The following is a 230686-nucleotide window of genomic DNA, read 5'->3' on the forward strand; positions in this document are numbered from 1 at the left end:
GAACCGCTGTGCCGTGATGGGGGTGGTCAACGTCACGCCGGACTCCTTCTCCGACGGCGGCAAGTGGTTCGACAGCGAAGCGGCGATCAAACGGGGTCTCGATCTGGTCGCCGAGGGCGCCGATCTGGTCGACGTCGGTGGCGAGTCGACGCGTCCGGGCGCGCCCCGTGTCGACGAGGCGGAGGAGCTGCGGCGGGTGCTCCCCGTCGTCCGTGGTCTGAGCTCGGAGAACGTGCTGGTCAGCGTCGACACGATGCGGGCCTCGGTCGCGGAACGCGCCATGGAGGCGGGCGCGGTGCTCGTCAACGACGTCAGCGGCGGCCTCGCCGACCCGGGGATGCTTCCCGCCGTGGCCGCGGCTCAGGTCCCCTTCGTCGTCATGCACTGGCGCGGCCAGTCAATCGACATGAACAACCGCGCGGTCTACGGCGACGTCACCGCGGAGGTCATCGCCGAGCTGCGCGCGAGCCTCGACCGGGCGGTGGACGCCGGTGTCGCGCCGGACCGCATCGTGGCCGACCCCGGCCTGGGCTTCGCCAAGCAGGCCCCGCACGATCTGCGCCTGGTGGCGGAACTCGGCCGTCTGCGCGAGGAGTTGGGCAGGCCGCTGCTGGTGGCCGCCTCACGCAAGCGGTTCCTCGGCCGTGTGCTCGCCGGCGCCGACGGCGCCCCGGTGCCGCCCGCTCGCGAACGTGACGCCGCCACGGCCGCCGTGTCGGCCCTGGCCTCCCGGGAGGGAGCGTGGGCGGTGCGCGTGCACGAGGTACGGGCGAGCGCCGACGCGGTCCGCGTAGTACAAGCCGTGGAGAGCGCCGGGCCCGACGCCGTCACCGGCCCGCCGCCTGACCCCGCGGCCGCGGGTGCCGCGGGCACTTCGGCCACCGACCAGGTGGGGCGGCAGGTGTGAGCCGGGGCGCCCGCACGGACATCGAAGCGGTCGAGGCCGCGAACACCGCCCTGTACGACGCGGTGGAGCACTCCGATCTCGACGCGCTGCAGAACCTGTGGATGGATGACGGGATCAGCGTCGTGCACCCGGGCTGGCCCGTGCTGACGGGCCGTGAGGAGGTGCTTCGCTCCTACGCCCTGATCATGGCGAACACCGACTACGTGCAGTTCTTCCTGACGGACGTCGAGGTTGCCGTCCACGGTGACACCGCCCTGGTGAACTGCACCGAGAACATCCTCAGCGGCGGCCCCGCCGAGGAGGACGGCTCCGCGGGTCCTCTCGTGGGCGGACTGGTCGTCGCCACGAACGTCTTCCGGCGGGCCGAGGACGGCCACTGGAAGGTCTGGTCGCACCACGGTTCGCCCGTCCTCGTCGAACGCGAGGACGATGACGACGACGAGGGCGGCATCGACGACGGCGACGTCCAGCTCTGACAGCGGTGTCCGTGGTGGCGGTCCGCTGAGCCACGACCGCCCCGGCCCGCCCGCCCCATACGCCGCCGCGCGCGCGACCCGGCGCACCCCGGCCGCGTCGGCGCCCGCCTCGGGCGCCCCGGAAGGCACGCATTCGCGCCACTCCGCGTGTGGCCCATAACACTCCTTCGCAGCAGCTCACCCGGAATGCGAGCGTGGAGAGCGGCGCTGTCGGGTAGGCACCCGCCCCGGGCAGGTACCGGTACCGCCCGCGGGTACATTCGGTGCGGCAATGCCCGCGACAGCCGACGGCAGTTGACGACACGCGCCGCACCGCTGTGACCAGGACCGAGGACAGGAGTGATACGCGTGGACCACCTCGCACTGCGGGGCCTGCGTGCCCGCGGGCATCACGGAGTCCTCGAGCGGGAACGGGAGGAGGGTCAGACCTTCGTCGTGGACGTGGAGCTGGGACTGGACACCCGTCCCGCCGCGGGAGGCGACGACCTCGCCAAGACCGTTCACTATGGCGTTCTCGCCGAGGAGATCGTGAGGATCGTCGAGGGGGAGCCCGTCGATCTGATCGAGACCCTCGCCCAGCGGATCGCCGATGCCTGCCTCGCCCATACGCGGGTGCAGGTGGCCGAGGTGATCGTGCACAAGCCGGACGCTCCGATCACCGTCCCCTTCGACGACGTGACCATCACAATCAAGCGGAGTCGCGCATGACGCCGAACAGTGACCCGACCGTACAGCCGGTGCCCGCCTCCGTCGTGCACCAGGTGGACGCGGCAGACACCACGCTTCACAACCCGCAGCGGGCGGTGATCGCTCTCGGCAGCAATGTGGGGAACCGCCTGGAGCGGCTACAGAGCGCCGTCGACGCGCTCGCCGACACCCCGGGCCTGAAGGTCGTGGCCGTCTCACCCGTCTACGAGACGGAGCCGTGGGGCGTGGATCCGGCCAGTCAGCCCTCGTACTTCAACGCCGTCGTGCTCGTACGGACGACGCTGCCGCCCAGCTCCCTGCTGGAGCGGGGACACGCGATCGAGGAAGCCCTCGAACGGGTGCGGGACGAGCACTGGGGGCCGCGCACCATCGACGTCGACATCGTCGCCTACCAGGACGTCGTCTCGGACGACCCGCTCCTGACGCTCCCCCACCCGCGTGTCCACGAACGGGCCTTCGTGCTCGCACCGTGGCACGACGTGGACCCGAGCGCGGTCGTGCCGGGCCGCGGCGAGGTGACGGAGCTCCTGGCGACACTGGGGCGCGAAGGCGTCGCAGCCCGCACGGATCTGGAACTCAGCCTGCCCGAGTAGTCGTTGGGAACCCCGTGAAGGAACTGCGTATCCCCGTTCTGGCGGGTCTCTTCGTCGTGGCCGGAGTACTGGCCTGGGCAGTGGCGCGGCTGTGGAACTCGCTCGACACCCTGCCCGCCGTACCGGTCGCCGCCCCTGTCGTACTCGCGATCATCGCGACGGTGCTGCTCGCCACCGCCCTCTCGCTGCGCGCCCGGCTCAAGGCGCAGCGCGAGCGTGAACCGGGGGCCAAGGGCGTGGACCCGATGATGGCGGCGCGCGCCGTTCTCTTCGGGCACGCCAGCGCCCTGGTGGCGTCGCTGGTCGCCGGGATCTACGGAGGCGTCGGGGTCTTCCTGCTGATGGACCCGTCGGAGGCGCCCGCCCGCAACGACCAGACGATCTACGCCGGGCTGTCCGTCCTGGCGGGGATCGCAGTGGTGGCGACGGCGATCTTCCTGGAGCGCGTCTGCCGTCTCCCCGATGACGACGACAACGACGGCCCGTCGGCCGCTTCGGCGGCCTGAACGCGTTCTCAGCGCAGAATCAGGCTCATCGCCTCGGAACGGGTCGCTGCGTCCCGCAGCTGACCGCGCACCGCCGAGGTGACGGTCTTCGCGCCCGGCTTGCGTATGCCGCGCATCGACATGCACATGTGCTCGCACTCCAGGACCACGATCACTCCGCGCGGGTCCAGTATCCGCATCAGGGACTCGGCGATCTGCGTCGTCAGCCGCTCCTGGACCTGGGGCCTGCGAGCGTAGACGTCGACGAGCCGTGCCAGCTTCGAAAGGCCCGTGATCTTGCCGTCCGCGGAGGGGATGTAGCCGACGTGGGCGACGCCGTGGAACGGCACGAGATGGTGCTCACACGTGCTGAACACCTCGATGTCCTTCACCAGGACCATCTCGTCGTGTCCGAGGTCGAAGGTGGTCGTCAACACGTCCTCGGGACGCTGGTGCAGGCCGGCGAACAACTCCTTGTACGCCCGCGTCACACGGGCGGGAGTCTCCAGCAGTCCCTCGCGGTCCGGGTCCTCGCCGACGGCGATCAGCAGCTCGCGTACGGCGTTCTCCGCGCGCTTCTCGTCGAATTCGGCTGTCGTGAATCCGCTCTCTTCGAGCGTCACCGGATCGGTCATCTGTCGCCTCGTTCCTGGTACCTGCGCATGCAGTCAGCCGCGCCCCTTCAGGTCTCACAACCCGATGGGACGCGGCTGGAATTCCACGGCCCGCTGTGGGCCGCTGCACAGGGACCCCTTCTAGCTCTCCGTCGGATCGGCCGGTTCGATGACGGCTTCCGCCTCGTGCGGGCCGATCTCCTTGCCGCCGCTCTTCTCGAGGCTGGGAACGGAGCCGTTCCCATTGCTCAGAGCGGGCGACGAGACCGGGGGACGCGTGGAAGGCGTGCGCCGCGAGGAGCCGGTCCATGCCGGGCGGCTCGGACGCTTGACGATCGGGGCGAAGATCTCGGCGATCTCCTCCTTGCCGAGCGTCTCCTTCTCCAGCAGCGCGAGAACCAGGTTGTCGAGGACGTCGCGGTTCTCCACCAGGATCTCCCAGGCTTCGTTGTGCGCCGTCTCGATCAGGCTCTTGACCTCTTCGTCCACCAGGCCCGCGACCTCCTCGGAGTAGTCGCGCTGGTGGCCCATCTCCTTGCCCAGGAAGGGCTCGGACTGGTCGGAGCCGAACTTGATCGCGCCCAGCCGCTCGGTCATGCCGTACTGCGTGACCATGGCGCGGGCCGTCGCCGTCGCCTTCTCGATGTCGTTGGCCGCACCCGTGGTCGGGTCGTGGAAGACCAGTTCCTCGGCTGCGCGCCCGCCCAGCATGTACGCGAGCTGGTCGAGCATCTCGTTGCGCGTGGTCGAGTACTTGTCCTCGTCCGGCAGGACCATCGTGTAGCCGAGGGCACGGCCTCTGGAGAGAATCGTGATCTTGTGTACGGGGTCGGAGTTCGGCGAAGCCGCCGCGACCAGGGCGTGTCCGCCCTCGTGGTACGCGGTGATCTTCTTCTCCTTGTCGCTCATGATTCTGGTCCGCTTCTGCGGACCGGCGACGACACGGTCGATCGCCTCGTCCAGATACCGGTTGTCGATCAGCTTCTTGTCGCCGCGGGCGGTCAGCAGCGCAGCCTCGTTCAGCACGTTGCTGAGGTCGGCTCCGGTGAAGCCCGGCGTACGGCGGGCCACGGCACTCAGGTCCACGTCGGGCGCCATCGGCTTGCCCTTCTGGTGAACCTTGAGGATCTCGTGCCTGCCCTGCATGTCCGGCCGGTCGACGGCGATCTGGCGGTCGAACCGGCCGGGACGCAGCAGGGCGGGGTCGAGGATGTCGGGCCGGTTCGTGGCGGCGATCAGAATGACCCCGCCCTTGACGTCGAAGCCGTCCATCTCGACCAGCAGCTGGTTCAGCGTCTGCTCGCGCTCGTCGTGACCGCCGCCCATGCCGGCGCCCCGGTGGCGGCCGACCGCGTCGATCTCGTCGACGAAGACGATCGCCGGGGCGTTCGCCTTGGCCTGTTCGAACAGGTCACGTACACGCGAGGCACCGACACCGACGAACATCTCGACGAAGTCGGAACCGGAGATCGAGTAGAAGGGCACACCGGCCTCGCCCGCGACCGCGCGCGCCAGCAGCGTCTTGCCCGTACCGGGCGGCCCGTACAGGAGCACACCCTTGGGGATCTTGGCGCCGACCGCCTGGAACTTGGCGGGCTCCTGCAGGAACTCCTTGATCTCCTGGAGCTCCTCGCACGCCTCGTCCGACCCGGCGACGTCGGCGAACGTCGTCTTCGGGGTGTCCTTGGTGATCAGCTTGGCCTTCGACTTGCCGAAGTTCATCACCCGGGAGCCGCCGCCCTGCATCTGGTTCATCAGGAACAGGAACACCACGATGATCAGCACGAACGGCAGGAACGACAGCAGCATCCCGACGAACGGGTTCTGCTGCTGCGGCGCGACCGTATAGCCCTTGGGGAGCTCGTTCTGCTCGTACTTGCTCTGCAGCTTCTTGGCGAGGTCGACTCCCTGGGAGTCGATGTAGCTCGCCTTGACCTTGTCGCTGTCCTCGACCTTGGCGCCGTCCTTGAGTTCGAGCTTCACGATCTGCTCGTCGCCTGTCGTGAGCTCGGCGGACTTCACCTTGTCCTGGTCGATCGCCCGGACAATCTGTCCCGTGTCCACCGTCTTGAAGCCGCCGGACGAGCCGACGACCTGCATCAACACGACCACGGCGAGGACGGCCAGCACGATCCACATGACCGGCCCGCGGAAGTATCGCTTCACGTCCATCCATACGGAGCGCGTGCGCCCCGTCCCTCCTGCCACAGTGAGTTGAAAAAAGGCTGACCTTCGGACGGTACCTCAGCATTGTCGCAAGGCGCCGCCGAGGACGGTCAAACAGAACCGGTCCTGCACCCTCCAACGGAGCGCGGTCCCCCATGGTTCCCGCTGGGTGCCGGGGTACTCAGCCGCCGTAGACGTGCGGAGCGAGCGTTGCGACGAACGGGAGGTTCCGGTACTTCTCCGCGTAGTCGAGCCCGTAGCCGACGACGAACTCGCTGGGGATGTCGAAGCCCGCCCACTTCACGTCGATCGCCACCTTGGCCGCGTCCGGCTTGCGCAGCAGCGTGCAGACGTTCAGCGACGCGGGTTCGCGCGAGCCCAGGTTGGAGAGCAGCCACGAAAGCGTCAGCCCCGAGTCGATGATGTCCTCGACGATCAGGACGTGCCTGCCCTTGATGTCGGTGTCGAGGTCCTTGAGGATGCGGACGACTCCGGAGGACTGGGTGCCCGCGCCGTAGGAGGAGACCGCCATCCAGTCCATGGTCACCGGCGTCGAGACGGCACGGGCCAGGTCTGCCATCACCATCACCGCGCCCTTGAGGACGCCGACGAGGAGCAGGTCCTTGCCCGCGTATTCGTCGTCGATCCTCCCGGCCAGCTCGGCCAGCTTCGCGTCGATCTCTTCCTTTGTGATGAGCACCGACTTGAGGTCGGTGCCCATGTCCTTCTCGTCCACGCGTGCCGCTCTCGGTCGAGGTCTCCGGCCCACGCTGCCGCCGGCCGGAGACCGCCCCGGGAGGACGGTCAGCCGGTCGGTGTCGGCGGGGTCTGTGAGCCATGCCGGAGGACAAGTCTGCCACCCTGCCTCGCGGCCTCGACACGGCCCGGCAGATTGATGGCGCGCTGACCTCGCCAGGCCGTGATCAGTCGGTCGACTTCTTCGAGATGGCGGGCGAAGAGCGAGCCCGCCGGGGCGCCCGCGGCGACGGCGGCACGGCGCAGCACGCGGCGGCGTACCGCCGACGGGAGTGCGTAGAGCCGGGCGGTGTCCAGCTCCACCCCGTCCCAGCCGTCGGTGCCCGGCTGGTCGGTGCGTACGGACCTCTCGGCCTGGAGGGCCCAGGAGTCGAGGGCGTCGGCGTCGTCGCGGGAGAGACGTGCGGTACGGGCGAGCGCCTCGACGACGCCCTTGCCCAATGCTTTCTCCAGCACCGGCAGGGCCTCGTGGCGGACGCGGGAGCGGGTGTAGGCGGGGTCCTCGTTGTGGGGGTCGTCCCACACGGGAAGCGACTGTGCGAGACAGGCCTTGCGGGTGGTCTGCCGGTCGATGGTCAGGAACGGGCGGCGGTAGCGGTCACCGGGCCCGGTGACTTCCGCCATGCCGGACAGAGAGCGTGTACCGGAGCCGCGGGCCAGTCCGAGGAGCACCGTCTCGGCCTGGTCGTCACGGGTGTGCCCGAGCAGCACGGCCTTGGCGCCGCAGCGCTCGGCCATGTCGTCGAGGGCTGCGTACCGCGCTGTGCGCGCGGCGGCTTCGGGGCCGGTGTTCGTGCGTCCGATGGTGATGGCGATCGATTCGACGGGATCGAGCCGGAGGGCGGTGAGCCGCCCGGCGACCTCCTGGGCGCGATCGGCCGATCCGGGCTGAAGACCGTGGTCGATCGTCACGCCTCCCGCGCGGAGGCCGAGTCGGGGGGCTTCGAAGGCGAGGGCCGAGGCGAGCGCCATGGAGTCGGCGCCGCCGGAACAGGCCACGAGAACGAGCGGCGGCTCGTCCGGGCTGCGGGTGTCGCCGGCATTCTCACTGACGACGGCTTGCGCGCTGAGGACGTCGTGAAGTGCGCGGCGAACCGCGAGACGTATTGCAGCGACCGCGGGATGGGGACCCATGTCCGATTCACTTCCTCGAAGGAGTCTTGTCACGCTGAGTGTGTTGATGGTGACAGAGATGGGAGTGTTCCCAGAGCATCGCACGCGGAACAGCCATCCTCGGTCCCTCGGACGAGTGATTACCGGGGCTTCCCGTGGTCCGCGCCCGCTCCGGAGAGTAGCCGCCGGGCCCCGGCAGACACAGAGCTCCGGCACCATCAGCACCTGCGCACACGTCTCTCCGGTCGCTGCGGCCCCGCCGGCGCGGGGCCGCAGCGGCCGGATCGCAGGCCTGTCCGGGCTCAGGAGCGCATGCGCGCGATCCAGTCGGCCGGACTGGCGATCTCCGACTTCGTGGGGAGCGTGTTGGGCGACGTCCAGACGCGGTTGAAGCCCTCCATGCCCAGCTCCTCGACGACGGCCCGTACGTACCGCTCGCCCTCTCGGTACTGGCGCAGCTTCGCGTCCAGCCCGAGCAGTTTGCGCAGTGCCTGGTCCAGCCGTCCGGCGCCCTTGGCCCGGCGCTTCTGGAACTTCTCGCGGATCTCCGAGACGCTCGGCACCACCTGCGGGCCGACGCCGTCCATCACGTAGTCGGCGTGGCCCTCCAGCAGCGACATCACAGCGGTGAGGCGGCCGAGGATCTCGCGCTGCGTGGGCGTCTGCACCAGCTCGACGAGCCCGGCCCGGCCGGTCTCCTGCTCCTCCCCCTCCGTGCCCTGCGAGCGGGTGCCGGAGAGGGACTGGGCGACCTCGCGCAGGCGCTCCAGCAGCGTGGTGGGGTCCATGTCGGTCTCGCCGAGGAAGGCCTGGATCTCGCCCTGAATGTGGTCGCGGAGCCAGGGGACCGCTGCGAACTGGGTGCGGTGCGTCTCCTCGTGCAGGCAGACCCAGAGACGGAAGTCGTGCGGGTCGACCTCGAGTTCGCGCTCGACGTGCACGATGTTCGGCGCGACGAGCAGCAGGCGGCCCCCTCCGTCGGCGCCACCGGGAAGCTCGCGGGTCACCGGGGCGAACGTCTCGTACTGGCCGAGCACCCGGGAGGCGAGGAACGACAGCAGCATGCCGACCTCGACGCCCGTCACCTTGCCGCCGACCGCGCCCAGCACGGCTCCGCCGGGGGTTCCGGCGCGGCGCTCCTGCACCTTCTCGAGCAGCGGCGAGAGCAGTTCCCGGAAACCGGCGACATTGGCGCGCACCCAGCCCGGCCGGTCGACGACGAGGACCGGGGTGTCCGTCTCCGACGGGCGGTCGGGCTGCATCCGCGTGAAGCCGCGCACATGCTCCTCGGACGCCTTCGCATGACGGCGAAGCTCCGAGACGGCCGCTCGCGCCTCCTCACGTGTCACTTCGGGGCCCGGCCGTACGAGCCGGGTCGCGGTCGCGACCGCGAGATTCCAGTCGACCATCTCCACACCACCGAGGCTCGTCATGACTTCACGGTACGTGTCAGCGCCGCCGGACGGGAGGCTGCACCGATGGCGCAGGGTGCCTGGGCAGGAGCGTTCCGTGCCTGCTGCCGAGGTCAGCCCTCCGAGGGCGAATCGCGGCAGCCGCAGTTGGCCAGCGCGGCCGCGAGGCTGTCCAGGGAGCGCTGCGCGCCCTTTCCGTCGGTGGTCCCGGACGTCATGAAGGCGAAGGCCAGCAGCCGGCCGTCGGCGTTCACGACGGTGCCGGCGAGGGTGTTCACGCCGGTGAGGGTTCCCGTCTTGGCGCGTACGAGACCTGCGCCCTGCTTGCCCTTGTCGCTGCCGTACCTGCTGCCGAGGGTGCCGGTGAAATGGGCGACCGGCATGCCCGTCAGGACGGGACGCAGTTCGGGGCGATCGGGGTCGGCGGCACGCACGAGGAGGCCGGTGAGCAGCTTGGGCGAAACCTTGTCGCGGCGGTCGAGGCCGCTGCCGTCGGCGAAGCGGGCGCCTTTCATAGAGAGTCCGAGCTTGCCGAGGCGGTGGCGTACGGCCTTGCCGGCGCCCTTGAAGCTCGCGGGCTCGCCCTCGGCGAGGGCGGTCTGGCGGGCGAGGGCCTCGGCGATGTCGTTGTCGCTGTAGGTCAGCATCCGCTCGACGAGCGCGGAGAGCGGGGCCGAGCGGTGCGTGGCCAGCTCCTTCGCCTCGCCCGGCGCCTTGCCCTCCTTGGGCTTGCCCTTGACCTCGACCCCGTGTTTCCCGAGGGCTTCGGCGAAGACCTCGGCGGCGTCCTTCGCGGGCTCGGAGGACCGCGGGGCGGGGCCGTGCGGTGGGGCGTCGCCGTCCCCGCCGTCCCCGGAGGCGCCTTCGAGACGGGCCTCGTCCGCCATGAGCGGGCTCACGGGCGCGAGGTTGTCGTTGGTGCCGATGGAGTGGCGGAGGGGCCCGCTGTAGCGCGAAGTGTCGTACCGGAGCGAGACCTTGCCGGAGCCGTGGTCGCGCAGCCGGCGGGCGGTGTCGCGCGCGAGGCCGCCGAGCGCGGTCGAGGTGAGCGTCGGATCGCCGCCGCCCTGGAGGACGACCTCGTCGGACGCCTTGCCGCGCAACGCCCGCGTGGCGATTCGGTGGTCGGCGCCGCGGGCGGAGAGCGCGGCCGTCGCGGTGGCCAGTTTGACGGTGGAGGCGGGGGTGACGGCGGTACCGGCCTTGGTGGCGTACAGCTTCCGGCCCGTGGCCGCGTCGACGACGGAGACCGCGCGGAGCTTGCCCAAGTCCCCGCCCTTCAGGAGCGGTTCGAGTGTGTCGGCAAGTGCGTCCTCGCTCGGCGGCGGCACTCCTTCCGCACCCGGGCCGTGCGACGGCTTGGCGTCGCGGCCGCCCCCCGCGGCGTCGCTGCGGGCCGCGTCCATGTCGAGTGCGGCGAGCACCTGCGGCGCTCCCGGGGAGCCGTCACCGGTGTGGTTCCCGCCACTTCGCCCTTCCCCGGCGGCTGCCCGCGTGCGCTCCGCCGTACGCTGGCCCGAGTCCCACGGTCCGCTCGTGGCCACCACCGTGACGGCGAGCACCAGTCCGAGTGCGGCAGCACCGGACGTCACTCGTACGGTCTGCCGCTGCTGCGGAGTCGCGGTCCGCCAGTGCTGCCGGATCCGCCGCCCGTGACGACGGGCACGGGCCCGGACCTTCCGGTATGCCCGGATCGCGGTGTCACGCACCTCTGAGGCGGTGTCACGCACCTCGATCAGCCCCTTTCGCGCCCATGTACGTGCGTGGGGGACACTTAATCACCAGATACATGTGCTGATCATTGAGGAGCCTTCCTTGGAGTTCGACGTCGTCATCGAGATCCCGAAGGGTTCGCGGAACAAGTACGAGGTGGACCACGTGACCGGGCGCATCCGTCTGGACCGGCACCTGTTCACCTCGACCGTGTACCCGGCCGACTACGGCTTCGTCGACCACACCCTCGGCGAGGACGGCGACCCGCTGGACGCGCTCGTGCTGCTCGACGAACCCACCTTTCCCGGTTGCATCATCAAGTCCCGCGCCATCGGCATGTTCCGCATGACGGACGAGGCCGGGGGCGACGACAAGCTGCTGTGCGTTCCCGCGTCCGATCCGCGGATGGAGCACCTGCGGGACATCCACCACGTGAGCGAGTTCGACCGCCTGGAGATCCAGCACTTCTTCGAGGTCTACAAGGACCTGGAGCCCGGCAAGTCCGTCGAGGGTGCCAACTGGGTCGGCCGTGCCGAGGCCGAGGCCGAGGTCGAAGCGTCGATCAAGCGGCTTGAGGCCCACGGCGACCACTGAAGCACCGATCCGGGCGCCCGGCGAGACGGGAGCGTACGAAAGGCGTAATCCGAAGGGTGCGTCCCCTGCCGACGGGGGCGCACCCTCGTCCGTGCGGACGCGTGCCCACCGTTGCGGGAGCTCCGTCGCCGGATGCCGGTGGCCGGGGTGGTCGACTGCCGGCTGACTGCTGCCCGCTGCCCGGGTGGCGGTTCTAGAACCCACGGGTGCGCTTGGCCGCGCGGCGGCCGGGCAGCGGCGTCTCGACTCCGGGGCTCTTGATGAACAGGCGGGCCAGCTCGCCGCCAAGATTGACCCCGATGGCGATGGCCAGCGCGAGGGCGACGGCCCTGGACATGCTCAGGATGCCCTCGTCCATGTGTCCCTGGGCGATGTTGAGCAGCCCGAAGTAGATCGCGCTACCGGGCAGGAGCGGTCCGATCGCGGCCGTGATGTACGGCAGCGACGAGGAGAACTGGTAACGGGACATCAACTGCCCGAAGAGGCCGACCAGTCCGGCCGCGGTCACCGTCGCGGGCACCGCGTCGACGTTCACCGGAGGATTCGTCAGCGCCCCGTAGACCAGCCAGGCCACACCGCCGTTGAGCGTGGCCAGGACCACGGTGTGACGTTCCTGCTGGAGCAGCACGCAGAACGCCAGGGCCAGCACCATCGCCGCGAAGAGCTGGAGCACGGGACTGACCGCGCCGTGCGTGTTCTCCGGCGTGAGTTCCGCGCCCAGCTTCGAGCCGACGTAGAGCATCACCAGCACGCCGCCGACGATGCCGACGATGAGGTAGATGACCTCCAGAAGGCGGGCCGCCGCGGTGATGTAGAAGCCGGTCAGGCCGTCGTGCACGGCCGCCACCAGTGCCCGGCCGGGGATCAGCGCGAAGAGACCACCGGTGATGACGGCCGCGGCCTTGAGCTTCGTCTCCTCCTGCGAGTCGACGAGCGCCACCGCGACGCCCATCGCCGCGGGCGGCACCGCCGCGACCGTGAACTGGTAGAACTCCGGCAGCCCGCGCCCCGCGCACAGCCAGGCCAGCCTGTCGCCGAGCATCGCGCCGATCGCCGCCAGCACGAAGACCAGCCCGTCGCCGCCGACGAGCAGGGACGCCGCGCCGGAGAGCAGACCGCTGGCGAGCGTCAGCGCGTTCTTGGAGTACGGGTGGCGGTTACGGCGTATGGCGGCCAGTCGCCGGTATGCCTCCTCCAGCGTGACGTCGCCCTTGGTGATGTCGTCGACGAGCCTGAAGACGGCTGCGAGACGCGTGTAGTCCGTGCCGCGGCGGCGTACGGTCCGGCCGACCGTGACCGGGTCGTCGACCAGCGACGGCTGGTGCGTGATCGAGATCAGCGTGAAGGTGACGGTGGGCTCGCAGCGGTCGAGCCCGAACGCGTGGGCCACCCCGAACATCGCGGCCTCGACGTCCTCGGCGCCCTCGCCGCCGGCGAGCAGAAGTTCGCCGATGCGCAGCGTGAGGTCGAGCACGCGGGGCACGGCGGGGCCCGTCTCCGTGTCCTCGGAGCGGGTGGGCCTCTCCGGCGCGGGCCGCTCCGCGAGCGGCATCCGGATCATGGTGCGCATCCGGTCCTGCCAGGGGCCGCCCGGCTTGATCAGGGAGACCTTGGGAATGCCCTCCGGCGGGGTGAAGGCGCTGCCGAAATCCTGCGGCGGCGACGACAACAGCCCCTCGGGAACGGCGAATTCCGAGCTCGGGTGCTCGTCCTCGGGTACTGGCGGCAGCGGCATGCCCAGGGGCGGTGTGAACGCGCTGCGCACCTCGTCGGCGAGTTGCTGCCGGGCCTCCTCCGAGGAGTCCCCGTTCTCCACCGTCCGGCCGTTGCGCTTCCGCTCCCCGCCCACTTTCTGCCCCCTCCCTGACTTGTCGCATCCGCGGCCTTCGCCCTCCCCCGTCCGCTCCTCCGAAGCATATGGGCGCTCCAGGACGGAAGTCCGGGCCAGGGTGCCCGTGAGGGTGCTTCCCGACACGCCCGGGACGGCGTCGGGGACGGGGCGGAAGCCCGTGTGGTGCGCCGCTGGGCCTCTTCAGCGGCCCAGCGCCCGGTAACGTCGCACGGAGAGCGTGAAGAACACCACACCGAGCACGACCGGCCAGACCACGGCAAGCAGCAGGGCGTGCTCCGTCGCCCACGAACTCCCCTCGCCCCACACAGGGTTGGCGAACAGTTCGCGAACGGCCTGTGCGGTGGCCGACATCGGGTTCCACTCGGCGACCGCGCCCATCCACCCGGGCATGGTGCCGGGCGAGGTGAACGCGTTCGAGAGGAAGGCCACGGGCCACACCGAGCCCATTAGTCAAAGTTGATGAGCTGCTCTATCCGCCGGCGAAGGGATTCCCGGTACCGGGCGGGAGCACGTCGACCTGCCGCTCGCCCTCGCCGGCCATGACGTACGCCCCGTTCTCGAGGCGCTCCACCAGGGCTCGCGCCCACTCCGCGCCGCTGTCGGCGTTGTGGACCCAGAGCTTCATGATCTCGCCGATGTGGCCCCACTCCTCGGGGGTGCTCTCGTCCGGCGCCCAGTGGCGCGTCACCTCCTGCCGCCACTCCTCCAGGGCCGCGATGCGCTTCTTGAGCAGCGATACGGCCTCGTCGCGGGGCAGGTCGACGATGAAGCCGACGCCCGAGGTGAGCACGTCCTGCTTCTCGTCGATGGAGGTGAGCGCGTGGCGCAGCAGCCTCATGAACTCGGCGTCGCCCGCCTCGGTCACCTCGTACTGCGTGCGGGGCGGGCCGCCGGCAGTGCTCGGGGCGGTCTCGTACTGGCGCAGCAGGCCCTGCTTGGCCAGTTGCTTGAGAGCGTGGTAGATCGAGCCCGGTTTGGCGTTGGACCACTCGTGGGCGCCCCAGAACTCCAGGTCGTTGCGGACCATGTAGCCGTGTGCACGCCCGTGTTGGCGCACCGCGCCCAGCACCAGCAGCCGGATCGCCGACATCGTCTCCCTCTCGCACTCCGGCGCGTCGCGCCCGCGTCGCCGCAAGCCTAGGGGGTGTCCCGGACCGGCGGTGCGCGGGCGACGACGCGGGCTGCGGGGCCGGCGGCTACGCCTGCGGTTCGCCCCCGAAGGCCGACCAGTCCGGCTCGGGCATGGCTCCGGTCTCGAAGACGAGGTCGAAGGCGCCCTTGCCGTCGATGCTCTCCCTGATCACGTCGGCGTGCCCCGCGTGCCGTGCCGTCTCCTCGATGAGGTGCAGGAGCGCCCAGCGCCATGAGCGCTTGCCGCCCTCGTCCCACGGGACCCTGGGCGCCTCGAACGTCTCGTTCAGCGAACCGAGGGCGCGGACGGCCGCGTCGGTCTCCTTTGCCACACGGTCGTAGAGGTCGAGCAGCACCTGGACGGTCTCGCCGTCGCCCGGGTGGAAGCTGTCCTCCCACTCACCGGCCGAGGCCGCGTAGTCGAACTCCTCCCCGCCGGCCTGGAGGGTGCGCAGCCAGCCGCGCTCCCCCACCGCGACGTGCTTGAGCACTCCGGCGAGCGAGAGCGCACTGGCCGAGGGGACGCTGCGGGCCTGCTCCTCGGTCAGCCCGTGCAGCGAGCGCCGGACGCCGCCGCGCTGGGCGTCGAGATAGGCCAGGAGCGCACCGCGCTCGTCACCGGGAGCCTCCGACTTCACGACTACGGGCATGGTCGTCACCTTCCGCCAGGAGCCGCCCATTCCGGCGTCTCTCGATGACGGCAACGCTAGGCGGCCTTGCGGCCAGCAACGGTCCTCAAGGGGTGGCGACGGGGCGCCGCTCTCCCTGTGGCTCAGAAGGGGAAGCCGCTGCGGTCGTGCTGGATGGAGATCCACTTGGTGGTGGTGAAGGCGTCCACCATCTGCTCGCCGTTGAGCCTGCCCAGCCCGGAGTTCTTCTCGCCGCCGAACGGGACGATCGGCTCGTCGACCACCGTGGTGTCGTTGATGTGGACCATGCCGGTCTCGATCCGGTCGGCCACGCGCAGACCACGGTCGATGTTGCCGGTGTGCACGGCGCCGCCCAGACCGTACGGGGTGTCGTTCGCGACGCGCACCGCCTCGTCCTCGCCGTCGACCGGGATGACCAGGGCCACGGGGCCGAGGATCTCCTCCCGCAGAGCGGGCGAGCCGTCGGGGAGGTCGGTGAGGATCGTCGGCGAGATGAGGTTGCCCCGCTTCGTGCCGCGTACGAGAGCGGTCGCGCCCTCCGCGATGGTGCGCTCCACGAGCGAGTGGACCTTGTCCGCCTGGACGGGGTTGATGAGCGGCCCGATCTGGGTGTCGGGATCGCGCGGGTCGCCCACCTTCAAGGTCTTCACCTTGGCGGTGAACTTCTCGTTGAACGCCTTGCAGATGCTCTGGTCGACGATGATGCGGTTGGCCGACATGCACACCTGGCCCTGGTGCACGAAACGGCTGAAGACCGCGGCGTCCACCGCGTAGTCGAGGTCGGCGTCGTCCAGGACGAGGAGCGCGCTGTTGCCGCCCATCTCCAGCACCGTGCGCTTGAAGTGCGAGGCGGCGACGGTGGCGACCTGACGGCCCACCGGTTCGGAGCCCGTGAAGGAGATGACCTTCGGCACCGGGTGCGAGATGAAGGTGTCGCCGATCTCGGCGGTGTCGCTGATCACGACGTTCAGCACGCCGGGCGGAAGTCCCGCGTCCTCAAGGATCTTGGCGACCAGCGAACCGCCGCACACCGGCGAGTTCTGGTGCGGCTTGAGGACGACGGCGTTGCCGAGGGCGAGGGCCGGTGTGACCGTCTTCACCGACAGCAGCAGCGGGAAGTGGTACGGCGTGACGACGCCCACGACCCCCACGGGGACGCGGTGCACACGGTTTTCCTTGCCGTCGATCGGGGACGGCATGATCCGGCCCTCGGCGCGCAGCGCCAAGTGGACGGCCTCACGCAGGAATTCCTTGGTCTGGTGGAGCTCTATGTTCGCTTTCAGCCGCGTACCGCCGACCTCGGCGATGAGCGCCTCGCTGATCTCCTGCTCGTTGTCCTCGATGATGCGGATCGCGCGCTCGAAGACCTGCCGCCGCGTGTACGGGTTCGTCTTCGCCCAGTCGCGCTGGTGCCGTTCGGCCGCACGGTAGGCGTGGTCGACCTCTTCGGACGTCGCGACCGTGATGGAGGCGAGCTTGTCGTCGTTGAACGGGTCGAAGTCGATGACGTCCCAGGAGCCGCTTCCTTCGCACCACTGGCCGTCTATGTACTGAAGCGCCAGGTCCGTGAAGTAGGACATGTCATTCCTTCGTGGGGCAGGAACAAGTTGCGCAACGCCGCCTGGGGTTGGCGGACCTGGCACAACTCCCGTACTGGTAGCTGGTCATCGTACTTGCAATTCAGCCGAGCCGGCGTATTGCCTGAAGATGATCGCGCGTGCGCACGGGGGACAGACTGTCCTTCACCAATCGGCTCAACACCTGGTCATAGTGAGCGACTTCATCTTTCTTGTCCAGGTAAAGAGCACTGGTCAGCTGCTCGAGATACACCACGTCGTTCAAGTCGGACTCGGGGAAGCGCAGGAGCGTGAAGGCACCGCTCTCGGCCGGGTGACCGCCCAGCTCGAACGGCACGATCTGCACGATGATGTTGGGGGACTCCGAGACCTCGGCGAGATGGCGCAGCTGGGCGTCCATGATCTCGTGCGAGCCGAACGGGCGGCGCAACGCGGCCTCGTCGAGGATGCACAGCAGCTTCGGGGCGTTCCCGCCGATCAGCAGCTTCTGCCTCTCGACACGGAGGGCGACGCGGCGCTCGACCTCCTCGTACGGGATGTGGCTCTGGTGGCCGGCGGTGACGACGGCGCGCGCGTAGTCCTCCGTCTGCAACAGGCCGTGCACGAACTGCACTTCATAGGTGTTGATGTGGGAGGCGGACCCCTCCAGACCGACATACGTCTGGAACCAGCCGGGCAGCACGTCGCTGTAGCTGTGCCACCACCCGGCTATGCTCGACTCCCTCGCGAGCCCGAGCAGCGGCTCGCGTTCGGATTCGTCGACCACTCCGTAGAGCGTCAGCAGGTCGGCCACGTCACGGGCCTTGAAGCTCACGCGGCCCAACTCCATCCTGCTGATCTTGGATTCGGACGCGCGGATCGAATAACCGGCCGCTTCACGGGTGACGCCGCAGGCCTCTCGGAGGCGGCGGAGCTGAGAGCCGAGCAGGATGCGTCGCACCATCGACCCGCTTGAGCCACTCGCCCCGATTGCGCCGCCGCTCACACCCATTGCCGGTTGTGTCTCCATTTTCGAGGAACCCTTCACCCTGCTCTGAAGGAAGTGTGCCATCAATGCGCTTCGTTGCGTGCCCGGGTGATTACACACGATCGAAAGTCTCGCATGCACGTGCATCTGCCCTTGCATCTGCCGTGGGCATTGGGAACCATAGGCATCGGACAAGTGCACTGCATGTCAGGGCAGTTGCGGAAGACGGGGTACGGGGACCGAGGAACAGCGAGACCAATCGGGACAGCAAATCGACCGGATCCACACAGGATCATCACTGCCGCGAACGCCAGGAGTGGCTCGTCATGGGGACCGAAGGATCGACTGTGCTGGAGCCCTTGTGGCGCGGCCTCCCGCACCTCGACCACTCGACCGTCTCCGGGTCCGCCACCTGTGCACTGCCGGCTCGCTTCGATGCGGTCAAGAGTGCACGGGACTTCACCCGTGAGACGCTGCAACGCTGGCGGCTGGAGGGTGAGTTCGACACCGTCGCCCTCGTCGTCTCGGAACTGGTGACCAACGCACTGCGTCACGGACTGACGGCACCGCTGACTCCGGCGCCGGACCCGGCCTCCCCGGTGAGACTCGACCTGATGCGCTGGGCGTCACGGCTGGTGTGCGCCGTGCGCGACCCGAGCGGCGCACCGCCGGAGACCACCAACAACTGCACCGAGTACGCGGACTTCACCGCCGAGTCGGGCCGGGGTCTGTGCCTTGTGGAGTCCTTCAGTGACGGCTGGGGCTGGCATCCGATGACGGGCATGATGCGCGGCAAGGTCGTCTGGGCGCTCTTCCGCCTCACGTCCGTGCGGCCCGTGTAGGCCGCACCCCGCGGCAGGGGTCGCGGCTCCGGGGCGTGAGGGCGCCGGAAAGTCAGGCAGCCGGAACGGTGGCCGGGGCCCCGGCCACCGTGCTCCGTGAATTCGCCGGCGGGCGGCTCAACCTCCGCCCGGGGGAAAGGCGTCTTCACTGACGGCCCTGCTGCCGAAGCGGGGTCAGTCCTGCACGAGGTGGTCGAACTCGCCGTCCTTGACGCCGAGAAGCATCGCTTCGATTTCCGCGGGTGTGTAGAGCAGCGCCGGGCCGTCCGGGAAGCGTGAGTTCCGTACGGCGATGTCACCGCCGGGGAGTTTCGCGAACTCTACGCAGGTGCCCTGCGAGTTGCTGTGCCGGCTCTTCTGCCACTCGACCCCGTGCAGGTCCCTGGCGGCCATGCCGTTGTACGGGTGAGGCACTTGGATCTCCCGGGCTGGTGCGGTGGGGGGTGTCGCACAGTGCGCGGTGGGGACACCGTTGTCCTTCAACTGCCCCGGATCATAGCCCCGTTCATGTGCTTATGCATGTGCCGATGCACGTGCACGACACCCTGTCGCTGTGCCATCACAGCCGGTCAAAGCCCCTCGCGGAGGGCTGATCACCCATCACCCGGAGTCCGCGGGTTCCGCTTCTCGCCGCCTCCGGAGCGGCACGGGAGCACGCATACCGCGGTCCCCCGGGTGACGTCCGCCGACGCACGGAGTACCCGCACACGGAACCATTGACTTCAAGGTAACTTCAACTTCTACGGTCGTCCCGTACCGCCTTACCCGTCGCCCGCCCCGCAGGAGAGACCATGAGTATGGAGACGACCGCGTGGCACGCGCTCTACTCCACCCGCTTCGCACAACAGGACAAGCGCCCCTTCTCACGGGCCACGCTCGTCCGCATCCTCCGCTTCGCCCGCGGCCACCGCCGGTCGCTCCTGGCCTTCCTGGGCTTCAGCAGCGCGCTGGCCCTGCTCACCGTGGCCACTCCCCTCCTCGCGGGCAGGGTCGTCAACGCGATCACGGGCGGCGCCGCTGTCCATACCGTCGTGGTGCTCTCGTCCGTGATCGCGCTCATCGCCGTCGCGGAGGCTGCGACCGGTCTCCTCACGCGGTGGCTGTCCGCCCGTATCGGCGAGGGCCTCATCCTCGATCTGCGCACAGCGGTCTACGACCATGTGCAGCGACTGCCGGTCGCCTTCTTCACACGCACACGTACGGGCGCGCTCGTCAGCCGGCTCAACAACGACGTGATCGGGGCGCAGCGCGCGTTCAGCAACACCCTTTCCCAGGTGGTCAGCAACCTCGTCACGCTGCTGGCGACCCTCGTGGTGATGCTCCAACTGTCCTGGCAGATCACGCTGCTGACGCTCGCACTGCTCCCGCTCTTCGTGCTGCCCGCGAGACGGATGGGCGCGCGGTTCGCCCGCCTTGAACGTGAACGCGCCGATCACAACGCCGCGATGGGCAACCAGATGACGGAGCGCTTCTCGGCGCCGGGCGCCACTCTCGTGAAGCTCTTCGGCCGGCCGGAGGAGGAGTCCGCGGAGTTCGCACGGAGGGCCGGCCGCGTGCGGGACATCGGCATCCGTACGGCGATGGTCCAGCACCTGTTCATCAGTTCACTCACTCTCGTCTCCGCCCTCGCGCTCGCCCTCGTCTACGGGCTGGGCGGCTACTACGCCCTGCGCGGCACTCTCGACCCGGGCACCGTGGTCTCCCTCGCGCTGCTGCTCACCAGGCTGTACGCGCCGTTGACCTCGCTCGCCGGTGCGCGGGTGGAGGTGATGAGCGCGCTGGTCAGCTTCCAGCGGGTCTTCGAAGTGCTCGACCTGAAGCCGCTGATCGAAGAGAAGCCGGACGCCGTCCCCGTTCCCGAGGGGCCCGTCTCCGTCGAGTTCGACGACGTGCACTTCGCCTATCCGTCGGCGGAGAAGGTCTCACTCGCCTCCCTCGAGGACGTCGCCGCGCTCGACGCCCGCGGCGGGGAGGAGATCCTGCACGGCGTGTCCTTCCGCGCCGAGCCCGGAGCAATGGTGGCGCTGGTCGGCTCCTCGGGCGCGGGCAAGTCGACCATCGCCTCACTGGCTCCGCGGCTCTACGACGCGGACAGCGGCACCGTGCGCATCGGCGGCACGGACGTGCGTGACGTGACCGCGGCCTCGCTGCGCCGCACCCTCGGCATGGTCACCCAGGACGGGCACCTCTTCCACGAGACCATTCGCGCCAACCTGCTGCTGCCACGCCCCGGGGCCACCGAAGACGAACTGTGGGACGCGCTGCGGCGCGCACGCCTCGACGGGCTGATCGCCGCGCTGCCGGAGGGGCTCGACACCGTCGTCGGCGAACGCGGCTACCGGCTCTCGGGCGGGGAACGCCAGCGGCTGACCATCGCACGGCTGCTGTTGGCGCAACCCCGCGTGGTGATCCTGGACGAGGCGACGGCCCACCTCGACTCGACCTCCGAGGCCGCCGTCCAGGAGGCGCTCGCCGAGGCGCTCGCCGGACGCACGTCCGTGGTGATCGCGCACCGCCTGTCGACCGTACGGGCCGCGGATCTCATCCTCGTCCTGGAGAGCGGACGCATCGTCGAACGCGGCACGCATGAGGAGTTGCTCGCTCTCGGCGGACGCTACGAGCAGCTGTACCGGACGCAGTTCAGCGAGCGGCCTCCGCTGCCGTCAGCGGAGGAAGCGGCTGCGCCCGGCCTGCGCTGAGTCCCCGGCGGGCGGCCCGGCGCAGCCCCCGGCGAATCACCCGGCCGGTCCAGCCCAGCGGGCGGCACCACGAGGCGGTGTGCACGCTGAGGTCAGGGTCCCCACGCGCGAGCGGACCCCTCCAACGCACCGGCAAGGATGGGGAACACCGTGAGCAAGCCTCTTGACCAGCTTCGCCGTTGCTCCGTAGCCGTCGACGTCGGCTCCGCCCGCACACGGGTCCACATCAAGGACGCGGGGCTCGTCGTGGACGAGCCGTCCGTCGTCGCGGTCAACACCTTCTCCGGGGCGCTGATGGCCGTCGGCTCCTCCGCCGAGCGCATGGACGGACGCACACCGGGCCACATCCGCGTCGTGCGTCCCGTCACCAACGGCACCGTGGTCGACATCGAGATGGCCCAGCGGATGCTGCGGGCGCTGGTCGGCTCGTCGGTACGGCGTGCGTGGCGGCGGCGGGGCGCCATGCAGCGCGCCGCCGTCACGATTCCGCACAACGCCGATCCGCTGGCCCGCAGCGCGGCGATCGAGACCCTGACGGGGGTGGGCGCGAAGCAGGTGGAGCTGGTGGACACCCCCACTGCGGCCGGTGTCGGCTGCGGACTGCCCGTCGAGCAGCCCGAGGCGACGATGATCCTGGTCTGCGGAGCCACGACGACCCAGATCGCGGTGCTGTCGCTGGGGGCGATCGTCTCCGCGACGACGGTGCCGATGGGAGGCGACACCATTCATCACGCGGTCGTGCAGCACCTGCGCAACCACCACGAGCTGATCCTGCCGAGCCAGGCCGTCCGTCCGCTGCACCTGGCGCTCACGGGTGCCGGCGAGGGCCAGACGACCGAGGTGTGGGGCCGCGACGTGGCGACCGGCACGGCCCGCACCGTCTGCATCAACCCGGACGACGTGCGGGCGGCCATACAGGCCCCTCTGATCGGGCTCTCCGATGCGATCCGCAGCGTCCTCCACAACTGCCCGCCCGACCTGGTCGCGGACCTGGCCGACCGGGGCATGGTGCTGGCGGGCGGCAGCGCGCTGCTGCCCGGGCTCGACGAGCGTCTGCGCGCGGGCACGGGCATGCCTGTCCACATCGCGGACCAACCGTCCCTCAGCGCGGTCAAGGGCCTCGCGGCCATGGTGGAAGGGCGGGTCATGCCACTGAACGTCGATGTCCACTGATCAAGGCCCCGCCGGACCGTCCCGGTCCTCAGCTGCCCTCCCTTCCCCCTCGGGCTCCGCCCGGGGAGGCCCCGAATCCGTCTGCCGGCCGTCCCGGACGGTTACCGGGCGGGCCGGGCGGACGTAGCGTCGAGGTATGTGCAGAAACATCAAGACACTCCGACCGCCCTATGCCGAGGCCGTCACCGAGGACGACGTACGGGCCGCCGCCCTTCAGTACGTACGCAAGGTGTCAGGCTTCCGGCAGCCCGCGGCACACAACGCCGAAGCCTTCGAGAAGGCCGTCGAACGAGTAGCAGCGGCGACCGGGGACCTGCTCGGGTCACTGGTCGTGCGTGGCTGAAGAAACAGATACACGGACGGCATGCTGATCAGGAAGTCGGGTAGCTGCTCCCCGATCTGATCCAGAACTGAAAGGTCCAAGCGTGCCGGAAAAACGGGTGGAACAGAACGCAACCGGGGAGCCGCCGGGCGGCGCCTCCGCCGGTCTGCGAGCCACGCCGAAGCCACAGACCGACAAAGTGGTGTTCGGTGTCACAGCTCTGCTGACGCTGGCCTTCGTGGTCTGGGGGGCGGTCGCCACCGACTCCCTGGACAGCGCAGCGACAGCGATGCTGAACAGCACTATGCACAACGGCGGTTGGGCGTTCGTACTCGCCGCCTCCGGCTTCGTCGTCTTCTCGCTCTGGCTGGCTTTCAGCCGTTACGGGAAGATCACCCTCGGTAAGGAGGGCGAGAAGCCGGAGTTCCGGACGGTGTCATGGGTCGCGATGATGTTCAGCGCGGGCATGGGCATCGGCCTGATGTTCTACGGCGTCAACGAGCCGCTGTCGCACTTCGCCGACCCGCCCCCGGGGACGGGCGGCTCCGCGCCCGAGCGGATGCAGACCGCGATGGCGACGACTCTGTTCCACTGGACCCTGTATCCCTGGGCCATCTACGCCGTCGTCGGTCTGGCCATCGCCTACAGCTGCTTCAGGCGGGGCCGGCGGCAGACGATCAGCGCCGTCTTCACACCGCTCATCGGCGAGAAGCGCGCGAACGGCACCTTCGGCCGTGTCATCGACATCCTGGCCATCTTCGCCACCCTCTTCGGCTCCGCCGCGTCGCTGGGCCTCGGCGCCCTGCAGATCGGCAGCGGTGTGAAGGAGGTCAACTGGGCCTCGCAGGTCGGGACACCGGTCCTGGTGGTCATCATCGCGGTGCTGACCGCATGTTTCGTCGCCTCCGCGATCTCGGGTGTCGAGAAGGGCATCCAGTGGCTGTCCAACATCAACATGGTGCTGGCGGGGCTGCTGGTCCTCTTCGTCTTCGTCGTCGGTCCGACGGTGCTGATGCTGAACCTGCTGCCGACGTCGCTGGGCTCGTTCATCGGTGATCTGCCGCAGATGGCCGCGCGCACGGACGACACCGCGGGCAAGGACGTCGCGGGGTGGCTCTCCAGCTGGACCGTCTTCTACTGGGCGTGGTGGATCTCGTGGACGCCCTTCGTCGGCATGTTCATCGCGCGCATCAGCCGGGGCCGTACGATCCGGCAGTTCGTCGGCGGCGTGATCCTCGTGCCGAGCGTCGTCAGCCTGGTCTGGTTCGCGATCTTCGGTGGCACGGCCATCAGCCTGGAGCGCGGCGGTGCGAAGCTGACCGACCAGTCGACGGCGGAGGGCCAGCTGTTCGCGATGCTGCGCGAGTATCCGATCGCGAGCGTCACCAGCCTCATCGTGATGCTCCTGGTCGGCATCTTCTTCGTGTCCGGCGCCGACGCGGCGTCCATCGTGATGGGAACCCTGTCGCAGAAGGGCACCCTGGAGCCTGGCAGGAACGTCGTGATCGTCTGGGGTGTGCTGACCGGTGCCGTCGCCGCGATCATGCTGCTGATCGGCGGTGGTGGAGCATCGGCGCTGACCGGTCTGCAGAACCTGACGATTCTCGTGGCGGTGCCGTTCACGATCGTGATGGTGGGCATGTGCATAGCGCTCACGCGGGACTTGCGGCGCGACAGGCTCATCGTCGTCGGCGAACGCGGTGACGAAGCCATCGAGACCGCTGTGCTCGCCGGCCACAAGCAGTACGGCGGCGAGTACGAGATCCTCATCGGGCCGACCAACGGCACCTCCTCGGAGCCGGGCGACAGTGCCTCACCGGCCGGCGGTTCGCAGGACTCGGCCGAGGGCGACGACGGCAAGGCCGGCGCGCTACAGCCGGACTGAGCCCGCCGGGAGCCGGACCGAGCGATCCCCGAGCCGGTCCCGCCCCTCCCGTACGAACGACGGCGCCCCGCACGTGATCACGTGCGGGGCGCCGTCGTTCGTGTCACCGGGACAATCGCGGCCGGGCCTCACCCCGGGGTGGGGCGCGCCCGAGCCGGCCGGGACGGGAGATCTCTGCGCTTCCAGGCCCAGAACGCCTTCTGCCCCGACAGCGTGAGCGTGCCCGCGACCACGATGCCGCCCAGGTTCAGTGCCAGCTGCTCGGCGGAGGCCAGGGCATCGCCCAGGAGGCCGTAGCTGAGCGCCATGGCGGCGTTGGCCGCCGCCGGCACGGTCGTCACCGAGATCGCGACGCCCACCAGCGCACCGGACTTGGCGGAGGTCAGGGAGAGTATCCCGGCGACGCCCGCCAGGACGGCCACCACGAACGACATCCAGTCCGGGTTCCAGACGAAGTCGCTGACCGGGTGCGGCAGTCGGTACTTCTGCTCCGTGAACAGGCCGACGGCGTCCATCAGTTCGGTGAAGACGCCGGTCGCGGCCATCGCCACCGGGAAGCCGACCACCAGCGCCGTCAGCGGCCGCAGCGCCAGACGCGGGCTTCGGCGGACCAGCGCCGTGCAGACACCCGCGAGCGGCCCGAACTCCGGCCCCACCACCATGGCGCCGACGATGAGGATCGCGCTGTCGAGCATGACACCGCAGGCCGCCAGCATCGTCGCCACGACGAGGAACGCCAGATAGGTGAGCGAGAGCCGGGACTCCTCGTGCGTCGCGTCGGTCAGCGACTCCCACATGACGGCGTCCACACCCTCGCCGGGGGCGTCGACCTCGGCCTGGGTGCCGCGCACGGAGAGGGTGAGGTCGATGTCCTCGACGGAGATCGCCCCGTGCGCGTCGAGGCCGAGCCGGCGCAGCTCCGATATGAGCTCGTCGGCGGCCTCGCGGGCGACGTCGCACATCACCACGTCGCCCTCCGGGTCGCGGGCCGCGCCCGGCAGAACGACCAGATGGGCGGTGCCCACGGTCGAATCCAGAAGGGCTCCGACCTCACCGGTGCGCGATGACGGGACGATCAGCCGCAGATGAAGCATGCACGGAAGAGTAGACGGAGCCCCCGCGGGCTCCGCACGGACCTCCCCCTCCCCCTCTCAGCCCGCCCGGCGACCCCAACTGCCGTTCCATGGCGGCTAGTTCGCCCGCCCACGGGCTCCCTGAGCAGCCTCGTGAACACAATGACCACAACGACCATTAAGTTCTTTCGCGCACAGGGGGCGAAACCGCCGCGTACCCCGTGCAGCATGTGGGCCGTCCCGTCCCCAGCAGGACCTCACCACGAATCCACGAAAGGCGGTGCCCCGCGTGCGTCAGCGCACACTCCTGTCTCTTCTCGGGGCGACGCTGCTCGTACTGATCGGCCCCCCGCTGATCACAACGGGCAGCGGTGCCGAGACAGGGACGAACATCCCCGGGCTTCAGTTCATGGTGCCCAACACACCGGGCGGCGGCTACGACATCACCGCCCGCACCGCCGCCAAGGACGCGGAGGACGCCGGACTCAACCACAACATCGAGGTGTTCAACCTGCCCGGCGCCGGCGGCACCGTCGGCCTGACCCGGCTCGTCAACGAGCGCGGCAACGGCAAGCTCGCCATGTCGATGGGCCTCGGCGTCGTCGGCGCGGTACGCACGAACGACTCACCCTCCACGCTCGACGACGCGACACCGATCGCGCGCACGGTGGAGGAGCCGAACATCGTCGTGGTCTCGAAGAAGTCCAAGTACAAGACGTTCGAGCAACTGCTCGCCGACTGGAAGAAGAAGCCCGGCTCGCTGCCCGTCGGCGGCGGCTCCTCGGCCGGAGGCCCCGACCACCTGGCCCCGATGCTCATGGCCAGGGACGCCGGCATCGAGGCCGAGTCCGTGAACTACGTGCCCTTCGACGGCGGCGGCGAACTCCTCGCGTCCGTGCTCGGCGGCAAGGTCGCGTTCGGCATATCCGGCATCAGCGAGTACCGCGACCAGATCGAGTCCGGCGAACTGCGCCTCCTCGCCGTCACGGGAAAGAAGCGGATCGAGGGCTTCGACGCCCCGACCCTCAAGGAGGCGGGCATGGACGTCGAGTTCACCAACTGGCGCGGCATCATGGCGCCGCCGGACCTGTCGGAGAAGAAGCGCGCCAAGCTCATCACCTTCTTCGACGAACTCCACCGCAGCCCCCAGTGGCAGAAGTCCCTCAAGCGGAACGGCTGGGACGACGCGTATCTGACCGGTGAGAAATACGGGCGCTTCCTCAAGGCCCAGGACAAGCGCGTCCAGTCCGTCCTCGAGGAGGTGGGGAAGTGAGCACCGGATCCACGGAGTCCAAGGAACCCACGCGGGGCCAGGACACACCGGCAGCCGGTTCCGGAGGGGTGAACTCACCCGGTTCGGCGGGTGGTTGGCGCGAATGGCTGCGCGGCCGCTCCGAACTCGGCGTCAGTGTCCTGCTGCTGGTCGTCGGCGTGCTCGTGCTCGGCGACACGTTCACCATGGAGACCGTCGCGGGCCAGCGCGGCCCGGTCGGCCCCAGGACGGTGCCGCTCCTCGTCGGCGTCGCCCTGCTCGTGGTCGCCGTCTTCCTGGCCGTCGACGTGCTGCGCGGCGGGCGCGGAGAAGGTGTCCCGCGGGGGGAGGAGCCCGCGGGCGAGGAGCCGGCAGGCGAGCCCACCGACTGGCGCACCGTCGCGCTCCTGGCCGGGATCTTCCTCGCCGGTGCCGTCCTCATCGACCCGCTCGGCTTCCCGATCACCGGCGCACTGCTCTTCTGGGGCTCGGCGTACGCCCTGGGCAGCCGCAACCTCTCCCGCGACCCGCTGATCGCGGCCGTCCTGTCCCTGGCCACCTTCGCGGCCTTCAACACCTTGCTGGGCGTGCCACTGCCCGGCGGCCCGCTGATGGGGGTGCTCTGACCGATGGAATCTCTCTCGTCCCTGCTCGACGGCTTCGGCACGGCGCTGACGCCGCTCAACCTGCTGTGGGCAGCGGTCGGCGTGCTGCTGGGCACCGCCATCGGCGTGCTGCCCGGCATCGGTCCGGCCATGGCGGTCGCGCTGCTGCTGCCGGTGACGTACGGGCTCGACCCGGTCGGCGCGTTCATCATGTTCGCGGGCATCTACTACGGCGGGATGTTCGGCGGCTCGACCACCTCCATCCTGCTCAACACTCCCGGTGAGAGCGCCGCCGTCGTCGCGGCCATCGAGGGCAACCCGATGGCCAAGTCGGGGCGCGGCGCGCAGGCGCTCGCCGCCGCCGCCATGGGCCACTTCGCGGGCGGCCTGATCGGCACGATCCTGCTGGTGGCCCTGGCGCCGACCGTCGCCGCGCTCGCGGTGGACATCGGCGCGCCGGACTATCTCGCGATCATGGTGCTGGCGTTCATCGCCGTCACCTCGGTGCTCGGCCGATCGCGTGTGCGGGGCTTCGCGGCGCTGCTGATCGGACTGACGATCGGCCTCGTCGGACTCGACCAGATGACGGGCCAGCAGCGGCTCACCTTCGGCAGCCTCCAGCTCTCCGACGGCATCGACGTCGTCATCGTGGCCGTCGGGCTCTTCGCCATCGGCGAGGCGCTGTGGGTCGCCGGCCACGCGCGCAGGAGCGCCGGGGAGTCGATCCCGGTGGGACAGCCGTGGCTCGGCCGGTCCGACCTCCGGCGCACCTGGAAGCCGTGGCTGCGCGGGCCGGCCATCGGGTTCCCCTTCGGTGCGATCCCGGCCGGCGGCGCCGAGATCCCCACGTTCCTCTCGTACGTCACGGAGAAGCGCCTCTCCCGGCACAAGAAGGAGTTCGGCAAGGGCGCGATCGAGGGCGTCGCGGGGCCCGAGTCGGCGGCGTCGGCGTCGGCCGCGGGCACCCTGGTCTCGCTGCTGACCCTCGGTCTGCCGACGACCGCCGTGGCCGCCGTGATGCTCGCGGCGTTCCAGCAGTACGGCATCCAGCCCGGTCCTCTGCTCTTCGAGCGGGAGCCCGACCTGGTGTGGGGTCTCATCGCCTCGCTCTTCGTCGGCATGGTGCTGCTTCTGATGCTCAACCTGCCGCTGGCGCCCGTGTGGGCGAAGCTGCTGCGCATCCCGCGCCCGTACCTGTACGCCGGGATCCTCTTCTTCGCCGCCGTCGGGGCCTACGCGGTGGGCGGCGAGGCCATCGACATGGTGATCCTGCTCGTCATCGGGATCGTCGGGCTGATGATGCGGCGCTTCGGCCTTCCGGTGCTGCCCGCGATCATCGGCGTCATCCTCGGGCCCAACGCCGAGCAGCAGCTGCGCCGGGCTCTGCAGATCAGCGACGGCAGCGTGACCGGGCTGGTGAACACCCCGTTCGCCGTCACGGTCTATGCGGTGATCGTCGTGCTGCTGGCCTGGCCGTGGCTGCGGCGCCTGGCCGGCGGCGGACGCCCCGGGTGGCCCGGTGGGCGACGCGGGGGCGGGAACGGCGGCGGGAACGGCGGGGCCGACGGCGCTCCGGACGCGCACGACAGCGACGAGCGGGACGACAAGGAGGACGCCAAGGTCTGAGGCGGCACCCCGTCCCCGCCTCCTGTCCGCCGCTGGTCACAGCGCCGCGCCCCGTCCGTCCGGAGTCACCGGGCGGGCGGGGCGCCGTCGTGTGCGGGAGGCGCTGCCGGTGAGGGCGGCGCGAGGTGGGACGAGGCCGTGCGGGAGGGTGCGGTCCGGGAGCCGTGTGTGCTCGGAGTGCGGCCTCAGCGGCGGGCGTCTCCGGGTGCGGCCTCAGCGGCGGGCGTCTCCGGGTGCGGCCTCAGCGGCGAGCGTCTCCGGGCGCGGCCTCAGCGGCGAGCGTCTCCGGGCGCGGCCTCAGCGGCGAGCGTCTCCGGGCGCGGCCTCAGCGGCGAGCGTCTCCGGGCGCGGCCTCAGCGGCGAGCGTCTCGGGGCGCGGCCTCAGCGGCGAGCGTGACGGCCGCGCCGGCCGCCGTCGTCCGGCGAGTTCCCCGGGACGTCGGCGTCCGCGGCCGCATCCGGCCGCCCCGACCCGGCCGCGGGGGACGCCGAAGCCGACGGACCCGCGTCCGAGGCCCCGCGCTGCTTGTTCTTCCGTGCACGCACGAGCTCGACCACGATCGGCGTGACGGACAGCAGAACGATGCCGACCAGCATCATCTCGATGTTCTCGCGCACCCAGGCGATCTGCCCCAGCATGGCCCCGAGGAGCGTGACACCCGCGCCCCACAGCACGCCGCCGACGACGTTGAAGATCACGAAGGAGCGGTAGGGCATCCGGCTCACGCCCGCGATGATCGGCGTGAACGTCCGGACGATGGGCACGAAACGGGCCAGCACGAGCGACTTGGGGCCGTACTTCTCGAAGAACTCGTGGCCCTTCTCCACGTTCTCCTGCTTGAACAGCCGGGAGTCGGGGCGCCGGAAGATAGCGGGGCCGACCTTGCGTCCGAAGAGATAGCCCGCCTGGTCGCCGAGCACCGCGGCGATCACCACAAGCAGGCAGACCAGCCACAGCGGATAGTGCAGATACTGGTCCGTCGCGACGAGCAGACCGGCCGTGAACAGCAGCGAGTCACCCGGCAGGAAGAAGCCGATGAGCAGGCCGGACTCCGCGAAGACGATCACCAGGATGCCGACCAGGCCGAAGGTCTGGATCAGAAAGTCCGGATCGAGCCAACTCGGTCCCAGCGCGAGGGCGGTCACGTCACAGGCTCCTCATCAGTCGCACCGCAGGGGTGGCTGTCGTCGGGGGAGGTACACGCTATCAACGCTCGCGCAGGCCCGAACGTGCCGCCCGACCCGCTCCGGTCGGCGCTCTCCGCGTTGTCCCCGGCTCCGGCACCCGTTCGGGACGGGGCAACGTCACGCCTGCGGCGCGGGCAGCATCTCGTTCCAGTTCGCCCAGTACCCGCCGTATCCGTCGGGAACGAGACCGTCCGGCAGGAGCATGTCTCCCGGGGAGCTCATCTGCTGGGTGGGGATGCCCGTGTGGTGTGTCGCGGTCTCCCTGCGGTGCTTGCCGCCCTGCCGTCCGGTCTCCTCCGGCGTGACGAACAGCCGTCCCTGCGCGGAGAGATACTGCGCACGGGCGGTCAGCCTCCGCAGGTCGGTGCCGAGTTCGAGCGCGAGGATCTCCAGGTCGACACCGGACTGCCAGCCGTCGACGAGCACCGCGTCCTGAACGGGCGACCACCCCATGTGGTCCGGCAGTTGGGCGTGGTCGTAGCTCTGGAAGTGTTCCTGCGGCTGCTGGTAGTGCTCCTGGGTCTGGTAGTACGACTGCGCCGCGTGATGCTGGACCTGCTGCTGGTGCTGCGCCTGGTACTGCACGTGCGCGTGGGACGGCATCTGCTGCGCCTGCGGCGCCTGCTGCTGTTGCTGGCCGTGCGCCTGGTACTGCGGCTGCGGATGGTCGGGCGCCTGCATGTGGTCGCCGGCCTGCGCGGACGTCTGCGTGTGCGCGTGGGGGTGTGCCGCCTCGTTCGCCCGTGCGTTCTCGTCGGCGCCGGGGCCCGGGCCGGGGTGCTGATGCTGGAGCGGTGCCATCAGCAGATCGTCCGCGAGCAACCGGGCATCGTCCCTGCCCACGGTGCGGCGCGCGATGCGCACTTCACGCTCGGGAAGGCCGAGCATCTCGGCGACCGCCTTGTCGTTGCCGACCACCACTGCGAACGCCGCGAGGGAACGGGCCCGGCTCGCCTGGGCGTCGTCCAGCGTCGTCTGCGCCGAACGCACCTCCTCGTCGCTCTGGCAGAAGGCTCTCGCCAGCACCGTGTGCCGTTCCCACAGCTCCCGAGGCTCCATGCAGACCCCGTGTCCTCTCGGTCCTTATGTACTGAATTCACAGCCCAAATCATGCAATCCGTATCTTCGTAGACCTCAATCTAGTGGCGGCAACGGCGATATCCGTCGCGCCGTGGCGGGGTCCGGCGCGTTTCCCTGCGATTCCCCCGGGGTACACAAGTACGGCCCGACGGACGGCTGTCAGGCCGTCACTTCCGGGCGCCCCGCTCGTAGGCACCGCCTCGCCGGCAGCGGGCTCCCGTCCTCGCCGCGGGCGGCGCGTGCCGCCGGTACCGGACGACTGCGCTTCAACTCATCGTGTTGCCAGAGCAGTTGAGGTGCGTGGGCCTGGGCGTGCGCAGGTCCCGGAAGACAGCGGGGAGTTGAATCCGGTGCCGTGCCGGTCTCCGGCGGCCACGGCGACGGACACGCGCCGCGGCACCACCGGACCATCGGGAACGCATCCGCAGCACCGGACGCAGATGTGTTTCCGGTCCTCGTACGTATCCGCATGAATCGCCCGATGGAAGTACCTCCCGTGCACCGACGGGACTTCCACGGCACGGCGAAGACCCGGCGCACGGCAGCGTCGAGGGGGCGGCTCCCGCCAGCTCCGCGCCCGGTCTTCGCCGTCAGCCGCGCTTCACGCGTCAGCTCCCGGACGGTTCGGCCGCCTCCTTCACGATCCTGCGCACGTTCTCCAACCGGCCCGGCGCCGAGGCCAGTTGGTCGCGCCGGGCGCGGGCGAACGCCCGTCCCAGTTCGGCACGGCGCTCCGATCCGACGTTCTCGCGGGTGTCGTTGATGAGGGAACGCTCCTCCTCGTCCAGGTGGTGGTTGACCGCCTGAACCAGGGCCTCCAACTTCTCGTCCCAGTCCTCGCTGCCGGGTGCGCCGGCCTCCAGCAGCGCGAGCAACGCCTCGTTGCCCTCGGCGTGTTCCTCCACGCTGTGCTCGACGTCCTCCTCGTCCACCTTCCGGTAGCGGCGCAGCACGGGGTAGACCTCCGCCTCCTCCGCCTCGGCGTGAGCGATGAGCAGATCGGCGAGCCTGTGCAGGGCCGCTTCACGGTCGGCGTCGACGCTGCGCATCTCGCGGAACAGATCCTCCATCGTGCGGTGGTCCCTGAGGATCAGCTCCACGACGTCTTCCGCGTCTTCGTGCTTGTGCTGCTCAGCGGGTGAGTCGCCCATGGCACCTCTTCCGTTCCGTGCGGTCTGTGCGGTCTTCCGTTCTCTCAGGCCCTGTCGCTCTCTCAGGCCCTGTCGCTCTCACTCCCGGTTCCGCTCACCGCGGGTCGAGCGCTCGACTGGTTCCCCTCACCGGGCGCGGCAGTCGTACGCGAGCGGGGCTTTCCTGCCTCCTTCAGGAAGGGGCACGGAACCGGCACACCAAGTCACCGGCATTGACTCTCTGTTCCCGGCAACCGCTCCACCGGCGGCGATGCGGTCCGCGTTCGCGAGACCGGCGGACGCGCGCGACGGTGGGGAGTGTGTCCCCTCTTCCGGGGCGGCACGGGCCCGGCCCGGAAGAGCCGGAAGAACCGGCAGAGCCGGAGACGACCGGCAGAACCGGAAGACCGCAGGACGGAAGGAGTCCGGCCATGGGCACCATCACCACCTCGGACGGGACCGAAATCTTCTACAAGGACTGGGGATCGGGGCGTCCGGTCGTCTTCAGCCACGGCTGGCCGCTGACCGCGGACGTCTGGGATCCGCAGCTCTTCTTCATCGCCTCCCAGGGCTACCGCGTCATCGCGCACGACCGTCGCGGCCACGGCCGTTCCGGACAGCCGGGGAGCGGCCACGACATGGACACCTACGCCGACGACCTCTCGCAGCTGATGGACGGCCTCAACCTCAGCAACGCCACGCTCGTCGGCCACTCGACGGGCGGCGGCGAGGTGACGCGCTACCTCGGCAAGCACGGAACGGCCCGCGCCGCGCAGGCTGTGCTGCTGAGCGCCGTACCGCCGCTGATGCTGAAGACGGACGCGAATCCCGAGGGGCTGCCGATGGACGTCTTCGACGCGATACGCGAAGGCGTGCGGAAAGACCGATCGCAGTACTACCAGGACCTCACAGCGCCCTTCTACGGCGCCAACCGCGCCGGCTCGGACGTCTCCGAGGGCACGCGTGACGCGTTCTGGCTGATGGCGATGTCCGTGGCGCTCAATGCCTCGTACGACTGCGTGAAGGCCTTCTCCGAGACCGACTTCGCGGACGACCTGACCCGGATCGACGTCCCCGTCTTCATAGCCCAGGGCGACGACGACCAGATCGTCCCCATCGAGGCCGCCTCGCCGAAGACCGCCGAACTCGTCAAGGACCCGACCCTCAAGATCTACCCGGGCTGGCCCCACGGGCTGTACGGCTCCCATCACGACATGTTCAACAACGACCTGCTGTCTTTCCTCAACTCCGCCTGAGCGCCGGCCCGGGGCGGGGCGCGAAGCGGGGGCGGGGGCGTGCACGCTCCGACGGGCCGGTCTCCTCGACGTCCCGCCACCCCGGTCTCTCGGCGTCCCGCCACCGGGGCGGCCCTTGGCGGACCGGCGGAGGTGCATCGAGGCGCGGTGATCGAGGTGCGGGGACCAAGTGGCGGTGATCGAGGGGCGGTGATCGAGGGGCGGTGATCGAGGGGCGGTGATCGAGGGCGCGGGCGCCGCTGCGGGCGACTGGCGGCGAGTCGGCTCCGGTTCAGCGCCCCTCCGGCTTCGTCGACGGGCGTCCCTGCCTCCTGGCGTCGGCCCGCTCGCGCAGGCGTGCCGTCTCCTCGCGTATCTGCCCGAGCTTGCCGTACAGGGCTCCGCCCGGGCAGGAGGTCTCGTAGGCGTCGCGGTGCCCGGATATGACCTGGAAGCGGGCGCGGTCACCCTTGTCGAAGCGGCTCTCGCCGCTGGAGGAGACGAGCTGCGCCGTGCCGCGCGGGTCGATGCCGCGCCGCAGTTTCCACGCGGCGACCGCGGCGATCGAGTCGATCATCGCCGGCGGCACCTCGACGCCCTCGTCGAAGGTGCCCATCGCGGCTATGCCGAGGCTGCGGGCGTTGAAGCCTTTGGTGTGCGCCCCTTCGACGGAGCGGCCAAGGGCACCGGAGCGCCCCTCGTAGATCTTCCCGCAGCGGTCGACGACGAAGTTGTAGCCGAGATCGTCCCATCCGCGCTCGACGTGTTCCGCCTCGAGCTGCCGGAGCATGCGGGGCACCGCACGGCAGTCGTAGCCGTTGGGCTGGCTCGTGTGGTGGACGAAGACGACCTGCACGCTCTTCGTGGACGACGCCGGCTCCCGCACAAGGCTCTCGTCGGCATGCCAGGCGTTGCGCGGGACTATGCCGGGGCGGGGCGCGCCGGGCAGGGTCTGCCCCCCGGCCGGCTCGCGGTGCCGAGGGCGGTGGGCGGTGGGCGACAGGGCATCCCTCACCGGCTCCTCCCAGCTCATGGCGAACGCGAGCGGCAGGAGTGCCGCGTACACGAGCCTGCCGGGTCGCCTGCGCTTGGGCTTACGGTGCCGCATAGGACAAAAGGTGCACCGGCGTGACGCACGGGCACAGGCGACCGGTTCCGTTCGGGTGACGGGGCGCTCCGTTCCGGCCGGGCCCCGCTACCGCGGCACGGGGTCCTGGCCCGGGGGCTCCGCGGGCTCTGCGGCGCCTCCCGTCTCCGCGGCGCCTGCGCAGCGTCCGGTCTCCGCGGCGCCTCCCGTCTCCGCGGCGCCTGCGCAGCGTCCGCGCGCGATACGGCGCAGGACCCACACGGCGCCGGCGACCAGGAGCGACACCAGCGGGCCGATGAGCCACCGGGCCACGCCGTCCAGGGCGTACCGGCCGCCGAGATACCCGAGCCCGACCGTGTACGAGACGAACACGGCCTCGGCGATGACCGCACCGAGGAAGAAGCTGCGCACCGGGTAACCGACCACGCCCGCGGTCAGCCCGCCCACGCCCCGCCCGCCGGGGACGAAGCGCACCGCGATCACCGAAGGCACTCCGTACCGCTCCAGCCCGGCCGCCGTCCGCTCCAGCATCGCCCTGCGCCGGGGTCTGCGCCGCAGCCAGGTGACGACCCGTCCGCCGGCCTTCCGGCCCGCCCAGAACACGCCCAGATCACCCACGACGGTGCTGACCAGCAGCACGAGGACGAGAACGGGCAGGCTCAGCCCGCCGGTCGCGGCCATGGCACCGGCACCGGCCACCAGGGCCGAGTTCGGCACCATGGGCGGCATGGTGGCGAGCACCAGCAGGACGTAGATCCAGTGCGCACTCTCCATGTCCACCGCTCCCGGCGCCGTGGGTCATCGCCTGATTCGCAGGCTGACAGCAGCCGGGACTGTCTTCAACAGACGGAAGATGAGCCCGGGGACAACTCCGAGTTCTTCTCTGGGGGCTCGCGGCGGTCACCCTGAGACCGGCACCGCCCGCCCCCGGCCCGCTCCCAGGCCGGGCCGCGGGGCCGCCGTGGAGGTACGGGCGCCCCGGCCGCCCGCGCCCGGGGCGAGGACTCCGGGCGGTACGCCATGCCGGTGCTTCTCTCCCGGACGCCGGGCCCGGAACAGCCGGCGGACGAGCACCGTCCCGGGCGGAGCCGCACGGCGGACCAGGGACGGACAGGCGGCGCTGCCCCCGCACCTCGACATATGCGAGGAGATCTCCCGAGTCAGCCCGCATCTGCCACGTGAAATCTCCTGAGGTCTTGCAGATGCGGGAAATGGCGCTTGGCTTTCCCGGCATGCAGAGCTACACGATCGGCCAGGCGGCTCGTCTGCTCGGGGTGAGTCCCGACACGGCACGTCGCTGGGCCGACGCCGGCAGAGTCGCGACGCACCGCGACGAGGGGGGCCGCCGCCTCATCGACGGAAAGGATCTGGCCGCCTTCTCCGTCGAGGTGGGCCAGGGCGGCCTCGACGAGGACGAGGTCTCCTACACCTCGGCCCGCAACGCCTTCCCCGGCATCGTGACCGCCGTCAAGACGGGCGATGTCGCGGCACAGGTGGAGATCCAGGCCGGTCCGCACCGGCTGGTGTCCCTGTTGACGAGGGAGGCGGTCGACGAACTGGGCCTGGAGGTCGGCATGCAGGCCACGGCCAGGGTGAAGTCGACCAACGTGCACATCGACCGCACGTGAGCGGGCCGCAGCCGCAGCCCGAGTCCGTCTCGCCGGGGCACGGCCGCCCTCCGTTTCCCGCCCCTCCCCCGCGCCCCTCCCCCGCGCCCGTCCACGCTCACCGCCCTCACCGCCAAGGACCGTCGGCGGCGTCGCGCTGCTGCTGGGATTCGGGCGTCGCGGCCTCCTCGGGCCGTGGCTGGAAGGCGAGTTGGGCATCGTCCTGCCGTTCCACACCTCGGGCGCCGTGGTCGCCGCGACCTTCGTCGCCATGCCGTTCCTTGTCATCAGCCTCGAAGGCACCCTCGCGGGGCTCCGTCCGAGCTACGAGGAGACCGCCGCCTCGCTCGGGGCCTCGCCGGTGCGGGTGTTCTTCACCGTCACCCTGCCCCTCGTCGCCCCGGGGCTCGCCGCCGGAGCCGCCCTCACCTGGGCCAGGGCGCTCGGCGAGTTCGGCGCCACCATCACCTTCGCGGGGAACCTGCCCGGGACGACGCAGACGCTTCCGCTCCAGGTCTATCTCCTGTTGCAGGACCGGCCGGAGGCCGCAACGTCCGTGTCACTGCTGCTGCTCGCGGTCGCCATGGCCGTCCTCGTCGCCCTGCGCGGACGCTGGGCCGGCACCGCCGGAACCGGCACCGCACGCCGGGACGGAAAGCCACGGGAGGAGGACGAGAAGCCGGCGGAAGGCGGCGGCGGCACACCGCACGACGCCGCGCTGTCATCAACTCCGGGGCAGCAGTGGGCCCTTCGTACGGAGGTCACCGGCTTCAACGACGTCACCCTCGACGCCCCCGGTGGCACCACCATCGCCGTCGTCGGACCCAACGGGGCGGGCAAGTCGACCCTTCTGCGCGCACTCCTCGGACTCACCCCACGGGCCCACGCCCGACTGCGCCTCGGCGACACCGACGTTACGAACCTGCCGCCGCACCGCCGCGGCGTGGCCTGGGTGCCCCAGGACGGCGCTCTCTTCCCGCACCTCACCGCGATCGCCAACACCGCCTACGGACTGCGGACTCAAGGCGTGGGCCGCTCAGAGGCCCGCCGCACGGCGCAGGACTGGCTCGACCGGCTCGGCGTGGGGCACCTCGCCCGGCGCAAACCGGCCCAGCTCTCCGGCGGGCAGGCCCAACGCGTCGCGCTGGCACGGGCGTTGGCCGCCCGCCCGCGACTGCTCCTCCTCGACGAACCCCTCGCCGCCCTCGACCAGACCACGCGCGCCCGGGTGCGCCACACGCTGCGCACACATCTCGAAAGCTTCGGCGGAGTCTGCCTGCTCGTCACCCACGACCCCGTCGAAGCCATCTCCCTCGGCGACCGCGTACTCGTCCTCGACGACGGACGGACCCTTCAGTACGACACGCCCGGCGAAGTCTCGCGGCACCCGCGCTCCCCGTGGGTGGCCCGGATGCTCGGCCGCAACGCCTGGCCCTGCACGGCCAGTTCGGACGGAACGCTCACCCTCACCGGCGGAGGCACCCTCGTCGCCGCCGACCCCATGACCGAGGGCACGCACGCGCTGGCGGTCATCGCTCCCGAGGCCGTCTCCCTGCACCGCGAACGGCCCGCCGGCAGCCCCCGCAACAACTGGCCGGGAACAGTCCGGGAGATCACCGCCCTCGGGAGCCGCCTCCGTGTCGTCATCGCCTCCGACCAGGTCCCCGACCTCGTCGCCGAGATCACCCCGCAGGCGGCGACCGATCTGGGGCTCGGCGACGGCACGGCCGTGTGGGCCAGCGTCAAGGCCACCGAGGTCACCCTGGTCGCGCGGTGAGGACACGCCGGTCCGCCGGACAGTCAACAACGCTCGTGACCAATACACCTAGGGCCGCGTCAGCGCCTGCTTCGCCTGCTCGCGGTTCTTCTCGAACTCGTCCGCGTAACCCTGGGCGTCGGAACCCTCCCAGTAGGGGCCGCCGTTGTAGCGGGCGGCCAGCTCGCGGTACTGCTCCGGCGTCATCCGGTCGGCCGGTACGCCGGCGAAGGAACAGTGGGCCTTGAGGTCGGCCAGGTGCTTCGCGGAGATCAGCAGGTTCTGGGTGGGGTCCTTCAACGAGGCCGTCAGCTCGTCGCGTTGGCCCTCGGTGAGGTTCGCCGGGTCGTATCCCAGCGTCTCCGCGGCGCGGCGGACCTGCACGGCCATCGGCCCGAAGGAGGTGTTGTCGCGGTCCCCCGCGAGCGGCCCGGGCAGGTTGCCGGGAGTGACGGGGCTCCAGTCCGACTCGGCGGTGTGCCGCAAGAATTGGGTCACGTCGTCGGCCAGGTAGGGCTTGCCGCCGACCTCGACCCAGGCGATGCCCGCCAGCAGGTCCGGCGGCAGACCGTACGCCCGCGCGGCCACCTTGACGGCGGTCCTGTTGGCCTCGATCCACTCCTTCCGGCTGCCCAACGCGTCGGTCAGCCACCGGCTGCCGACGTCGGGCATGTTCTCCCGGTGGCCGCGCAGATCCTGAAGCAGCGGCGACACCCTCTCGTCGCCGAGCGCCGGCAGGCTCCCCTTCCCCGGGGCGCTGCCGGGGAGCCGCGTCAGCGAGTCGCGGGACAGTGCGTCCTCGTGCGACAGGGCCACACCTTCCGGGGGGAGCTCAACCGCCGTGTCGTCGTGGGCAGTCCGGAAGGCCGCGACCAGGGATTCGGCCCGCTGGAGTGCGGTCACGCAGTCGCGGCGCGGGCCCTGTTCGGCGCGGAGTGCCGCGCCGAAGGCCTCGCCTGCCCGCTCGTAGCAGCGATCGGCCTCGTCCGCGATCGCGTCGCGGTCCACGCCCAGTTCGGCGAACCGGTCGAGCAGGCCCTTCGAGGAGCGCAGATCCTCCCAGCGGCGCATCGGCTCGGCGTCCTGCGCGGTACGGGTGAGGGGGACGGCCCCACCCGAGATCACCTCGGAGAGCCGGTTCTGCGCGTCGCGGCCGTCCCGCAGTTTCGTCCTGGCCTCCTCGACGGCGGTGGCGTACTCCGACAGCGCCTTCCACGCCGCTTCGTAGCCGTCCCGCAGCCCCTGTACGAGGCGGGCCACATCCCCGATCAGGTCCTCGTACGAGTCGCCGGGCGCGCCGGGCGAGTCGTACGGGCCGCCCGCCCGGTCCGGTGCCTGCGCCTTCGCCTGCGCCTTCCGTACGGACGGGCCGACGGCGTCCAACAGATCGCACATGCGCCTGTACTCCGCGGCGTTGCGCCCGATGAGCCCCGGATCGCAGTTCTCCAGGAACCCGACGTCTGCGTGGTACGCAACGTCCGGCTCCCCCGCCCGCCCGCCGTACGGGGCCTCGAGGTCCCTGAGCGCCGTTGCCGTGCCGTCCTCGGCGGAGGTGGCGTCGTGCCCGGCGGACCCGGGCAGCGTGGACAGCGCGGCCAGCAGGCCCGCGAGTTTCCGGCCCCGGTCGTCGGCGACGCGGGCGAAGTCGACCACCGCCGCGGACACTTCGGCGTGCGAGCGCGGCACGCGTGCCATGGTGCCGATGTCCCCGTCGAGGCGTCCCCGCTCGAGCAGCCCGGCGACCGGCCGCAGCAACCGCGCACTGCCGTCACCCGGCTCCCGCACCGCACCGAAGCCCTCACTCATGCGCCAACTCTCCCCGGTGGCCGCGGTTCAGGACGGCCAAGCGTATGGCATGCCCTCGAACCGGCCGCTCGCGGCCGGGTGCGGCCGCGCGCTCGCAGCCGCCCGCCCCCGGCCGCCGAGTAGCAGGCAGTGAGGGGCGGATCTGAGTATCCCGACGGATGTCAGCGGCGCCGGCTCGGCGTCAGGCTGCCCGGCATGGAGTACAACCAGCCACCCGCACACTGCCCTGACTGCCGCGGACCGCTCGGGCAGGCGGCGGAGCACAGAGAGGGGGAAGGGGGCGGGCCGGCCCACTGCCCGTACTGCGCACTGCCGTTGACCGGCGAGGAGCACGGGGAAGTCCGGCGGATCGACGCGGAGCTGGCCGGTCTGGAACAGCGGCGCGCCGAACTCCACGGGCGGCGGCAGACCCTGCTGGCCGGGCTGCGGGCCTCGGCGCAGGCTGCCGCACCGAGTGGTGCCCAGGGCGCGGCGGCCCCGCGCTGGGCTCCGGGCGGTGCCTACGGGCCGCTGCCGGGGCACGGGCCCGTGCCCCGGCAGCGGCCCGCGGAGCGCGCCGAGACCTCCTCGTACACGGCTCGTAACGTCCTGCTCGTACTCGGCGGTGTGCTGCTCACCGTCGCCGCGTTCGCCTTCACCCTGCTGAACTGGGGCAGCATGGGCGTCGGCGGCCGCGCGGCGGTGCTCGGCGGGCTGACCCTCGGCACCCTCGCGGTTCCGCTCGCGCTGCTGCGCCGGAAACTGGCGGCCACCGCCGAGTCCGTCGCCGGTTTCGGGCTGGCTCTCCTGGCGCTGGACGCGTACGCATTGCACGAGGTCTGCTTTCCTCACGCGGACGGCCTCGCTTATTCCGCGACCAGCGCGGCGCTGATCGCCGCGCTGTGGGCCGGTTACGGGCTGACGCTTCCGGCACCGGGGCTGCGGCTGCCGCTGCCCTTCGCCGTCGTCGTCGCCCAACTGCCGCTGCCGCTCTGGTCGCTGGCCCTGGACGGAAGCGCGGACCGGACGGCCTACGCGCTCGCTGTGGCTCTGCTCCTCACCTTCGCGGCCGACGTCGCGCTGGCGGTGTCGCGGCAGCGGGACGGCAGTGCCCACCGGGCCACCACCCGGCCGGTACGGCTGACGGCCGCCGTGGCAGCGGTGCCGGCTGGAGCGCTCATGCTGGGCCTGGCACTGTCACAGCAGTCCGGCACCGTTGCCTCGGCGACCCGTTGGAGTGCCGTGCAGGCGGCGGCAGCGGCGGTGCTGCTGTATGCCGGGCAACGGCACCAGGCCCGCAGGCTGGCGGTGCCGCTGGGCGCGGCGGCCGGACTGATGCTGATCACGGCGCTGAAGGGCGTCGTTTGGGCCGTGGCAGGATCCGACGGCACAGCGGGCCGGGACTGGCAGGTGCTGGTCTATCTGCTGTGCGCGATGGGCCTGTTGGGCGCTGTGCTCCTCCTGCGCGGGGTGCGGGTACGGCTCGCACGGCAGTCCGCCGGACTCGTCGTGGCGGCCGTTGTGGTGCAGTGCGGGGCACTGGTGTCGACGCTGGCACCGGTGGCACAGGCGGTGTTCGGGCCGTGGCTCTTCGCGGAGCGGGCGTGGGAGGGCCCGCCGCACGGCCCGGTCCGGCAGGCCGTCGACGCTCAGCACGCATGGACCGGCTCCGCCGCCACGCTGCTCATCATCCTGCTGCTGGCGCTGTCCGTCCCGCTGCTCACCGGCAGCCTCGGCCCAACGACCGCACGGGACAATCAACAGCCCGCCGACGACGACGCGTTGAGCCGCCTGGCGGCTGCCCGGTCGTCCCTGCCCGTGCTGTCCGCCCTGCCGGTGTTGTGCGCCACGGCCGGTGCGACGGCTCCACTGGCACTCGGTCTTCCGTACGGGCCGACCGTGACCGTCGTCGCCGCGGCGGCGATCGTCCTGCTCGCCGCCGCCACCGTGGCAGACACCGCGACCGGCGTCACCGCACTGGTCTCGGGCCTCACCCTGGCCGCCACTGCGATCGGCTGGTCCCTCGCTCAACAGACCGCCACCCTCTCGGTGTTGGCCCTGCTGTGCGTGGCGTCCGCTGCGACCGCGGCCTGGTCGCCGAAGGGCGGCCCAGGCCCCCGGGCCGCGCTGGCGGCGTCGGCAGTGGAGTACGCGGCCGGGCTGGCCGGAGCGATCGCCGCGGCACAGGACCGTCCGGCGGACCAGGCGTCGTTCGCGGTGCTCGCGGTCGCGGTCGGCACACTGCCGGCGGCGGCCCGGCTCGGCGGCGGAGCGGCCGCGAAGGCGCCCGCGTCGCGGAAGGCGATGTCACTCGCCGTCGAATGCGCCGGATACGCAACGGCGTTGGCGGCTCTCGCGCTCTGCGCCCCGCACCCCGGCACGCTCTGGCTCGCCCTCGCCGTCTGCGCCGCCGGCGCCGCGGGCGTCGCCCTCCGCGCCGACCGGCGTCCGGGAGCGGGATACGCCTCAGCGGCATTGCTCGTACTCGCCACGTGGGTACGGCTGTCGGCGTCCGACATCTCCACCCCCGAGGCGTACACGCTGCCGGTCTCCGCCGCGCTGCTGCTCCTCGGGTGGCTGCGCAGGCGCCGGCCGAGCGGCAGTGCGGCGACGGAGCGGCCCCGGGTGTCATCCTGGTGGGCGTACGGCGGCGGACTCGCCTTCACCTTCGTGCCGAGCCTGGTCATGGTGTGGAGCGACCCGCACTGGCTGCGACCGCTTCTGCTGGGCGCCGGCGCGCTGGCCACCACCCTCGCGGGCGCCCGGTGGCGGACACAGGCGCCTCTGCTCCTCGGCGGTGTCACCCTCGCCTCGGTCGGCGCCCACGAACTCGCCCCGTACGTCGCCCAGGTCGCCGGGCTGCTGCCGCGCTGGCTGATACCCGCCCTCGCCGGCCTGCTGCTGGTCGCGACCGGCGCCACGTACGAGCGACGGCTGGAGGAGGCCCGGCGGCTGAAGCGCGCCTGGCTGCGGCTCGGTTGAGGGCGGTCCATGCGGCACGGACGGCGTGAGCGTGGTGAGCATGACGCCTCATCCGGACTGCGCGGCCGCTGACCGGGCCCCGAGACCCAGGGATCCGTCCGCAGGCCCGTGCCGCTGCAACGCGACCCCGGCGGGGAACCCTGCCGGGGTCGCCCGGTGACCTGCCGGGGTCGCCCGGTGACCCCGCCGGGACCGGCCAGGAACCCAGCCGCCCCGGCGACGCGGGGGTGCCTGCGGACCTGGGCGCCGGAGCCATCTGCCGCTGTGCGGCCCTGCCGGGCAGTCGGCTCACAGACTTCGGCGGCAACCAGGCGCGCGCTTGCCAGTACATACGGCCGTACGTATTATTTCTTCATGCATGTAACTCAGCGCACAGAAGAGTCCGACCCGTTCTGCCTGCAGGCCCTGGATGCGGCTGCGCTCCTTTATGACGCACCCTGGCGCAGGCTTGGCGTGATCGGCGACAGCCTCTCGGCCGGCACGGGCGACGCCAGCCCCGGATACGCCGACTCGGGCTGGCCCGACAGACTCGCCAAGATCCTGCGCCAGGTGCAGCCGGACCTGGCGTACCTGAACACGGCCGAAATCGGCGCCACCACGGAACAGACACTCAACCAGCAGGTGGACCGGATGCTCGAGTTCGGCCCGGACCTGCTGCATCTGCCGTGCGGCGCGAACGATCTTGTACGGCGACAGCCGGACTTCGCCGAGATCGAGCGGAATCTGCGCCGCCTGTACGAGCTGGCGTCCAAGACCGGAGCACAACTGACCACCTTCACCCTTGGCCGCGCCTACGTCGTACCGGCATTCCCGGACTGGACACAGCGGGTATCGACAGTCAACGACATCACCCGCGCGCTGGCCGCCGAATACCAAGCCATCGTCATCGACATGTGGGACCACCCCGTCAACGACCGGGACGACTTGCTGAGCGAGGACCGCATCCACTTCTCCACCTCCGGGCAAGCGGTCATGGCAACCGAAGTGGTCAAGGGCCTGGCGCAAAAGCTCACCCGCTGGGAAGGCGCCTGAGGTCGGGGCCCCCGCGCCGTCATCGACGAGGACCTGCCGCCCGCTCTCGCGGCAGCAGCCGGGTGACGCGTGGGTGCCTACGACAGAACGCCGCTCATGACTCGTTCACGCCGGACGACGCTCGGCGCGGGAATGAACCGGACAGCAGGGTCGGACGCGGCGCGGAGTTCGGTCCCGGGAGTCACTCCGAGTTCGCTGTGCAGCACCCGCTCGGCCTCGTTGTAGGCCTCGACGGTCTCCGCGTGCCGGCCCATACGACGGAGCGCCGTGATATGGCGTGCGCGCAGCGATTCATTCAGTGGATCCTCGGAAATGAATCTTCTTGCGTTGAGAACCACTTCTTGATTGCAGTCGAGCGCGAGCCACGCATCGATCAGCGTTTCCCGAGCAACTGAACGCCAGTGATGGAGTTCATCCGCGGTGGTGGCCACCAACGGCCCCTCGACGGCGTCCAGCAGGGCATCGCCGCGCCACAGTGACAACGCGTCCCTCAGAATCGACGCCACAACCGACGGTGAACCGGGAGCGAGCGCCAGAGCGTTCTCCACCAAGTCGACGAATCGGTGCGCGTCGACTGAATTCCGGTCGATGTTGAGCCGGTATCCGGAATTGACCGTCTCCAGCATGTCAGCACTCCCGCCATTGTGGTCCAGCCAGCGACGGAGCCTGGCCACATGCGCGTGCACCGCGTTGACCGCGTCACTCGTGGTCCGCATCAGGTCCAGCTCTTCGATCAGTTCGTCGCGGCGGACCTCGCTGTTCGCGCGGATCGCGAGAACGGCGAGAATACTGCGTAACTTCGATCCGCTTAAACCCACTTCCACGTTTTTCAGCTCTACTCGCAGGGGCCCGAGGATGCCTATGCCGGACCTGGTCACTGTGGACCTCCTATGGGTCTGAAGAATTGGGAACCGCCTGGACCTGCCAGAAGCTCAAGATTCGACCGAAAAGCTTCATCAGTGAACAAGGTTGATCCTAGCCAGTTGCAGACCATCCTCGCAGCCCGCACATTCGAGTAGGGATTCATGCAGGGTTGCGGAAAAGGTGCATACGAGGCATGGAAGCCACCGAGACGTCGCCGCCCCAGAAGTGGAATTCGCCCGCCGCCGGCGATCTTCGGGTTTTCGACGCACGGCAGCGCCCGCACACCCTCAAGCGGAATCTTTCCGTCAAGCTCGGACGTCAACGGCAGGCATGGGTACATCAACGGGCGATTGAGGTACGATCGTCCGTATGGGTAGTACCACGGAACCGACAGCCGCCCGGGCCGCCGATGACTCCGGATCGCCCATGCTTCCGCTGCCGGACAGGACGAAGCCGGGCGTCACGGACAAGCGCCTGCTGCGCGGTGCCCGCACTCGCGAAACCGTGTTGAAGCGAGCCATCGACATCGCCTCGCTGGAGGGCCTCGACAACGTCACTTTCGGTCGGCTCGCGACGGACACCGGCCTCAGCAAGGCAGGCATCCAGACGCTCTTCAAGAGCAAGGAAGCCCTCCAGCTCGCGGCCGTCGAACTGGCCCGCGAGATGTTCATCGACGCGGTGATCCGCCCCGCGGCATCCGCCCCCGAAGGCGTGGCGCGACTGCGCGCACTGCTCGACCACTGGGCGGTATACGCCACCACACCGCTGTTCACGGGCGGCTGCTTCCGGGTGGCCAACCTGGCCGACTTCGACAGCCGGACCGGCCCGGTGCGCGACGCCCTCCTCCGCGACCAGCGTGAGTGGCGCCGGACTCTTGGGGCCGAGATCCGCAACGCCGTGGCCGCGGGCGAGATCGCAGAAGTCGACGTCGATCTGACCGTCTTCCAGCTCGACGCCCTGCTGTGTGCCGCCAATATCGGTGTGCAGGCCGGGGAATCCGACGCAGTGAGCAAGGTCCGCCGCATCGTCGACGGGCTCCTCGCACCACCGCGCTGAAGTCACCCCCGTATCGCCGTCCGAGCCCAGAGCCATGGTGGCTTCCTGCCGGACGCATCCGCCGGCACGCACACGAACGCCGACGCGGCGGGCCTTTCATGGCCCGCCGCGTCGGCGCTGCGCAACTGTGTGTGGCGCCCGCGTCGGAGGACGCGTCTCCGCAGCCTCTCCGGATGCCGGTTTCGCGGCGTCAGTTGCCGGTTTTCGGCTGCTTCGGCAACAGGAAGACGACTACGGAGGCCAGGGCCGCGATCACGAACGTCGTCAGTGACGACATCGCGAAGGCGTGTCCCGCCGCCTCGACGCGCCCTCCGTCAGCCGGATCGAACGAGCTGAAGAACACCGCACCGATCACCGCGACGCCGAGCGCGCCACCGACCTGCTGTGCGGTGGACAGCGCTCCGGACGCCATGCCCACCGTGTCGGGGCGGATCCGGCCGAGCACGACGTTCAGCGACGGCGTGATGAGGAGGCCACCGCCGACGCTCTGCAGCATCAGGGTGGGGATCACCAGCAGCGGCGTCAGCCTCGGCCCGGAGAGCAGGACGATCGCAGTCGTCAGGTAGCCCAGCGCCAGCACCACGGAGCCGACTTCCAGGACGCGGCGGCCGTACTTCGGGACGAGCCGGCTCGCGATCATGCTGAAGACGAAGAAGGTCACCGCGGCAGGTGTGTACACCAGCCCCGCGCCGAGCGCCGACATGCCCAGCCCGTCCTGCATCGCGATGGACAGTGCCAGGTAGTACGACGCGAGCAGCGCGTAGAGGGCGACGACCAGCACGATGCCCAACGAGAAGGACCGCTGCGAGAACAGCGCCAGCTTCATCAGCGGGTCACCGCCGCGCCGGTCGATGCTCCGCTCGATTGCGACGAAGACGGCGAAGGCCACGGCACTGGCAGCGAAGCAGGCCCACGTCCACCATGGCCAGCCCTCCTCGCGTCCCTGGATGAGGGGGAAGGTGAGCAGCAGCAGCGCGGCACTCAAGACGAACACACCGGGGAAGTCCAGCTTGCGAGCACCCTCCGCACGCGACTCGGGCACATGCTTCAGGGCGAACAGCAGCGTGGCGACGCCGATCGGCACGTTGACCCAGAACACCGAGCGCCAGTCGCTGCCGAAGAGGTCGGCACCGATCAGCAGACCGCCGACCAACTGCCCGCTGATCGTGGCCATTCCGATCACCACGCCCAGAACGCCCATGACCCGGTGCCTGCCCTTCGCGGGGACCACCAGGGTGATGACCGCGAAGACCTGTGGCACCATCAGGGCCGCCCCGAGGCCCTGCACGATCCGGGCCACGATGAGCGTGCCGGGGTCCTGGGCCATGGCGCAGGCGAGCGACGCCAGCGTGAACAGCCCGGTTCCGAGCGTGAAGATCCGCCTGCGGCCGTACAGGTCGGCGAGCCGGCCACCAGTGATCATCAACACCGCGTAGCTCAGCTGGTAGCCCGCCAACACCCACTGCAACTGGCCGACGGAGGCCCCCAGATCGGCCTGAATCGCCGGGCCCGCCACGACCACGATGAACGAGTCGAGGATGGCCATGAACATGCCGACCATGACGATGGAAACGGGCGCCCACGGCACAGCGGAGCGGGTGGCAGGCTCCGCCGCGGCTTCGCGAAGCTCTTCTCTGGCATGCGTCACGGAAACATCCCCTCTTGTCCAAGCTCTGCACCGGACGCGCCAGCCGGGACGTCCGCAGGCGATTCCGCCCGTCTCGAGGGTCCGGACCGTTCAGAACGGACGACTCGCGCATCGCCAGAAACTATACGCACGACCGTATGTTGAGTGCAATCGCGGCCTGCTCACTGGCCGTCCGCGGGCTCCGGAACCACCTGCAGCCGGCGCCTCCCGGCGGAGCCGCTCAGCGCGAACGCGTCCGGGTCCGGACGCCGGGTGGCACGCCAGTAGGACGTCCCGGTTCCGGGCCAGGACTGCCGGTTCTTGCCCGTGTGGTCCAGGAACCAGCTGTGGCAGCCACCGGAGTTCCAGACGGATCGGCCCAACTTGGCGTGCAGCCAGTTGTTGAATCTCCGCTGGACTTCCGCACGCACCTCGAGCCTGGACGCACGCCGCGTGCGCATCATGCGCAAGCACTCGACGATGTAGTGCAGTTGTGACTCGATGACGAACAGGATGGACTGGGCGCCACCGCCCGAATTCGGGCCCATCAGCATGAACATGTTGGGGAAGCCCGCGACGGTTGTGCCGAGGTAGGCGGTCATGCCGTCGCGCCAGGCCTCCTGGATCGTGACACCGGCCCGGCCGACGATGTGCTCGGTGGCGCAGCGGTTCTCCGTGGCGAACCCGGTCGCCTGGATCACCACGTCCGCCTCGTGGCTCTCGCCGTCCGCCGTCGTCAGCCCCGACTCGGTGAACTCGGCGATGGGCGAGGTGATGAGATCGACGTCGGAGCGCTGGAGCGCCGGGTAGTAGTCGTTCGTGAGCAGGATGCGCTTGCAGCCGATCTTGTAGTCCGGCGTCAGCTTCTCCCGCAGCACGGGGTCGGCCACCTGCTTGGCGAGAGTGCGCCGGGAGGCCAGCTCGAAGACCTTGACGAACCTCGGGTGAAGGAACGCCAGCACAGGCAGCTCGTGCGTCCAGTAGGCCACAAGCCGGTAGAGCTGCTGGGTGAACGGAAGGGCCTTGAACAGCTTGCGCTCGAGGTCCTTCAGGGGCCGGTCCGCCTTGGGCAACACCCAGTGCGCATTGCGCTGGTAGACGTCGACGTGGGCGGCTGTGCCGGCGATCTCCGGTATGAACTGCACCGCACTGGCACCCGTGCCGATGACCGCGACCCGCTTGCCCCGCAGGTCCACGGAGTGGTCCCACTGCGCCGAGTGGAACATCCGCCCCTTGAACCGGTCCATGCCCGGAAGATCCGGGAAGTTGGGCTTGTGCAGCGCCCCGTGGGCCAGCACGACCACACGCGGCCGGTACTCCTGCCCCGCCCGGGTCCGCACCGTCCACCTGTCGGCGCTCTCGTCGAACTCGTATGCCGTCGCCTCGGTATTGAACCTGATGTGTGATTCGACCCCGCGGTCCTTCACAACGCGTTTGATGTAGTCGAGGATCTCGGGCTGCCCGGCGTACATCCGGCTCCAGTCACGGTTGGGCGCGAAGGAGTAGGAGTACATGACGCTCGCGACGTCGCAGGCGCAACCCGGGTAGGTGTTCTCCCGCCACGTTCCGCCCACCGAGTCGGCCTTCTCCAGGACCACGAAGTCGGAGTGCCCCTCGTCGAGCAGTTTCATCGCCATGCCGAGGCCGGCGAGCCCGGTCCCCACAATCAGCACGTCCGGCGTCTCGACTGCATCTGCTTTCGCCGGTGTGGATTCCATCGGGCGTCTCCTTACCTGCTCGGTTACGTGAGAGCGGATTGCGCAGGACACGACACGTGTCGAGGCCCTTCTCGGGCTCATCCTGCGCGGACGCCCTGAAACCGCTCTGTTCCGCAGTCCGGGTCAGTTCAGAAGCACGTCAGAACTGTTCTGTCACGATCCGGGAGCCCAGCGTCCGGGACAGGTTGTGACGGGAGATCTGATCCCCTTGAGTACTGCGCACCAGCGGAAGAAGAAACGGAACAAGACGGCACAGACACCGGAAGGAGCTGCCGAGGGCACCGAAGCCGCGGCCCGGAAGGACCGGCACAAGCACATCCTCGTCATCGGCGGGGGCATCGCCGGGCTCGCTGCCGCGATCCGGTTCCGCCGGGAGGGATGGCACGACTTCCTGGTACTGGAACGGGGCGACGACGTCGGCGGAACGTGGCGGGACAACACCTACCCCGGCGCGGCCTGCGATGTTCCGTCCCACCTCTACTCCTTCTCCTTCGCCCTGAACCCGGGCTGGAGCCGCTCGTTCTCCTCGCAGCGGGAGATCCAGGCCTATCTGACCCGGACGGCACAGCGCTACCGCGTACGGGACAAGCACGTGTTCGGGTGTGAGGTGCTCCGTGCCCGCTGGATCGAGGAGCAGGCCGTCTGGGAGGTCGAAACCTCCCGCGGCACCTTCACCTCCGACATCCTGGTCGGCGCGTTCGGCGCCCTGTGCGAGCCGTCACGACCCGCGCTGCCGGGCATCGACGATTTCGCCGGTGATCTCTTCCACTCCGCCCGGTGGGACCATACGGCCGACCTGACGGGCAAGCGGGTGGCCGTCGTGGGGACCGGAGCCTCCGCCATCCAGATCGTGCCCGCCATCGCACCGCGCGTGGCCGGGCTTCAGGTCTACCAGCGCACCGCCCCCTGGGTGATGCCGCGCCTGGACCGCCGCTACTCCACCCTCGAACGCCTCGCATGCCGGTATGTGCCGTTCTACCAGCGGCTCGTGCGCTCCGGCATCTACTGGGCGCACGAGGCCCAGGCCGTCGCGCTGGCAAAGCGGCCCGCGCTGATGAAGCCCGTGGGAGTGCTCGCGCGTGCGTGGTTGCGTCGCCAGGTGCCCGACCCGCTGCTGCGCCGGCGGCTCACCCCCGACTACGAAGTCGGATGCAAGCGGATCCTGCTCTCGAACACGTACCACCGAACCTTCCGGCAGCGCCACGTCGAACTGGTGGTCTCGGGCATATCCGAGGTCCGGGAGAAGTCGATCGTCACGGCCGACGGCGTCGAGCGCGATGTCGACGCCATCGTGATGGCCACCGGCTTCCAGGTCACCGACTCCCCGACCTACCGGCGGCTGTTCGGGAAGGACGGCCGGAGCCTGGGGGAGGTCTTCGACGAGGTGGGCCGCCAGAGCTACAAGGGCACGGCCATCGCGAACTTCCCCAACATGTTCATGCTGGTCGGACCGAACACGGGCCTGGGCCACAACTCCATGATCTTCATGATCGAGTCTCAGGTGAACTACCTGGCCGACGCGATCACGACCATGAAACGCCTGCGCCTGCGCTCGGTCGAGGTCCGAGAGCCGGCGCAGCGGAGCTTCTCCGAGGACCTCCAGCGGAAGCTGTCCCGGACGATCTGGAACATCGGGGGCTGTGCGAGCTGGTACATGGACAAGCACGGCGCCAACACCACGATCTGGCCCGGCTTCTCCTACCGGTTCCGCCAGATCACCCGGAGGTTCGACCTCGACGCCTATCACGTCTCGACCCGAGGACCGGAATGACCAGGCAATCTGAAACCAGCAGCTTCACCGGTCGCGTCGCCGTCGTCACCGGCGCGGGATCGGGCATCGGCCGGGCGCTCGCCCTGCGCCTGGCCGAGCTCGGCGCCGATCTCGCTCTCGCGGACGTGAACGTGGACGGCCTCGAAGCGACCGCCGTACGGTGCGAGGCCGCGGGGGCACGGGTGCGCGCCGACGCGCTCGACGTGACCCAGCGGGAGGCCGTACTCGGATACGCCGAGGAGGTCAGGGGCCAGTTCGGCACCGTCAACCAGCTCTACAACAACGCGGGCATCGCGCACTACGGAGAGGCTCTCCGGGAGTCCTTCAAGGACATCGAGCGCGTGCTGGACGTCAACTTCTGGGGCACGGTGAACATGACCCTGGCCTTCCTGCCCCACGTGATCGCGTCCGGGGACGGGCACATCGTCAATGTCTCCAGCCTCTTCGGGCTCGTCACCTATCCAGGGCAGAGCGCCTACAACGCCTCGAAGTTCGCGGCGCGCGGGTTCACCGAATGCCTGCGCCAGGAGATGCTGCTGGCCAAGCACCCGGTGCGCGTGACCTGTGTGCACCCCGGAGGCATCAGGACTGCCATCGCCCGCAACGGGACGGCTGCCGAAGGCCTGGACCCGGACGGTATCGCGCGGGCCTTCGACCGGCGGCTGGCGCTGCACAGCCCGGAGATGGCCGCGGCCACCATCACCGACGGCGTCCACAGGCGCCGGGCGCGCGTCCTGATCGGGGCGGAGGCCAAGGCGCTCGACCTGTTGTCCCGTGTCGCCCCCGTGGGGTCCCAGCGCGTCGGCGCCTGGATGTCCCGGCTTCTGCGGATAGCCCCACGCCCCGGGTCGGCGTCATGAGGGCCCCGATGCTTCCACTGCCGATCGCCCGGGCACTGCTTCACCCCTATTACCGGCTCACGCTCCACCACCGCATGCCGTGGCGCGCACAGCGCGCCCTGATGAACGGCGCTGCCCGGGTGCAGCCGCTGCCGTCCGGAACCACACGCACCGCGGTACGGCTGGGCGGCCGCACGGCCGAGCTCATCCGAGCCGACCGGGCGGCCGGCTCGGCACCGGCAGGGGCCGTGCTCTACCTGCACGGGGGCGGATACACGGTGGGCTCGCCCGCCACCCACCGCTCGCTGGCCGCGTGCCTCGCGCGCGAAACCGGCCGCGCGGTCTACCTGTTGGACTACCGCCTCGCCCCCGAGCATCCGCTGCCGGCGGCGCTGGAGGACACGCTCAGCGCGTACGCCGCGCTGACGTACGCCGAGGGGCACCCGGCCGCATCGATAGCCCTGGCCGGGGACTCGTCGGGCGGCGCCCTCGCGCTCGCCGCGGCGCAGCATCTGCTCGCCGGTGAACAGTCACAGCCCGCCGCCCTCGTCCTGGTGTCGCCCTGGGTGAACCCCGCCGAGGTGGCCGAACGAAGCCGCGACATGGTCGTGAACCGCCGCTGGGGGCTGGCCTGCGCCGCCGCGTACCTCGGCGACGGCGACCCCGCCGACCCCCGCTACGTACCGCACACAGGTCCACTCGCCGGCCTGCCGCCCACCTACCTGCACGCCAACACGCGTGAGCTGGTGTACGGCCAGTGCCTCGACCTGGCGGTCTCGCTGCGGCGCGCCGGCGTCCCACTGGTTTACGCGGAGAGCCGAACTCTGTGGCACGCGGCGCAGACTCAAGCGGGATTCGTACGGGAGGCGGCGGCCTCGGTGCGGGACATCGCGGACTTTCTCCGTGCCAACTGGTCAGGGACGCCGCTCCGCGCAGCGGATTCGCCACCGTCCGGAACCGCTGCGCCTTCCTGACAATTCGGCTCGCACCACTCGCAGTTCGCTCATGTCGGGAACATGCCGCCGAGTTCAGCCGGACCCGCACCCGCCTCGGTGGAGAGGCCCAGGTGCGTCGCCCACGCGGCAGCCAGTTGAGCCGCGATGCCGGACGCGGAGACGGCGCGCAGACGCCGCTGCGAAGCGGTGCTGAGTGATGCGGTGCCGGCAGGTTCGCGCTCCGCGGGTGCGGGCAGGTCCAGCCGGATTTCGCCCGTCGGTGTCCGCCGGCCGGATGCCGGAGCGTCCAGCCAACGGGGGGTCCGCGAACCGTCGACGATCTCCAGCTGGAGTCTTCCGTACAACCCCGTGGGCAGTGCGGCACCGTCCGTACTGTCCACGATCCGGGCGCCGACGGTCCTGGCCCGGCTCGGGCACCCCGGCCGGTTCCGCAACGCCCGGAACAGCCCGTCGAGTGCCTCCGGCGAGCGCAGCACACCGGCGGGCGGCGCGAGTGGGATCGAGCCGACCGCCACGGACGGATCGGCTGCGGCAACGCTCAGCAGCTCGCCGTAGTAGGAGGCGAGCAGCCGCACTTCCGTCGCGGTCGACGGTCCCTCTTCGTACCGCAGTTCGAGCCGGGCCGAGGCCAGGTCGACGGAAAGGTCCCATTCGGCCGCCGGCGGCGAGGGCGGGCGAGAACCCGCTGCCGGAGCTCCGTCGGCCGCGCGGAGGCACAGGCGCGGCACCGCGCGGGAGCCGGCGCGGGCGCACGCCGGCCGCCTGGGGCCCCCGCCGTCTGCCGCGCCGGGCACGACCGCGTGTGCGTTCGCCGGCCGAGCGGCTTCCCGTGCGACCAGCCCGGCGAAGGTCTCGCCCGCGCGGTAGTCGGTGCGCAGAACGGTCGGTCCGAACTCCTCCCGCCCGCCGCGCGGTAACTCCTCGCCCGCGTCGCGCGCGCCCCGGGCGCCACGACGCTCCTCTCGTGGGCATCCGTCGCCGGCCAGCAGCAGGCTGCCGTCGCCCCGGCCCGACCAGCGGGCCAGCAGAACCCCGGCGGCCGCGCGCAGGACGACGAACCGTGTGGTCCGGCAGCGCCGTGCCAGGTCCGCGATCCGCACCGGCACATCCGGGTCCAGCGCATGACGCACGACGCCTTGGAGGGCAGCGGGGTGATCCGGCTGCCGGGACGGGAGAGGCCGTCGGTCCGGGCGAGAGTCGGCGAGTTCCATCACGTGTGCTCCCTTCATGCGCGGCGGAACGCGCCCGCCGGGCGACCAGGCGTGAGCGGAGCCCGGGGCGCCGCTTTTCTCGCTCGGGCCGCGGCGCCACCCGGCGGACGGCGCCGCGCTTCAGGCGCCGGGGCGATCGGAGTCCCGGTGGGCGGACGAGGCGGCGGGCCCGGCCGCGTAGTAGGCGGCGACGCGGCGCGAGATGTTGTCGGCCGTGCTGCGGGCGGCGCTGCTCACAAACGGTTCCAGCGTCTTCTCCAGCGCCTTGCTCGCGATACCGGCGGGCAAATGGAATTCGACGGAGAAGGTCACCGTGCTGCGATTCTCGTCGACCGCGGCGAACTCGAAACGAGTGACCGAACGCACCCCGGAGACCGACCGGTAGACCACACGGACGTTCCGCTCCCATTCCACCGCTTTGATGGTCGACTTCAAAGTGGTGGGACCGACCTTGCTGACGGCCTCGAACACTGCTCCGAGCCCTTGATCCGGCGTTCCCACCGGCTGGTAACTCGTCATGCCGTGCCAGTAGTCGGGAACGTTGCGGTAGTCGTCGAGATAGCTGAAGGCGATGTCGACCGGAGCGTTGCAGGAAGCGACGGCACTGACTTGGGTCATCAAATGATCCGTTCTGCTCGATTCAACCGGGCGCGGAATTCCGGTCCGGCGGACGTGGAAAGCGGTTCCCCGGAGCCGCATTCGAGCGGCCGAGGCGGACTGTCGGAGCCGGTATGGCAGGGCTGCTCGCACCTGCGGCAGACATGTTGCGGAAGGGGCAGGATTCGAACCTGCGTGGGCGTAAACACCCGACCGGGTTTCCCCGGACCTCGTTGGGCCGCTTCGAGTACCCTTCCTCGATCGCGCGCTACAAAATGTTCGTCACCCGCGCGACGCTCCACAAGGAGCGTGGTGACACCCCGCCGTCGAAGGCGAAGTATTCCGGGAGAACGGCCGTCGGGCACCACTTCAACTTGTATTCCAGTTGGCTCTTGGCAGGATAGAGACGGTCGCCGTGTTCAGCGATCCACCGGACCATCCGCGTCGTGGCCCGGCTCTCGGTTGGCAGCCGGTTGCCGTCGTCGAGGCCGGTGAACGGCGTGAAGCCGAAGTGCAGCCAGGGTGCGCCCTGCTCCCGCATCCGTTCCATGGCATGAAAGTTGATCGCTTCCATCACGCCGGGAGGGCAGTCCGGAAGACGGCGACTGAGGTCGTGCAGCCACCCCGGGGACGAGCCGAAGACAGGAGCATATGAGACATAGCCGACGGCGGCTCCCTCTATCCTGCCGACGAAAAGCTTGCGCAGCGGCTGCCACTCCCCGCCGATCTCGCCGATCAGAAACGTCAGTTCCTTCGTGTGCTTTCCTTTCTGGCGAAGCCACTGCGCATCGATGTGCGCGACCTCGTCGGTCACCTTGCCGGCCTCTACTTCGGCGATCTCCAGACCGGCCCGGAGGGCGCGGGAAATCTTGTTCCGCAACCGCACGAACCGTTTTCCGCGCAAACTGAAGTCGGTGAGGCTCACGGCGTAGGACGCGCCGACCTGATTGACGGTGAGGCCCAGCTCGGCGAACAACTCGGCATCCTGGCGCTGGAGTTGTACGCCCACGACCCTGCGCCGGCTGCGATGTGCCTGCTCCAGGAACATCGACTGGAGCTTCTTTCTCTCCGAGGCACCGGTGAACGGCCCTCCGAACTGTATCCACCGCCGGCCCTGGGGCCGGTAGCACACGAATCCGTCGATTCCTGTGCTGGTGAAGTACTCGTTCCCCCGGTTGAGGGCCAGAAAGGCGCTGGGATTGTCCGCGTACGACTCGAGTGCACTGAGCTCCGAGACGTGACCTTCCGGGTGGAGCGAATCGGGCACCTGCATCGTGTGTCCCCATGTCGGCAGTTCGGAAATTCGTTGGCACGACGTTAGCGACCCCTTCTGACGTCCCGCCTACGTAACCCGGCAACGGACGTCAGAGGGATTTCAGAGCGACCGCCAATACTCCTTGACGCATCACAGACGTGGGCGGCTCACCATCACCGGGCTGTCATCGGAATCAAGATTGCGGGGACGCTGTGCCAGCCAACGCCGAAGTCCATCGAATACCCTCACTGAGCAGTTACGTACGCGGAAAGGACGTGCAGAGCGGCGACTGGGTCTACGTGCTCTCCGCGCGCGCCGTTCTGGACGATTCGTTCGCCAGCCTCAGTCTCAAACGCAAGCTGGAGTCGGGCCGGCTCTCCCCCGCCGAGGCTCCCGACGGCGTGATCGCCGGCCGCGTTGCCGTCGCGGAGAAGGAGACGGTCGAGGACTCACTCGATGCGGCGGCCGACGCGGCAGCGATCTGGCGGACCATGCCGCTCTCGACGCGCTTCGACGGCTGGATGGACTTGCTGCGGGGCGTCATCGACGAGCACCAGGACGAACTGGTCCGGCTGCTGACCCTTGAGGGCCACCCGCTGGAGCTGGCCAAGTGGGAATTGTCCGGGATGCGCGAGCTGGTGAGGAAGGAGACCACGGACTACCTGCGCGGCCAGCTGTGGCAGGAGTTCTCACTGGACGGCCGCCGCAACATCGTCCGTCGGCAGGCCGACGGCGTCGTGTGCATCACCCCGCCGGCGAACGCCCCTTTGGTCAGCGCCCTGTTGGGCACCATGTGCCTCCCCGGCGGCAACGCGGCAGTGGTCCGGGCGCCTCGTACCGCACCGTTCGGCGTCACCTACGCCCTGCGCCACCTGATCGCGCCGATCCTCGACGAACTCGGCGCCCCGCCGGGCGTGCTCAACATCGTGTGCGGCCACCCCGGCCCGATGCTGGACACCTGGATCAACAGCCCGCAGGTGGACGACATCTTGTACTTCGGGGACGTGCCCAGCGGCCTGAAGCTGGAGCGCCGCTGCGTCGAGGCGGGCAAGAAGCCGATCCTGGAGCTGGCCGGCAACGACGTCGTCATCGTCTGGAAGGACGCCGACCTCGACCGCGCGTCCGATGCCCTCACTGAGAGCTTCTACGGCTCCGGGCAGCTGTGCATGATCCCGAACCAGGTGCTCGCGCACCCCGAGATAGCCGACGACCTGATCGACCGCGTCGCCGAGAAGGCGCGGGCGCTGCGTACCGGCTACCCGGACGAGGAGGGCGTGCTGCTGTCGCCCGTGCTGCGGCACGACAAGTTCAACCAGTTCCTGGCCGACGCCGTCGAAGCCGGCGCGACGGTCGTCACCGGCGGGCACGGGGTGCTGATCGACGGCTCCCGGGACAGCTCCGGGTTCTTCCTGGAGCCCACGGTCCTGCGCGTGGACGGCCTGCACGGTGCCCGGGAGCTGGACGTCGTGAAGCACGAGACGTTCTTCCCGCTGCTGCCGGTCGTCGTCCCCGAACGGGACGACGACGACTCCCTGTTCGAGGCCTTCATCGACTTCGTCAACTCCAACATGTACGGGCTGCGCAACTCGCTGTGGGCGCAGGACGAAGAGACGATCGACCGTTTCGTCTCGGGAACCGTCAAGGGCGGGCTCCTCAAGGTGAACGACTCGCACATCGCGTTCGCCGCCCCGCTGCCCTCCCACGGCGGAACCGGCCTGACCGGCGGAGTCTTCGGCGAAGCCAACTACCCCGTGCTGCGGACCACTCATCTGCAGGGGGTCTCCATCGTCGCGAACGGTTCCTCGCGGCCCGCGCGGAAGGAAGAGAGCGATGCGCACACTCGATGAGGCACGCGCCGTCTGCGAGACCTACCTGCCCGGTCTCCTGGGCAAGCTGTCCGAAGTCCCGCTCACCGAGCTGGAGAAGCCCGGCAACAACGCTCTGGAACTGTTCCGGGCGGCGGGCGGCCCGGCGCTGGTCATCCCGAAGAGCTACTCGGGATCGGGCGCGAGCGCGCGGGAGGCGATCCAGGTCACCCGGGCCATCGGGGCCGCGGCACCGTCCCTCGCCGTGGCGTCGACGATGCACCACTTCTCCGTCGCGACCATCTTCACCCTGGCCGAGAGCCTGCAGTCCAGCGGCTTGGAGTGGGCACTTCTCGAGGGCATCGCGACCCAGAACCTGCTGGTGTCCTCGGGGTTCGCCGAGGGGAATCCCGGCCAGGGCATCCTGTCGCCCACGGTCGGGGGCGTGCGTAAGGACGGCGGCGTCGTCGTCAACGGGTCCAAGCGCCCGTGCAGCATGTCCCGCTCGATGGACCTGCTGTCGGCCAGTCTCACCGTTCCCCGCGACGGCGGTGGCACCGAGTCGTTGCTGATGCTCCTGCCGGCGGGGACTCCCGGAGTGTCCGTGCATCCGTTCTGGAACAGCAACGTGCTGGGCGGGGCCGAGAGCGACGAGGTGCGGCTGACCGACGTGTTCGTCGAGGACGCCCTGCTGGTCTCCACCGAGACCGGCGAGCAGGGCGAGCTCGACGAGTTGCAGACCGTCGGGTTCATGTGGTTCGAGATGCTGATCACCTCCTGCTATCTGGGCATGGCCAGCGCACTGGTGGAGCGGGCCTACGCGTCCAGGAAGCTCAGCCCCGTACTGGCCGCCGACCTCGGGGTGCGCATCGAGACGGCGGCGCAGCTGCTGGAGGGCATCGCCGACCGGCTCGCAGCGAGGGAAGGCGACAACACCGCTCTCACGAAGGCCATGATCGCCCGGTACGGGGCACAGGACGCGATCGTCGACGCCGCGCGGCGCGCGCTCGAGGCACTCGGCGGCATGGCGTTCATCAAGTCTCCCGACGTGGGCTACCTCGTCGCGGCCTGCCAGTGCGTCAACTTCCATCCCCCCTCCCGGTCGAGCACCAGCGCGGCACTGGCGGCGAACTTCACCGGCGACGTCTTCACATTCGAGTGAGGTCCGGCATGCAGGAAAGAGCACTGACAGAGGACGAGCGCGTCTCGCATGCCTATCGGCGGTTCATGAGCACGGGACGGGCAAGGCTCGCCGACGTACTGGGCGGGCAGATCGAGGTCGAGTCGTCCGGAGCGTGGCTGACCACCAGCCGGGGGGAGACGTACCTCAACGTCGGCGGGTACGGCGTCCTGATCATGGGTGCCCGGCATCCCGTGGTGATGCGCGAGGTGGAGCGGCAGCTCCACCTCCATCCGATCGGTACCCGGATCTTCCTCGACCCGGCGGCCGCGCGCGCGGCCGAACTCCTGATCTCGGTGGTGCCGCCCGGACTTGAACGGGTGCACTTCTCGGGGTCGGGGGCGGAGGCCGTCGAGGCCGCGATCAAGATCGCTCGGCTGAACGGCCGCCGTCACTTGGTGTCGATGACCGGCGGCTACCACGGCAAGACACTCGGCGCGCTCTCGGTGACGGCGAGGGAGACCTTCCAGGCGCCGTTCCGCCCGCTGCTGCCGGACGTCACCCACGTGCCGTTCGGCGACGTGGCCGCGCTGACCCGAACCCTGCGGCAGCATCCGGGAGAGGCGTGCGTGATCGTGGAACCGGTGCAGGGCGAGGGCGGCGTGGTGATCCCGCCGGACGGTTACCTGCGCGCGGTACGCGCGGCCTGCACGGAACACGGAGCGCTGCTCGTGGCCGACGAGGTCCAGACGGGCCTCGGCCGGCTCGGTGCCTGGTGGGGCTGCGAGGCCGAGGGCGTTCTGCCGGACATCCTGCTGTCCGGCAAAGCGCTCGGCGGCGCGCTGCTGCCGGTCGCCGCGACCATCGCGACCAGCGACGTCTTCGCGGTACTGGACCGGGACCCGGTCCTGCACACGTCGACCTTCTCGGCGGCACCGATCACCATGGCCGCCGTGCAGGGCGCGATCCTGGCCATCCAGGAGGACGACCTGGTTGCGCGGGCCGCCGCGCTCGGGGCGCGGCTCACGCCGGGGCTGGAGGGCATTCTCGCCTCGCATCTGTCGCACCACCCTCACGAGGTGCGCGGAGCCGGGCTGCTCATCGGCGTCGAGTTCGCAGACCCGGCCATGGCGGTCGACCTGTTCATGGCGCTGGTGGCCGAGGGCGTCATCGCGAATCTCTCACTCAACTCGGACCACGTCATGCGGTTGACGCCACCGGCCACGATGGCCGACTCCGAGGTGGATTTCCTTTTCGACCGGTTCGAGCGGGCGACCCGGCGGGTCGCCGAGCGGAACCCCGAGCACGAGGTGCTGGCAGATGCGTAGTCTCAAACTGAAGTTGCAGTCCTTTGCCGCCGACGCGGATTCCGCGTACGAGCGGGTCGCCAAGTTCGAGATGTACCCGGAGTTCGTGGACGAGGTCCGCTCGGTGCTCGTGCACCGGGCGGGCGAGGGCGAGCCGGTCATCAGCGAGTGGGACATCTTCTTCCGCAACGGGCCGCTGCGCTGGTCCGAGGTGGACTACTTCCAGCCTGACCGGAGGCGCATCGTCTTCGAGCAGACAAGCGGCGACTTCCACGTCTTCCGCGGGTCCTGGCAGGTCACACCCATCGAGGGCGGCTGCGAGGTGACGTTCGAGGCGACCTTCGACTTCGGGATACCGAGCCTGGCCGGCGTCCTCGAACCGATCGCCACGAAGGTCCTGAAGGAGGCGATCGCCACCATCGTCCACCGGCTCCTCGGCGAGGCGCGTGTCCTCGACGACCCGGCGACCGCGACGGCGATGACGGCCCGGCTCGGCGCTCCGAGCGCGCCGGGTGCCGCGCTGACGGCGTGACAGGGGGCGACGATGGATCATCTCAACCGTTTCGAGAGCAGAGCGACGTTCCAGCTCCTGCGGCTGGAGTACGGCGTCGCGCTGGCTGCCTGCTCCGCGCTGTTCCTCTGGAACCTCTCCGAGATCAACTGGTGGATCGCGGCGTTCCTTTTCGTCTACATCGACGTGATCGGCTACCTGCCCGGTGCGGTCGCGTTCCGCCGGGCGGGGGGCGGCCGGATCTCCAAGGCCTACTACGTGCTCTACAACACGATGCACAGCTTCGTCACGCACGCCGTCGTGCTCGGCGTCTGGGCCGCTGTCGCGGGCTTCGAGTGGGCCTTCCTCGCCGTACCGATCCATCTGTGCGGTGACCGCGCGCTGTTCGGGAACTTCCTCAAGTCCTTCCGGGTCCGGTTCGAGCCGGTGGCCGTCCCCGCGTTCGTGGAGTTCGAGGAGCGCGTCGTCGCACAGAGCACCGCCACACGTCCCATGGCCGAGCGCGTCTGAGGTGGAGAGACATGTCCGACAGCAGTGAGCGCCCGCTCATCATCGGCGCGGGCCCCGGTGGCCTCGCCGCGGCCTGGACCCTGAAGGAGGCCGGCCTCGACCCACTACTCCTCGACCGGGAGAAGATCGCCTGCTCCAGCTGGCACACGTACTACCCGTCGCTGCGCATGAACTCGTGGCGCCGGCTCAGTTCGCTGCCGGGCATGCGGCTCTCCTCCGAGTACGGCCCGTGGCCGATGCGCAACGACTTCCTCGCCTACATGAAGAAGTACATCGAGACCCTCGACCCCGACGTGCGCTTCGAGACGGAGGTGCACCGCGTGGACCGGGAGTCGGGACGCTGGGTGGTGCGCACTTCCTCCGGGGACCTGCGGGCCCGCAGCGTCGTCGTCGCCACGGGCCTGCACCGAAAGCCGTTCGTACCCGACTGGCCCGGACTCGACGGGTACACGGGCGAGTTCCTGCACGCCCGCTCCTACACGGTGCCCCAGCCGTTCGCCGGCAAGGACGTTCTGGTGGTCGGCTGCGGTCCCACGGGCATCGACATAGCGGTGGCCCTGGTGAACGCCGGGGCCTCCCGGGTGCGGATGTCGATACGCAACATGCCGGTGCTGTTCAAGCTCAGCCCCACCACCTCGCTGCTGTGCCAGGCCATCAAGCACGGGCCCCTGCCGCACTGGCTGGTCAACCGTGCGAGCCTGCTGATGCACAAGATGCAGTGGGGGGACCTGTCTTCGTACGGCCTGGCCGCACCGACCGAGGGCACCATGGCCGGCACCGCGCGCATCGGGCACTCCTACGGCGCCATCGACCGCGGTCTGATCCCCGCGGTCCGCGAGGGGACCATCGAGGTCGTCCGCGGCGTCACCGGGTTCGACGGGAAAGCCGTGCTCCTCGAAGGCGGGGACAGCATCACGCCGGAGGTCGTCATCGCCTCCACCGGCCAGCGCCCCGACATGGAGGGCCTGGTGGGACACCTGAACGTGCTGTCGCAGCCGGGCGGACGGCCGGTCGTCCACGGCGCGAAGACCGCCCCGCACGCGCCCGGCCTGTACTTCCAGGGCTACCGGCTGCCACCCGGCCAGCTGCCCGACATGGCGGTCGACGCGCGCGCCATCGCCCGCGCCATCACCGGCACGCGACGCTTTCCGCGGGCCGCTGCCGTGCGGCGCCGTCCGCTCACCGGCGCGCTGCGGAGCCGCTGATGAGCGGCTACGGAACCCCCTGGGCGAGCGGGGCCGCCCCCACTCGGCCCCGGCTGCACGACAGGCTGCGCTGCGACGTCGCCGTCGTCGGAGCCGGACTGACGGGCCTCGCGGCCGCCGTGGAACTCCTCGGGCTCGAACCGGACCTCGACATCGTCCTGGTGGAGGCCGACCACGTGGGAGCCGGCGCCAGCGGCCGGGGCACGGGACTGCTCGGACCGCGGATCGGGCCATCGTTGACGGCCACCCGCCGCCGCTACGGGGACGAGGTGGCACGGGCCTCCTACGAATGGTCGGCCACCGCGGTGCAGCACGTGCTGGAGCTGATCCGGTGTCACGGGATCTCCTGCGATCTCGTGCCCGGCACTCAGCTCGTCGTCGCCGCCGACGAGGCGGCAGCCGAGCAGCAGTGGCGCGAGGCCGAGGCCGCCCGGGTCCTCGGCCTGCCGGTGGAGTTCGTCGAGCAGGACGCGCTGCCCGGCGTCGCCGGCCGGTACCGCAGCGGACTGCGCCACGGGCCCGCGGCCACCCTCGACCCGGCGGCGCTCACCGAGGAACTGGCCCGTGTCGCGGAGCAGCGCGGATTGCGGATCTTCGAGCGCAGTGCGGTTCGCCGCCTGCGGCGGGGCCTGCTGACCACCGTCGTCACCGACGACGGCGAGGTGGCGGCCGACGACGTGGTCTTGGCGGTCAACGCGTTCGGCCCCGCGCTGCGGGCTCCGGCCGATGTGGTCGGGCTGCGCGTGCAGGCCGGAGTGACACAGAAGCTGCCGCCCGATGCCGTCGAGGCGTTGGCGGGGCTGCACACGGAACCCCTGATCGAACAGGGGGAGTTGTCGCCGTACTTCCGGCTCACCCCGGACGGGCGGGTCGTGGTCGGCGGCGGCGCGGTTCGGCGCGGCCCCTTCGGTTCCCGCGCGCCGGCGCCGGGGCGGCTCGCCACCGCCGTGCGGGCACTGTCGCCGGCCCTGGCCGAGGTGGACCTGGATTCCACCTGGGCGGGGCCGGTCGCGATGACGCGTGACGGCTTTCCCGTCCTCGGCCATCACCCGGACGAACCGCGGCTGCACATCGCCGGAGGCTGCAACGGCCACGGCCTGGCGGTCTCGGCGCTGCACGGCGCGCAGCTGGCGCGGTGGATCGTGCGCGGTGACCGGAACGACCTGCCGGCCGCGCTGCCTTGGGTGCGTCCGAAGGCGCCGTGGGTGCCGCGCGGGCGCGTGGCGGACTGGGCGCTCGACCGCTACCTGGCACATCTGACGGCAGCCGCCGAGCCGCTTGCACCGGGCGTCGGCCAGGACGGGAGGGGCATCCCCGCATGACGGACGAAGGGACCACCGTGGGCAGGAGTGGAAGGGACACCGCGAGCGCCAACGAGCGGCTGATGACATCGGCGTCGATCAGCAACGTATCGATTGCGGACGCGATGGACGGGATGCCTCCGGGCCCCTCCGAGCCCGTGCTGTGGCAGACGATCCGCTTCCGGCGCGGCCGACAGCACTATCTGCCCGAAATGCACGACCGTTACGGCGACATGGTCACCCTGCGGGTCGTACCGGGCGGGCCGTTCGTCATCCTGCGCAATCCCGAGCACATCAAGGAAGTCTTCCGGGGCGCGCCGGAGGTCTTCCACGCGGGCGAGGGGAACTCCTTGCTCGTGCCGATCGTCGGGCGGCACTCGCTGCTGACCCTCGACGCACCGGAGCACAAGCCGGCACGCAAGCGCATGATGCCGCCGTTCCATCACGAGGCGATCGCGGCGCTCGTCTCGACGATGCGGGAGATGGCCGAACAGGAAGCGCGGAGCTGGCCGTTGGGCCGGCCGGTCAGGCTTCTGGAGCGGACCTACGCGCTCACCCTGGAGATCATGATCCGGGTCGTGTTCGGCGTCGATGACACACGGCGCGCGGCAGCGCTCGGCCGGGCGCTGCGGCAGGTCTCGGACATCGGCCTGTCCGACATCCTCGTCTGGATGCGCCCGGGACTGGGCAAGGTGTGGCCCTGGCGCAACGTGGTGCGCAACCTCGAGCGCGCCGACGAGCTGCTGTACGCGGAGATCGCCCGCCGGCGACGCGACCCGGACCGGGCCCGCCGCACCGACGTGCTGTCCATGCTGCTGGCGGACCAGCCCGACGACGAGGTCGTGCGCGACGAGGTGATGACCCTGCTGGTGGCGGGGCACGAGACCACGGCGGTCGCGCTGGCCTGGCTCTTCGAGCGGCTGGTGCGCCATCCCGCGGTCATGGCACGGGTGCGCGAGAGCCTGGACGAGCCCAAGGACGCCTACCGCACAGCCGTGTTCAAGGAGGCGCTGCGCGTCCGTCCGGTGATCCACAACGTGGCGCGGCGCCTCACCGAGCCCGTCGAGTTGGGGGGCTACCGGCTCCCGGCCGGCGTGGCGGTGCTCCCGTCCGTGGGCGCCGTGCAGTCCGATCCGCTTCTGTGGGGCAGCGACGCGAAGCAGTTCCGCCCGGAGCGGTGGCTGGAGGGAACGCCACCGCAGAACGCGTGGATTCCGTTCGGCGGCGGCGCGCGCCGCTGCATCGGCGCGATGTTCGCGCAGGTGGAGGTGGAGACCGTGCTGGCCGGTGTGCTGCGCGCCGTCGAACTGGAGGCCGTGAGCGCCGCCGACGAAGGCAGCGCCATGAACCACATCACCATGATCCCCAAGCAGGGCGCCCGGGTCCGCGCCGTCCGCAGGCTCCCCGTCCAGCGCTCCTGATCCGGTACAGCCAGAAGAGGTGGAAGATGACGCGTCCTTCGACAATCACCGCGGTGGTCAATCCGGCAGCCGGGGGCGACGGGCACGCCGTGGTGGCGGCCCTGAACGCAGCCGGTGCCGCCGACGTGCACACCGTGACGACCACGGCATCCGGCGAAGCCGCCGACATCGCCTACAAGCTGGCGGCGGATGACGTCCCCCCGGATCTCGTCGTGAGCGTCGGGGGTGACGGCACGGTCCACGAGGTGGTCACCGGGCTGCACCGCGCCGCCGCCTCCGGTGCCGCGGCCGTACCGCCCCTGCTGGTCGCCCCGGGCGGCACGGGCAACTCGGTCTACCGGGGTCTGTGGAACGACGCCCCGTGGCAGAGCACGGCCGAGCGCGTGCTGCGCGGAGAGGCGTTGCCCCGCACCATCGACCTCGCCCTGATCGAGCAGAACGGCCATACCGTCGTGCTCGGCTCCGGGAGCGGCCTGTTCGCCGCGACCCTGCTGGCGGCCAGGGGCCGGCCGGAGAAGGGACGGGACCTGCTGATGGCGGCGGCGTTGGCCGCGATGGCGGAGCACGAGCCGTACCCGGGGAGAGTGACGGTCGACGGGAGGCCGCTGCACAACGGCGGCATAGTCGAGACGATCGTCGGCGGATTCCGCTTCCGCGGCGGGCTGTTGAACCTGGTGCCGGAGTCCGTTCTGGACGACGGTCTGCTGGACGTCACAGTCGTGACCTCGGACGTGGACATGGACGCGTTCGCTCAGGCTGCGGTCGCAGGCCACGTCCACGAGGTGCCCGGCATCCTCTGGGGCCGGGGCGAGCGGATCACCGTCGAGCGTGTCGACGGGGAACCGCTGCTCTTCGAGCACGACGGCGAGGTCATGCCGCGTTCCTCACCGTCCTGCGACGTCAGTGTCGTCCCTGCCGCCCTGCGGGTGCTGACCGCACCCGAGGCGGCACCGTGGTTCCGGGAGGGGACGGCCCGATGACCGGTGTCAGTGCGGCCGGACTACGCGATCCGGAGCTGAACGACGCGTCGTGCCGGACCTATTACCGCAAGCTGGCGGCGGGGGTCGCCGTACTGACGGCGTGCGGCGCCGAAGGATGGTCGGGGACGACCGTCTCCACCCTCACCAGCGTGTCCATGGAGCCGCCCATCCTGCTGTGCTGTGTCTCCCGCGGCTCGCGGACGCTCACAGCGATCCGGCACGCCGGGTGTTTCGCCGTTCACCTGCTGTCCGAAGGCCAGCGTCACCTGGCCGAGCGGTTCAGCCTGCCGCCGAGCAACGGCTCGCGCTTCGAGGACCTGGGGCACGAGGTGCGGCTGGTGCGGGGCGCGCCGGCGATCGCGGGCACCCTGGGCATCGGCTGGTGTGACGTGTCCTCCCTGGCGGAGGTCGGCGACCATACCGTCGTATACGGACAGCTGACCGCCGTGAGAACCGGCATCGGCCGTCCGCTTCTGTGGCACGAGCGCTCCTACCAGGCGTTCCGGGATCCGGCCGAAACCTTCGACAGCGCGGCACACCTCGCACCACGACTGAAAGGCGGGGGTTTTCGGCCATGGAGTCTGTGACCTCGACGGACATCAATTCTGCGGACCCGGGGACCCGAACCGGCTCCGCCGTCCAAGGCCCTCCGCACGACGCCGGAGAACCGGGACTGACCGCCCAACTCGCCGACTGGGCCCACACGGTGACCTACGGCGACATACCCGCGCCCACCCTGGCCGCGGCGCGCAGCCAGCTCATCTCCAATCTCGGGGCAGTGCGTGCCTCACTGGACCACCCCGTCGGGAGGCGCATCGTCGCGGCGTTCGGGGCCCCCGACCAGCCGGACGCCGGGCGCTCCGCGTACGTCCTGGCCGCGCTGGCCACGGCACTCGACTTCGACGAGGTGGCCTACTCGGGACACGTGTCCGCCGGCGCGGTGAACGTCGCCGTAGCCGAGGCCCGGCGCGGAGGTCTCGACGGGGCGGACCTGCTCACGACGATCGTCGTCGCCAACGAATGCGCGGCGCGGATCTCCGCCGCGACCATCCTCAGCCCGTTCTTCCGAGGCCAGACGAACACCCACTGCCACCTCGCCGGCGCCGCCGCGGCCCGTCTGCACGCCAGGGGCGCCTCCCCCGACGAGTGGACGGCGGGGCTGGGCCTGGCGCTCGGCATCCTGCCCTCGCCGCTCCACCACGCCGTCGTCACCAGCGACGTGAAGGCGCTGAGCGCCGCGGCGCCGGTGCGTCTGGCACTCGACGCGTGCGAGGCCGCCGCCCATGGCATGACCGGACCTCCGGCGATCCTGGAACACGACGAGGGGCTGCTGGCACGGCTGTCCGCGGTGCCGCTCCCGGAAGCGGTGACGAGCGGGCTGGGGCGCCGCTGGCACACCGACACCCTGACCTACAAGCGCTTCCCCGGCAGCGCGTACCTGCACGCTGCCTTCGACTGCGCCGAACGCCTGCACCGGCGCCTCGGCGTGCTCGACGCTGCGGCCGTCCGGCGCGTCGTGGTCCACGGTTCGCTGCTGACCTGGCAGATGGAACACAAGGTCAGAGCGGATCTTGCCGGGCCCGCCACCAGCGTCTCGGCGGCGACGCTGTCGGTGGGATACGGCGTGGCGACGCTGCTGTTGACCGGCAGCTTCGGGCCGGGCGACCTCACTCCGGCGGCGATCGGCGACGCGGACCGCTGGGCACTGGCCGACCGGGTGACCGTCGAGCACGACATGGATCTGTCGATACGGATGGTGCAGGCGACGTCCCCGCTGGGCGAGGCCTTGCGGCAGGCGGGCGAACGCGCGCTCGACTGGCCGGAGTTCGTGGCCTGGGGCGGTGACGAGGGACCTGCGATCCTGGCCGGTCTGGGCGAGCCCGAGGAGACGTTCGAGAACGCGTCGATGCGTATCGGTGCCCGGGTCGAGATCGAACTGGCCGACGGCGCCACGGAGTTCGAGGAGTGCGACGCCTTCGTCGGCTCGGCGGGACCCGCGACGCGTCGGAATCATCCCGCTCTCGCGGGTGCGAAGTTCCTCGCTGCCGGCGGTTCCCCGGAGGTGCTGTCCGAGCTGGAGCGCATTGACCGGCTCGACCCGGTCCGCACGGCTCGAGCGACGGGACGAGCGGTGAGCGCTGTGCTTGATCCCCCCGACTGACCACGTATTCCGTCTGCTCGTGCACGGCACAGGACAGGACAGGAGCAGCCTCAGAGTTCGGGAGACCGGTCCGCCCGGGCCAGGAGCGGTCCGAGTTTGACGCGGGTCGAGATCGACAGTTTCTGGAAGACGTTCCGGAGGTGGAAGTTCACCGTGTGCGAGGAGAGGCCGAGCTGCTTGGCGACCTGCTGATTCGTCATGCCACGGCCCACCAGCCGGGCGACCTCCCGCTCCCGGGTGCTCAAGGACGCAAGCACCCCGGGATCGGGCGACGACGGGGAGTCGTCCGCCTCCTCGTCGACCGCTGATTCGCCGGAGTCGGACGGCCGTCGCGCGGTGGGTTCCGGAAGATCGGGCAAGGGGGTCCGTAACGACGACGGAGGGGCCAGGGACGTCGGCGACAGGGCGGGAAGATAGGGAGAGGCGATGTCCGCGGCGTGGCCCCCGGTGAGGTCCATGGCCGACGAAAGGTCGTGCTTCCCGCTCTTCCACGCGGCACGAGCGCTGTCCGCCGCCATGCCCAGCAGGGCGAAGCCGCGGTTGTTCTCCGCCAGCTGCTCGATCGCCCGGAGGCAGCGCTGCGCCAGCTCGCTGTCGCCGGCGTTCCGGGCGACGGCAACCAGCCAGGCCGGCCGCGAGGGATCTTCGATGAAGCAGCCCGACCCCGAGTTGAGGAGGTGCCACTTCTCCCGCATCTGTGCGGCTGCCGCTTGCGGCCCTTCGCACGCCAGTGCCAGCGCGATCTCCACGAAGGAGGCCCGTGCGAACGAGTCGGGCAGCGCGTAGTAGCCGGTCCTGGCATGGAATGCGGACAGCAGCTCAGCCGCGCGATCGTACTCGCCTCGCCCCATCTGCGCCGTCGCCGCGACCGAGAGGGCGAGCCTGACGCCGATGGCCGACGCGGTCTCCTCGCTCACCCGCATTGCCGTCTCGGCGGACTCCATCGCTTGCTCGAACCGTCCCGCCTGCAGATGCAGCACAGAGCGCTGTGCCTCTGGCAGGGAACCGGCCACGAGGAGTCCAGTGCTCTCGATCAGCTCCTCCAGATCCCGGATGACCCGGTTCGCCTGGAGACGGACGTGGATGTCACTGAGCTTCTTCGCAAGCAGAAGATCCGAGTAGACCCGCCATATCGGGGCCACTCCGGTGGAGTTCTCCACGGCGGACCGGCCCAGCCACAGCCCTCGCATGAGCCGTCCGGAGTGCCAGTGCTCGTCCGACTCCACGCACATCGAGACCACCTTGAGGGCATCGGGGCCCTCGGGGGAATCCTCGCCCGGGTCGTTCACCCAACGCTCGGAAGGCACTTCGACCATGGACGCGACGAAAAGCCGGAACGCGATCACATCGCGGTAGGCCGACTCCGACCTGTCCAGCCCTTCCAGCGCCTCGTCGACCCGCGAGAGCGCGGCATATACGTTGCCCCGGACGAAGCAAAGCCTTGCGCCGTCGAGTGTCCGGAGAATATCCGGAGGCAGCATCGCTGAGTGATAGGAACTTATTAAGTAAAGGATGTCACTCACCGACGAGGGTGATGAGGCGTCCTGCCCCCTTTCCGCTCTCACCGTGCTCTTGCAGTTTTGTGCGCTTCCCATCTGTTCGCCCCCCGTTCAAATTGGCAAAATCGGGACGGTAAGTCGTCACGCGCCGCAAGGCACGTCTGCACCGCGAATCCGAATCGCCCTGGCGCCCACAGTGCTGAATGAGAAACGGGCCGTCGGACGCAAAGAACAACTCGGCAGCCGGCAGGTCGATGTCTCCCGCTCAGGCCTTCTCGGCCTCGCTCGAGGCCGATCGGCCCCGGCACGTCGGGAGAGTCCATGCTGCCCGCCACGGCAGGCCGGGATATTGGCGCGAAATAGCCTTACCCGGCCGCACTGTACTTACGCACGAAGCCCCCTCCTCTTCCGTCACCACCCTGGTCAGGGGCGGAAGATGCGATGTCGGACGATACGGGTGCGGAACATTCTGGTCTGATCGCTCCTCGTTGCTCACATCGCGGTCACGATCCTAATACTTCCGGGATTCGTCGGCCACTCCTATCCGCAAGTCACCCTTTCCACATCCGGAACATGGCTGATTGCTGCACGATTTGAGCTTTCGGGTTGCTCTCTGGCGGCCCGCGGGCCGCCCTGGGTGGGCATGTGGGCCGGCACTGCTGCCGCGCTGATCAGCCCGGCCGGGAGAAGCGGTGAGCGCGAGGAAGGCGACGGGGAGAGGGAAGGCGCGGCACCGACCCGGATGGGCCGGCACCCCCTAGCGACCGTCGAGTTCCCGTTTCAGGATCTTCCCGGTGGCGGTCATCGGGAGCCGGTCCCGGAACTCGACGAGGCGCGGATACTTGTATGCGGCCATGTTCCGCCTGCACCAGGTGATCAGCTCGTCCTCGGTCACCTTCGCACCGGGCTCAGGGACGACGTACGCCTTCACCTCTTCTCCGTGCCGGTCGTGCGCAACGCCGGCCACCGCGACCAGGCTGACATCGGGATGGGTCAGGAGCACTTCCTCCAACTCCCGCGGATAGACGTTGAATCCGCCGCGAATGATCAAATCCTTGATCCGGTCGACGACGTACAGATACCCGTCGGTGTCCCGCTTGCCCACGTCACCGGTGCGCAGCCAACCCTGGGCATCGATCGCCTCGGCCGTCGCCTCCGGCCGGCCCAGGTACCCCTTCATCACGTTATGGCCGCGAACGCAGATCTCACCCGGCTCCCCCGGGTCGCACTCCGTACCGTCCGGGCGGCGGACCCGCACCTCGACGCCCCACACCGGCAGACCGATCGAGCCGGGCCGACGGGGCCGGTCCAGCCGGCTGAAGGTCGCGATCGGGCTCGTCTCCGACAGGCCGTACCCCTCCAGAATCGGGACGTCGAAACGCTCCTCGAATCCGTTGCGCATCTCGGCCGGCAGGGGGGCGCCACCGCACACCGCCAGTCGCAGGGTGCGAGCGATCGCCGCCAAGTCGTACTTGTCCGCTTCCTCAAAAGTGAGGAGCGACCAGTACATCGTCGGTACCCCGGCAAAGAACGTGACGTGCTCCCGCTCAAGCGCCTCCAGAGCCGCGCCCGGCTCGAAACGCGGCAGCAGCACCATCGTCGCCCCGCTCGCGAACCCCGCGTTCAACTGCACGGTCTGACCGAAGGAGTGAAACAGCGGGAGCACCAGCAGATGGACGTCCTGCGCCTCCATCGCGAACAGCCGGGTCGCCACGAGGGCGTTCTGCACCATGTTGCTGTGGGTCAGTTCGGCGCCCTTGGGCCGGCCCGTTGTCCCACTGGTGTAGAGGACGACCGCGGTGTCGCTCTCGCCGGTGGGCACGGTCTCGAAGGCGGCCGGCAGGTCGCGGATGAACTCCGTGTAGGTGCTCGCACCGTCGAAGGGCGCGGCGGCCGCCGGATCGCTGGTGACGACCACGAAGTGCCGGCAACCGGGGACAGCGGCGAAGGCGGCATGGCCTGCCTTCGCCGTCGGCAGCTCCGCGGTGTCCTCGAAGCAGAAGTAGGCCTTCGCGGCCGAGTCCTCCAAGTGGTAAATGATCTCGCGTTCGGTGAGCAGAACGTTCAACGGGACGACGGCTGCCCCGGCCTTGAGAACCCCGAAGTAGAGGACGGGGAACAACGGATGGTTGGGGCAGCTCAGGGCGACCCGGTCACCGGGACCGATTCCGCGTGCCGCGAGTCCCGCCGCGACGAGGCGGGCGGCAGCGTCGACCTGCGCGTACGACATGCGGGTGTCGCCCAGGACCACAGCGTCCCGCTCCGGGTGTTCCCGGGCGGCCTGCTCCAGTACAACGGCCAGGTTGAGCATGGTGCTTCTCCCATCTGGGCGTCAGCCCCGCAGCGCGGAGCTGAAGAGGCCCGGCAGCGCCGACCAGCGGGGCGCCGCGGCGAATTCCGTGAGCCGGCGTCCCGTCGTGGCGCTGGTCCGGTTGGTGACGAACCACGGCGGCTTGGGGGACAGCGAGAGCTCCCCGTGCAGGAGGGAACGGGGAGCGGGCCGGAAGGGGCCGCGTACGACGGTGCGTTCCGGTTCGGGGAGGAGGAGCGCGTTGTGCACGACACCGATGCCGCTCTGCACGTCGTCCAGGGTGTGCCCAGGGAAGGCGCCCCAGGAGGCGCTCGCGGTCAGGTAACCCAGGCCTGCCCAGGCGTTCACCGCGACCGTGCCGTACCGCAGTGCGGCGATTGCGTCGTCCAGCACGGGTCGGAGGGCGCTCAGCGTGCGCGGATGCGCGATCAGGTTGGCTGCCAGCGTGCCGGCGAACCGCTCGTTGGCGGTGCCTACAGCGGCGTCAAGGAACCCCCGGCCGGTGCCCGGCAGTTCCAGGACGCCGAGTACGGGAGCGAAGTACTCGGTGCTGAGCACCGGGCCGGGGTCGCGGGCGTTGATGCCCTCGATGAGCACGCAGGCGTCGAGGTTCCGGGCCTGCGGATAGTCCTCGCGGGCCGCGCGCAGCCGCTCCTGGCTTCCCGGATAGTAGGCGGGGCGCCGGGGGGCCTTGAGCAGCGCGGCACGCAGGTGTGCAAGAAAGCGGTCCTTCTGCGGCCAGTCGGCGGCGACCACCACGACCTGCCCCGCCACGCAGTTGGATCCGGCATTGTGCAGCCGCTGGGTGGCCACGTGCTCCGCCTGGAAACGCAGATCCGCCTCCGACCAGGGGCCGGGCAGCACGATGACCGGGGAGACGCCGCCCAGTTCACTGGTGACGGGCTTGGTGATCAGCGGCGTCCCGGCCCGCTTGCGCGCCCTCCCCTCGGCGCCGCTGCCGAAGACGACCGCGTCGTGGGTCGCGGCGCTGCCGGTCATGTGCACGTGCCCCACCGAGGCATGGTGGACGAGCCGTGAGCCGACATCGGCGCCGCCGGTCAGCACGCGCACCGCCCCGACGTCCGCCAGGGGGGCCAGAACGGCGCGATAGACGTCGAGGAGTCCGTCGGTGACGGGGTTGAGCTTGAGGGCGACCACACGGTTGTGGGCGTACAGCTCGTAGAGGACGTCCAGCACCGGGATCGAGGTGATGTTCCCGGCGCCGAGTACCACGCCGATGCCCGCCGTGCGCGAGGGCTGTCGCAGAGCCAGGCCGGCCTCCTCGTGCACGGCCTCGGCGGTGACGCCCGGCCGCATCCACACATCGGCGCTGAAGCCGCTCAGCAGCAACCGGTCGTAGAGACCGTGCGGCAGGACCCGTACAGCGACCCGTCCGCCCGGCGCCTCGTTCACCGGACAGCCCCTCACCGGGCTGCGCCCCTCTTCCAGCGCGCGCACGCTCGCAGCCAGCGCGGCGGTGGCGGTCAGCACCGGGTAGGGCCCCGAAGTCCACTCCTCCCCGAGCAGCGCACTGTCGTGCGGCAGTTGCTTGTACGCCGCAGCCGCGCGCACCCAGGCCGGAGCCTGCGCGGCGGCCGCTGCGTGCACCCGTTCCAGCAGCTCCCGGCGCCTGGTCAGGTCACAGGCCGCCCAGGCCTCCTCGCCGCGGGCCAGTTCGGCGAGTGCCCGGTCGACCGGGGCCGGCTGCGGCGCGGACCGCGACGGAGCCGTCATCGCGCCCCGCCCGTGATCAGGTCAGCGGCCTTCTCGGCGGCCATGACGGTGGGCGCATTGGTGTTGCCGCGGGGGACGGTGGGAAACACCGACGCGTCGACGACCCGCAGGCCGGACACGCCCAGCACGCGCAGCTCGGGGTCGACCACGGAGCCGATGGCACATGTCGAGGTCGGGTGGAACAGCGTCATACCGGTTCTGCGTGCCCAGTCCAGCACGTCCTGGTCGGCGTCCGAACCGGGAACGTCGAAGTGTCCCGTGACCGCGTCGGCGAGCGGCGGACGCGAGACGATGTCCATGGCGGCCCGGACTCCTTCCACCAGACAGGCGCGATCTTCGGGCGTGGTCAGGTAGTTGTGCTGGATGCGGGGTGCGGCCTCGGGCCGCGGCGAGCGCAGAGTCACCTGGCCGCGACTGGTGGGCGCCAGCACGCACGGCCCCAGTGCGAACCCGTCCTCCGTGACCGGGCCGAGGCCCTCCTGATGGAAGAGGACCGGTGCCATGTGGAACTGCCCGTCCGGGGAGTCGATTTCCTCCCTGGTGCGGTAGAAGCCCCCGGCCTCGCCGACGTTGGACGTCAGCGGCCCGTACCCCTCGCTCTCCAGGAGAGCCGCGTTCTGCGGGCTCGCAGCGGTCAGCAGCGACTCCTCGTCCGTACGGAAGTTGAGCAGCGCCATGTAGTGGTCCTGGAGGCCCTGCCCCACCGGGAGGTCGGTCACGGTCTCGATGCCGAATGCGGCGAGTGCGGCTGCCGGTCCCGCACCGGAGAGCATCAGCAGTTGCGGCGTCGCGTAGGCGCCCGCGGAAAGGATCACTTCCTGCGCGGCGCGGATCACTCCCGCAGGGCCGCCCACCTCGACTCCGGTGGCCCGTCCCTGTTCGATCAGCACCCGGTGGGCCCGGTGGGAGGTGAGCACCGTGAGGTTGGGCCTGTCCAGGACCGGGTGGAGGTAGGCGGCGGCCACGCTGCATCGCATGCCGTCGCGCTGCGTCAACTGATAGTTTCCGACGCCCAGTTGAGAGGCGCCGTTGAAGTCGTCGTTGCGCTTGTGCCCCGCCCGCACGGCGGACTCGACGAAGGCGGCGGCCAGCCGATGACACGAGCGGCCGTCACTCACGCGCAGGGGTCCGCCCGCGCCGTGGTACTCGTCGGCACCGCGCTCGTTGTCCTCCGCCTTCCGGAAGTACGGCAGCACCTCCTCGTAGGACCAGCCGGTGGCCCCGCTCGCCGCCCAGCCGTCGTAGTCGGCCGGGGCTCCGCGCATGTAGATCATCGCGTTCAGGGAGCTGGAGCCGCCCAGCACCTTGCCGCGGGGCAGGTAGAGCCGACGGCCTCCGAGGCCCGGCTCCGGCTCGGTGTCGAGGTCCCAGTCGACCTCGCTCTTGAGCAACTGGCCGAAGGCGGCCGGGACATGTATCTCCCGGGCGGTGTCCGGGCCTCCCGCCTCGATCACCGCCACCCGGACGTCGGGATTCTCGGAGAGCCGTGCCGCCAGCACGCATCCTGCAGAGCCGGCGCCGACGATGACGTAGTCGTAGGTGTGCATGCGAGCTCCTTCGCTCCACTCGGTGGCGCACGGCGGGACGGGGCCACGAGGAGGACGCGTTCCCTGCGCCTCCGCCGTTCCCGGGCCCCGGCCCCCGGCCGTGCCCAGGGGCAGGGGGGCGGCCGGCTCCACCCCCGCCCCGGGGCGGCCGGCACAACGTCAGCCGGTCCAGAACCGATCAGCGCCCGAGGCCGGCACCCGGCCCCGGGTCAGTCCCTCACAGGTGCTTCGAGAACCGCTCCTTCGCGGCCGGCCGGCCCCGGACCGGGGGACGACTCCCTCTCCCTCCCCTCGTCCTGGCCGTCCTTCGCGTCCGTCTGGTCGTCCTTCTCGATCGCGCGGAAGTCGACGTACTTCAGCGTGACCAACGTCAGCAGTACGGGCAGCAGGCCGCCGATGACGAACAGCCAGGTGCTGAGACTCTGCGCTCCACCGATCCCGGCCAGTGCCATCGAGATCGGTACGAGGATGAGCGAGCCGAGCCAGTCGATGCTGATCACCCTGCCTCGTACGTTGTCGGGTACGCGGGTCTGGATGAGTGTGGACCAGTAGACGTTGCCGACGGCGGAGAAGAAACCGTAGACGAGACCGAGCAGGAGCAGGGCCCACACCCCGGGGGCGAACGCCATGCCTGCCAGGGGCAGGGCGCCGATCGTCCACGCGATCAGCATGAACAGGGGATAGCGACGGGGCAGGGGGCGGGAGGCCAGCACCAGCGAACCGATGGTCGCAGCGATCCCGAACGAGGTCAGTACGAGCCCGTAGGCGCGGGGCCCGGCGTGCATGTCGTCGTGGATGATGAAGGGCAGGAGTACTTGGCGGGGACCGGTCTGCAGCAGCAACACCAGCCCCGACCACACGATCAGGACCCACAGCCAACGCTGCGAGGCCAGATAGCCGAGGGCCTTCCGGTACGGGACGTTCTCCGCACTGTCGTTCTCGGCGGTCTGCGCGCGCAGGGGGACGACCATCCACGCGAGGACGGCCGCCAAGGCGAAGCTGGCGGCGTTCAGCACGACGACGAGGAGCGGGCTGAAGACCGCGATCAGCACCCCGCCGAGGGCGGGCCCGCCCATCCTCAGAACCAGATTGCGCAACACCGTGTCCAGGGCGTTCGCCGCGTGCAGGTCCTCCGCGGGGACGAGGTCCGGAGTCATGGCGTCCATGGCGGGCCCGGAGACGGCGGCGGAGGCGCCGAGGACGAATCCGGCGATCACGAGCTGCCACACGTGCAGCTGCCCCACCACGAACGCGGCGGCCAGCAGAGTCAGGACCGCGAAGGCGACCACGTGGGAGAAGGCCACCACGTGCTTGCGCGGATAGCGGTCCGCGAGGGCTCCTCCGACCAGGACGAACATCACGAGGCCGACGGACTCGGCACCGACCACGGCCGCCAACTCATCGGAGTTTCCCCCCAATTCGATGGTGATCCATGGAATGGCGACCAACCACACGCCGTCCCCGAACATGCTGACGAGGCCGGATAAGAACAGATTGCGGAACGGAGCGTGTCTCAGGGGCGCGAGTGACTTGAACATGGCTGGGGAGCGTGTCCTTCATACGAATCCCGGGGCCGGACCGCCTCCTTCGCGGCACGGCCCCGGACGGATAGGGGGTCAGGCAGCGACTTCGCCGGTCTTCTTCTTGCGCAGCGCGATGCGTACGTACTTGCCGTCCGCCCCCTGCACCATCATCACCGCGGGGGTGCCGTGCTGGTTCGGCATCTTCCGGAGCTGCGCCTGGTCCGCGGCCTGCTGTTCGTAGAACTCCTTCGGAGCCGGGACCACGTTGGGCTCCAACTCCGGGACGGGACGCTTCTCCTTGGGCCAGTCGATCACGTCGTTTCCCGGCCGGTATTCGGCTCCGTCAGCCGGCAGCAGCGTGCGCGGGCGATTCACGGTGTACACCTTCTCGATCCCCTCGAAGGCGTGCCCCACCCCCGGGGGGATGAGCAGGTAGCGCTGCGCGTCGGGGGTGAAGGTGTAGGACACCTCGCGGCCGAACGTCGGCGAGGAGGAACGGGTGTCGATGAAGTGGACGGTGACCTTCTGGCTGCGCGGGCCGAGGAATGTCAGCCGGTCCTCCTGGCCCAGGTGAATGCCGTAGGCGTCGTTGCTGTACCCGGTCTCACCGTGGTCGATGAAGTACAGCGGGGACCGGTCCAGCAGCGCGGAGAAACCGGACTCCGGCCCGTTGTGGACCACCGGGTGCGCGACCCATCCCAGGCCGGGGATACCGGCGACTGCTTCCCACTGCGGAGAAGCGTCCCGGTCCAGGCGCTTGCGCAACTCGATCCTGCGCAGGCTCCCGTCGGCCATCTTCACCTCACGGGTGACCGGATACTCGTGTGTGATCTTCGGGATCATGGCCCGCTGCTGCGCGGCCACGAGGTCGTACCACAGCTGGCCTGCCGGGTGCCTGTTCGGCGTGAAGAACGGCAGATCGTCGTCCTTGACGTCGAGAGGCAGGTTGATGATGTCCGCGTCCGGCTGCCACTTCAGATTCCCGTGAACCCATTCCTGCGGATCCGGCAGGAACAGTTCGTAGGTGTTGATGGTGTTGACGAACTCCAGGCCGTCGAAGGTGTGGGCCACTCCCGGAGGGATGTACAGGGCACGCTCGGACGTGGGACTCCAGGTGTGCACTTCCCGGGTTCCGGCAGTGGGGGAACCGGCACGAGTGTCGATGAAGTACCCCGTCACGGTCCCCGACGAAGGGCCCAGGAAAGTGAGCTGGTCAGCCTGTCCCAGGTGGATTCCGTAGTGCCCGTAGGAGAATCTCGTCTCCCCGTGGAAGACGATCGTGGACGGGCGCAGGTGCGGGAACGGCACGACGTAGGAGTCCTGCCCGTTGTCGATCCGCCAGTTCTCCCGCCACGTCAGGCCGTCGATCGCGAAACTCATGCCGATGTTTCCCCTTCTCACGACTGCTGCGGGTAGCTCCGTCACGGTGCGCCGGGCCGAGAGAGGGTTTTCGTGCCTGCTCAGCCCGGCGCACCTCACTGAGATCGGGTCAGCCGAGGATCTCCACGTCGTACCCGGCGGCCTCAGCCGCGGCCCTCAGCTCGTCGATGGATGTGTTCGGCAGCTCATCGAAGATCTCCGCGACCATGAACTGCTTGATGCCGGCCAGCGCGGAAGAGAGACGCTGCGCCTGGTCGGCCTCACCCTGGAACTTGGAGAAGGCGAGGTTGGTCATCAGCGACTGGAGCGCGGTGTCGCCGGAGTCGGCGGCCTCACGCAGCACCTGAAGCTTGTCGTCGGAGACACCGGTCCAGTCGGCGTCATGCTCAGCGCCCTGCGCGTACAGGCCGCTCAGCAGTTCCTTGGCCGGGGTGGTGACAGTCTGTTCCGCCATGGATTCCTCCTGTTGGTGGTGCACTGTCACGGGAGGTCGGATTGATCTTCTTCCCCCCGTTTGCCGTGCCTCCAAATCTAAGCATACGACCGACCGGAAATTATAGTTCTGGGTAGAGTGTGACCTGGGTCACGCTCTCGACAATCGACAGGTGATCCTGTAAAGGTGAGGCGGCTCCGACCGCCAACCTTCAGCCCCTGAAGGGCTGTTGAGCTGCGGCCTCGACGTATGCGGCCAATGACCGCCGATAGCGCGGCAGGTGCCGGGAGAGTGCGCCCAGCGCGACCACCGCGGCATCCCGCTCCCGACCGACATCCATGAGCGCAAGGGAGAGAAACGCTTCCACGGCGTCATCGAGACAGTCGGAGCCGTTCTCCCTTTCCGCAGCGAGCAGTTCGACGCTGGCCTCCGGATCACCGAGGGCGCGCAGAGTGCTGGCCAACTGGATGACGGCCTGGCGACGACGCTCACCCCCCAGCCCTCCCGCAAGGGCCTTCCGATAGAGCGGGACGGCGTGCTCCCCCAGGTCCGTGGCGTCGTAGGCGGAGGCCCGCTCGAAGCAGGCAGCCGGATGCTCCTCCGGGAGCTCATCGGACAATTCCTGCATCTTCGACCGGAAGTCGGCCGGCTCACACTCATCGAACCTGTCCCAAAGCGCAGCGCATCGCTGCTCCCAGTCCCCAGTGGTATTCGTGATCATTGCAGCAGTCTTGCAGAACCCGACATCCCGCCGAGCCCGATGAGCGCGGAACCGATACTCCCCGCCGGGCCGGGCCACTGCGCACTGGGACCGATCTTGATTTTCTGCCGGTGGTTGCGAACGCCCCCGGGGAAAAGGGAGATTCAGTACCCCCTCATGCCGACAGCAAAGATGCCGACAACAGCCAAGAACCGGAGGGTACTTCGAGTTGTCGGAAAGGGGACCTGCCGCAAGGGCGGCACCGGCTCGGACGGCCGGGGTGTCCGTCAACTGCGGATCATCTCGAGGTCCGACGGCGCCTCGAACCAACAGCGAAATGTGCACCCGAAACCAAAGAGGCCCCTCCCGTCGCCGGAAGGGGCCTCTGACCTGTGAGCCGCCTGGGGGAGTCGAACCCCCGACCTACGCATTACGAGGCCTGCAAGATCATGACGGGGTGTGCTGAACTCTGGGGCGGGATGTCGTTTTGGCTGGTCAGCGACGGGCGCTCTGGTGACCGGTGATCCCTGATCCAAGGTGTGCTGTCCCGTCCGCTCACGCATCGCTCACGCACCGAGCACCGCAGATCTCCTGCAAGGAGCTGCTTCGTTCCCCCTCACGAGTGATTGCCGGGCATGGAGTTTCGGTGTGAGCTGACAGCATGTATCGCTGGTCACCGCTGAACGATCGGCAACGTACGCTCCTTGGCCGCCTCGACGCGGGCGAAGAACTCGACGAACAGCCTGCAAGCCAAAGGCGTTCGGCCTACGCCTTGCGCGACAGGGGTCTCTTGGTGATCACTCGCCGACGGGGCAAGCTCCTGACCGAGGTCACCGACGCCGGGAAGTTCTACCTCCAGCACGGTCACCACCCTGACGATCCTGCGCACGCACAGGACAAACCGGCCGCCTCGACCGCCACTGCGTCCAGCACTCCGAACACCGGAAGCAGAGATACACATCCGACGGCAACGAAACGCCGACCACGGGCTGCGAAAAGCGCGCCGAAGAAGCCAACTCCGTACAGCGAGAGGCCCATCCCCCTCGCTCGACGGGCGAAGGCGATCCAGCTGGTCGAGCAACTCACCGCCAAGCGGCAGGTCACCATCTCCGCCCCGACCGAGGAAGAGATCACGGAGTGGCGACGGATCGTCGACTTCGCAAAGAGACACGGTCTCGTCCCCGAAGGCAAGCGCATCGAGAAGCAGCGCCTGTTCAACCGCACCCGTGACTTGCAGATTTCACTGCTGGACGGACCTCACCCCAACACGAACAAGCAGTCGCCGGACGAGGCCCCGGCGGTACCGGTGCCGTCTCAACTGCGCTCGCCGCATCCGGTGGTGGCCGCCCTTCGAGACGACCAGGACCGACTGGTGATGCCGGCGGCAATGCGTCGTCGCGCTCTCCTGCTCCTTCAGGGGTTGGCAGCCGAAGCCGTGCGGCGGGGCCACAGGGTGGAGGAGCACCCAGTCGCCAGCCGTCACCGAAGCCACGCGTACTCCTACAACGGCCAGCACTTCCCGTCCCGTTACTCGCGCCGGGAGGGGGAGATAAGCCTGTCCGTTGGGGACTTCACCTACACCGTCACGATCAAGCGGGAGTACCCGCAGTCCCAGGATGCCGACCGTGCGTCGAAGCTCATGATCGACCTCGGCTACGGCCGGTACGACGGACGACGCCGCCAGTGGGGCGACCGCAAGCGTTGGACGCTGGAGGACACCCTCGGCGCCGTGCTCCGGGAGATCGAGGCTCGCGCTGTAGAGGATGCCCAGCGCAATGTAGATCAGGAACGTGCGCAGGCCGAGCGCAAGGTCCGCTGGCAAGAGGCTATGGACAAGGCGAAAGAGCAAGCCGTCGAGGCGCAGTTGGCCAGCGCACTCACCGAACAAGCGAGGAAATGGCGGGAAGCAGCAGCTCTCCGTGACTACTGCGAAGCGCTGGAACAACGCCTGGCAGCGGCGGACGGAAACGAAGAGGAAGAAACTGCCTCGACCAGAGAATGGTTGACTTGGGCACACGCCTACATCCAGCGACTCGACCCACTGCAGGAGCTACCGGCCAAGCCCACCCCGCGACAGCCGAAGTCCGAGGAGCTGAAGCCATACCTGAAGGGCTGGAGCCCATACGGTCCAGAAGCCAGTAGCTCCGGTTGGGGGTCCTACTAGTGGTGTTTGTCCTCTACAGACGGTGCTGTCGGGCGGATCGGTACCGTCGCGCCGCTCAAGCAGGATGATCCGGTCGGCCAGTCTTGCTGGACTTTCCAAACCTGCGGCGACGCTCCTTTACTTGCCATCGCTGACGTCGGTGTTCGAGGAACGCCTTCCACAGCTCCAGCCGGTGGCGAGACTCCTTCGGGACCGTGAAGCGGAGGACTCCGAAGACGACGGCGACCACCAGCACCGGCACGGACCCAGGGTGGTCGGTTAGGAACTGCATGCGTCAGCCCTCCCCGTCGCACAGGTCGAGCGAGGCGGTGCCCAGCACTACCCGGTAGGCATCACCGTGGCGGATGAATTTCGCCCCTTTGACTCCGACCTCCCGGTGAGTCAGGGCCAGAGCAAGGTCGCGGGGTTCGGGATAGCCGGTCCACCGGAACACCCACGAGTCACCGGCACCCCAAAGCCGACGTACCGCGCCGTGCCGGATCACCTCCGGTTCCCTCCTGCGTTCAGTTTCGCGCCGCTCCAGGGGATCCCAGGACAAACTGGTCGCCCAGCGACCGCGCCGATCCAAGAGGTTGTAGCGGGAGACGAGGCCAGACAGCAGAGTGGTGGCGTCCACCGACATCGATGGGACCGCAGCAAGCGCGCGGCGCTCGGACGCTGTGAGGCTGTGCTCCACCGTGAGATAGGAGTGCAGTGGCACGCGGCTTCGCTTGGTACCGCGCCGGCATCCGTCCGGATCACCGGTGATCGTCAGCAGTGCGCCGGTGGGGAGGTGGCGCAAACAGAGGGAGGGCTCCCCATGGCAGATGTAGCTGACCTCGTGTCGTAGTCCAGGAACGCCACGTGAACCCTCCCCTGCAGTGTCCAGCAGCCGAGTTGCCACGTTCTCGGGGGCACGCTCCGCGACCATCACCAACTGGTCCCGGCGGGGTGACATCACCGGGTCGTACGAGGCGACAACGGCAAAGTTCCACCGCGCCGTCGGACCGGTGTACACATCGCCGTTGAAAAGCGCGAGCGCCAGCAGAGCCCGGAAGGCACGCTGGTCGTCCGAGCAATGGTCCAGGCCCAGCCCATGCGTGTCGTTACTGATCGCTGCTCGAGCTGCGGGTTCGCTCTCCCCGGTGTACTGGAAGCGGAGCGGGATCCGCTCATCGGGATCCATGGTGTGGACGGGCAGCCCGCCCAACTCGCGCGCAGCAACCAACCGTGCCTGCTGGAAGGGGATGACATCCCCGGACTCGCGCTGGATGCGGCGAGCGAGTGTGGCGATGTCCCTGTTGAGCGTCATGTCCGGCTCCCGGTGGGCACGCTTCAGTGCTCCCGCCCACTGCGCCCCAATAGGAGGAACGGCAGCTTTGGATCACGCGCGCCCGACGGCGCTTTGCGCCCTCAACCCTGGGTGGCTGCGGGAGGAACCCAGGTCCGGCGTAACGGCGAGCGTGGTCGCCTGCCCGGATTTTAGCGCCCCTTAGGGCGTAGGGACGAGTTGGAGCCGGAAGCTTCATTTGTTCCGTCACCGACAGCCCGTCGGCGCGCACTCGTGACACGATCAAGAAACTACCGCTTGCATGGTCAACTACCCACAGACTGGAGATCACCTGTGAGGTGACGCCTATCAGGCGGAGCCACGACGCCGTCGAGCGTGAGGGGCGGGTCGCACATGTGAGTGCGCCCTGCGCTGGGCAGCACTTGGGCTGTCGTCCGGGAGGGATAGGGGGTCCACGGGCGCAGGCGGTTGGCCGTCAACCGTCTCCATGCCGGGCAAAAAGCCGGGCTCTACAGCGTGAGCGTGCTTTGCATGCTCAGGGACAGGGAGGATACGTCGTCGCGAGAGTTCAGCGACGTCGATCAGCGGGGCGGCCAAAATGCGGTTGAGTAGCTCCGCCTGCTGCGGTTCCAGCGTGGTGAGCTGGCTGAGCACCGCAAGGACTTCGACGAGTTCCCGGCTCCAGTCGTGCTCCCAGCGCTCGGGGCGTTCACTGTCGAGTTCGCTGGTCACTTTGCCGGCGGTGCGGTTGCTGCGGTAGGCAAGCCAGCTATCGAGGACGTTGCGCCCGCCGGTGGTGTAGTTGCGCATGCGGGGCGTGACACCGGTAAAGATGCCCCCCTCGATTATCAGGTGTTCGTTTTCGCTGTCGTAGCGGATGGTGGAGGGGAGCGCACTCGGCTCGACTTCTCGCGCGTACTTGATCTCGGGATGTAGTCGTCGCCAGGAGTTCGATGTGCCTAGGGGGCGGCCCTCGTCGGGGTTGATGCAGCGGGCGCCGAAGGTGGAGGCCCACAAGATGTGGCGTCCCAAGCTGACGGATTCGTGCCACAGGTCGCGATCAGCAGTCAAAGGGACCCGCACACCAGGGGAGTTGAGGTCCTCGGCGTAGCGCTCTGTGAACGCGGGATGTGCTGTGATGGCGGCAATGTAGGCGAGGAGATCTGCGGGTGGGACGTCCCGGAGGCCGTAGGAGTTCGCGAGATGGTTTTGCAAGCCGGGCGTGACGTTGGGAATCCGGTCAGCATGAAGCAGAGGAAGGACGCGTCCTCCATTGCCATTGAAGTAGTGGACATCGGGGATGAGAGCCGTGAACAGCAGTGCAGGGCCAGTCCGCAAGCGTTGGGTGTGCTGCTCAGTGACGAAGATTTGATCGTCAACGGCCGCATGCCAAAGGTCGGGGCGTGCGCGGTCGATGAGGCGGCCGTCCGGTATGAGCCACTGGCGGTCTAGGGCTCGGCGGGCGATGCGCTCCGGTTGAGGACATGAGCCGTGTTCGTTCCTGATCAGGATTCGAGGGTGGGGGTGGCCCGGGATCTGGGGAGCTTCTTTGTCTAAGGCGCGGCTGTCAGTCTTCTTGAACAGCGCCTGCTTGGTGGCAGGTTCGCGTTCCTGGATGAGCCGGTCCCAGCGTCGTCGCAGGGTGGCTTTCGACGGGCTGATTACCCAGTTCCGGTTTGTTGTAATGCCGGGTTTGTACCAGGGCATGAGGTCGGTGAGTGCAGGAAAGTCATCCCAGCCGCTCTGGGAAGCGGGCGTGAACGGGGCGGCCTCCGCAGGGCGGGAGGTGTGCCAACCAGGTCCACCGATGTGCAGGTCTTGCAATTGCTGTTCCTTGTATTCGCGGGTGCCGTGGACGGCTGCGTAGTGGACCGGAGCTAGCTTGTCGCTGCGCTCGCCTTGTCGGCGGACGAAGATGGCAATGGCTAACTCTTGCTGGACCCCAGGGAAGAAACGGCTGTTGAGCGAAGCTCTCTTGGTTTCGGGGGTAAGATCGATGATCCATCCTTCGGTGCAGGTGTGCCGTAGGTAGGAGCGCATGCCCTGGAAGCCGAAACCGCGGATGAATCCGGCGGTGCTGACGAAGCAGACAATGCCGTGGCGGCGATCGTCGTGCTGGTTGAAGACTTTGTGGGTGGCCCAGCGCCAGAAATAGGTGCATAGGTTCTTCAGTTTGTTCTCGTAGACGCCTGCCGCACCGCGCAGCCGGAAGGCATCTAGGGGCGGGGAGCCGCGGCCTCGTGAGCCTTTCTCGATCCATCCGCCCTGGCCTTCTGCCTGTTCGCGGTGCGGAGGGTTGCCTATGACAACGGTGATGCGTTCGTCGCGCTGGATGGTGCTGGCCGCTTCGGCGTCATCGCGTAGGGGACCCCATAAGGCGCCGTACCGGTCGAATAGTTCGTTGCGCCGCCATGGGTCGGCGAGGGTGTCGGCCAGGTGCAGGCGCATGTCGCGCAGCCGGACGCGGGCATTGAGCTGGCGCAGCATCTGTCCGACGCGCATCTGAGCGACGGCAAAGGCTCCCATCTGTTTTTCGAACCCGATTAGTCGGCCGGCGAGTTCTTGTACGGACTCGGAACGGAAGCCTTCGTTGCCGCCCTCGGTTTGCTTGCGGGCGACGAGGTCGATGATGCCGGTGAGGAACGTGCCGGTGCCCATGGCGGGGTCGATGATGGAAACACCCGGGTCGGCGAAGCCGTCAGGGCAATCCAGCCTGGTGGCCAGCACCTCGTCGACAAGGCGGATCATCTCGGTCATCAGTGGAGCGGGGGTGTAGTAGGTGCCGGAGTCTTTGCGTAGTTCGGCGTCATACTCCTGCAGGAAGTGCTCGTAGAGATGGATGTGGAAGCCCGGCTCCCCGGCCAAGGCCTTCTTCCAGTCAATCGCGTCGATGACACGAGTCAGCATGTCGAGACTGTCGCGGAATTCTCCTTCGACCTGGTCTGTGAGGATCTGCAGGGCACGACCCATGACGGAGTGCTCTGCCCCCAGACGCCGTCCTATCTCGTGCAGGCTCATCCCGGTCAACGCACCCTCGCTGTCAGCGCTGTTGGAGCCAGCGAGTAGGAGAGCGAAGGTAACGGACTGGGCGTAGCGGTCGGCGAAGGCCGCTCGCTTGTCTCGGTCGTCCGTGGTCGGGAAAAGGTCGACCTCGAGCGTGGAAGCCAGGTCCGTGAAGGGGCGTTGGTGGCGTGGAAGGCCGTCTTCGGCGTCTAGGCGGTCGTGGACTGCGTCCCGCAGGAGAGTGCACAAGGGAGCCACCCTGGCAACCACCTCGCGCATCGAGGTCAGTGGATGCGGTTGCCAACCGAAGAATGCGTCCAGCATCGCTTCAAAGGCGGCTTCACTGGCCACTGGCACCCGCAGGCGGGAGCCGGCCGTTCGTAAATCGCCCTCGAGGTGGATCGTGTCACCGTACTGTCGGCCCGAGCGATACATGATCCAGGTTTGGCCGTTGGTGTAGATGAGGTTCGGCAGTTTCGCCATGCCCTCCCACTGGCGGCGATCGCGCTGGTTCAGGCCGCCGGGATGGATCACACTCTTGTCTGGGCTTTTCAGCTCGACGTAGCCGACGATGTTGCGGGGGAACTTCCCGATCCGTACTGCCAGGTCGGGTCGTATCCGGTGAGCGGAGATGGCTACTTCGGCATGTAAGACGGCCTGTAGCCCAAACGCTCCTGCCGCATCAGCGAGAAGGGTCTCCACCGCCCGACGGATGGCAGCCTCCTGCTGCCCGTGCTGCAACGCTTGCTTACAGGTCGCACCAAATTCACTGACGATGCGCCGGAACCTGTCCTTGCGTTGCATTCCGCCCCCAAGGGTCAACGCGCCCCGCATCCACCTAAAACCTACGGTAAGCACAACATCACACTTCGTCGAGAGGACATCACGCCTTCAGCCCGTGGGGCGGACTCTCCTTCTCGTGATGACTAGCCGGTCGCGCTCACAGATCCTGCATGGTCACTGCACTGCAGAGATGCACCTTGCAACCCGACGACCACTCGCCCCCGTTATGTTTTTCGCGGTCCTGCAATGGGGCCGCTGGCCTCCGGGCCCGGTATGACTGTTGCCCCCTGTCGAAGTCGATGACCTGGGGGGTGGTGTCACCGGGTCCGAGGGGTGCCGTCGGAGACGCTGATAAGAGGTCCGACCACCGCCCGGCCGGGCGCAATGCCCGGCCATGTGGGGGCGGCAGGTCTGCATAACGTGGATGCGCGCGTGCGGACCCAACACTGAGGCCGGCATGGCATCAACACACGTGGGGGCACGGTGACCGACATCAGCGACGTAGGCGTCTTCTTCGGCCTGGACGTCGGCAAGAGCGCACATCACGGCCACGGGCTGACCCCGGCCGGGAAGAAGGTGTTCGACAAGGCGCTGCCGAACAACGAGCCGAAACTGCGGGCCGCCTTCGACAAACTCCGCGACAAGTTCGGCACCGTCCTGGTGGTCGTGGACCAGCCCGCCTCCATCGGCGCTCTGCCCCTTGCGGTCGCCCGGGACGCCGGTTGCCAGGTCGCCTACCTGCCTGGCCTGGCGATGCGGCGGATCGCCGACTTGTATCCCGGTGAGGCCAAGACCGACGCGAAAGACGCAACGGTCATCGCGGATGCGGCCCGCACCATGCCCCACACCCTGCGCTCGCTGGAGGTGGGCGATGAGACCACGGCCGAGCTGACCGTGCTCGTCGGCTTCGACCAGGACCTGGCCGCCGAGGCCACCCGCACCTCCAACCGCATCCGAGGCCTGCTCACCCAGTTCCACCCCAGCCTGGAACGCGTCCTCGGCCCACGGCTGGACCATCAGGCCGTCAGCTGGCTCCTGGAGCGCTACGGTTCCCCGGCCGCTCTGCGCAAGGCCGGCCGCCGCCGACTGGTCGAGGTCATCCGACCCAGGGCTCCCCGCATGGCTGAACGGCTCGTCGACGACGTCTTCGCCGCCCTCGACGAACAGACCGTCATCGTTCCCGGAACCTCCACCCTGGACGTGATCGTGCCGTCCCTGGCCAAGTCCCTCGCGGCCGTCCACGAACAACGCCGAACCCTGGAAGCCCAGATCGAGACCCTGCTGGAGGCCCACCCTCTTTCCAAGGTCCTGACGTCGATGCCCGGCGTCGGCGTCAGGACCGCCGCCACTCTCCTGGTCACCATCGGCGACGGCAGCTCGTTCCCGAGCGCCGCCCACCTGGCCTCCTACGCCGGCCTGGCACCGGCGACAAGATCCTCCGGGACCTCGATCCACGGCGAACACGCCCCCAGAAGCGGAAACCGGCAGCTCAAACGCGCGATGTTCCTCTCCGCCTTCGCTGCCCTCCACGACCCCAACTCCCGTGGCTACTACGACAGATGCCGAGCCCGAGGCAAAACCCACACTCAAGCCCTCCTCCGCCTCGCCCGCCACCGCACCAGCGTCCTCTTCGCCATGCTCAGAGACGGCACCTACTACGAACCCCGCACCCCAGCCACCGCTTGACGAAAGACATAGAGGCACCCCCCAGGACGATGTCAGCCGAAGTCAGGTACCCGGGCGGTAGCACACGAGCGTCCACCGCAAGCCTCCCTGGACCAACTCCTCAACGTGATCGACAGGTTTTATAGGTTGATAAGCCTGTCATGGGGCGTTAGAGTCGTTGCAGCGGCTGAACAACTCAGTCGAACAAGTCAACAGTTGGGGGTTAGATGCTGGCAGTGGACGTGCGGCAGTCCCTGAAGGACGGCGAGACCGTCGAGGCCGGAGCATCCCGTTGGTGGAAGTTCGCGGCGGAGACTATCGAGCAGCACGGCGACTACCTGTTGGCCTTCGTTGATGGACAGGTCTGCGTGGGAGCCTTCGAGATCCTGGGTGCCGAGCCGGACGAGGAGGCCGGCGGCAAGTACGTCTTCGATCTGCGACCCGCGCCCCGTTTCCAGTGGGCGCTGGGGAAGAAGCTGCCGCTGCAGGCGGCGCGTAACCCGGTTCGTGTCTTGTCAGGGCAGGCACTGCGGGAGTTCCTCGACTCCGATCCTCGGTAAGTAAGGCTCTGGGTGCGGCCGCCGAGGCGGCCGCACCCACCTGCGTCAGCCCCTCCTGTCGGCTGACGCAGTGCGTGCCGCAACATCTGCAGGGCCGGGCATGCCGAGATCAACGACGGCGGCGGTCTAGGCGATGAGGTTGTCGCGGATGTCGAGGGGACGGGGCCGTTGGGTCGGATAGCGGACATCTGACACAGCTGTGCTCGTGGAAACAGCTGGAGCCGTAGGCGCGTCCGCAGTCACCGAGCGCCACCTGGCGAGTTCGAAGTGGCCGAGGAACTCCTCCCGCTCCTTCTTGGTGGGACCGGCCCTCCTCGCTGGGCCCCAGCTCGCGTCGGCGGGCGATGAACGCGCGGTGCCCATTGATGGCTTCCTCGGGGTAGACCGGCTGACGACCTCGTCGCCCCTCAGGGGTTGGTGCGGTGCTGACGCTCAGTTCGTCGGGTCGGTGAAGAGTGTGCTCTGGGGCCAATCCGCTTTGGGTAGACCCAGTTCCTCCAGGTAGGAGAGGCGCGAGTTTATGGCGGCTGAGAAGTGTCGCCAGTCGAGGCTGGGTACTGGCTCGGTCGGTTTGGAGTCAGAGGCTGAGGAAGTGACGTAGCAGACTGCGTCGTAGAGCTGCTCAGACATGAGCCGTTCGCAAAAGATGCCGAAGCGGTCTTGGTAAGAGGTTCCGTGCCAGATGTGGTCGACGGGCAGTGCACCCTTCGCGGTCCGGACAGGCCGACGTGAGCCTTCCTCGTCCTGCATGATGAAGAAGTAGCCGAGCCACGGCTTCTCCCCCGGGTACAGGTCGGCCAGGGCCGCTCGACGTAGATCCACGGCGCTACCGAGGGCTTCTTCGACTCGGTTGTTGTAGTTGTTGCCGAACGACGGTCCGCCGAGTGCCTTCAGCTCGAAGGCCGCTACGAGGGTGTCCTCGTATGCCACGACAACATCCCACTGCTTCTGCGGCCTGTAGTAGCCGGGCAGTTCGAGACCCTGCGGCTTGCTGATCCGGATGCTCTCGGGTGGGTAGCCGGCTTCGAGAAAGAACTTCGCCAGAAGCGTGGCGATGGGGTCGAAGTGCTTGCCGCCTCTCACGGAACCTGCCGTCCCTGCTCCGACTGCCTTCTTGATCGCAGACTGGTCGATCTGCGTCTGCTTGGCGCCCCAGTACGCTGCGACAGCTTCCTCGAAGTCTTGGCGGGTGACCGTCAAGGACCGTTCCTCCTAGTCAGGCAGCTCGGCGAGCCCGTAGACACGCAACGCAGCCTCGGTGGCGGCATTCACATCTCGCTGGTCGAAGGCTTCAGCCAAAGCCGCCCGATCGCACTCAGCGATCGCGTCCGGATCCGGCACGCGGATCTTGCGGAGGTATTGGGCCTGGAAACGAAGGGTCCCCCCACGCATCTTCACCGCGTATGCCTCCACGAACGCCTCCGCGATCTTGGACAGCAGCAGGCCCCCGAGTACGCGCATGTCCCAGACGTCCGAGACGATGTAGTACAGGTTGTGGTGAGGGTACAGCCCGCCCTCATCAAGCACCGGATGGATCGTCAGTTTCATGTCAGGCAGAAGCAGCTTCTGTCGTTGCGTCAGCCGGTGATCGACCTTGTCGATGGTCTTGTACCACCGGGCTGGTGCCTTGGCTGCGATGTATCGCTTACGCAAGGCGTCGCCGTACTGCTCGAAGTGGGAAGCCAGGCGCGGGTAGTCAGCAAGATCCACCAGCTCACCGTGTCTGGTCCAGGGGTTCATCAAGTAGGTACCGCTCCAGTGGAGGCGGCCGCTGGTGGTGTCGCGGACCATAGCCATCGGAAGAAGCCGGTCCTCCTCGGCCAGGCTTGCGTCCTTGGTGAGAAAGACCTTGTCAGCGCCTGTGGCGATGCCGATGCCCACACGAGTTCCCGTAGTCCCGTCCTCCAGCAGCCGGAATCGTTCGCCCAGCTCCTTGAGCACTGCGAGCCGGGCAGGTGACGCGGCCGGCCAAGAGTCCTCCTCCGGAAACCAGCGGGGTAGGCGCACTGCCTGGAACGACTTAGTGGTGATCGGAGTCTGTACGGCAGCTGTGCACCATTTCAGGAAGCTGCGTGCCTCGTCCTGTCCGAATGACCTGGAGGTGTCCGCAGCGACCGCGGCGCTTTGCGACTTGTTCGAGATGATCGTGATCGCTGGATAGGCAGAGACCTGATCATGGAATGCGTCCACGTCGTGCATGGCCAGGACCACGTCCATGCAGAAGTGCCGCGTCACCAACTGACGCAATCTGCGCCCGTATTGGTTGCGCATCCAGCGGTCGGCGCAGATGAAGCCCAATCGGCCCTGGGGCTTGAGGCTTCTCAGCGCCTTCTCGTAGAAGCCCACATAGATGTCTGCTCGCCCGCCCATAGTGGAGCAAGCGCTGCGGTAAGCCGCCATGCGATCGTCTGGTACGTCTTCAAGTCTGATGTACGGAGGGTTACCGACCACGAAGTCTGCAGGATGTTCCGAGTCCGCCTGAAGCAGATAGTCCCCCTGCTGAACCCACGCTGCTGCTACGTCGGCCGCGTCAAGCGAGTCCCATCCATCGGCGTGCAGGCGCTCTACCACCAGCTTCCGGCTCTGCTCAACGTGGGGAGGCAAGAGATCAAACGCTCGGACCGCGGCAACAGCATCGGTGATAGGTCGGTGGTGAGAACGACACGAGGCGCTGATCCGTGACGCAATGGCTCCGAGAAACGCGCCCTCGCCGCAGGCGGGTTCCACGATTGTCGCGAGGCACAGGTCCTTCCCGGGCGTGTAGCCGAGCAAGTCGAGCATCAACTCGACTACCCAGCGGCGGGTGAAGACCTCGCCATGCTCGACTGCCTCGGGGGGAACCTCGGGCAGCTCCTGCTGGGCCATGTCGAACAGCGGGAAATTGGACACGGCCTGACCTTACAAGCGCAGCTGGTGGCAGCCACCTGCCGCCCGACACGGACGAGTGAAGATCGACCTGGAGGCAAGTGAACTCATCAGCAAGGCCGGGACTGGCAGCAGAGTTGCCGGTTCCCGGTCTTGCTGACTGGAATCTCAGGCCACTGTGGTGGAAGCGGCCGTCGTCCACTCGATCGAGGTGCCGGTGGCCATCAGCGGTAGTGAGGGTGGTCTGTTAGCTGATGACGCGCACGATCATCGCGGTGAGTTGAGGCGCTGAAGTCTTGTGCTTACGCGCGGCCAGGCGGTCGCCGGAGCAGCGGTCGATGATGCTCGTTAGGGGCTGCCCCAAGGGCTTTTCAGGGCTTCCTCTTGGGGCTCATTAAGGGCAACTGTTCAGCCCAGCCCGTCCGACTCCGCGTTGCCGAGGTTGCTCATGAACTCCGCGACGACGCCCTGCTCACGAAGGGGGTTGGCTGGCAGCTTGACCGGTCGGCCTCGGTCCGGTGAGCGCTCGGCCAGGGAGCGCCATGCCGCCTCCCGCGCCTGGGTTAGCTGCTCCCGTACCCGGTCGACGGCCCTGAACTCTTCCTCGTACAGCAGGTGGGCCTCGTTGTCGGCAAGGAAGCTCAGCAGCGCTTCGAGAAAACCGATGCTGGTCTCGCTGAGGCCCCCGGGTTCGGCGGCGAGTTCACGCAGTTCCTCCAGGGCACACTCCACCATGTCGTCCAGCAGCGGCGTTCCCTCGGCGAACCATCCGATCGGCTCGTCAAGATACGCATACCAGTTGTTCACCTCGACCCAGCCGGCGGCCACACGCTCCGAGATCTGGCTGCTGACATGGTCGTCGACCAGGGCGCGGAACTCGTCGGAGACCTCCTGCGTGATCAGTCGGCTGCCGTCCAGCGAGTTCGCGAGCCGGAGCAGATCCTTCGTGTTCTCCGACCACCGCGGCAGTTCCAGGGCCCGTTGCGCCACGTAGTCCGCCAGTGACGAGGAGCCTATGATCTCCGCAGTGTCGAGGGTCCACTCAAGGTGGTACTCGCTGTCGTCCTCCACGGTGTCTTTTGCCCCAAGGACTGCGGAGGTCAACTCCTCCTTAAGCTGAATCAGTTGTGCGAGAATGCCGCCGCCGTCCGCCAACCGTCCGGCATCCACGAGGCGTTCGACCTGCTGCATCTCGCCGCAGGAGGCGAGCAGTGCACCCAACTGCCCCCGGCCGGCGTTGAGATGGAAGCGGATGTAGTCGGCGATCGACGGGTTATGGAAGGAGACGGCACCTTCGTCGATGACGAGCATGGTTCCGTCGAGCACCTGGAGCGCGAGACGGAAGCGGCGGCCGTCCGCCTCTCGGTCCAATTCCCGGCGATACCAGGTCCAAGTCTCCTCCAGTTCGACGAGTCCGACGGACTCGTACGTGAAGAGGATCTCCAGCAAGTGCACGGCTTCTTCCGTGAGTTCGTTCTCGACGATGCGTTCCCATATCCGCTGAGGATTGTCCAGGTTGGCGACCATGGCGGTAGCGACGTCCGGTTCGCGCTTCAGGTCGATGCGCAGAGTCTCCTCGATCAGGCGCGGGCTGAAGTTGCGGTGGCTAACCACGGGCAGCCAGACGTCGCGGGCGGCAAACTGCCTTTTCTGTCGTGGACGGAGAGCCGAGCGGTGAACGTGGTTGTAGAGGATCCGCCCGCGGGTCAGCAGATCCAGGTCGGTGAGGCGAATACCAGTGAGAGCGTCCCGCACATCGTCAGAGGCCAGCCGATCGTGCTTGCGGCCCGCCTCCTCCAGGATGTAGTGGCGGGTCGTCATGACCAAGGCCTTGTCGGGCGCGTCTCGTATCGCGCGTATCACGGACAGCAGGCGCGCGTCCTCGTTCTTGCCGAACTGGGGCAGCAGCGTGGTCTGGCCCAGGAAGTCGTCGTAGAGGAAGAGTTGGGGCACGTCGTCGCGCCAGAGTTCTGTGACCTCGTCGATGTCCTCGCTGATCTCATGCACCTCCCAGCCGTGGCCCATCCGCCAGGCGGCGAGCATGCGCGCGACCGTGGTCTTCCCGGCACCGGGGATGCCGGTCACGATGCACACGTGCTGCTCGTCGAGGAGCCGCCGGGCACGCGCGAAGCCCTCGTGCGGGACGAACGTCTGGGCCACCTTCGCCAGCTCGCGCCGCAGCCAGTCGGAGCGCAATAGCGGGCCCTTGTGTAGCAGCGCGCCAAGTGCCGCCGTACCGCTGAGCCAGAGCCGGAAGTGCCGCTCCACCAGCTGCGGTCGCTCCCGCAGGGCGGCCACGATGTCATCCACGCCGTGGATGTCCTCGGTGGACCGGATGTGCGGGGCGAAGGCAGCGCGCAGCTTTTCCTTCGCGTCGACGGTCAACTCGACCGTGGTGGCGACGACATAGCGGTCCGGGTTCAGAGCGGCGACCTTGGGGACCTCCTCGTCGGTCAGGTGGGCCAGGAGTTTCGCGCGGCCGCTGCGGTACCAATGCTTGCACTGGACAATCGTGCAAGGACCGCCCTCCGGGGCATGGCGCAGGTCGACGCCCCGGTCCCGGCCGCGCGGAAAGATCTCCAGTGGCACGCCCAGGAGCTCCGTAAACAGGTCCCGGCACACCTCCTCGAAGTCGTGGTCTGTCAGCCGCCCCAGCTCAAAGGAATCCATGCCGCCTTCGCCCGTGCACCCCGGTACCCCTCGGTCCTCCCGCGGGGCTCGATCGGACCCATTCTCCACGACGCGGCCTTAGCGTTGGCTGTTCCGCCCTTCATCGGCAGGATCCCGGAGCTGGTGACACTCACTGATCGTTTCGGAATGGGACGGGCTGGCCGGACGGCCTTCAGTCGTCGAGGAGTTTCAAACGCCTACGCCATCCGCTACGAGATACGCGCCGACCTACACCATGGACTCCTCCAACTCGCCTGCGCCATCATCTGCTTGAGGCGGCTATGGAGCGCATTCTGAAACGATCAGTAAGGGACGTGTGTGTCCTGACCTACGGCTTCTGGTCATGAGCCCAACCGCTACGGATGTATCGCTGAACGGCGGTGAACGAGACCGAGACTGAGACCAGCGGTCGTCTACGTTGCCTCTCTAGGACGGCAGAGTCGGGAGGCTGGGGTGGGCCAGTGACCGAGTCACCGCTCACTTCGTTCCATGTCCTGACCTTGCGGATGTAGCAGTTCCCGGAGTGCATCGACGTCACCCAAAACTGCGGCCACGGAATCACCATCCGTCATGGTCGGGTCAGCAACCGGCAGGAGGGTGTGATCATTCAGTGCCACAGCCAAGGCCGCGACCTTGGCATTGAGGACTGTGGAGACGCGTTCGTCGATCGTGTCCTCAGCAGTCAGGACAGTGCATGTGGGACGTGAACGTGGGGGCAAGCCAAGGCGGTGTGTCCTGTCGATCGCTTGCAGCCACGTACCCGCTGAGTAACCCCGGTCGACGTGTACCTGGTCGACTGCGGCGTGATGTAGAGAGACGCCCTCTCCGAGGGTCTGAGGCGTTGCAATGAGTGCCCAGCAGTCATCACTCCATCGAAACTGCTCCAGCTGCCGTCGGCGATCGGTTGGTGCCGCTGCATCATCGACAGGAGTTGCCCCAGTGATCACAGCTGGATTGTGCTGGTTCAGCGCTGTCGTGAGTGCAGTGATGTTGGCGACGAAGCTGGACCACACGACGGTCTTGCGGCCAAGCGCTCGATTCTCTGCGACGAGCTGGGCCGCGCGCACGATCTTGGCAGGGCGGACGTGTCTGGTGGGGTCGTCGATCAATGAGCGAAGATCGACGAACTCAGGGCGATCGAAGGGGATCGACCAGGGCCGACCAGGCCTAAATACGGCCGCGGGGTTGGTTGCGGCTGCGATCAGGTGCATCAGTGCGCGCCCTGCTTCAGCTGCGAGGTTGTCGGTGTCTCGCGCCGCGTGCGCCCATGCCGAAACTCGTGCTGTCATCGCGTCGTATAGGGCCCGATGGGGGCCATCCAGTGCAATCCGTTCGACCCGCACGTCTAGCGGCGGGAGATCCAAGTCCTCCTTGGTGGCTCGTACGTAAGCGCGCTCTCTGAGGTGAGACAGGTCGCCGTGGACGAGCCGACCCCCTTGGCCCGGCCAGACAAGGTCGAAGACGGACTCAAGATCCGAGGGCTTGTTCGGCATCGGAGTTCCGGTCAGCACCATCGTCGAGTCTGACCGATGTGAGAGTGCGGCAGCTTCAGCACCGCGTCTTGATGCTGCGCCCGCCTTCGCTCGATGAGCCTCGTCGAAGACGGTGAGGACCTTGCGGTTGCGAGCCCAGCCGGCGAGCCCTGCTCGGACGGCGGTGTCGCCCAGGCGCTCGTAATTGAGTACCACGACTGTGTCCCGACGGGCGGGACTATCTGGGCGAATGGCGACGACCGGAGCTAGGCCGTCAGCAAAGCATGCTTGGGCTTCTTCCTCCCAAGCCTCGAAGGCGGACGGTGGCGCAACTACAAGCATCGCATGTGCCGAACCACGTGAACGCAGTGCTGTGAAGACGGCGTAGGCCACTGTGGTCTTTCCGGAGCCAGGGACGGAGAAGTTTGCCCCTCCGCCCGCGAACAGCAGGCGCGCCACGGCGATCCGTTGGAATGGGCGAAGCTCTCGGACAAATCCCAGCGTGGTCAAGTCAACGTCAGCCGGCCACTCAGACTGCGCGTTGATATCAGTGACGAGCAGTCGGTCTAGCTCGGTTGAGCCTTTGGCGACGCCATCACGCAGACGTACGGCCGCGTGTGTCCACACCCAATGGATGACCGTGGCGGGGTGACGAGTTAGGAGCTTGGGCAGGACCGCCGCGCGATGTCGATGCACTGTTACCGCTGCCGGTGCAATGCCATATGCATTGGGCCGGATCAGGTTCACCATTGAGTCCCACCACTGATCCGTGACCCCGTCTGGTCGGAGAACTACCGGCCGTCCTTCAGGATTCACCTCAACCCGGCCCGGTGCGCGGCCGTCGGGGGCCGGCCGGGTCACTGCCGCACCTGCTGCTTGAGGTAGGCGACGACGCCGCGCTTGAGGAAATTGCGGAGCTTGTCCAGGGATTCGTCTGCCCCGTTCTCTACCTCCAGGTCGATCCCGACCTTGTCGATCATGAAGGGAACGCTCTCGTCCTCAGGATCGAAGTCGTCCTCGTCGACGCCTGCCAACTGAGCGTTCGCTCGGATCTGCGAGAGCACCGAGACCCTGTTGGCGAGGTCGTCGATGGCGTTGACCAGGGCGACCATCGCCTCACCCCAGTCCTTATCGTTGGACAGTCCATCGATACCTTCCGTCCCGGGACCGTCGGGTTGATTGGCTTCCTCACGTAGATCGAGTTCAAGTTGTGAGGGACTGCCGGCGTAGGGGTCAGCAGTGTCAGCCCGATCGGCTGGCTTGCCGCTGCTGTCGGGTGACTTGTACCAGCGGAGGCGCAACCACTCCTCGAGCATCTCCTCGTGGGTCTCCGGGTCTCGTGGAACGACCGGAGTCGCGATAGTGGCTGCGTCAATGATTGCTTCGAGTTGATCGATGCCTTGAGGCGAGCGGACGGCGTGGAAGCAAATAACGTCCGCCTCGACTTTGGTCACACCGCCGCGGCCGCCGCGACCGGAGATCGTCAATGAGGACGGGAGCCGGCGGGTCCGTACCTCGCCATTCTCGTCCTTGCCGAAGGCGTAGCGGTAGTTCCGCAATGCAGGATTTGCAGCATGTGCGACCAACGCCATGACAGCGAGGGCACGTTGATGCTCACCTAGCTCGCGTGGGTTGCCAGCGCTGATGGCATTCAACAGCTCCTTGCGTGCCCCATCGGCAATCCGGCTGGTGTCGAGATCGATCAACCGGGTCCAGTTACCAGTCTGCTGCCGAATATCGCGCAGTTCCGGCTTGCGGAATGAGCGGGAGATTGCCGCGGTGAACTGGCCCATCTCTCCATCGCCGTCGAGTCCGGCAACGAGTCCGGCGAGAGAGGCAGTCGTCGTGGCTGCCTGCAGTGGGGAGTTCGAAACGCGTAGCCGCTTGAGGGTCTGGCGCACTGTGGGGTATCGCCCCGGAACCGCTGGGTCGTCCACGACCGTGGAGGCCATCACCGCGACGGTTGCCACAACCCGGTTTCGATATGGGGCTTGCTGGCTATCATCTGCCCAGGGCACCTCTACGTCACCGAAGAAGATCTTGCGCTCTTCAGTGGTGATGAAGTTATGCCGCACCAGATCGTTAACGACAGTGCGTGCTTTGAACGCCTCATCGTCAGCCTTCCCCCACAGCGTCGGGTTCTGGCCTTTGACGTGGAACCGCGCCATGTCGGCGTACACCACATCGTGATCGGTGTTCTCCCGGTACGGCCGGACAGCGATGCCGATGTCCATGCGGGCCGTCATCATCCTGATGGTCGCGAGCGCCTCGGGGGACGCTCCAGCCACCCATGCTTCGACCCCAGCCCGAGTCTGAGGACTAGGCCAGACCTCGAAGGGCGCCTCCTCGAACCGGAGCGCGCTATGCGCCGCCAAGATTGAGTCGGGCGTGTGGCAGCGAACGGTGTGAGTGCCGTCTGGATTCTCCCAGTGCAGGGTGGAGAGATCGGCGCTCGTCATCATCAACTGCCCCATGAATGACTGGGCAACGGTCACCCGAGTCCAACCGTCGTCAGTCTCGACGATGTGGCCATGCTCGTCCTCCGACACGTGGAGGTCGTAGACGTAGCCGCGCAACTCCTCTCGGATGCCCTCCAACGCGAGTGAATCAGCAAATTCCTTCTCAGCAGAGGTGATATAGGCGTCTGGCTTACGGACCTCCTTTTGCGCGTCGGTGATGAGGCGGAGATGGTCGGCGGATCGGGCGTGGATCCTCAGGTTGGCGCCCACTTCATGGATGAGGGACTCTCCGTCCCGTCGCATCTTCCGCTGGGCCGACGCTGCCATCCGGGGCTGGACGGTAGCCGGGCGCACCAACGGGACGAAGACTTCCAGCTGCGCCACAGAGAACTGCCCAGCGTGGTTACGTCGCCAATTGGCGCGTCGGACTGCGCTGACGTTGTGCTTGGTGGCTGAGATCGCCTCGATCGCACGGACCACACTGGCCGGCGTTGCTGACGGATGGCATCCATGTGCCTTGCCGTACCAATCCATAACGGCTTTGCCGAGCTCGGTTGGTGGCACCCCGTCGTCCAGGTTCGGCTCGCCGATCAACGGCTCGAATTTCGGGGGGAGTATGGGGAAGACCCCGTCGACACCTACTGCGTCGGCGATCACTTCGGGGTGGTCGGGCTTCAGGAAGCGGAATGTGCCGGGCCGTGCCATATCAGTAGTTCCCTACTGACACACCCGTATCAGCGCCGGAGCGGTTGCAGCTTGGAATGCCTGGTGGGGAGACGGGTGCGTCGTCGTCACGCCGGGAGGCGCGAGGGTTGGATTGACGACGCGAACGCCGCCCCCACAGAGGCGTGCACCAGAGCTGTCCAGGCGCGTCACAGCGGGCGAGCGAGGGCAGTTGGACTTCCGGCTCGTGGAGCGACCACCCATCGGGGGTGGCTGCTTGATACAAGCTAGCGGGGACGAACGAAGTGCAGTCTAGCTTCGACAGTTTGAGTGCGATGGGAGGCAACTCCCGCTAAAATGCGGGCCTTTGATCGCTCTCTGTGCCGCTTGATGCGGAGCCACCGTGTGGATGGAGTCGACGGAGGTCGGCGGGCTGCACCAGGGATGCTCCAACTCGCCGTTCGCTCTGTAGAGATGGGCGCAGGGTGCAGTTGTCTCGGTGCCCGGTGGGACGACTGTCAGTCCCACCACTCAGACTTGGGCCGACAGAGGTTCGTGAGTTCGAGCCTGTGGCAACGCCGAGCAACGAGGATGGGTGACTTGAAGCCCGAGGTGATTCAGCAAGCCCTCAAGTACTTCTGGGCCAAGCGGGATGAGCAGAGGAAACGCCAGAAGGATGGCGGGAAGGCCGGCGGAGAGGCTCGGGGCAACGGCCACATCAAGGGCTTCGAGCACGCCGTGAGGGAGATCTTCCTCGACTGCGGCATCCCCTCGGAAGACATTCGAACAGGAAAGCCGTACCTGCCGGGGTACTACCGCGTCCGCAAGCAGTGGGATCTGGTCGTCCTCTACAAGGGAGTCCTTGTCGCCGCCCTGGAGTTCAAATCGCAGGTCGGTAGTGTGGGGAAGAACTTCAGCAACCGCTTCGAGGAAGCGCTGGGTAGTGCCACTGACCTGACGGTTGCCCAGAAGAAGAACGGCCCCTTCGGCGCCGTACCGCCATGGCTTGGCTACGTCTTCGTCCTTGAGGAGACGGAAGAAACCGAGAAGCCGAACAGGCAGTCTCACGCCCTGTTTGACACGGATCCTGCCTTCAAGGGGATGTCGTACACCCAGCGCTACCAAGAGATGATCAGCCGCTTCGTGGGCGAGAACGTCTATGACATCGGGTGGTTCATCACCACCCAGAGGGCGGAGGACGGCAGCATCACCTATAAGGAGCCTCTGCCGACGGCGACCGCGCGAGCATTGCAGGTGGCCATCGAAGGCCGAATCAAGCTGGTCAAGGCCATGCTTGGCGAGTGAGCCGTAGGCCCTTTCACCCGGAAGGCATCTGGAGGCAAGGGGCCTTCAGTTCGGCGTACTCCCGCGAGCTGTGAGGGCTTCAGCGGGGAGGGGGAGCCCGAGGTCCTTCAACGACGAAGGTCCACCTCGCTGCCACGTGCTGCCACGACCCGGTTGTTGTAGTTGTTGCTGTACGAGGGCCCGCCAAGCACCGTCTCCTCAAAGGCGACGACGGGTACGCCCTGGTGTACGAATACGAAGTCCCATTGCTTTCGCGGCCGATAAGTAACCGGGCTGCTCCAGGCCTTGGGACTTGCCGACGCGGATGCTCTCAGCGTGAAGCAGGCTGGCGAGTTGGAATCTCAGCCGTGAGCAGGAGTAGTGCTTCCCTGCTCACGGAGCGGGGCTTCTCAGGCAGCAAAGGAGGGGCCACGCACTGGTGAAGAGTCACCCCAGCCGTCAAGACCGTGGGCCGGACGCCTCCCGGACCGACCTCCGATCACCGGTCGAGCAAGTTGGTTCTCCTCGGGACAAGATGGACGGCACAGTTACTGACCGAACGTCAGGGTGGGTTGGGCGAGGATGTCTCGGCCTTGCTCGCTTTTGTAGATGAGGTCGATGCTGCCGTAGCGGGCCTGTTCGTAGTCGAAGCCGAGGTCCGCCACTGCCTTGCGGACGGCCTCTTCAGAGGGGCCTTCGATCTCGATGAAGGTGGGCAGGTCTGGCCACGTGTCGAGGTCGTAGGTGATGTCGCCGAGCTGCCATTCTTCGCGGTAGTTCTGCTGGTACCGGACTTGGCGGAGCCCGGTGGCCTTGAGGAGTTCGGCGGTCTTGTCCAGATCGTCGACCTCGATTTCGATCTCGGTGGTGCCATTGATGGTCGTGGCGTCACTGACCTGCTTGAGGGTCAGTGTGGACTTGCCACCCTCATCTCGGAGTCGGAGCCACTGCTCACCCTGGACAGCGTCGTTCTCGAAGATCAATCGCGTGAACAGAGTCCTGTCGAAGGCTTGTTGGGCGCCGAGGGCGCGGAGTTGATCGCGGACCGTGTTGGTGTCGATGTTGAGGAACTTCGCCTCGTACTCGTGCTGGGCCATGCCTGTGTGCTCCTGGTGATCGTGGTTCTAGGCGGTCAAGTTGCGGAGGTCGTCGTGGCGTACGCGGGCGACCTCGTGGCGCGCGTCGCCGGCTACGAACTCTTCCACGGGCTGGCAGAGGTCCATGCGCTGGATGCAGACGCCGACCTGGAAGGTGCCTTGAGTGTCGCGGTAGAGGCGCAGACCGTAGTAGCCCTCCTCGCAGTCAGTGCCGTTGTTAAAGCGGCAGTTGGAGCAGGTGTCCGGCAGTCTGAGGGGGCGTATGTGCTTGACGGTGAGTTTTCGGCCGTTGGGCATCCGGTAGGTCATGCGGAAGCCGGAGGTGCCGGCAATGAGGCGGACTTCCTGGAGTTCGGCGTCGAGTTGGTCCAGGAGGAGGTCGATGGCGTCCAGGGACTCATTGCCGTCCGCGAGTGAGGAGAGGATCCGGATGGCCAAGGAGGAGCCGTACTTGGCCAGAAGGCGGTGGACCCGCGGTATGTGATGGTGGTTTGGCAGCACCAGGTTGGCTCGGGCATCGATGCCGAGTTCGATGGCTTGCTGGATGGACTCGTCAAGCTGTGTGATCTTGCGTTGCGCGAGGGTCGTGGTTCGGTAGCGGGCATGCTGCACTTGCGCGAGCTCTTCCGGGGTCGTGCCGAAAACGGAGAAGTTGACGTGATCGAGGCCCGCCGCGGCGCAACCAGGGAGGGTGCGGGTGCCGTTTTCGCCGTTCGAGGTGACGCTCACGTCGTAGCCGGCAGCTTTCGCGGTGGCCACGATCTCGGGCAGGCGAGGGTGCAGCGTCGGTTCACCGCCGGTCAGGTGTACTTCCCCCAGCTCGAGAGCATCCCGGAGCCGCTCCAGGGCGGCACGGAAGGTCTCATCGGGGAAGACCGGGGCGCTGAGGAAACCTGCACCGTTGGTGGCCGCGTAGATGGAGACGCGTCCGGAGCGGCCTGCGCCGAGGAAGGCACCATTCCCTGCATCCCGGTTGTCGGTGCTGACCGGGGTGCCTTCGTTGTGGCAGAAGGTGCAGGTCATCCCACAGGAGTCGATGACCTTGACTCGGAGAGTCCGGTCCGTGATCACTCTGACCGGAACCGTGTCGTTGATGCTCTCCAAGGCGCGGTGCTGAATCACGTGAATGCCTCGTTCGGGTAGGCGGGCTGGGTGTGATGCGCGCCCTGGCACGTTCGGTCCGTGCGCTTATCAGGCGGCGATGCGAATGGGCCGCGAAAGCCGTTGAGACTGCTCGGGATGCGGCGTAGGTCACTTGTTGAGCCGGGTAAAAGCCGTACAGCGGCCGCAGCAAGAAGGGTCGGCTCCGTGGAGGCACGTTGAGCGGGCCCGATTGGCGTCGGCTCGCGCCTGGACGGACTGGCCTAGGGACTGGGGGTGGCAGCGACGGCCAGGCCAACAACGAGGCCGCACGAGGCGCTGATGCCGATGATGAAGAGGACTCCGGCGTAACGGCCGATGCGCTGCATCAAGGTCGCCCGGTCTCGGTGTCGTTCAGGCGCGGTTGCGTTCTGGCGTGTTGGCGACTCGGCTGAATGGCGGCTGGGTTCCCGTGGTGATGTCGTGTGCTGCCAGCTCACCGCTGCTCCTGGGGTGCGCGCAGGAGGCGGGCCCAAACTGTCTTGCCGAGCGGCCGGCGCCGCTCGTGTCCCATCTGTGCGGACAGGGCTGAGACGAGGTGCAGGCCGCGGCCGTGCTCGTCCTCGGCCGTGGGAAGAAGGGCCTTCGGTGTGCGGGGGCTGGCGTCGGATACCTCGATCAGGCAGGAGCGTGAGTTCGAGGTCAGGGCGACTTCGAAGAGATGCCCGGGGACATGGCCATGCTGCACGGCGTTGGTCGCCAATTCGCAGGCGACCAAGAGGATTCGGCCGGTGTCCTCCTGCGCGTACATCCAGTGATCGAGGTTCATCTCCACCTGACGCCGCACCAGAGGCACGCAGCGAGCCGTGGAGCTGAACTGCATGCGCCATGTCTCGGCGGTTCGTTGATCGGGCGTGGCCATTGCGTTCATCGCGTCCCCTCGTCGCGGGCGGCTTGGAGGGACAGCTCACCGCGAGAGGCCATCACCGGATCAGGCCATGATGGTTACCCAACGTGGGTAACATGCCTCACGGCTGACCAACCGCCAGACGCCACCGCCGACGCGGCAGGAGAGCGCACGTGTCCGGACCACAGCCACATCAGGGGCTCCCGCCGGAGCTGCTGGCAAGCCCGGAGTGGCAACGCGCGTGCCAGCAGCGCGACTTCACGCAGGTGTTTCGCCTCGTGAAGGTGAAGGCCGGCATCTACCCGTCCCGCATCGCTGTCATGTGCGGGATGACGCCCAGCCGCGTCGGGGAGATCATGGCCGGTCGGCGCGGGCTCGCCCACATCGACGTCATCGAACGAGTCGCCGACGGACTGCGCATCCCCGGAGCACTGCTCGGACTCGCCCACCGCCCCTGGGAAATCCCCTCCCCGCCAGAGAACAGGCAGCCGGCCCCCAAGCCAACGCCGCAGGAACTCCCACCAACCGACGACAACGACCCCAAGCCAGAGATCCGCAGCGACCTCGATGAATTGCTCACACTGGCGGACGGCAAGGTCACACGCTCGACGCTCCATGCCCTGCAGTCCTCGGTCGAGGACTACTGGCGCCGGGACGACGAACACGGCGGAGCCTCACTCCGGCCGGCAGTCGTGGGACACCTGCGATACGTGACCCAGCTCATGCACAGCGCAGACGGCGCCCTGCGGCACGACCTTCAGTCGCTCGCCGCAGAGTTGGCCCGTCTCGCCGGCTGGGCATGCTTCGACGCTCGCCAGTACAGCACCGCCCGCACCCACTTCACCCAAGCCTTGCGGCTCTCGCACGGTCAGAACGACCACCTGTTCATGGCTAACGTCCTGTCCTGCATGAGTCTCCAGGCGACCTACGACGGACAGGCCACCGATGCCGTAGCGCTGGCCTGCAAAGCCCAGGACTCCGCGCGCACCGCAGGAGATCAACCGCTGGTGATGTCGATGCTGCACATGCGCGAAGCCTTCGCGCACGCCACGCTGCGCGACGCACCGGCCTGTCATGAGGCCATCGACCGCTCACGAGATGCCTACGAACAGGCACGAGGACACGAGGCCGAAGCACCTGCGTGGGTCCGCTACTTCGACGAGACGAAACTCATCGTCGACACCGGCATCGCCCTCGCCAAGCTGGGTGAAGCACAACGCGCCGAACCGCTCATTGCCGAAGGCCTCCGACGCGAGACAACCGCGCAGCAACGAGGCCGTGCCTTCCACGCCTACTGGCTGGCCACAGCCCAACTCCAGCAAGGCCGACTTGACGCGGCCTGCCACAGCGCCGGCCTCGCCCTGGACTTGAACGCATCCCTCGACTCACCGCGGGTCACCAGCCACGTCCACGAGTTCCACCAGCGCCTCGCAGCACACGCACGCGCCGCCCCGGTCATCGCTTTCGAACAGCGGATGCGGGAAGTCCTCGGCTAATTGGCTGCACTGCTGGCTTCGTCGAGGAGCAGGTACAGCAGCCCCACCAGACTGCCGCTGCTGACCACTTCCCGGCGGTCGATCATGCCTCGGATCTCTGAGATCGGCACCCACTCGATCCGGTCGGACTCATTCAGCTCCGTGGGCGGCCCCGCGTACTCGGCAGCATTGGCGCGGAAGACATGGTGCTCGGAGTCGGTGATCCCGTTTGCCGGTTGAGCGTAGATCAGCGGCTTCACACCCTCCACGCGCCATCCGGTCTCCTCCTCCACTTCCCGGGCGGCGGCCTGCTCAGGAGTCTCATCGGCCTCGATCAGGCCCATTGGCAGCTCCCAGCTCCAGGTGTCCGTGATGAACCGGTGGCGCCACATCATCAGCACCCGCCTTTGCTCGTCCACCACCGCCGCGACGGCGAGATGACGCAGCTTCACGACATGGTGCTCCCACCGCCGACCGTCTGGCTGCTGAACGTCCACCAGCCAGAGGTTGACCCACGGGTTGCTGTAAATCTGGCGCTCACCATGAACCGTCCACCGCATGAGCCAACTCCCTTTCACGCCTGTGCGCTCCCAGGATGTCACTCCGACGAGAAGCCGTCTGCACCGTCCACGACTTCAAGCCGGTCCCCGCGTCCCAACTGGTCTCGATGGTGAGAAGGCCTGGCCGATTGCGCACCTCCGGTCAACGGAATCAATGAGCCTGCGGTGAGTGGCATCAGCGCCGAGCCAGTCGCCGCGGCGCCCTGAACTGCGATGCCTGACGCGGCAACCTGGTACGTGTGGCGGCGTTGACCAGCTACGCAGCCGCAGGCTGGCCCCTTGGGTGCACGACTTACTCTCACCAGCGATGTCCAACTGGGGCCGAAATCCGGCCATAGTCGATCATCGGTGTACCGACCCACGTACGGTCAGTCCCGGAACGCTTCCGATCAGCACTCGGGACGGAGAAGTACAGATGAAAGCCGCGGCACCCCGGTCGACATCGACGCTGGCGTTCAATGCGTCTACCCAAGATCAGACGGGCCCGCTGAACCAATCAGGTGCGGTGCACGAGTCCGGCCGCGCGGTTTCCCCGACACCCGACGGCCGCCCTACGCCCAAAAATTATCACCTGGTCGTCGCCGGTTTCGACGAGATCGTCGCCAACAAGTACTTGCCCTGTGTTAAGGCAGCTGTGGACGCTGGCTACGTTGATTCCTATTCAATCATTGATCTGGAATCAGAGCGATCTTCCGTCGAGGAGAGAATACGCGCGGTAGATCTGCAGCCGCGCGAGGTGGTGTACCTTCGAGATTCAGGTCGCCGAGTCCTGGCCGAACAGGATCGCCCGGAGGTGATCGGTAAGGCGATCCGCCAGCTCAGCGCAGGGGAACTTCCGACGAAAGTCTACATCGCGACAGAGGTACGAGCGCATGAGGCTTACCTACGTCATTGCGTCGACAACGGAATTGACTCTCTCGTCGAAAAGCCCGTCCTGGCACCCATGATCAATGGCAGATTTGCGCCCTCACGGATCACTGAGACCATGCAGGATCTCATTGGGCGGTCCACGCACAGCCAAGCCCAGCACTCCGTAATGACTTTGAGCAGATACCACGGTATCTACAACGAGAGAGTCATTGAGGCACTCAGGGAAAGAATGACTGAGTGGAAGGCTCCACTCACGTCCTTTCATTTGCGGGCCGCGGGCGGCGTCTGGAATCTCCAACGCGAGTATGAAGCACGCAATGATCATCCCTACAAGTACGGTTACGGGATGATGATGCACGGCGCCTACCACTACGTCGACCTCGCCGTGCAATTCCTGTCGCTCAACAAGCTCGTGTTTCCCGACCGTCAATTCAAGCTGGAGGTGAGCTCGTTCGGCACTTTTCCAGTCGATCAATATCTACGGATACCCCGACCGAGTGCAGCCGAGTTTGGAGACGATCTGCCCCGATGGACGAGTCCCACGGAGGAAGCGCACCGCTTCGGGGAGACGGACATCACTGCAACGTTCCGGCTCGTCGACCACGCATCGGGGCGCACGCTGACCGTAGGCACTCTCTCCTTCGAGCAAACCACGCCATCCATACGTGCCTGGGACGAGCTACCCAAAAATGTCTACAACAAGAACGGGCGTACTTCGAGCGTTGACCTGGAAGCACAGCTCTCGACCCTGTACTCCACCCATGTCCATTGCTACGACGTTCCCCGAGGCGATGACGCCGATAGCATCGACGCGTTCGCCCGATTGACTACCAGGGCCAATGCTTCCCTACTGCCGACCGAACAGTACACATCGGTCGAGACGTTCGATGGGCTGTTTCACAGTGAGAGCAATCGGCGCCTGATGAACAACTGGTTGAAGGGAACTGAGAGCAGGAGTTCTCTCGTCTCCCACTTGCTGCCAATGAAGGTTACCGAAGCTCTGGCTTCCTCTCTGCATACCCCTGGTCAATCAGTTGAGATCTCCGACTTCTAGGACCGTGGGATGCCGCGGTCGCATTCGAAGCCTTCCCCCGGACAGGAGCTGTCTTGATCGAGCACTCTAAGTCCTCGCTCTACTCCTTCTATACGGATGTGTTGTGTAGCGGAAAGAACACTGCAGAGAATCTACGAGCGCCCACCTGCGAGCGATTCAACAGGCTGTTGGATTCACTTCCTGTCGAGACACCCCGCACGGCGCTCGACCTCGGATATGGCGCCGGGGAATACGCACTGGCCTTAGCCAGAGCAGGGTTCATGGTGACAGCGGTGGATCAGGTATCCAGCGAACCGTTTCGTCGCCGCCTGAAGGACCACAGCGAGGTAGCGGACCGAATAGCAGTGGAAGAGTGCCTTATCGAGCAGTACCCACTCGCTGGAGACTTCGGGATTGTCGTAGCCAAGGATGTACTTCACTACCTATCGAGGCAGGACACCGAGGCCCTTCTTCTGCGCGCAGTAGCCGATTCCCGGTCTCTCAATGTGCACTACCTGGAGGTCTTCACCAGTATTTCCCGAACAGCTGCCAATGGCGACCCCATTCACATCGAGGGCGAGGCTTGCTACACGCCGGAGTCGTTCGCAGAGGCCATCCAACGGATCTATCGCGGCTGGGAAGTGTCTCTGTTCTGGAACGAACATGCCGAGCGGGACGTCCGAACGGGACGCATCTACCTCGAAGCGCTGCGCGCCACCGTTGTGGCGAAGCGGCAGAGGGCCACGGCCCACTCGGGCACCGGGGAGTGAGGCAGTGAGACCACCAGAACCTGTCGGCATCAGCTTCGTCGTTCCGTGCTACAACTCCGGCGACTATCTGTGCGAGGCAGTACAGTCGCTCGCCGCGCAGCCGCTTCAACTGCCGTTCGAGATCATGCTGGTTGACGACGGATCTGACGATGCAGCGACGCTGGAAGCAATCGCCCTCTGCGGCGAAAGGCCTGGGGTGAGTGTCATCCGGCTCGGGGAACGCAGCGGGCACCATGTGGCCAGGAACGCCGGCGTCGAAGCCGCACGCTTCGAGTACGTCATGCAGCTCGACTCCGATGACCGTCTAGCGACCGACCCATCGCTGCTCGTGGATGGCTCCTATCCCGACAGGGCTGTTCAGATCCTCAGATCGGATGCCAACACGGCCTTCGTACACACGATGTCCTGGATGTTCGGCGCCTTCGAGGGCTTCACGATCTCCTCGTACCCCTGTCGAGAAGAGTTGGTGCTGCGCAAACACCACGTTCCAACTTCCATCGTCTACCGACGAGAAGACGCCATAGACGGGGGACTGTACGACCCGATGGTTCTCAAGTGGGGTGACTGGGCGTTCGCCGTGAACCTCCTCGCAGGCCGCTTCCGGAGAGGTGCAGCGAACGCCATCGGTTGCATTGCCGGGCCGTACTACGAGTACCGCATTCACTCACGTGGGGACCGGGTCTCGGACGCGGCTGTGTCCGAGTTCGAGATGACCCGCTTGGTTGTGGAGCAGAATCTCGACTTCTTCCGGAGCCGCCTAGGCAGGGAGGACGGCGCCGAGGAGATCGCTCGTGACGTGCTGGGCCAGAAGCCGACACGGCTCCAGGACCTCATGCACATGGCCGCCTTTGACCTGCGACAGGCCCAAGCCGTGGCCCGCGAGAGGGAGTTCAACTTGTCGAGCCCGTATGAGGCGTTGGGGATCCCGTAACCAGCACCCTCGCTGCTTCGCGAGGGGCTGCATTGAACGGCTCAAACTCACGGCGCCGCATATGGTCGAAGCATAGGCAGGAGGGCTCACACCGCGGTTTGCTTGGAGCCCTCCTGCCTGCGTGCAGCCTCGACGATTACGCCTGCGCCGCCGGCAGGTTGTCCAGTTGTCCCTGGATGCGGGCGATGTCCTTCTCGGCCTGCGCCAGCCGCGTGCGGATTTTCTCGACCACGTTTTCCGGTGCCTTCGCCAAGAAAGCATCGTTGCCAAGCTTGGCCTCTGCCTGGGTCTTCTCTTTCTCTGCGGCGGCCAAGTCCTTCGTGAGGCGCTTCCGTTCGGCGGCTACATCGATCGTGCCGGAGAGGTCGAGCGCGACCTGTGCACCCTCGACCGGGAGCGAGGCGGTAGCCGTGAAGTTCTCGCCCTCCGGCTGCAGACGCAGCAGTTGGCGCATCGCTGCCTCGTGCGAGGTGAGCGGCGTGCCCTCCAGGCTCAGACGGGCCGGCACCCTCTGCCCGGGCTGCAGCCCTTGGTCGGAGCGGAAGCGGCGGACCTCGGTGACGACACGCTGGACGAGTTCGATCTCTCGCTCAGCGGCCTCATCGCGGAATCCGGAGTCGGTAGGCCAGCCTGCGATGACGAGGGATTCACCACCGGTCAGTGTCGTCCAGAGGGCTTCGGTGACGAACGGGACGATCGGGTGCAGGAGGCGCAGCAGCACGTCCAGGACCTCGCCGAGGACTCGGCCAGCCACCCTCGCCTCGTCTCCGCCCGCCAGGAACGCCGTCTTCGACAGCTCGACGTACCAGTCGAAGACCTCGTCCCATGCGAAGTGGTACAGGGCGTCGCTCAACTTCGCGAACTGATAGTCCTCGTAGTAGGCGTCGACCTGGGCGATGGTCTTGTTAAGCCGGGACAAGATCCAGCGGTCGGCCGCCGACAGTTGCTCGACGGGCGGGAGTTCGCCCTCGATGGTGGCGCCGTTCATGAGCGCGAAGCGGGTCGCGTTCCAGATCTTGTTGGCGAAGTTGCGGGAGGCCTGGACCCAGTCCTCGCCGATCGGGACGTCAGTGCCGGGGTTGGCGCCCTTGGCGAGTGTGAAGCGAACGGCGTCGGAGCCGTATTCGTTCATCCAGTCCAGGGGGTCCACGGTGTTGCCAAATGACTTCGACATCTTCTTGCCGAACTCGTCGCGGACCATGCCGTGGAAGGCGATGGTGTGGAACGGCGGTTGGCCGTCCATCGCGTACAGGCCGAACATCATCATCCGGGCGACCCAGAAGAACATCAGGTCATAGCCAGTGACCATGACGGAGTTCGGATAGAACCGCTCCAGGTCCTCTGACTGCTCCGGCCAGCCGAGGGTCGAGAAGGGCCACAGGCCGGAGGAGAACCACGTGTCGAGGACGTCGGTGTCCTGGGTCCATCCCTCGCCGCTCGGGGGCTGTTCATCGGGTCCGACGCAGACCGTTTCGCCGTTCGGGCCGTGCCAGACGGGAATCCGATGCCCCCACCACAACTGGCGTGAGATGCACCAGTCGTTGAGGTTGTCGACCCAGTCGAAGTAGCGCTGCGACATGTCGGACGGGTGGATGTCAACCCGTCCGTCGCGGACCGCGTCGCCGGCGGCGCGGGCGAGGGGTTCAACCTTGACCCACCACTGCATGGACAACCGCGGTTCAAGCGTCGTCTTGCAGCGCGAGCAGTGACCGACGGAGTGAACGTACGGACGCTTCTCGGCGACGATCCGGCTGTCCGCTCGGAGGGCGGCGACAATCGCAGATCGAGCCTCGAAACGGTCCAGCCCCTCGAAGGGGCCGTGAGCTGTGATCACGCCGTGCTCGTCCAGGACCACCACCGAGTCCAGCCCATGACGCTGCCCGATGGCGAAGTCGTTCGGGTCGTGGGCCGGCGTCACCTTGACCGCGCCCGTGCCGAACTCAGGGTCCACGTGCGCATCGGCAACGACCGGGATCGTGCGGCCGGTCAACGGCAACGTGATGCGCTTGCCGACCAGGTGCTTGTAACGCTCGTCGTCCGGGTGGACCGCGACCGCGGTGTCGCCGAGCATCGTCTCCGCACGGGTGGTCGCAACGACCACGGTCTCGTCACCGTCGCCGTACTTCAGCGAGACCAACTCGCCGTCGTCGTCCTGATAGTCCACCTCGATGTCCGAGATGGCGGTCAGGCAGCGTGGACACCAGTTGATGATGCGTTCGGCCTGGTAGATCAGGCCGTCGTCGAACATCTTCTTGAAGACTGTCTGGACGGCCCTGGAGAGCCCCTCGTCCATGGTGAAGCGGTCACGGCTCCAAGCGACGCCGGCGCCGAGCCGCCGCATCTGGCCTGCGATCTGGCCGCCGGACTCGGCCTTCCACTGCCACACGCGCTCGACGAAGGCCTCACGCCCCAAGTCGTGGCGGGACTTGCCCTCCTTGGCGAGCTCACGTTCCACGACGTTCTGCGTGGCGATGCCTGCGTGGTCCATGCCGGGCTGCCACAGCGTCTCGTACCCCTGCATCCGCTTGCGGCGGGTGAGGGCGTCGATCAGCGTGTGCTCGAAGGCATGGCCCAGGTGTAGTGAGCCGGTGACGTTCGGTGGCGGGATGACGATTGTGTACGCGGGCTTGTCGCTCTTCGCGTCGGCCTCGAAGTAACCGCGCTCTACCCAGCCCTCGTACAGGGGCCCCTCTACTTCGGCCGGCGCGTACTGAGTCGGCAGTTCAGGGGAGCTGGCGGGGCGCTGAGTCTTATCGGTCACGAGGCCATCTTAGGGCCCCGGTGCTCGTCGCTTCGCCTGGCTATTACACCGGCGGAGGCGGACGTCGTCCGACCATGAAGGTGGCCGCACGGAGGGAATTCAAGTGTGACCGAGAACTCTCCCGTGCGGCCGACTTCAAGCCTACCTCTCCCCGCACCGGACTCGCACCCTCGGCTGAAGGGGCGAGGGTTGTCGTGCACAGGTACGAGGGCGTGGGCGCTCGCCAGCTGACCGCGGGGGATGCGGTGGCCACGGCCAAGGCTTGGATGCTGACCGGGGCTACGCAGGGGCAGGAGGATCTCGCGGCGTGGACGTCATCGGGGCATGGAGTAGTCCGGCAGATGGAGAGCTCAGCCCTGCACTGGGATTCGCTGCCGGGCCGCCAAGCTGGGCCAGCGCGTTCAACGGCGGCGCTGACCGGGCGAGGGCTGAAGAGCGGCCCGTTGCGCACCCCTCGATGTGGTTGAGAGGGGATGAGGCGAGGCCGCGCCGAGGGCCGGTGCGACACGGTTCTCGTCGCTGGATGTGCCGCTCTCTGTGAGGCGATGTATGCGCCACGTCAGGACCCGTGCTGGGAAGCGTGCATCGTCAAGGACCCGTTGGCCTGCGGCTTGCCGGAGGAGCCGTGCTGGATTGTGGCCGGAGGCTTCGGCCTCGGCGAGTGCGGCGGCGAGGGCGTCGCACGCCGGGTCTGCGAGTACCTGTGCAGCCTGCTCGGGGACTGTCTGCCTGATGTGGAAGGTCAGCCGATCCATGGTGAGTTTCGACGGAGTGCGGCGGGCCAGTGCCGCAAGGGGTGCAGCCGCCGCTTCGTCGCTTGCAGCTTGGAGGTGAGTGTGGGCTTGGCGGGCTGCGGCGACTTGCTGGTCGTGTTGGCGCAGTTGATGCCAATGGATCGCGGCAGCAACGGCAAGGAGTGCGGCGTCGAGGAGCATGGCGAGTCCGGTTCCGTCACCCGTCGTGGCGGGTTCGCGGAGGATTGCTCGTATGGCGGTGCGTAGGGCGTGTGCGGAGCGCTGTTCGGCGTGGATGCGGGAGCGGGTGGCGCGTTCGAATGCGTTGGCGGCTGCGCGGAGTTGGGCCCGGAGCGGTGTAGGTGCAATGAGGGGGAAGGCGTCGAGGGCTTCTCCGAGGGCGGAGATGTGGGCTTGCGCGGTCGCGTCGTCGTCTTGGTCGAGGTGCTGAGGGATCTCTTCGGCCGCGGCAGCTGCTTCATGCCAACGATTGATGTTGTGCCGGGCCTGCTTGCTGGCGTCTGTGGTGTTGGCGAGGCGTTCGTGGATCTTGGGGAGGGAGAGGTCGGGGGCGAGTTTGGAGCCGGAGAACCAGACAGGCTCGCCGGCGGCGTTGGTATCGCCGTCGAGGGCGACCTTGTAGCCGCGGATGTCTCCGGAGGGGAAGTACTGGACCTCAATCAGGATGCCGTCGGTATCGGTGAGAAGGCCGATGAACTCCTCCGTACTGGTGGCGGCGGAGAAGGCTGTGCGGACGATGGTGCGGAGGCGTTCGCGGGCGGTGAGCTGGTGGCCGCTGCGGCGGGATTTCTCCTTCTCGGCGCGGGTGGGGCGCTTGGCGGCGGTGCGGTCGCCGCGTGCGATGCGGCGCAGGCCGTAGTCGGTTTCGACGGTGGCGAGTTCGCGGTCGGCGGTGAGGTAGTCGTTCCAGTGGCGGGCGGGGCGTAGGTCGCCTCGGACGGTGGTGGCGGCGATGTGGATGTGATCGTCTGCGTGGCGGACGGCGGCCCAGCGGCAGCCGTCGGGGTCGCCGTTGGGGGCGATGCCTGTGGCGTGGACGATGCGGCGGGCGATGGCCGCCCAGTCTTCGTCGCTGAGGATGCGGTCTTCGGGTGCGGCCCGTATTGAGCAGTGCCATACGTGCTGTTCGGGTGCGCGGTCGCCGGCCTGGTGCACGCGCAGGTTCAGGGCGTTGACGAGTTGCTTCTTGGTGGTGGTGAAGTCGTCGGTGCGGCCGGGGTCGGGGGCGAAGCCGTCCCAGGAGGCGACCAGGTGGGGGTCGGTGTGTTCGTTGGCGCGGCCGGGGCCGTAGAGGTAGCCGAGCAGTGAGGCGGTGTTCTTGCCGCGTGTGATCTTGGCGATCACGCGGCGGTCTGCCGCATCTGCGTGACGGCCCGGTGCGCGGCGTCGTCGATGCTTGTGGTCGCGGTGCCGACAGCGGTCAGGGTGTGCTCGGTCCGTTCGAGAACAGCGGTGTCCCCAGGGTGGGGATGGCCTCCGGAGTTGAGCCGTGTGGCGATCTGGTTGACGTTCCAGCCGATCCTCGCGACCTGCTTGCGCAGGGCGGCCAGTTCGTCGATGTAGTCATCCATCGCGGTGCGCTGGCCGGGCAGTGTCAGGTCGCCATCGATGTAGGCCAGGACGGCGGCGCCGACGAGGTGTGCGCCGGTGATGCCCAACGACCGGGCTTTGGCGAGGATCTTGGCTTTCTCGTCGGTGCTGTAGCGGGCGTCGACGCGCTGGGTGCGCTGTCCCTTGCCGTACGGGCGGCGGCGTGCGACGCGGTAGAGGGCCGCTTCCTCGGCGGCACGTGGCGCTGTGGCGGGGCCGGCAACGGCGGGCGGGTCGTTCTCGGGCTCCCCCTGGTGCCCGCAGGTCCCCGCCACCCCCGGGGCGGAGACCACCCCGTTGGACCGGCCCTTGGACGGTCCAACGGGATACCTTGCTGCGCTTCGGCTGGGGTGGTCGGTCATCTGCTGCTGGTCGAGGAGTGTTTCGTGGCGTGTTTCGTGCATGTCGCGGTACTCCGTGGCGTGTTGGAGGTGGCGAGAGGAGCCGGGGGTAGTTGGGTCTGCGCAAGTTGCGGACTGGTCCGGGCTGTGAGGAGCGGTCCGCTGGGGTGGTCCGGTACTCGGCCGAAGTGCCGTAGGTGCTGCGCGCGGCGGTCAGCTGGGGTTGCAGACCGTGGACCGTCCTCGGGCGTATCGGGGTTGGCCTGCGGGGAGTTCCGGTCAGTTCCCGGTCCGGGGAGGGGCACCCTCGCGGAGGGCGGTCATGACCTGGGTGAGGCGGTCTTCGCTGACGCTGTGCCCGGCGGACCGGATGGTGTCGCGGACCGTCTCGCGTGTGGGGTTTTCGTGCGCAGTGACGAGCGGCCGTGCCAGGTCGACGAGTTCGGGCAGCTCTGCGCTGGGCGGACGGCCGATGCGCCGCACACGTCGAGACGGCTCTGCACCCGCCTGCACGGAAGTCGAAGGCTGCGCTTCTTCGCTGGCCTCGGATGCCGGTCGTTGTTCACTGCGGTTGTCCAGCTCTGCTCCGGTGTCGGTTTGGCGGGCGATGAGGATGTAGAGGTGTACGGCGCCTGCGAGGGCGAGTGGGGCGAGGGCGGAGAGGAGACCGACGGTGATGTCGCCGAGGCGCAGTCCGCCTGATTCCGCGAGGTTGTTGAGGCGGATGGCGTGGAGGGCGTTGGCCCAGAGGCTGGCGGCGGTGGCGGTGCCGAAGAGCGTCCACACATACAGGCGTGCCCGGAAGGGCGCGGTGTTCAGGACGAGGAGTGCGCGGACGCCGTAGGCGATGAACCCGTCGATGACCAGCGGGAAGAGGTAGGTCAGCGGGCCGCGTATGTGGATGGCGATGGCCATCTGCTGCAGCGCGTCATACGACAGGGCGCAGGCGGCTGCACCGAGGGCGAGGATCGCGGCGCGGTCCCATCCGCTCACCCGGCGGGCAAGTGGCCTCGTGGTGGTGGGGTTGTGGGTGGGTGCGGGGGTGGTCATGCGGCGGTGTCTCCAGGGGGTGGAGGGTGTGAGCAGGCGTGGCCGGAACGCTGCGCGTGCCTGCTGCGGGGAGGGTGTTGGCGTTGCACTCGTCCCACTGGTTGCGTGGCTGGTCAGCACAGGGACGGGTGGAGGGGGTGTGACGGGTCGACTCGTTGCAGGCCCGGAACTCGTCCCGGCGGTGAGCTGGGCGGGGACGGGTGGGACCAGTCGATGCGGGTCAGCCCCCGGGAGGGGCTGGGGCCTGGGTGGGGCAGTAGCGGGCCCAGGCGTCGAGGAACTTGTTGCGGGCGAAGCCCTTGGCCTGTGCGCCGTCGGGGAAGCGGATGTTGGCCGAGGTGATGCCGTAGTCCCTCAGCAGCAGCTGCAGACCACGCGGGGTCAGCCCGCTGGTGCCGTATTCGGCCCACGGCGCTTCCCCGTCCTGTTTCAGGATCCACAACAGCCGCGTGGTGGCCAGCGCCTCTGGGTCACCGGAGGAGGCGAAGGCGGTGCGGATGTCGGCCAGGATGCGGATCTTCAGCCCGCCTTCCTCGTCCTGCCCGGCCTCGAAGGCGGACATCGCCGCGCACGCTGACCGCGCCAGGGCAGGCCAGGTCCCTCCGGCGAGGTCGGCGACCACAACCAGGGGTTCCCAGGTGTCGGCGGCGCGGTCCTCGACCGGCATTTGCGGCTCCCGCTCCACCGCCTGTTCGGCGACCTCACCGGCCCAGGCGGCGAGGCGGTCGCGCAGCAGGTGCAGGTGCGGGATGTCGCGGCGGGAGCGGAAGGTGGCGACTCTTTCGCCCGGTGCGCGGCGGCGCATCCGCACCACTACCGCCCGGTCCATGATCGTGTCGGGCAGGTCACCGATCCCCGCCAGCGCGGCCATGGCGAAGGTGGGGAAGGAGACCGGCTGGTGCTCGGGTCCGGCGATGCGCAGGGCGGGACGGTTGCGCTGGTGACCGGCATTGAGCAGTCCGCGCAGGTCCTCGTTCTTCTCCGCCATCTTCGGGCTGCCGAAGAGAGTGTCGGCCTCATCCACCAGCAGTGTCGGCGGATTCGCGGTCACCGACCGGAAGATCGCCGCTGTGCTGGCGTTGACGGTGATCACCGGCTTGTGGACGGTCTCGGTGATCACATCCAGCAGCCTGGATTTGCCGCACCGCTTGGCCGGGCCGACCACCGCCAGCCTCGGCGCATGCTGAAACACCTGCTGGAAATGCGTCGCGGCCACCCACAACGTGACCGCATGCAACGCCTCCGTGCTCGGAAGGATCACATACCGGCCCACCGCTGAGCGGAGTTCGTCCAGCAGCTCTGCGCCGGTGTCTTCACCACTGGCAGGGCAGCCCGGCGGCTCGAATTCGGCACCTGTCCCTTCCAGTTCGTGGCCACCGCCGTCGGTGTTCAGGTCTTGCGCTGCCGGGTTGCCGGCTTCGCTCGCGGACGGGCCGGTCTCCGGCTGTGGCTGCTCCCCGTCATGTGGCGGCGGGGTTGTTGTGGGGGGTGTGGCGGGTTCGGGCTGGGTCGTAGGGTTGTCCATAGGCGTTCCTCACCCGGTGGTGCGGGGCTGGCAGGCCCCGCACCACCGATTCGTCATCACACGCGATCAGTTGGGGCGTCCTTGGCCCTTGGGGTGGCAGCCCCGAGGGCCTTCCTCATGCACCGCCTCTCGGCAGGCGAGCAGCAACCTACGACCGGCCACTGGCAACAGTCCAGCGATTCTGTGTCCCTGAGACATACAGGTGGCGTGTAGCATGCCGCGCTAGACGGCCAGGCCGAGCAGGGACCGCAGGTCGGCGGTCACCACCCGATAGGCGTTGCCCAGCCGCAGAACCCGGCAGGGATAGTGGCCCCGGCGGGCGAGTTCGTAGCCCTTGCTCCGCCCCAACCCCAGAGCGCGGTTGGCTGTCTCCAGGTCAACCGTGGCAGGAAGTTCCAGCACCTCGCCCTGGCTCATCCCCCTCCGCCGGCCGGCGGGCTTCTCGGGTTCGTCGTTCATGTGCAGTACTCCCTCTCGTCGTTGCCTTCGGCGGACGCGGTGGTCGCGACCGGCTCCCGGCGGTACAACAAGGCTAGACAGAGCTACTGTGTCTTCATGACACACGACGATGAGGATGATGTTCCGGAGTGGCCGGTGCAGGTCGCCGCCACCGTGGCCGCAGCAGTACGCCGCCGACGTAAGGAGCTGGGCATGAGCGCCGAACAACTGGCCCAAGTCTGCAGCGAGATCGGCCACCCCATCCCACGCAACGTCATCGCCAACATGGAGTCCGGACGCCGCAGCACACTTCCCCTGGTCGACGTCATCGTGCTGGCCAAAGCCCTGCGCACCAGTCCGATCAGCCTCATCGTCCCGGTCGGGCACATCGACGCCTACCAGCAACTCCCCCTGCAATCAGCCAGGGACCCCTGGGATGCGCTGGCCTGGTTCACAGGCGAGGACAACAACTTCCCCTCCGACTGGAGCCTGCGCCTGCACCGCTACCACCACGCCGCTCTGACCTCCGCGGAAGAAGCCAGGGCAAGCGCCAAAGACCGGCGTCGGCAGGCCCGCACGGCGAACGACCCCGATACGCGCAGCAGCGCCCTCCGCAGCGCCGAGCACCACGAAGAGCGCCTCGCCGACGACTACACCGCGCTCCGCCGTGTTCGCGCCCAGATGCGCAGTGCGGATCTCCGTCCCCCCACCCTCCCGCCATGGTTCGCCTTCCTCGACGAACACCCCCACGGCCCCGCTCCCAACTCCCCTGAGGAGGACGACGCTTGAAAGGCTCCACCTACCGCCGCTGCTACTGCCGCGACCCCGAGACCGGCAAACCACTCGGCACGGCCTGTCCCAAACGCAGCAGCCGCAAGCACGGCACCTACTCCATCCGCCAAGAACTCCCACCCCGCCAAGACGGCACCCGCCGCTCCTTCAACCGCGCCGGCTACGACACCCTCAAGGCCGCACAAGCCGACCTCGACCACATACGCGCACTCCTCAACATCCCCGACAGCGACGACCCCGAAGGCACCGAGCTCATAAGCGAGATGCTGGAGGAGATAGCTGACTCCAAGGCCCCCCTGCCGGAGGTGGAAGAGACTCGCCGTCGGTTGGGCTCAGGTCAGGAACTGATCGGACGCCTCACCGTTGGTGAATGGCTCGATCGGTGGCTGGAATCCAAGCGCATACGCAAGTCCGGCGTCACGCGGTACGAGACCGACATCCGCGTGCACCTGAAGCCGCACCTCGGTAGTCGCCGTCTCGACAGACTGCGGGTCAGCCACCTCGCGGAGATGTTCACCTCCATCTCACAAGCCAACGCTGAGATTCTGGAACAGAACGCACAACGCCGCGCCGCCGTGGACGAGTTGGCGAAGGTCCCGTGGAAGGGCGCTCAAAACCGGGCCCGCCGCAAGGCCATGAGAGCAGCCATCGACGCCATGCCGCCCTTCCGTCGTACCACTGGAGCCGCCACCCGGCAGCGGATTCGCGGGACGCTCCGCGCAGCACTCAACGACGCGATGGCGCAGCAGATCATCACCTTCAACCCCGCCGCGCACGTCGAGATGGATCCCGTGCGCAAGCCAAAGGCCCTCGTGTGGACAGACGAGCGAGTAGCCAAGTGGGAAGCCACCGGCGAGAAGCCCTCCCCCGTCATGGTGTGGACCCCGGAACAGACGGGCGCCTTCCTCGACCATGTGGCAGATGACCGTCTCTACGCCATGTGGCACCTCATCGCCCTACGAGGGCTCCGTCGAGGCGAAGCATGCGGACAGATGTGGTCGGAGACCGACCTGGCACGTCACTCCCTGACCGTGACCGCACAACTCGTCCAGGACGGCTGGGACATCGAGGAATCCGACCCGAAGACCGACAGCGGCTTCCGTGTCGTCGCACTCGACGACGACACGATCCGCGTCCTCAAGCGGCACCGGAAGCGACAGCGAGCAGACTGCGAGGCATGGGCGTCCGGCTGGGTGGGCACAGGGCTGGTCTTCACCCAGGATGACGGCTCCTGGCTGCACCCCGGGAAGATCACAGACCGCTTCGAGCGACTCGTGGCCTCCTCCGGGCTCCCGCCTGTCCGGCTGCACGACCTGCGCCACGGCGCGGCCACACTCATGCTCGCTGCCGGAGTGGACGTCAAGATCGTCTCCGAGACCCTGGGACACAGTGACACCCGGATCACGCGCGACATCTACCAGAGCGTCTTCCCCGAGGTCGCAAAGGACGCAGCCGAAGCCGCTGCTGGCCTGGTCCCGCTCCAGCGGAAGACCAAGGCGAAGGAGGCCGAGAAGCGCCGCAAGCAGAAGGCGAAGAGGAAGGGGAAATCGCAGGACGGCAAAGCAAGATCAAAAAGAAACCACTCACGCACACCCCCTGATTGAGTCGCACTTCCGGTGGATTGATCGCCACCAGACAGGGACGCCAGATCACACGGGTTATGACCTGGACTTCAAGCGAGCCACCGGGAAAGTCAAATGCCGGAAAGACCCATTAAGGGTAGGAAAACTGACTTCCTGGACACGAGGGGAGGACTGGAACGGAATTGTCCCGACGACCCATACGGTGGCTCCAGCTTCAGTCTTCGCTGACCACATAAAGAGCGAGGTCCTTCGACAGGGCACTAGCATTTTTCACCATCGACTCCCAATGGGCGCCACGCAATGATTGGTAGGGCGGTTCCATCAACTCACGGTATTCGTCGAAGCCGGCACGTGCTTCCACGAGTCCTGTATCTATACGCTGCCGTGCCCCGTCTGCTCTAGAGGCCGGGGTACTCGTGGGCTTCATCAAGACGCGAGCACGCAGCCAGTCGTTGTTGGCAGCCGGCGTATTCGACCATTCCTCGTCGCGGATCGTCTGCCCGTCCTCGTCGAGCCGCGAGAACTGCGGTTGGGGCTGCCGTGATGCCCTGATGGTAAGCATAAGCTGCTTAATGCCCCACTCATTTGTGATCATCTTGTCGACGACGGCCGATGCGTGACCACGGTGGGCAACGGACCCTCGGTCCACCCCAAGTCCACCGAGTGCCAACAGCGGTACGACCGCCCGAGCTGCAACCTCATAGCAACGAGGACCACTTCCTCCCTCATTCAGCTCAGCGAGGGCCTCATGCTCCAACTTGTCTAGATCCGCATCATCAGGACGTGGGACGATATCCCAGTCGTGACCCACGTTCGTCCAGAGGGCGTGCACGGCCGCGTTTCGAGCACCTCTGAGAAGGTGGCTGTCCAGCCCTGAGAAGGAGCGCAGAGCCAGCTCGAAGACATAAGGTGATCGTCCCTTCGCAGAGAAGGACTTCACCCCGAGGACCTCATTGATTACCCTCCGCTCCTGCTTCTTCGGCGTGGTCATCAGCCGGATGAGCCACGCACAGCGCTCATCCCGGTGAGTGCTCAGGCCGAGACGCCGGGCCACCTCCGTCAGACCCTCACGCCCCAGGGCAAAGACCAGCTCGTCATGATTGAGTATGGCGTAATCGGCCAGGGTGTTCACTGCGCGCTCGGCCAGCAAGGTCTTCTGCGCCTCCACGGAGAACGCCTTTGGCTCGATGTTGTGCGCCCCAAGAGCCAGATTCAGTGTGCTGACGTAGCTCGATTTGCCCATGCGCTGCTGCAACGTGGCCTGCTCACCCCACCCCCAACCGACGATGAGATCCGCCTCAGCAGTGAGGGCGTTGACCTGCTGTTCGGTGAACAGCAAGTCAACGAGATGCATCTCGGCAGCCTCAGCCAGATCTCGTGTCTTCTTGGCTAGCTGACGCACGAATTTGGTGAGCCAGCGCCGCGCCGAGGTCGGCTCCATGGCGAGGATCTCGGATTCAGTCAGCTGAAGAATCCGGTGCGCCGAGGCGGTCCGCGATGTCCCATCCACCACCCCTACCGCCTGACGCGGCGTACCGTCGGTGAAACGAAATTCCACATGCCCAGCAAGCAACGGCATAAGGATCCCATTGCCTTTGATGTCTTCCACCCAGTTGTTGTGCTGGAGTACATAGGAAGCGTTACTGTCCAACGCACTCGCAACAGCTTTTCGCGAGCCCTTGTAGACAAGGCACGGGAGCTCAGGCTGGGACTCCGGGGCGGGGAGAGCAAGGTGCGCGGATTCCGCATCACCAATCTGAGGATCGGACAGGTACGTCTGGCCAACGACAAACCTGCCGTTCGTCGCATCGACCAGAAGCAACGGCATCCAAACGGTGGTGCGTAGCAAGTTCAACACCCTGTTGCCCCGCACGCGTTGCCGTCTGATCTGCGTTGCGTTGATGCTCCGCGGGTCAACGACGGCGGCCAGGAGCTCTGCCGCAGTATGCTCTGTGTGCCCTATCTCGACACTTGCAGCCTGCACCAGACGCTCGGCGGCGCTCTCAATCGATCGTCGGTCCCTGACAACAAGGTGCGCGACTCGGTCCCGCAGCACCTCCACCCGGTCCCGGTAGTCCTGCTCTGGAACGTCCCGCTCGTTTTCCAACTCACTCATCGGTGGTAATCCTCCCGCTTGACCGTGTGACAGAGGACAGGCACAGTGAAAGGGCCGGGCCCAGGAGGGCCCGGAAGTGGGGCCAGGTCATCCGCCGGACGACGGACACCTGGCCTTCGCGCTGCTCAGAGCGTGACGGCATCCTGCCTAGGACGTCCCGCTCGCGGTGCGGATCTCGGGTGCAGTTTCGGGACCATGGACCAGACCACATTGGCCGCACGTCAGGACCGTCACTTTGGTACTGGTCAGCAGCGCGGCCCAGTATTCGGGCTTGCCATCCAGCGTGGCCCCAAAGGCGCCCACCGCTATATCGGCCGCCCATAGCGCGCGCTCCACAGGGCCGGCAGCATGGCTCACCCGCAGTCCATTCGGTAGTACCCCCGACCGACGGAGCCCGGCCAGGCCAGCGATGTCAGCCTTATCCCGGATCGACCCTCTGGACTCAAAGATCGCGTCGGTGACGCCACGGTCAACCAGTGCGGGAAGCAACGTCAGCTGTGTCTTCCTCCGCGCGCGTTCCTGCTGAGCATTATCCATCCTGCACCACGTGGCGATCACGATCTCGCCTTCGACTGATGCCGTGCGCCGGGCGAGTCGGAGCCTGCGCTGCGCGGACTCGGCGTGCCAGTGCAGCTTCCCCTGTGCAGCGAGAAGTAAGGCCGCCATCTCATCCCGAGCCTTCTGCACCTTGCGGGAAGCTAGCACCACAGCCGACATCAGGTAGATCCCGGTGCCGCCTGGTCGGCAGCGCAGGGATTCGTCGCAGAACGCGCTGGGGCCCTGCTCGACGGTTCGGGCAGGCGCTGCGCTGTTCATTCTGGAGACCTCCGTATGGCACGAAGGCACTCAGCGCTCGTGCGTAAGGCAGGTCCTGTACACCCGGTCACCCCCAGGCAGCACAGCGCTGTCTGACACAAGTAGGTCGACAACACGGTGAGGCGTGGGGTGGGTTCCTGGCGGGGAGCGGAAACGCTTCCGGACGGGAACTCCATGTGCTGGAAGTCCAGGAGAGATTGATGTTTTTGTTGACAGAGACAGTAGACCCGCAAACTACTCTGATGCAAACGGAGTTTGAGCTCACCCCAGAGTGAACTCTCGCCCATCGAGGCCTTGTTCGTAGCTTTGAATTCGCCCTTGGGCGAGCGGCGCAACTCGCAGCATCGCTGGCGATCGCGGTGAAGCCCACCCCCTTAGCGGCACCCCCCACCATCCGCGTCCTAGCGCCGTGTCGCCGGCACAGACGTCGCACACGCGCCCGGCCCCCCATAGGCACTTCGCTGTACGCGCAGTACTGGCCATGGAGGAGAAGGCCGACCGGGAAAGTCCAAGGTCAGGAAGATTCAACGCGGCGCAAACGACAGGCGCCCAGGAAAGCTTCGAGGGCCCTCCGCTCACGCATCGCTCACGCACGAGCCCTGATGGAGACGCGCCCTCAACGGCTTAAGGGCCACGAGACAGAAGAAAGCCCAGGTCACTGGGTGTGTGACCTGGGCTTCAGGTGAGCCGCCTGGGGGAGTCGAACCCCCGACCTACGCATTACGAGTGCGTCGCTCTGGCCAACTGAGCTAAGGCGGCAGGTGCCCGCGCCTGTCGTTCCGGCGCAGCGCGGACAAGTCTACACAGTCTGCGGCGGTGCTCCGTACGGGGTAAACGGCCGGGCCCGCGGCCTCCGTACCGGTGCCGGGAGGGGTCCCCCGCCCGGGGAAGTCCCCGCGCCGGGACGGGTGCCCGTGCGGCGACGGAGCGCTCCGGCTTCCAGGTCTACTTACACGTCTTGTCCTCCTTCGGCGCCTCGCCCTTGAGCAGGTACCGGTCCACCGTGTCGTTGATGCACGCCCCGCCGCGCAGGTACGCGGTGTGCCCGTCGCCCTCGTACGTCAGCAGCCGGGCGGAGTCGAGCTGCCCGGCGAGGGCCTGGGCCCAGGCGTAGGGGGTGGCCGGGTCGCGGGTGGTGCCGATGACCAGGATCGGGTCGGCGCCCCTGGCGTCGATGTTGTGGGGCCGGCCGGTCGGTTTCTCGGACCAGTAGCCGCAGTTGAGGGCCGCCCACGCGAAGCCGCGGCCGAAGACGGGTGAGGTCTTCTCGAAGGAGGGCAGCGCCTTCTTCACCTCGGCCGGGGAGGAGAAGGCGGGCGGGAGGTCGAGGCAGTTCACGGCCGCGTTGGCGTACATGATGTTGCCGTAGCGGCCGTCGGGGTCGCGCTCGTAGTAATCGTCGGCGAGGGCGAGCAGGTCGGCGCCGTCGCCGTCCTCCGTCGCCGTCGTCAGGGCGGAGCGCAGCTGCGGCCAGGCGCTCTCGTCGTACATGGCGCGGATGACGCCCGTGGTGGCCAGGGACTCGGTGAGCTTGCGCTTCTCGCCGGTGGGCAGCGGCTCGGCGTCGGCCTTCTTGAAGAAGGCGCTGAGCCTGCGCCCCGCGTCCTCGGTGCTCTTCGTGCCGAGCGGGCAGTCGGACCTGCTGACGCAGTCCTTCGCGAACTCGTTGAAGGCCGTCTCGAAACCGCCCGTCTGGTCGCGGTTGAGCTTGAGCATCGTCAGGGACGGGTCCATGGCGCCGTCGAGGACGAGCCGGCCGGACCGCTGCGGGTAGAGCCCGGCGTAGTAGGCGCCCAGGTAGGTGCCGTACGAGGCACCCACGTAGTTGAGCTTCTTGTCGCCCAGCAGGGCGCGCAGCACGTCCATGTCGCGCGCGGCGTCCACGGTCGAGAGGTGGCCGAGAAGTTCGCCCGAGCGCTTCTCGCAGCCGGCGGCGAACTTCTTGTACTTGCTGATGAGTTCGGTGGTCTCCGCCTGGTCGTCAGGTGTCTGGTCGGTCTGCGTGAACTCGTCCATCTGCTTGTCGGTCAGGCACCGCACCGGTTCGCTGCGGGCGACGCCGCGCGGGTCGAGGCCGACGAGGTCGTAGCTCCGGCGCACCTGCGGCGGGTACCCGACGGCCGCCGCCTGCTGCACGTAGTCGACGGCGGAGCCGCCGGGGCCGCCCGGGTTGACGAGCAGGGAGCCGATCGGTTTTCCCTTGCCGGAGGCCTTCTTACGGGCGACCGCGAGCTCCACGTCCTCGTCGGGGTCCGGGCTCCGGTAGTCCAGCGGGGCCTTCATCTTGGCGCACTGGAAGGCGTCGTCCCCGCAGTCGCGCCAGGAGAGCTTCTGTTCGTAGTAGGGCTTCAGGTTGCCGGGCACCGCCGCGGGCAGCGGCTTGAGGGAGGGGGCGTCGGTGCGTCCGGCAGCGCGGTCGCTGCTGGCGGAGGAGGGGGCGCCCTCGGGTTCACCCGATCCGCCGGACCCGGACGAGCAGCCGGACATCGTCAGCAGTACGGAGGTCGCGAGCAGGGCGAGAGCGGTGCTGGGCAGACGCCTGGTGTGCATGGACCATCCCCTGGGTTGGGTTCGCGTCGGCCCGGTCGGCCGGCGGGCGCGGCGCGGCGCGGCGATTGAGGTGGCGATTGAGGTGGAGCGTATCCACACCGAATACCACAGACGTTCCCTCGCCAAGTGCCGCTCCTCATACGGGTGAGGGCGCAGGGCAGTCGGCCCACGGGCCGGGACCGTCGAGCCGGACGGGCCGCACGGTACGGACGCCGGAGACCGGTGCGGCCGTCAGCCCGCCCGGAGTGTCATCGCCATCGCCTCGACGGCCAGCAGGGGCGCGACGTTGCGGTCGAGCGCCTCACGGCAATCCAGTACGGCCTCGATGCGGCGCAGGGTCTGCTCGGGCCCCGACGAGGCGGCGAGCTGCTGCACCGCTTCCGCCGCCTCCTCGTTGGCGAGCGCGACGCCCGAGCCCAACTGCCGTGCCAGTACGTCCCGGTAGAAACCCGTGAGGTCGCTCAGCGCGAGGTCCAGGGAATCGCGCTGGGTGCGGGTGGCGCGCCGCTTCTGCTTGTCCTGGAGTTCCTTCATCGCCCCGGCGGTACCGCGCGGGAGGCGGCTGCCTTCGGAGGCGCCGAGCGCGGTCCGGAGTTCTTCGGTCTCCCGTTCGTCGTGTTCCTCCGCGACTTCCTTGGCGTCCTCGGCCGCGGCGTCGATCAGTTCCTGCGCCGCGCGCAGCGCGCCGCCGACGTCCGAGACCCGCTGCGGCATGGTCAGGACGGCCGCTCTGCGCCTGCGCGCACGCTCGTCGGTGGCCAGGCGCCGGGCCCGGCCGATGTGCCCCTGGGTGACGCGTGCCGCGTATGCCGCCATGTCCGGTTCGATGCCGTCGCGACGCATCAGAAGGTCCGCGACGGCGTCCACCGGCGGCGTGCGCAGCGCGAGATGGCGGCAGCGGGAGCGGATCGTGGGCAGCACGTCCTCGGTGGAGGGCGCGCAGAGCAGCCAGACCGTGCGCGGCGCGGGTTCCTCCACGGCCTTCAGGAGCACGTTGCCCGCGCCTTCGGTGAGCCGGTCGGCGTCCTCCATGACGATCACCTGCCAGCGCCCGCCGGCGGGTGACATCTGCGCCCTGCGCACCTGTTCACGGGTCTCCTTGACGCCGATCGTCAGCAGGTCCGTCCGGATCACCTCGACGTCGGCGTGTGTGCCGACCATCGCCGTGTGGCAGCCGTCGCAGAACCCGCAGCCGGGTGCGCCGCCGAGCGCGCGGTCCGGGCTGACGCACTGAAGCGCCGCGGCGAAGGCCCGCGCCGCGGTGGAGCGGCCGGAGCCGGGGGGCCCGGTGAAGAGCCAGGCGTGGGTCATGGCGGAGCCGGACAGGGCCGCCGTCCCCTTGCCCTGCGCCTCGGCGGTGACGTAGGCGTCGGCGTCCCGGGCGGCGGCGCTCAGCTGGTCCGTCACCTTCTCCTGGCCGACGACGTCGTCCCACACCGCCATCGCTGCCCGCCCCCTTCCACACCGCTCTCACGGCTCGCCGGTATCGGCTCCGTAGCGCGAGGCACGCACACGCCGCTTGCCGGGTCACGCGTCCCACGTCCGCCGACCATTGTGGGCCACGGCACCGACAGCCGGGACAGGCGCTTCGGGTTCGCACGTGCCGACGGGCCCGTCAGACCCTCGGGCGGTGCCGGCTCACTTTGCCGCTGCCCCGCCCCGCGCCCGCCCGGCGACGGCTCACTTGCCGCGGCGCCGCCTGCGGTCCGGGTCGTCCTCGTCCTCGCCCGAACCCAGCAACTCGTCCGCGAGGGACGGCACATCGTCGAGCGGTGTCTCCTCCGCCCAGTCCGGCCGGGGACGCGAGGCGCGGCCCGTCTCCGGGTCGACCTGCGGGATCTCGCGCGTACGCTCCCGCTGCTGCTCCTCCGGACGCACCCGCGGGAGCATCGCCGTCTCGTCGTCGTGCTGCGCCTGCCCCGGGCCCCCCGACTGCCGCGCCTGCGGCATGACGTGGGTGCGCTCGGACTCGGGATCGCCGTGCTCCTCGTCGGGCTGGGGCAGCGCGGCGGTGTCGCCGTCGGAGCCGTCCGGGTTCGTGCCCCGCTCCCGGTTGCGCGCCTGCTCGGCCCGCTGAAGCGCCTCTTCGGCCAGGCGCTGCTTCTCCTGGCGGCGCTCCTCGGCCTGTGCGCGCAGCCGCGCCTCCTCCTCGGCGAGACGGCGCTGACGCGCGATCTCCTCCTCGCGGGTGCGCTCCTCGGCGTCGCGGCGCTGACGCTCCTCCTCGGCGATGCGACGCGCCTCCTCGGCCCTTCGCCGGGCCTCCTCCGCGCGACGGGCCTCCGCCTGCTGCCTCTCCAGCTCCGCGGCGCGCTTCTTGCGCTCTTCCTCATCGGCACGCAGCCGGGCCATCTGCTCCTGCCGCTCGCGCTCCCGGCGCTCCTCCTCCGCCTTGCGCGCGGCTTCCTCCTCGGCCTTGCGGCGTGCCTCTTCCTCCGCGGCCCTGCGGGCGTCCTCGCGTGCCTGGATCTCGGCGTCGGAGAGCGGCAGCACTTCGTCGAGGCGGTGGCGTACGGCCGTCGTGACCGCCTCGGGCTCCTGAGCGGCGTCGACGACGAGGTAGCGGGCCGGGTCGGCGGCGGCCAGCGTCAGGAAGCCGGCACGGACCTTGTCGTGGAACTCGGCCGGCTCCGACTCCAGCCGGTCCGGCGCCTCGGTGAAGCGTTCGCGAGCGGTCTGGGGCTGGATGTCGAGAAGCACCGTCAGATGCGGCACGAGCCCGGCCGTCGCCCAGCGCGAGATGCGGGCGATCTCCGTGGGCGACAGGTCGCGGCCTGCGCCCTGGTACGCGACCGAGGAGTCGATGTAGCGGTCGGAGATGACGATGGCACCGCGTTCGAGCGCGGGACGGATGACCGTGTCGACGTGCTCGGCACGGTCTGCCGCGTACAGCAGGGCCTCAGCCCGGTGCGAGAGTCCTGCCGAGGAGACGTCGAGCAGTATCGAACGCAGCCGCTTGCCGACGGGCGTCGCCCCCGGCTCCTTGGTGACGACGACCTCGTGGCCTTTCGCCCTGATCCACTCGGCGAGCGTCTCGACCTGCGTGGTCTTCCCGGAACCGTCGCCGCCCTCCAGGGCGATGAAGAAGCCGCTGCCGGCCGGTGCCTCCTTGGGGTGGCCGCCGCCGAGGGCGTCGAGCAGGTCACGGCGCAGCGTGATGCCCTGGCGGTCGTCCGTACGTCCGAGCACGAGCGCGGCCACGGGCAGCAGCAGCGCGCCGACCAGCATGAGCGTGAAGGCCGCTCCGCCGTGGTCGAAGACGAAGTCGCCGGTGACCACGCGGTGCGGGCCGATGAACCCCGCCGCGACGGGAGCGGCCAGGGCACCGATCCCGATGGCGATGCGGACGACGGCCTGGAGATGTTCCGTCATACGGGCGCGGTGTGCGTATTCGGTCTCCTGGTCCAGCAGGACGTGCCCCGCCTGCGCGGCCACGCCCGACGACAGGCCCGCGACGGCCATCAGCACGAGGCCGGTCGTCGCGTCCGTCACCAGACCCGCGACGAGCAGCGCGAGCCCGGCGAGACCTATGGCGAGGGCCAGCAGCCGCCGGCGGGAGAGCTGGGGAAGGATGCGGGGCGCGAGGCGGATACCCGCGGCCGTGCCGCCGGCGAGCGCGAAGACCTGCAGGCCGAAGCTGATGGGGCCGCCACCGAGGTCGATGGCGTGGAGCGCGGCGAGCGACACGGCGGACGCGACGGCCCAGGCCGTGGCGGAACCCGCGAGCACGAGCAGCGGGACGGCGCCGGTGCGGCCCTTGCCGTCGCCGGGGCCCGAACCGCCGCGGGGGCGGCGCAGACCCTCGAGCGGGGAGCGGGGGCGCGGGTTCCCGCCGTCGGGGAGCTCCAGGAAGTACACGACGGAGAGAGCTGCGGCGAAGAGCCCGGCAGCGGCGTAGGAGCCGAGGGCGGCCTGGTGGGTGTGGAACCAGCCGAAGAGCGAGCTGAGCCCGTTGCTGATCAGCGTGATGACGACGAGGCCGATGGCCGCGACGGGAAGGGCCATGAAGGTGCTGCGCAGCCACAGCCTCCGCAGCGCGTCCTGCCGGTCGGGGAGCGGCCTCACGGCGGCGCCCTCGGGCGGCGGCGCGGGCAGCAGCGCAGGGGCGGCGCTGTCCTTGGCGACCGTCCAGAAGCGCTCGGCGACGCCGAGCACGAACACGGTGATCAGGACGAGCGCGAACGCCTTCCCCGGCATCCAGTCGATCCACATGGGCGCGACGATGAGCGCCAGTGCGCGCAGCGCGTCGGCGGTGAACATGGTCCAGCGCCGGTCCAGCACGCCCTTGCCGGGGGCCAGCAGCGCCGAGAGCGGCCCGAGCAGCACGGCCCCGAACAGGAGCGTGGCCAGCAGCCGGGCCCCGAAGACGGCCGTGATGACGAGGGCCAGGCCCCGGTAGCCGCCGCCGAAGACCGCCTCGGCGCCCTCTGCCCGTACTGCCGCCGCCTGCAGCGCGAGCAGCAGCAGCACCAGCAGGGCGAGCGCGTCGCCGATCCCGCTGGTGAGGTGGGCGCTCCACAGGCGCCGGAGAGGACCGAACCGCAGCAGCGCGCCCACGGCGCGCTCGCGGGACTCCGCGGCGAGTGCGTCGTCGGGGGCGCCTGGGGTGGGGGGTACGCCCATTGGCTGATCTGCTCGCGTCATGGCGGTCAGGGTATAGGGAGCCGTCGGAGCCGTGTGTCCCAGCCCGAACAAACGGGCGGGACCAGGGCCTTACCCGGCCTTACTCTCCGGGCGGGCCGGACCCGCCGGAGTCCGCGGCCCGCTTCGTGGCGGCCGTCTTCGTTGCCGTCTTCTTCGCGGTGGTCTTCTTCGCGGTGGTCTTCTTCGCGGTGGTCTTCTTCGCCGCGGTCTTCTTCGCGGTCGTCCTGGCGGAGGTGCTCTTGGCCGTCGTCGTCTTCTCCGCGGACTTCTTGGCCGTGGCCTTCTTCTTCGTCGCCTTCTTCGCGGCCTTCTTCGCGGGGCCCTTCGCACGCTTGTCCGCGAGGAGTTCGAACCCGCGCTCCGCGGTGATGGTCTCCGGGTCGTCGTCCCGTCGCAGCGTCGCGTTCGTCTCGCCGTCCGTCACGTAAGGGCCGAAACGGCCGTCCTTGACGACGACGGGACGCTCGCTGTTCGGGTCCGTGCCCAGTTCCTTGAGCGGCGGCTTGGCGGCGGCGCGGCCGCGCTGCTTGGGCTGGGCGTAGATCGCCCGGGCCTCGTCGAGGGTGATCGTGAAGATCTGCTCCTCGGTCTCCAGCGAGCGCGAGTCGGTGCCGCGCTTCATGTACGGGCCGTATCTGCCGTTCTGCGCGGTGATCTCCTCGCCCGTCTCCGGGTCGGTGCCGACCACACGGGGCAGCGACAGCAGCTTGAGCGCGTCGTCCAGCGTGATCGTGTCCAGCGACATCGACTTGAACAGCGAGGCGGTACGCGGCTTGACGGCGTTCTTGCCGGTCTTCGGCGTGCCCTCGGGCAGCACCTCCGTCACGTACGGGCCGTACCGCCCGTCCCTCGCCACGAGCGGACGGCCGGTCTCCGGGTCGGTGCCCAGTTCGAAGTCGCCGCTGGGCTTGGCCAGCAGCTCCTTGGCCAGCTCGACGGTCAGCTCGTCCGGCGGCAGGTCGTCGGGGACGTCGGCGCGCTGGCCGGGCTCGTCCGGTGAGGGCGGCGGGCCCTCGACGTACGGGCCGTAGCGCCCGACGCGCAGCGTGATGCCCTCACCGACGGGGAACGACGAGACGCCCTTGGCGTCGATCGCGCCCAGGTCGGAGACGAGCTCCTTCAGTCCGCCCAGGTGGTCGCCGTCGCCGTTGCCCGAGTCGGCGGCGGCGCCCGGCGAGGCGTCCGGGCCGGCCTCCTCGCCGAAGTAGAAGCGGCGCAGCCACGGGACGGAGGCGGCACTGCCCGCGGCGATGCGGTCCAGGTCGTCCTCCATCTTGGCCGTGAAGTCGTAGTCGACGAGACGGCCGAAGTGCTTCTCCAGTAGCCCCACCACCGCGAAGCTCAGGAAGGAGGGCACCAGGGCCGTCCCCTTCTTGAAGACGTATCGCCGGTCGAGGATGGTGCTGATGATCGAGGCGTACGTGGAGGGGCGGCCGATCTCCCGCTCCTCCAGCTCCTTCACGAGCGTGGCCTCGGTGTAGCGCGCCGGCGGTTTGGTCGCGTGGCCGTCGACGGACAGCTCCTCCGCGGTGAGCGGGTCGCCCTCGGTGACGTGCGGCAGCCGGCGTTCGCGGTCGTCCAGCTCTGCGTTGGGGTCGTCGGAACCCTCGACGTACGCCTTGAGGAATCCGTGGAACGTGATGATCTTGCCGGTCGCGGTGAACTCGGCGTCCCGCCCGTCGCCGGCCCGTCCGCCGACCCTCACGGTCACCGACTGACCCGTGGCGTCCTTCATCTGCGAGGCGACGGTGCGCTTCCAGATCAGCTCGTAGAGCCTGAACTGCTCGCCCGTCAGGCCCGTTTCGGCCGGGGTGCGGAAACGGTCGCCGGAGGGGCGGATCGCCTCGTGCGCCTCCTGCGCGTTCTTGACCTTGCCCGTGTAGACGCGCGGCTTCTCCGGCAGGTACTCGGAGCCGTAGAGCTGGGTCACCTGGGAGCGTGCCGCGCGCACCGCGGTCTCGGAGAGCGTCGTGGAATCGGTACGCATGTAGGTGATGAAGCCGTTCTCGTACAGCTTCTGCGCCACCTGCATCGTCAGCTTCGCGCCGAAGCCGAGCTTGCGGCTGGCCTCCTGCTGAAGCGTGGTCGTACGGAAGGGCGCGTACGGCGAACGCCGGTACGGCTTGGACTCGACCGACCGCACCGAGAAACGCGTCTCCGCGAGGGCGGAGGCGAGCGCACGGGCGTTCTCCTCGTCCAGGTGCAGCACCTGGTCCGGGTTCTTCAGTTCGCCGTCGGCGCCGAAGTCACGGCCCTGAGCCACTCGACGTCCGTCGACGGAGTTGAGTCTCGCGCCGAACGTGCCCGGCTCCCCGGCACCGGCCTCGCCCTGCCCCGTCGCGAAGGTGGCCGTCAGATCCCAGTACTCGGCGGAGCGGAACGCCATGCGCTCGCGCTCGCGCTCCACGACGAGCCGGGTCGCCACCGACTGCACGCGGCCCGCCGACAGCCGCGGCATGACCTTCTTCCACAGGACGGGCGAGACCTCGTAGCCGTAGAGCCGGTCGAGGATGCGGCGCGTCTCCTGGGCGTCAACGAGTCGCTGGTTGAGATCGCGCGGGTTGCGGACCGCGTCCTGGATGGCGTCCTGGGTGATCTCGTGGAAGACCATCCGCCGCACAGGGACCTTGGGCTTGAGGACCTCGCGCAGATGCCACGCGATGGCCTCGCCCTCGCGGTCCTCATCGGTGGCGAGCAGGAGTTCGTCGGATTCGGCGAGAAGCTGCTTGAGCTTCTTGACCTGTTCCTTCTTGTCCGTGTTCACGACGTACAGCGGCTCGAAGTCGTGATTGACGTTCACACCGAGCCGCGCCCAGGACTCACCCTTGTACTTCGCGGGCACCTCCGCGGCGCCGTTGGGAAGGTCGCGGACATGCCCCACGCTGGCCTCGACCACGTAGCCAGGGCCGAGGTACCCCTTGATCGTTTTGGCCTTGGCGGGCGACTCGACGATCACGAGTCGGCGCCCGCCGTTTGCGGGCTCGCGGGTCGGGGACAACTTCTCGCTCTTCTCTCCGGTCGGCGTACGGCATCGCTGTCGCTGCGGAGTGTGACGGTACATCCCGGCTCCGTGTCAAACGGGAAAACTCCGCAACGCAACTCGAACGGTAACCCGACATCCGTGGGTCCCGCCGCCCGATACCGCCCGGTCCTCATGCCGAGGACGCCGCCGGACCACCCGTGATGAGCGAAATCAGGCCGAAAATACGATCACAGTCGACTGTGCGGTGTATGCCGGGCGGTGCTCACCGAAGGCCGCCGCCGTCGTCCGCACGGTCGCGGCCACGGGCCGGCCCGCCCTCCCTCGTCCGGCCCCCGTTGCTCGTCCTGCCGCGGGCGCGGCCGGTCCCGGTGGTGCAGCCGGCCCCGGTGGCTCAGCCGGCCTGCGCGTCCGCCTCCGCCGGCAGCAGGAAGCCCTGCTCGACCAGCAGGCGGATCGCGCTCGGCGTGCGGTCGCGGAGCATCACCGGGTCCTCCCCGACCAGCTGCGCGATGGCGTCCAGGATCCGCCAGGCCGGCAGCGACCCGTCGCACACTCCCGCGAAGCCCGCGCCGACGGTGTCCACCTTGGTGGCCCGCCGCATTCCGCGCTGCTGGCGCAGCAACACGTGTTCCGGGTCCTCGGCGCCGGGCATCCCGACCTGCTCCTGGACCACACCGTCGGCCAGCCGGAAGTGGCAGTCCAGCAGTGCCGCGTCGTCGGTCGCGCGCAGGAAGTCCTGACGCTCGAAATGCTGAACCACCTCGCCGCCCAGCGGCTGTTCGACGGGGTGCGGCCACTCCTCCACGACGACCGCGGGCTCCCGCGCGCCGCTCCTCCTCAGCGTGATCCAGCCGAACCCGACCGCCGTGGTGCCCCTGCGCTCGAACTCGTCCAGCCATTCGTTGTAGCGGGCCTCGTACTCGGCCGCTCCGGCCCGGTGGTCACCGGCGTCCCGCAGCCACAGCTCCGCGTACTGCGTGACGTCCTGAACCTCTCGCTGCACGATCCACGCGTCGCAGCCCGAGGGCACCCAGGAGCGCAGACGCTCGCGCCAGTCCTGCCCCCGCGGATGCTCCCAGTTGGCGAGAAGCTGGCAGTAGCCGCCCTCCGCCAAGTGGTCCGCCGCGTTCTCGACGAGGGTCCGGCACAGGTCGTCGCCCGACATGCCGCCGTCCCGGTAGGTCAGCCGGGCTCCCGGGGAGATCACGAACGGCGGGTTGGAGACGATGAGGTCGTACGGCTCGTCGCCGGCGACCGGTTCGAAGAGCGTCCCCTCACGCAGGTCCACCCCGGATGCTCCGGAGAGCGTGAGGGAGAGCCCCGCGACGGCGACGGCACGCGGGTTGAGGTCGGTCGCGGTGACGCGGCCGGCGTGCTGCGCCGCGTGCAGGGCCTGGAGCCCGGAGCCGGTCCCGATGTCGAGCGCCCTGCCCACCGGCCTGCGAACCGTGATGCCCGCCAGGGTCGTCGACGCACCGCCCACTCCGAGGACGACGTCCCTGCCGTGCGTGCCCTCCGGCGTCCCGGCGCCGGAGGCACCGCCCACGGAGCACCCGAGGTCGGCGACGATCCACCAGTCCTGACCCTCGGGCCCGCCGTAGGGCCGCACGTCGACCGTCGCACGCACCGCCTCGCCGTCCCCGGCGTCGGGCGCCGGCACCAGCCAGCCGTCCTCAAGGGCGTCGTCCAGAGGCAGGGCCTCCCGCGCACGCTCGCGCGGGACGCCCTGCCGGAGCAGGAACAGCCTGACGAGCGTCTCCAGAGGGCTCGTTCCGCGGGTGGCCCGCAGCGCCGGCACCGTCTCGCTCCGTGCGAGGGCGGCGTACGCGGGACCACCGAGCAGATCCAGCAGGCCGTCGGCGGTGAAGTTCGCGGCGCGCAACGCCTCCCTCAGCCTGCCGGTGCGATCGGGGTCTGCTACGGGGAGGCGCTCGCTCGTACTCACGCCCCCATTGTGACGCCCCGGCCCGGACGGGTGCGCCGCCCCGTACGGCCGGAACGGATTGCCCGGAAGGACCCCGGAACGGGTGGTCCCGGAACAGGGCCCGGAACTGGTCGTCCCAAGGGCCCGGAACAGGGGCCCGGAACAGACGACCCCGGAACGGCCCGCGGGATCACACGCCCGGTGCGTCCCCGGAGCGCTTGCACCCCTTCTGGTTGGCCATCGCCTTGCCGACCTCGCCGGCCTGGAGCTTGCTCAGCGCCTTGTCGCCGCTCTTGCCGAGCGTGTCGAGCTGGGTGGCGACGTCCTGCAGGCCCTCGGCGAACTTCGACTGGTCCTTGGTGTCCAGGCCGTCGACCGTCTTCTGCAGCTGGCCGTACTTGGCCGAGATGTTGCGCAGTTCGTCCACCGCGTCGGCGTGCAGCTTCTCGCCGTCCTCGACGGGCGGCGGGCCGGCGTTGTCCACCGCGGAGGCGAGGGACTTGTACGCACCGGAGATCTTCTCGAAGGCGGCGGCGTCGGCCTTCTTCACATCGGCGGAGGAGTTCTTCTCCTTGGATGCCTCGTTGATGGAGGCGTTGGCCTCCTGGATCTTCTTGACCTGGGGCTGCACGCCGTCGCAGACCTTCTTGGCCCACTCGTCGGCCTGCGCGCTGTCGTCGCTGCAACCGGTCAGCGCCAGTGCGAGCGCCGCGCCCCCGGAGAGTGCGGCCGCAAGTTTCTTGTTCACCGGATCGGTCCCTTCCGTGGCTGTTCGGCCCGGAACATACACGCCCTTGAACCAGCGGCGGCGAGCCGGGGGAGAAATATGTGCGGCATTGAAGCCATTTGCACCACCCTGCCGACCGGTGTGTAGTACCCCACAACACAACAGTGGGGCGGGCAGAGCGACAACGCGCTCTGCCCGCCCGTCTGTTGAAGGAATGTGACCCTGTCAGGACCTCAGGAGGCCGCTACCGGGTCACTCGGCTTCGCCGTGCGCTCCGTCTCGTCACCGGTGTCACCGCTCCCGTTTCCCGTGTCACCGTCGCTCATGGCGATGCCGCGGCGCTTGGAGATGTAGACGGCACCGATGATGATTCCCGCGGAGACGAGCGCGACCAGGGTGCGCACACCCACGCTCGCCTCGCTCCCGTGGGAGTACTGGATCACGGCGGGCGCGATCAGCAGCGCCACGAGGTTCATCACCTTCAGCAGCGGGTTGATGGCCGGGCCCGCGGTGTCCTTGAACGGGTCGCCGACCGTGTCGCCGATGATCGTGGCCTCGTGGGCCTCGCTTCCCTTGCCGCCGTGGTGCCCGTCCTCGACGAGCTTCTTGGCGTTGTCCCAGGCACCGCCGGAGTTGGCCAGGAAGACCGCCATCAGCGTGCCCGCGCCGATCGCGCCAGCCAGGAACGCCGCCAGAGCCCCCGCTCCGAAGGTGAAGCCCACCAGGATCGGCGACAGCACGGCCAGCAGACCGGGCGTCGTCAGCTCCCGAAGAGCGTCCTTGGTGCAGATGTCGACGACACGCCCGTACTCCGGCTTCTCGGTGTAGTCCATGATTCCGGGCTTCTCGCGGAACTGCCGCCGGACTTCGTAGACCACCGCACCCGCGGAACGCGACACCGCGTTGATCGCCAGCCCCGAGAAGAGGAAGACGACCGCCGCGCCGAGCATCAGCCCGACGAGCGTGCTGGGCTGCGCGATGTCGAGGAGCTGCAGCATCTTGCTGCTGCTCTCGCCCGCCTCGCTCAGCGCGCCGACGAGCTCCGTCCGGTACGAACCGAACAGCGCCGCCGCGGCCAGCACGGCCGTGGCGATGGCGATTCCCTTGGTGATCGCCTTGGTGGTGTTGCCCACCGCGTCGAGGTCGGTGAGCACCTGGGCGCCCGCGCCCTCGACGTCGCCGGACATCTCGGCGATGCCCTGCGCGTTGTCGGAGACCGGACCGAAGGTGTCCATGGCGACGATGACGCCGACCGTGGTCAGCAGACCGGTGCCTGCGAGCGCAACGGCGAAGAGCGCCAGCATCACGGTGCCGCCTCCGAGGAGGAAGGCGCCGTAGACGCTCAGACCGATGAGCAGAGCCGTGTAGACCGCCGACTCGAGGCCGATGGACACGCCCGAAAGGATGACGGTGGCCGGACCCGTCAGCGACGTACGGCCGATGTCCCGCACGGGCTTGCGGTTGGTCTCGGTGAAGTAGCCCGTCAGCTGCTGGATCACCGCGGCGAGCACGATGCCGATGGCCACGGCCACGATCGCCAGGACCCGCGGGTCGCCGCTGTGGCCCAGGATCTCCTGCGCATCGTCGCCCCCGACGCCCTTCAGGTCGGCGTAGCTGGAGGGGAGATACGTGAACGCCGCGATGGCGACCAGGACCAGGGAGATCACCGCGGAGATGAAGAAGCCGCGGTTGATGGCGGTCATGCCACTGCGGTCCTTGGTGCGCGGTGCCACCGCGAAGACGCCGATCATGGCCGTGATCACGCCGATGGCCGGAACCAGCAGCGGGAACGCGAGACCGTCGTTGCCGAAGACGGCAGTGCCCAGGATGAGCGCCGCCACCAGCGTCACGGCGTACGACTCGAAGAGGTCGGCCGCCATGCCCGCGCAGTCGCCGACGTTGTCGCCGACGTTGTCCGCGATGGTTGCCGCGTTGCGCGGGTCGTCCTCGGGGATGCCCTGCTCGACCTTGCCGACGAGGTCGGCGCCGACGTCAGCGGCCTTGGTGAAGATGCCGCCGCCGACACGCATGAACATCGCGATGAGCGCTGCGCCGAGGCCGAAGCCCTCCAGCACCTTGGGGGCGTCCGCGGCGTAGACGAGCACGACACAGGCCGCGCCCAGCAGGCCGAGACCCACCGTGAACATGCCGACGACGCCACCCGTGCGGAAGGCGATCTTCATGGCCTTGTGCGAGACCTTGGTCAGATCCGCGGGAGGCTCGCCCTCTCCGGGGGTGGCCTCACGGGCGGCCGCGGCCACACGTACGTTGCTGCGCACCGCAAGCCACATGCCGATATAGCCGGTGGCCGCGGAGAATGCCGCTCCCACCAGGAAGAACAACGAGCGCCCTACGCGCTGGCTCATGTCATCGGCAGGCAACAGGAACAACAAGAAGAAGACGACTACGGCGAAAATGCCGAGGGTGCGCAACTGCCGGGCCAGATAGGCATTTGCGCCTTCCTGCACGGCAGCAGCGATCTTCTTCATGCTGTCGGTGCCCTCGCTCGCGGCGAGTACTTGACGGACCAGCACGACGGCGACGCCGAGAGCTGCCAGGGCGACCAGAGCGATCACGATGACGAGACCGCGATTGCCACTGGTCAGCATGGCATCAGCGAGGTGCTGGTGGTTCTGGGATGGGCTGAGGTGCCCCGCCATTCGTCCTCCTTGACGCTTGGCGCAGGGGCGCGCGGTTCGGTGGCCGGCTCCTGCTTGCAAAGATGTGGACGGATTGTAGGGATCAGCTCCAGAACAAGACAGTGCACGTTTTCGGCGATCCGCCACCGACCGCGGAGATCAAATGGAGTTCGTGTGGCGAATTCGCTCGCACGAGGGAGCTTTACAAAAATGTTGACGATGTAAAAAATGATCGCTGCGACAGCCCCGCAGGCCCCATTTTTCACATCAAATCAGTTCAGGGAATCTCCCTTCCCCGCGGGTCGAGGACCTCCGGGGATGCCGCACAGCGCTGGGACAGATGTGACGCATGTGGTCTGTGAGGCGATCCGGGAGCGCTTGATGAAGATCCCGCAACATCTTGCTACCGCTTCGGCAGTGGCCCCCTGGAAAAGGTCGAAAGGCCTGGTCAAAGCGCTGGAGGCGGCATGCGGGCCGCATGGTGACGAGATCACGGACGTTTCCGCGGACTACCGCCGGGGGTTCGCCCACCTGCGTCGCGGTCCTGCTGCGGAATCCCCCGAGACCCCGACCCGGACTCCGGCCGCGACCGACGGTGGACCGGGCGGCTCTCCGTCCGGGCTCCTGCGCGTCGTGCCAGGCGTCGTGGCCGCTGCGCGACCGGCACCGTGAGCAGCGAGCCGGCAGGCGAAGGCCGGCCCGGTCAGGGCAGCACCGGCTCCGGCGCCACCGGCCAACTCATGCGGATCAGCCCGCCGTTCCCGTCCGCGGTCACCTCGACGTCGTCGACGAGACCGCTGATCACCGCGAGGCCCATCTCGCTCTCGGCCTCCTCGTCGTCGGCCGGGCCGGTGGACGGCGGCATGGAGGCACCGGCATTGCCGTGTGCGGTGGCTGGTGTGGGGGTCTCGTCACCGACCTCGATGGAGAACTTCTTCTCCTCCTCGATGAGCGCCACGCGCACGGGGCTTTCGACCCCGTGGAGCACGTGCAGCCCGACCGCGCGCGAACAGGCCTCGCCGACGGCGAGCCGGACCTCGTCGAGCACGGCCTCGTCGACTCCCGCACGCCGCGCGACCGCGGCGGCCACCAGCCTCGCCGTACGCACATGCTCCGGCAGCGCACTGAATCGGAGTTCCACGATGGCCATGCCATCCCCCTCGAACTTGCCTTGAACACATTCCCGGGCACCGGGCTCCAAGAGCCCGGCACCTCCAAGTCGTTCCGGTATCCGGTCCGCGTCCGGCGGACGTCAGTCGGTCGCCGCGACGGCCTCGTCCACGGAACCGTGGATCGGGAACACCTTGGTCAGACCGGTGATACGGAAGATCTTGAGAATGCGCTCCTGGTTGCACACCAGGCGCAGCGAGCCTTCGTGAGCACGCACCCGCTTGAGCCCGCCGACGAGCACACCCAGCCCGGTGGAGTCCAGGAAGTCAACGCCTTCCATGTCCACGACGAGGTGGTAGCTCCCGTCGTTCACAAGCTCGACCAGCTGCTCGCGCAGCTTGGGCGCGGTGTATACGTCAATCTCGCCACCGACCTCGACGATCGTTCGATCGCCTACGGTCCGGGTCGACAGGGACAGGTCCACGGATCCTCCAGCACCTTGCTATCGAGTCGTCCACCAACTGAGACATCCCGGCCGGGAAAGGCCGGGACAGCAGGCGGATCGGCAGCCGCAGAAGCATTCAATCACTTACCGGCCTGCGTGCACGACGCCTTGCTGTCTTTGTGCGTCGCGCAGGTGACACCGCCGCAGTCCACGGCCGGCCGACCCCAGCCGGCCGGCACGAGCGTACGCTCACCTGCTGTGTCCTCCCGCAACGTCCCCGAAAGCGATCCCCGATCGGTGCTCGCACGACTCACCGCCGGGGACGGCCGGGCTGCGCGTGTCACCCATACGGAGCACTTGCCCCCGCGGGTCGGCCGCCATGCCGCCTGGCCCGAGCGGATACGGCCCGAAGTCGCCGACGCCGTACGGGAGTCGGGCATCGAGCGCCTGTGGGAGCACCAGGCGCGCGCCGCGCGGCACGCACTGCGCGGAGAGTCAGTGATCATTGCCACAGGCACCGCGTCCGGCAAGTCCCTCTCGTATCTCATGCCTGTGCTCAGTTCCCTCCTCGACGGGGCGGACGGGGCGGCCCGGGCGGACGCCGGCAGGAGCAGCGGTGCGGGCGACGGTACGGAGACTTCCACCGAGGGCGCGGGGCGGGGGAGCACCTCGCGGGACGGTGCCCGTACCGAAGGCGGGACGGGGCCCGAGGGCGAAGCCCGGCACCGGGACGAAGCAGGGCCCCAAGCCGGCAAAGGGCGGCGGCGGAACGGAACCGGAGGCCGCGGAAGGACCGCCCTGTATCTGGCACCGACCAAGGCACTCGCCGCCGACCAGCGCCGCGCCGTCAGCGAACTTGCCGCACCGCTCGGGACAGCCGTGCGCGCCGCCGTCTTCGACGGGGACACACCCGTCGAAGAGCGCGAGTGGGTGCGGGTCTTCGCCAACTACGTGCTCACCAACCCGGACATGCTGCACCGCGGCATACTCCCCGCCCACGCCCGCTGGGCCTCCTTCCTGCGCTCGCTGCGCTATGTCGTCATCGACGAATGCCACACCTACCGCGGGGTCTTCGGCTCCCACATCGCCCAGGTCCTGCGGCGATTGCGCCGGGTGTGCGCGCGTTACGGCTCCGACCCCGTCTTCCTCCTCGCTTCCGCGACGGCCGCCGACCCGGCCGAAGCGGCGACCCGCCTGACAGGGGTCCCCGTGACCGAGGTGACGGAAGACACCTCCCCCCGCGGCGAGTTGGTCTTCGCCCTGTGGGAGCCGCCGCTCACCGAGATGGAAGGCGAACGCGGCGCCCCCGTCAGGCGCACCGCGACGGCCGAGTCCGCGGAACTCCTCACGGACCTGGCCGCTCAGGGCGTACGTACCGTCGCATTCGTACGCTCACGACGCGGAGCGGAACTCATCTCACTCATTGCCAAGGACCGACTCGCATCCTTGGACCGCGCGCTGAGCGACCGGGTCGCTGCGTACCGGGGCGGCTACCTCCCCGAGGAGCGCCGTGCCCTCGAACGCAGCCTGCACAGCGGCGAACTCCTCGGTCTCGCCGCCACGAACGCCCTGGAACTCGGCGTCGACGTGTCAGGCCTGGACGCGGTTCTGATCACCGGTTATCCCGGGACTCGGGCGTCCGTGTGGCAGCAGGCAGGCCGTGCGGGCCGAACGGGAGAAGGAGCCCTCGCCGTCCTGGTCGCCCGCGACGATCCCCTCGACACGTATCTCGTCCACCACCCCGATTCGCTGTTCAGAACGCCCGTCGAGTCGACCGTCCTCGATCCGGACAACCCTTACGTCCAGGCTCCCCACCTCTGTGCCGCGGCCTCCGAGATCCCGCTCACCGAGGCCGACTCCGAACTGTTCGGCCCCGGCTTCACCGGACTCCTGAGCCAGCTCGAGGAGCGCAGGCTCCTTCGCCGCCGCGGTGGCTCCTGGTACTGGACGCTCAAGGAGCGTGCCTGCGACCTCGCCGACATCCGCGGCTCGGGCGGCACACCGGTGCAGGTCGTCGAGGACGGCACCGGCAGGCTCCTGGGCACCGTCGACGCGGGCGCGGCCCACACCACCGTCCACGAAGGAGCCGTACACCTGCATCAAGGGCGCACCTATGTGGTCCGGCAGCTGGATCTCGAGAACTCCGCGGCCCTGGTGGAGGAGGCCGCGCCTCCCTGGACGACGATGGCCAGAGACACCACTTCCGTCGCCGTGCTGGAGACGGACGAGGAAGTCCCCTGGGGCGACGCCCGGTTGTGCTACGGCACCGTCGAGGTGACCAATCAGGTCGTCTCCTATCTGCGCCGCCGCATCATCACGGGCGAGGTCATGGGCGAGACCAAACTCGACCTTCCCCCGCGCACTCTTCGCACCCGGGCCGTCTGGTGGACCCTCACCGAGGACCAGTTGGAGTCGGCCGGGATCGAGCCCTCGGTGCTCCCCGGCGCACTGCACGCCGCCGAGCACGCCGCCATCGGTCTGCTGCCGCTCTTCGCGACGTGCGACCGCTGGGACATCGGTGGGGTCTCCATCGCGCTGCACCCCGACACCCTGCTCCCCACCGTGTTCGTCTACGACGGGCAGCCGGGCGGCGCCGGTTTCGCCGAACGGGCCTTCCGCACGGCGCGCCAGTGGCTCACCGCCACACGGGACGCCATCGCCGCCTGCGAGTGCGAGGCCGGATGCCCCTCCTGCATCCAGTCGCCCAAGTGCGGCAACGGCAACGACCCCCTGCACAAGCGCGGAGCCGTCCGTCTCCTGACGGAGCTGCTGGCCTCCGCGGCCTGAGGCCGGCGGCAGTCGTGCCGCACGAGCAGCGGAGACCTCGCTGCCGGCGTCCCGGACGACCGCGCCTCCACCGAGCACTGCATCGGCCGGCCCGGCGCGGGCCCGCACCGTCGGGGCGTAGAACCCGAACCGCACCCGCGCGGATACGTCCGCGACTTCACCGGTGACCGCGCACCGCACGAGCCGGGCATCCTGAGCGCGGGCGACCTCCTCGGCAGCGGCACACGCCCTGGCCCGTCCTTCGAGAGCGCGGTCGGCGGCGGCCAAGGCCGACAGGTCGGCGACGCCTCCCGCACGATGACGGGCGGAGACCGCCTGCCCGAGGCCCAGCACCACCGAGACCGCCGCACACAGCACCACTCCGCTGAGGGCCGCCCACACCGTGGCTGAGCCCCGGTCACCCCCTTTCAAGACCGGCGACCCCCGTCCCGTCCTCGCCGGCAACCCCCGTCGGTTCCTCGGACATGGCCACCGCCTCGGCGTCGAGGCCGAGGGTCAGCGGGCCCGGACCGGCTGTGCGCGCGTGTACGCGGACACGCACCAACCGCCCCTCTCGCGCCGTCTTCACCGCGGCTCCGTGGGGCGCCGCCGACAACGCTGCCGACCGCACCGCTGACTCCTCCTCACCCCGCGCGGCCGCCCGGGCCCCCGCCCTCGCGCCGTCGACGCACTGGATGTGTGCCGCCGCGGCCATGACGCCCCACAGGAGCATCCCGAAGAGAAGCACGAGGGCGGGAACGACAACTGCGGTCTCGGCCGTCACATAGCCGTCCTCAGAAGCGGGCATGAAGAGCCCTCTCGACCACTTGCTGAAGCTCGCCGCTGACCGCGCCGCTCGTCACGACCTTGTAGAGCACCGCGGCAAAGCCGCACGCGGCGATGGTCCCCACCGCGTACTCCGCCGTGCTCATGCCCGCGTCCGAAGTCAGTTGCCCTCCGGCTTCCCGCACCCTGCGGCGGACGGTGGCGGCCAGCCGTACGGTCCTCAGGCGCGCGGCACATGCGGCGTCACGGAATGTCCCGGACATGGTTCCCCCTGCTGTCGTTGCTCTCTTGAGCCACTGGTGTTCGGCGTTCGTGTTCTGCCGGCGGTCTCGCTCTGCCGGCGGTCCCGTTCCGCTGCCTTTGCCGAGGCGTAGCCGGTCCCCTTCGGTTGCCGGTCTGCCGCGGCTCTGCGTCCGCTGCCAGGCGCCGCATTCACAGCAGCGACCCCGCGAGGCCCATCACGACTGGTGCGACCCCGACCGCGAGAAAGGCCGGGAGGAAGCACAGACCCAGCGGGCCGGTCACGAGAACCGCGGCCCTCCGCGCCCGGGCCGAGGCATGGCGTGCCCGACGGGCACGGAGCTCCCCCGTCAGCCGTGTCACCTGGGCCACAGCCGGTGCTCCTGCCGTACCGGCCCGTTCCATGCTGCGGACGAAGCCCTCGCTGCCCGGCAGGGACGCGAAGTGCGCCCACGCCGCGGCGGGTTCCGCTCCGAGCCGCAGCTCCGTGGCGGTACGGATCAGGCGTATGCCCACAGGCCCGCCCAGCGAGCGACCGACCGCGTCGGCAGCCTGGTCCGGGCCGGAACCGGCTGCCAGGCAGGCCGCCATCAACTCGGCGGCCAGCGGCAGCTGTTCGGCCGCCGCGCTCGCTTCTGTCGTCTCGTCCGCCGACGCCCCGGTTGCCTCCTGACGGCGCATCCACCACCTCACGCCGAACGCACCCGCTCCCGCGACGACCCATCCGGTGACTCCGCCGATCACGACCACCGCGAAGGCGGTGACGCCCAGCGCCGCCCCGGCCTCCCGCAGTCCGCGGCGTCTGCCCGTACAGGCATGCCGGCCAACGATCCCGCGAAGCAGGCGCCGGCCCCTGCCGGGCGGCTCGACGCCGGCTGCCGACAGCAGTTCCCGCGTCCGCTGCCGCACCGTGCGGGCCCGCCACAGCTCCCGCGCGGAACCCGCCATGCACGCTCCGCTGCCCAGCAGCGTCAGCCACATCAGCGTCTCCGTGGGGATTCCGTAGTACGCCGCGTTCAAGCCCCCTCCTCTCCGCGCCGCACCCCGCCCGAGCGCTGCGCGGTCCGTACGAGCCGGGCGACCCAGGCGATGCCCGCCCACTCCAGAAGCCCGCCGACGACGAGACAGAGCAGCCCGGCCGTGCTGTGCAGCAGAACCCTCACGGGAGCCGCACCCATGGCAGTGCCCAGCAGCAGCCCGAAGACCGGAAGCAGCGCGAGCACGACGGCCGTCGAACGAGGCCCCGCCAGCAAGGCCCGCAGCTCCTCGCGCTGTTCACGTTCAGCCCGCAGCGCGTCGGCGACCTTGTCGAGGCCGGTGGCCAGGCCCGCCCCGCCCTCGACGGCGACCTGCCAGCAGGCCGCGACGCCTCGGAGCCCTTCCGCACCGGGACTTCGGGCCGCTTCCCGCAAGGCCCCAGGGACGTCGCCGCCGAACCGGGCTGCCGCCAGCACGGCCGCACCGGCGTCCCCCAGCTCCCTCAGCGCGATGCCTCCCACCGAGAGCAAGGCCCGGTCGGGCTGGCGGCCCGCCCGCAACTCGCCCGAGACCGCCGCGCAGAGCTCGATCACGGCAGCGGCCCTGTGGTCGTTCGCCTTTCCGCGCTCCCGCTTTCCGAGCAGTCTCCGTACGACGGGCACGGCAGCGGCGCCGGCCACGAGCGGAAGCCAGGATTCACCCAGCAGCCCGAGCACCGCACCGCCCAGCACGCAACACCACGCCTGACCGGACGGAGTCCCGAGCCGGGCACGTAAGAACTCGGCGAGGTCGCCCGGGCGCAGAGGCCGCCGCGAGCTGGGCTCCGCCGCGCGGCCCGCCCCCGCCAGCATCAGCCTCGCCCGCCGTACCCCGTCGTCCCGCCCGGACATCAGCCAGGCCGCCGCCCCCGCACACACCATCGCCGCATACACCGGGGCCGACTCGACGGCGGTCGCTCCGTGCACCACAGCCCCCGTCACAGCGAGCCCTCCTCGTGCGCCGTGCACGGAGACGCGGAACCGACCGTGGAAGGGAGGCCACTCCCGTGCGCTCGCCCCGCTCGCACGCTCCCCGGACGTCTCCTGCCCCGCTCGCACATCTCCCGCAACCGGCCGGCGCCACGCTCCTCCCGGAACCCGTCCTCGCCCCACACAAGGGCCGGAACCGTCGAGACGAGCCCCTCCCCGTTCCGCGACAGCACATGGATCTCCGCGATGCGCCGGTTGCCCGACGAGTCGCGCACCAGATGCACCAGTACGTCGAGTGCCGCAGAGAGCTGACTGTGCAAAGCGGCCCTGTCCAGCCCGGCAGTCGTGCCCAGCGCCTCCAGGCGCGCGGGCACATCGCCGGCGGCATTGGCGTGCACCGTTCCGCATCCGCCTTCGTGGCCCGTGTTCAACGCGGCCAGCAGATCGGTCACTTCGGCTCCGCGCACCTCACCGACCACCAGCCTGTCCGGCCGCATGCGCAGGGCCTGGCGCACCAGATCGTCCAGCGCCACCCGCCCCGCGCCCTCCTGGTTGGCCGGCCGCGCCTCCAGACGTACGACGTGGGGATGGTCGGGGCGGAGCTCCGCCGAGTCCTCGGCGAGCACGATCCGCTCCTCAGGACCCACGAGCCCCAGCAGCGAACTCAGCAGAGTGGTCTTGCCCGAGCCTGTGCCGCCGCTGATCAGAAATGAGAGCCTCGCCTCCAGCACGGCGCGCAGGACACTCTCCCCGCCCTGTGGGACCGTGCCCGCAACCACCAACTCACCGAGGCTGAACGCCTTGTGGCGCACCACCCTGAGCGAGAGGCACGTCGACCCCACGGCCACCGGCGGAAGCACCGCGTGCAGCCGCGTGCCGTCCGGAAGCCGGGCGTCCACCCACGGCCTCGCGTCGTCCAGCCGACGCCCGGCGGATGTGGCGAGCCGTTGGGCGAGCCTCCGCACGGACGCCGCGTCGGGAAAACGGACATCGGTACGTTCCAGGCCCCTGCCCCGGTCGACCCATACCTCGTCGGGACGGGTGACCAGCACGTCCGTGACGTCCGGCTCCGCCAGCAGCGGCTCCAGCGGGCCCGTTCCCACCATCTCCGAGCGAAGGGCCTCCACGACTCCCAGCACCGCGCTGTCCCCCAGCAGCCGTCCGTGCGCGCGCAGCGCCGCGGCAACCCGCGCGGGCGTGGGCTCGGCTCCCGTCTCGGCAAGCCGCCTCCGCACCACGTCGAGCAGCGCCGGTTCCCCGGCCCGGGACGTGACCGCCCCGGACGCGGCGCCCGCACCGGGGCGGCCCTCACGGGCCGGGTCACCGGCGCGCTGCGCACTCGCCCGCGCCGGCCCACGCCTCGCGCTCATACGGCGACTCCCCCGCCGCTGACTCCGCCGCTCAGCGCCTGCGCCCAGAACTCCCGGCAGAAGCGGGCGAGCACGCCGCCCGTGCGCGCCCCGGGCGGCACGCCCCGCTCCGCGGCCTCCAACAGCCCCGGCTCCCACGGCAGTTCGCCCGCGAGCGGGAGGCGCAGAAGTCTGGCGACCTCGCTCTCGTCGAGCCCCGGCCCGTAGCCGCGCGGACCGCCGGGGCCGCCGGGCGTGCGCACCACGGCCCTGAGGTCACGCAGCACCATCTGCGTGCGTGAGGCGACGCGGTGGGCCGCTGCCACGGCACGCAACTCCGCCGGCACCAGGAGCAGTCCGAGATCCGTTTGCGCGAGGGCCTCCGCCACCGTCTCGTCCACCCGCCTGGGCAGGTCGACGACGACCACGCCGCCGCGCCGCCGCGCGGCGGAGAGCACGGACTTCATCGCGTCCGCGGGGATCAGCACGGAGTCCCCCCGGTCCCAGCTGAGCACGCTCAAGTCGTGCAGCCTCGGCAGCGATTCCTCGAGCGCACCGCCGCCGACCCGCCCCCGGGACTCCGCGAACGCCGGCCATCGAAGCCCCTCCGTCCGTTCCCCGCCGAGCAGCACGTCGAGACCGCCGCCGAGAGCGTCGCCGTCGACGAGCATGGTGCGTTCCCCCTGCCGCGCGGCCGTCACGGCCAGGGCGCAGGCGAGCGTCGACGCGCCGGCTCCTCCACGGCCGCCCAGGACCCCGACGGTCAGGGCGGACCGGCCCACGCACTCCGACGCGTCCGCGATACGGCCCGCCAGCCAGCTCTCGGCGTCGGGCAGCATGACCACACCCTCGGCTCCGATGCGGGCTCCGCGCTCCCACACGCCCGGGTCGTCCATGTCCTTGCCGACGAGGAGCACTCCCGGCCTGCGCAGGATTCCGGAAGGCTCTCCCCCGGGGGCCGCTCCGAGCCCCTGAGCGCCCGCGCAGTCGTCTCCGACGAGCACCAGCGGGGCCTGCTCCCAGGCCTTCGCACCACCCCACTCCGCCCATGCCAGCCGGTTATGCGGAGCTCCGTGCACAACTTCCGCTTCTGCCCCGGCAGCTGCACACAGCCTCAGGAGATCGTCAAGGAGTTCTTCGTCCTCGGTGACAATCAGAATGGTTTCGGCCACGTTCCGGACCCCCTTCGCAGTTCGCTGCCTCACTCCCGCAAACACCTGCGGGCTCTGTCAGGAATCACTGTGCGGTGAACGCGAAAAGCTTGGTGATCATGGTCCAAAACTGTGGAGATGCCGGGAGTTGTGAATAACTCCGTCACCCATCCTGGCGACTCCCACGGAGCGCCCCACTGGTTACACTCAGTTACGAGACGGCCGGGCCGGCGCTCGGGCCGGCAAAGATCGCCGAGAGAGGAGGGAACGAGCGGTGAAAGCCGAAAAGGGCCTTGGACATGCGACGACCCCCGCCGGGGGGGAGAGCGGGGGTCGTCCCCAGGGCCGACTCGGGGGGGGAGGAGTCGGGCCGGGTTAGCACGGTCGCGAACGATCCGTGACTTCCATGGTGTACCCGAGGGCCTTCTCAGGCAAACCCACGCGCCCCACCTTACGCCGAATGATTGGCGCCTATGCTCGGCTTCGTGGAAAACCTAGCGATGCGCCGCACAGCCGCGTTCTTCGATCTGGACAAGACGGTCATTGCGAAGTCGAGCACGCTCGCCTTCGGCAGATCCTTCTACCAGGGTGGCCTGATCAATCGCCGTGCCGTACTCCGCACCGCATATGCCCAGTTCGTATATCTCCTCGGAGGCGCCGACCACGACCAGATGGAGCGGATGCGGGAGTACCTCTCCGCGCTTTGCCGTGGCTGGAACGTCGAGCAGGTGAAGGAGATCGTCGCCGAGACGATCCACGACCTCATCGACCCGATCATCTACGACGAGGCCGCCTCCCTCATCGAGGAGCATCACCTCGCGGGCCGGGACGTCGTCATCGTCTCCACCTCGGGCGCCGAAGTCGTCGAACCCATCGGGGAATTGATCGGTGCGGACCGCGTGGTGGCCACGCGGATGGTCGTCGAGGACGGCTGCTACTCGGGCGAGATCGAGTACTACGCCTACGGCCCTGCCAAGGCAGAGGCCATCGCGTCGCTCGCGGAGTCCGAGGGATACGACCTGAGCCGGTGCTACGCGTACAGCGACTCGATCACCGACATCCCCATGCTGGAATCCGTCGGCCATCCGTACGCGGTCAACCCCGACCGGGCCCTGCGCAAGGAAGCGAGCGGACGGGACTGGCCGGTCCTGACCTTCTCCCGCCCCGTCCGCCTCAAGGAGCGCGTCCCGAGCCTTGCCATGCCGTCGCGCCCGGCGATGGCCATCGCCGCGGCGGCGCTGGGAGCGGCAGCGGCCACCGCCGGGCTGGTCTGGTACACGAGCCAGCGCAGGAGCGCCCGGTTCGAGCAGCTTTGAGGCAAAGGTAAAGTTCGAAAGCCAGGGGTTCCACATCGTCGTGGCGCGCAGTACAAAGGAATTGACGGCCCGCGAGACCAGCGGCGACAGACAGTCGCCGGTACGCACAAGGCCCCACGGACCGCCTTGCACGAATACAGGGCACCCACGCGACGCTGAGCCCACGTACAGGGCTAGCCGGCCAGGAAACGGGCGAAACACCCGGCCTGACGGGCATTACGAGAGCACGCACTGGTAACCCGGTATCCGTGCCAGCGGCGGCACCGTCATGGCGGTGCCGCCGCAACTCTGCGGCTTCGGTCGCGGCGTTGCGGGCGCGCCTCCCGGGGCCGCGGCTCACGGATCACGAACTCCGTCCCCCGCGTTCGCACTTCCGCATCGCCGTCGCCCGCCCGTCCGGTCCCACCCAGCCGGCGGGTGTCCCGCACGATGAGCGCACTAGGACCGGCCCTCAGGGAGCAGGGGAGCAGCCGGCGGGACTACGCAGCCCCCCGCTGCAGCGCCTCGCACACGGCCGTGGTCTCGCGCGCGCCGAGTTCGAGCGCCTTCCCGCAGTGCCCGATCCACTCGGCCATGCCCTCGGGGGTCCCGGAGGCGTAACCGGCCAGCGCACGCTCGTACGCCTCGCGGCCCAGCTCGGCCTGGCCGACCTCGGCCGGGCAGATCGACTTGGGGTCCAGACCGCTCCCGACCAGGACGATGCGCTCCGCCGCACGCGCCACCAGGCCGTTGCATGAGACGAAGGGGCGCAGCGCGGCCAGTTCCCCGTGCACGACCGCGGCGAGCACCAGCGCCGGTGCCTCACTGCCGTCCACCACGACCCGGGCGAGCGCGTCCAGGCGCCCAGCCACCTCTTCCGCGGCCGGCGGTTCCTTCCCGAGCGGGGGTCCGCTCACCGGCTCGCCCGCGAGGCGCGGCCTGCCGACCGCCGCGTCGTCCCCGGTGCCTCCCGCGGCGACGAGATGCAGCCGGGCCAGCACCCGCAGGGGCGACTGCCGCCATACGTCGAGGAGTTGCCCCGACTCGGCGGTCGTGCGGAGCGCGGCGCCGACCGTACGGGGTTCGCCCTCGCCGCCGAAGTCGGTGCGCCGGCGCAGTTCCTCCAGGTCCCAGTCGGCGCCCTCGAGCGCGGCGGAGGCGCGTGCCCCGCGCAGCGCCGCCTCCGCGCTCACCTCACCGCTGCGGCGGCGCATCACGCGGTGCCCGTAGATCCTGTCCACGGACTTCCGCACGGACTCGACGGCGTCCGGGACGCCGGGCAGGGCCCCCAGCGGCGCCAGGGGATCAGCGGTGCTACTCATGCGTAAGACCCTACGCGCAGGCCGCGCCGCAACTCGCGTCGCACGAACGAGTGATCCCTCTCACCTCGCCCCCGCGGCCTCGGGATCGCGCCCTTTACGCTCTCGTACATGAAAATCGCTTTCGTCGGCAAGGGCGGCAGTGGCAAGACGACGCTGTCCTCACTGTTCATCCGTCAGCTGGCCGCCTCACACGTCCCGGTTGTCGCTGTGGATGCGGACATCAACCAGCATCTCGGTGCCGCACTGGGGATGGACGAGTCCGATGCGGCCGCGCTCCCCTCCATGGGCGCGCAGCTCCCGCTCATCAAGGACTGGCTGCGCGGCTCCAATCCGCGCATCGCATCGTCCGAGACGATGATCAAAACGACGCCGCCGGGCCGGGGTTCACGTCTGCTGCGGATCACGGAGGACAGTCCGGTCTACGACGCGTGCGCACGCACCGTCGCCATCGAGGGGGACAAGGTGCGGCTGCTGGCCACGGGGCCGTTCACCGAGGCCGATCTGGGCGTCGCCTGCTACCACTCCAAGACGGGTGCGGTCGAGCTCTTCCTCAACCATCTCGTCGACGGGCGCGACGAGTTCGTGGTCGTCGACATGACGGCGGGCAGCGACTCCTTCGCATCGGGCATGTTCACGCGTTTCGACATGACCTTCCTCGTCGCCGAGCCCACGCGGAAGGGCGTCTCCGTCTACCGCCAGTACAAGGAGTACGCGCGGGACTTCGGCATCCAGCTGTGCGTCGTGGGCAACAAGGTGCACGGCGAGGACGATCTGGACTTCCTGCGCGAGCAGGTCGGCGACGACCTGCTGGTCTGCTTCGGGCACTCCGACTGGGTGCGTGCGATGGAGAAGGGCCGGCCGCGTCCGCTCGCCGAGCTGGAGCCGGGCAACCGCCGGGCCCTGGAAACGCTGCGGGAGGCGGCGGACGGCGCGTACGAGAAGCGCGACCGCGAGCGCTACACGGAGCAGATGATCCACTTCCATCTGCGCAACGCCGAGAGCTGGGGCAACGCGAAGACGGGCGTGGACCTGGCCGCCCAGGTGGACCCCGGCTTCGTACCCGGCGAGCAGCCGGTGCCGCAGACCGCCTGACCGGGTCCTGTCCGGCCGGACAGGACAGGACCCGGTCGGCAGCCGCCCCCAACGGACAGGCTGTGGGCGGAGGTTGAGGACCCTCCGCCCACAGCCTCACCCGCCGGGCGGGCGCTGGAGGCGTGCACCCGTCAGTCGGAGAGCAGCCTCGTGCTCTTCGTGCGCTTGGTGAGGAACGACTCCCAGTCGCCCTTGGGACGCTCGCCGACGCTCAGTGTGCGCAGCTTCGCCAGCGTCTTCGGGTCCTGCTTGTCGAGCCAGTTGACGAGCTGTCTGAACGAGACGCAGCGCACGTCGCGCTTGCGGCAGACCGACTTCATGACGTCCTCGACCGCGTCCATGTAGACGCCGCCGTTCCAGTTCTCGAAGTGGTTGCCGATGATCATCGGCGCGCGGTTGCCCTTGTAGGCACGTTCGAAGCCCTTCATGAGGCCGTCACGCATCTGACGGCCGTAGGCCGCGTGCCTGGCGGAGGGACCCTGGACGGTTCCCGACTGGTTCGCCAGGAAGTTGTAGTCCATGGAGAGAGTCTCGAACTTGCGCCCGGGCATGGGGACTTCCTGAAGCGGCAGGTCCCACAGGCCGCCCTTCTTCCCGGGCCAGACCTGGGTCCCGTTGCCGCTGGAGTCGTAGCGGAACCCCATCTTCTTGGCTGCCCGCAGGAGGTTCTCCTGGCCCTGGAGGCAGGGGGTGCGTCCGCCTATGAGTTCCTGGTCGTAGTCGAAGGGAAGAGGATCCTCGCGCTTGAAGCCCGTGGTCGTCTTCCAGTTCTTCACGAACCACTTGGCCTGGCGTATCTCGCTCTTCCACTGGTCCTCGGACCAGGTGTCGACACCCTTGGGGCCGCAGAAGTGGCCGTTGAAGTGGGTGCCTATCTCGTTGCCCTGGAGCCACGCCTTGCGCACCTCGCGAACGGTGGCCCGTATGTTCTCGTCCTTGAGGTAGCCGATGTCGGAGGCGCCGACAGCGTGGCCGGGGGGCGAGTAGCGGCGGGCTTTGTTCTCCGGGAGGGCGTATATGCCGCTGAGGAAGAACGACTGGGATGCGCCGTAGCGCTTCCCCGCCTTGCGGAACCGGGAGAAGAGCTTCTTGCCGTCCTCGCCCGCTCCGTCCCAGGAGAAGACCACGAACTGCGGCGGCTTCTTGCCCTTGCGGAGCTTCCTGGGGACCGGCTGGTTGGGCTGCCGACCGGTTATGGAGGTCGAACCGTCCCCGATGACGCGGGCCTGCTGCTCGGGCTTCTCCTCGGGCGCCGAGCGGCCCTGGCCTTCCGGGCTGCGTGTGGTGTCACCGGCGCAGCCGCTCATCACCGCGGTGAGCGCCATGCCCGCCGATATGCCCACGAGCCACTGTCGCGTGGCTGTCATCGGATCACCTCACCCTTGTCGATTTCACTGCGTAGCGGATCGACTCCGGTACGTGATTCAAAGCTCGCATCGCTGACAGAACGGGCAACTCGGGCGGGGCCATGGAGTGATTTCTTCACCCCGTGGGCGCATAGTGAGTGGCACTCTCCGGGGCAGCGGCACCGGCTCTCCACGTGCGCCGCCGCGCATGCCGGCACGGGCCTCGGCGACGGGCGAGCGCGTCCATGACAGGTCTAAACCAATTTCGTCACCAGCCCTTGTCACAAGGGCTCAACGGCTGATGAGCTAGGCCCGGAGTCCAAGGTCCGGGCAGCATCGGGATCTTGGACCTGGACACAACAGACACCCTGGGAAAGGGAGATGTCGTGAGCAACGAAAGCCTGGCCAATCTGCTCAAGGAAGAGCGGAGGTTCCCGCCGCCCGCCGATCTGGCTGCGCAGGCCAACGTCACCGCTGCGGCGTACGAGCAGGCGAGGGCTGACCGGCTGGGCTTCTGGGCCGAGCAGGCACGCCGCCTGAGCTGGGGCACGGAACCGACCGAGACCCTCGACTGGTCCAACCCGCCGTTCGCCAAGTGGTTCAAGGACGGCAAGCTCAACGTCGCCTACAACTGTGTGGACCGGCACGTCGAAGCGGGCAACGGCGACCGTGTCGCCCTGCACTTCGAGGGCGAGCCGGGCGACTCCCGCACCGTCACCTACGCCGAACTCCAGCGCGAGGTCTCCAAGGCCGCGAACGCCCTGACGGAACTGGGCGTGCAGGCCGGCGACCGCGTCGCCGTCTACCTGCCGATGATCCCGGAGACCGTCGTCGCGATGCTGGCGTGCGCCCGCATCGGCGCCCCGCACTCGGTGGTCTTCGGCGGCTTCTCCGCCGACGCCCTGGCCACCCGGATCAAGGACGCCGACGCCCGCGTCGTCATCACGGCGGACGGCGGCTACCGCAAGGGCGGCGCGAGCGCGCTCAAGCCCGCCGTCGACGAGGCGCTCACCCGGCCGGGCACCGAGAAGGTCCGCAACGTCCTGGTGGTCAGGCGCACCGGGCAGGACGACATCGAATGGAACGACGGGCGCGACGTGTGGTGGCACGACGTCGTCGACCGCCAGAGCGACCAGCACACCCCGGAGAACTTCGACGCCGAGCACCCGCTCTTCATCCTCTACACCTCCGGCACCACCGGTAAGCCGAAGGGCATCCTGCACACCACCGGCGGCTACCTGACGCAGGTCGCGTACACCCACCACGCCGTCTTCGACCTCAAGCCGGAGAGCGACGTGTACTGGTGCACGGCGGACGTCGGCTGGGTCACCGGCCACTCCTACATCGTGTACGGGCCGCTCGCGAACGGGGCCACCGAGGTGCTCTACGAGGGCACCCCGGACACCCCGCACAAGGGCCGCTGGTGGGAGATCGTGCAGAAGTACGGCGTCTCGCTCCTCTACACCGCCCCCACCGCGATCCGCGCCTGCATGAAGTGGGGCGACGACATCCCGGCCAAGTACGACCTGTCCTCGCTGCGGATCCTGGGCTCCGTCGGCGAACCGATCAACCCGGAGGCATGGGTCTGGTACCGCCACAACATCGGCGGCGACCGCACGCCCATCGTGGACACCTGGTGGCAGACGGAGACCGGCGGCGTCATGGTCAGCCCGCTGCCCGGCGTCACGGAGACCAAGCCGGGTTCGGCGCAGCAGCCGCTGCCGGGGATCTCGGCGACCGTCGTCGACGACGAGGCCAACGAGGTGCCCGACGGAGGCGGCGGATACATGGTGCTCACGGAGCCCTGGCCGTCGATGCTGCGCACGATCTGGGGCGACGACCAGCGCTTCCTCGACACCTACTGGTCGCGCTTCCAGAACATGTACTTCGCGGGCGACGGCGCGAAGAAGGACGACGACGGAGACATCTGGCTGCTCGGCCGCGTCGACGACGTCATGCTCGTCTCCGGGCACAACATCTCGACGACCGAGGTCGAGTCGTCGCTCGTCTCGCACCCGAAGGTCGCCGAGGCCGCGGTCGTCGGTGCGACCGACCCGCAGACGACTCAGGCCATCTGCGCCTTCGTCATCCTTCGCGGCTCGGCCGCAGAGGACGAGGGCCTGGTGGAGGAGCTGCGCGCGCACGTCGCCAAGCAACTCGGCCCGATCGCCAAGCCGAAGAAGATCCTTCCGGTCGCGGAGCTGCCCAAGACCCGCTCCGGCAAGATCATGCGGAGGCTGCTGCGGGACGTCGCGGAGAACCGTGACCTCGGAGACGTCAGCACGCTGACGGACTCCTCCGTCATGGAACTCATCCAGGACAAGCTGCCGAACGCGACGAGCGAGGACTGACCGGCGTACGGCGGCAGCGAGGACGAACCGGAGGCGTCCGGTCGTCGAGGAGGGGCATCCGGCACTGCCGGGTGCCCCTCCCGCGTTCTCCGCCGTTCTCCCGGGATCTCCGACCGTTCTCCCGCGTTCTCCGCCGTTCCCCCGGGATCGCGTCTCTTCTCCCGCGAGGCGTCTCTTCGCCGAGGTCCGCGCTCCTGACCGCCGCCGGCCGTACGCTTCGTCAACACCGGGACGGCCGACGGCGCTTGTGTAGTGGCCTCCTGGGCACACGTGCCGCACGATGGTCCGGCATGATCGGACGGACGGGGCGGGGACGTCCGCAGGCCCGCAAGGCCGGGTCCCGGCCGTGACCGACGCACAGAGGAGAGGGAGACACGATGAGTTCTGCCGACGACGGCCGCAGTCTCGGCCAGTTGGTCGCCGCGGCCACCACCGAGCTGTCCGAACTGGTCCACGACGAGATCGCGCTGGCCAAGGCCGAGATCAGGCAGGACGTGAAGCGGGGCATCGTGGGCGGGGGCGCCGCGACGGTCGCCGGCGTGCTGATGCTCTTCTCGCTGCCCGTGCTGAGCTTCGCCGCGGCCTACGGCATCCACAACCTGGGCCTCGGGCTGGCCTGGTCGTTCCTGATCGTGGGGGGCGCGTACATTTTCCTCGCGCTGATCCTTCTGCTGCTGGCGCTGCGGAAGTTCAAGCGGATCAAGCCCCCGGAGAAGTCGATCGCCTCCGCGAAGGAGACGGCCACGGTGCTCTCGCGCGCAAAGCCCCACCCGCGCACGCAGCGGAGCGCCGCCGGGCAGACCGCTCTCGAACAGAACGGCCGAGGCCCGGAGAAGCAGCCGGAGCGCACCCCGGCCATGTGAGTCCCGCCCGCCGGACGGCCTCGGGACCGCCGCCCTCGCGGGACGAGCGCGGCGTGGAAGCCGCCCGAAGTGTGACAGGCTCGTCCGCATGACCCATCCAGCAGGCCCAGCGAATTTGATCCGTCCCGAAGGCCCCTGGACACACCGGGACGTTGCCGCCAACGGCGCCCGCTTCCACATCGCTGAGATGGGTGACGGTCCTCTCGTACTGCTGCTGCACGGCTTCCCGCAGTACTGGTGGACGTGGCGGCACCAGCTTACGGCCCTGGCCGAGGCCGGTTTCCGCGCAGTGGCGATGGATCTGCGCGGCGTGGGCGGCAGCGACCGCACGCCCCGCGGCTACGACCCGGCCAATCTCGCGCTCGACGTCACCGGCGTCATCCGCTCGCTCGGCGAGCCCGATGCGGCGCTCGTGGGGCACGACTTGGGCGGCTATCTCGCCTGGACCGCCGCCGTGATGCGGCCCAAGCTCATACGGCGTCTCGCTGTCTCCGCGATGCCGCACCCGCGGCGCTGGCGGGCGGCGATGCTCAAGGACATGCGGCAGACCAAGGCGGGCTCCTACGTGTGGGGTTTCCAGCGGCCGTTCGTCCCGGAGCGCCAACTCACCGCCAATGGCGGTGAGTTGGTTGGCAAGCTGGTACGTGAGTGGGCCGGGCCCCGGTTCCTCGAACAGCCCGACGCGCACCAGGCCGTCGCACGGTACGAGCAGGCCATGTGCGTGCCGTCCACGGCGCACTGCTCGGTCGAGCCCTACCGCTGGCTGGTGCGGTCGTTGGCACGGCCGGACGGCATCCAGTTCAACCGCCGCATGAAGCGGCCGGTGCGGGTGCCGACGTTGCAGATGCACGGCGCGCTGGACCCGGTGCTGCGCACCCGCAGCTCGGCCGGGTCGGGACAGTACGTCGAAGCGCCGTACCGCTGGCGGCTGTTCGACGGGATCGGCCACTGGCCGCACGAGGAGGACCCCGCGACCTTCTCCTCGGAACTCATCAGCTGGCTCAAGGACCCGGAACCCGACCGCTGAGCCCAGGCCACTGATCCCGGGCCGCCGAGCCCAGGCCGCCGAGCCCGACAGCTGAGCTCGATCGCTGACCCGGTCGCCGGGCTCGGCCACTCCGGCCGCGAGCCCGGCCGCCGCGCGCGTCACCGAGTGCATCGCATGCAAACGCCGTCAACACCGGCAACACGTGCCGCGTGCATAGGCGTTTGATGAACCGTCAGACGGTTACGGACCACGGTTCGGGGCAGATTCCGCAGTATGGGCTGGACGCACGACTACCGTGACCAGACAGGTGGCCGCAGCGGGCGGAGGGGGCTGATCCCCGGGCAGCGCATGTGGCGCTTACGATCCGACAGACTCGGCGAAGGCGCCGAGCCCGGAATTCCCAGTCTGCTCAGCCGAAGAGCACGCTGGGTCGGAGCACGGCTGCGGCACTCGCGCGGCTGAGGACGTCCGCACTCCCGCTCCCCGTTGCGCTCGTCGCGCCGCATCTCGCGGTGCGTGCTGCGCGTCGGTACCCACTCACATCGCGCAACCCTGGCTGTCGGCCTGCCGTTCGGCGGCCCGGCCGCGCCGCGCGTCGCTGCGGACCTCGTCCGCCGTGAGGGCGTATCCCGTACGGGAGTTGTCGAGCGACTTGGCGAAGATGACGCCGTAGACCTTGCCTTCGGGTGTGAGCAGGGGACCACCGGAGTTGCCCTGGCGGACCGTCGCGTACAGGGAGTAGATGTCGCGGCGGACCCTGTCCTGGTGGTAGATGTCCGGGCCGTCGGCCTCGACGCGGTCCCGTACACGTGCCGAGCGCACGTCGAAGCCGCCGTTCTCCGGGAAGCCCGCGACGATGGCGCCGTCGCCCCGGTCGGCGTCCTTCCGCTCGAAGTCGAGGGCGGGGGCCTGGAGCGTCGGAACGTCCAGTACGGCGATGTCACGGTCAGGGTCGTAGAGGACGATCCGCGCGTCGTGGATGCGGCCCACGCCGCCCATCTGCACCGTCGGCTCCTTGACGCCGCCCACCACGTGCGCGTTCGTCATCACCCGATGCGGGGCGAAGACGAAACCCGTGCCCTCCAGAACCTTTCCGCAACGCGTCGCGCTGCCCACGACCTTCGCGATGCTGCGCCTCGCCTCGAACACGACGGGGCTCTTCGCCAGCTTCGGGTCGGGCGCGGGCACCGCCCGGATCGGCTCGTTGGAGAAGGGCGAGAAGACCTGCGGGAGCCCGTTCCGCGCGAGGGTCGAGGAGAAGTCGTTGAACCAGCTGTCGGCCTCCGGCGGCAGCACCCGCGAAACCCCAAGCAGCACGCTGGAGTTGCGTACCTCCTTGCTGACCGTCGGCAGCGACGTACCCGCCAGCGCCGAACCGATGAACCACGCCACGAGCAGCATCGCGAGCACGTTGACGAGCGCGCCGCCCGTGGCGTCCACGGCACGCGCCGGAGACCAAGTAATGTGCTGCCGCAGCTTGTTGCCGAGGTGGGTGGTGAACGCCTGGCCCACGGACGCGCAGACGATGACGATGACGACCGCCGCGATCACACCGAAGGCACCGGGCGGGGTGCCGTCCGCCAGCCCGTTCCACAGCGGTGGCAGCACGAGGATCGCGACGAGCCCGCCGCCGAGGAAGCCGGTCACGGACAGAATTCCGACGACAAAGCCCTGCCGGTATCCGATGACGGCGAACCAGACGGCGGCAAGCAGGAGCACAAAGTCCAGGGCGTTCACGGGAGGCAGGGTCTCATGGGGGCGGAGGAGAAGATCCGCCACGGTCCGTTCGGACGCGCGCCGCGGCCCCGGTGACGCGGCGAAGGGCCCGGAGGACGGGCGCCGGCGTCGTCACGTGCCATCGATCGGGACGCGGCGCTCGCGGTCCCAGGGCCGTTCCCAGCCCGAGTAGTGCAGCAGCCGGTCGATGACCCCCGCCGTGAAACCCCACACCAGGGCGGGCCCCACGTCGAACGCCGGGCCTGTGTGGCCGGAGGGGTGGACGGCCATCGCTCGGTTGTCCGGGTCGGTCAGCTCCGAGACGGGGACGGTGAAGACCCGCGCCGTCTCGGCCGGGTCCACGGGCGCCACGGGCGTGGGCCGCCGCCACCACGCGAGGACGGGCGTGACGACGAAGTCGCTCACCGGAATGTAGAGCGCCGGCAGCGTCGCGAAGATCTGCACGCCGGACGGGTCGAGGCCCGTCTCCTCCTCGGCCTCCCGCAACGCCGCCCGCAGCCGCCCGTCACCTTCCGGATCGCCGTCCTCCGGATCGATCGCGCCGCCGGGGAAGGATGGCTGGCCGGCGTGCGAGCGGAGGCTGGACGCGCGCTCCATGAGCAGCAGTTCGGGCCCGTCGGCTCCCTCACCGAACAGCACGAGCACCGCCGACGGCCGCCCCGCTCCGTCGTCGGGCGGCAGGAACCGGCTCAGCTGACGCGGCTCGACCGAGGCCGCCACCTTGGCGACGGGCGCGAGCCAGGCCGGCAGACCGCGGTCGCTGAAGTGGACGGGGGGACCGGCGGACGAGCCGTCGCAGGCGGCGCCCGTACGCGATCCGGCGGGGGGACGGGTCACCGGGCGGCCCCGTCGGTGCCGTTCCCGTCGGCGCCGTTCCCGTCGGCGCCGTTCCCGCCGGTGCCGTTCCCGTTGGCGCCGAGCGGCGGCGCGGGGCGCCCCGGGTAGTCGGCGGGAGGCTTCAGGCGCTGGCCGGGCAGCCCGCCCATCTCGTACTTCAGCAGTTTCCTCGCCTTCTCCGGGTCGAGCTCGCCCTCGCCGTACGACGGGCACAGCTGCGCGATGGGGCAGGCACCGCAGGCCGGCTTGCGGGAGTGGCAGATGCGGCGACCGTGGAAGATCGTCCGGTGCGAGAACATCGTCCACTCGCTCTTGGGGATGATCTCGGCGATCTCGGCCTCGACCTTGTCCGCGTCCGTCTGCTCCGTGAGCTTCCACCGGCGCACGAGGCGGCCGAAGTGGGTGTCCACCGTCAGCCCGGGGACGCCGAAGGCATTGCCCAGCACGACGAACGCGGTCTTGCGCCCGACGCCCGGCAGCGACACCAAGTCCTTTATGTTGCCGGGCACTTCACCGCCGAACCTGTCGCGGATCGCTGCCGACAGCCCGAGCACCGACTTGGCCTTGGCCCGGAAGAAGCCGGTGGGGCGCAGCAGCTCCTCCAGCTTCTCCGGGTCGGCGGCCGCCATGTCCTCGGGAGTGGGGTAGGCGGCGAAGAGCGCGGGCGTCGTCTGGTTCACCCGCAGATCAGTGGTCTGGGCGGAGAGGACCGTGGCGACCAGCAGCTGGTAGGGGCTCTCGAAGTCGAGCTCGGGGTGCGCGTAGTAGTACACGTCCGCCAGCTCGCGGTTGATGCGACGGGCACGGCGGACCTTGGCGAGGTGGGACTCGGGCTTCCCCGACGCCTTCTTCGGGACGGCCTTCGCCGGGGCGCCCTTCTTCGCCGGGCTGTTCTTTGCCGGGCTCTTCCTCGGCGCAGCCTTCGCGGGCGCAGCCTTCGCGGGCGCAGCCTTCGCGGGCGCGGCTTTCCCGGCCGCAGCCTTCCTCACGGGCTTGCCGGTGCTTCCGGTCGCCGCCGCCACATCGCCGGCCGAGGCGGCGGCGGCCCCCTTTGTCCGGCTTGCCCTGTCGAAGGGCTCCTGTTCGCCCACAGCGGAATCTCCCATCGCGGTCCCCCGTACGGCCCCGTTCTGCATGCGCTCACCGGGGCCTCACGGGCTGACTGACACCCGGCCAGCGTAGAGGGGCCCGCTGACATCCGCCCCGCACGAAGCCGATTCCGGACCCCGATCGGGCCCCTGCCTTCGGGAACGCGGGAGCGTGCGTCAAACTTGTGATTGATCGCACTGTTTCACCGTCCGGCATCATGGGGTTCGAGGTCCCCTGGACCCGTGGGCCTGGGGAGGCCGAGCCGGGCCCGGGGCCCGGGGAGGCACGCCCCTCGGACCTTCGGTCCCGGGAGGGCCACATCCCTCGGGCTCACGGACCTGAGGTTGCCCTGGGCCTGGGGAGACGCCGCCCCTCGGCCCATGGGAGCCTTGTGAGGCCCCTGGGACCCCCATTGGGCTAGGTCGACAAGGAGAGAACTCGTGGACGACGTTCTGCGGCGCGCCCCGCTCTTCGCGGCGCTCGATGAGGAGCAAGCCGCTGAGCTGCGCGCCTCCATGTCGGAGACCACGCTCGCGCGAAGTGAGGCCCTCTTTCACGAGGGCGACCCGGGCGACCGTCTCTATGTAGTCACCGAAGGGAAGGTCAAGCTCCACCGCACCTCCCCTGACGGCCGGGAGAACATGCTGGCCGTGCTGGGCCCCGGCGAGCTCATCGGCGAGCTCTCCCTGTTCGACCCGGGTCCGCGTACCGCGACGGCCTCGGCCCTGACCGAGGTGAAGCTGCTCGGCCTGGGCCACGGCGACCTCCAGCCCTGGCTGAACGTACGTCCCGAGGTGGCGTCGGCACTGCTGCGGGCCATCGCCCGCAGGCTGCGCCGCACCAACGACTCGATGTCCGACCTCGTCTTCTCCGACGTCCCCGGCCGGGTCGCGAAGCAGCTGCTCGATCTTTCGCGCCGCTTCGGCGTGCAGTCGGAAGAGGGCATCCACGTCGTGCACGACCTCACGCAGGAGGAGCTGGCGCAGCTCGTCGGAGCCTCGCGCGAGACCGTGAACAAGGCACTCGCCGACTTCGCGGGCCGCGGCTGGCTGCGGCTGGAGGCCCGCGCGGTGATCCTGCTCGACATCGAGCGGCTGGCGAAGCGGAGCCGCTGAACCGGCGCCCTCCGAGCCGCTGAACCGTCGAGCCGCCGAGCCGCCGGAACGGCAACGCGTGCGGGGCGTCCTCTCCGGAGGGCGCCCCGCACGCGTGCCTCCGGTGCGCTGGGCTCAGCGTCGGCCCCGGGCGCTATGCGGCGCCCCGTTCCTCCAGGTAGGCGAGCTGCGCCCGCACCGACAGCTCGGCCGCCGGCCACAGCGAGCGGTCGACGTCCGCGTACACGTGCGCGACGACCTCGGAGGCCGTGCGGAACCCTTCTGCGACAGCGGTCTCGACCTGGGCGAGACGGTCGGCACGGTGCGCCAGGTAGAAGTCGATGACGCCCTGTGCGTCCTCCAGCACCGGCCCGTGCCCCGGCAGCACGGTGGAGACCCCGTCGTCCCTGGTCAGCGAGCGCAGGCGGCGCAGCGAGTCCAGGTAGTCGCCGAGCCGTCCGTCGGGGTGCGCGACGACGGTCGTGCCACGGCCGAGCACCGTGTCGCCCGTCAGCACCGCCCCCTCGGCCGGCAGGTGGAAGCAGAGCGAGTCGGCCGTGTGCCCGGGGGTGGGCACGACGCGCATCTCCAGGCCCCCCGTGCCCACGACGTCACCGGCGGCGAGGCCCTCGTCGCCGAGGCGCAGCGCGGGGTCGAGGGCCCGTACCGAGGTGCCGGACAGCTCGGCGAAGCGTGCCGCGCCCTCCGCGTGATCGGGGTGGCCATGGGTGAGGACCGTGAGATCCACGCGCTTGCCCAGGCGCTCGGCCGTGCTGATCACATGGCGCAGATGGCCCTCGTCCAGCGGCCCGGGGTCGATGACGACGGCGGAGTCGGAATCCGGCTCGGCGACGATCCAGGTGTTGGTGCCGTCCAGTGTCATGGCGGACGGATTCGGTGCCAGGACGCAGTGGGCGCGCGCGGTGGCCTGACCGCTGAGCACGCCGCCGCGCGGCTGCCCCGGCAGGGACGCGGCATCGGTCATGCGGGGCCGCCCTCTCCGCCTCCGCGGGTGTCCGGGGTCCCGGCGCCGCCGTCGGCCGTGGCCCCGCCGCCTTCCGCAGCGGCCGCCTCGACGCGCTTGGTGAACTCGTCGTGCCCCGGCCAGCTGAGCACGACGTGCCCGCCCTCCAGGCGTGCCTTCGCCAGCACCGGGTTCAGATCGCGCTGCGCACTGGCGGCCAGTGCACCGGCCGCCGTCCCGTAGGGCTCCAGCTGCCGCAGCATGGCGATGGTCGGCGGCATCATCAGCAGCTCGCCGTCGTCGTAGCCCGCGGCCGCCTCGCCGGGACGTATCCACACGGTGCGGTCCGCTTCCGTCGAGGCGTTGCGGGTGCGCTGGCCCTCGGGCAGCGCGGCGACGAAGAACCACGTGTCGTAGCGGCGCTTCTCGAACTCCGGGGTGATCCAGCGCGCCCAGGCGCCGAGCAGATCGCTGCGGAGCACCAGACCGCGGCGCTCGAGGAAGTCGGCGAAGGAGAGCTCGTGCCCGGCGAGCGCCGTGCGGTCCCGCTCCCAGTCCTCGCCGGTCGTGTCGTCGACGACGCTCGACGCGTCCGGGCCCGCGAGCAGCACGCCCGCTTCCTCGAAGGTCTCGCGCACCGCGGCGCAGACGATGGCCTGTGCGGTGGCCTCGTCCGTACCGAACCGCATCGCCCACTCCTTGCGGGAGGGCCCGGCCCAGCCGCGGCCGGGCCTGCGGTCGTCGCCGCCCCAGTGCTCGTCGCGCGGGTCGACGCCCCCGCCGGGGTAGGCGTACGCGCCCCCGGCGAAGGCCATGGACGTACGCCTGCGGAGCATGTGCACCTCGGGGCCCTCCGCCGCCCCGCCGCCGTCACGCAGCAGCATGACCGTGGCGGCCGGGCGCGGAGCCACGGGCGTGATCTCACCCGCCGCCAGGGCGCGGATGCGCTCCGGCCACTCCCGCGGGTACCACTGACCGTTCGTGGATGAGGACATGGTCGGATGCTACGGGTCACCCCGGCACCGCGTCGCCGGGTGGTGACGGAGCGGCCCGCGAAGACACAGGTCACGGCCTCGTGAACTCCGTCACCGCGACGCTGCGTTCAGTCCGCCCAGTCGGCCAGCTCGACCTGGACCTCGACCTCGACAGGCGCGTCCATCGGCAGCACGGCCACACCGACGGCGCTGCGCGCGTGGATGCCCTTGTCGCCGAAGACCTCACCGAGCAGTTCGCTCGCACCGTTGATGACGGCCGGCTGAGCGGTGAAGTCCGGTGCGGAGGCGACGAATCCGGTGACCTTCACGACCCGTGCGACCCGCTCGAGTCCACCCGCCACCGAGGCGACGGCGGCCAGGGCGTTCAACGCGCACGTACGCGCCAGGTCCTTGGCCTCCTCCTGCGTGACCTCCGCGCCGACCTTCCCCGTCGTCGGCAGCTTGCCCTCGACGAGCGGAACCTGGCCCGCGGTGTACACGTACCGTCCGCTGCGCACGGCCGGCACGTACGCCCCTGCGGGGGTGGCGACTTCGGGCAGCGTGATGCCGAGCTCCGCGAGCCGGGAGTCGACGCCGCTCACTGCTTTTCCCGCTTGAGGTATGCCACCAGTTGCTCGGAACCCGTCGGGCCCGGGACGACCTGGACGAGTTCCCAGCCGTCCTCTCCCCAGGTGTCGAGGATCTGCTTGGTCGCGTGCACGAGCAGCGGCACTGTCGCGTATTCCCACTTCGTCATGGGGCCGAGCGTAGCCCGTCGCAAGCTGGTTAGGCTCCCGGGAGTGAGCAGGCTGCATGTTGTCACAGGCAAGGGCGGCACCGGCAAGACGACGGTCGCCGCGGCACTCGCGTTGGCCCTGGCCGCCGGAGGGAGGCGCACACTCCTCGTCGAAGTCGAGGGACGGCAGGGCATCGCTCAGCTCTTCGAGACTGAGCCCCTTCCGTACGAGGAACGCAAGATCGCCGTCGCACACGACGGCGGCGAGGTCCATGCGCTCGCCATCGACCCCGAACGGGCGCTGCTGGACTACCTCCAGATGTTCTACAAGCTGGGCAGCGCCGGGCGCGCACTGAAGAAGCTGGGCGCGATCGACTTCGCGACCACGATCGCACCGGGTCTGCGGGACGTGCTGCTGACCGGCAAGGCCTGCGAGGCCGTACGCCGCCGGGACTCCCGCGAACGGCGTGTGTACGACGCGGTGGTGATGGACGCACCGCCCACCGGCCGCATCACCCGCTTCCTCGGCGTGAACGAGGAGGTGGCCGGGCTGGCCAAGGTCGGCCCTGTGCACAACCAGGCCCAGGCCGTGATGCGGGTGCTCAAGTCGCCCGAGACGGCGGTGCACTTGGTGACGCTGCTGGAGGAGATGCCTGTCCAGGAGACCGTCGACGGGGTCGCGGAGCTTCGCGAGGCGGGGCTGCCCGTCGGGGCGGCGCTGGTGAACATGGTGCGGCCGCACCTGCTGGACGAGGAACTGCTGCACAACGCCGACCGCGGTCCCGACGGTGACCTGGTCGACGCGCTGAAGCGGGCGGGCCTCTCCCGCGCGGACCGGCTCGTCGGACCTCTCATCGAGCAGGCACACGAACACGCGCAACGCGTCGCGCTGGAGCAGGAGCAGCGCTCAGCGCTGGCGAAGCTGGACATGCCCCTGTACGAACTGGGGCTTTTGCCCGAGGGCGTCGAACTCGCCGGGCTCTACCAGCTCGCCGCGGACCTGCGCGATCAGTTGCCACCACGCCAGGAGACGTCATGACACAAGGCAGGACGGACACCCGGACGCACAAGGCCGGCGGCGCCGAGCACGCGGCACGCGCCGGAAGCCCGCTGGCCTCCGAAGTGGCTCTGCGCGTCGACCCGTTGATCGACGACCCGGAGACGCGGATCATCGTCTGCTGCGGCTCCGGCGGCGTCGGCAAGACGACTACCGCGGCCGCACTCGGCGTACGGGCGGCGGAACGCGGACGGAGGGCCGTCGTCCTCACGATCGACCCCGCGCGGCGACTCGCGCAGTCCATGGGGCTCACCGAACTGGACAACACCCCGCGGCCCGTTCCGGGCGTCGACGGGCAGGCCGGCGGCGAACTGCACGCCATGATGCTGGACATGAAGCGGACCTTCGACGAGATCGTCGAGGCACACGCGGAGCCCGAGCGCGCACGCGCCATCATGGCCAACCCCTTCTACGAGTCGCTCTCGGCGGGCTTCGCGGGTACGCAGGAGTACATGGCGATGGAGAAGCTGGGCCAGCTGCGCTCCGTCGGGGACTCCCCGGGCGCGGAGGGCCGAGGGGAAGGCTGGGACCTGATCGTCGTGGACACTCCGCCGTCTCGCTCCGCGCTGGACTTCCTGGACGCGCCGAAGCGGCTGGGCTCGTTCCTCGACGGCCGGTTCATCAGGATGCTCATGGCGCCGGCGAAGGCGGGCGGCCGCGCCGGGATGAAGTTCGTCAACCTCGGCATGGCCGGGCTGTCGATGTTCACCGGGGCGCTCAACAAGCTGCTCGGGACGGGCCTGTTGCGTGACGTGCAGACGTTCGTGGCCGCGATGGACACCATGTTCGGGGGGTTCCGTACGCGTGCGGACGCCACGTACAAGCTGCTTCAGGCGCCCGGAACGGCGTTCCTCGTGGTGGCGGCGCCGGAAAGCGACGCGCTGCGCGAGGCGGCGTACTTCGTGGAACGCCTCGCGGAGGAGCGGATGCCGCTGGCCGGGCTCGTACTCAACCGCGTGCACGGCAGCGGTGCCTCGGCGATCGGAGCGGAGCGGGCACTGGCCCTCGCGGAAAATCTTGAAGAGGGCGGCATTGTGGATCGAGGGCACGGGAAGAGAAAGGGACACAGCGCCCACTCCCCCGGGCGCGGCTCGTCGGACGGCACGGTCGCGGACGAGCAACGGGAAACCGGACAGGACGCCGACCCGGACTCCGCCCTGCGGCCCGAATCCGCAGACGAGCCGACGGGGCGGAACGGGCATTTCGGCCACACCGAGCAACTTGCCGCTGCCCTGCTGCGTTTGCATGCCGAACGCATGCGGCTCCTGAGCCGCGAGCGGCGCACGCGCGACCGCTTCGCGGCGCTCCATCCCGAGGTGCCGGTGGCTGAAGTGGAGGCGCTGGCCGGCGACGTGCACGACTTGGCCGGGCTGCGCACGATCGGCGAACTGCTCGCCCACGGGCCGCAACACCGGAAGGCGCCGGCGCGCCCGCCTGCGGCCTGATCCCGCGCTCCGCTCGCTTCCGGTCCGCTCGCCGGCGCCGGCCACGCGTTCATGAGGCGACGCGTTCAACGGGACGGGCCCGGACAGGAGCGCACTTCCGCCCCGCCGGTCACACGGGCCACGCGGCCCGCACGGGCGGCCGGCACCAATACCCGCGCCCTGCGCTCGCGTTCAGCAGCGAGCCGCAGCCCATGCGTGGCGAACGCGCCTCGCGACGTGTTCATCCCTCGTTGCGGGACCGTGCCCTCGTTGCGGGACCGTGTCCTCGTCGCGCACGAGCGCAGCGCGCGTCACACACGAGTGCCGCGCGTCGCACCTCCCGCCCGGAGTTCCTCGACCGAGCGGTACGAACGGTGCGTCGCGGCACGTCGAACAGGGGGATGGGAGCCCGCGGGAAGCGTGAGGTGCTGGCGACCCCGCGGCACACGCATGGCGTGGCGCGACGTCGCTACCGCTCAACTGCCGTATGGCGCAGTCGCCTTACGACCGAGCGGCAGTGCACGTCATGCCGTCACGCCCCGGATCACCGGGAGACGGGCCTCACCCCGCCGCCGCGTAGTCCTTCACCGCGTTGACGGCGTAGTCCTTCGCCTCCTCAAGGTCCAGAGGCAGAACTCCGCCCGTGTCACGCTCGTACTCCATGCGCGCCGTCTCGAGTAGCCGGCGCCATGAGGTGACCGTGGGCCGGCGGCGCAGCAACGCCCTCCGCTCCCGCTCGGTCATCCCTCCCCAGACACCGAATTCAACTCGGTTGTCCAGCGCGTCGGCCAGACACTCGGTGCGCACGGGGCACCCTGTACAAACGGCCTTGGCGCGGTTCTGTGCCGCACCCTGCACGAACAGTTCATCCGGATCGGTAGTGCGACAGGCTGCCTGCGCACTCCAGTCGGTTACCCAGCCCATAGCCGGCGCCGTCCTCTCCCGAATCGAGGCTCCCCCACGGCGGCAAGCGGCATATTCGCCGTTGCCTGTTGGTGACGTTACGGAAGGCGGGCAGGGCGCAACACCCCCAGCGGGCCCAATCTTGGATGGCCCGAACGGACTATGCGTGCGCAACAAGTAACCCACCGGAGTGAGCCGGTAACAACCTGGACTCAACTTGAGCTCAACTCGGGGTCACTTGACGCCCTCTTGCGCTCAAAGCCGAGCTTTCGGGACAACACAGGAGTTCACGGCGGTGCGGCGGGAAGGAACTTGCCGGACACTTCACGGCACTTGGCGCTGTTCCGGACAAGCCTCATCACTCACAGGAGTGAGCGGATAGGCCGCAGTGGAGCGAGGCCACAGTGACGGTGTGAGGTTCGATGCGTACGCCAGCTTAGGCGAACTGAGGCTCCCCTGTCCGGCAATTGAGAACGTAGGCTGACCGCCATGGTGAAGATGAGTGCCGGCGGTGGTGAGTCCGCGTTCCAGCAGGGCGCCAAGTTCCTCGGCGTCAGCGTGCTGGCGGGCGCGGTGCTCGCAGGTCTGGCGCTTCCGGCGGTCGGCAGCCTCGGGCTCGTCACCAAGAACACGGTCCAGGGCTTCGACGAACTCCCCGCGAACCTCAAGCGTCCACCGCTGAGTCAGCGCACCACCGTCCTCGACTCCGAGGGCGGCGAGATCGCAAAGATCTACTCGCGGGACCGCACAGTCGTCAGCCTCTCCGAGATCTCACCCACCATGCGCAAGGCGATCGTCGCCATCGAGGACGCACGCTTCTACAAGCACGGCGCCGTCGACCTGAAGGGCATCCTGCGCGCGCTCAACCGCAACGCCCAGAACGGCGAGGTCGAAGAGGGCGCCTCCTCGCTCACGCAGCAGTACGTGAAGAACGTCTTCGTGGAGGAGGCCGGCGACGACCCCGACAAGGTCGCCCAGGCCACCCAGCAGACGATCGGCCGGAAGATCAAGGAACTCAAGTACGCGATCCAGGTCGAGGAGAGCCTCGGCAAGAAGAAGATCCTGGAGAACTACCTCAACATCACCTTCTTCGGGCAGCAGGCCTACGGGGTCGAAGCAGCCGCGCAGCGCTACTTCTCCAAGCCCGCCAAGGACCTGGACGTCCACGAATCGGCCCTGCTGGCCGGGCTCGTGCAGTCCCCCGCCCGGTACGACCCGGTGCAGAACGAGGACGCGGCCAAGAAGCGGCGCGACACCGTGATTTCACGCATGCAGGCCCTCGGCCACATCTCCGCCGAGGAGGCACGCGAGGCGAAGGACAAGCCCCTCGGCCTCGACATCAGCAAGCCCCGCAACGGCTGCATCACCGCTTCGCACGGGGCCGGCTTCTTCTGCGACTACGTACGCGAAGTGATCCTGAAGGACCCGGCGTTCGGCAAGACGGAGAAGGCACGCGCCAAGCGGTGGAACCAGGGCGGCCTGACGATCAGGACCACGCTCGACCCGAAGGCGCAGAAGTCCGTCGAGGCCTCGGTCAAGAACCATGTGAACAAGTCGGACAAGGTGGCGACCGCCGCCTCCATAGTCGAGCCGGGCACCGGCAAGATCCTTGCGATGGGCCAGTCGCGGCCCTACGGCTTCGGTGAGAACGAGACGCAGATCAACCTCTCCGTGGACGACGACATGGGCGGCGGCGCCGGCTACCAGCCGGGCTCCACCTTCAAGCCGGTGATCGCGGCGGCCGCGCTGGAGCGCGGCATGAGCGTGTACAAGAAGTACCCCTCGCCGTACAAGATGCAGTACCCCTCGCCGGTGCAGACGTGCGGAGGCCAGTGGAACGGCAGCGCCCCCGTCGAGAACGAGAACAAGAGCGAGGTGGGCCCGTACGAGATGAAGGAGGCCACCGCCAAGTCGGTGAACACCTACTTCGTCTCCCTCATCAGCGAAACCGGCGTCTGCCCCGTCACGGAGATGGCCGGGAAGATGGGCATCGAGCGGGCCGACGGCAAGGAGATCGACCAGGTCCCCTCCATCACCCTGGGCACGCAGGAGATGTCGCCGCTGACGATGGCCGAGGGGTACGCCACCTTCGCCAACCGGGGCGAGCACTGCACACCCGTGGCGATCGAGTCGATCACCGACGCACGCGGCAGGAAGCTCCCGGTGCCGAAGACCTCGTGCGAGCGCGCGATGAGCACGCGGACCGCCGACACCGTCAACTCGCTCCTGCGAGGCGTCGTCGAGGACGGCACGGGCAAGAAGGCCGGGCTGAGCGGACGCGACAGCGCGGGCAAGACCGGCACCACGGACCAGCGCTACGCGGCATGGTTCGTGGGCTACACGCCGAACATGTCGGGCGCCGTGTGGGTCGGGGACCCGGCGCACAAGACGCAGATGACGAACATCTCGATCGGCGGGAACTACTACGACAAGGTCTTCGGCGGCGAAGTGCCCGGCCCCATCTGGCGCGACGCCATGGCAGGTGCCCTGGAGGGCAAGCCGGCCCCGAGCTTCAACCTCATTCCCATCGACGACGACAAGGGCAAAGGCAAAGGCCGCGACAAGCCCAAGCCGCCCGACGACTCGCCGTGGCCGGACATCACGCTTCCCCCCGACTTCATCGGCGGCGGCGGCAACGGCGGTGCCGACACCGGAGGCACCGGGGGCCAGAACGGCGGCGGTGGCGACCCGTTCGGCGGGCGCGGCGGCGGCACGGGCGGACGCTCCGGCGGGACCGGGGGCTTCTAGGCCTCCTCGGCCGGCCGCGGACCGGCTGCCGGCCGGCTGAGCGCAGGGCTGGCTTCGCAGGGCTGGCTGAGCGCAGGCTTCCGGAACGGTCTCCGGCTTCCGGAGCGCTCTTGCGACTCCGGAGCGCTCGGCTGCGAAGCGCCCGGGGTCACGGGCCCACGCGACCCGCGCCCCGGGTGACGCCCGGGCCCGCCCGGTGGGCTCGTCGAGCCCCGGGAGCCTGGGCATCCCGCTGCTCGTGACCGCCGGTCTGCACGCGTGAAGGGGGCGCTCCTCGGGGAGCGCCCCCTTCACGCGTGCGTGTGTGCTTCGGGCGTCTGTGGTTCGTACGTCTGCGCTTCGTGCGCCGGGCTTCGTGCAGTCGTGCGTCGGGGGCCCGTCCCCTGGCCCTCGGCCGTTCCCGGCGGGCCAGAAGCCGGGGTCAGCCCGAGGCGAGCCGCTTCTTGACCGCCGCCGCCACCCGACCGCCCTCGGCCCGCCCCTGCACCTTCGGGTTGACGATCTTCATGACGGCGCCCATCGCGCGCGGGCCCTCGGCCCCTGCGGCCTGCGCCTCCGCGACGGCCTCGCCGACCAGCGCGTCCAGCTCCTCGTCCGTCAGCTGCTTCGGCAGGTAGTCGGCGAGCACCTCCCCCTCGGCGCGCTCCCGTTCGGCCTGCTCCCCGCGGCCGCCGTCCGCGAACGCGTCCGCCGCCTCGCGGCGCTTCTTCGCCTCGCGTGTGATCACCTTCTGGACCTCGTCGTCCGACAGCGCGCGTGCGGACTTGCCGGCGACCTCCTCCTTCGAGATCGCGGCGAGGGTCATGCGGAGGGTCGCGGAGCGCAGTTCGTTGCGCTCCTTGATCGCTGCCGTCAGGTCGTTCTGAAGCCGGGACTTGAGCGTAGTCATAGCGTTTTCATGTCCTCCTGGGAATCCTGGCCCCATCATCCCGCACGCGGCGCCGGGAGCGCTCCGGGCGCCGTCGCTGCGCCCGGGACGGAACGTCCGCGCGTGCCCTCCGCCGGCCGCTTCCTCCCGGGGACGAGCAGCGGGTGCGCGCACGGGCACGGCGTGCGAGGGGTGCGACAGGTCTGCGACCATGGTCCGATGCGCGCGCGATACGGAGTCCCCCTCACCCTGACGGCACTCGGAGCGGCCTGCGTGGGCTATGCGACGCTCGTCGAGCCCCGCTCCTTCCGCCTGCGACGCGTGACGGTCCCCGTACTGCCGCCGGGCATGCAGTCGCTGCGCGTCCTGCAGGTCTCCGACATCCACATGGTCGGCGGGCAGCGCAAGAAGCAGCGCTGGCTCCAGTCGCTCGCGGGCCTGCGCCCCGACTTCGTGATCAACACGGGAGACAACCTCTCGGACCCGGAGGCGGTGCCCGAGGTCCTGGACGCCCTCGGCCCCCTCATGGAACTCCCCGGCGCGTACGTCTTCGGCTCCAACGACTATTACGGCCCGAAGCTGCGCAACCCCGCCCGCTACCTGATGGAGAAGGCCAGCGGGCGCCACGGTCTCAACGGGAACGCCCCGGCCGTCGGCGCCGTGCACAACCCGTGGGAAGGGATGCGCGACGCCTTCGACGCGGCGGGTTGGGTCGGCCTCAGCAACACCCGCGGACGTCTCAAGCTGGACGGCGGCCAGGAGATCGCCCTCACCGGCCTGGACGACCCGCACATCAAGCGGGACCGCTACAGCACCGTCATCGGCGGCCCCGAACGGGACGCGGACCTCTCACTCGCACTCGTCCACGCCCCCTACCTTCGCTCCCTGGACGCCTTCACCGCGGACGGCTACCCGCTGATCCTCGCCGGGCACACCCACGGTGGGCAGCTGTGCATCCCCTTCTACGGCGCGCTCGTGACCAACTGCGACCTGGACACGGACCGCGTCAAAGGCCTCTCCACCCACGTAGCCGGCGGCAACCGCTCATACCTCCACGTCTCGGCGGGCTGCGGCGCCAACCGCTACACACCTGTGCGCTTCGCGTGCCCGCCCGAGGCGACGTTGCTGACGCTCACAGCCCGCGACTGAGCGGGCGGGCCCCACGAAATCCCGATTTCACCTCAGCCTTCGGCTGGGCTAGAGTGGTGCGCGTTGCTTCGGGGTGTGGCGCAGCTTGGCAGCGCGCTTCGTTCGGGACGAAGAGGTCGTGGGTTCAAATCCCGCCACCCCGACAGATGTGATGTCTCAGGACATCGGAAACTCCCGGACCCACGGTTGTGGGTTCGGGAGTTTTGTTATGTGCGGGGTGGGCCGGGTGGTCGCCGGGTGGGTTGGTAGTCGCGGCTGGGGTTGATGGTCAGTTCGCGGAGAAGTTCGCCGGTGGCGGCGTTGATGACGCGGACGGCCACATCACTAGCGGGAGCCCTTGCGGGTCGCGTCGAAGCAGCCCATCCCATCCGGCATCACCCGCTTCGTCAGGCCTTGAGGACTGAGCAGGGCCGGACTGTCATCTACCCGTGCATCCGCCCCCTGGTCTCAGTCGCGGCGTCACATGACTGAGCGCTCGGTGTCAGCCGGCACTAACGTTTCACGCGGCCTCGGACGGCGAGGAGCGCCAGGGCGAGCAGAATGGGTTCGGTGAACCGGGAGGCCATCTCGGTGTAGCGGCCGGCGGTGGTCAGGGACTGGCCGCTGGAGCGGAACACCACGGAGTTGATGACCACGTCCGCCGCCTTGTGGGCGCGTGCTGTGGTGAAGCGGTCGGGGAAGTCGGCGTGGACCTGGGGGTTCTGGTTGCCGATGACGCCGGTGCCGGGCGGGTAAGGCTTGGCGGGGGTGTCCGGCAGTCCGAAGCCCACCATGAGCAGCACGGTGAGGGTCATGGCGCACAGCAGCCAGCCCAGGGCGCGGGAGGCGCGCAAGCCGTACCCGGAGGCAGCCCAGTACATCCACAGCAGCACCCGCTCGGCGGCCGGGCCGTGTGAGTCGTGGCGGCGCATTTCCATCTCGCCGTAGTAGAAGTCGGCCGCCCCCGGCTCGTTCTTGGCGTCCTCGAAGCCTTTGCGCAGCTCCCGATAGATCGGCGCCAACGCGGCAGGCTCCAATGGGGATCGCCCCTCCCGTTCCGCTGTCCACCCGGCCCCAGCCTGTCCACGGGTGGCTCGCCAATGCTGTTCCTCGGCCAGGGTTTGACGCGACGTACAGCGCACCGGCACCGGGCCCCGGCGGTACAGGCCGGCGGGCGCGGTGGGAAATGCGCAGCGGCCGTGCAGGCGCAGTTGGTCAAGGTGGATCGTGCCGGCGAAGCGGCAGTTGGTCAGATCGACGTCGGTCAGGACGAGGTGGGAGGCGTCCACACCGTGCAGGGACGCCACACGGACCGGCGCCTCGACGAGCCCGGGTTCTTCAAGTCCGGGCTCTCCGAGGGCGTTGAACGGGGGGTGGGAAGCAACACTTACCGGGAACTCGAGCACCGCATCGCTGAGATCCACCACTGCGTGCCGCAGCCGCAACGCAGCCGTGGAGGCCCACCGTGTACGCCGGCAGTCAACTCCGCCCGCCGCGACCTCAAGAGTCACAGCTGAAGAGAACACCGCCGCCGAGAGATTCACCGTCCCTCGGCATGCAAGCGGTCCGACCTGCGAAGCTCTCTCGAACGATGCCTCGCCGAACCAGGCGTCACGCTTGAACCTCGCCCTGCTGAACCCGGCGCGTCCCTGGAATATCGCCAAGTAGAAGCCGGCGTCACCCTCGAACGTGGCCGGTTCGAATCCGGCGTCGCCTTCGAACGTGGCCAGCTCGAATCCAGCGCGTCCCTGGAACGTCGCCCCGCTGAACCCCGCACTGCCCCCGAACGTCGCCCTGCTGAACCTGGCGCTGCCCTCGAACGTCGCCTCGCCGAATTCGGCGTCGCCCTGGAACGTCACCCCACGGAACCCGGCGTCACTCTCGAACCTCGCTCCGCCGAACCCCGCACTGCCCTCGAACGCCGCTCCGCCGAACCCGGCATCACGCTGGAATGACGCCCCGCCGAAAGCGGCATCGCGCCGGAATGATGCTCCGCGGAACCCGGCACTGCCCCCGAACGTCGCGCCACCGAACCCCGCACTGCCCTCGAACGCCGCTCCGCCGAACCCGGCGTCGCGCCGGAACGTCGACCCACGGAACCCGGCGTCGCCCTCGAACCTCGCTCCGCCGAACCCGGCGCTGCCCTCGAACGTCGCCCCACCGAACCCGGCATCACCTTGGAACGTCGCTCCGCCGAACCCGGCGCTGCCCTCGAACGTCACCTCGCCGAACAGGGTGTAGCCCTGGAACATCGCCCCGGCGAATCCGGCGTCGCCCCCGAAACGCACCTTGCGAAACCCGGCGCCGCCCCCGAACCTCGCGCCGTCGAACCGGACGGCTCCGAAGTGTGGCCGATGGTCGGTCGGATCGCGGACAGCGTCCAACAGGTGCCCCAACAGAACGGTGTTGAAGATTGTGCCGCGGTAGTCGAGATCTCTGCCGGGGTGGAGGGACGACAGGTAATAGTGGCGGTCGATGCCGTGGAGGTGTGCCAGACAGGTTTCGTACGAGTCCGACCCGGCCTCATCGGAGGCTTGGGGCAGGCGCGCGACGCGCCTGCCCCGGCACCCCACCGGGTCGTCCGCGTCGGCCCCGCGGCCGCAGTGCGGGTACGGGGGAGGCTCGGTCGGCATAGTGGTGGTCATGCCCTGATCGACGCCGCGGGCTCTGACGCCGGTTGCTGACGGAGGTCCAGTCTGGCGAAACCCTGCAGGGGATCGTCGGTCAGCGCCTCTCGGCAACCGACCGCGACCAACGCGAACCAAGGCTCCCACCTGTGAAGTTCCTCAAAGTCCCCAGGACCTGATCAGCGACGAGCTCCCTCTCACCGACGCTGCCAGGCCCTCACCCCTGCTTCGTCCACGCCGACCGGAAAGGTGTTGCTCCGGCCGTGACGACGATCGGCAAGCATGTACGCGCAACGCAACGGCGCTACGGCGCTACGGCGTTACGGCGTTACGGCGTTACGGCGTTACGGCGTTACGGCGGAGCACGTATCCGCTCGGTGGGTCGGGCACGCTCCCGCTCGCCGCGCGCCCTCGACTCACCGCTGGGGGCGACGCTCACCTCTTCGCCGCCGGATACATCGAAGTCCCGGGCCGTTCCGGAGCTGTGCAGATGCGCGATGTCGGCCTGCTCCACATCCATAGGCGAGCCCGCCTCGGTGATCCGGGCCGGACGCTGATCACCGAGGCGGGCTGGTCGTGGCGTGGCGCGTTCCCGGCAGTGCCACGACCCCCGCCGGCTGAAGGCGGCAGCACCGAACAATGCAGCCCCGCCTGTCCGTTGGCAGGCCAGCGCCGCGCCTTCTCGTTCGCCTACATGGGTTCGCGGAAGGTGATGCCGAGATGCTGCTCAAGTGCTGCGCGCTGGTCGGCCGTGGCCAGGACCATGACGTCGTCGGTTGCCCCCAGAGGGTGTTCGGGGCCGTTGTCGACGCAGCGGAAGTCGCGGTCGTCGTCCGGGCTGAGCGCTTCGATGGCGGCCTGCGCCGCGCCCATGTCCAGGTAGTCGTTCGACTCCTGCTCGACGAGGAACGAGAGCGGCTCGCCGTTGCGTTCGAAGTGCATCTCGCCGCGGCCGTCTTCCTCGTCGTCTTCGTTCTCCTTGTCGAAACGGTAGTCCGAGACCGTGACGGCACCGCCGGTGAGGGCTGCGGCTTCTTCCAGGAGCCAGTCGTAGTGCTCGTCGGCGAAGTCGACGTCGTCGGCGTGGATGCTGACGGCCACCCCGAAATCTTCGAGGGCGGAGACGATGTCGCTGTGCGATTCCAGTCCGCCGTACGGCAAGCGGTCGAACTCCTCCGCGACGCTCCGGGACTTCTCAGGGGAGACCATGCCGATGCCGGTGAGGACTTCGGCCATCCGCGCGTAAGTGAGGGATTGCGCCTGTGACATGGCCGCATCCTCTCAGCCGAGGAAGACCGACGGGGGGCGGTTCCGTTCGCACGTGGCACGTGGCAGGCGGCAGGTGGGAGGCGGCGGGCGGCAGGCGGGAGTCCACGCTCCGGAGCCTGCCCGGCCGCGCCCGACGTTTCCGGGGCACACCCCGAGGACCGGGGCGTCCCGGCTGAGATGCCGGGGCTGAGATGCCGGGCCGCGCGGGCGCGCCACGCGGTACGGCCGCCTCCGTCCTGCGCGGCGTGACGGCACCGGCCGGAGCACAGTGGAGGCCCATGGAAAATCATCGCAGCGACCAGCAGGAGCCTTCCGCCCGTCCATCGCCTGCGGCGGTGCGGCCGTTGTGGTGGGCGGTGTCGGGTGTCCTGCTCACCGCCGCGGTGATCCTGGCGGTCACCCGTCGGCGTGAACTGGTCGCCGCGGTCGGTCTGATCACTCATGTGGACCCCCCACGTCTGTTCCTGGCGATCGTCCTCGAGGCGGCGTCGCTGGTGTGCCTGATCGCGCTGCAGCGGTGGCTGCTGCGGGTCGGAGGGTCGGGCATCCGGTTCGGAACCGTCGCGGCCATCGTGCTGGCCGGCAACGCCATCGCGGGGGCGCTGCCCGGCGGTGCCGCGTTCGCGGTGGCGTGGGCGTACCGGCAGTTCCGCGTGCGCGGGGTGGGGCAGGCGCCGGCCGCCGCCGTCCTGGCGATCGCGGGGGCGCTGTCCGGGCTGGGCCTCTTCGTCCTGCTGCTTGCCGGTGTGCTGGCCGGCGGCTCGTCGGGTCCCGGGGCGCGGGTGCTGCCGGAGGTCGTGGGGCTGGCGGTCTTCGCCGTGGTGGCGGTGGGCGTGGCGTACGGCCTCTCGCGGTTCCGCGCCGTGCGGCGTCGCGTCCGGCGGATGTGGGTGAGGATCGGCATGCGTTCGCGCCGCGTGCAGAACGTCGAGCAGGCGCTCGCCGGCCTCGTCCGCCGCCTTCGGGCCGTCCGCCCGGGAGTGCGTCCGTGGCTGGGCCCGTTCGCCCTGGCCCTGCTCAACTGGGTCCTCGACCTGGGGTGTCTCGTCGCATGCGCGTGGAGTCTGGGCATCCGCCTGCCCTGGCACGGGCTTCTCGTGGTGTACGCGTTCACCCAGGCGGCGGGGGCGCTGCGGCTCACTCCCGGCGGCCTGGGCGTGGTCGAGACGAGCCTCGCCGTGCTGCTCAGCCTGTACGGCCTGGGCGCGGGGCAGGCGATCGCCGTCACGATTCTCTACCGGGTGCTGAACTACTGGGCGCTCCAGCCGGTCGGTTGGGGCGCGGCGCTGGGCCTGATGCTGCTTCAGCGGCGCCGTCGACGGCAGGAGAACGAGAAACGCCCGGACGCCTGACGGGAGCCGCCCGGCTGCACGCGCTTCGGATGCCGTGCCGCGGTGTGCGGCGCACCATCGGTGAAGAACCGTACGCCCGCCTCGTGGCGGCTCCGGGGCGTTCACGCGCCGGCTGCCGGCCGCCTTCGAGGCCGATCGCGCCGATGCTGGGAGACCGTAGTGTGGGCGACCTTCTCACCGGGACGCATCGCCGGAACGCGTACCGGGGTCCGCAGCCCCGCCCCCGCGGCGGCCGGCACCGTGCTGCGGGTGTCCGGCTCCTGCACGCGGGCCGTACGCCGGTGACGGCGCCCGGCAGACCGGGGGCCGTGATCCGGACGGCCGGGCTGCGGAAGGTCTATCCGAGGGCGGACTTCGCGGCGGTGGACGGGGTCGACCTCCAGGTGGAGCAGGGCGAGATCTTCGGGCTGCTCGGTCCCAACGGCGCGGGAAAGACCACCACCGTCGGGATGCTGACGGCCCGTGTGGTGCCCACGTCGGGCTCCGCGTACGTCGGCGACATCGACGTGATCAGGCATCCGACCCTGGCCAAGCAGGTCATCGCCGTCGTGACGCAGCAGAACACCCTGGACCGCGCGCTCACGGTCTGGGAGAACCTGTACTTCCACGGGCTCCTGTTCGGCGTTCCGCGCCGCGAGGCGCGCCGCACCGCGGACGAGCTCCTCGACCGGTTCTCCCTCTCGCGCTGGGGCGGGACCTCTGTCTACGAACTCTCCGGCGGGATGGCGCAGCGGCTGCTCGTGGCCCGTGCGATCTTTCACCGTCCGGCGGTGCTCTTCCTCGACGAGCCGACCGCGGGGCTGGACCCGCAGGGCCGGCGGGCCCTTTGGGAGGTTCTGGAGCGCCTCATCGCGGAAGGCCAGACCATCCTCATCACCACGCACAACATGGACGAGGCGGACCGTCTCTGCGACCGCGTGGCGATCATCGACCACGGCCGCATCCTCGCCCTGGACACCCCGGGAGCGCTCAAGCGGAGCCTCGGGGCGGACACCGTCGTACGGGTCGTCACCGGCGGCGATCCGGAAGCACTCGCGGAGCGGCTGAACGCGGACATCGAGGGGGTGGTCCGTACCCGCGCCGTCGACGGCGGAGTCGAGCTCCAGGTCAAGGGCGCCGACCGGCTGCTGCCCAGGGTGATGACCAGCGCCGAGTCCGGAGGGTTCTCCCTGGTCGACCTCTCGCTGACCGAAAGCACGCTGGAGACCGTCTTCATCAACCTCACGGGTAAGGAGCTGCGGGAGTGACTGCTTCGTCCGACGCGCCCCGTCCGCGGACCGGTCCGGCCGGCGCACCGATCAGCGTGCGTCCGCGGCGTTCCGCGGCGGCGGCGAGCCGGTCGGCGCTGGCCGCCCTGGTCCTGCGGGACGTGACGGTGCTCCGGAAGAACTTCGGCGAGTTCGTCGGCCGGACGGTGATGCAGCCGTTCCTGCTCGTCTTCGTCTTCCTCTACGTCTTCCCGAGCATCGGGCAGGGCATCGGGGCGGGCTCCGGCGGGGCCGGGGAGTCGGCGTTCGCGACCGTGCTGGTGCCGGGGGTGGTCGCCGTCGCGATCATGTTCCAGGGGATCCAGTCGGTCGCCATCCAGATGTCCCAGGAGTTCGGGTACACCAGGGAGATCGAGGACCGGGTGCAGGCTCCGTGCCCGATCTGGCTCGTCGCCGTGTCGCGGGTGCTGTCCGGGGCGGTGCAGGGACTGATCTCCGCGGTCATCGTGCTGCCGATTGCGGCGGTCGTGCACGCGCCGGGGGTGAACCCGGACCTTCGGATCAAGTGGTGGATCGTGCTCACGCTGATCCCGCTGGCGTGCATCGCCATGACCTCTCTTGGGCTGCTGCTGGGGACGTCCTTCGAACCCCGCAACATCGGCCTGATGTTCGGGTTCATCGTCCTGCCGCTGGTCTTCCTCGGCGGCACGTACTACCAGTGGACCAAGCTCGGGTCCGTGCAGGTCGGCGGGTTCCACTGGCTTCAGGCGCTGGTCCTGGTCAATCCGTTGATCTACATCTGCGAGGGGATGCGGGCGGGCTTCACCGACCTGACGCACATGCCGCTGTACGTCGTCTATCCGGTGCTGGTGGGGGCCTGCGTGCTCTTCCTCGCGCTGGGGCTGCGGAACTTCCGCCGCAGGGTGCTGTCCTGACCGAGGGCGGACGCGGGGCGTTGCGTCCGGTCGGCGGCCCGCACCGGGCCGTGCCGGGGCGGAGCTGTTCGTTTCGTCAGGAGACGTCGGCACCCGTGACGGACGGGCTGCTCTCCCTGGGGCCGTTGCGGGAACGGGCGGGCTCCGGTTCGGACGCCGGCGGGGGCACCGGCGGTGACTCCGGCCCGGGCTCCTGGCCCGGCGCTGCCTCCGTCACCATCCTCAGCGCGAGACCGGCGTAGAACTCCCCCAGTTCGTCGGGGGAGTCGGCACCGTCCAGCCGGTACCAGCGGACCAGGTCGATGCCGAGCGAGAGCATGCCGCGCACAACCCTGTTGACGTCGACCTGCGTGAACGTACCGTCGGCGACGCCGCGGGCGACGGTGGCGCGGAAGACCTCGTTGGTGCGGCGACGCAGTTCCCGGATCTCGTCGTAGTGGTCCGGAGTCAGCGCGTTGAGCTCGTACTGACAGACCCTGGCGGCCACGTGGTGACGTGCGTGCCAGGCGGTGTAACGCTTCATCAGCAGACGCAGCCGGTCCTCGGCTCCGCCGGCCGCCTCCACTTCGGGCACCTGTATGTGGGCGAGCGCGCGCTCGTGACCGATCCGCATGATCTCGTGGAGCACGAGCTCCTTGGACGGGAAGTGCACGTAGAGCGCGGCCGGACTGAGTCCGACCCCGGCCGATATGTCCCGTGTGGTCGTGGCGTGGAAGCCGTTGGCGGCGAAACAGCGGACCGCGGAGGCGAGCAGTCCGCGCGCCACCTCGCCGAACTCCTCGCTCCACAGGTCAGGTGACTGGTCCTGGAGGCGCGGGTCGTCCTCCATCTCCTGTGGCGTGAAGCGGGCCTGACGTTTGGCCATGCCGTCTCGCCCCTTCCTGCGCTTCCGGTTCGGGTCCTGGCTGCGCTGCCGGCTCGGTTCCGGTTCGCGTGCGGTTGCCGTCTCGTGTGCGGATGCCGATGCCGATGCCGCCTCGCGTGCGAATGCTGCCCGGTGAGGCTCCCCGCGTCACGAGGGCCTCGAACTGTGTACCACGGGGGCTGACCAAGCGTTCAGGCGTCCGCGGGGGAAGGCCGGTCTCCTGGACGGGGTGGGAGCGGGCACCAAGTGCGGAGCCGGGGCGCGGTGCGGAGCGGGAGGGGCTCGGGTGGCGGCGCGGGCTGCGCGGCCCCGTGTGCCCGTCCGCCGTGTGCCCGTCCGCTTGTCCGCCGTGTGCCCGTCCGCCGGGCGGCCTTCGATACCGGCTTCCCACCCCTTGACGCCAGCCGCGACCGGAATGACTATGCGCTTAGTCACCGCGTTCGAGGGGTTGCCGGCGTGCAGCTCTCGCGTCGCGGGACCGGACCTGGTCGCTCCGCGGAGCGCCTGTGAGAAGGCCTTCCGAACGGCCGACGACGACGCACGGAACGAGGTCACGATGGAGGAAGGACAGCCGACGGCCCGGGAGTTGAGGGTCGTACTGGACGGATACTCCTACCTGGAGTGCCCGCGTTGGCACGACGGCCGGTTGTGGGTCTCGGACTTCTACACCAACAAGGTCGTGGCGACCGACGGCAGGGGCGGCGCCGAGGTCGTGGCGGAGGTGCCCAACCAGCCGTCCGGACTCGGATTCCTGCCCGACGGACGGGCGCTCATCGTGTCGATGCGTGATCACCGTGTCCTCGTGCGGGACGCGACGGGAGCGCTGAGCGAGCACGCCGACCTGTCCGGCGCCGTCTCCGGGATGCTCAACGACATGGTCGTGGACGAGCAAGGACGCGCCTACGTGGGCAACTTCGGATTCGACCTCATGGGCGGAGAGCCGCTTCGCCACACCACGATCACCCGGGTCGACATGGACGGAACGGTGACCACTGCCGCCGACGACCTCGGCTTTCCCAACGGCATGGTGATCCTGCCCGGCGGAGTGCTCGTCGTCGCGGAGACCTTCGCCGGGCGGCTGACCGCCTTCGACATGGGCGAGGACGGCGAGTTGAGCAACCGGCGCGTATGGGCGCAGTTCGGTGAGACCCCCGGGACCGAGGATGTCGGGGAGGCCGTGGAACTGCTCCAGGTCGGCCCGGACGGGATCTGCGCGGATGCGGACGGAGCGATCTGGGTCGCCGACGCACTGCACCAGCGCGTCATCCGGGTCGCGGAGGGCGGCGGGATCCTGGAGGAGATCCCCGCCGGCACCGGCGTCTTCGCCTGCATGCTCGGCGGTGACGACGGCCGCACCCTGTACCTGTGCGCCGCACCCTCCTTCCCGGAGCACGAGCGCCGTCCGGTGCGCGAGGCCCAGCTGCTGGCGGTGCGCGTCGAGGTGCCGCACGCCGGTCTGCCCTGAGTCCGCACCCCGCCCCGGCAGCACGCCGCCTGCCCCGAGCCGCAGCCCGTCCGTCCGGCCGCACGCCTCCGGCGCTCCGGCCACCCGCCCGATCCATCCGAGCCGACACCTGAAATGGAGGGGCCATGGAGGTGTCCTGTGCCTTCCCGACCGCCCTGGACTCGCCGGACAACATAGCTCTGGCCGAACGACTGGGATACGCGCGAGCGTGGGTCTACGACACGCCTCAGCAGAGCCCGGACGTGTGGATGACCCTCGCCCTGGCCGCCGAGCGGACCGAGCGGATCGGCCTCGGTCCGGGTGTGCTGATTCCCAGTCTGCGTCACCCGATGGTCAATGCCGCCGCAACCGCCACCCTCGCCGAACTGGCCCCCGGCCGCGTCGCGGTGGCGTTCGGCACCGGGTTCACCGGCCGCCGCGCCATGGGGTACCGCGCGATCACCTGGTCGTACATGGACTCCTACATCCGCGCCTACAAGGCCCTGCTCCGGGGCGAGGTCGTCGAGTGGGAAGGGGCGCGGATGCAGATGCTGCACCCCGACGGGCACGCTCCCGCCCGCCCGGTCGACGTTCCCGTCCTCGTCAGTGCCCTCGGGCCCAAGGGACACGGGGTGACCAAGGAGATCGGCGACGGGCTCTACGTCACGCTCCAGTTGCCGGAGTTCATGAAGGAGTACTCGTGGGTGCCGTACCTGGTGTGGGGAACGGTGTTCGACGAGGACGAGGCCGACGACTCCGAGCACGCCCGCCTGGCCGGCGGACCGGGCTGGGCCCTGGCCTACCACGGGGCCTACGAGTTCGGCGGCCCCTCCGCGGTGCGTGAGCTGCCCGGCGGCGCGGAGTGGATGGACGTCGTGGAGCGGGCGCCCGAGGGGCAGCAGCACCTCGCGGTCCACGAGGGGCACTGCGTGGAGCTCAACCAGGCCGACGAGGCCGCGTGGAAGGCCGGCGGTCACCAGATGCTGCGCGACGTGACGGTCAGCGGCACCCGCGACCAGATCCGGCGGCGGCTGGACGAGTTCGCGGAGAAGGGCGTCACGGAGATCGTCTTCCAGCCGTGCGGGCCCGACACCCGTGCCGAACTCGAGCGGTTCCTGGAGGCGGCCGAGTCCTGAAGCCCACGGTTCGCAGCCCAACGGGCCGCGGTCTGCCGGGTGTTGGCGCCTGGGCGCGGCGCACGGCCGGACGCGCCGCCCCGGCGCGGGGCCCGAGCCGGGCGAACGGCACCCGCACCGGGGGACGGCACCCGCAGCGCACCGGCACCCGGGGACGCGCGGCACCGGGGGCGTCTACGGGTGCGGCGTGGCCGAACCGGCGGCGACTTCGACGATGGCGCGCGTCTGGCGCGTGATCGCAAGTCGTTCGCGGACGAGGAAGGGATCGGTGATGCGGCCGGTGGCCGGGTCGGTGTCTTCCGGGCCGAGCCACGGCGGAAGCCGGGATATCACCCGTCGGCGCGCACCTCAGGCCCGGTACAGCAGCAGATACCGCCACAGCAGCAGGCGGCGCAGGGTCGAGCCCGGTAGCAGGCGGCGCAGGGTCGAGCCCGGTAGCAGGCGGGCGGCTTCGGCGCGGGTCTCCGCGTACGTCAGCGGCGGCGGCACTGGATGGCTCCCGGCGTCAGTCATCGTCTCCAGCCGCCGATTCCCAGTCCTGAGTGGTCAGTCCTGAATTGTCAGTCCCGAGTCCTCAGTGGCGTTACGGCTTGCGTGCGAGGCCGCAGAGGGAGGCGATGTCCGCGGGGGAGTCCGTGACGGTGCCCTCCGGGCGCCATCGCGTGCCCGGCACCACACCGGGGTCGACGAGTTCCAGGCCCGAGAACAGCTCCTCCACCTGGGCCCGGTCGGAGAGCCGGTAGGGGGTGCCGCCGTGCTCGCCGACGCGGCGCTCGGCCTCCACCAGGGCGGGGTCGCCGTCGGTGCCGGTGTAGATCGCCAGGTGGCTGCCGGAGGACAGTCCTTCCGTCAGACTGCGCACGATCGACAGCGCCTCGGCGTGCTCGGCGACGTGTCCGACGATGCCGAACATGATCAGCCCCACGGGGCGGGAAAGGTCGAGGGTGCGGGCGGCCCCGTCGAGGATCGCCCCGGGGTCGTGCATGTCGGCGTGGAGGTAGTCGGTCGCGCCCTCCGGTGTCCCGGTGAGCAACGTGCGGGCGTGTGTGAGCACGAGCGGGTCGTTGTCCACGTACACGATGCGGCTCTCGGGTGCGGCCCGCTGAGCGATCTGGTGGGTGTTGTCGGCGGTCGGCAGCCCGGTGCCGACATCGAGGAACTGCCGGATGCCTGCCTCGTCGACGAGGTGCCGCACGACGCGGCTCAGCAGCGCGCGGCTGGTGCGGGCGATGTCCACGATGCCCGGGTATGCCTCGCGGGCGGTCTCGCCCGCCCGGCGGTCGACGGCGTAGTGGTCCTTGCCGCCCAGCCAGAAGTCCCACATGCGCGCCGAGTGCGGCACGTCGCCGGCGAGTGACGGCACGTCGCGCCCGACGATCAGGGGGTCGCCCCGGGACTCGTCAGCGCCGTCGGCAATGTCTGCCATGTCCCCACGCCCCTCGCTGTGTCGACCGTCACGCGATGCTAACTCACCGCCGTGCGGCGGCAGTCTGCCTGTCAGGGGTCGGGACACCGGGGGCCGCGTGACAGACCCACAAGAGCCGGTGGCCTCAACCGGTCTGATTTCAGGCGCACTTCAGGCGCTGCGTACCTGCGTCCCCGTCAGCCGAGGGGGCACGTGTCACGGGACTCCGTGACACCCGCCGTGCGCGGCGGCGGGCAGAGACGATCGGCGGACGCGGTGTCGCCCGCGACGAAGTACCTGAACCAGGCGACCACTTGGCGGGCGACCAGCCCGTCGGGCGGGGTGGCGGCGAAGTGGTCGCCGTCCAGCTCCAGATATGCCTTCTCCCGCGCGCCGCTCAGGCCCTCGTAGAAGACCTCCGCGTGCTCCGACGTGGGGGCGACCTCGTCGTCGCTGCCGCCGACGACGAGGGTCGGCGCCTTGACGCGCTGCCACTCGCCCCGCTCCGCGTACGGGGTCAGCGGCACGGCCGCCTTGATGGCCGGGTTGCGTTCGGCCGCGTACAGGGCTCCGCCGCCGCCCATGGAGTGGCCCAGCACGCCCAGTCGTTCCGGGTCGGAGCGGTCGGCGGCGGCGCTGCGCCTGGTCGCGTGGTCGAGGGCGTCCAGCAGCTGGCGGCCTCGCTGCGGGGGCGAGTCCTCCGTCGTCTTCGTGTTGAACGTGATGACCACGAAGCCGTGCGACGCGAGCAGTTCGCCGTAGGGGGCGACCATGGACTCGTCCGCGCCGAGCCCCGGAGACGCCGCGATCACTCCGTACCGGTGGCTGTCGTCGTCCGGGTAGTGGACGGTGCCGCTGCCGAAGTCGCCGCCCGTGTCACCGGACGAAACCGTCTGGGTGCGCACCTTGTACGGGCCCTTCTTCGGGCCGCCGGAGTGACGTTCGGCACCGGCGCCGGGGCTGCTCTCCCGCGGGCCCTCCTCGGCGGGCCCTCCTGAGCACGCCGCGACGGCCGCGAGGAGCAGGGCCGCGAGCACGCCCACGGCCTTGCGTGAACCGGCCGGGCCGGCCGAGCCGACAGCAACGCGCGCCATCCCACGACGGTACGAACACCCGTGCCCACCGGCAACCCCGGCGGAGGTGGGCGAAGCGAGGGCGAGCGGCGAGGCACGGCACGACGCGGGGCCCGCACCTCCGCCAGGAGGCGGTGGCGCGGGCCCCGTGTGCCATGTTGGTCCCTGCCGCGACGTGCGGCGGCAGGCGGCCGGCCTCAGCCCTCGCGGTCAGCCCGGCGGGCCCCATCCAGCGGCAGCAGTCCGCCGTTGAGCTTCGGCAGCAGTTGCGCCGTGAGCAGCGTCGAGAGGGCGGAGGTGTCGCCGCTGTCGCCGTCGGTGCGCACGACCACCGGCTGCGGTGCGCGGCCGGCGAGGATCGCGCCCACCTCCAGCCGCCTGCGGGCCAGTTCGTACTGGAGCACCGCACGGTTGTCGCGGTAGGCCTGAGCCAGGCGGCGCTGCGCGCGGGCCTCGTTCTCCGCGGAGATGAGGCCGCTGCGGCCGCGCGTCTCGATCTCGAAGCGCACCCTCTGCGCGTTCGTCTCCTGCTCCTCCAGGAGCTGCGCCACGTCCTCACGTGCCTTGTTGAGGGCGGCCTTCACCTCCACGATGCGTGCGTCGCGCACCTTCTTCGCCCGCTCGATGTCCATCTGGAGGCTGTCGATGCGGCGCTTTCGCGTCAGGCCCCATTCCTGTTCGTACGCGGTGCGTTCCTTGGCGACGCGCTCCCGCGTGGCGAGGTGCTGCTGGTACTGGGCGGGCAGTTGCACGTCGGGGATGTTGGAGCCGGTGATGCGCACCCCGTAGCGGGACAGCTGACGGTTGAGCAGCTCCTGCATGTCGGCGACGTCGGAGCCGCGCAGGTCGTAGGCGCGTTCCGTCTGCACCAGGCGGGCGCGCTGGCGGATGGCGTCCTGCACGGCCTGGGAGAGCACCAGGTCGAAGTTGCCCGCGCCGATGGTCCGTACGAACAGGACGGCGTCGGTGATGCGGAACTTCAGGAAGAACTCGATCGAGCGCAGCGGCACGTTCTCCCTGGTGGGGCAGGCCATCACCGGGGCCGAGTACGGGATTTCGGTGGCGGTGTCGACGACGAAGTCGACGCGGGACCAGGGGTGCCAGAGGTAGTGCCGCCCCGGTTCGAGGGTGCGGGTGACCGCTCCGTAGCGGGTCAGGACGCCGGCGGTGCCCTGCTCGATCTCCGCGATGGAGGAACGCCACCACCACAGCATGCCCGCCAGCACGAAGAAGGCTCCGGCGAACCAGCTCACGGCGGCGAGCGCCCCGTAGGCCATGTCGCCCGCGCCGCCGTCTCCCGACGCGCCGAGCGAGAACATCACGCCGGTCAGCAGGGCGAAGACGCCCAGCCAGATCAGCAGCAGCCACCAGAGCCTGCGGGTGTGCCGGGGAATGATGACGGGGATCAGCTTGTCCGTCTCGCCGCCGCGCAGCAGTTGACGGATCTCGCTCCAGGGGGCGACCTCTTCGGAGATGACCGACCGGCGGTTTCGTGTGGCGCTCATTCTGCGGCCTCCTCGGATGCGGCCTCGGCGGATGCTTCCCCGGTCACGCTGCCGGAACCGCCCCCGTGGGGCGCTCCGGGTGTCGCCCCGGCCGCCGGCTCGGACGGGTCCACCGGCTCGGCGGCCGCCGGAACGGTGGGACGCTCCGCCTCCAGCAGGGCCTCGATCTCCTGCTCGCGTGAACGGATGCGCTCGGAGACCTCTTCGAGGCGGGCTCGCACCGCCGCCATGTCCTCCTCGGAGAACAGCTCCGTGCCCCGCTCGCCCACCAACTCCCTTGCGAGCGCGAGGAAGTCGACACCCACGCCGCCGTCGGAGTCCGAGCCGCCGCCGATGCGCAGCAGCCGCGGAAGGTGGTCCGCGACCTCCTCGAGCGTGTCGAGGACCTGCTGCTGGTAGCGGTACTGGAGGATCTCCGGCGCCTCGGCGGCGGTGACCGCGCGGATGTCCAGGGCCTGCGCCTCCAGCAGTGCCGCGTTGGCCTTCGCCTCGGACTCGGCCTGTACGTAGCGCTGACGGGCCGTGGCCTGGGCGCGGTTGGTCTCGCGCTCCACCGCGGTGTCCATCTGGGCCTGGTACTGCGCGATGTCCGCCATGATCGCCGAGAGGGTCTCCTGACGGGAGGCCAGCTCTTTCGTCAGGTCGCCCTCGTCCTGCTCCTTGCGGAGGTGCAGTGCGTACTCGTGCGTGTAGGCGTCCTTCGCGACGCGCACCATCTCCGGCGACGCCAGGTCCATCCGGTAGCCGCGGTCGGCCGGCTCGGCGTGGGTGATGTTGGCGTTGGTCAGCTCGACCGCCGGACGGAACTGCTGGTTGAGCTGCTCCAGGAGGCGCCCGGTGTCCTCGCCGACCATGTCGTAGATCCCGGCGGCCTCCTTTTCGTAGATGAGGCTGCGGATGGTCTCGCTGACCGCGTTGCTGAGCTTCTCCTCGAATCCCCGCACGGCACCGAGCGTGTAGACGAACTCCACCGGGTCGCTGATGCGGAACTGGATGAACAGGTCGATGGACGCCTTCACGCCGCCCTTGGTGGGGGCCTCCCGCACCGGCGCGTTGAACGGGTATTCGCGCGTGGTGTTGATGATGTACGACACCCGCTTCCACGGGTTCAGCAGGATGACCCTGCCGGGACCGACCACGTCCTCCAGCTTCCCGAAGCGCGTGATCAGCGCCTGGCAGCCGTCCGGCACCATGACCATGCCCTGCCGCCACCACACGAAGCCGACGGCGAGCAGCGACAGCACCCAGTAGTGGACGCCGAAGACGGGATGGGTGAGGAGCGAGCTGCCGGCGGCCGCGGCGAAAGCGCTGCCCGCCGCTCCCAGCACCAGCAGCAGCAGTACGGGCAGCATGCTCACGAAGGAGCGCCCGCGGGGCAGTGCCATCGGGCAGATGGCGTGAACCTTCCGCCCGTCCTCGCGGCGCTGTTCGCTGCGGTTGAGCACCTCCCGCGCCTCGTCCATGGACACGGTCCGCTGCGTCATCACCGTGTCGATGCCGCCGCCCTGTTCGCGGGCGGCGGGAAAGTCGGCGGGGTCGAGCCCGTCGTCGCCGCGCGGCCCGTCCGGGCCGCCGTCGTCGCGTCCGTCCTCCGAACGCTGCCGCACCACGGTGCCGCCCCGGCGCCGTAGCTCGCCCTCCGCCGCTTCACGCAGCTCCGGGTTCTCCGAGACCGCCCTGGCGGCCCTTCTCACGCTCTGGCTCACGCCGTTCCCCCTATTCGCATGCCGTCCGTCGGTGCTGCCCGGCGGATGCCGGTTCCGGTGCCGGAGTCAGTGCCGGTGCCTGAGTCCGTGCCGGCCGGCCGCGGTGCTCCGCGGACCGTGCGAAGCACCGGTGGGCCTGACGACTCGGGACTCCGGACTTCGGACTCCGCGCGAACACAACACGAACAAGCTGCGCCCCGTTGGCTGGGCTCCCCCGTCCGGTGAACCGCGTCGGGCCTGTCGGCCGGCCGGTTTCCGGTGCACCACCGCAAAACTTACACAAGGGGCTTGCGGTGCTTGTGGGCGACCGCGGCCTCGGCGACGCCGTGACCCTGAGTCAGACACAGACGAGCACACGTTCTACACACGAGACCTTCACACAGTCTTCGCTACTCGCAGGTTGGTTCTGCCGCACCCTGATCGACCGCGCTCCGGAGCCGAAGACCCGCACCGCGGACCGGTGCCCAATAGGGCTTCTCCCGGTCAGTTCCGGCGAGCTGGTTCTTTCCGGCCAACTCGACCGCCGTCGCCGCATTCCGCTTCTAGGTGCTCAGGGCACCTGTCCGTCTGGCGCGCATTTGTGAGGCTCGACCACTTACTGTCCTGACCTGCTCAGTTTCGCCACTGAAATGAACGGCAAGGGGGATGCACTCGAAGACTCTGCGTCACAAGTGATCGGTTCCGGCTATGCTGCGCGAGGCTCAGTGGACCGGACCAACCCCCTTGCCCTGCCGCCGAATTGAGACCGGATGTGCGGTTCGGGTGCCCCCTCATGCCCGCCACTGCAGCCGCGCACCGCCTGCTCACCAGCTTTTCGATTGATTTGAGGATCCTGATGGTTCGTGCTGGATCGTCACCCGGAGATCAAGGGTCCGGCCCGGTACTCGTCTGGCTGCTGCCCGCCTTGCTGACGGCGGCGGCCGCAGGCATCGCAGTCCCCCTCGTGCCGGAAGGCGCCCGTATCGCGGTCGTCGTGTGCGGGCTCGTCGCGACGCTGGCCGTCGCCGTCGTGTCCGCCGAAGTCGCACGCCGCGGACGCGCACTGACCTCGCTCCGGGCCGAGCACGCCGAGCAGCTTTCGGTGCTCCAGGCCCGGCTGCACCAACAGGAGCGCGTGACGGTGCAGTTGGCCAAGGAATGGCTGCCCGAGGCGGTGGAACGCCTCCAGGAGGGCGAGTTCGCCGAGGACGTGCTGCAGTCCATGCCCCGCGCCGAGGGCCTGAGCAGCGAATTCCAGGCCGCGCACCAGGAGTTGCTCCGCTCCGTCGTCGAGGCCGTGCAGGCGGAGGAGACCCTGCGTGACTCGGCACAGCGCGGCGTCGTCAACATCGCACGCCGTGTGCAGGCCATCGTCCACAGGCAGGCGACCGACCTGCGGGACATGGAGGACCGGCACGGCCAGCAGCCGGACTTCTTCGCCGACCTGCTGAGGCTCGACCACGGCACCGCCCTCATCGGCCGCCTCGCCGACAGCATCGCCGTACTCGGCGGCGCCCGCCCGGGCAGGCAGTGGAGCAAGGCCGTCCCGGTCTACAGCGTGCTGCGCGGCGCGATGTCGCGCGTGCTGGACTACCAGCGCGTCGAGCTGCACTCCGTCGCGGACGTCGCGATCGTCGGCCCGGCGGTGGAACCGCTCATCCACGCGCTCGCGGAGCTTCTCGACAACGCCACCCGCTACTCGCCGCCGAAGGCGCGCGTCCATCTGACCGCGGGCGAAGTGCACGCCGGCATCGCCATCGAGATCGAGGACGGCGGCGTGGGTCTGAGCGAAGAGGCCCGTCAACGCGCAGAGTTGAGGCTCAAGGAGGCCCAAGCGGGCATCGACCTCAACGACCTCGGGGAATCGCCGCGCCTCGGCCTCGCCGTGGTCGGCCGGCTCGCCCAGGCCTACGACTTCCAGGTCTCGCTGCCGCCCTCCGCGTACGGCGGCGTGCGTGCCGTCCTCGTCGTGCCGAAGAAGCTGGTCACCACAGCGCCGGCAACGGGACGTGCCCACGGCATCGGCGCCGGCCCCGGCCAGGAGGCCCCCCGCCAGGAGGCCCCTGCCGCGGCGGCTCCGGCCGCCGGAGTCCCGGCCGCGGGGAACGGCGCGGCCTCGTTCGGCGCGCCCTCGTTCGACGGGGCGCCGGCATCCGTCGCGTCGCACGGGGCGGGGGTCCCGTCCACGCCGCGGTCCGCGGGGGAGGAAGCCCCCCGCACGGCATCCGCGGGTACGCCGTTCTCGGGCGCGCCCTCGGTACCGGCGGCGGAAGCGCCTGCCGCCGGGCACCGGATGCCGCCGCGTCACGACCCCTGGCTTCCGGAAACCGGCCCCGCACAGCAGGAAGACGAAGTGCAGGACGAGACACCGCCAGTGGTCGAGCGCAACGCCAACGGGCTGCCGCAGCGCCGCCGCCGCAGCCCGAACGCGAACGCCTCCCCGGGAGGCATCGCCGGCCGGAGCTCCGGAAAACCGCAGCCTCCCGCGCAGCCCGCACCGGACGAACCGGCGCCGGGACTGTGGATGGCAGACCTGCAGAGCGGACTGTCGGGCAGGGCGAGCGAGAGCGCCAGCGCGGACCGCAACGAAGACACGTCGCCGGATGAGGGTGAGTGAACGATGGAACGACGTGCCGACATGGACTGGATGCTGAAGGATCTGGCGGAGACCGTCCCCCAGACCCGCCACGTGATCGTGCTGTCCTCCGACGGTCTCTGCATGGCCAAGCACGGCACCGACCCCGACACCGCCGACCGGCTGGCCGCGATCGGTTCGGGCCTGCAGAGCCTGTCGTCCGCCGTGGCAGCCGAATTCCCGCACAGTGACGGGCGGATGCGCATGGTCGTCATCGAAGTCAACGGCGGCTTCATGTACTTGATGGCGGCGGGAGCCGGCGCGCACCTGGCCGTACTCGCCGACGAGGGCGTCGACGCCGGGCTCGTCGGCGGGCGCATGAGGGACCTGGTGGCCCGCATCGGCGAGCATCTGACCAGCCCCCCGCGCGACGGCGGATTGGCCGTATGAGCCGGATTCCGGGATGGGACGACGACATCGGGCCCGAACGGCTCTATGTGATCACCGGCGGACGCAGCGACCCCGCCGAGCAGACGGGGATCGACCTGGTCACGTTAATCGTGGCCAGGACGGATCCCCAGGTGGGGATGCAGCCCGAGCACGCGTCGATTCTACGCGTGTGCAACTCCCCTCTCTCCGTGGCGGAGATCTCCGCCTACCTGGGACTGCCGGTGAGCGTGATCACCGTCCTGCTGGCGGACCTGCTGACCGAGGAGCGGGTCGAGGCGCGGTCGCCCGTCCCGGCTCTTCCCGACATCGAACTGATTGAGGCGGTGATCCATGGACTCCGGAATCTCTGACACAGCCACGGGGCCTAGGAGCGAAGACAGACTGCCCTCGTCCGCCAGCTCCGCCGTGAAGATCGTCATCGTCGGCGGTTTCGGTGTCGGCAAGACGACCCTCGTCCGTTCCGTCAGCGAGATCCGTCCGCTGACGACGGAAGAGACGATGACTCAGGCGAGCGAGAACGTCGACGACACCGCCGGCGTCGAACGCAAGACGGCGACGACCGTCGCCATGGACTTCGGACGCATCAGCCTCAACGAGGAACTCGTGCTGTACCTGTTCGGTACGCCCGGACAGCAGCGCTTCTGGTTCCTCTGGAACGGGCTGTTCGACGGCGCTCTGGGTGCCGTGGTCCTCGTCGACACGCGCCGTCTCGAGGTGAGCTTCGACGTGATCGGCCGGCTGGAGGAGTCCGCCGTCCCGTTCGTCGTCGCCGTCAACGCGTTCCCTGAGGCCCCGGCCTATCCCGTGGAGGAGCTGCGCAGCGCCCTGGATCTGGACCCGAGGGTCCCGATCGTCGTGTGCGACGCACGGCAGCGTTCCTCCAGCCAGGACGTCCTGTTGCAGCTGATGCACTACCTGCGCTCCCTTGCACTGACCCCGGAGGCGAAGTGACCTCTCCACCACCCGACCGGGACGCCCCCGGCCGCCCGGACGGCCCCGGCCCCGCCGCTGCGGCCCCCGGCCGCGGGACGTCCTCCGCGCAAACGCCCGGCGGGCCCGCCGCGGGCTCCGGCTTCGACGGGTTCGATCCCTCCGCCATGCCGCCGCCCGGCTGCCCCGCCCACGGTCTCGGACCGGGCGGGCTGCGCCGCCTGTACGGGCCGGAGGCGGACGCCGACCCCATCGCGCTGTACGAGCGGCTGCGCCGCGAACACGGGGCCCTGGCCCCCGTGCTGCTGCCGGGCGACCGGGAGGCGTGGCTGGTGCTGGGGCACCGGGAGAACCTGGAGGTCTCGCGCACGCCGTCCCTCTTCTCCCGGGACTCCCGCCTGTGGCGCGACATGCAGCAGGGCAAGGTCCCGCCGGACCATCCGCTGGCACCGCTGACGATGTGGCAGCCGCTGTGCGTCTTCGCCGAGGGCGAGGAGCACGAGCGGCTGCGAAGGGCCGTCACCGAGAGCCTGTCGCGGTTCGAGGCGCGCGGCATCCGCCGGTACGTGACGCGCTTCGCGCACCAGTTGATCGACGAGTTCGAGCCGGAGGGCCGGGCGGATCTGGTCGAGCAGTTCGCCGACCAGCTGCCGCTGCGTGTGATCACCCAGCTCTTCGGCATGCCCGAACACCACGGGCCCCGGCTGATCGACGCGGCCAAGGACATGATCCGCGGCTCGGAGACCGCCGTCGCGAGCAACGACTACATCACCGAGGCCCTTCAGGAGCTCGTCGACCGCAAGCGCGCCTCGCCGGGACACGACGTGGCGTCCAAGCTGATCGAGCATCCCGCCCGGCTCACGAACGACGAGGTTCGCGAACACCTGCGGGTCGTGCTCGTCTCCGCGAACGAGCCGACCGTCAACCTGATCGCGAACACGCTTCGTCTCGTCCTGACCGACCAGCGCTTCCGCGCAACTCTGGCCGGGGGGCATATGACCCTGCCCGACGCGCTGGAGCAGGTGCTGTGGGACGAGCCTCCGATGACGACGAATATCGGCCGCTGGGCGACGGGCGACGCGCAGCTCGCGGGCAAGACGATCAAGGCCGGAGACATGCTGTTGCTCGGCCTCGCCGCCGGCAACGCCGATCCGCAGATCCGGCCGGACAAGTCCACGCCCATGCACGGCAACCGCTCGCATCTCGCGTTCAGCGGGGGACCCCACGAGTGCCCGGGCCAGGACCTCGGCAGGGCCATCGTGGACACCGGCATCGACACGCTCCTCACGCGCCTGCCGGATCTGCGGCTGGCCGTCCCGGAGGAGCGCCTGACGTGGGAAACCGCTCTGATGTCACGCCGTTTGGTCGCGCTCCCCGTGGAGTTCGCCCCGCGCCGCAAGAACACCGCGCCGCGCCAGGGCCCGGGCGTCCCCTCCGTCGAACTTCCGCCGCTGCGGCCGCAGGCACCGGCGTCCGTTCCGATGCCTCCGGTCGCACCGCCGCCCGAGCACACCTCCTGGTGGACGAGGCTGAAGCAGAAGATGCAGGGGTGGTGACGCGGCGGCAGGGACCACGCGCACCCGGGATGTCGGCAATGCCCGGCCTTATTCGGCCACTGGCGTCAACTCGCCTCGTAGCGGCACTGGTTGAACGTGTAATCGCGGGTGACCAGGGGGAAGCCTCCCTGTGGCCGTGCCGGGTCGGCAGAGAATCCGCCTGCTTTCCTGCGACCGGATAGCCCCTTGATGAAGTGGTGATGTCCATGTAGCAGACGGTGACGGAGCGGTCTCCCGCAGTGCGGGAGGGCGTTGTCTCCGCAGGCAGAACTTGGTTTTGGCCGGTTCTACCCGGGTGCAGGGGGCCATGGAGAGGCCAACTGCCGAGAGGTTGAGTGGAAGGCGGCGAGAGCCGCCGGATTACTGAGGTGATCGACAGTGGAGCACGGCTTGATCGTGCCGCCCGTTTTTTCTCCTATCCCACCCGCGATACACCCCCGTCACGAAGCGATCAACGAGCGGACCACCGCCTGGGCGAACGCCTTCGCCATCGGATCCCCGGAGCTGCGGGAGAAGCTGGTCGCCCACGACATCGGCACCTTCGCCGCCCGGGTCCTGCCCGAGGGCCGCGAGGAGGTCGTCTCGATCCTCGCGGACTTCATCATCTGGCTCTTCGGGGTCGACGACGGCCTCTGCGAGGAGGGTGAACTCGGCAAGGACCCCTCGGAGTTGGTCGGCGAGCTCTCCAGGATGCTCCGCATCGCGCAGAACCCCGACGTGCCGATGCTCTCCCGCAACCCCCTCGCGGCGGGGCTGAGGGATCTGCGCCATCGCGTCTCGCGGTACGCGACCCCCGGCCAGGAGGCACGCTGGGTCGACGCGCTGCGCGAGTACTTCCTGTCCGTGGTGTGGGAGGCGTCCCACCGCAGCCACGAGACGGTCCCCGACCTCAACGACTACACGCTGATGCGCCTTTACGACGGCGCGACGTCCGTCGTCCTGCCGCTGCTGGAGATGGGCCACGGGTACGAGCTGCATCCGAACGAGCGCGACAGCACGGCGGTTCGCGCCGCGGCGGAGATGGCGTACTTCATCATCACCTGGGACAACGACCTCTTCTCGTACCACAAGGAGAGCCGCGCCGACCAGTACTACCTCAACGTGCTGCGGGTGCTGGAGCACGAGCAACAGCTCACCCCCACCCAGGCGTTGTCCCTCGCGGTCGCCCAACGCGACCGCGTGATGTGCCTGTTCCTGCGGGTGCGGGACGAACTCGCCGCCACGGGGAGCCCGCAGCTTCGCCAATACCTCGAGAACCTGGGGACGTTCATCCGCGGAGCCCAGGACTGGGGCATCAGTTCGCACCGCTACACGACGCCCGAGGACCCCGCGGACCTTCCCTCGACGTTCCGCGACACCCCCACCGACGACAGCCACGAGGCCCTCGACATCCCTGCCGTCGCGTGGTGGTGGGACGTGCTTCCGGAGAGGGAAACGTTTCAGCCGTCGCCTGGCGAGTTCCGTACGTCCGCAACGGTCTGAGCCCGCGCGGAAACCCCGGACGAGGCCGCACCGGGGCCCGGACCGGGGTGATGCCGAAGCCACACCGAGGCCGAGCACGGAGCACGGACCCGAGCACTCCCCCTGCACCGCCCCAATTCCCCTGCCCCGGCGACGCGCCGACCGGGCGCCGACCCAGGAACCGACCGGGCGCCGACCCAGGAACCGACCAGGCACCGACCGAACGCGGCGCCGCACCTCCGGAGCACGCCCGGAGCACGCCCGGAGCACGCCCGGAACACGTCCGAAGCACGCCCCAGCCCCGCCGGCAACGCCGGCAACCGGGGACCGAAGCGCCCACAGGCGCCGAGGGCCCCGTGCGCCCGCACGCCTTCGACTCCCGCCCGCCCTCGTCACGTACCACCGACACACCACATCGGCTGCACCTCCACCCCGGTCCCCACCTCTTGCCCGAAGGAGCTGCGAACGTGAGTGCCGCACTGAAGGCCGTACCCCTGGCCCCGAACCGACTCCCGCTGATCGGCCACGCCCTCACCCTGCTACGGCAGCCCCTCGACTTCATGAAGTCGCTGCGGGACACCGGCGACCTGGTGCGGGTCGACGTCGGCACCCTTCCGATCTACTTCGTCACCAGCGCGGAGCTCACCCACGAGCTGCTGGTCACCAAGGCGCGCAACTTCGACAAGGGCCGATTCTTCATACGGGCACGCACCCTCGTCGGCGACGCGCTGCCCACCGCCCCCTCCGACATCCACAAGCGGCACCGCAGGCTGATGCAGCCGATGTTCCACCACGCCCGCATCGCCGGGTACGCGAACGTCATGGCCACCCGCGCACAGGCCATGGCCGAGTCGTGGAAGCCGGGGCAGACCGTCGCCGTCGACGAGGAGCTGGCCCAGTTCTCGGTGGCCACGCTCGCCGAGACGATGTTCTCCGCGGAGATCAGCCGTCCCGCCGCGGAGGCCGTCATCCGCGACGTGCCGATCCTGCTGAAGAACGCTCTCGTACGGGCCGTGACGCCCCGGCTCATGGACCGCATGCCGATCCCCGCCAACCGGCGCTTCGACACCGCGGCCGCCCGGCTGCGCAAGGTCATCGACGACGTCATCGCGCTCTCCCACCAGCAGGGCGACGAGGACAACGAGGACCTGCTCTCCCTGCTGATGGCCGCGCGTGACGCCGACACCGGCGACAGGCTCAGCGACCGCGAGGTGCGCGACGAGCTCGTCGCGATCATGTTCGCCGGAACCGAGACGACGGCCTCCACACTCGCCTGGACCTTCCACGAACTGGCCACGCACCCCGAGGTCGAGGACCAGCTGCTGGCCGAGATCGAGTCGGTGATCGGGGACCGCCCCGTCACCTTCGAAGACGTCCCCAAGCTCGAGTACATGGACCGGGTGCTGCGCGAGATCTCCCGCATGCACTCGGTTCCGCTGCTCATGCGCCAGGCCACCGCCCCCGTCGAACTCGGCGGAGCGCAGCTGCCCGTGGGCACCGAGCTCGCCTTCAGCCTCTACGCCCTCCACCGCGACGCGCGACTGTACGAGGACCCCGAGCGCTTCGACCCGGACCGCTGGCTTCCGGAGCAGGGCTCGAAGGTGCCGCGCGAGGGCTACATCCCGTTCGGCGCGGGCAACCGCAAGTGCATCGGCGACGGCTTCGCCTGGACGGAGATCGTCATCACCCTGGCGACCGTCCTGCGGCGCTGGCGGTTCCAGCGGGTTCCGGGCCACACCGTGAAGGAGGTCGCCTCGGCGGTCGCGCACCCCGACAGCCTCCCGATGACGGTCCTGCCCAGGGAGGGGTGAGCCGGGCCCCGGCCCGGCGCCGCCGCGAGGGGGAGTGGACCGTTCCCGGGGCGCCGGGTCATGGTGGGGCATGCTGCTTCGCCAGTTGGAATACCTGGTCGCCCTGGCCAGGGAACGTCACTTCGCGCGTGCGGCGGCCGCGTGCTTCGTATCGCAGCCGTCGCTCTCCGCGGGCATACGCAAGCTGGAACGCGAGCTGGACGTCCCGATCGTCCAGCACGGCGCGCGCTTCCAGGGCCTGACGCCCGAGGGCGAGCGCGTCCTGCTGTGGGCGCACCGCATACTCGGCGACCGCGACGCGCTCCAGCAGGAGATCGCCGCGATGCACGGGCGTCTCACGGGCACGCTGCGCCTCGGTGCCATCCCCACCGCGCTCACCGTCACCTCGTTGCTGACGACGCCCTTCTGCGAGCGCCACCCCGAGGCGGGTGTGCGCCTCGAGTCGCTCTCGTCGCGCGAAATCATGCGCCGGCTCGCCGAGTTCGAGATCGACGCCGCCCTCACGTACCTGGACGACGAGACGCTGCGGGGCGTGCACAGGCTGCCGCTGTACGAGGAGCGCTACGTCCTGCTCACGCCCGAGGACGAACCCGTCCACGGTGCCGGACCCGACGGCGACGCCCCCGCAGACCCGAACGGCGACGCCGGGGCGGTGAGCTGGTCGCGGGCCGCGCGGCTCCCGCTGTGCCTGCTCTCGCCGCGCATGCGCAACCGCCGCATCCTCGACGGGCTGTTCGCCGCGGACGGCGCCGCGGCCTCCCCCGCCGTCGAGTCCGACACCGTGGACGGCCTCTACGCGCACCTCGCCTCGGGACGGTGGTCGAGCGTGATCTCGCACGCCTGGCTGCACATGTTCGGCATCCCCGCAGGCATGCGCGTGGTGCGGCTGCACGACGACGGCGGCGGCAGCAGGCCACGCGTCGGACTGGTCTTCGCGGCGCACGAGCCGCGGCCGGCCATGGTGCGCGCGCTGCTGGAGGTCGCGGAAGGCGCGCGCGTCCGGGACTCGCTGGACGAACTGCTCAGCGCCCACCTGGAGTCATAGGCGCCGCCTATCCCGCATAGGGAGGTTCGCTTTGACCCCGTACTCGGCGCACGGAGACGCTGGTCGAGCGCTCGCACCCGTGCTCCGCGGTCCGGGAACGCGCGAGAGCCACGCGGCGCCCTGGCCGCCTCCGGCCCGCCCCGGCCGAGGCCAGGGCGCCCTTCCGTCACCGGACCGGCGGCGCCTCCATCACCGAGGCGAACGGCGCCGGACCGGACGGGCCTCACTCGGGACGACGGCCGCGGAAGCGGACACCGCCGCCTCTCTCCGGATACCGGTCGACCACGACATCGGTGAAACCCGCCGCCACGAGGCGTCCCGGAAGCGTCTTCGGAGGCAGCGTGTTCATCGTGTCGCCGATGTGCAGCAGCCGGAAGCGGAGATTGGGCTGGCTGTCACTGCCCGCGAAGACCCCGCCGGGACGCAGCACCCGGAACGCCTCACGGAAGATCTTGTCCTGTGCCGTGGCCGTCGGCACGTGGTGGAGCATCGTGAAGCAGACCACGGACGAGAAGCCGCGGTCCGGCAACGGCAGGTCCGAGGCGTCACCGTGGATGACGCGGGCACGGTCGCCCCAGCCCTTCTGAAGCAGCCTCGTGGTGTCCTCGTCGATCTCCACGGCGGTGAGGCTGGGAACCTGTTCGACCAGTACGCGGAGGTTGGCGCCGTAGCCGGGGCCGAGTTCCAGTACCTCGTCGCCCAGTTCGACATCCTCCAGGGCCCAGGGCAGCAGACGGTCGCGCACGCCCTGCGCCCACTTCTCGGAACTGCACAACCTGCGGTGCGCTCGGTTCATCGGCATGTGCAGACGGTACGGCCCGAGGGGGCGGGCGGGCTACGCGCCGAGGCGAGCACGTCGGCGCGGCTCCCGGCGGCACGGCCGGCCCGCTGTCGGGCCGGCCGTGCCTGCGTGCCGGGCCTGCGTGCCGCGCCTGCGTGCCGGCCGCCTACTCGTACATCACGTACTCCGGTTCGGGACGCAGCTTCAGCACCTCCGGCGGCTTCATCAGGCGGGAGTCCTCGGTGTCCTCCTCGTAGAAGAGCTTGAAGCCCGTGTGCAGCCCGTCCGGCATGTCCTCGACGAGCTGCCGCCACGTGCCGCGCTTGAGCCCGGGCGACCCTATGCCGTCCGCGCTCTTGATCAGCGAGACGCCGTCCGCGGGACGCAGCTTCTTCTCGTCGCTGACGACGGACGTGGAGACCTGGTGGAAGACGAGCGGCTTGTCCGGCAGATCGTTCTCGTCGACGAGGTCCGACAGGTAGTCGGCGACATCGTTGATCTCACCGCCGCCGGTGCGTCCGTAGGTCTCCCCCGGGGTCTGGCCGGGGCCCATGTCCCACTCGGGGTCGAGGGCCACTCCCACGTCGGGGTGCTTCAGCCAGTCCTCCAGGGCCTTCACCTCGCCGAGTGCGTCCGCGCGTCCCGGCTGGATGTTCAGCAGCAGCAACGCGTCGTGTTCGCGGGCGACTTCGTGGAAGCGGCGGATCGTCTTCTCCGGTGTCCGCGTGCGGTACTCGCCGTCGGGTCCCGGATCGGGGTTGGCCACGGCGGCGAGGAGTTCCAGTACGGGGAGCGGCTCACGGCCCCCGGCGTACTCGCGTGCGGTCTTCTCGAGCTCGGAGACCCGCTTTCCCGGGTCGCCGTCGCCGAGGCGGCCCAGCGCGGGCGCCCCGGGCAGTCCGCAGTAGCCGACCAGCCGGTACTTCGGGAACAACTTCCGGCCGCCGCGAGGCAGTTGGGGCCGCTTCCTGGTCCGGCGGGGCTTCGGCGAGCGGGAGGCCGACCCGCTGCGCCCGCCGCTGCTCGCCGAACTCCCCCCGCCCTTCGCGTCGTCGGCCCGCGAGGAGGTCCCGCATCCCGTCAGCACCCCCACCCCCGCGGCCGCCGAGACCGCGAGCAGCCCCCTGCGGCTCGGCGGACCGGCCGGCGCCGCGGGCCGGTCCGGCCGGACCGCCGCGGGAGCGGCCGTCGGGTCGGGCGGCGCGGGTCGTTCTCCCCGACTCCCCCCTGTCGCAAGGCTGTTGCTTCCGGTCCCGCCGGTCCCGCCCGATCCGTCCGTCCAGTGCTGTGCCGTCGGCTCACCGTTCATCCCGCCAGCCACGTCGCCTCCGTCCGCCGGTTGGTCCGTCCTGCGTGCGCGTACGTACGTCCCCGTCCCGTCCGCTTGTCCCGTCGTCCCTGTCCCGAAACGATGTTGATCGCGCCACGTCCCGCCGCCCCCGCCCGCACGGCCTCCGCTCCCGGCGCAGAATGGGCACATGACGCAGAAGACCGATGCCATGCCGGAGTGGGAGAAGCGCTTCCGGGCACCGCGGGTCTCGTTGCCCGACTGGGCCGAGGACGCTCCCGACCGCTCGCTGTACGTCTCCAACGCGACAGGCACCTTCGAGCTGTACGCGTGGGACCGGGCCACCGGAGAGCACCGCCAGGTGACCGACCGCCCCAACGGGACGACCGACGGCGTTCTCACGCCCGACGGCGAGGAGATCTGGTGGTTCTCCGACACCGACGGCGACGAGTTCGGCGTCTGGATGCGGCAGCCCTTCAAGGGCGGCGACGACGAGCCGGCGGCCCCCGGCCTCGCCCCGTCCTTCCCCGCGGGCCTGACGATCGGGCGCGACGGCACCGCCGTCATCGGCCGCTCGACCGACGAGGACGGCTCGACGATCCACCTCTGCCGCCCCGGGAAGGAGCCCGTCGAGATCTACCGGCACCGCGAGTCCGCCGGTGTGGCGGACCTCTCCCACGACGGGACGCTGCTCGTCGTCGAGCACACCGAGCACGGCGACGCGATGCACTCCGCGCTGCGCGTGATGCGCCTCGACGGGACGACCGTCGCCGAGCTCGACGACAGCGAGGGCGGCACCAAGGAACTCGGCCTGTCCGCCCTCGGGTTCGCGCCCGTGCCGGACGACTCGCGGCTGCTCGTCGCGCACCAGCGCACAGGACGCTGGGAGCCGATGATCTGGGACCCGCTGACCGGCGCCACGACCGAACTCGCCATCGACCTGCCGGGGGACGTGAGCGCCGACTGGTATCCGGACGGCACCGCGCTCCTGGTGTCCCACAGTCACCAGGCCCGCAGCGACCTGTGGCGCTACGACCTCGGGGCGAGCACGCTGACCCGGGTCGAGACCCCGCCGGGCTCGGTCGTGGACGCGACGGTGCGGCCCGTCGCGCGGGCCGCGCAGGCCGCGGAGCCGCAGGCCGGGGAGGGAGCGGACCGGCCGGGCGGCACGGGTGGAGCGGGCGCCGCGGGCGTCAGCGTGGAGTATCTGTGGTCGTCCGCGGCGCAGCCGCCGCAGGTGCGTTCCCTGGCGGGGGACGTCGTCCTCGACCCGCCCGGCTTGGCGGCGCCCCGGTCCGTCGCCGTCGAGGACGCCTGGGTCGAGGGCCCCGGCGGCACCGTCCACGCGCTCGTGCAGAAGCCCGAGGGCGAGGGCCCCTTCCCCACGGTCTTCGACGTGCACGGCGGCCCGACCCATCACGACAGCGACGCCTTCGCCGCTCAGCCCGCCGCCTGGGTCGACCACGGCTTCGCCGTCGTGCGCGTCAACTACCGCGGGTCCACCGGTTACGGACGGGCCTGGACGGACGCCCTCAAGCACCGCGTGGGCCTCATCGAGCTGGAGGACATCGCGGCGGTGCGGGAGTGGGCCGTCTCCTCGGGTCTCGCCGATCCGCGGCGGCTGGTCCTGGGCGGCGGCTCTTGGGGCGGCTACCTGACGCTGCTCGGCCTGGGCACCCAGCCCGAGGCGTGGGCCGTGGGCCTCGCCGCCGTGCCGGTCGCCGACTACGTGACCGCGTACCACGACGAGATGGAGGCGCTGAAGTCGCTGGACCGCACGCTGCTCGGCGGTTCCCCCGAGGAGGTGCCGGAGCGGTACGAGCTCTCGTCACCGCTGACGTACGTGGACGCCGTGCGGGCGCCGGTCTTCATCTCCGCCGGCGTCAACGACCCACGCTGCCCCATCCGGCAGGTCGAGAACTACGTGGAGCGGCTGGAGCGGCGCGGCGCACCGCACGAGGTGTACCGCTACGACGCCGGGCACGGCTCGCTCGTGGTGGAGGAACGGATCAAGCAGTTGAGGCTGGAGATCGACTTTGCTCTGAGGCATCTTCCGTCCCCTGTTCCCGCTCCTGGCTCTCCTGGGGGCCGGGGATGAGGCCGAGCGCGGCGTCCTTCGCCAGCTCGGCATCGCGGCGGAAGAGCCGGAACCACATGAAGACCACGAAGGCCGCGAAGACGAACCACTCGGCGGTGTAGCCGAGGTTCTGGAACGCCTTCATGTCGAGGCCGGTGTTGTCGGGACGTACCGGCGGCACCGGCTTCAGCTTCGAACCGTCGGGAATGCGCTGCACGGTGATCCACGCGTCGTGGACGTCGTAAGGGACGACGTTGACGAGAGCGGCAGCGCTGATCATGCCGAGCTGCCCCTTCGGCAGGCCGCCCTCCGCGCCCACGCCCGGGCTGCCCTGCGACTCGGACGCCTGGAGCGCGCCGGTCACCCGCACCTCGCCGCGCGGAGGCGGGGGCACGCGGGAGGGATCGGCCTCGCCGGGCAGCCAGCCCCGCACCACGGGGAGTGCCTTGCCGTGCCCCCCGGCGTGGTCCTCGGCGTGGTCCTTCGCGTGGGTCCTGCCCTTGCCGTCGTCGGCCGCCGCGTGGGTGCGCAGCATCGTCAGCACGTAGAAGCCGCGCCTGCCGTCCAGTTTCCGGTCGGGCACCAGCAGCGGCCGGGACGTGTCGTAGCGGCCGGTGACCTCTGCCGTCCGGCCGCTGGTCGCGACGTCGACGGGCAGCAGCCGGGACAGCGGTTCGGCCCTGGCGTGCTCCGCGCGGGCGACCGTCCTCTGCTGCTCCTCGTGGCTCTCGGCCCGCGCCTCGAAGCGGGAGAGCTGCCAGCCGCCCATGAACAGGCACACCGGGATCGCCAGCACGGAGAAGAGGTTGATCCCCCACCACCGCGGGGTCAGCAGGAACCGGTACACACCCCAACGGTACGGGGCCGGGGGGCGGCGGTCGCGCGTGGGTGCGCCCCCGCGCTCCCCGTCAGTGGGCCTCCGGCCGCGTGAGCACCCCGCGGACTCCGTCAGTGGGCCGCGAGCACCCCGGTGCGGTAGAGCGTGCCGGCGCAGGCGCCCTCGAGTTCCGTGTTCGCCGCCGCAGGGTCGCCCACGTCCGGTGTGTGACTGAGGACGACGCTGGCCTTGTCGTCCGTGTCGCCCCCGCCGCCCGGGCCGCCGCCCGGTCCGCCGTCGGCGTCGCCCTCGTCGCCGCCGGTCGCGGGATCGCTCGGGCCGCCGGAGTTGCCGTTGTTGCCGCCCTGGCTGCCCTCGGGCCCGTTGCCCTCCTGCACCTTGGGCTCCGGGGTGTCGGACGAGTTGCATTCGCTGGGCACCCAGGCCCACTTGACCTCATAGGCCTGGCCGGGCTTCAGCACGAGCGCGCTCGCGGCGAGATCTGGGTCGGGAAGCGCCGTCGCGGCATCGCCCGATGTGTGGTCCAGGACGTTTATGCGGTCGACGTCGGCCTGCCCGCGCGCGGAGGCGCCGACGACGCCCTCCCCTTCGACGGTGCACGCCTCGGAGGAGGTGTTGACGACGCGGAAGGTGCCGTAGACCTTCCCCGCGGAGTCGGGGCTCTCCCTCGTCACCGAGCCGTCGCCGAGCTGCTGCCTGCCGCAGCTGGGGGCGCTCGTGGCGAGCGTGTCGTTCGGGTCGGCCCCGTCGGAACCCCCGCCCCGCGTCGGCGAAGGCGACGCCGAACCGTCGCCGCCGGCCGACTTGCCGCCGTCGGCACCGCCACCGCCCGTGCCGCTGCCCGCGCCCTGGGTGTGGCCCGCGCCGCCCGCGCCGTCGGCGCCGTGCGCCCGGTCGTCGGTGCCGCCCGCGTCGATGGACGAGTCGCCGTGGATGCCAGGGATGAGGCCCGCGCTCACCAGCCCCGGGAAGCCCACGCCCGCCAGCACGACGGCGGCCGCGGCGCCCACCAGGGCACGGCGGCGGTGCGCTCGGCGGGCCGGCACCGCCTGCCGCAGATGCGCGAGGGCTTCGGGGGACGGCTCGATGCGGTGCACGCTCTGGTGCAGCATCCGGCGGAGCGCCGCCTCGACTTCGCTGTCGTCGCCGTGGCCGTCTTCACCGCCGCCGAGGGGACCGTGTCCACCGTCGCCGCCGCTGCCCCCGCCGCCCGTGCCGCGGGGGCCGTCGCCGGAGCCGCCCCGACCGCCGTGGCCGCCCGTGGCGGGCGAGGACGCGGAGGCGTCTTCCGTCCACTGCCGGCCGTGTGCTCCGCCGTGCGGCGGCGGGGCCGGGTGCGCTGAGCCCTGGGGCTGCTCCGGCTGCCGCTGCCGGCCGAGGGGCCCGGAATCATCCGGGGAGGGCATGTCGTGTGTGTTGTCGGAATGCATGGCTGTTACCGCGTCGAGGGCCGCATCCGGCCCACCGGGGGCAGGGCGCGGCGGGTCGGGGAGGTCCGGGGGACGCGGCACGTCGGGCGCGTCCGGGGTCGAGGGTTCGCCGGGCAATGCCGGGAAGTCCTCGGGCGGGTCGGGGAGTTCGACGGGCCGGTCCAGTTCGGGCAGCTCCGGATCGTCGATCCGGGGCGGCTCCGGGATCTCGGGCTCGTCATAGATGCCGGGAGTCTCGGGGATCTCGGGGGCATCGGGGATGTCGGGCATGTCGGGGGTCTGAGGCGGCGGCGGGATGTCCGGCGTCGGCGGGATCCGCGGGCTCCGCAGCACGTCCGGTGCGTCTTCGATCTGCGGCATCTCCCCCGGGCCGTCGACGTCCGGAACCGCCGGGACGCCGGGAAGGTCCGGCAGGTCGGGAGCCTGGGGCGCCTCGTGCGGCGGGAGTTCGGGACTGTCGGGCATCTGGGGCGCGTCCGGCGCGTGCGGTGTCTCCGGCGCGTGCGGCCCGCCGGGCAGGTCGGGCTCCGCGGGGCCGGTCCCCGGGCCGTCCTGCTCGTGGGCGGCCAAAAGCGCGGCACCCGGGCGGACTTCGCTGCGGACGGTGGTGCGCGTACTGCCGTGCGGCCCCTGCTCGCAGGAACCGCCGGGCTCGGCCGGCGCCTCCTGCAACTGGCCGGCTCCGGCGAGGCGCGCAAGCTCGCGCAGGCGCCTGCTCAGGACCAGGTCCTGGTCGTGGTACGCGCTCATGAGGCCGCCTCCATCGCGACCCGGAGCGCGGCGATGCCCCGCGAGCCGTATGCCTTCACCGAGCCGATGGACAGCCCGAGCACCTCGGCTACCTGCGCCTCGGTCATGTCCGCGAAGTAGCGGAGCACCAGCACCTCGCGCTGGCGGCGTTGCAGGCCGCGCATGGCCTGGATCAGCTCGTCGCGCTCCAGTTGTTCGTACGCGCCCTCCTCGGCGCTGGCCATGTCCGGCATCGGCTTGGAGAGCAGCTTCAGACCGACGATCCTCCTGCGCAGCGCGGAACGCGAGAGGTTGACGACGGTCTGCCGCAAGTAGGCGAGGGTCTTCTCCGGTTCGCGGACGCGCTTGCGCGCCGAGTGGACGCGGATGAAGGCCTCCTGCACGACGTCCTCGCAGGATGCGGTGTCGTCCAGGAGCAGGGCCGCGAGCCCGAGCAGCGACTTGTAGTGGACTCGGTAGGTCTCGGTCAGTTGGTCGACTGTCGTGCCCGCTGTCATCGCGTCGTCAGATTCCGCGGCCTGACCGGGGACACGCGTGGGACGGGGCGCGGACCACGGCGAGATCACCGGCATGCTCCCGGTAGTGATGCCGGGGGCGCCGGGCGCCGTCGCGAGTACAGATCCGAATGCTTCCGCCACGCTTGTTGGACACACACTCCCCCTGCAGGGTTGTACGCGTTTGGCATCGTCGGGGACGACCTTTCGAACGCGCTCATGCGTACCAGCTCTTCCCGGATTGCCCTCATCGTCCCAGCGCCTCCCGAATCCAGGCAGTGGACAGAAAGACGCCTCGCCCCCCGGCGCCGGTTGCAGCGGCCGGAAGGGAGATTCTCGTCCAGGCGCCGTGTGCTGGCCAGTGCCAAGAGCTCTCCTTGGCGCAGAACTTCGCGCTGCCTACGGGATACAGCAGACGGTCGGCAGTCCACCGCGGCGCCGGGGCCGTTGCTCCGTGGCCGTTCCCGTCCCGGAAATCCGTTTGTCCGCGGGCCGCGGGGGCCCGCCAGCCTGTGCCGGGTGAGCGAAATCCCATCACGTCCGTCGATCGACGCGGCCCTCGTACGGAAGTTGATCGCCTCGCAGTTCCCGCACTGGGCGCACCTGCCGGTGACGCCCGTCACCGCGGGCGGCAACGACAACCGCACGTTCCACCTCGGCGACGCGATGACCGTCCGCCTGCCGAGCGCCGACGGGTACGCGCCCCAGGCCGAGAAGGAGCAGACGTGGCTGCCGGTGCTCGCACCGCGCCTTCCGCTGTCCGTCCCGGCCCCGCTCGCCAAGGGCGAGCCCGGGGAGGGCTATCCGTTCCGCTGGACCGTCAACCGGTGGATCGACGGGGAGACCGCGAGCAGTGAACGCATCGGTGATCTCACGGAGTTCGCCGCGGACCTCGCCGGATTCCTCACCGCACTCCAGGCCGTCGACACGTCCGGCGGGCCGCTGGCCGGGGCGCACAGCTTCTACCGCGGCGCCCCGCTCACGACGTACGACGCCGAGACGCGCCGCGCCGTCGAGGCCCTGGCGGGACGCGTCACGGCGGCCACCGCCGCCACCGCCACGGCCGCGTGGGAGACGGCCCTGAACGCGTCGTGGGAGGGCCCGCCCGTCTGGTTCCACGGCGACGTGGCAAACGGCAACCTGCTCGTCGCGGACGGACGTCTCTCCGCCGTGATCGACTTCGGATGCTCGGGCGTCGGCGATCCCGCCTGTGACCTGACGATCGCGTGGACGCTGCTGTCGGGCGAGAGCCGGGAGGCCTTCCGCGAGGCGATGTTCGCCGGCGGTCACGTCGACGCCGCCACCTGGGCGCGGGGGCGGGGATGGGCGCTGTGGAAGGCCCTCATCTCACTGGCGGGGTTCATGGGGGACGGTGCCGGCAGCGGGGCGGCCGCCGTCCTGGACGCGGTGCTGAGCGAGTACGAGGAGGAGCGCACGGCCCGGTAGAGCCCGCCGGTCCCCGTGGCGTCCGGGTCCGGTGTGCCCGGTCCGGTCGGCCCCGTCAGGCGTGCCCTGCCGCACCCGTCCTCCCCCACGGCCGTCCGATGCGGACGGCCCGCCCGCATCAGGCCTCCTCGGGGGCCGGCTCGAAGGTGAAGTAGGCGCTCAGCACGAAGGGTTCGTCCTCGTCGTGCATGAAGTCCCAGGAGACGTCCGTCAGGAAGACCTCGTGTTCCGCCACCCACTCGCCGGCCTTCCTGAAGGCGTCGGCGGCGGTCACGCCGGGGAACAGCTTCCTCGCCATGGCATGCACCTGGGTCTCGGCGTCCGAGTCGTCGAACCCCTCGGGAACCTCCAGGCAGAGACCGGGATCGAACTCCATGCGCTGCGCCCCTTCCAGTCGGCCGTCACCGGGTGCGGGCCGCCCGAGGCCCGCCCTGCGAACACGCCCGGTAGGACCGCCGCGCGCCAGTCAGGGTTGCTTCTTCCGGCGACGCGCGGCCCGCACAACGCAGCCGGACGCCACGGGCCGGACGCCACGGGCCGGACGCCGCCAACTTCCGTACGGCACCGAGGGTTGCGGCGCTACCGGCCCCGAGGGGCGCCGCCCGCGGCCCGCTCCGCCGCGACCAGCTCCGCGATCTGCGCCATGTTGAGCGCCGCGCCCTTGCGCAGGTTGTCCGCGCAGACGAACAGCTCCAGAGAGTGCGGGTCGTCCAGCGACCGCCGCACCCGCCCCGCCCAAGTGGGGTCCGTGCCCGCCACGTCGGCGGGGGTCGGGAAGTCGCCCTGCGCGGGGTCGTCGCACAGCACGACGCCCGGCGCGTTCGCCAGGATCTCGCGCGCCCTGCGGACGGACACCTCACGCTTGAACCGGGCGTGCAGGGACGTCGAGTGACCCGTGAACACGGGGACCCGGACACAGGTCGCCGCCACCGGAAGTCGCGGCAGCCCGAGCAGTTTCCTCGTCTCGTCGCGGACGGTCAGCTCCTCGGACGTCCACCCGCCCTCGCCCATCTCCCCCGTGAACGGCACCACGTTGAGCGCCACGGGCGTTCCGTACGGGTCGCCCGGGGAGGCGGCCCCGGAAGCCACGGCAGCCCCGCGCCCCTCCGCCACTGCCCGCCGGACGTCGCCGGGATGCCTGCCCAGCTCGGCACCGGCGGCCTCCGCGGACGTGACGGCCGCCATCTCGCCGCGCAGCGTCTCCACTCCGGAGCGCCCCGCGCCGGAGACGGCCTCGTACGAGGAGAGGACCAGGTCGAGCAGCCCCCACTCGCCGTGCAGGGCGCCGAGCGCGACGATCATCGAGAGGGTCGTGCAGCCGGGGCTGGCGATGACGCCGCGCGGTCTCCTGCCCACGGCCTCGCCGTTGAGCTCGGGCACGACCAGCGGCACGTCCTCCGCCATCCGGAAGGCCCTCGAACCGTCCACGACGACCGCGCCGAGGCCCGCGGCGACGGGCACCCAGCGCGCGGCGACCTGTTCCGGAACGGCGAAGACCGCCACGTCGGCGCCCTTGAGCGCTTCCTCGTTCAGCGCGCGCACGGCGGTGCCCTCGCCGCGTACGTCACGTACTCGCCCGGAGAAGCGCGGCGAGGCGATCAGGCGGATCTCGCCCCAGACGTCGGCCCGTTCCGTCAGCAGGCCGAGGAGCACCGTCCCGACGGCCCCGGTCGCACCGACGACCGCCAGGACGGGCTTGCCCGCGCGCACCCCAGCCGCACGGGCGGCGGGCGTCACCGCCCTGTGCCTCCGTAGACGACTGCCTCGTCACTCTCGCTGTCGAGCCCGAACGCGGAATGCACCGCGCGCACCGACTCGTTGACGTCGTCCTCACGCGTGACGACGGAGATGCGGATCTCGGAGGTCGAGATCAGCTCGATGTTGACCTCGGCCTGTGAGAGCGCCTCGAAGAAGGTCGCCGTCACGCCCGGGTTCGTCTTCATCCCGGCGCCGACGAGCGAGATCTTCGCGATCTGGTCGTCGTAGCGCAGCGAGTCGAACCCGATGCCGCCCTGCGCCTTCTCCAGCGCGCCGATCGCCTTGCGCCCCTCGCTCTTGGGGAGGGTGAAGGAGATGTCCGTCAGACCGGTCGACGCGGCGGAGACGTTCTGCACGACCATGTCGATGTTGACCTCGGCGTCCGCGATGGCTCGGAAGATCACCGCGGCCACACCGGGCTTGTCCGGCACTCCGACAACCGTGATCTTCGCCTCGGAGGTGTCGTGCGCGACACCCGAGATCATGGCCTGCTCCATCGACTGTTCCCCTTGCCCGCTGTCCTTGCTCTGCCCGCTCTTCAGCGCGGCCTGTGCACCCGGGGTGCCCTCGCCGTGTCCTTCGTACCCGCCCGGCGGCTCGCTGCTGACCCACGTGCCCTGGAGTCCCGAGAAGGAGGACCGGACGTGGATCGGGATGTTGTAGCGACGGGCGTACTCGACACAGCGGTGCAGGAGGACCTTCGAACCCGAGCTCGCCAGCTCCAGCATGTCCTCGAAGGAGATCCAGTCGATCTTGCGGGCCTTCTTCACGACCCGCGGGTCGGCGGTGAACACACCGTCGACGTCGGTGTAGATCTCGCAGACGTCGGCTTCCAGCGCGGCGGCCAGCGCGACGGCGGTGGTGTCGGAGCCGCCACGGCCCAGGGTGGTGATGTCCTTGCTGTCCTGCGAGACGCCCTGGAACCCGGCGACGATGGCGATGTTGCCCTCGTCGACGGACGTCTGGATCCGACCCGGCGTGACGTCGATGATCCGCGCCTTGTTGTGCGCTGAGTCGGTGATCAGGCCGGCCTGGCTTCCGGTGAACGACTGTGCCTCGTGGCCGAGGGATTTGATCGCCATCGCCAGCAGTGCCATGGAGATACGCTCTCCGGCGGTCAGCAGCATGTCGAACTCGCGCCCCGTCTGGACGGGGGAGACTTCCTTCGCGAGATCGATCAGCTCGTCCGTCGTGTCACCCATCGCCGAGACCACGACGACAACCTGGTTGCCGTTCTTCTTGGCCTCGACGATCCGCTTGGCAACGCGCTTGATGCCCTCGGCATCGGCAACGGAGGAGCCGCCGTACTTCTGCACGACAAGGCCCACGTGTGCTCGCTCCTCGATTCTCAAGTCCTCGCGCCCTTCCCCTGGCTGCCTGAGCGGCCGGGGCGACTTCCGTACGGAAGTCCTCGGGTCGGCTCATTTTACCGAGAAGGCGTGGCGCCCTCTCGTCCAGCGAGCAACCCTGCCCGCTCACAGGGCGTCCACACGGGAACGTAAGCCAGGTCACACACGGACGGACAGGCACGGACGGGGCGAAGAGCCCGCCAGGCGGCGCCCGCGACCCGTGGCGGCCCGTTGACCCTGCTCCCCGGGCAGGCCGCCGCAACGCCGCGTCCCGTCGGCCGGTGGCGGGGCGGCTCCGACGCGGCTGCCGGATGCCGGATGCCGTCACACGGTGTGATGGCGCGGGTGAGTACCGTACGCGCCCGGCGGCTCGGGGAAGGAAGCATGTTTCAGCTCTGGCTTATATAAGCAGCGACTGCATATAGTGCTCCCGTGCACGCATTGGATGTCCTGGGAGACCCGGTGCGCCGCCGGATACTCGAACTCCTCGCCGACGGCGAGCAGACCTCGGGGGCCGTCGGCGCCGTGATCCGGGCCGAGTTCGGCATCTCCCAGCCCGCCGTCTCCCAGCACCTGCGGATGCTGCGCGAGACGGGCTTCGCCTCCGTACGGGCCGAGGGCACCCGGCGGCTCTACGCCGTCGAAGCCGCTCCCCTGCGCGAGGTCGACACATGGCTCGAGCGCTTCCGGGGCTTCTGGGAACAGCGGCTGGACGCGCTCGGCACGGAACTGGCGCGCGGCAAGCGCGAACGCCGCACGAGAGGCGCCGGCACGGACAGCGGCAAGGAGCAGCGATGAGCGACGACATCGTCGACCAGATCAACGCCATCCACCGGAAGGTGGGCAGCCGGCGCGTGGGCGAGGAGGAGGCCCACACCGTCCTGCTGCGGCGGACGTACAACGCCGCGGCCGAGGACGTCTGGGACGCCTGCACGGACCCCGAACGCATCTCCCGGTGGTTCCTCCCCGTCAGCGGCGACCTGAAGCTTGGCGGCCACTACCAGCTCGAAGGCAACGCGGGCGGCGAGATCCTGCGCTGCGAGCCGCCCCGGCTCCTCAAGGTGAGCTGGGTGATGGGTGAGAGCCCCGGTTTCAGCGAGGTCGAGGTGCGGCTGACACCCGAGGGGCCCGAGGGAGCGGAGAAGACCCACTTCGAACTGGAGCACGTCGCGGTCGTACCGCCCGAGTTCTGGGACCAGTTCGGCCCCGGAGCCGTCGGCGTCGGCTGGGACCTCACGCTGCTCGGCCTCGGGATGCATCTGCGCGGCGAGTCGGTCGGCGATCACGAGAAGTTCGAAACGAGCGACGAGGGGCGGGAGTTGATGACCCGCAGCAGCGAAGCGTGGGGGGCCGCGTACGAGGCCTCCGGCGCACCGGCGGACGTGGTCGCGGCGGCGGTTCGCGGTACTACGGCCTTCTACGTGCCGCCGCGCGAGGACGGCGAGGGCGGGGAGGGCTGACCGGGGACTGACCGGGGATCGGAGCCGGGTCCGGCATGGGCAGGTCATGGCCCTCGGCCCGCAAGAGCGGCAACGAGCCGCTCGGAGCAGTGTCCTGCCCGGCTCTCCGGTGACTCATCCCGGTCCGCGCCACCGCACCCTCGACGGTGGCGGGCACGACAACGCTCAGCGGACGTAGTCCTTCAGCTTCTCCGTCTCCAGCGTGATCCCGACCGGGTCCGGCAACTCCACCACCGCACCGAAGGGATGCGTTGCACGGATCCGGTACGTACCGCCGTCCGGCTCGCTGTAGACCACCACACTGCACGTCTCGCGGTCGACAAGGAGGTAGACGGGGATGTCGGCTGCGGCGTACCCGTCCCTCTTCTCCCTGCGGTCACGGCGATCGGTGTCAGGGTCAGGCGAGGTGACTTCCAGCACCATCAGAACCCCGTCGGGATCGGCCCACTCTCCCTGTCCGACGAAATGGTCCAGGGGTGCCAGAGCGCCATCCGGGCGGGCCCTCCCCTTTCTGTATCCATCGACCCTCAGCCCCTGTTCCGGATACACGCGCAGTTCCGGCCTCTGCTGCATACAACGCTCCAGGAGCCACATCACGATGGCTCCGTGGTCCCCGTCCGGCACCGGCTTGACCTCAAGCTTTCCGTCGATGAACTCCAGCGTCACGGTCTCGGGCGCTGAACGGGCGAGCTCCTCGAAGTCCTCGACGAGCATCTGGGGCCGGTCGGCAGTGGGGGTCATGGTGTCGCCTCCTCCCCTCCATGCTGCCCCGGCGGGTGGCGCTATGTCCTGCAACGTCATCCGTGATTCCTTTCGGCTGCGGTGGGACACGAAGTCACGCGGCTGTCGGCTGACAAGAGACGGCGGAGCGCGGGCCTGTAGCCGCACGTACCGCTTCGCGGACCCGCGCCGCGAGGCGGCGGACCTGGTCCCGGTCGAGACCGCTCCGTTCCGGTTCGGGCTCACCCCGGCAACGGCGGCACAGGCCGCCCGGCAACGCCGCTGCCGTGCCGGGGACTCCGCAGTCGGTGCACTCCAGCCGCAGGCGGGGTTCTCGTTGCCGTGGCTCCGTCGGCCCGCCTGGTTCATCCACAGCTGTGGACACGGGCTCGGGCGGGAGCTTGTCGAGCAGACGTCTGCGGAGCAGCCCCGCGGGGCTGTGCACGGTCGGGGGCAGGCCGCCGGTCATGGCGTACACGAAGCGCGCACCTCGCACACCGCGCCGCAGCCACTCCGCGGCCAAGGTCTCCAGGGCGGCGCAGTCGGCCGCCGAGAGCACCAGGCGGGGGTCGTGCCGGGCGAGGCCCGCCAACGCCGCGTACACCTCGGAACGTTGGGGGCGTACGGGCGCGGAAACCGGAGCGGGGGGTGGCTGCTGCACCGACGGGGTCGGCGGAGCGGTCGAGGTCGGCGGAGCAGCAGGGGGCGGCGGAGCGGTCGAGGTCGGCGGAGCAGCAGGGGGCGGCGGTGCAGCCGGGATCGGCAAGCAATCACGGTCGCCGTGGACGACTTCGCGCACGTCCGCACACCCGTCGAGAAACTCCGTCCACCAGTCCTCGGTGCGGGCGATGCGCGAGAAGTACGTGCGCGTCACATGCTGCGGGCGCCCTACGCCCAACAAGCCACCCACGCGCCGGAGATGACCCACCCGCGACAGCTCGCGCAGCGCTGAGCGGCACGCCTGCTGGCCGTAGTGCGGCTGGCTCTTGGCGAGGGTCTTCACGTCGATCGCGGCGCCCTCGGGGAGCGAGTCGATGAACGCCGCCAGGTACGCCTCCCGCACGGGCAGATGCACGAAGTCGCCTGTGGCGAGACCCCGTTGCTTCGAGGCGAGCCGCTTGCCGAACCCCGGCCTGGCCATGGGATGTGCGGAGACGGGCGGGGCGGAGATAAAGTCTGTGGAAGCCATGAGGTCGGGGTTCGCCGATCTTGTAGGTCAGACCCCGGTCGGTGTTCCAGCACCTGCCGGGGTTGTTTTGTTGTGAAGAACGCTAACCACACATGACGATCTGCCGCAAACGCGTCACGCGCGGTCATCGCCGCTGGTATTGGCGCAACTTGGGGCGGGTGGGCGGGGAGAGACCTACCACCCATTCCTTACAAAAACGGCTCGGACCCCGGCGCTCGATGCTCGGCGCTCGGGGTCCGGCGCTGACGCGGGCGGCGTCGTCAGCCGATCGTGTGGCGGGTGGTGATCGGTGATGCGTTACGCGACCGTCGCCCCGGCGGCCAGCCCGACGAACGCCGCCCAAGCGCCGAGCGCCACGGTGAGCTGCGGCCCGTCCGCCTCCTTCGAGTCCCGCACATGCACGGCGCTCGGGCACGCGGCGAACTCGACACAGGCGCCGCCCTCATCACCGCTGTAGCTGGACTTGCGCCATCCGACGGCGACTTCGACGCAGTTGTCCCCTTGCGAGCTGCTGTAACTGGACTTGAACCAGGTCAAGTCGGGGACGATTGCTGCCTGTTCAGCACTCATAGGTCTCCTAGCCTCTGCTTGAGCAGCCCCGCAGACTCCTCGGGGGAGAGGGCCTGCGCTCGCAGAATCCCATACGCCTGGTTCAACTCACTGACGTCTGACGGGTTTGTGATCAGGAAGCTGCCTCGGGGACCTTCGAAGTACGCGACTCTCTGGCACTCCGCCGTCTCAAGCAGGTACATGGGACCGGCTGTGGCTCCCGTGGGAACCCGCTCCGTGGGCATGACCTGAAGCGTGAGCGTGCGCCTCTCCGAACACTCCAAGAGGCGCTGAATCTGCCCCCTCATCGTCTCGACGCCACCGAAGCACCGCTGAAGCAATGCCTGTTCCACAATGACGCTCATCGCCAGCGGCGGCTTCCGTGCCAGAACTGCCTGCCGCTCCAACCTTGCCTCGATGCGGCGTTCGATCTCCTCGTCGTCCAGGGGTGGCCAATTGCTCTGAAACACCGCGCGCGCGTATGCCTCGGTCTGCAGAAGTCCCGGGAAGACCCGGTTCTCGTAAACGTCCAGACTCGCCGCCTCCGCCTCGTACTGCGCGTACTCCTCGAACCAGTCGGGGTACTTGGACCGTACGATCTTGCTCGCCGCGTCCCGGAGCATGCCGCCGGCGTCGAACAGCGTCTCCGCCGTCTCGACCAGGTCGGGCGCGGGCATCCGCCGCCCCTTCTCCACCGACGCCACGGTCTCCAGCGCGTAGCCCGCCTCGTCGGCGAGCTGCTCGCGGCTGTACCGCGCCCGCGTACGCCACAGCCGCAGCTGGCTGCCGAACATCCGCATGGTCGCCGACGAGTTGTCCTTCTCCGCCACTCCCCACCTCCGCTGACACCCTGCGTGCCCGTCCCGTAACGGGAGGCTATGCAGTGCTCACGCACCGTGTACGGCGGTTGCCGGAAGTGCTCCGGAATCCGTGGCTGCCGACGCACGCCAACTGCCGTGCTCGCAGGGGATGCAGCGGCACGGACGCACGCCCTGTGTCGGGGACCGGGCCCGACTCCCGGGGCCCGGCCTCTCGACGCCCGCGCTCCGTTGCCGGAAACTACTGGTCTGATTCCGGCCAAGGGGCTGGAATCGGACCCCGGTTCCCCGACGGAAGGGCTCGTTCGATGACCGCGTGGCAGGTGACGGCGGAGCTCCGCATCGCGGCTCCCATGGAGCGCGTGTGGGAAGCACTGACCGACATCGAGGGCTCGCCCGGGAGGATCGCCGGCATCGAGCGCGTGGAGGTTCTCAGCGAAGGGCCCTTCGCAGTCGGCACACGCTGGCGCGAGACCCGCCGCATATTCGGCAAGGAAGTCACCGAGGAGATGCACGTGACCGCCGCCGAGGCCCCCGCGCGGTATGTGGTCGAGTCCGATTCGCGCGGCGTGCACCACACTTCGCAGTTCACGCTCACCGCCGAGCCGGACGGCGCCACCACCGTACGGCTGGTCATCGACTCGGAGACGGAGAAGAAGAGCCTGGAGGGCGCGATGGGGAAGTTCCTCGGCGGGATCGGCTCCAAGGCCGTGGCGAAGGCGGTGACGAAGGACCTCGAAGACGTCGCCGCGGCCGTCGAGTCATCCGCCTAGCTCGTCCCGGAAGTCCGAGGCGCGCCCCTCCTGTTCGGCAGCCGTCAGCCGGGCCTCGACGTCCGCCCGCATCCGGCACGCACGAGCGTCGTCGTAGTCGGCAACGAGTCGCAGGCACTCGGTCCAGTGACCGCGCGACGCTGCCGGATCGTCCCCGTGCACGGCGCGGGCGAGCCCGTCGAGGGCGACGGCCTCGCTCCACGCGTCGCCCAGTTCACGGTGCGCCGCCGCGGCCCGGCGGTGGAATCCGGCGGCTTCCTCGTCACGCCCGAGCAGTCGGTACGTGCGGTTGACGAAGTGCCGTAAGTCTCGCGGCAGTTGGCGTGGCGGCGGGTGGTGACCGGGTCCCTGCCCCGGCTCGCTGTGGCGGCCGTGGAAGTGGACTCCGCCGGTGACCTGCCCTGCCTGCACCACATCGCGTGAGGACCCCGACAGGTCCGAGTGCGTACTGCCGAGGTTCGGTTCGCTTCCGCTGCTGTTACCGATGGTCTGCTACCTGGTCGTCATGGGGGCGGGCAAGTGTGACACGTACCGGTCGACGTAGGAGGCGATCTCTTCGCCGTCCTCGTAGAGCTGCCGGATGAACCCCTCCCAGCGGGCGATCAGGCCGGCATCGGTGTAGCGGACGCCTCCGTGGAGAAGCCCCTCGTCCGTGTAGAGGACTTCATAGAGCACGTGCCCGCCCAGTACGACGACTTCCGGCAATGGCGCAACCAGCTCGAAGGACCGCAACCCCTCGCCGTCGACCACCCGTACCGGCATTCCGCTCTCACCCTGCACCCGCAAGGAGTGCAACTCCCACTGCATGTACGGAGTCAGCGGCTCCTCCACGACGCGCACACGGTGGAAGACGGTTTCCCGCTCCCTGTCCCCCTGGGCGATGCGCTGCCAGTGGCTCCGCCGCTCAGCGGTCAGACGCAGCGACTCCTGCCATTCACCACGGCGGAAGGCCTCCCAGCTGGGAGAGGACAACTCCTGGAAGTGCTGCCGCCGTTCGAACTTCCAGCTGTCCCGGCCGGTGACCGCCTCGTCCCGGTGCCGGAAGTCACGCCTGTACTCTTCGAGTTCGAGCCGGTCGCCCTGCGATCGGTCGAGGGCGAGGAGGTCGCGGTCACCCATCGCCGATGTCCGGCTTGGCGGCGCGCAGAGTGACGCCGGGGATGACGACCAGCCGTTCGTCGGCGGCGATGGAAGCGTCCGCGGGAAGGCGCGACTCGTAATCAGCGGTGAGGTCCCTGCCGATGACAGCGATGTCGCCGTTGTCCAACTCCCAGATGTCCGGGCAGCCGTCCCTGCCGTCGGTGTTGCCCAGTTCCGCGGCCGATTTCCCCAGCCGCCGCTTGAATAACGCGGACGGATCCGCTTCCCACGCGCGAGCCACGTCCGCACCTCCGCCGACACGACGACCAGTCGTCACGGAGTGTAAGAGGACCGATCACGCACCGCAATGCGACAACAGGCCACGATCCGCCGAGCCGAGGCAGGGTCCCGGTCACACGTCACTGCCGCCCGTCGATCCGTTCCTCCAGGTGGACGGTCACCGTCGCCCCCGCCTCCTTGCCGATCGCCTTCCGCACCTCGGCCTTCACGGGCAGCTTGTGCGTGCCGTCGCCCAGCGCCATGAACGAACTCTGGAAGGGATGCCCGTCGATGGTGCCGCGGACCTTCACCAGGCCCCGGGTGCCGAAGTACTCGACGGAGTCGGGCCACAGGACGTACGTCGACCCGCCCACATCCGGGCCCTTGCGCAGCATCGCGGTGAACTGTTTGTCCATGGCCGGCACGCCTTCCTCGTTGTCGGCTTCGCGGTCCTGCAAGTGGCGACCGCGGACGGCGCGGAAATTCATCGCCGGCCGGCCGGAGAAAGCGTGCGCTGCGCGCCAGGAGGTGTCAGCGCCTGCCGTCGTCCGGCTGCATGCCCAGCGGGACTCCGATCTCGGCTGCCATCACGGCGCCGGCCTCCTTCTCCAGCGCGCCGTCGTCGTCGGAGAGGCCGCTGTCCGTGTCCAGGCCGTCCAGTTCGCGCAGCGGCGTGTCGAGCCGCACGTGCGCGACGAGGGACTGCAGGGCCCGCAGAGCGGCGGAGGCGGTGGTGCCCCAGTTCGACAGGTACGAGAACTGCCACCACCACAGGGCCTCGCTGACCCTGCCCTCGCTGTAGTGCGCCATGCCGTGCCGCAGATCGGTGATCACGTCGGCGAGGTCGTCGGAGATGCGGCAGGGGACGGGTGCGGTGCGCGGCTCGTACGGGTCGAAGACCTCGGAGTAGACGTCGACGGGGTCGAGAAGCGCGGCGAGCTTGAGGCGCATCTCGTCGACGTCCGACTCGGGACCGATGTCCGGCTCGTACCGCTCGACGGGCACGAAGTCCTCGTGGGCTCCCAACCGGCCGCCCGCGAGCAGGAGTTGGGACAGCTCCAGAAGCAGATAAGGGACCGCGCTGTCGGGGTCGTCGCCCTTCGCCACCTCGGTCACCGACACGATGAAACTCTCGATCTGGTCGGAGATCTGGACGGCGAAGTCGTCCGGGTTGTTCTCGATCGCGTTCAGTGTGGCCTCAGACATCGAGCAACCTTCTTCCCTCGAAGGCCCGCCCCAGCGTGACCTCGTCCGCGTACTCCAAGTCTCCCCCGACGGGGAGTCCGCTTGCCAGGCGCGTCACTTTCAGCCCCATGCTGGAGACCATACGCGCGAGGTATGTGGCCGTCGCCTCCCCCTCGAGATTCGGATCGGTGGCCAGGATCAACTCCGTTACGGCGCCGTCCGCCAGCCGCGCCATCAGCTCGCGGATGCGCAGATCGTCGGGCCCCACACCCTCGATGGGGCTGATAGCGCCGCCGAGCACGTGGTAGCGGCCGCGGAACTCCCGCGTCCGCTCGATCGCGACGACGTCCTTCGGCTCCTCGACCACGCAGATGACGCTCCCGTCACGGCGTGTGTCCAGGCAGACGCGGCACTTCTCCTCCTGCGCGACGTTGCCGCACACCTCACAGAACCGGACCTTCTCCTTGACCTCGGTCAGGGCGTGCGCGAGGCGGCGTACGTCGGCGGGTTCGGCCTGGAGGATGTGGAAAGCGATCCGCTGCGCGCTCTTGGGACCGACGCCCGGCAGCCTGCCGAGTTCGTCGATGAGGTCCTGAACCACGCCTTCGTACACGGATTCTCCCGATTCTGCCGCCGGACTCGTCCCGCCGGCCTTCCGCCTGCTTCCGCTTCCGGCCGTCGATGAACGACCGCCGCGGAACGGTGAGTTGTCACGCCGCTCTCGCCCCGTGCGCCACCGGCGGGCGGAGCCCCGCACGCTCACCGCAGGCCGTCGGGCGACTCTCCCGTGACGGCACTCACCAGGTGAACGAGCCGGGACCCCGCGACCGTTCCGTCAGCAGGGCACCGGCGTCAGAACGGAAGCCCCGGCGTGCCGCCGCCTCCGCCCATGCCCTGAGCGAGCGGGCCGAGCTTCTGCTGCTGGAGTTGTTCTGCGCTCGCAGTCGCATCGCGCACGGCCGCGAGCACGAGGTCGGCGAGGGTCTCGGTGTCCTCCGGGTCCACCGCCTTCGGATCGATGACGAGGCCCTCGAGCTCTCCCGTTCCGTTCACGCTCGCCCTGACCAGGCCACCGCCGGAGGAACCCTCGACGATCGTCTCGGCCAGCTCCTGCTGAGCCGCGGCGAGGTCCTGCTGCATCTTCTGGGCCTGCTGCAACAGCTGCTGCATGTCGGGCTGGCCCCCACCATCACCGGGAATCACGACTTGGCTCCTGGCTCGTCGACGACGTCTTGTCAACACCGCGCGCCGGGCCGCAGTGCACGGTGCACGCACGGCGCGTGTCCTTCGCGCGGTCCACGCCGTACGGCTGCTTCACCTGCCTCGGACAGATGCCGTACGCGCGGTTGTTCATCTTGTAGTCGAGCCTACGTGCTCTGCGCCGACCCCGCTGACCCTGCACCCAACCCACCCCTCGACCACCCGGAACGGGACGGAACGCAACGAAAACGTCATTCGTGATCGAACTCCTCGATCACCGTGGCCCCCAGTTCGCGCATGATCAAGTCATGGCCGGAGAGGGCGGATTCATCGAGATCGGGATCGTCCTCCGCGGGCACGTCGTCCTCGAGCGCGCCGCGGTACGCGGAGGCCGCCGGCGCCGCGGCACCCTGCGGCCCCGAGGGGCCCGGAACCGCCCCGTTCGGCGCCCGGCCCGAACCGGACGCCCCGGCGGACTGCGCGGCTCCGGGGGCGACCTGCGCCGTGGCGAGTGCCTGACGAGCGCCCGCGGCACCGCCCCCGGAACCCTGACCCTGGGGCGACGGCCCGGCACCGCCGGTACCCGGCCCAGAGGACGAGCCGGGAGCCCGCTGCCCCGACGGGGAGAACTGCGCGGCCGGAGAGGCGGAGGGCGCCGATGATCCACCGCCCGCGCCGCCGCCGAAGCCGCCACCACCGCCGAAGCCGCCACCCGGTGCGGCGCCCCCGCCACCCGGCGGGCCGCCCGGGCCTCTCGCGCCCGGGCCGCCGCCCCCGGAGGGGTCGACGATCGCCTCGACCTTCCACTGCACGCCCAGCGCATCGTTCAGCGCCTGGAGCAGCACGTCCTCGCTGCCGCCGCCCACGAAGCTGTCGCGAGCGCCGGAGTTGGAGAAACCGAGCTGGAGCGTGGCGCCGTCGAAGCCGACGACCTGGGCGTTCTGGCTCAGCAGAATCCAGGTGAAACGGCGCCGGTTCTTCACCGCCTCCAGGATCTGCGGCCACATCTGCCGCACCTGGGCAGCACCCTGGGAGGCGTCCTGCGACGGGCCCCGAGACGCTTCCCGGGGGGTGTCCCGAGACGCTTCCCGGGGGGTGTCCCGCGCGGCCGGAGCCGGCGCGGACTCCGCGTCCGCGTGCCGCGGCGCGGGCTCGGCGGGCTCCGCCTGCGCGCCCGGGCCCTGCTGCGCAGCGCCGCCGCCCGGCCAGGCACCGGGCGGACGGGAGGGCTCCCGAGGGGGCGCTTCATCCTGCGCGGGCGCGCCGGCGCCCTCGTCCCCGGAGCCGTCCCCGGCCCAGGGCCCGGACCCTGCAGCGGCCCCCGCACCGGCCCCCGCACCGGTGCATGCACCGTCCCCTGCGCCAGCCCCTGCGCCAGCCCCTGCGCCGGCTCCCGTCGACGAGGGCCACGCGCCCGGCCGCCTGCCGCCGCCACCCGACGGAGGCGGGGAAGCCGGAGCGCCCGCGCCGCCGCTGGACAGCTCGCCGGAGGGCGCCGGCGCGGCGGACCGGTCCGCCGCGGGCCCCGCGTCCGCATGCTGTGCCTGCTCACCGGCCCTCACGTTCGCGGCGGAAGCGGCCTGCGGAGCCGGAGGTGCCGCAGCGGCCTGCGCCGCCGGAGGCCCTTCCGGCGGCGCCGCCTGCACGGGCGCCGCGGAGCCCCCCGCGGCGCTCGCGAAGGCCGCGCCCCGCTCCAGCCGGTCGAGCCGCGCCTGCACCGAACGCTCGTCCCCGTACGCCGCCGGCAACAGCACCCGCGCACAGATCAACTCCAGCTGCAGCCGCGGCGATGTCGCTCCGCGCATCTCGGTCAGGCCGGTGTTGACGACGTCGGCCGCGCGGCTGAGTTCGGCGGCTCCGAAGGACACGGCCTGTGCCCTCATACCCTCGACCACCTCGACCGGGGCGTCGATCAGCCCCTTTTCCACTGCCTCCGGGACGGCGGCGATGATCACCAAGTCCCGCAGCCGCTCCAGGAGATCCGTCACGAAACGCCGCGGATCGTGACCGCCCTCGATGACGCGGTCGACGATCTCGAACGCCTTGGCCCCGTCGCCCGCCGCGAACGCCTCCACGACGCCGTCCAGCAGCGCGCTGTCGGTGTATCCGAGCAGGGCCGTGGCCATCGCGTACGTCACACCGTTCTCACCGGCGCCCGCCAGCAGCTGGTCCATGACCGACATCGCGTCCCGCACCGACCCGGCGCCCGCCCGTACGGCGAGCGGCAGCACGGATTCCTCGACGGGGATCGACTCCTGCTCACACACCTCGGCCAGATGGTCACGCAGAGTTCCCGGCGGCACGAGCCGGAACGGATAGTGGTGCGTACGCGAGCGGATCGTGCCGATGACCTTCTCCGGCTCGGTCGTCGCGAAGATGAACTTCAGGTGCTCGGGCGGCTCTTCGACCACCTTCAGCAGGGCGTTGAAGCCCGCCGAGGTGACCATGTGCGCCTCGTCGACGATATAGATCTTGTAACGGCTCGATGCCGGCCCGAAGAACGCCTTCTCCCTCAACTCACGTGCGTCGTCCACGCCTCCGTGCGACGCCGCGTCGATCTCGATCACGTCGATCGAGCCGGGACCGTTGCGCGCGAGATCCAGGCAGGAGCGGCACTCACCGCACGGCGAAGGCGTCGGCCCCTGCTCGCAGTTGAGGCAGCGGGCGAGGATGCGCGCACTGGTCGTCTTGCCGCAGCCGCGCGGCCCGCTGAAGAGATACGCGTGATTGACGCGGTTGTTGCGCAGAGCCTGCTGAAGCGGCTCGGTCACATGCTCTTGCCCGATGACCTCGGCGAAGGTCTCGGGGCGATACCGGCGGTACAGGGCGAGGGACGACACACCCCCGACGATATCGGTGCGGACCGACAACCCGCGCCGCGCTCACCCCACCCACCGGCCACCCGCACACAAGCACGGGAGCAGCGCCCGGAACGGGGCCCGGAAACGGCGTCCGCGAACGAGCCCCGGCCGCGCCGAAACCGGCCCCGGACCGCCCTCACCCACGCGAACGCCCCTCACGCACCCGCCAGAGCCCTCCTACCCTTGCTGCCTTCCGGCCCTGGGGGAGTTCAGAGAGATAGCGCCACGTGAGGGGCTGCGGCCAACAGTACCCGATGGCCGTACCGGGGATCGAGTTCGCGAGCACGCCTCGACGTCTTGTAGTGTTTGCGGCGGAGGATTCGCCTAGTGGCCTAGGGCGCACGCTTGGAAAGCGTGTTGGGGGCAACCCCTCACGAGTTCGAATCTCGTATCCTCCGCCGTGCCTCACCGGGCACAACGAAAGGCCCCGACCGCTCGCCGGTCGGGGCCTTCGTCGTTCTCCGTCTCAGTTTCCGTCTCAGTCAGCCTTCGGAGGCTCCCAGAGCGCGTCGCCGACCTGCTGAGCCACCTTCCGCAGCATCGATCCGGTGACGTGCATGTACCGGGCGCGCATCCGGGCCGCTCCCCCAGGCTCCCATCCCATGATCGAGTCGACCACGACGTCCGGGACGCCGAGGAGGAGCAAGACCGTGGCCGCCGTGTGGCGAGCGTCGTGGAGCCGGCCGTCCCTGACCCCGGCGTCTCTCAGCAGCCGCTTCCAGACATGGAAGTCGGTGTTCGGACTCAGCGGTCCACCCGTCGGCGAGGCGAAGACATACCCCTTGTCCTCCCAGTCGGCCCCTGCCGCGGTCCGTTCCCGCGTCTGCTCCTCTTGGTGCTGGCGAAGCAGCTTGATCAGCGGATCGGGCAGACCGATGGTTCGCCGTCCGGCGCGGGACTTGGTCGACTTGTGCTCGCGGCGGATCTGCTCGCGCTGGGGACAGTAGCCCGCCTTTCGGCCGCACGGTGAACTGCCGCAACCGTGGCGGTACTTCGGACGAAGTCGGCTCTTGCGGATGCGTGCGTACCCCGCGTCCAGGTCGACGTCTTCCCACTGGAGCCCGAGGGCTTCCCCTTGCCGAAGACCGAGCGCCAGCGCAACGACCCACCTCGCACTGTTGCGTAGCTTCGACGCCTCCACCAGCAGGCTCTGCACCTCTTCGATGCTGTACGGCTCGATGTCCTCCTCTTCGAGGCGTGGCGCCTTTGCGATCTCCGCCACGTTCTTCGAAACATGACCACGCCGTACGGCTTCGCTGAGGGCCACCCGGATCGTGCGGTGCACGTGATGAGCGGTCCCAGCCGAGCTGCCGTTGCCCTGCATCCTCCGATAGAAGCGTTCCAGGTGTTCCGGCTCCAGGCGTTCCAGGCGATGCGCTCCCAGGCCGGGCACCAGATGCACCCGGACGTCCACCTCGTAGCCGTCGTAAGAGTTCTCGGAGACGTAGGGCTTGGCGATGTTCTCGACCCAGTGCTCCAGCCAGCTCTGCACCGTCCATCCACCGGTGCCCGGCTTCCGTAGGCGATTCTCGTCCCGCTCGCGTTCCATCGCCCGCACGGCTTTGGTGACTTCGGGCTTGGTCTTGCGTTCGATGTGACGACGGTCCGGCTTACCGTTGTCCTTGACACCGACCGTCACACGGCCATGCCACTTGCCGTCCTTTCCGAAGTAGATGGAGGAGGCGCCGTTCGGCTGTCGGGTGCGCTTCTTCTCAGCCATAACCACCCCCTATGCCGCTACCGAGGAACGACGCAGTCGGGCAACGTACGCGGGCACGGCATCTGCCGGCACCCTCCGAAGCCGCCCCACCGTCACGGACTCGATCTGGCCTTCGCTGACGAGCTTGAAGCACGTCGTACGCCCAATACGAAGCCGGCGTGCTGCCTCTTCGACAGTCAGGAGGACCAAGGTGCCTTCCGTTCCCACGGCTGCACCGTGTCGTTCACTCATCGGTGGACCTTCCTTCCGTGTTGAGGGCGGCCGTTGCGGGTTCAGCGAGTGAGGCAGACAGCCATTGCTCGGTCGGGCTGAGGCCGGTTCCGACGAAGGACCAGTGCGCGAGGACGAGCGTCGTCTCTTCGCGAGAGCCGTTGTTGTCCACGGGCTGTGGATGGTTTTCGCCGCGTGCGATGGCGGCTTGGAGCCGGCGCCATTCGGCGCGGGCGTTGCGGAGTGCGCCGAGGGTGGTGGAGTAGCGCCGGGTCTTGGTGGAGAAGTGGCCGCGGAAGCCGAGCATGTGAGCCCAGGCCCGTAGCCGTAGGTGAGCCAGGTCCTTACGCGCACCGAGGGCCCAGGCCGTGCGGATCATCCGCTCCGCGTGTGGACTGATGTCGAGCTGGGCCAGCTCGGCGACGAACTTCAGTCGACGGTCGAGCGTGCCGGTAGCGGTCTCGGCGCCTTTGGTGGCGTACTTGGCGATGTACGCGGCCACCGCGCGATCCGTCAGCTCCTGCCCGCCGTCGAAGTCCGGGCCGTGGATGGTGCGTACGTCGAGCTGGCGGCCGAAGGTGAAGGAGTGCGTCCGACCGTCGATGACCGGGCCGGCCACTCTCGTTCGTTGAGCGGCAGCGTGGATGGCGTCGGTCAGCAGCTCAGCGGTTGCCCAGGCCGGAGGCGAACTGTCCCCGCCGGTCGGGCCGTCGAGACGGATGACGGCGTGGAAGTGGACGGCGCCGCGCTTCTGGTATTCGGCGACCTTGGCGAAGGAGACGCGGGCGAAGTGCCGGAACGCGCGCTGCGTCAGCCCGGCTCGCTTGGCGACCTCACGGCGCAGGTAGATGGTGAAGCGCCGCCAGAGCATCCCGGCATGCGCGTTCCACAGCACCGCGGCTTCGTAGTCGTAGGAGTCGGGATCGAGCGGCCTGCCGAGAGCGTCGTCGTCCTGGTCGTGACGGTTGCCGCATCGGCACGGACGTACTGAACCACCGCTACCGCAAGGCCGGTTGTGGACCGGACCGAAGCTCGGAGCGGTGAACGTGGCGAAGACCCGCGGATGCGAGGTGACCGTCTCGGGTGTGCCTTTGCCGCCGCGGAGACCGGCGGTGATCAGATGGAAGGTGTCACGGCGGTAGGTCTCCGCGCAGGCCGCACAACGGGTAGTACGCCGGTTGCCGCACCGCACCAGGAGGTGACCGGCAGGCATGTCCTGGGAGTTGAGGCGGCGCAGCGCGGCGCCGATCTCACCGGTAGTGGTGTTGACCCGGTGCTCGGAGCGGTTCCCGGCAAGACGTACCGGTCGCGTACAGCCGCCCAGGGTCTCCAGTTGCCGCATGAGGCCGGCCAGATGACCTGATGAGGCGAGCGCCCCCAGCTCCGTCACGGGAGGCGCAGGGTTTCGGGTAGTAATGGGTCTTGTCCTTTCGGTTTCGGTCGGGAGGTCCGTGCCTGCCGGGGCGGCGGGATGCTTGGCGGTATCGATGCCGCCCCGGAGGCCGTTCAGCGGCGAGTGCCGCTGTTCAGGAGTGAGCGCAGCACCAGGGCCGCGATGGAGACGGAGACCGCGGTGACGGCAACGGTGGCCAAAAGCGCGGTCAGGACGACGCCGACCACGAGGACGGCACCGACGGCTCCGGCGCCGAGCCCCAGGTACGGGGCGACGGAACCGCTCGCGGCACGCGCAGCAGGGAGAGGGCTGTGTTGCTCGGCAGGCCGGCCGACCGGAGAGCCCTCGTACACCGCGGGGGCCGAGGGAGTGTGCTGAGTTTCGGGAAGTCGCGGACGGAGCATGGTCGTTGCTCTCCTCTCAGTCGTGGGTGCCGTTGATCACGTCGACGCCGGTGCCAGTGCCGGACTCGATCGACGAGGCAAGGAAGGTGTCGGCGAGGTAGAAGCCGAAGAGGGCGATCACGACAGCCACCCACAGGCGGATGCCGAGGAACTTGATCGCGGCCCAGGCGATCACGCCCAGGACGAAGACGAGCGGAAGGCTGACGGTCACGGTTGCCGGGCTCCCTTCAGCGGACGGGGCAGCGGTGTGTGCGGGCGGCGAGCTCGGCGGCGGCACGCGAGTCGTAGTCGGCAGAGAAGCCGCAGCGCGGGGAAGTGCAGGCCGCGGTGTGCTTCTCCCGGCCGCGGTTGTCATAGGCGGTGCCGACCTGGACCGGGCCGACGCGGGTCACGCGGCGGAAGCGGCGGTTGAGGGGCATCAGCAGGTCTCTCCTTCTCCGGTGAAGTCGTCGGTGTGGTCGATCAGCCAGCGGCGGATTTCGCGGGCTTCGTGTTCGTCGGCGGTCAGGACGACCGGTTCGGCAATGAGCCAGGCATCGACGAGCCGGTTCTGTCGGGTGAGTTGGGCCGCGCGCTCCAGGGCGCGCAGGGTGGTCGGGTGCATGCGGTACTCCGGTCGTTCAGGTCAGGTGGGCGGCGACGGCTTCGGCGAGTGGCGCCGGCACGCCGAGTCGGGCGCGGAGGGTCGCGATGTCGATGGCTTCTCCGGTTCGTTGGTGGTGGTCGTCGGCGAGCTTTCGGGCGTGCTCGACGAGGGCGGCAGGCAGGTTGGGGGCGGGGGTGCGTGGTTCCGCGGGAGGTAGCGGCTCCGTCTCAGCAGCGGCGGAGGGTTCGCCAACCGGTCCGGAGACCGGCTCCGAAGGTGCGAGCGGCTTCGGCTCGGCAGCCGCAGCGCTGAACTCGACTTCATCGGCCGCGCGTTCCGCAGCAGCAGTAGGTTCGGCGCCGCTGTCCTCTCCTCCGTGCGCGAGGAGCGTCCCGCCGAGGAAGGCCACGGCAGGCCAGCCGGCGACGACGATGCGAAGCCAGGCGGGCACGTTGTCGAGGTCGAGCAGTCCGGCGGTGGCGACGTTGGCGCCGAGCGACGCGGTCAGGGCGACGAGGAACCAGCACCAGCCGGCCGCTTTGGCCTCTCCTGATCGGAGGCGTCGCCATGCGGCGACCAGGAGCAGGTCGACGGACACGGGGTAGGCCCAGGCCTTCCAGCCGTCCTGGCCCGCGGCCGAGGCCAGGTCGTGCAGGTGCGCGAAGGACAGCGCAGCGGCGATGACGGCCTGTACCAGTACGGCGTCCACGCGTACGGACAAGATGCGCACGACTCGGCTCCTCCCGTGTTCGGGCATGGCTGGGGTAGGGAACTGGCGCGAGACGGTCGCGCCGACCGGATTCGGGGAAGGGGAAGTTGCTCAGCCTGTGACGGGCCGAGGCTTGATCATTGAGACGGGCTCTTCGGTCGGCGAGGCTGAGGAATGCGGCCGAAGCGCTCCAGTGACGGGATCTCCGGAGCGAGGCCGGCTGTGTCCCGGCACACCGCGGCAGCGTCCGAGAGGGACAGGTAAGGAGTTCGAACCCGGGTCCAGCCGCCGGACGTGTCACCCACGACCGCGAGTCCTGGCAGCTCCGGTGCGATGGCGGAGGCTGTCTCGACTGCTTCCGGCGCGATGTCGCCGAGCGCCATCTTGGCCGACGCCTCGTCGTTGACGCGGTGGCACACACGCCCCGTGAGTTGAGCCCGCAGCATGGTCGCGCCCTTGCCCAGTTCAGCCCCGAAGCGCTGACCACATACCTCCAGGTAGATGCCGGCGGCGCGGCCCAGTTGGGCGAGACGGATGAGCTGGGTGACCATCTCGTCCCGCCGTTCCTCGTCCTTGCGCGTGGCGACGAGGAAGAGCTCCGCCACCTCGTCGACGAACAGCACGATCGGGACCGGGCGTACGGCTTCCGGCAGCCCCCATATGTCAGAGGTGATCTCCTCGTCGGGCGTCGAAGAGGCAATGCCCTGACGGGACTTGATCAGGTCGTAACGGTCCTCCATCTCTTTGACGAGTACAGGCAGCAGCTCCGCCGCCTGGCCCTGATCGGTGGCCAGCGCGGAGAGCCGAGGCGCGAACGGGGCAAGCTCCACCCCGCGCTTGCAATCGATCCCGACGAGGGCAACCGGCTGTTTCGCCAGCTCCGTCACCAGGTTCCGCAGGAACATCGACTTCCCCGACAGCGTGGCGCCGAGGACGAGTTCATGCGGAACAGTCCGGTAGTCGCGTATGAAGGCCGTTGCGTCCTCCCTGAGCGCCACCGGCACCGCCAGCGGACCACCGCCGAGACGACGCGGCATCTTCACGTCTCGCAACACGTCGAAGCCGACCAACCTCAGTTCGACGACGCCCGGCTTGATCTCCCGGACGTGCACCGCATGGACACCCCACGCATGCCGAAGCCGTTCGCACGAGGCGGCCACATCGATCGGCTCCTGCCCCGGTGCGAGACGCAGCCGAACCCGAAGACCGGTCGACGTGGGACGCATCAACCCCCGCCGCGGCGGCACCGGACGGACTTCCCGCCGAGTGGTGGTCCGGACGGCCAGTGCACGCAGCCGTGACGGCTCGACCGTCAGCCCGCAGGCGTCCATCGTGGAGCCGTAGGTCGTCAGGAATCGCGCAACCGAGACCGGCAGGCCCACGGTCGACCAGTAGACGGCGGGATGCGCCTTCCGGGCATAGGCCGCTCCCCCGGCGACGGCGAGCGGCCCACCCAGCTCCAGCAGAGTCGTGAGCTCGGGCACGAGGTCAGCCCTCCTGCCCGGCGTCGAAACTCCCCGGCACAACGGCAGCGGCACGGTAGGCGATGCCGTGCCGTGCCTGCCCGTTGAAGACGCTCTCCCACGGCCGAGCGATCAGACCCGGAAGCGAGACAGGCCCACCGACGGCCAGGCCGTCCGACACCCCGCTCTCCGGCACCGTCACCGCGATGAGAGACGACTCCCCCTCGTCGATGTAGACGACGCCCAACTTCATCAGCGCTTCGCCGCTGACTGCGTCCTTGGCGATCTCGCCGGTCTGACGGTCCTTGACCTTCGGCTCCGGTGCTTCGGTCATCAGGATCGTCGCGGACGAGGTCTCGACACGGATCACACGCACAGAACTTCTCCTTGAGTAGATGCCTGCCAGTTCCTGACAGGTTGACTTAGCAAGTATGAAACTACGGTTGCCAGGTTGACTTGTCAAGTGACTGCTGGGGGAGTGGCTCCTACGGGAGAACGGAGGCGGCGTCAGCCCAAGCGGTAGGTGTCTTCGAGCTCCTGCCGGTCAGCCGGCAGCAGCACGTCACTGACCTGCAAGGCCCGACCGGACGCATCGCGGGCGATCACCAGCACACTCAAGACCGGCTCCCCTGCAGGCAGTTGCAGCAGATCCCTCTCGTCCTTGCTTGGGATGCGAGCTGAGACGCGCTCTGTGACGTGATCGAA

Annotated in this window: 193 protein-coding genes, 4 tRNA genes, 1 other RNA gene and 3 pseudogenes (2 of these 201 running past the window's edge); 75 read left to right on the top strand and 126 right to left on the bottom strand. The window is 69.4% G+C overall.

Translation table 11 applies throughout. From position 1 onward, the window contains the following. The 5 genes from folP to EV375_RS16275 all read left to right on the top strand — a co-directional run. Window positions 1–907: the 3' portion of a dihydropteroate synthase gene (gene folP, locus EV375_RS16255; protein ID WP_130300063.1), read on the top strand. Its footprint begins 41 nt before the window's first position; only the last 907 of its 948 coding nucleotides appear in the window; the start codon falls outside the window, past its left edge; it ends in the stop codon at window positions 905–907. Then, complete coding sequence (locus EV375_RS16260) at window positions 904–1383, top strand: nuclear transport factor 2 family protein (RefSeq protein WP_130300064.1); 480 nt, start codon at window positions 904–906, stop codon at window positions 1381–1383. The genes folP and EV375_RS16260 overlap by 4 nt, the downstream gene beginning before the upstream one ends. A 348-nt stretch (window positions 1384–1731) precedes the next feature. After that, entirely contained in the window at window positions 1732–2091 is a 360-nt protein-coding gene (gene folB, locus EV375_RS16265) for a dihydroneopterin aldolase (protein ID WP_486588508.1), read from the top strand. Beyond that, window positions 2088–2684, top strand: a complete 597-nt coding sequence (gene folK, locus EV375_RS16270) for a 2-amino-4-hydroxy-6-hydroxymethyldihydropteridine diphosphokinase (RefSeq protein ID WP_130300066.1) — start codon at window positions 2088–2090, stop codon at window positions 2682–2684. Before folB ends, folK begins: the two co-directional genes overlap by 4 nt. Window positions 2685–2698: 14 nt before the next feature. Further along, complete coding sequence (locus EV375_RS16275) at window positions 2699–3190, top strand: DUF3180 domain-containing protein (RefSeq protein WP_130300067.1); 492 nt, start codon at window positions 2699–2701, stop codon at window positions 3188–3190. 8 nt (window positions 3191–3198) lie between these two features. Here EV375_RS16275 and folE read toward each other — a convergent pair whose 3' ends face one another. The 6 genes from folE to dacB form a co-directional block, all read right to left on the bottom strand. After that, the gene (folE, locus tag EV375_RS16280) at window positions 3199–3804 is read right to left on the bottom strand and encodes a GTP cyclohydrolase I FolE (protein WP_130300068.1); all 606 of its coding nucleotides are present in this window, start codon (window positions 3802–3804) and stop codon (window positions 3199–3201) included. 120 nt (window positions 3805–3924) lie between these two features. Beyond that, entirely contained in the window at window positions 3925–5955 is a 2031-nt protein-coding gene (gene ftsH / locus EV375_RS16285; protein WP_130300069.1) for an ATP-dependent zinc metalloprotease FtsH, read from the bottom strand. A gap of 175 nt (window positions 5956–6130) precedes the next feature. Beyond that, the gene (gene hpt, locus EV375_RS16290; protein WP_130301894.1) at window positions 6131–6670 is read right to left on the bottom strand and encodes a hypoxanthine phosphoribosyltransferase; all 540 of its coding nucleotides are present in this window, start codon (window positions 6668–6670) and stop codon (window positions 6131–6133) included. An 83-nt stretch (window positions 6671–6753) separates the two neighbouring features. Further along, window positions 6754–7839 (bottom strand): tRNA lysidine(34) synthetase TilS, encoded by a 1086-nt coding sequence (gene tilS / locus EV375_RS16295; RefSeq protein WP_130300070.1) that lies wholly within the window; start codon window positions 7837–7839, stop codon window positions 6754–6756. Window positions 7840–8120: 281 nt separating this feature from the next. Beyond that, window positions 8121–9251: a zinc-dependent metalloprotease gene (locus EV375_RS16300; protein WP_130300071.1), complete on the bottom strand. Its 1131-nt coding sequence runs from the start codon at window positions 9249–9251 to the stop codon at window positions 8121–8123. A gap of 92 nt (window positions 9252–9343) precedes the next feature. Then, the gene (dacB, locus tag EV375_RS16305; protein ID WP_130300072.1) at window positions 9344–10960 is read right to left on the bottom strand and encodes a D-alanyl-D-alanine carboxypeptidase/D-alanyl-D-alanine endopeptidase; all 1617 of its coding nucleotides are present in this window, start codon (window positions 10958–10960) and stop codon (window positions 9344–9346) included. Between the two features lie 85 nt (window positions 10961–11045). Here dacB and EV375_RS16310 point away from each other — a divergent pair, with 85 nt between their 5' ends. Further along, window positions 11046–11537: an inorganic diphosphatase gene (locus EV375_RS16310; RefSeq protein WP_028438011.1), complete on the top strand. Its 492-nt coding sequence runs from the start codon at window positions 11046–11048 to the stop codon at window positions 11535–11537. Window positions 11538–11730: 193 nt separating this feature from the next. On the opposite strand, the gene EV375_RS16315 is transcribed toward EV375_RS16310, so the two are convergent. The 6 genes and pseudogenes from EV375_RS16315 to EV375_RS16340 all read right to left on the bottom strand — a co-directional run bounded on the left by EV375_RS16315 (window position 11731) and on the right by EV375_RS16340 (window position 17690). Beyond that, the gene (locus tag EV375_RS16315) at window positions 11731–13386 is read right to left on the bottom strand and encodes a threonine/serine exporter family protein (RefSeq protein WP_486588509.1); all 1656 of its coding nucleotides are present in this window, start codon (window positions 13384–13386) and stop codon (window positions 11731–11733) included. Window positions 13387–13569: 183 nt separating this feature from the next. Continuing rightward, window positions 13570–13827 (bottom strand): annotated as a pseudogene (locus EV375_RS16320) (ABC transporter permease); the annotation flags it as partial. Window positions 13828–13858: 31 nt separating this feature from the next. Then, on the bottom strand, window positions 13859–14479 hold the full coding sequence (locus tag EV375_RS16325; protein ID WP_130300073.1) for a PadR family transcriptional regulator: 621 nt from the start codon (window positions 14477–14479) through the stop codon (window positions 13859–13861). Between the two features lie 106 nt (window positions 14480–14585). Then, the gene (locus tag EV375_RS16330) at window positions 14586–15170 is read right to left on the bottom strand and encodes a DinB family protein (RefSeq protein WP_130300074.1); all 585 of its coding nucleotides are present in this window, start codon (window positions 15168–15170) and stop codon (window positions 14586–14588) included. 122 nt (window positions 15171–15292) lie between these two features. Further along, a complete protein-coding gene (locus tag EV375_RS16335; protein ID WP_130300075.1) occupies window positions 15293–16750 on the bottom strand; it encodes an aldehyde dehydrogenase family protein in 1458 nt (485 codons plus the stop codon). 100 nt (window positions 16751–16850) lie between these two features. After that, complete coding sequence (locus EV375_RS16340; protein WP_486588510.1) at window positions 16851–17690, bottom strand: helix-turn-helix domain-containing protein; 840 nt, start codon at window positions 17688–17690, stop codon at window positions 16851–16853. 350 nt (window positions 17691–18040) lie between these two features. Between EV375_RS16340 and EV375_RS16345 the strand changes: the two genes are divergently transcribed. Continuing rightward, window positions 18041–18556 (top strand): ATP-binding protein, encoded by a 516-nt coding sequence (locus EV375_RS16345; protein WP_130300077.1) that lies wholly within the window; start codon window positions 18041–18043, stop codon window positions 18554–18556. Between the two features lie 174 nt (window positions 18557–18730). On the opposite strand, the gene EV375_RS16350 is transcribed toward EV375_RS16345, so the two are convergent. Continuing rightward, complete coding sequence (locus EV375_RS16350) at window positions 18731–18970, bottom strand: DUF397 domain-containing protein (protein ID WP_055488823.1); 240 nt, start codon at window positions 18968–18970, stop codon at window positions 18731–18733. A 377-nt stretch (window positions 18971–19347) separates the two neighbouring features. Here EV375_RS16350 and EV375_RS16355 point away from each other — a divergent pair, with 377 nt between their 5' ends. From EV375_RS16355 to EV375_RS16370, 4 genes are all read left to right on the top strand, one after another. Then, complete coding sequence (locus EV375_RS16355) at window positions 19348–21255, top strand: ABC transporter ATP-binding protein (RefSeq protein WP_130300078.1); 1908 nt, start codon at window positions 19348–19350, stop codon at window positions 21253–21255. 150 nt (window positions 21256–21405) lie between these two features. Beyond that, window positions 21406–22428, top strand: a complete 1023-nt coding sequence (locus EV375_RS16360; RefSeq protein WP_130300079.1) for a rod shape-determining protein — start codon at window positions 21406–21408, stop codon at window positions 22426–22428. Window positions 22429–22564: 136 nt separating this feature from the next. After that, window positions 22565–22771: a DUF2277 domain-containing protein gene (locus tag EV375_RS16365; protein ID WP_130300080.1), complete on the top strand. Its 207-nt coding sequence runs from the start codon at window positions 22565–22567 to the stop codon at window positions 22769–22771. Window positions 22772–22868: 97 nt separating this feature from the next. Continuing rightward, window positions 22869–24635, top strand: coding sequence for a BCCT family transporter (locus EV375_RS16370; protein WP_486588511.1), 1767 nt, complete (start codon window positions 22869–22871; stop codon window positions 24633–24635). 128 nt (window positions 24636–24763) lie between these two features. On the opposite strand, the gene EV375_RS16375 is transcribed toward EV375_RS16370, so the two are convergent. Continuing rightward, on the bottom strand, window positions 24764–25729 hold the full coding sequence (locus tag EV375_RS16375; protein ID WP_130300082.1) for a DUF389 domain-containing protein: 966 nt from the start codon (window positions 25727–25729) through the stop codon (window positions 24764–24766). A 268-nt stretch (window positions 25730–25997) separates the two neighbouring features. Here EV375_RS16375 and EV375_RS16380 point away from each other — a divergent pair, with 268 nt between their 5' ends. From EV375_RS16380 to EV375_RS16390, 3 genes are read left to right on the top strand one after another with little or no spacing between them, the layout of a single operon-like run. Next, window positions 25998–26981, top strand: coding sequence for a tripartite tricarboxylate transporter substrate binding protein (locus EV375_RS16380; protein WP_130300083.1), 984 nt, complete (start codon window positions 25998–26000; stop codon window positions 26979–26981). Beyond that, a complete protein-coding gene (locus tag EV375_RS16385; RefSeq protein WP_486588512.1) occupies window positions 26978–27586 on the top strand; it encodes a tripartite tricarboxylate transporter TctB family protein in 609 nt (202 codons plus the stop codon). Before EV375_RS16380 ends, EV375_RS16385 begins: the two co-directional genes overlap by 4 nt. A 3-nt stretch (window positions 27587–27589) precedes the next feature. Continuing rightward, window positions 27590–29191, top strand: a complete 1602-nt coding sequence (locus tag EV375_RS16390) for a tripartite tricarboxylate transporter permease (protein ID WP_486588513.1) — start codon at window positions 27590–27592, stop codon at window positions 29189–29191. A 381-nt stretch (window positions 29192–29572) separates the two neighbouring features. Here the strand turns inward: EV375_RS16390 and EV375_RS16395 are convergent, their stop codons facing one another. The 3 genes from EV375_RS16395 to EV375_RS16405 form a co-directional block, all read right to left on the bottom strand. Further along, window positions 29573–30337: a VTT domain-containing protein gene (locus tag EV375_RS16395; RefSeq protein ID WP_130300084.1), complete on the bottom strand. Its 765-nt coding sequence runs from the start codon at window positions 30335–30337 to the stop codon at window positions 29573–29575. Between the two features lie 159 nt (window positions 30338–30496). Further along, on the bottom strand, window positions 30497–31438 hold the full coding sequence (locus EV375_RS16400) for a hypothetical protein (protein ID WP_130300085.1): 942 nt from the start codon (window positions 31436–31438) through the stop codon (window positions 30497–30499). Window positions 31439–32067: 629 nt separating this feature from the next. Continuing rightward, entirely contained in the window at window positions 32068–32610 is a 543-nt protein-coding gene (locus EV375_RS16405) for a hemerythrin domain-containing protein (protein ID WP_130300086.1), read from the bottom strand. 410 nt (window positions 32611–33020) lie between these two features. Between EV375_RS16405 and EV375_RS16410 the strand changes: the two genes are divergently transcribed. Further along, complete coding sequence (locus EV375_RS16410; protein ID WP_130300087.1) at window positions 33021–33845, top strand: alpha/beta fold hydrolase; 825 nt, start codon at window positions 33021–33023, stop codon at window positions 33843–33845. A gap of 271 nt (window positions 33846–34116) precedes the next feature. Here EV375_RS16410 and EV375_RS16415 read toward each other — a convergent pair whose 3' ends face one another. Both EV375_RS16415 and EV375_RS16420 read right to left on the bottom strand, forming a co-directional pair. After that, on the bottom strand, window positions 34117–34932 hold the full coding sequence (locus EV375_RS16415; RefSeq protein ID WP_130300088.1) for a peptidoglycan recognition protein family protein: 816 nt from the start codon (window positions 34930–34932) through the stop codon (window positions 34117–34119). 87 nt (window positions 34933–35019) lie between these two features. Further along, window positions 35020–35685 (bottom strand): VTT domain-containing protein, encoded by a 666-nt coding sequence (locus EV375_RS16420; RefSeq protein WP_130300089.1) that lies wholly within the window; start codon window positions 35683–35685, stop codon window positions 35020–35022. Window positions 35686–36143: 458 nt separating this feature from the next. Here EV375_RS16420 and EV375_RS16425 point away from each other — a divergent pair, with 458 nt between their 5' ends. Beyond that, complete coding sequence (locus EV375_RS16425) at window positions 36144–36539, top strand: helix-turn-helix transcriptional regulator (RefSeq protein WP_130301897.1); 396 nt, start codon at window positions 36144–36146, stop codon at window positions 36537–36539. 190 nt (window positions 36540–36729) lie between these two features. Continuing rightward, window positions 36730–38295 (top strand): ABC transporter ATP-binding protein/permease, encoded by a 1566-nt coding sequence (locus EV375_RS16430; RefSeq protein ID WP_486588514.1) that lies wholly within the window; start codon window positions 36730–36732, stop codon window positions 38293–38295. Between the two features lie 48 nt (window positions 38296–38343). On the opposite strand, the gene EV375_RS16435 is transcribed toward EV375_RS16430, so the two are convergent. After that, window positions 38344–40080 (bottom strand): hypothetical protein, encoded by a 1737-nt coding sequence (locus EV375_RS16435; protein ID WP_130300090.1) that lies wholly within the window; start codon window positions 40078–40080, stop codon window positions 38344–38346. Between the two features lie 195 nt (window positions 40081–40275). On the opposite strand from EV375_RS16435, the gene EV375_RS16440 reads away from it, so the two are divergent. Together EV375_RS16440 and EV375_RS16445 are read left to right on the top strand one after the other, a co-directional pair. Beyond that, the gene (locus EV375_RS16440; protein WP_130300091.1) at window positions 40276–43041 is read left to right on the top strand and encodes an SCO7613 C-terminal domain-containing membrane protein; all 2766 of its coding nucleotides are present in this window, start codon (window positions 40276–40278) and stop codon (window positions 43039–43041) included. Between the two features lie 354 nt (window positions 43042–43395). Continuing rightward, the gene (locus EV375_RS16445; RefSeq protein WP_130300092.1) at window positions 43396–44073 is read left to right on the top strand and encodes an SGNH/GDSL hydrolase family protein; all 678 of its coding nucleotides are present in this window, start codon (window positions 43396–43398) and stop codon (window positions 44071–44073) included. A 77-nt stretch (window positions 44074–44150) separates the two neighbouring features. On the opposite strand, the gene EV375_RS16450 is transcribed toward EV375_RS16445, so the two are convergent. Then, a complete protein-coding gene (locus EV375_RS16450) occupies window positions 44151–44951 on the bottom strand; it encodes a BTAD domain-containing putative transcriptional regulator (RefSeq protein WP_130300093.1) in 801 nt (266 codons plus the stop codon). A 355-nt stretch (window positions 44952–45306) separates the two neighbouring features. Here EV375_RS16450 and EV375_RS16455 point away from each other — a divergent pair, with 355 nt between their 5' ends. Continuing rightward, entirely contained in the window at window positions 45307–45993 is a 687-nt protein-coding gene (locus EV375_RS16455) for a TetR/AcrR family transcriptional regulator (protein WP_486588515.1), read from the top strand. A 190-nt stretch (window positions 45994–46183) separates the two neighbouring features. Here EV375_RS16455 and EV375_RS16460 read toward each other — a convergent pair whose 3' ends face one another. Both EV375_RS16460 and EV375_RS16465 read right to left on the bottom strand, forming a co-directional pair. Beyond that, window positions 46184–47641 carry an MFS transporter gene (locus EV375_RS16460; protein WP_486588516.1) on the bottom strand — a complete coding sequence of 486 codons (1458 nt, stop codon included), beginning with the start codon at window positions 47639–47641 and terminating at the stop codon, window positions 46184–46186. Window positions 47642–47802: 161 nt separating this feature from the next. Further along, on the bottom strand, window positions 47803–49338 hold the full coding sequence (locus tag EV375_RS16465) for a flavin-containing monooxygenase (RefSeq protein WP_130300094.1): 1536 nt from the start codon (window positions 49336–49338) through the stop codon (window positions 47803–47805). A 208-nt stretch (window positions 49339–49546) separates the two neighbouring features. On the opposite strand from EV375_RS16465, the gene EV375_RS16470 reads away from it, so the two are divergent. Genes EV375_RS16470 through EV375_RS16480 form a run of 3 tightly spaced genes read left to right on the top strand, consistent with a single transcriptional unit; the run spans window position 49547 to window position 52922 of the window. Beyond that, on the top strand, window positions 49547–51109 hold the full coding sequence (locus EV375_RS16470) for a flavin-containing monooxygenase (protein WP_486588517.1): 1563 nt from the start codon (window positions 49547–49549) through the stop codon (window positions 51107–51109). Continuing rightward, the gene (locus tag EV375_RS16475) at window positions 51106–51969 is read left to right on the top strand and encodes an SDR family oxidoreductase (RefSeq protein ID WP_130300095.1); all 864 of its coding nucleotides are present in this window, start codon (window positions 51106–51108) and stop codon (window positions 51967–51969) included. The genes EV375_RS16470 and EV375_RS16475 overlap by 4 nt, the downstream gene beginning before the upstream one ends. An 8-nt stretch (window positions 51970–51977) precedes the next feature. Then, the gene (locus EV375_RS16480) at window positions 51978–52922 is read left to right on the top strand and encodes an alpha/beta hydrolase fold domain-containing protein (RefSeq protein ID WP_207228139.1); all 945 of its coding nucleotides are present in this window, start codon (window positions 51978–51980) and stop codon (window positions 52920–52922) included. Window positions 52923–52951: 29 nt separating this feature from the next. Here EV375_RS16480 and EV375_RS16485 read toward each other — a convergent pair whose 3' ends face one another. From EV375_RS16485 to EV375_RS16495, 4 genes are all read right to left on the bottom strand, one after another. After that, window positions 52952–54034 carry a condensation domain-containing protein gene (locus EV375_RS16485; protein ID WP_130300097.1) on the bottom strand — a complete coding sequence of 361 codons (1083 nt, stop codon included), beginning with the start codon at window positions 54032–54034 and terminating at the stop codon, window positions 52952–52954. A 201-nt stretch (window positions 54035–54235) separates the two neighbouring features. Continuing rightward, window positions 54236–54733, bottom strand: a complete 498-nt coding sequence (locus EV375_RS16490; protein ID WP_165434746.1) for an SRPBCC family protein — start codon at window positions 54731–54733, stop codon at window positions 54236–54238. Between the two features lie 149 nt (window positions 54734–54882). Beyond that, window positions 54883–54969: transfer RNA gene (locus EV375_RS29150), tRNA-Phe, on the bottom strand. Between the two features lie 11 nt (window positions 54970–54980). After that, window positions 54981–55985 (bottom strand): DUF2156 domain-containing protein, encoded by a 1005-nt coding sequence (locus EV375_RS16495; protein ID WP_130300099.1) that lies wholly within the window; start codon window positions 55983–55985, stop codon window positions 54981–54983. 194 nt (window positions 55986–56179) lie between these two features. Here EV375_RS16495 and EV375_RS16500 point away from each other — a divergent pair, with 194 nt between their 5' ends. The 11 genes from EV375_RS16500 to EV375_RS16550 are packed head-to-tail and all read left to right on the top strand — an operon-like array spanning window position 56180 to window position 68288. Then, the gene (locus tag EV375_RS16500) at window positions 56180–57814 is read left to right on the top strand and encodes an aldehyde dehydrogenase family protein (protein WP_486588518.1); all 1635 of its coding nucleotides are present in this window, start codon (window positions 56180–56182) and stop codon (window positions 57812–57814) included. Further along, entirely contained in the window at window positions 57798–58934 is a 1137-nt protein-coding gene (locus EV375_RS16505) for an acyl-CoA dehydrogenase family protein (protein WP_130300100.1), read from the top strand. Before EV375_RS16500 ends, EV375_RS16505 begins: the two co-directional genes overlap by 17 nt. 8 nt (window positions 58935–58942) lie before the next feature. Next, on the top strand, window positions 58943–60220 hold the full coding sequence (locus EV375_RS16510; RefSeq protein ID WP_130300101.1) for an aminotransferase class III-fold pyridoxal phosphate-dependent enzyme: 1278 nt from the start codon (window positions 58943–58945) through the stop codon (window positions 60218–60220). Then, on the top strand, window positions 60213–60731 hold the full coding sequence (locus EV375_RS16515; protein WP_130300102.1) for an SRPBCC family protein: 519 nt from the start codon (window positions 60213–60215) through the stop codon (window positions 60729–60731). Before EV375_RS16510 ends, EV375_RS16515 begins: the two co-directional genes overlap by 8 nt. A 12-nt stretch (window positions 60732–60743) precedes the next feature. Then, window positions 60744–61220 (top strand): hypothetical protein, encoded by a 477-nt coding sequence (locus EV375_RS16520; protein ID WP_130300103.1) that lies wholly within the window; start codon window positions 60744–60746, stop codon window positions 61218–61220. Window positions 61221–61231: 11 nt separating this feature from the next. Next, entirely contained in the window at window positions 61232–62425 is a 1194-nt protein-coding gene (locus EV375_RS16525; RefSeq protein ID WP_130300104.1) for a flavin-containing monooxygenase, read from the top strand. Beyond that, window positions 62425–63747 (top strand): NAD(P)/FAD-dependent oxidoreductase, encoded by a 1323-nt coding sequence (locus EV375_RS16530; protein WP_130300105.1) that lies wholly within the window; start codon window positions 62425–62427, stop codon window positions 63745–63747. The genes EV375_RS16525 and EV375_RS16530 overlap by 1 nt, the downstream gene beginning before the upstream one ends. Further along, window positions 63744–65147 (top strand): cytochrome P450, encoded by a 1404-nt coding sequence (locus EV375_RS16535; protein WP_130300106.1) that lies wholly within the window; start codon window positions 63744–63746, stop codon window positions 65145–65147. The genes EV375_RS16530 and EV375_RS16535 overlap by 4 nt, the downstream gene beginning before the upstream one ends. A gap of 26 nt (window positions 65148–65173) precedes the next feature. Continuing rightward, window positions 65174–66127 carry a diacylglycerol kinase family protein gene (locus EV375_RS16540; protein ID WP_130300107.1) on the top strand — a complete coding sequence of 318 codons (954 nt, stop codon included), beginning with the start codon at window positions 65174–65176 and terminating at the stop codon, window positions 66125–66127. Then, window positions 66124–66714 (top strand): flavin reductase family protein, encoded by a 591-nt coding sequence (locus EV375_RS16545; RefSeq protein WP_130300108.1) that lies wholly within the window; start codon window positions 66124–66126, stop codon window positions 66712–66714. The genes EV375_RS16540 and EV375_RS16545 overlap by 4 nt, the downstream gene beginning before the upstream one ends. After that, entirely contained in the window at window positions 66702–68288 is a 1587-nt protein-coding gene (locus tag EV375_RS16550) for an MmgE/PrpD family protein (RefSeq protein ID WP_130300109.1), read from the top strand. The genes EV375_RS16545 and EV375_RS16550 overlap by 13 nt, the downstream gene beginning before the upstream one ends. A 50-nt stretch (window positions 68289–68338) precedes the next feature. Here the strand turns inward: EV375_RS16550 and EV375_RS16555 are convergent, their stop codons facing one another. From EV375_RS16555 to EV375_RS16590, 8 genes are all read right to left on the bottom strand, one after another. Continuing rightward, window positions 68339–69769: a LuxR family transcriptional regulator gene (locus EV375_RS16555; RefSeq protein WP_165434747.1), complete on the bottom strand. Its 1431-nt coding sequence runs from the start codon at window positions 69767–69769 to the stop codon at window positions 68339–68341. Window positions 69770–70544: 775 nt separating this feature from the next. Further along, window positions 70545–72098, bottom strand: coding sequence for a long-chain-fatty-acid--CoA ligase (locus EV375_RS16560; protein ID WP_130300111.1), 1554 nt, complete (start codon window positions 72096–72098; stop codon window positions 70545–70547). 21 nt (window positions 72099–72119) lie between these two features. Next, window positions 72120–73832 carry an aldehyde dehydrogenase family protein gene (locus EV375_RS16565; protein WP_130300112.1) on the bottom strand — a complete coding sequence of 571 codons (1713 nt, stop codon included), beginning with the start codon at window positions 73830–73832 and terminating at the stop codon, window positions 72120–72122. Further along, window positions 73829–75379: a GMC family oxidoreductase N-terminal domain-containing protein gene (locus tag EV375_RS16570; protein WP_130300113.1), complete on the bottom strand. Its 1551-nt coding sequence runs from the start codon at window positions 75377–75379 to the stop codon at window positions 73829–73831. The genes EV375_RS16565 and EV375_RS16570 overlap by 4 nt, the downstream gene beginning before the upstream one ends. Window positions 75380–75588: 209 nt before the next feature. After that, complete coding sequence (locus tag EV375_RS16575) at window positions 75589–76917, bottom strand: MFS transporter (protein WP_130300114.1); 1329 nt, start codon at window positions 76915–76917, stop codon at window positions 75589–75591. A 78-nt stretch (window positions 76918–76995) separates the two neighbouring features. Next, window positions 76996–78282 (bottom strand): dTDP-4-dehydrorhamnose 3,5-epimerase family protein, encoded by a 1287-nt coding sequence (locus EV375_RS16580; RefSeq protein WP_130300115.1) that lies wholly within the window; start codon window positions 78280–78282, stop codon window positions 76996–76998. 109 nt (window positions 78283–78391) lie between these two features. Then, on the bottom strand, window positions 78392–78736 hold the full coding sequence (locus EV375_RS16585; protein ID WP_130300116.1) for a hypothetical protein: 345 nt from the start codon (window positions 78734–78736) through the stop codon (window positions 78392–78394). Between the two features lie 190 nt (window positions 78737–78926). Beyond that, entirely contained in the window at window positions 78927–79436 is a 510-nt protein-coding gene (locus EV375_RS16590; protein WP_207228141.1) for a tetratricopeptide repeat protein, read from the bottom strand. 640 nt (window positions 79437–80076) lie between these two features. On the opposite strand from EV375_RS16590, the gene EV375_RS16595 reads away from it, so the two are divergent. Then, window positions 80077–81579 carry a hypothetical protein gene (locus tag EV375_RS16595; protein WP_130300117.1) on the top strand — a complete coding sequence of 501 codons (1503 nt, stop codon included), beginning with the start codon at window positions 80077–80079 and terminating at the stop codon, window positions 81577–81579. A 274-nt stretch (window positions 81580–81853) separates the two neighbouring features. On the opposite strand, the gene EV375_RS16600 is transcribed toward EV375_RS16595, so the two are convergent. After that, window positions 81854–82870, bottom strand: a complete 1017-nt coding sequence (locus EV375_RS16600) for a hypothetical protein (protein ID WP_130300118.1) — start codon at window positions 82868–82870, stop codon at window positions 81854–81856. Window positions 82871–83197: 327 nt separating this feature from the next. Next, window positions 83198–86656: a type ISP restriction/modification enzyme gene (locus EV375_RS16605; protein WP_165434748.1), complete on the bottom strand. Its 3459-nt coding sequence runs from the start codon at window positions 86654–86656 to the stop codon at window positions 83198–83200. 462 nt (window positions 86657–87118) lie between these two features. On the opposite strand from EV375_RS16605, the gene EV375_RS16610 reads away from it, so the two are divergent. Both EV375_RS16610 and EV375_RS16615 read left to right on the top strand, forming a co-directional pair. Continuing rightward, on the top strand, window positions 87119–88321 hold the full coding sequence (locus tag EV375_RS16610) for an IS110 family RNA-guided transposase (protein WP_130300120.1): 1203 nt from the start codon (window positions 87119–87121) through the stop codon (window positions 88319–88321). A 206-nt stretch (window positions 88322–88527) separates the two neighbouring features. After that, window positions 88528–88860: a hypothetical protein gene (locus EV375_RS16615; protein WP_130300121.1), complete on the top strand. Its 333-nt coding sequence runs from the start codon at window positions 88528–88530 to the stop codon at window positions 88858–88860. A gap of 126 nt (window positions 88861–88986) precedes the next feature. On the opposite strand, the gene EV375_RS29155 is transcribed toward EV375_RS16615, so the two are convergent. The 6 genes from EV375_RS29155 to EV375_RS16645 all read right to left on the bottom strand — a co-directional run bounded on the left by EV375_RS29155 (window position 88987) and on the right by EV375_RS16645 (window position 99031). Beyond that, a complete protein-coding gene (locus EV375_RS29155) occupies window positions 88987–89223 on the bottom strand; it encodes a hypothetical protein (RefSeq protein ID WP_165434749.1) in 237 nt (78 codons plus the stop codon). 69 nt (window positions 89224–89292) lie between these two features. Continuing rightward, window positions 89293–90060 carry a PaeR7I family type II restriction endonuclease gene (locus EV375_RS16620; RefSeq protein WP_130300122.1) on the bottom strand — a complete coding sequence of 256 codons (768 nt, stop codon included), beginning with the start codon at window positions 90058–90060 and terminating at the stop codon, window positions 89293–89295. Between the two features lie 12 nt (window positions 90061–90072). Further along, window positions 90073–91749, bottom strand: coding sequence for an Eco57I restriction-modification methylase domain-containing protein (locus tag EV375_RS16625; protein ID WP_486588519.1), 1677 nt, complete (start codon window positions 91747–91749; stop codon window positions 90073–90075). Between the two features lie 384 nt (window positions 91750–92133). Beyond that, window positions 92134–94395, bottom strand: a complete 2262-nt coding sequence (locus tag EV375_RS16630; RefSeq protein WP_130300123.1) for an nSTAND3 domain-containing NTPase — start codon at window positions 94393–94395, stop codon at window positions 92134–92136. A 470-nt stretch (window positions 94396–94865) separates the two neighbouring features. Continuing rightward, window positions 94866–96617 (bottom strand): DEAD/DEAH box helicase, encoded by a 1752-nt coding sequence (locus tag EV375_RS16640; protein ID WP_130300124.1) that lies wholly within the window; start codon window positions 96615–96617, stop codon window positions 94866–94868. Between the two features lie 107 nt (window positions 96618–96724). Continuing rightward, complete coding sequence (locus EV375_RS16645; protein WP_130300125.1) at window positions 96725–99031, bottom strand: hypothetical protein; 2307 nt, start codon at window positions 99029–99031, stop codon at window positions 96725–96727. A 549-nt stretch (window positions 99032–99580) separates the two neighbouring features. On the opposite strand from EV375_RS16645, the gene EV375_RS16650 reads away from it, so the two are divergent. Continuing rightward, a complete protein-coding gene (locus EV375_RS16650; RefSeq protein WP_165434750.1) occupies window positions 99581–100294 on the top strand; it encodes a PaeR7I family type II restriction endonuclease in 714 nt (237 codons plus the stop codon). Between the two features lie 107 nt (window positions 100295–100401). Here the strand turns inward: EV375_RS16650 and EV375_RS16655 are convergent, their stop codons facing one another. From EV375_RS16655 to EV375_RS16675, 4 genes are all read right to left on the bottom strand, one after another. Beyond that, a complete protein-coding gene (locus EV375_RS16655; protein WP_486588744.1) occupies window positions 100402–100608 on the bottom strand; it encodes a PaeR7I family type II restriction endonuclease in 207 nt (68 codons plus the stop codon). A gap of 213 nt (window positions 100609–100821) precedes the next feature. Beyond that, entirely contained in the window at window positions 100822–101370 is a 549-nt protein-coding gene (locus tag EV375_RS16660; protein ID WP_130300127.1) for a class IV adenylate cyclase, read from the bottom strand. 27 nt (window positions 101371–101397) lie between these two features. Next, the gene (locus EV375_RS16665; RefSeq protein WP_130300128.1) at window positions 101398–102492 is read right to left on the bottom strand and encodes a radical SAM protein; all 1095 of its coding nucleotides are present in this window, start codon (window positions 102490–102492) and stop codon (window positions 101398–101400) included. Window positions 102493–102946: 454 nt separating this feature from the next. Then, window positions 102947–103381, bottom strand: coding sequence for an ATP-binding protein (locus EV375_RS16675; RefSeq protein ID WP_130300130.1), 435 nt, complete (start codon window positions 103379–103381; stop codon window positions 102947–102949). Window positions 103382–103530: 149 nt separating this feature from the next. Between EV375_RS16675 and EV375_RS16680 the strand changes: the two genes are divergently transcribed. Further along, on the top strand, window positions 103531–104853 hold the full coding sequence (locus tag EV375_RS16680) for a helix-turn-helix domain-containing protein (protein ID WP_165434751.1): 1323 nt from the start codon (window positions 103531–103533) through the stop codon (window positions 104851–104853). Here the strand turns inward: EV375_RS16680 and EV375_RS16685 are convergent. After that, window positions 104850–105392 carry an NUDIX hydrolase gene (locus EV375_RS16685; RefSeq protein WP_130300132.1) on the bottom strand — a complete coding sequence of 181 codons (543 nt, stop codon included), beginning with the start codon at window positions 105390–105392 and terminating at the stop codon, window positions 104850–104852. The genes EV375_RS16680 and EV375_RS16685 overlap by 4 nt on opposite strands. Before the next feature lie 415 nt (window positions 105393–105807). On the opposite strand from EV375_RS16685, the gene EV375_RS16690 reads away from it, so the two are divergent. Genes EV375_RS16690 through EV375_RS16700 form a run of 3 tightly spaced genes read left to right on the top strand, consistent with a single transcriptional unit; the run spans window position 105808 to window position 108996 of the window. Then, window positions 105808–107316 carry a Gfo/Idh/MocA family oxidoreductase gene (locus EV375_RS16690; protein ID WP_130300133.1) on the top strand — a complete coding sequence of 503 codons (1509 nt, stop codon included), beginning with the start codon at window positions 105808–105810 and terminating at the stop codon, window positions 107314–107316. Window positions 107317–107369: 53 nt separating this feature from the next. After that, the gene (locus EV375_RS16695) at window positions 107370–108065 is read left to right on the top strand and encodes a class I SAM-dependent methyltransferase (RefSeq protein WP_130300134.1); all 696 of its coding nucleotides are present in this window, start codon (window positions 107370–107372) and stop codon (window positions 108063–108065) included. A 4-nt stretch (window positions 108066–108069) separates the two neighbouring features. Beyond that, window positions 108070–108996, top strand: a complete 927-nt coding sequence (locus EV375_RS16700; RefSeq protein WP_165434752.1) for a glycosyltransferase family 2 protein — start codon at window positions 108070–108072, stop codon at window positions 108994–108996. 136 nt (window positions 108997–109132) lie between these two features. Here EV375_RS16700 and EV375_RS16705 read toward each other — a convergent pair whose 3' ends face one another. The 6 genes from EV375_RS16705 to EV375_RS16730 form a co-directional block, all read right to left on the bottom strand. Next, window positions 109133–111757 (bottom strand): valine--tRNA ligase, encoded by a 2625-nt coding sequence (locus EV375_RS16705; protein ID WP_130300136.1) that lies wholly within the window; start codon window positions 111755–111757, stop codon window positions 109133–109135. Window positions 111758–112158: 401 nt separating this feature from the next. After that, window positions 112159–113856 carry a mobilization protein gene (locus EV375_RS16710; RefSeq protein ID WP_130300137.1) on the bottom strand — a complete coding sequence of 566 codons (1698 nt, stop codon included), beginning with the start codon at window positions 113854–113856 and terminating at the stop codon, window positions 112159–112161. Then, window positions 113853–114506 carry a MobC domain-containing protein gene (locus EV375_RS16715; protein ID WP_130300138.1) on the bottom strand — a complete coding sequence of 218 codons (654 nt, stop codon included), beginning with the start codon at window positions 114504–114506 and terminating at the stop codon, window positions 113853–113855. Before EV375_RS16715 ends, EV375_RS16710 begins: the two co-directional genes overlap by 4 nt. 216 nt (window positions 114507–114722) lie before the next feature. Continuing rightward, complete coding sequence (locus tag EV375_RS16720) at window positions 114723–115493, bottom strand: DUF2637 domain-containing protein (RefSeq protein WP_130300139.1); 771 nt, start codon at window positions 115491–115493, stop codon at window positions 114723–114725. 220 nt (window positions 115494–115713) lie between these two features. Continuing rightward, a complete protein-coding gene (locus EV375_RS16725) occupies window positions 115714–117018 on the bottom strand; it encodes a DUF3631 domain-containing protein (RefSeq protein WP_486588520.1) in 1305 nt (434 codons plus the stop codon). Between the two features lie 222 nt (window positions 117019–117240). Then, window positions 117241–117477, bottom strand: coding sequence for a hypothetical protein (locus tag EV375_RS16730; protein ID WP_240969213.1), 237 nt, complete (start codon window positions 117475–117477; stop codon window positions 117241–117243). 96 nt (window positions 117478–117573) lie between these two features. On the opposite strand from EV375_RS16730, the gene EV375_RS16735 reads away from it, so the two are divergent. Both EV375_RS16735 and EV375_RS16740 read left to right on the top strand, forming a co-directional pair. Beyond that, entirely contained in the window at window positions 117574–118245 is a 672-nt protein-coding gene (locus tag EV375_RS16735) for a helix-turn-helix domain-containing protein (protein WP_130300140.1), read from the top strand. Continuing rightward, entirely contained in the window at window positions 118242–119852 is a 1611-nt protein-coding gene (locus EV375_RS16740; RefSeq protein WP_130300141.1) for a site-specific integrase, read from the top strand. Before EV375_RS16735 ends, EV375_RS16740 begins: the two co-directional genes overlap by 4 nt. A 193-nt stretch (window positions 119853–120045) precedes the next feature. Here the strand turns inward: EV375_RS16740 and EV375_RS16745 are convergent, their stop codons facing one another. The 12 genes from EV375_RS16745 to bldG form a co-directional block, all read right to left on the bottom strand. After that, window positions 120046–121947, bottom strand: a complete 1902-nt coding sequence (locus EV375_RS16745; protein ID WP_130300142.1) for a hypothetical protein — start codon at window positions 121945–121947, stop codon at window positions 120046–120048. A gap of 147 nt (window positions 121948–122094) precedes the next feature. Beyond that, on the bottom strand, window positions 122095–122763 hold the full coding sequence (locus EV375_RS16750) for a hypothetical protein (RefSeq protein ID WP_130300143.1): 669 nt from the start codon (window positions 122761–122763) through the stop codon (window positions 122095–122097). Between the two features lie 685 nt (window positions 122764–123448). Beyond that, window positions 123449–123522 (bottom strand) — tRNA-Thr (locus EV375_RS16755). A 186-nt stretch (window positions 123523–123708) separates the two neighbouring features. Next, window positions 123709–125313 carry an alpha/beta hydrolase gene (locus EV375_RS16760; protein WP_130300144.1) on the bottom strand — a complete coding sequence of 535 codons (1605 nt, stop codon included), beginning with the start codon at window positions 125311–125313 and terminating at the stop codon, window positions 123709–123711. A gap of 231 nt (window positions 125314–125544) precedes the next feature. Beyond that, complete coding sequence (locus EV375_RS16765; protein WP_130300145.1) at window positions 125545–126756, bottom strand: DNA polymerase III subunit delta'; 1212 nt, start codon at window positions 126754–126756, stop codon at window positions 125545–125547. Window positions 126757–126993: 237 nt separating this feature from the next. Beyond that, window positions 126994–129957: a dTMP kinase gene (tmk, locus tag EV375_RS16770; RefSeq protein WP_130300146.1), complete on the bottom strand. Its 2964-nt coding sequence runs from the start codon at window positions 129955–129957 to the stop codon at window positions 126994–126996. Window positions 129958–130036: 79 nt separating this feature from the next. Then, entirely contained in the window at window positions 130037–132955 is a 2919-nt protein-coding gene (topA, locus tag EV375_RS16775; RefSeq protein WP_130300147.1) for a type I DNA topoisomerase, read from the bottom strand. Window positions 132956–133331: 376 nt separating this feature from the next. Next, window positions 133332–134885: a DUF7059 domain-containing protein gene (locus EV375_RS16780; RefSeq protein WP_130300148.1), complete on the bottom strand. Its 1554-nt coding sequence runs from the start codon at window positions 134883–134885 to the stop codon at window positions 133332–133334. Window positions 134886–135054: 169 nt separating this feature from the next. Continuing rightward, window positions 135055–135612: a small secreted protein gene (locus EV375_RS16785; protein WP_165434753.1), complete on the bottom strand. Its 558-nt coding sequence runs from the start codon at window positions 135610–135612 to the stop codon at window positions 135055–135057. Between the two features lie 212 nt (window positions 135613–135824). Beyond that, window positions 135825–138251 carry a sodium-translocating pyrophosphatase gene (locus EV375_RS16790; RefSeq protein WP_130300150.1) on the bottom strand — a complete coding sequence of 809 codons (2427 nt, stop codon included), beginning with the start codon at window positions 138249–138251 and terminating at the stop codon, window positions 135825–135827. 682 nt (window positions 138252–138933) lie between these two features. Then, complete coding sequence (locus EV375_RS16795) at window positions 138934–139380, bottom strand: ATP-binding protein (protein ID WP_130300151.1); 447 nt, start codon at window positions 139378–139380, stop codon at window positions 138934–138936. A 102-nt stretch (window positions 139381–139482) separates the two neighbouring features. Further along, on the bottom strand, window positions 139483–139824 hold the full coding sequence (gene bldG / locus EV375_RS16800; protein WP_019547857.1) for an anti-sigma factor antagonist BldG: 342 nt from the start codon (window positions 139822–139824) through the stop codon (window positions 139483–139485). A 219-nt stretch (window positions 139825–140043) separates the two neighbouring features. On the opposite strand from bldG, the gene EV375_RS16805 reads away from it, so the two are divergent. Continuing rightward, on the top strand, window positions 140044–142572 hold the full coding sequence (locus tag EV375_RS16805) for a DEAD/DEAH box helicase (RefSeq protein ID WP_165434754.1): 2529 nt from the start codon (window positions 140044–140046) through the stop codon (window positions 142570–142572). A 147-nt stretch (window positions 142573–142719) separates the two neighbouring features. Here the strand turns inward: EV375_RS16805 and EV375_RS16810 are convergent. From EV375_RS16810 to ssd, 7 genes and pseudogenes are all read right to left on the bottom strand, one after another. Next, window positions 142720–142953 (bottom strand): annotated as a pseudogene (locus tag EV375_RS16810) (Rv3654c family TadE-like protein); the annotation flags it as partial. 16 nt (window positions 142954–142969) lie between these two features. Continuing rightward, on the bottom strand, window positions 142970–143359 hold the full coding sequence (locus EV375_RS16815; protein ID WP_130300152.1) for a TadE family type IV pilus minor pilin: 390 nt from the start codon (window positions 143357–143359) through the stop codon (window positions 142970–142972). Continuing rightward, the gene (locus EV375_RS16820; RefSeq protein ID WP_130300153.1) at window positions 143346–143600 is read right to left on the bottom strand and encodes a DUF4244 domain-containing protein; all 255 of its coding nucleotides are present in this window, start codon (window positions 143598–143600) and stop codon (window positions 143346–143348) included. Before EV375_RS16820 ends, EV375_RS16815 begins: the two co-directional genes overlap by 14 nt. A gap of 169 nt (window positions 143601–143769) precedes the next feature. Then, the gene (locus tag EV375_RS16825) at window positions 143770–144597 is read right to left on the bottom strand and encodes a type II secretion system F family protein (protein ID WP_486588521.1); all 828 of its coding nucleotides are present in this window, start codon (window positions 144595–144597) and stop codon (window positions 143770–143772) included. Further along, complete coding sequence (locus EV375_RS16830; protein ID WP_130301907.1) at window positions 144594–145475, bottom strand: type II secretion system F family protein; 882 nt, start codon at window positions 145473–145475, stop codon at window positions 144594–144596. Before EV375_RS16830 ends, EV375_RS16825 begins: the two co-directional genes overlap by 4 nt. A gap of 56 nt (window positions 145476–145531) precedes the next feature. Beyond that, complete coding sequence (locus EV375_RS16835) at window positions 145532–146893, bottom strand: TadA family conjugal transfer-associated ATPase (RefSeq protein ID WP_130300154.1); 1362 nt, start codon at window positions 146891–146893, stop codon at window positions 145532–145534. Then, window positions 146890–148044: a septum site-determining protein Ssd gene (gene ssd / locus EV375_RS16840; RefSeq protein WP_079100281.1), complete on the bottom strand. Its 1155-nt coding sequence runs from the start codon at window positions 148042–148044 to the stop codon at window positions 146890–146892. Before ssd ends, EV375_RS16835 begins: the two co-directional genes overlap by 4 nt. Window positions 148045–148496: 452 nt before the next feature. Here ssd and EV375_RS16845 point away from each other — a divergent pair, with 452 nt between their 5' ends. Further along, window positions 148497–149339, top strand: coding sequence for an HAD family hydrolase (locus tag EV375_RS16845; RefSeq protein ID WP_130300155.1), 843 nt, complete (start codon window positions 148497–148499; stop codon window positions 149337–149339). Window positions 149340–149818: 479 nt separating this feature from the next. On the opposite strand, the gene EV375_RS16850 is transcribed toward EV375_RS16845, so the two are convergent. Continuing rightward, window positions 149819–150640 (bottom strand): Fic family protein, encoded by an 822-nt coding sequence (locus EV375_RS16850; RefSeq protein ID WP_130300156.1) that lies wholly within the window; start codon window positions 150638–150640, stop codon window positions 149819–149821. 108 nt (window positions 150641–150748) lie between these two features. Between EV375_RS16850 and EV375_RS16855 the strand changes: the two genes are divergently transcribed. Continuing rightward, window positions 150749–151732 carry a nucleotide-binding protein gene (locus EV375_RS16855; protein WP_130300157.1) on the top strand — a complete coding sequence of 328 codons (984 nt, stop codon included), beginning with the start codon at window positions 150749–150751 and terminating at the stop codon, window positions 151730–151732. Between the two features lie 131 nt (window positions 151733–151863). Here EV375_RS16855 and EV375_RS16860 read toward each other — a convergent pair whose 3' ends face one another. Continuing rightward, window positions 151864–153099, bottom strand: a complete 1236-nt coding sequence (locus EV375_RS16860) for a polysaccharide deacetylase family protein (RefSeq protein WP_486588522.1) — start codon at window positions 153097–153099, stop codon at window positions 151864–151866. A 365-nt stretch (window positions 153100–153464) separates the two neighbouring features. Between EV375_RS16860 and acs the strand changes: the two genes are divergently transcribed. The 3 genes from acs (at window position 153465) to EV375_RS16875 (ending at window position 157319) form a co-directional block, all read left to right on the top strand. Then, entirely contained in the window at window positions 153465–155429 is a 1965-nt protein-coding gene (acs, locus tag EV375_RS16865) for an acetate--CoA ligase (RefSeq protein ID WP_130300158.1), read from the top strand. A gap of 377 nt (window positions 155430–155806) precedes the next feature. Then, a complete protein-coding gene (locus EV375_RS16870) occupies window positions 155807–156292 on the top strand; it encodes a phage holin family protein (RefSeq protein WP_130300159.1) in 486 nt (161 codons plus the stop codon). 88 nt (window positions 156293–156380) lie between these two features. Continuing rightward, window positions 156381–157319, top strand: coding sequence for an alpha/beta fold hydrolase (locus EV375_RS16875; protein ID WP_130300160.1), 939 nt, complete (start codon window positions 156381–156383; stop codon window positions 157317–157319). Window positions 157320–157817: 498 nt separating this feature from the next. Here EV375_RS16875 and EV375_RS16885 read toward each other — a convergent pair whose 3' ends face one another. The 3 genes from EV375_RS16885 to nth all read right to left on the bottom strand — a co-directional run bounded on the left by EV375_RS16885 (window position 157818) and on the right by nth (window position 160960). Next, a complete protein-coding gene (locus tag EV375_RS16885; RefSeq protein ID WP_130300162.1) occupies window positions 157818–159017 on the bottom strand; it encodes a MarP family serine protease in 1200 nt (399 codons plus the stop codon). A gap of 111 nt (window positions 159018–159128) precedes the next feature. Next, entirely contained in the window at window positions 159129–159854 is a 726-nt protein-coding gene (locus EV375_RS16890; RefSeq protein WP_130300163.1) for an NUDIX hydrolase, read from the bottom strand. Continuing rightward, the gene (gene nth / locus EV375_RS16895; protein WP_207228143.1) at window positions 159851–160960 is read right to left on the bottom strand and encodes an endonuclease III; all 1110 of its coding nucleotides are present in this window, start codon (window positions 160958–160960) and stop codon (window positions 159851–159853) included. The genes EV375_RS16890 and nth overlap by 4 nt, the downstream gene beginning before the upstream one ends. Window positions 160961–161383: 423 nt before the next feature. Here nth and EV375_RS16900 point away from each other — a divergent pair, with 423 nt between their 5' ends. After that, window positions 161384–162058, top strand: coding sequence for a Crp/Fnr family transcriptional regulator (locus EV375_RS16900; RefSeq protein ID WP_028438501.1), 675 nt, complete (start codon window positions 161384–161386; stop codon window positions 162056–162058). Between the two features lie 133 nt (window positions 162059–162191). Here the strand turns inward: EV375_RS16900 and EV375_RS16905 are convergent, their stop codons facing one another. The 4 genes from EV375_RS16905 to sp36 all read right to left on the bottom strand — a co-directional run bounded on the left by EV375_RS16905 (window position 162192) and on the right by sp36 (window position 164732). After that, window positions 162192–163022, bottom strand: coding sequence for an MBL fold metallo-hydrolase (locus EV375_RS16905; RefSeq protein ID WP_130300164.1), 831 nt, complete (start codon window positions 163020–163022; stop codon window positions 162192–162194). Beyond that, a complete protein-coding gene (locus tag EV375_RS16910) occupies window positions 163019–163996 on the bottom strand; it encodes an NUDIX hydrolase (RefSeq protein WP_486588523.1) in 978 nt (325 codons plus the stop codon). The genes EV375_RS16905 and EV375_RS16910 overlap by 4 nt, the downstream gene beginning before the upstream one ends. A gap of 107 nt (window positions 163997–164103) precedes the next feature. Then, window positions 164104–164577: a RidA family protein gene (locus EV375_RS16915; protein WP_130300165.1), complete on the bottom strand. Its 474-nt coding sequence runs from the start codon at window positions 164575–164577 to the stop codon at window positions 164104–164106. Continuing rightward, window positions 164574–164732 carry a Sp36 family protein gene (gene sp36 / locus EV375_RS16920; protein WP_107374329.1) on the bottom strand — a complete coding sequence of 53 codons (159 nt, stop codon included), beginning with the start codon at window positions 164730–164732 and terminating at the stop codon, window positions 164574–164576. The genes EV375_RS16915 and sp36 overlap by 4 nt, the downstream gene beginning before the upstream one ends. A gap of 43 nt (window positions 164733–164775) precedes the next feature. On the opposite strand from sp36, the gene bagA reads away from it, so the two are divergent. Next, the gene (bagA, locus tag EV375_RS16925) at window positions 164776–165750 is read left to right on the top strand and encodes an ATPase BagA (RefSeq protein WP_130300166.1); all 975 of its coding nucleotides are present in this window, start codon (window positions 164776–164778) and stop codon (window positions 165748–165750) included. Beyond that, window positions 165747–167213, top strand: a complete 1467-nt coding sequence (gene bagB / locus EV375_RS16930; RefSeq protein WP_130300167.1) for an ATPase BagB — start codon at window positions 165747–165749, stop codon at window positions 167211–167213. Before bagA ends, bagB begins: the two co-directional genes overlap by 4 nt. A 540-nt stretch (window positions 167214–167753) precedes the next feature. On the opposite strand, the gene EV375_RS16935 is transcribed toward bagB, so the two are convergent. After that, window positions 167754–168116 carry a WhiB family transcriptional regulator gene (locus EV375_RS16935; RefSeq protein ID WP_070017779.1) on the bottom strand — a complete coding sequence of 121 codons (363 nt, stop codon included), beginning with the start codon at window positions 168114–168116 and terminating at the stop codon, window positions 167754–167756. Between the two features lie 468 nt (window positions 168117–168584). Between EV375_RS16935 and EV375_RS16940 the strand changes: the two genes are divergently transcribed. Then, window positions 168585–170843: a transglycosylase domain-containing protein gene (locus tag EV375_RS16940; protein WP_130300168.1), complete on the top strand. Its 2259-nt coding sequence runs from the start codon at window positions 168585–168587 to the stop codon at window positions 170841–170843. Between the two features lie 421 nt (window positions 170844–171264). Here EV375_RS16940 and EV375_RS16945 read toward each other — a convergent pair whose 3' ends face one another. Next, window positions 171265–171732, bottom strand: coding sequence for a GatB/YqeY domain-containing protein (locus tag EV375_RS16945; RefSeq protein ID WP_130300169.1), 468 nt, complete (start codon window positions 171730–171732; stop codon window positions 171265–171267). Between the two features lie 198 nt (window positions 171733–171930). On the opposite strand from EV375_RS16945, the gene EV375_RS16950 reads away from it, so the two are divergent. Both EV375_RS16950 and EV375_RS16955 read left to right on the top strand, forming a co-directional pair. Further along, on the top strand, window positions 171931–172860 hold the full coding sequence (locus tag EV375_RS16950) for a metallophosphoesterase (RefSeq protein WP_130300170.1): 930 nt from the start codon (window positions 171931–171933) through the stop codon (window positions 172858–172860). A gap of 69 nt (window positions 172861–172929) precedes the next feature. Next, window positions 172930–173003, top strand: a tRNA-Pro gene (locus EV375_RS16955). 348 nt (window positions 173004–173351) lie between these two features. On the opposite strand, the gene EV375_RS16960 is transcribed toward EV375_RS16955, so the two are convergent. The 3 genes from EV375_RS16960 to EV375_RS16965 form a co-directional block, all read right to left on the bottom strand. Continuing rightward, window positions 173352–175484: a pentapeptide repeat-containing protein gene (locus EV375_RS16960; protein WP_130300171.1), complete on the bottom strand. Its 2133-nt coding sequence runs from the start codon at window positions 175482–175484 to the stop codon at window positions 173352–173354. A gap of 334 nt (window positions 175485–175818) precedes the next feature. After that, window positions 175819–175986: a hypothetical protein gene (locus EV375_RS29160; protein WP_165434755.1), complete on the bottom strand. Its 168-nt coding sequence runs from the start codon at window positions 175984–175986 to the stop codon at window positions 175819–175821. Between the two features lie 170 nt (window positions 175987–176156). After that, window positions 176157–176735: a hypothetical protein gene (locus EV375_RS16965; RefSeq protein WP_130300172.1), complete on the bottom strand. Its 579-nt coding sequence runs from the start codon at window positions 176733–176735 to the stop codon at window positions 176157–176159. 278 nt (window positions 176736–177013) lie between these two features. Here EV375_RS16965 and EV375_RS16970 point away from each other — a divergent pair, with 278 nt between their 5' ends. The 3 genes from EV375_RS16970 (at window position 177014) to EV375_RS16980 (ending at window position 180230) form a co-directional block, all read left to right on the top strand. Beyond that, window positions 177014–178087, top strand: a complete 1074-nt coding sequence (locus EV375_RS16970) for a lysylphosphatidylglycerol synthase transmembrane domain-containing protein (RefSeq protein ID WP_486588524.1) — start codon at window positions 177014–177016, stop codon at window positions 178085–178087. Between the two features lie 308 nt (window positions 178088–178395). After that, complete coding sequence (locus tag EV375_RS16975) at window positions 178396–179334, top strand: ATP-binding cassette domain-containing protein (protein WP_486588525.1); 939 nt, start codon at window positions 178396–178398, stop codon at window positions 179332–179334. Next, window positions 179331–180230, top strand: a complete 900-nt coding sequence (locus EV375_RS16980) for an ABC transporter permease (RefSeq protein ID WP_130300173.1) — start codon at window positions 179331–179333, stop codon at window positions 180228–180230. The genes EV375_RS16975 and EV375_RS16980 overlap by 4 nt, the downstream gene beginning before the upstream one ends. 76 nt (window positions 180231–180306) lie before the next feature. On the opposite strand, the gene EV375_RS16985 is transcribed toward EV375_RS16980, so the two are convergent. Beyond that, complete coding sequence (locus EV375_RS16985; protein WP_486588526.1) at window positions 180307–181095, bottom strand: TetR/AcrR family transcriptional regulator; 789 nt, start codon at window positions 181093–181095, stop codon at window positions 180307–180309. A 415-nt stretch (window positions 181096–181510) separates the two neighbouring features. On the opposite strand from EV375_RS16985, the gene EV375_RS16990 reads away from it, so the two are divergent. Together EV375_RS16990 and EV375_RS16995 are read left to right on the top strand one after the other, a co-directional pair. Beyond that, window positions 181511–182560 carry an SMP-30/gluconolactonase/LRE family protein gene (locus EV375_RS16990; protein WP_486588527.1) on the top strand — a complete coding sequence of 350 codons (1050 nt, stop codon included), beginning with the start codon at window positions 181511–181513 and terminating at the stop codon, window positions 182558–182560. A 125-nt stretch (window positions 182561–182685) separates the two neighbouring features. Beyond that, entirely contained in the window at window positions 182686–183675 is a 990-nt protein-coding gene (locus EV375_RS16995; protein WP_130300175.1) for an LLM class flavin-dependent oxidoreductase, read from the top strand. A gap of 174 nt (window positions 183676–183849) precedes the next feature. Here EV375_RS16995 and EV375_RS29165 read toward each other — a convergent pair whose 3' ends face one another. The 6 genes from EV375_RS29165 to EV375_RS17015 all read right to left on the bottom strand — a co-directional run bounded on the left by EV375_RS29165 (window position 183850) and on the right by EV375_RS17015 (window position 189142). Further along, window positions 183850–184008, bottom strand: coding sequence for a hypothetical protein (locus EV375_RS29165; protein ID WP_165434757.1), 159 nt, complete (start codon window positions 184006–184008; stop codon window positions 183850–183852). A 15-nt stretch (window positions 184009–184023) separates the two neighbouring features. After that, the gene (locus EV375_RS29170) at window positions 184024–184188 is read right to left on the bottom strand and encodes a hypothetical protein (protein ID WP_165434653.1); all 165 of its coding nucleotides are present in this window, start codon (window positions 184186–184188) and stop codon (window positions 184024–184026) included. A gap of 70 nt (window positions 184189–184258) precedes the next feature. Then, window positions 184259–185101 carry an SAM-dependent methyltransferase gene (locus tag EV375_RS17000; RefSeq protein WP_130300176.1) on the bottom strand — a complete coding sequence of 281 codons (843 nt, stop codon included), beginning with the start codon at window positions 185099–185101 and terminating at the stop codon, window positions 184259–184261. A 176-nt stretch (window positions 185102–185277) separates the two neighbouring features. Beyond that, window positions 185278–186174 (bottom strand): alpha/beta fold hydrolase, encoded by an 897-nt coding sequence (locus EV375_RS17005; RefSeq protein ID WP_130300177.1) that lies wholly within the window; start codon window positions 186172–186174, stop codon window positions 185278–185280. Between the two features lie 176 nt (window positions 186175–186350). Continuing rightward, window positions 186351–187658 (bottom strand): SPFH domain-containing protein, encoded by a 1308-nt coding sequence (locus EV375_RS17010; protein ID WP_130300178.1) that lies wholly within the window; start codon window positions 187656–187658, stop codon window positions 186351–186353. Then, entirely contained in the window at window positions 187655–189142 is a 1488-nt protein-coding gene (locus tag EV375_RS17015; protein WP_486588745.1) for an SPFH domain-containing protein, read from the bottom strand. The genes EV375_RS17010 and EV375_RS17015 overlap by 4 nt, the downstream gene beginning before the upstream one ends. 1057 nt (window positions 189143–190199) lie before the next feature. Here EV375_RS17015 and EV375_RS17020 point away from each other — a divergent pair. The 8 genes from EV375_RS17020 to EV375_RS17055 all read left to right on the top strand — a co-directional run bounded on the left by EV375_RS17020 (window position 190200) and on the right by EV375_RS17055 (window position 199171). After that, on the top strand, window positions 190200–191960 hold the full coding sequence (locus EV375_RS17020; RefSeq protein ID WP_486588528.1) for a sensor histidine kinase: 1761 nt from the start codon (window positions 190200–190202) through the stop codon (window positions 191958–191960). 3 nt (window positions 191961–191963) lie between these two features. Beyond that, on the top strand, window positions 191964–192368 hold the full coding sequence (locus EV375_RS17025) for a roadblock/LC7 domain-containing protein (RefSeq protein ID WP_254666108.1): 405 nt from the start codon (window positions 191964–191966) through the stop codon (window positions 192366–192368). Beyond that, window positions 192365–192718: a DUF742 domain-containing protein gene (locus EV375_RS17030; RefSeq protein ID WP_130300180.1), complete on the top strand. Its 354-nt coding sequence runs from the start codon at window positions 192365–192367 to the stop codon at window positions 192716–192718. Before EV375_RS17025 ends, EV375_RS17030 begins: the two co-directional genes overlap by 4 nt. Then, window positions 192699–193319 (top strand): ATP/GTP-binding protein, encoded by a 621-nt coding sequence (locus EV375_RS17035; protein ID WP_130300181.1) that lies wholly within the window; start codon window positions 192699–192701, stop codon window positions 193317–193319. Before EV375_RS17030 ends, EV375_RS17035 begins: the two co-directional genes overlap by 20 nt. A gap of 146 nt (window positions 193320–193465) precedes the next feature. Further along, window positions 193466–194854, top strand: coding sequence for a cytochrome P450 family protein (locus EV375_RS17040; RefSeq protein WP_130301913.1), 1389 nt, complete (start codon window positions 193466–193468; stop codon window positions 194852–194854). A gap of 378 nt (window positions 194855–195232) precedes the next feature. Then, the gene (locus EV375_RS17045) at window positions 195233–196336 is read left to right on the top strand and encodes a selina-4(15),7(11)-diene synthase (protein WP_130300182.1); all 1104 of its coding nucleotides are present in this window, start codon (window positions 195233–195235) and stop codon (window positions 196334–196336) included. A gap of 446 nt (window positions 196337–196782) precedes the next feature. Further along, window positions 196783–198126 (top strand): cytochrome P450 family protein, encoded by a 1344-nt coding sequence (locus EV375_RS17050; protein ID WP_486588529.1) that lies wholly within the window; start codon window positions 196783–196785, stop codon window positions 198124–198126. Window positions 198127–198196: 70 nt separating this feature from the next. After that, entirely contained in the window at window positions 198197–199171 is a 975-nt protein-coding gene (locus tag EV375_RS17055; RefSeq protein WP_130300184.1) for a LysR family transcriptional regulator, read from the top strand. 223 nt (window positions 199172–199394) lie between these two features. Here EV375_RS17055 and EV375_RS17060 read toward each other — a convergent pair whose 3' ends face one another. After that, entirely contained in the window at window positions 199395–199973 is a 579-nt protein-coding gene (locus EV375_RS17060; protein WP_130300185.1) for a class I SAM-dependent methyltransferase, read from the bottom strand. Window positions 199974–200118: 145 nt separating this feature from the next. Beyond that, a complete protein-coding gene (locus EV375_RS17065) occupies window positions 200119–200886 on the bottom strand; it encodes a hypothetical protein (protein WP_130301914.1) in 768 nt (255 codons plus the stop codon). 544 nt (window positions 200887–201430) lie between these two features. On the opposite strand from EV375_RS17065, the gene EV375_RS17070 reads away from it, so the two are divergent. Further along, entirely contained in the window at window positions 201431–203338 is a 1908-nt protein-coding gene (locus tag EV375_RS17070; protein WP_130300186.1) for a prolyl oligopeptidase family serine peptidase, read from the top strand. Here the strand turns inward: EV375_RS17070 and EV375_RS17075 are convergent. From EV375_RS17075 to EV375_RS17085, 3 genes are all read right to left on the bottom strand, one after another. Next, window positions 203250–204164 (bottom strand): SURF1 family protein, encoded by a 915-nt coding sequence (locus EV375_RS17075; RefSeq protein WP_130300187.1) that lies wholly within the window; start codon window positions 204162–204164, stop codon window positions 203250–203252. The two genes, EV375_RS17070 and EV375_RS17075, sit on opposite strands and share 89 nt — an antisense overlap. A gap of 101 nt (window positions 204165–204265) precedes the next feature. Continuing rightward, the gene (locus EV375_RS17080; RefSeq protein ID WP_130300188.1) at window positions 204266–206335 is read right to left on the bottom strand and encodes a hypothetical protein; all 2070 of its coding nucleotides are present in this window, start codon (window positions 206333–206335) and stop codon (window positions 204266–204268) included. Then, window positions 206332–206907 (bottom strand): SigE family RNA polymerase sigma factor, encoded by a 576-nt coding sequence (locus EV375_RS17085; RefSeq protein WP_130300189.1) that lies wholly within the window; start codon window positions 206905–206907, stop codon window positions 206332–206334. The genes EV375_RS17080 and EV375_RS17085 overlap by 4 nt, the downstream gene beginning before the upstream one ends. Before the next feature lie 441 nt (window positions 206908–207348). Here EV375_RS17085 and EV375_RS17090 point away from each other — a divergent pair, with 441 nt between their 5' ends. Continuing rightward, complete coding sequence (locus EV375_RS17090; protein ID WP_486588530.1) at window positions 207349–208275, top strand: aminoglycoside phosphotransferase family protein; 927 nt, start codon at window positions 207349–207351, stop codon at window positions 208273–208275. Between the two features lie 118 nt (window positions 208276–208393). Here the strand turns inward: EV375_RS17090 and EV375_RS17095 are convergent, their stop codons facing one another. The 3 genes from EV375_RS17095 to EV375_RS17105 all read right to left on the bottom strand — a co-directional run bounded on the left by EV375_RS17095 (window position 208394) and on the right by EV375_RS17105 (window position 211361). Beyond that, complete coding sequence (locus EV375_RS17095; RefSeq protein WP_130300191.1) at window positions 208394–208651, bottom strand: hypothetical protein; 258 nt, start codon at window positions 208649–208651, stop codon at window positions 208394–208396. A 203-nt stretch (window positions 208652–208854) separates the two neighbouring features. Then, on the bottom strand, window positions 208855–210012 hold the full coding sequence (locus EV375_RS17100; RefSeq protein ID WP_130300192.1) for an aspartate-semialdehyde dehydrogenase: 1158 nt from the start codon (window positions 210010–210012) through the stop codon (window positions 208855–208857). Then, window positions 210009–211361: an aspartate kinase gene (locus tag EV375_RS17105; RefSeq protein ID WP_130300193.1), complete on the bottom strand. Its 1353-nt coding sequence runs from the start codon at window positions 211359–211361 to the stop codon at window positions 210009–210011. The genes EV375_RS17100 and EV375_RS17105 overlap by 4 nt, the downstream gene beginning before the upstream one ends. Window positions 211362–211814: 453 nt before the next feature. On the opposite strand from EV375_RS17105, the gene EV375_RS17110 reads away from it, so the two are divergent. Together EV375_RS17110 and EV375_RS17115 are read left to right on the top strand one after the other, a co-directional pair. Beyond that, window positions 211815–212180, top strand: a complete 366-nt coding sequence (locus EV375_RS17110; protein WP_130300194.1) for a metalloregulator ArsR/SmtB family transcription factor — start codon at window positions 211815–211817, stop codon at window positions 212178–212180. Further along, window positions 212177–212842, top strand: coding sequence for an SRPBCC family protein (locus EV375_RS17115; RefSeq protein WP_130300195.1), 666 nt, complete (start codon window positions 212177–212179; stop codon window positions 212840–212842). Before EV375_RS17110 ends, EV375_RS17115 begins: the two co-directional genes overlap by 4 nt. A gap of 165 nt (window positions 212843–213007) precedes the next feature. Here EV375_RS17115 and EV375_RS17120 read toward each other — a convergent pair whose 3' ends face one another. The 4 genes from EV375_RS17120 to EV375_RS17135 all read right to left on the bottom strand — a co-directional run bounded on the left by EV375_RS17120 (window position 213008) and on the right by EV375_RS17135 (window position 216130). Then, complete coding sequence (locus EV375_RS17120) at window positions 213008–213583, bottom strand: Uma2 family endonuclease (RefSeq protein WP_130301915.1); 576 nt, start codon at window positions 213581–213583, stop codon at window positions 213008–213010. A gap of 94 nt (window positions 213584–213677) precedes the next feature. After that, window positions 213678–214751 (bottom strand): hypothetical protein, encoded by a 1074-nt coding sequence (locus tag EV375_RS17125; protein ID WP_130300196.1) that lies wholly within the window; start codon window positions 214749–214751, stop codon window positions 213678–213680. A gap of 297 nt (window positions 214752–215048) precedes the next feature. Continuing rightward, a complete protein-coding gene (locus tag EV375_RS17130) occupies window positions 215049–215321 on the bottom strand; it encodes a DUF397 domain-containing protein (protein ID WP_130300197.1) in 273 nt (90 codons plus the stop codon). Further along, window positions 215318–216130, bottom strand: a complete 813-nt coding sequence (locus EV375_RS17135; RefSeq protein WP_130300198.1) for a Scr1 family TA system antitoxin-like transcriptional regulator — start codon at window positions 216128–216130, stop codon at window positions 215318–215320. Before EV375_RS17135 ends, EV375_RS17130 begins: the two co-directional genes overlap by 4 nt. A gap of 296 nt (window positions 216131–216426) precedes the next feature. On the opposite strand from EV375_RS17135, the gene EV375_RS17140 reads away from it, so the two are divergent. Continuing rightward, on the top strand, window positions 216427–216891 hold the full coding sequence (locus EV375_RS17140; RefSeq protein ID WP_130300199.1) for an SRPBCC family protein: 465 nt from the start codon (window positions 216427–216429) through the stop codon (window positions 216889–216891). Here EV375_RS17140 and EV375_RS17145 read toward each other — a convergent pair. From EV375_RS17145 to ffs, 9 genes are all read right to left on the bottom strand, one after another. Then, entirely contained in the window at window positions 216880–217305 is a 426-nt protein-coding gene (locus EV375_RS17145) for a hypothetical protein (protein WP_130300200.1), read from the bottom strand. The two genes, EV375_RS17140 and EV375_RS17145, sit on opposite strands and share 12 nt — an antisense overlap. A 78-nt stretch (window positions 217306–217383) precedes the next feature. After that, window positions 217384–218010 (bottom strand): DUF6879 family protein, encoded by a 627-nt coding sequence (locus EV375_RS17150; protein ID WP_130300201.1) that lies wholly within the window; start codon window positions 218008–218010, stop codon window positions 217384–217386. After that, window positions 218003–218272: a hypothetical protein gene (locus EV375_RS17155; RefSeq protein ID WP_055487611.1), complete on the bottom strand. Its 270-nt coding sequence runs from the start codon at window positions 218270–218272 to the stop codon at window positions 218003–218005. Before EV375_RS17155 ends, EV375_RS17150 begins: the two co-directional genes overlap by 8 nt. Window positions 218273–218390: 118 nt before the next feature. Continuing rightward, window positions 218391–218666 (bottom strand): DUF1905 domain-containing protein, encoded by a 276-nt coding sequence (locus EV375_RS17160; protein WP_130300202.1) that lies wholly within the window; start codon window positions 218664–218666, stop codon window positions 218391–218393. A gap of 115 nt (window positions 218667–218781) precedes the next feature. After that, the gene (locus EV375_RS17165; protein WP_130300203.1) at window positions 218782–219456 is read right to left on the bottom strand and encodes a DUF5063 domain-containing protein; all 675 of its coding nucleotides are present in this window, start codon (window positions 219454–219456) and stop codon (window positions 218782–218784) included. Continuing rightward, window positions 219449–220048 (bottom strand): recombination mediator RecR, encoded by a 600-nt coding sequence (recR, locus tag EV375_RS17170; protein ID WP_055487608.1) that lies wholly within the window; start codon window positions 220046–220048, stop codon window positions 219449–219451. The genes EV375_RS17165 and recR overlap by 8 nt, the downstream gene beginning before the upstream one ends. A gap of 239 nt (window positions 220049–220287) precedes the next feature. After that, window positions 220288–220638, bottom strand: coding sequence for a YbaB/EbfC family nucleoid-associated protein (locus EV375_RS17175; RefSeq protein ID WP_130300204.1), 351 nt, complete (start codon window positions 220636–220638; stop codon window positions 220288–220290). 248 nt (window positions 220639–220886) lie between these two features. Next, complete coding sequence (locus EV375_RS17180; protein ID WP_130300205.1) at window positions 220887–223475, bottom strand: DNA polymerase III subunit gamma and tau; 2589 nt, start codon at window positions 223473–223475, stop codon at window positions 220887–220889. Between the two features lie 165 nt (window positions 223476–223640). Beyond that, window positions 223641–223735, bottom strand: an RNA gene (ffs, locus tag EV375_RS17185) — signal recognition particle sRNA small type. A 74-nt stretch (window positions 223736–223809) separates the two neighbouring features. Here ffs and EV375_RS17190 point away from each other — a divergent pair. Then, window positions 223810–223894, top strand: a tRNA-Ser gene (locus EV375_RS17190). Between the two features lie 80 nt (window positions 223895–223974). On the opposite strand, the gene EV375_RS17195 is transcribed toward EV375_RS17190, so the two are convergent. The 11 genes and pseudogenes from EV375_RS17195 to EV375_RS17245 form a co-directional block, all read right to left on the bottom strand. Beyond that, window positions 223975–225216 (bottom strand): site-specific integrase, encoded by a 1242-nt coding sequence (locus tag EV375_RS17195; protein ID WP_130300206.1) that lies wholly within the window; start codon window positions 225214–225216, stop codon window positions 223975–223977. Between the two features lie 9 nt (window positions 225217–225225). Continuing rightward, window positions 225226–225447 (bottom strand): excisionase family DNA-binding protein, encoded by a 222-nt coding sequence (locus EV375_RS17200; RefSeq protein ID WP_130300207.1) that lies wholly within the window; start codon window positions 225445–225447, stop codon window positions 225226–225228. Beyond that, a complete protein-coding gene (locus tag EV375_RS17205) occupies window positions 225440–226816 on the bottom strand; it encodes a replication initiator (RefSeq protein WP_486588531.1) in 1377 nt (458 codons plus the stop codon). Before EV375_RS17205 ends, EV375_RS17200 begins: the two co-directional genes overlap by 8 nt. Before the next feature lie 116 nt (window positions 226817–226932). Beyond that, on the bottom strand, window positions 226933–227223 hold the full coding sequence (locus tag EV375_RS17210) for a SpdD protein (protein ID WP_130300208.1): 291 nt from the start codon (window positions 227221–227223) through the stop codon (window positions 226933–226935). Window positions 227224–227239: 16 nt separating this feature from the next. Next, entirely contained in the window at window positions 227240–227434 is a 195-nt protein-coding gene (locus EV375_RS17215; RefSeq protein WP_130300209.1) for a hypothetical protein, read from the bottom strand. A 16-nt stretch (window positions 227435–227450) separates the two neighbouring features. After that, window positions 227451–227642 carry a mobile element transfer protein gene (locus EV375_RS17220; RefSeq protein WP_130300210.1) on the bottom strand — a complete coding sequence of 64 codons (192 nt, stop codon included), beginning with the start codon at window positions 227640–227642 and terminating at the stop codon, window positions 227451–227453. Further along, window positions 227642–227827, bottom strand: a complete 186-nt coding sequence (locus EV375_RS17225) for a hypothetical protein (protein ID WP_130300211.1) — start codon at window positions 227825–227827, stop codon at window positions 227642–227644. Before EV375_RS17225 ends, EV375_RS17220 begins: the two co-directional genes overlap by 1 nt. A 16-nt stretch (window positions 227828–227843) precedes the next feature. Next, a complete protein-coding gene (locus EV375_RS17230; protein ID WP_486588532.1) occupies window positions 227844–228539 on the bottom strand; it encodes a DUF2637 domain-containing protein in 696 nt (231 codons plus the stop codon). Window positions 228540–228629: 90 nt separating this feature from the next. Beyond that, window positions 228630–230002 (bottom strand): annotated as a pseudogene (locus tag EV375_RS17235) (FtsK/SpoIIIE domain-containing protein). A gap of 4 nt (window positions 230003–230006) precedes the next feature. Further along, entirely contained in the window at window positions 230007–230357 is a 351-nt protein-coding gene (locus tag EV375_RS17240; protein ID WP_130300214.1) for an SCO3933 family regulatory protein, read from the bottom strand. A gap of 131 nt (window positions 230358–230488) precedes the next feature. Next, a protein-coding gene (locus EV375_RS17245; RefSeq protein WP_130300215.1) for a GntR family transcriptional regulator crosses the window boundary here: on the bottom strand, window positions 230489–230686 show its 3' portion. It continues 531 nt past the right edge of the window; 198 of the gene's 729 nt are visible here — the last part of the coding sequence; the start codon falls outside the window, past its right edge; its stop codon occupies window positions 230489–230491.

The sequence above is a fragment of the Streptomyces sp. CNZ301 genome (assembly GCF_004217425.1).

Coding starts and splice junctions, on each gene's coding strand:
- folK (WP_130300066.1), top strand. CDS start 2,088: ATGACGCCGAACAGTGACCCGACCGTACAGCCGGTGCCCGCCTCCGTC.
- folE (WP_130300068.1), bottom strand. CDS start 3,804: ATGACCGATCCGGTGACGCTCGAAGAGAGCGGATTCACGACAGCCGAA.
- ftsH (WP_130300069.1), bottom strand. CDS start 5,955: ATGGACGTGAAGCGATACTTCCGCGGGCCGGTCATGTGGATCGTGCTG.
- hpt (WP_130301894.1), bottom strand. CDS start 6,670: ATGGGCACCGACCTCAAGTCGGTGCTCATCACAAAGGAAGAGATCGAC.
- tilS (WP_130300070.1), bottom strand. CDS start 7,839: ATGGGTCCCCATCCCGCGGTCGCTGCAATACGTCTCGCGGTTCGCCGC.
- EV375_RS16300 (WP_130300071.1), bottom strand. CDS start 9,251: ATGACGAGCCTCGGTGGTGTGGAGATGGTCGACTGGAATCTCGCGGTC.
- EV375_RS16325 (WP_130300073.1), bottom strand. CDS start 14,479: ATGTCGGCGATCCGGCTGCTGGTGCTGGGCGCGGTGCGCCAACACGGG.
- EV375_RS16330 (WP_130300074.1), bottom strand. CDS start 15,170: ATGCCCGTAGTCGTGAAGTCGGAGGCTCCCGGTGACGAGCGCGGTGCG.
- EV375_RS16335 (WP_130300075.1), bottom strand. CDS start 16,750: ATGTCCTACTTCACGGACCTGGCGCTTCAGTACATAGACGGCCAGTGG.
- EV375_RS16340 (WP_486588510.1), bottom strand. CDS start 17,690: ATGGTGCGACGCATCCTGCTCGGCTCTCAGCTCCGCCGCCTCCGAGAG.
- EV375_RS16345 (WP_130300077.1), top strand. CDS start 18,041: ATGGGGACCGAAGGATCGACTGTGCTGGAGCCCTTGTGGCGCGGCCTC.
- EV375_RS16355 (WP_130300078.1), top strand. CDS start 19,348: ATGAGTATGGAGACGACCGCGTGGCACGCGCTCTACTCCACCCGCTTC.
- EV375_RS16365 (WP_130300080.1), top strand. CDS start 22,565: ATGTGCAGAAACATCAAGACACTCCGACCGCCCTATGCCGAGGCCGTC.
- EV375_RS16375 (WP_130300082.1), bottom strand. CDS start 25,729: ATGCTTCATCTGCGGCTGATCGTCCCGTCATCGCGCACCGGTGAGGTC.
- EV375_RS16390 (WP_486588513.1), top strand. CDS start 27,590: ATGGAATCTCTCTCGTCCCTGCTCGACGGCTTCGGCACGGCGCTGACG.
- EV375_RS16400 (WP_130300085.1), bottom strand. CDS start 31,438: ATGGAGCCTCGGGAGCTGTGGGAACGGCACACGGTGCTGGCGAGAGCC.
- EV375_RS16405 (WP_130300086.1), bottom strand. CDS start 32,610: ATGGGCGACTCACCCGCTGAGCAGCACAAGCACGAAGACGCGGAAGAC.
- EV375_RS16410 (WP_130300087.1), top strand. CDS start 33,021: ATGGGCACCATCACCACCTCGGACGGGACCGAAATCTTCTACAAGGAC.
- EV375_RS16415 (WP_130300088.1), bottom strand. CDS start 34,932: ATGCGGCACCGTAAGCCCAAGCGCAGGCGACCCGGCAGGCTCGTGTAC.
- EV375_RS16420 (WP_130300089.1), bottom strand. CDS start 35,685: ATGGAGAGTGCGCACTGGATCTACGTCCTGCTGGTGCTCGCCACCATG.
- EV375_RS16425 (WP_130301897.1), top strand. CDS start 36,144: ATGCAGAGCTACACGATCGGCCAGGCGGCTCGTCTGCTCGGGGTGAGT.
- EV375_RS16435 (WP_130300090.1), bottom strand. CDS start 40,080: ATGAGTGAGGGCTTCGGTGCGGTGCGGGAGCCGGGTGACGGCAGTGCG.
- EV375_RS16440 (WP_130300091.1), top strand. CDS start 40,276: ATGGAGTACAACCAGCCACCCGCACACTGCCCTGACTGCCGCGGACCG.
- EV375_RS16445 (WP_130300092.1), top strand. CDS start 43,396: ATGCATGTAACTCAGCGCACAGAAGAGTCCGACCCGTTCTGCCTGCAG.
- EV375_RS16455 (WP_486588515.1), top strand. CDS start 45,307: ATGGGTAGTACCACGGAACCGACAGCCGCCCGGGCCGCCGATGACTCC.
- EV375_RS16465 (WP_130300094.1), bottom strand. CDS start 49,338: ATGGAATCCACACCGGCGAAAGCAGATGCAGTCGAGACGCCGGACGTG.
- EV375_RS16475 (WP_130300095.1), top strand. CDS start 51,106: ATGACCAGGCAATCTGAAACCAGCAGCTTCACCGGTCGCGTCGCCGTC.
- EV375_RS16480 (WP_207228139.1), top strand. CDS start 51,978: ATGCTTCCACTGCCGATCGCCCGGGCACTGCTTCACCCCTATTACCGG.
- EV375_RS16490 (WP_165434746.1), bottom strand. CDS start 54,733: ATGACCCAAGTCAGTGCCGTCGCTTCCTGCAACGCTCCGGTCGACATC.
- EV375_RS16495 (WP_130300099.1), bottom strand. CDS start 55,985: ATGCAGGTGCCCGATTCGCTCCACCCGGAAGGTCACGTCTCGGAGCTC.
- EV375_RS16505 (WP_130300100.1), top strand. CDS start 57,798: ATGCGCACACTCGATGAGGCACGCGCCGTCTGCGAGACCTACCTGCCC.
- EV375_RS16510 (WP_130300101.1), top strand. CDS start 58,943: ATGCAGGAAAGAGCACTGACAGAGGACGAGCGCGTCTCGCATGCCTAT.
- EV375_RS16515 (WP_130300102.1), top strand. CDS start 60,213: ATGCGTAGTCTCAAACTGAAGTTGCAGTCCTTTGCCGCCGACGCGGAT.
- EV375_RS16520 (WP_130300103.1), top strand. CDS start 60,744: ATGGATCATCTCAACCGTTTCGAGAGCAGAGCGACGTTCCAGCTCCTG.
- EV375_RS16525 (WP_130300104.1), top strand. CDS start 61,232: ATGTCCGACAGCAGTGAGCGCCCGCTCATCATCGGCGCGGGCCCCGGT.
- EV375_RS16530 (WP_130300105.1), top strand. CDS start 62,425: ATGAGCGGCTACGGAACCCCCTGGGCGAGCGGGGCCGCCCCCACTCGG.
- EV375_RS16535 (WP_130300106.1), top strand. CDS start 63,744: ATGACGGACGAAGGGACCACCGTGGGCAGGAGTGGAAGGGACACCGCG.
- EV375_RS16540 (WP_130300107.1), top strand. CDS start 65,174: ATGACGCGTCCTTCGACAATCACCGCGGTGGTCAATCCGGCAGCCGGG.
- EV375_RS16545 (WP_130300108.1), top strand. CDS start 66,124: ATGACCGGTGTCAGTGCGGCCGGACTACGCGATCCGGAGCTGAACGAC.
- EV375_RS16550 (WP_130300109.1), top strand. CDS start 66,702: ATGGAGTCTGTGACCTCGACGGACATCAATTCTGCGGACCCGGGGACC.
- EV375_RS16555 (WP_165434747.1), bottom strand. CDS start 69,769: ATGCTGCCTCCGGATATTCTCCGGACACTCGACGGCGCAAGGCTTTGC.
- EV375_RS16560 (WP_130300111.1), bottom strand. CDS start 72,098: ATGCTCAACCTGGCCGTTGTACTGGAGCAGGCCGCCCGGGAACACCCG.
- EV375_RS16565 (WP_130300112.1), bottom strand. CDS start 73,832: ATGACGGCTCCGTCGCGGTCCGCGCCGCAGCCGGCCCCGGTCGACCGG.
- EV375_RS16570 (WP_130300113.1), bottom strand. CDS start 75,379: ATGCACACCTACGACTACGTCATCGTCGGCGCCGGCTCTGCAGGATGC.
- EV375_RS16575 (WP_130300114.1), bottom strand. CDS start 76,917: ATGTTCAAGTCACTCGCGCCCCTGAGACACGCTCCGTTCCGCAATCTG.
- EV375_RS16580 (WP_130300115.1), bottom strand. CDS start 78,282: ATGAGTTTCGCGATCGACGGCCTGACGTGGCGGGAGAACTGGCGGATC.
- EV375_RS16585 (WP_130300116.1), bottom strand. CDS start 78,736: ATGGCGGAACAGACTGTCACCACCCCGGCCAAGGAACTGCTGAGCGGC.
- EV375_RS16590 (WP_207228141.1), bottom strand. CDS start 79,436: ATGATCACGAATACCACTGGGGACTGGGAGCAGCGATGCGCTGCGCTT.
- EV375_RS16595 (WP_130300117.1), top strand. CDS start 80,077: ATGTATCGCTGGTCACCGCTGAACGATCGGCAACGTACGCTCCTTGGC.
- EV375_RS16600 (WP_130300118.1), bottom strand. CDS start 82,870: ATGACGCTCAACAGGGACATCGCCACACTCGCTCGCCGCATCCAGCGC.
- EV375_RS16605 (WP_165434748.1), bottom strand. CDS start 86,656: ATGCAACGCAAGGACAGGTTCCGGCGCATCGTCAGTGAATTTGGTGCG.
- EV375_RS16615 (WP_130300121.1), top strand. CDS start 88,528: ATGCTGGCAGTGGACGTGCGGCAGTCCCTGAAGGACGGCGAGACCGTC.
- EV375_RS29155 (WP_165434749.1), bottom strand. CDS start 89,223: ATGGGCACCGCGCGTTCATCGCCCGCCGACGCGAGCTGGGGCCCAGCG.
- EV375_RS16630 (WP_130300123.1), bottom strand. CDS start 94,395: ATGGATTCCTTTGAGCTGGGGCGGCTGACAGACCACGACTTCGAGGAG.
- EV375_RS16640 (WP_130300124.1), bottom strand. CDS start 96,617: ATGGTGAACCTGATCCGGCCCAATGCATATGGCATTGCACCGGCAGCG.
- EV375_RS16645 (WP_130300125.1), bottom strand. CDS start 99,031: ATGGCACGGCCCGGCACATTCCGCTTCCTGAAGCCCGACCACCCCGAA.
- EV375_RS16650 (WP_165434750.1), top strand. CDS start 99,581: ATGGGTGACTTGAAGCCCGAGGTGATTCAGCAAGCCCTCAAGTACTTC.
- EV375_RS16660 (WP_130300127.1), bottom strand. CDS start 101,370: ATGGCCCAGCACGAGTACGAGGCGAAGTTCCTCAACATCGACACCAAC.
- EV375_RS16675 (WP_130300130.1), bottom strand. CDS start 103,381: ATGAACGCAATGGCCACGCCCGATCAACGAACCGCCGAGACATGGCGC.
- EV375_RS16685 (WP_130300132.1), bottom strand. CDS start 105,392: ATGCGGTGGACGGTTCATGGTGAGCGCCAGATTTACAGCAACCCGTGG.
- EV375_RS16690 (WP_130300133.1), top strand. CDS start 105,808: ATGAAAGCCGCGGCACCCCGGTCGACATCGACGCTGGCGTTCAATGCG.
- EV375_RS16715 (WP_130300138.1), bottom strand. CDS start 114,506: ATGCACGAAACACGCCACGAAACACTCCTCGACCAGCAGCAGATGACC.
- EV375_RS16720 (WP_130300139.1), bottom strand. CDS start 115,493: ATGACCACCCCCGCACCCACCCACAACCCCACCACCACGAGGCCACTT.
- EV375_RS16725 (WP_486588520.1), bottom strand. CDS start 117,018: ATGGACAACCCTACGACCCAGCCCGAACCCGCCACACCCCCCACAACA.
- EV375_RS16730 (WP_240969213.1), bottom strand. CDS start 117,477: ATGAACGACGAACCCGAGAAGCCCGCCGGCCGGCGGAGGGGGATGAGC.
- EV375_RS16735 (WP_130300140.1), top strand. CDS start 117,574: ATGACACACGACGATGAGGATGATGTTCCGGAGTGGCCGGTGCAGGTC.
- EV375_RS16745 (WP_130300142.1), bottom strand. CDS start 121,947: ATGAGTGAGTTGGAAAACGAGCGGGACGTTCCAGAGCAGGACTACCGG.
- EV375_RS16750 (WP_130300143.1), bottom strand. CDS start 122,763: ATGAACAGCGCAGCGCCTGCCCGAACCGTCGAGCAGGGCCCCAGCGCG.
- EV375_RS16760 (WP_130300144.1), bottom strand. CDS start 125,313: ATGCACACCAGGCGTCTGCCCAGCACCGCTCTCGCCCTGCTCGCGACC.
- EV375_RS16765 (WP_130300145.1), bottom strand. CDS start 126,756: ATGGCGGTGTGGGACGACGTCGTCGGCCAGGAGAAGGTGACGGACCAG.
- tmk (WP_130300146.1), bottom strand. CDS start 129,957: ATGACGCGAGCAGATCAGCCAATGGGCGTACCCCCCACCCCAGGCGCC.
- EV375_RS16790 (WP_130300150.1), bottom strand. CDS start 138,251: ATGGCGGGGCACCTCAGCCCATCCCAGAACCACCAGCACCTCGCTGAT.
- EV375_RS16795 (WP_130300151.1), bottom strand. CDS start 139,380: ATGGCCATCGTGGAACTCCGATTCAGTGCGCTGCCGGAGCATGTGCGT.
- EV375_RS16815 (WP_130300152.1), bottom strand. CDS start 143,359: ATGCCCGCTTCTGAGGACGGCTATGTGACGGCCGAGACCGCAGTTGTC.
- EV375_RS16820 (WP_130300153.1), bottom strand. CDS start 143,600: ATGTCCGGGACATTCCGTGACGCCGCATGTGCCGCGCGCCTGAGGACC.
- EV375_RS16830 (WP_130301907.1), bottom strand. CDS start 145,475: ATGGTGTGTGCGGGGGCGGCGGCCTGGCTGATGTCCGGGCGGGACGAC.
- EV375_RS16835 (WP_130300154.1), bottom strand. CDS start 146,893: ATGAGCGCGAGGCGTGGGCCGGCGCGGGCGAGTGCGCAGCGCGCCGGT.
- EV375_RS16845 (WP_130300155.1), top strand. CDS start 148,497: ATGCTCGGCTTCGTGGAAAACCTAGCGATGCGCCGCACAGCCGCGTTC.
- EV375_RS16850 (WP_130300156.1), bottom strand. CDS start 150,640: ATGAGTAGCACCGCTGATCCCCTGGCGCCGCTGGGGGCCCTGCCCGGC.
- EV375_RS16855 (WP_130300157.1), top strand. CDS start 150,749: ATGAAAATCGCTTTCGTCGGCAAGGGCGGCAGTGGCAAGACGACGCTG.
- EV375_RS16860 (WP_486588522.1), bottom strand. CDS start 153,099: ATGACAGCCACGCGACAGTGGCTCGTGGGCATATCGGCGGGCATGGCG.
- EV375_RS16870 (WP_130300159.1), top strand. CDS start 155,807: ATGAGTTCTGCCGACGACGGCCGCAGTCTCGGCCAGTTGGTCGCCGCG.
- EV375_RS16875 (WP_130300160.1), top strand. CDS start 156,381: ATGACCCATCCAGCAGGCCCAGCGAATTTGATCCGTCCCGAAGGCCCC.
- nth (WP_207228143.1), bottom strand. CDS start 160,960: ATGGGAGATTCCGCTGTGGGCGAACAGGAGCCCTTCGACAGGGCAAGC.
- EV375_RS16905 (WP_130300164.1), bottom strand. CDS start 163,022: ATGACCGATGCCGCGTCCCTGCCGGGGCAGCCGCGCGGCGGCGTGCTC.
- EV375_RS16910 (WP_486588523.1), bottom strand. CDS start 163,996: ATGTCCTCATCCACGAACGGTCAGTGGTACCCGCGGGAGTGGCCGGAG.
- sp36 (WP_107374329.1), bottom strand. CDS start 164,732: ATGACGAAGTGGGAATACGCGACAGTGCCGCTGCTCGTGCACGCGACC.
- bagB (WP_130300167.1), top strand. CDS start 165,747: ATGACACAAGGCAGGACGGACACCCGGACGCACAAGGCCGGCGGCGCC.
- EV375_RS16935 (WP_070017779.1), bottom strand. CDS start 168,116: ATGGGCTGGGTAACCGACTGGAGTGCGCAGGCAGCCTGTCGCACTACC.
- EV375_RS16940 (WP_130300168.1), top strand. CDS start 168,585: ATGGTGAAGATGAGTGCCGGCGGTGGTGAGTCCGCGTTCCAGCAGGGC.
- EV375_RS16945 (WP_130300169.1), bottom strand. CDS start 171,732: ATGACTACGCTCAAGTCCCGGCTTCAGAACGACCTGACGGCAGCGATC.
- EV375_RS16950 (WP_130300170.1), top strand. CDS start 171,931: ATGCGCGCGCGATACGGAGTCCCCCTCACCCTGACGGCACTCGGAGCG.
- EV375_RS16960 (WP_130300171.1), bottom strand. CDS start 175,484: ATGACCACCACTATGCCGACCGAGCCTCCCCCGTACCCGCACTGCGGC.
- EV375_RS29160 (WP_165434755.1), bottom strand. CDS start 175,986: ATGGATGTGGAGCAGGCCGACATCGCGCATCTGCACAGCTCCGGAACG.
- EV375_RS16965 (WP_130300172.1), bottom strand. CDS start 176,735: ATGTCACAGGCGCAATCCCTCACTTACGCGCGGATGGCCGAAGTCCTC.
- EV375_RS16970 (WP_486588524.1), top strand. CDS start 177,014: ATGGAAAATCATCGCAGCGACCAGCAGGAGCCTTCCGCCCGTCCATCG.
- EV375_RS16985 (WP_486588526.1), bottom strand. CDS start 181,095: ATGGCCAAACGTCAGGCCCGCTTCACGCCACAGGAGATGGAGGACGAC.
- EV375_RS16990 (WP_486588527.1), top strand. CDS start 181,511: ATGACTATGCGCTTAGTCACCGCGTTCGAGGGGTTGCCGGCGTGCAGC.
- EV375_RS16995 (WP_130300175.1), top strand. CDS start 182,686: ATGGAGGTGTCCTGTGCCTTCCCGACCGCCCTGGACTCGCCGGACAAC.
- EV375_RS29170 (WP_165434653.1), bottom strand. CDS start 184,188: ATGACTGACGCCGGGAGCCATCCAGTGCCGCCGCCGCTGACGTACGCG.
- EV375_RS17000 (WP_130300176.1), bottom strand. CDS start 185,101: ATGGCAGACATTGCCGACGGCGCTGACGAGTCCCGGGGCGACCCCCTG.
- EV375_RS17005 (WP_130300177.1), bottom strand. CDS start 186,174: ATGGCGCGCGTTGCTGTCGGCTCGGCCGGCCCGGCCGGTTCACGCAAG.
- EV375_RS17010 (WP_130300178.1), bottom strand. CDS start 187,658: ATGAGCGCCACACGAAACCGCCGGTCGGTCATCTCCGAAGAGGTCGCC.
- EV375_RS17015 (WP_486588745.1), bottom strand. CDS start 189,142: ATGACGCAGCGGACCGTGTCCATGGACGAGGCGCGGGAGGTGCTCAAC.
- EV375_RS17020 (WP_486588528.1), top strand. CDS start 190,200: ATGGTTCGTGCTGGATCGTCACCCGGAGATCAAGGGTCCGGCCCGGTA.
- EV375_RS17025 (WP_254666108.1), top strand. CDS start 191,964: ATGGAACGACGTGCCGACATGGACTGGATGCTGAAGGATCTGGCGGAG.
- EV375_RS17030 (WP_130300180.1), top strand. CDS start 192,365: ATGAGCCGGATTCCGGGATGGGACGACGACATCGGGCCCGAACGGCTC.
- EV375_RS17035 (WP_130300181.1), top strand. CDS start 192,699: ATGGACTCCGGAATCTCTGACACAGCCACGGGGCCTAGGAGCGAAGAC.
- EV375_RS17040 (WP_130301913.1), top strand. CDS start 193,466: ATGCCGCCGCCCGGCTGCCCCGCCCACGGTCTCGGACCGGGCGGGCTG.
- EV375_RS17055 (WP_130300184.1), top strand. CDS start 198,197: ATGCTGCTTCGCCAGTTGGAATACCTGGTCGCCCTGGCCAGGGAACGT.
- EV375_RS17060 (WP_130300185.1), bottom strand. CDS start 199,973: ATGCCGATGAACCGAGCGCACCGCAGGTTGTGCAGTTCCGAGAAGTGG.
- EV375_RS17070 (WP_130300186.1), top strand. CDS start 201,431: ATGACGCAGAAGACCGATGCCATGCCGGAGTGGGAGAAGCGCTTCCGG.
- EV375_RS17080 (WP_130300188.1), bottom strand. CDS start 206,335: ATGAGCGCGTACCACGACCAGGACCTGGTCCTGAGCAGGCGCCTGCGC.
- EV375_RS17085 (WP_130300189.1), bottom strand. CDS start 206,907: ATGCCGGTGATCTCGCCGTGGTCCGCGCCCCGTCCCACGCGTGTCCCC.
- EV375_RS17095 (WP_130300191.1), bottom strand. CDS start 208,651: ATGGAGTTCGATCCCGGTCTCTGCCTGGAGGTTCCCGAGGGGTTCGAC.
- EV375_RS17115 (WP_130300195.1), top strand. CDS start 212,177: ATGAGCGACGACATCGTCGACCAGATCAACGCCATCCACCGGAAGGTG.
- EV375_RS17120 (WP_130301915.1), bottom strand. CDS start 213,583: ATGACCCCCACTGCCGACCGGCCCCAGATGCTCGTCGAGGACTTCGAG.
- EV375_RS17125 (WP_130300196.1), bottom strand. CDS start 214,751: ATGGCTTCCACAGACTTTATCTCCGCCCCGCCCGTCTCCGCACATCCC.
- EV375_RS17130 (WP_130300197.1), bottom strand. CDS start 215,321: ATGAGTGCTGAACAGGCAGCAATCGTCCCCGACTTGACCTGGTTCAAG.
- EV375_RS17140 (WP_130300199.1), top strand. CDS start 216,427: ATGACCGCGTGGCAGGTGACGGCGGAGCTCCGCATCGCGGCTCCCATG.
- EV375_RS17150 (WP_130300201.1), bottom strand. CDS start 218,010: ATGGGTGACCGCGACCTCCTCGCCCTCGACCGATCGCAGGGCGACCGG.
- EV375_RS17160 (WP_130300202.1), bottom strand. CDS start 218,666: ATGGACAAACAGTTCACCGCGATGCTGCGCAAGGGCCCGGATGTGGGC.
- EV375_RS17165 (WP_130300203.1), bottom strand. CDS start 219,456: ATGTCTGAGGCCACACTGAACGCGATCGAGAACAACCCGGACGACTTC.
- EV375_RS17195 (WP_130300206.1), bottom strand. CDS start 225,216: ATGGCTGAGAAGAAGCGCACCCGACAGCCGAACGGCGCCTCCTCCATC.
- EV375_RS17200 (WP_130300207.1), bottom strand. CDS start 225,447: ATGAGTGAACGACACGGTGCAGCCGTGGGAACGGAAGGCACCTTGGTC.
- EV375_RS17210 (WP_130300208.1), bottom strand. CDS start 227,223: ATGCTCCGTCCGCGACTTCCCGAAACTCAGCACACTCCCTCGGCCCCC.
- EV375_RS17220 (WP_130300210.1), bottom strand. CDS start 227,642: ATGCCCCTCAACCGCCGCTTCCGCCGCGTGACCCGCGTCGGCCCGGTC.
- EV375_RS17225 (WP_130300211.1), bottom strand. CDS start 227,827: ATGCACCCGACCACCCTGCGCGCCCTGGAGCGCGCGGCCCAACTCACC.